General features: G+C 64.1%; 214 protein-coding genes, 3 tRNA genes, 1 other RNA gene, 3 pseudogenes and 1 riboswitch (1 of these 222 running past the window's edge). Of the genes and pseudogenes, 99 read left to right on the top strand and 122 right to left on the bottom strand.

Annotation, left to right across the window (positions count from 1 at the left end):
- Positions 1-12 precede the first annotated feature (12 nt).
- From AC56PL_RS06665 to AC56PL_RS06640, 6 genes are all read right to left on the bottom strand, one after another.
- Entirely contained in the window at positions 13-2,025 is a 2,013-nt protein-coding gene (locus AC56PL_RS06665) for a penicillin-binding transpeptidase domain-containing protein (protein WP_495516070.1), read from the bottom strand.
- Positions 2,026-2,111: 86 nt separating this feature from the next.
- The gene (gene ftsL / locus AC56PL_RS06660; RefSeq protein ID WP_497153300.1) at positions 2,112-2,957 is read right to left on the bottom strand and encodes a cell division protein FtsL; all 846 of its coding nucleotides are present in this window, start codon (positions 2,955-2,957) and stop codon (positions 2,112-2,114) included.
- A complete protein-coding gene (gene rsmH / locus AC56PL_RS06655) occupies positions 2,954-3,898 on the bottom strand; it encodes a 16S rRNA (cytosine(1402)-N(4))-methyltransferase RsmH (RefSeq protein WP_495516069.1) in 945 nt (314 codons plus the stop codon). Before rsmH ends, ftsL begins: the two co-directional genes overlap by 4 nt.
- A 238-nt stretch (positions 3,899-4,136) precedes the next feature.
- The gene (mraZ, locus tag AC56PL_RS06650; RefSeq protein ID WP_495516068.1) at positions 4,137-4,565 is read right to left on the bottom strand and encodes a division/cell wall cluster transcriptional repressor MraZ; all 429 of its coding nucleotides are present in this window, start codon (positions 4,563-4,565) and stop codon (positions 4,137-4,139) included.
- A 385-nt stretch (positions 4,566-4,950) separates the two neighbouring features.
- Positions 4,951-5,358, bottom strand: a complete 408-nt coding sequence (locus AC56PL_RS06645; protein ID WP_495515554.1) for an SCO2097 family morphological protein — start codon at positions 5,356-5,358, stop codon at positions 4,951-4,953.
- 174 nt (positions 5,359-5,532) lie between these two features.
- Positions 5,533-6,024 carry an SAV_6107 family HEPN domain-containing protein gene (locus AC56PL_RS06640; protein ID WP_495515553.1) on the bottom strand — a complete coding sequence of 164 codons (492 nt, stop codon included), beginning with the start codon at positions 6,022-6,024 and terminating at the stop codon, positions 5,533-5,535.
- 213 nt (positions 6,025-6,237) lie between these two features.
- Between AC56PL_RS06640 and AC56PL_RS06635 the strand changes: the two genes are divergently transcribed.
- Genes AC56PL_RS06635 through AC56PL_RS06620 form a run of 4 tightly spaced genes read left to right on the top strand, consistent with a single transcriptional unit; the run spans position 6,238 to position 10,095 of the window.
- Positions 6,238-6,816 carry a GNAT family N-acetyltransferase gene (locus AC56PL_RS06635; RefSeq protein ID WP_495515552.1) on the top strand — a complete coding sequence of 193 codons (579 nt, stop codon included), beginning with the start codon at positions 6,238-6,240 and terminating at the stop codon, positions 6,814-6,816.
- A 6-nt stretch (positions 6,817-6,822) separates the two neighbouring features.
- Positions 6,823-8,436, top strand: a complete 1,614-nt coding sequence (locus AC56PL_RS06630) for a phytoene desaturase family protein (protein WP_497153299.1) — start codon at positions 6,823-6,825, stop codon at positions 8,434-8,436.
- On the top strand, positions 8,427-9,257 hold the full coding sequence (locus AC56PL_RS06625; protein ID WP_497153298.1) for a carotenoid biosynthesis protein: 831 nt from the start codon (positions 8,427-8,429) through the stop codon (positions 9,255-9,257). Before AC56PL_RS06630 ends, AC56PL_RS06625 begins: the two co-directional genes overlap by 10 nt.
- Before the next feature lie 55 nt (positions 9,258-9,312).
- Entirely contained in the window at positions 9,313-10,095 is a 783-nt protein-coding gene (locus tag AC56PL_RS06620; protein WP_495515549.1) for an LppM family (lipo)protein, read from the top strand.
- 43 nt (positions 10,096-10,138) lie between these two features.
- Here AC56PL_RS06620 and AC56PL_RS06615 read toward each other — a convergent pair whose 3' ends face one another.
- Positions 10,139-11,062 carry a methylenetetrahydrofolate reductase gene (locus AC56PL_RS06615; protein WP_495516067.1) on the bottom strand — a complete coding sequence of 308 codons (924 nt, stop codon included), beginning with the start codon at positions 11,060-11,062 and terminating at the stop codon, positions 10,139-10,141.
- 48 nt (positions 11,063-11,110) lie between these two features.
- Here AC56PL_RS06615 and AC56PL_RS06610 point away from each other — a divergent pair, with 48 nt between their 5' ends.
- The 8 genes from AC56PL_RS06610 (at position 11,111) to AC56PL_RS06575 (ending at position 18,763) form a co-directional block, all read left to right on the top strand.
- On the top strand, positions 11,111-12,226 hold the full coding sequence (locus tag AC56PL_RS06610) for a polyprenyl synthetase family protein (protein ID WP_497153577.1): 1,116 nt from the start codon (positions 11,111-11,113) through the stop codon (positions 12,224-12,226).
- Complete coding sequence (crtI, locus tag AC56PL_RS06605) at positions 12,226-13,761, top strand: phytoene desaturase family protein (RefSeq protein ID WP_497153297.1); 1,536 nt, start codon at positions 12,226-12,228, stop codon at positions 13,759-13,761. The genes AC56PL_RS06610 and crtI overlap by 1 nt, the downstream gene beginning before the upstream one ends.
- Before the next feature lie 10 nt (positions 13,762-13,771).
- Positions 13,772-15,376 (top strand): alpha-(1->6)-mannopyranosyltransferase A, encoded by a 1,605-nt coding sequence (locus AC56PL_RS06600; RefSeq protein ID WP_497153296.1) that lies wholly within the window; start codon positions 13,772-13,774, stop codon positions 15,374-15,376.
- The gene (locus AC56PL_RS06595) at positions 15,373-16,263 is read left to right on the top strand and encodes a phytoene/squalene synthase family protein (protein WP_497153295.1); all 891 of its coding nucleotides are present in this window, start codon (positions 15,373-15,375) and stop codon (positions 16,261-16,263) included. The genes AC56PL_RS06600 and AC56PL_RS06595 overlap by 4 nt, the downstream gene beginning before the upstream one ends.
- Positions 16,264-16,427: 164 nt before the next feature.
- The gene (locus AC56PL_RS06590) at positions 16,428-16,904 is read left to right on the top strand and encodes a DinB family protein (RefSeq protein WP_497153294.1); all 477 of its coding nucleotides are present in this window, start codon (positions 16,428-16,430) and stop codon (positions 16,902-16,904) included.
- Between the two features lie 92 nt (positions 16,905-16,996).
- Positions 16,997-17,488 (top strand): GNAT family N-acetyltransferase, encoded by a 492-nt coding sequence (locus AC56PL_RS06585; protein WP_497153293.1) that lies wholly within the window; start codon positions 16,997-16,999, stop codon positions 17,486-17,488.
- A gap of 5 nt (positions 17,489-17,493) precedes the next feature.
- Complete coding sequence (locus AC56PL_RS06580) at positions 17,494-18,087, top strand: GNAT family N-acetyltransferase (RefSeq protein WP_495515543.1); 594 nt, start codon at positions 17,494-17,496, stop codon at positions 18,085-18,087.
- Between the two features lie 22 nt (positions 18,088-18,109).
- On the top strand, positions 18,110-18,763 hold the full coding sequence (locus AC56PL_RS06575) for a class I SAM-dependent DNA methyltransferase (protein ID WP_497153292.1): 654 nt from the start codon (positions 18,110-18,112) through the stop codon (positions 18,761-18,763).
- 125 nt (positions 18,764-18,888) lie between these two features.
- On the opposite strand, the gene AC56PL_RS06570 is transcribed toward AC56PL_RS06575, so the two are convergent.
- Entirely contained in the window at positions 18,889-19,254 is a 366-nt protein-coding gene (locus tag AC56PL_RS06570; protein WP_495515541.1) for an Rv2175c family DNA-binding protein, read from the bottom strand.
- A 161-nt stretch (positions 19,255-19,415) separates the two neighbouring features.
- Here AC56PL_RS06570 and pknB point away from each other — a divergent pair, with 161 nt between their 5' ends.
- Positions 19,416-21,641: a Stk1 family PASTA domain-containing Ser/Thr kinase gene (pknB, locus tag AC56PL_RS06565; RefSeq protein WP_497153291.1), complete on the top strand. Its 2,226-nt coding sequence runs from the start codon at positions 19,416-19,418 to the stop codon at positions 21,639-21,641.
- A gap of 102 nt (positions 21,642-21,743) precedes the next feature.
- Here pknB and AC56PL_RS06560 read toward each other — a convergent pair whose 3' ends face one another.
- The 12 genes from AC56PL_RS06560 to AC56PL_RS06505 form a co-directional block, all read right to left on the bottom strand.
- Positions 21,744-23,144 carry a class II 3-deoxy-7-phosphoheptulonate synthase gene (locus AC56PL_RS06560; protein WP_495515539.1) on the bottom strand — a complete coding sequence of 467 codons (1,401 nt, stop codon included), beginning with the start codon at positions 23,142-23,144 and terminating at the stop codon, positions 21,744-21,746.
- A 43-nt stretch (positions 23,145-23,187) separates the two neighbouring features.
- The gene (locus AC56PL_RS06555) at positions 23,188-23,682 is read right to left on the bottom strand and encodes a polyadenylate-specific 3'-exoribonuclease AS (protein WP_495515538.1); all 495 of its coding nucleotides are present in this window, start codon (positions 23,680-23,682) and stop codon (positions 23,188-23,190) included.
- Between the two features lie 8 nt (positions 23,683-23,690).
- Positions 23,691-24,398 carry a 1-acyl-sn-glycerol-3-phosphate acyltransferase gene (locus AC56PL_RS06550; RefSeq protein ID WP_495515537.1) on the bottom strand — a complete coding sequence of 236 codons (708 nt, stop codon included), beginning with the start codon at positions 24,396-24,398 and terminating at the stop codon, positions 23,691-23,693.
- Between the two features lie 163 nt (positions 24,399-24,561).
- Positions 24,562-25,581, bottom strand: a complete 1,020-nt coding sequence (locus tag AC56PL_RS06545) for an ROK family protein (RefSeq protein ID WP_495515536.1) — start codon at positions 25,579-25,581, stop codon at positions 24,562-24,564.
- Positions 25,578-26,018, bottom strand: coding sequence for a hypothetical protein (locus tag AC56PL_RS06540; RefSeq protein WP_497153290.1), 441 nt, complete (start codon positions 26,016-26,018; stop codon positions 25,578-25,580). Before AC56PL_RS06540 ends, AC56PL_RS06545 begins: the two co-directional genes overlap by 4 nt.
- 70 nt (positions 26,019-26,088) lie before the next feature.
- Positions 26,089-27,309, bottom strand: coding sequence for an ArsA family ATPase (locus AC56PL_RS06535; protein WP_497153576.1), 1,221 nt, complete (start codon positions 27,307-27,309; stop codon positions 26,089-26,091).
- 26 nt (positions 27,310-27,335) lie between these two features.
- Positions 27,336-27,773 (bottom strand): SRPBCC family protein, encoded by a 438-nt coding sequence (locus AC56PL_RS06530; protein WP_495515534.1) that lies wholly within the window; start codon positions 27,771-27,773, stop codon positions 27,336-27,338.
- On the bottom strand, positions 27,770-28,189 hold the full coding sequence (locus AC56PL_RS06525) for an SRPBCC family protein (protein ID WP_495515533.1): 420 nt from the start codon (positions 28,187-28,189) through the stop codon (positions 27,770-27,772). The genes AC56PL_RS06530 and AC56PL_RS06525 overlap by 4 nt, the downstream gene beginning before the upstream one ends.
- A gap of 76 nt (positions 28,190-28,265) precedes the next feature.
- The gene (locus AC56PL_RS06520; RefSeq protein WP_495515532.1) at positions 28,266-29,390 is read right to left on the bottom strand and encodes a glycosyltransferase; all 1,125 of its coding nucleotides are present in this window, start codon (positions 29,388-29,390) and stop codon (positions 28,266-28,268) included.
- 4 nt (positions 29,391-29,394) lie between these two features.
- Positions 29,395-30,798, bottom strand: a complete 1,404-nt coding sequence (locus AC56PL_RS06515; RefSeq protein WP_495515531.1) for a hypothetical protein — start codon at positions 30,796-30,798, stop codon at positions 29,395-29,397.
- Between the two features lie 8 nt (positions 30,799-30,806).
- Positions 30,807-31,823, bottom strand: coding sequence for an NlpC/P60 family protein (locus tag AC56PL_RS06510; RefSeq protein WP_495516064.1), 1,017 nt, complete (start codon positions 31,821-31,823; stop codon positions 30,807-30,809).
- 252 nt (positions 31,824-32,075) lie between these two features.
- On the bottom strand, positions 32,076-32,660 hold the full coding sequence (locus tag AC56PL_RS06505) for an NlpC/P60 family protein (protein ID WP_495515530.1): 585 nt from the start codon (positions 32,658-32,660) through the stop codon (positions 32,076-32,078).
- Between the two features lie 15 nt (positions 32,661-32,675).
- A riboswitch (cyclic di-AMP (ydaO/yuaA leader) is annotated at positions 32,676-32,859 on the bottom strand.
- Positions 32,860-33,458: 599 nt separating this feature from the next.
- Between AC56PL_RS06505 and AC56PL_RS06500 the strand changes: the two genes are divergently transcribed.
- The gene (locus AC56PL_RS06500; protein WP_497153575.1) at positions 33,459-35,210 is read left to right on the top strand and encodes a DEDD exonuclease domain-containing protein; all 1,752 of its coding nucleotides are present in this window, start codon (positions 33,459-33,461) and stop codon (positions 35,208-35,210) included.
- Positions 35,211-35,230: 20 nt separating this feature from the next.
- Complete coding sequence (locus AC56PL_RS06495) at positions 35,231-35,506, top strand: Lrp/AsnC ligand binding domain-containing protein (protein WP_495515529.1); 276 nt, start codon at positions 35,231-35,233, stop codon at positions 35,504-35,506.
- Positions 35,507-35,543: 37 nt separating this feature from the next.
- On the opposite strand, the gene trpD is transcribed toward AC56PL_RS06495, so the two are convergent.
- Together trpD and AC56PL_RS06485 are read right to left on the bottom strand one after the other, a co-directional pair.
- Positions 35,544-36,593, bottom strand: a complete 1,050-nt coding sequence (gene trpD, locus AC56PL_RS06490; protein WP_495515528.1) for an anthranilate phosphoribosyltransferase — start codon at positions 36,591-36,593, stop codon at positions 35,544-35,546.
- A gap of 134 nt (positions 36,594-36,727) precedes the next feature.
- The gene (locus AC56PL_RS06485) at positions 36,728-37,186 is read right to left on the bottom strand and encodes a hypothetical protein (RefSeq protein ID WP_497153289.1); all 459 of its coding nucleotides are present in this window, start codon (positions 37,184-37,186) and stop codon (positions 36,728-36,730) included.
- Positions 37,187-37,334: 148 nt separating this feature from the next.
- Here AC56PL_RS06485 and ctaE point away from each other — a divergent pair, with 148 nt between their 5' ends.
- The 4 genes from ctaE to qcrB are packed head-to-tail and all read left to right on the top strand — an operon-like array spanning position 37,335 to position 41,709.
- Positions 37,335-37,946, top strand: a complete 612-nt coding sequence (ctaE, locus tag AC56PL_RS06480) for an aa3-type cytochrome oxidase subunit III (RefSeq protein ID WP_495515526.1) — start codon at positions 37,335-37,337, stop codon at positions 37,944-37,946.
- A gap of 57 nt (positions 37,947-38,003) precedes the next feature.
- Positions 38,004-38,927, top strand: coding sequence for a cytochrome bc1 complex diheme cytochrome c subunit (gene qcrC, locus AC56PL_RS06475; RefSeq protein ID WP_495515525.1), 924 nt, complete (start codon positions 38,004-38,006; stop codon positions 38,925-38,927).
- Entirely contained in the window at positions 38,924-40,096 is a 1,173-nt protein-coding gene (gene qcrA / locus AC56PL_RS06470; protein ID WP_497153288.1) for a cytochrome bc1 complex Rieske iron-sulfur subunit, read from the top strand. Before qcrC ends, qcrA begins: the two co-directional genes overlap by 4 nt.
- Positions 40,093-41,709 (top strand): cytochrome bc1 complex cytochrome b subunit, encoded by a 1,617-nt coding sequence (gene qcrB, locus AC56PL_RS06465; protein WP_497153287.1) that lies wholly within the window; start codon positions 40,093-40,095, stop codon positions 41,707-41,709. The genes qcrA and qcrB overlap by 4 nt, the downstream gene beginning before the upstream one ends.
- 166 nt (positions 41,710-41,875) lie before the next feature.
- On the opposite strand, the gene AC56PL_RS06460 is transcribed toward qcrB, so the two are convergent.
- The 4 genes from AC56PL_RS06460 to ctaC are packed head-to-tail and all read right to left on the bottom strand — an operon-like array spanning position 41,876 to position 44,213.
- Positions 41,876-42,193 (bottom strand): antibiotic biosynthesis monooxygenase, encoded by a 318-nt coding sequence (locus AC56PL_RS06460; protein WP_495515522.1) that lies wholly within the window; start codon positions 42,191-42,193, stop codon positions 41,876-41,878.
- Positions 42,194-42,216: 23 nt separating this feature from the next.
- Complete coding sequence (locus AC56PL_RS06455; protein WP_497153286.1) at positions 42,217-42,810, bottom strand: GNAT family N-acetyltransferase; 594 nt, start codon at positions 42,808-42,810, stop codon at positions 42,217-42,219.
- Entirely contained in the window at positions 42,765-43,181 is a 417-nt protein-coding gene (locus tag AC56PL_RS06450; protein ID WP_495515520.1) for an aa3-type cytochrome oxidase subunit IV, read from the bottom strand. The genes AC56PL_RS06455 and AC56PL_RS06450 overlap by 46 nt, the downstream gene beginning before the upstream one ends.
- A gap of 18 nt (positions 43,182-43,199) precedes the next feature.
- Positions 43,200-44,213: an aa3-type cytochrome oxidase subunit II gene (gene ctaC, locus AC56PL_RS06445; protein ID WP_497153574.1), complete on the bottom strand. Its 1,014-nt coding sequence runs from the start codon at positions 44,211-44,213 to the stop codon at positions 43,200-43,202.
- A 296-nt stretch (positions 44,214-44,509) separates the two neighbouring features.
- Between ctaC and asnB the strand changes: the two genes are divergently transcribed.
- Positions 44,510-46,435, top strand: coding sequence for an asparagine synthase (glutamine-hydrolyzing) (gene asnB / locus AC56PL_RS06440; protein ID WP_495515518.1), 1,926 nt, complete (start codon positions 44,510-44,512; stop codon positions 46,433-46,435).
- 84 nt (positions 46,436-46,519) lie between these two features.
- Here asnB and AC56PL_RS06435 read toward each other — a convergent pair whose 3' ends face one another.
- The 3 genes from AC56PL_RS06435 to AC56PL_RS06425 form a co-directional block, all read right to left on the bottom strand.
- Positions 46,520-47,497, bottom strand: coding sequence for a PfkB family carbohydrate kinase (locus AC56PL_RS06435; protein WP_495515517.1), 978 nt, complete (start codon positions 47,495-47,497; stop codon positions 46,520-46,522).
- A gap of 164 nt (positions 47,498-47,661) precedes the next feature.
- On the bottom strand, positions 47,662-48,036 hold the full coding sequence (locus AC56PL_RS06430) for a HesB/IscA family protein (RefSeq protein ID WP_482142020.1): 375 nt from the start codon (positions 48,034-48,036) through the stop codon (positions 47,662-47,664).
- Positions 48,037-48,173: 137 nt separating this feature from the next.
- On the bottom strand, positions 48,174-49,229 hold the full coding sequence (locus tag AC56PL_RS06425; protein WP_497153285.1) for a glycerate kinase family protein: 1,056 nt from the start codon (positions 49,227-49,229) through the stop codon (positions 48,174-48,176).
- Between the two features lie 133 nt (positions 49,230-49,362).
- On the opposite strand from AC56PL_RS06425, the gene AC56PL_RS06420 reads away from it, so the two are divergent.
- The 3 genes from AC56PL_RS06420 to AC56PL_RS06410 are packed head-to-tail and all read left to right on the top strand — an operon-like array spanning position 49,363 to position 52,563.
- Positions 49,363-50,037, top strand: coding sequence for a DUF3043 domain-containing protein (locus AC56PL_RS06420; protein ID WP_495515515.1), 675 nt, complete (start codon positions 49,363-49,365; stop codon positions 50,035-50,037).
- A 6-nt stretch (positions 50,038-50,043) separates the two neighbouring features.
- On the top strand, positions 50,044-51,792 hold the full coding sequence (cobT, locus tag AC56PL_RS06415) for a nicotinate-nucleotide--dimethylbenzimidazole phosphoribosyltransferase (RefSeq protein ID WP_497153284.1): 1,749 nt from the start codon (positions 50,044-50,046) through the stop codon (positions 51,790-51,792).
- A 6-nt stretch (positions 51,793-51,798) separates the two neighbouring features.
- Positions 51,799-52,563 (top strand): adenosylcobinamide-GDP ribazoletransferase, encoded by a 765-nt coding sequence (locus AC56PL_RS06410; RefSeq protein ID WP_497153283.1) that lies wholly within the window; start codon positions 51,799-51,801, stop codon positions 52,561-52,563.
- 5 nt (positions 52,564-52,568) lie between these two features.
- Here the strand turns inward: AC56PL_RS06410 and AC56PL_RS06405 are convergent, their stop codons facing one another.
- Both AC56PL_RS06405 and gcvT read right to left on the bottom strand, forming a co-directional pair.
- Positions 52,569-53,669 (bottom strand): branched-chain amino acid aminotransferase, encoded by a 1,101-nt coding sequence (locus AC56PL_RS06405; RefSeq protein WP_495515512.1) that lies wholly within the window; start codon positions 53,667-53,669, stop codon positions 52,569-52,571.
- Between the two features lie 113 nt (positions 53,670-53,782).
- The gene (gcvT, locus tag AC56PL_RS06400; RefSeq protein WP_497153282.1) at positions 53,783-54,901 is read right to left on the bottom strand and encodes a glycine cleavage system aminomethyltransferase GcvT; all 1,119 of its coding nucleotides are present in this window, start codon (positions 54,899-54,901) and stop codon (positions 53,783-53,785) included.
- Between the two features lie 92 nt (positions 54,902-54,993).
- Here gcvT and AC56PL_RS06395 point away from each other — a divergent pair, with 92 nt between their 5' ends.
- The 6 genes from AC56PL_RS06395 to AC56PL_RS06370 all read left to right on the top strand — a co-directional run bounded on the left by AC56PL_RS06395 (position 54,994) and on the right by AC56PL_RS06370 (position 61,931).
- On the top strand, positions 54,994-56,508 hold the full coding sequence (locus AC56PL_RS06395; protein WP_497153281.1) for a leucyl aminopeptidase: 1,515 nt from the start codon (positions 54,994-54,996) through the stop codon (positions 56,506-56,508).
- A gap of 134 nt (positions 56,509-56,642) precedes the next feature.
- A complete protein-coding gene (sucB, locus tag AC56PL_RS06390) occupies positions 56,643-58,385 on the top strand; it encodes a 2-oxoglutarate dehydrogenase, E2 component, dihydrolipoamide succinyltransferase (protein WP_497153573.1) in 1,743 nt (580 codons plus the stop codon).
- A gap of 7 nt (positions 58,386-58,392) precedes the next feature.
- Positions 58,393-59,292 carry a TIGR01777 family oxidoreductase gene (locus AC56PL_RS06385; protein WP_497153280.1) on the top strand — a complete coding sequence of 300 codons (900 nt, stop codon included), beginning with the start codon at positions 58,393-58,395 and terminating at the stop codon, positions 59,290-59,292.
- Positions 59,292-60,041, top strand: a complete 750-nt coding sequence (gene lipB / locus AC56PL_RS06380) for a lipoyl(octanoyl) transferase LipB (protein ID WP_497153279.1) — start codon at positions 59,292-59,294, stop codon at positions 60,039-60,041. The genes AC56PL_RS06385 and lipB overlap by 1 nt, the downstream gene beginning before the upstream one ends.
- Positions 60,038-61,090, top strand: coding sequence for a lipoyl synthase (gene lipA / locus AC56PL_RS06375; protein ID WP_495515507.1), 1,053 nt, complete (start codon positions 60,038-60,040; stop codon positions 61,088-61,090). Before lipB ends, lipA begins: the two co-directional genes overlap by 4 nt.
- A 100-nt stretch (positions 61,091-61,190) precedes the next feature.
- Entirely contained in the window at positions 61,191-61,931 is a 741-nt protein-coding gene (locus AC56PL_RS06370; RefSeq protein WP_495515506.1) for a DUF4191 family protein, read from the top strand.
- A 69-nt stretch (positions 61,932-62,000) separates the two neighbouring features.
- Here the strand turns inward: AC56PL_RS06370 and AC56PL_RS06365 are convergent, their stop codons facing one another.
- Entirely contained in the window at positions 62,001-62,468 is a 468-nt protein-coding gene (locus tag AC56PL_RS06365; protein WP_495515505.1) for an RDD family protein, read from the bottom strand.
- A gap of 254 nt (positions 62,469-62,722) precedes the next feature.
- Here AC56PL_RS06365 and glnA point away from each other — a divergent pair, with 254 nt between their 5' ends.
- The gene (gene glnA / locus AC56PL_RS06360; RefSeq protein ID WP_495515504.1) at positions 62,723-64,156 is read left to right on the top strand and encodes a type I glutamate--ammonia ligase; all 1,434 of its coding nucleotides are present in this window, start codon (positions 62,723-62,725) and stop codon (positions 64,154-64,156) included.
- Between the two features lie 100 nt (positions 64,157-64,256).
- On the opposite strand, the gene AC56PL_RS06355 is transcribed toward glnA, so the two are convergent.
- On the bottom strand, positions 64,257-65,843 hold the full coding sequence (locus AC56PL_RS06355; RefSeq protein WP_495515503.1) for a Na+/H+ antiporter: 1,587 nt from the start codon (positions 65,841-65,843) through the stop codon (positions 64,257-64,259).
- 333 nt (positions 65,844-66,176) lie between these two features.
- Positions 66,177-66,554, bottom strand: a complete 378-nt coding sequence (locus AC56PL_RS06350; RefSeq protein WP_495515502.1) for a DUF4440 domain-containing protein — start codon at positions 66,552-66,554, stop codon at positions 66,177-66,179.
- A gap of 250 nt (positions 66,555-66,804) precedes the next feature.
- Here AC56PL_RS06350 and AC56PL_RS06345 point away from each other — a divergent pair, with 250 nt between their 5' ends.
- Positions 66,805-67,842, top strand: coding sequence for a zinc-binding dehydrogenase (locus AC56PL_RS06345; RefSeq protein WP_495515501.1), 1,038 nt, complete (start codon positions 66,805-66,807; stop codon positions 67,840-67,842).
- A gap of 67 nt (positions 67,843-67,909) precedes the next feature.
- Here AC56PL_RS06345 and AC56PL_RS06340 read toward each other — a convergent pair whose 3' ends face one another.
- Together AC56PL_RS06340 and AC56PL_RS06335 are read right to left on the bottom strand one after the other, a co-directional pair.
- Positions 67,910-69,145: a cytochrome P450 gene (locus tag AC56PL_RS06340; protein WP_495515500.1), complete on the bottom strand. Its 1,236-nt coding sequence runs from the start codon at positions 69,143-69,145 to the stop codon at positions 67,910-67,912.
- A gap of 18 nt (positions 69,146-69,163) precedes the next feature.
- Complete coding sequence (locus AC56PL_RS06335) at positions 69,164-70,231, bottom strand: NAD(P)H-dependent amine dehydrogenase family protein (protein ID WP_495515499.1); 1,068 nt, start codon at positions 70,229-70,231, stop codon at positions 69,164-69,166.
- A 153-nt stretch (positions 70,232-70,384) separates the two neighbouring features.
- Between AC56PL_RS06335 and AC56PL_RS06330 the strand changes: the two genes are divergently transcribed.
- The 4 genes from AC56PL_RS06330 (at position 70,385) to AC56PL_RS06315 (ending at position 74,913) form a co-directional block, all read left to right on the top strand.
- On the top strand, positions 70,385-71,686 hold the full coding sequence (locus tag AC56PL_RS06330; RefSeq protein ID WP_497153278.1) for an amidohydrolase family protein: 1,302 nt from the start codon (positions 70,385-70,387) through the stop codon (positions 71,684-71,686).
- A 63-nt stretch (positions 71,687-71,749) separates the two neighbouring features.
- Positions 71,750-73,252, top strand: coding sequence for a carboxyl transferase domain-containing protein (locus AC56PL_RS06325; protein WP_495515497.1), 1,503 nt, complete (start codon positions 71,750-71,752; stop codon positions 73,250-73,252).
- Positions 73,253-73,282: 30 nt separating this feature from the next.
- The gene (locus AC56PL_RS06320) at positions 73,283-74,299 is read left to right on the top strand and encodes a Rieske 2Fe-2S domain-containing protein (RefSeq protein ID WP_495515496.1); all 1,017 of its coding nucleotides are present in this window, start codon (positions 73,283-73,285) and stop codon (positions 74,297-74,299) included.
- Positions 74,296-74,913, top strand: coding sequence for an isochorismatase family protein (locus tag AC56PL_RS06315; protein ID WP_495515495.1), 618 nt, complete (start codon positions 74,296-74,298; stop codon positions 74,911-74,913). The genes AC56PL_RS06320 and AC56PL_RS06315 overlap by 4 nt, the downstream gene beginning before the upstream one ends.
- Before the next feature lie 50 nt (positions 74,914-74,963).
- On the opposite strand, the pseudogene AC56PL_RS06310 reads toward AC56PL_RS06315, so the two are convergent.
- From AC56PL_RS06310 to AC56PL_RS06295, 4 genes and pseudogenes are all read right to left on the bottom strand, one after another.
- Positions 74,964-76,411 (bottom strand): annotated as a pseudogene (locus AC56PL_RS06310) (coniferyl aldehyde dehydrogenase).
- 10 nt (positions 76,412-76,421) lie between these two features.
- Positions 76,422-77,231 (bottom strand): NAD(P)-dependent oxidoreductase, encoded by an 810-nt coding sequence (locus tag AC56PL_RS06305; protein WP_497153277.1) that lies wholly within the window; start codon positions 77,229-77,231, stop codon positions 76,422-76,424.
- Between the two features lie 40 nt (positions 77,232-77,271).
- Complete coding sequence (locus AC56PL_RS06300; RefSeq protein ID WP_495515492.1) at positions 77,272-78,120, bottom strand: mycofactocin-coupled SDR family oxidoreductase; 849 nt, start codon at positions 78,118-78,120, stop codon at positions 77,272-77,274.
- Positions 78,121-78,178: 58 nt separating this feature from the next.
- The gene (locus AC56PL_RS06295; protein ID WP_497153276.1) at positions 78,179-79,735 is read right to left on the bottom strand and encodes an aldehyde dehydrogenase family protein; all 1,557 of its coding nucleotides are present in this window, start codon (positions 79,733-79,735) and stop codon (positions 78,179-78,181) included.
- A gap of 138 nt (positions 79,736-79,873) precedes the next feature.
- Between AC56PL_RS06295 and AC56PL_RS06290 the strand changes: the two genes are divergently transcribed.
- Complete coding sequence (locus AC56PL_RS06290) at positions 79,874-81,094, top strand: CaiB/BaiF CoA transferase family protein (protein ID WP_497153275.1); 1,221 nt, start codon at positions 79,874-79,876, stop codon at positions 81,092-81,094.
- A 93-nt stretch (positions 81,095-81,187) separates the two neighbouring features.
- Here AC56PL_RS06290 and AC56PL_RS06285 read toward each other — a convergent pair whose 3' ends face one another.
- The 10 genes from AC56PL_RS06285 to AC56PL_RS06240 all read right to left on the bottom strand — a co-directional run bounded on the left by AC56PL_RS06285 (position 81,188) and on the right by AC56PL_RS06240 (position 94,366).
- Positions 81,188-82,447 carry an ABC transporter substrate-binding protein gene (locus AC56PL_RS06285; RefSeq protein ID WP_497153274.1) on the bottom strand — a complete coding sequence of 420 codons (1,260 nt, stop codon included), beginning with the start codon at positions 82,445-82,447 and terminating at the stop codon, positions 81,188-81,190.
- A 36-nt stretch (positions 82,448-82,483) separates the two neighbouring features.
- Positions 82,484-83,203: an ABC transporter ATP-binding protein gene (locus tag AC56PL_RS06280; protein WP_497153273.1), complete on the bottom strand. Its 720-nt coding sequence runs from the start codon at positions 83,201-83,203 to the stop codon at positions 82,484-82,486.
- Positions 83,200-85,941 (bottom strand): ABC transporter permease subunit, encoded by a 2,742-nt coding sequence (locus AC56PL_RS06275; protein ID WP_497153272.1) that lies wholly within the window; start codon positions 85,939-85,941, stop codon positions 83,200-83,202. Before AC56PL_RS06275 ends, AC56PL_RS06280 begins: the two co-directional genes overlap by 4 nt.
- Positions 85,942-86,168: 227 nt before the next feature.
- Positions 86,169-87,374, bottom strand: coding sequence for an amidohydrolase family protein (locus AC56PL_RS06270; RefSeq protein ID WP_495515486.1), 1,206 nt, complete (start codon positions 87,372-87,374; stop codon positions 86,169-86,171).
- Between the two features lie 54 nt (positions 87,375-87,428).
- The gene (locus tag AC56PL_RS06265) at positions 87,429-88,622 is read right to left on the bottom strand and encodes an acyl-CoA dehydrogenase family protein (RefSeq protein WP_495515485.1); all 1,194 of its coding nucleotides are present in this window, start codon (positions 88,620-88,622) and stop codon (positions 87,429-87,431) included.
- A 13-nt stretch (positions 88,623-88,635) separates the two neighbouring features.
- On the bottom strand, positions 88,636-89,733 hold the full coding sequence (locus AC56PL_RS06260; protein WP_495515484.1) for an acyl-CoA dehydrogenase family protein: 1,098 nt from the start codon (positions 89,731-89,733) through the stop codon (positions 88,636-88,638).
- Positions 89,734-89,735: 2 nt separating this feature from the next.
- Positions 89,736-90,596, bottom strand: a complete 861-nt coding sequence (locus tag AC56PL_RS06255; RefSeq protein ID WP_495515483.1) for an amidohydrolase family protein — start codon at positions 90,594-90,596, stop codon at positions 89,736-89,738.
- Positions 90,597-90,612: 16 nt separating this feature from the next.
- On the bottom strand, positions 90,613-92,253 hold the full coding sequence (locus tag AC56PL_RS06250; RefSeq protein ID WP_495515482.1) for an AMP-binding protein: 1,641 nt from the start codon (positions 92,251-92,253) through the stop codon (positions 90,613-90,615).
- On the bottom strand, positions 92,250-93,479 hold the full coding sequence (locus AC56PL_RS06245) for an amidohydrolase family protein (protein WP_495515481.1): 1,230 nt from the start codon (positions 93,477-93,479) through the stop codon (positions 92,250-92,252). The genes AC56PL_RS06250 and AC56PL_RS06245 overlap by 4 nt, the downstream gene beginning before the upstream one ends.
- Positions 93,480-93,550: 71 nt before the next feature.
- Entirely contained in the window at positions 93,551-94,366 is an 816-nt protein-coding gene (locus AC56PL_RS06240; RefSeq protein WP_497153271.1) for an enoyl-CoA hydratase, read from the bottom strand.
- A gap of 273 nt (positions 94,367-94,639) precedes the next feature.
- Here AC56PL_RS06240 and AC56PL_RS06235 point away from each other — a divergent pair, with 273 nt between their 5' ends.
- From AC56PL_RS06235 to AC56PL_RS06225, 3 genes are all read left to right on the top strand, one after another.
- A complete protein-coding gene (locus AC56PL_RS06235) occupies positions 94,640-95,404 on the top strand; it encodes a TetR/AcrR family transcriptional regulator (RefSeq protein ID WP_497153270.1) in 765 nt (254 codons plus the stop codon).
- A 96-nt stretch (positions 95,405-95,500) separates the two neighbouring features.
- Positions 95,501-96,850, top strand: a complete 1,350-nt coding sequence (locus AC56PL_RS06230; protein WP_497153269.1) for a flavin-containing monooxygenase — start codon at positions 95,501-95,503, stop codon at positions 96,848-96,850.
- Complete coding sequence (locus AC56PL_RS06225; protein WP_497153268.1) at positions 96,847-97,749, top strand: alpha/beta hydrolase; 903 nt, start codon at positions 96,847-96,849, stop codon at positions 97,747-97,749. The genes AC56PL_RS06230 and AC56PL_RS06225 overlap by 4 nt, the downstream gene beginning before the upstream one ends.
- Here AC56PL_RS06225 and AC56PL_RS06220 read toward each other — a convergent pair.
- Together AC56PL_RS06220 and AC56PL_RS06215 are read right to left on the bottom strand one after the other, a co-directional pair.
- Entirely contained in the window at positions 97,736-98,650 is a 915-nt protein-coding gene (locus AC56PL_RS06220) for an enoyl-CoA hydratase-related protein (protein WP_495515476.1), read from the bottom strand. The genes AC56PL_RS06225 and AC56PL_RS06220 overlap by 14 nt on opposite strands.
- Positions 98,651-98,697: 47 nt before the next feature.
- Entirely contained in the window at positions 98,698-99,378 is a 681-nt protein-coding gene (locus AC56PL_RS06215; protein WP_495515475.1) for a hotdog family protein, read from the bottom strand.
- 114 nt (positions 99,379-99,492) lie between these two features.
- On the opposite strand from AC56PL_RS06215, the gene AC56PL_RS06210 reads away from it, so the two are divergent.
- From AC56PL_RS06210 to AC56PL_RS06200, 3 genes and pseudogenes are all read left to right on the top strand, one after another.
- Positions 99,493-101,169, top strand: a complete 1,677-nt coding sequence (locus tag AC56PL_RS06210; RefSeq protein ID WP_497153267.1) for an acyl-CoA synthetase — start codon at positions 99,493-99,495, stop codon at positions 101,167-101,169.
- Between the two features lie 31 nt (positions 101,170-101,200).
- Positions 101,201-101,551 (top strand): annotated as a pseudogene (locus tag AC56PL_RS06205) (Zn-ribbon domain-containing OB-fold protein); the annotation flags it as partial.
- 111 nt (positions 101,552-101,662) lie between these two features.
- Positions 101,663-102,808, top strand: coding sequence for a thiolase family protein (locus AC56PL_RS06200; RefSeq protein ID WP_497153572.1), 1,146 nt, complete (start codon positions 101,663-101,665; stop codon positions 102,806-102,808).
- Positions 102,809-102,904: 96 nt separating this feature from the next.
- Here the strand turns inward: AC56PL_RS06200 and AC56PL_RS06195 are convergent, their stop codons facing one another.
- Positions 102,905-104,179: a cytochrome P450 gene (locus AC56PL_RS06195; protein ID WP_497153266.1), complete on the bottom strand. Its 1,275-nt coding sequence runs from the start codon at positions 104,177-104,179 to the stop codon at positions 102,905-102,907.
- A 72-nt stretch (positions 104,180-104,251) separates the two neighbouring features.
- Complete coding sequence (locus AC56PL_RS06190) at positions 104,252-105,040, bottom strand: SDR family oxidoreductase (protein ID WP_495515470.1); 789 nt, start codon at positions 105,038-105,040, stop codon at positions 104,252-104,254.
- Between the two features lie 181 nt (positions 105,041-105,221).
- On the opposite strand from AC56PL_RS06190, the gene AC56PL_RS06185 reads away from it, so the two are divergent.
- Both AC56PL_RS06185 and AC56PL_RS06180 read left to right on the top strand, forming a co-directional pair.
- Positions 105,222-106,454: a cytochrome P450 gene (locus tag AC56PL_RS06185; RefSeq protein ID WP_497153265.1), complete on the top strand. Its 1,233-nt coding sequence runs from the start codon at positions 105,222-105,224 to the stop codon at positions 106,452-106,454.
- On the top strand, positions 106,451-106,642 hold the full coding sequence (locus tag AC56PL_RS06180) for a ferredoxin (RefSeq protein WP_497153264.1): 192 nt from the start codon (positions 106,451-106,453) through the stop codon (positions 106,640-106,642). The genes AC56PL_RS06185 and AC56PL_RS06180 overlap by 4 nt, the downstream gene beginning before the upstream one ends.
- Before the next feature lie 29 nt (positions 106,643-106,671).
- Here the strand turns inward: AC56PL_RS06180 and AC56PL_RS06175 are convergent, their stop codons facing one another.
- The 4 genes from AC56PL_RS06175 to AC56PL_RS06160 are packed head-to-tail and all read right to left on the bottom strand — an operon-like array spanning position 106,672 to position 110,304.
- Positions 106,672-107,469, bottom strand: coding sequence for an SDR family NAD(P)-dependent oxidoreductase (locus tag AC56PL_RS06175; RefSeq protein WP_497153263.1), 798 nt, complete (start codon positions 107,467-107,469; stop codon positions 106,672-106,674).
- A gap of 28 nt (positions 107,470-107,497) precedes the next feature.
- Positions 107,498-108,268: an SDR family oxidoreductase gene (locus AC56PL_RS06170; protein ID WP_495515466.1), complete on the bottom strand. Its 771-nt coding sequence runs from the start codon at positions 108,266-108,268 to the stop codon at positions 107,498-107,500.
- A gap of 52 nt (positions 108,269-108,320) precedes the next feature.
- Entirely contained in the window at positions 108,321-109,082 is a 762-nt protein-coding gene (locus tag AC56PL_RS06165; RefSeq protein ID WP_495515465.1) for a crotonase/enoyl-CoA hydratase family protein, read from the bottom strand.
- Positions 109,083-109,128: 46 nt separating this feature from the next.
- Complete coding sequence (locus tag AC56PL_RS06160; protein WP_495515464.1) at positions 109,129-110,304, bottom strand: acetyl-CoA C-acyltransferase; 1,176 nt, start codon at positions 110,302-110,304, stop codon at positions 109,129-109,131.
- A gap of 171 nt (positions 110,305-110,475) precedes the next feature.
- On the opposite strand from AC56PL_RS06160, the gene AC56PL_RS06155 reads away from it, so the two are divergent.
- The 7 genes from AC56PL_RS06155 to AC56PL_RS06125 all read left to right on the top strand — a co-directional run bounded on the left by AC56PL_RS06155 (position 110,476) and on the right by AC56PL_RS06125 (position 118,030).
- Complete coding sequence (locus tag AC56PL_RS06155) at positions 110,476-111,294, top strand: enoyl-CoA hydratase/isomerase family protein (RefSeq protein WP_497153262.1); 819 nt, start codon at positions 110,476-110,478, stop codon at positions 111,292-111,294.
- 26 nt (positions 111,295-111,320) lie between these two features.
- Positions 111,321-112,124 carry an enoyl-CoA hydratase-related protein gene (locus tag AC56PL_RS06150; protein ID WP_495515462.1) on the top strand — a complete coding sequence of 268 codons (804 nt, stop codon included), beginning with the start codon at positions 111,321-111,323 and terminating at the stop codon, positions 112,122-112,124.
- Positions 112,115-112,906, top strand: coding sequence for an enoyl-CoA hydratase-related protein (locus AC56PL_RS06145; RefSeq protein ID WP_495515461.1), 792 nt, complete (start codon positions 112,115-112,117; stop codon positions 112,904-112,906). Before AC56PL_RS06150 ends, AC56PL_RS06145 begins: the two co-directional genes overlap by 10 nt.
- Positions 112,906-114,411: a class I adenylate-forming enzyme family protein gene (locus tag AC56PL_RS06140; protein ID WP_497153261.1), complete on the top strand. Its 1,506-nt coding sequence runs from the start codon at positions 112,906-112,908 to the stop codon at positions 114,409-114,411. Before AC56PL_RS06145 ends, AC56PL_RS06140 begins: the two co-directional genes overlap by 1 nt.
- Positions 114,404-115,984: a class I adenylate-forming enzyme family protein gene (locus tag AC56PL_RS06135; protein WP_497153260.1), complete on the top strand. Its 1,581-nt coding sequence runs from the start codon at positions 114,404-114,406 to the stop codon at positions 115,982-115,984. Before AC56PL_RS06140 ends, AC56PL_RS06135 begins: the two co-directional genes overlap by 8 nt.
- A 128-nt stretch (positions 115,985-116,112) precedes the next feature.
- Positions 116,113-116,544, top strand: a complete 432-nt coding sequence (locus tag AC56PL_RS06130) for a hotdog fold thioesterase (protein ID WP_495515458.1) — start codon at positions 116,113-116,115, stop codon at positions 116,542-116,544.
- A gap of 4 nt (positions 116,545-116,548) precedes the next feature.
- A complete protein-coding gene (locus AC56PL_RS06125; RefSeq protein WP_497153259.1) occupies positions 116,549-118,030 on the top strand; it encodes a class I adenylate-forming enzyme family protein in 1,482 nt (493 codons plus the stop codon).
- A 13-nt stretch (positions 118,031-118,043) separates the two neighbouring features.
- Here AC56PL_RS06125 and AC56PL_RS06120 read toward each other — a convergent pair whose 3' ends face one another.
- From AC56PL_RS06120 to AC56PL_RS06110, 3 genes are all read right to left on the bottom strand, one after another.
- Positions 118,044-119,126, bottom strand: a complete 1,083-nt coding sequence (locus tag AC56PL_RS06120; RefSeq protein WP_497153258.1) for a phosphotransferase family protein — start codon at positions 119,124-119,126, stop codon at positions 118,044-118,046.
- A 19-nt stretch (positions 119,127-119,145) separates the two neighbouring features.
- Positions 119,146-119,985, bottom strand: coding sequence for an SDR family NAD(P)-dependent oxidoreductase (locus AC56PL_RS06115; protein ID WP_497153257.1), 840 nt, complete (start codon positions 119,983-119,985; stop codon positions 119,146-119,148).
- Positions 119,986-120,087: 102 nt separating this feature from the next.
- Complete coding sequence (locus AC56PL_RS06110) at positions 120,088-121,305, bottom strand: amidohydrolase family protein (protein WP_497153256.1); 1,218 nt, start codon at positions 121,303-121,305, stop codon at positions 120,088-120,090.
- A gap of 137 nt (positions 121,306-121,442) precedes the next feature.
- On the opposite strand from AC56PL_RS06110, the gene AC56PL_RS06105 reads away from it, so the two are divergent.
- Positions 121,443-122,021 carry an FKBP-type peptidyl-prolyl cis-trans isomerase gene (locus AC56PL_RS06105; RefSeq protein WP_497153255.1) on the top strand — a complete coding sequence of 193 codons (579 nt, stop codon included), beginning with the start codon at positions 121,443-121,445 and terminating at the stop codon, positions 122,019-122,021.
- Positions 122,022-122,109: 88 nt separating this feature from the next.
- Here the strand turns inward: AC56PL_RS06105 and AC56PL_RS06100 are convergent, their stop codons facing one another.
- From AC56PL_RS06100 to AC56PL_RS06080, 5 genes are all read right to left on the bottom strand, one after another.
- Positions 122,110-123,177, bottom strand: a complete 1,068-nt coding sequence (locus AC56PL_RS06100) for a lipocalin-like domain-containing protein (RefSeq protein ID WP_497153254.1) — start codon at positions 123,175-123,177, stop codon at positions 122,110-122,112.
- Positions 123,178-123,231: 54 nt separating this feature from the next.
- Positions 123,232-124,707, bottom strand: coding sequence for an aldehyde dehydrogenase family protein (locus AC56PL_RS06095; protein WP_497153253.1), 1,476 nt, complete (start codon positions 124,705-124,707; stop codon positions 123,232-123,234).
- The gene (hmgA, locus tag AC56PL_RS06090; RefSeq protein WP_497153252.1) at positions 124,704-126,062 is read right to left on the bottom strand and encodes a homogentisate 1,2-dioxygenase; all 1,359 of its coding nucleotides are present in this window, start codon (positions 126,060-126,062) and stop codon (positions 124,704-124,706) included. The genes AC56PL_RS06095 and hmgA overlap by 4 nt, the downstream gene beginning before the upstream one ends.
- Positions 126,059-127,261 carry an oxygenase MpaB family protein gene (locus AC56PL_RS06085; RefSeq protein ID WP_497153571.1) on the bottom strand — a complete coding sequence of 401 codons (1,203 nt, stop codon included), beginning with the start codon at positions 127,259-127,261 and terminating at the stop codon, positions 126,059-126,061. Before AC56PL_RS06085 ends, hmgA begins: the two co-directional genes overlap by 4 nt.
- A gap of 83 nt (positions 127,262-127,344) precedes the next feature.
- Entirely contained in the window at positions 127,345-128,442 is a 1,098-nt protein-coding gene (locus tag AC56PL_RS06080; RefSeq protein WP_497153251.1) for an alpha/beta hydrolase, read from the bottom strand.
- A 235-nt stretch (positions 128,443-128,677) separates the two neighbouring features.
- Between AC56PL_RS06080 and AC56PL_RS06075 the strand changes: the two genes are divergently transcribed.
- Genes AC56PL_RS06075 through AC56PL_RS06065 form a run of 3 tightly spaced genes read left to right on the top strand, consistent with a single transcriptional unit; the run spans position 128,678 to position 131,897 of the window.
- A complete protein-coding gene (locus AC56PL_RS06075) occupies positions 128,678-129,688 on the top strand; it encodes a hypothetical protein (protein WP_497153250.1) in 1,011 nt (336 codons plus the stop codon).
- Between the two features lie 60 nt (positions 129,689-129,748).
- Positions 129,749-130,090, top strand: coding sequence for a hypothetical protein (locus tag AC56PL_RS06070; protein ID WP_497153249.1), 342 nt, complete (start codon positions 129,749-129,751; stop codon positions 130,088-130,090).
- Positions 130,091-130,130: 40 nt separating this feature from the next.
- Positions 130,131-131,897, top strand: coding sequence for an HNH endonuclease signature motif containing protein (locus AC56PL_RS06065; protein ID WP_497153248.1), 1,767 nt, complete (start codon positions 130,131-130,133; stop codon positions 131,895-131,897).
- Between the two features lie 19 nt (positions 131,898-131,916).
- Here the strand turns inward: AC56PL_RS06065 and AC56PL_RS06060 are convergent, their stop codons facing one another.
- Positions 131,917-133,788, bottom strand: a complete 1,872-nt coding sequence (locus AC56PL_RS06060) for a multicopper oxidase family protein (protein ID WP_497153570.1) — start codon at positions 133,786-133,788, stop codon at positions 131,917-131,919.
- Positions 133,789-133,986: 198 nt separating this feature from the next.
- Here AC56PL_RS06060 and AC56PL_RS06055 point away from each other — a divergent pair, with 198 nt between their 5' ends.
- Positions 133,987-134,511, top strand: a complete 525-nt coding sequence (locus AC56PL_RS06055) for a TetR/AcrR family transcriptional regulator (RefSeq protein ID WP_497153247.1) — start codon at positions 133,987-133,989, stop codon at positions 134,509-134,511.
- Positions 134,512-134,552: 41 nt separating this feature from the next.
- On the opposite strand, the gene AC56PL_RS06050 is transcribed toward AC56PL_RS06055, so the two are convergent.
- From AC56PL_RS06050 to AC56PL_RS06025, 6 genes are all read right to left on the bottom strand, one after another.
- Positions 134,553-135,116, bottom strand: a complete 564-nt coding sequence (locus AC56PL_RS06050) for a dihydrofolate reductase family protein (protein WP_497153246.1) — start codon at positions 135,114-135,116, stop codon at positions 134,553-134,555.
- A gap of 113 nt (positions 135,117-135,229) precedes the next feature.
- Positions 135,230-135,871: a biliverdin-producing heme oxygenase gene (locus AC56PL_RS06045; protein WP_497153245.1), complete on the bottom strand. Its 642-nt coding sequence runs from the start codon at positions 135,869-135,871 to the stop codon at positions 135,230-135,232.
- Between the two features lie 49 nt (positions 135,872-135,920).
- Positions 135,921-136,904, bottom strand: coding sequence for an endonuclease/exonuclease/phosphatase family protein (locus AC56PL_RS06040; RefSeq protein WP_497153244.1), 984 nt, complete (start codon positions 136,902-136,904; stop codon positions 135,921-135,923).
- Positions 136,901-139,930 carry a bifunctional [glutamine synthetase] adenylyltransferase/[glutamine synthetase]-adenylyl-L-tyrosine phosphorylase gene (locus tag AC56PL_RS06035; RefSeq protein WP_497153243.1) on the bottom strand — a complete coding sequence of 1,010 codons (3,030 nt, stop codon included), beginning with the start codon at positions 139,928-139,930 and terminating at the stop codon, positions 136,901-136,903. Before AC56PL_RS06035 ends, AC56PL_RS06040 begins: the two co-directional genes overlap by 4 nt.
- Before the next feature lie 66 nt (positions 139,931-139,996).
- Positions 139,997-141,340: a glutamine synthetase beta-grasp domain-containing protein gene (locus AC56PL_RS06030; RefSeq protein ID WP_495515441.1), complete on the bottom strand. Its 1,344-nt coding sequence runs from the start codon at positions 141,338-141,340 to the stop codon at positions 139,997-139,999.
- Positions 141,341-141,425: 85 nt separating this feature from the next.
- Positions 141,426-142,964: an alpha/beta hydrolase gene (locus AC56PL_RS06025; protein ID WP_497153242.1), complete on the bottom strand. Its 1,539-nt coding sequence runs from the start codon at positions 142,962-142,964 to the stop codon at positions 141,426-141,428.
- Between the two features lie 215 nt (positions 142,965-143,179).
- Here AC56PL_RS06025 and panB point away from each other — a divergent pair, with 215 nt between their 5' ends.
- The 3 genes from panB to AC56PL_RS06010 are packed head-to-tail and all read left to right on the top strand — an operon-like array spanning position 143,180 to position 146,560.
- Positions 143,180-144,031: a 3-methyl-2-oxobutanoate hydroxymethyltransferase gene (gene panB, locus AC56PL_RS06020; RefSeq protein WP_495515439.1), complete on the top strand. Its 852-nt coding sequence runs from the start codon at positions 143,180-143,182 to the stop codon at positions 144,029-144,031.
- Positions 144,032-144,053: 22 nt separating this feature from the next.
- Positions 144,054-145,043 (top strand): prolyl aminopeptidase, encoded by a 990-nt coding sequence (gene pip / locus AC56PL_RS06015; RefSeq protein ID WP_495515438.1) that lies wholly within the window; start codon positions 144,054-144,056, stop codon positions 145,041-145,043.
- Positions 145,040-146,560, top strand: a complete 1,521-nt coding sequence (locus AC56PL_RS06010) for a CHAD domain-containing protein (protein WP_495515437.1) — start codon at positions 145,040-145,042, stop codon at positions 146,558-146,560. The genes pip and AC56PL_RS06010 overlap by 4 nt, the downstream gene beginning before the upstream one ends.
- Positions 146,561-146,585: 25 nt before the next feature.
- Here AC56PL_RS06010 and AC56PL_RS06005 read toward each other — a convergent pair whose 3' ends face one another.
- On the bottom strand, positions 146,586-147,995 hold the full coding sequence (locus AC56PL_RS06005; protein ID WP_497153241.1) for an RNB domain-containing ribonuclease: 1,410 nt from the start codon (positions 147,993-147,995) through the stop codon (positions 146,586-146,588).
- 82 nt (positions 147,996-148,077) lie between these two features.
- An RNA gene (gene rnpB / locus AC56PL_RS06000) (RNase P RNA component class A) lies at positions 148,078-148,484 on the bottom strand.
- Between the two features lie 95 nt (positions 148,485-148,579).
- Between rnpB and AC56PL_RS05995 the strand changes: the two genes are divergently transcribed.
- Positions 148,580-149,830, top strand: coding sequence for an SLC13 family permease (locus AC56PL_RS05995; protein WP_497153240.1), 1,251 nt, complete (start codon positions 148,580-148,582; stop codon positions 149,828-149,830).
- A gap of 19 nt (positions 149,831-149,849) precedes the next feature.
- On the opposite strand, the gene AC56PL_RS05990 is transcribed toward AC56PL_RS05995, so the two are convergent.
- Positions 149,850-150,749: a LysR family transcriptional regulator gene (locus AC56PL_RS05990; RefSeq protein WP_497153239.1), complete on the bottom strand. Its 900-nt coding sequence runs from the start codon at positions 150,747-150,749 to the stop codon at positions 149,850-149,852.
- 151 nt (positions 150,750-150,900) lie between these two features.
- On the opposite strand from AC56PL_RS05990, the gene AC56PL_RS05985 reads away from it, so the two are divergent.
- Positions 150,901-152,208, top strand: coding sequence for an FAD-dependent oxidoreductase (locus AC56PL_RS05985; protein WP_495515433.1), 1,308 nt, complete (start codon positions 150,901-150,903; stop codon positions 152,206-152,208).
- Between the two features lie 39 nt (positions 152,209-152,247).
- Here AC56PL_RS05985 and AC56PL_RS05980 read toward each other — a convergent pair whose 3' ends face one another.
- The 4 genes from AC56PL_RS05980 to cobC form a co-directional block, all read right to left on the bottom strand.
- Positions 152,248-153,405, bottom strand: coding sequence for a bifunctional RNase H/acid phosphatase (locus AC56PL_RS05980; protein WP_497153238.1), 1,158 nt, complete (start codon positions 153,403-153,405; stop codon positions 152,248-152,250).
- Positions 153,402-154,148, bottom strand: a complete 747-nt coding sequence (locus AC56PL_RS05975; RefSeq protein WP_495515431.1) for a CT398-like coiled coil hairpin domain-containing protein — start codon at positions 154,146-154,148, stop codon at positions 153,402-153,404. The genes AC56PL_RS05980 and AC56PL_RS05975 overlap by 4 nt, the downstream gene beginning before the upstream one ends.
- A gap of 111 nt (positions 154,149-154,259) precedes the next feature.
- Positions 154,260-155,384, bottom strand: a complete 1,125-nt coding sequence (locus AC56PL_RS05970) for a Nif3-like dinuclear metal center hexameric protein (protein ID WP_497153237.1) — start codon at positions 155,382-155,384, stop codon at positions 154,260-154,262.
- A 20-nt stretch (positions 155,385-155,404) separates the two neighbouring features.
- Positions 155,405-156,433, bottom strand: coding sequence for an Rv2231c family histidinol phosphate aminotransferase CobC (cobC, locus tag AC56PL_RS05965; protein WP_497153236.1), 1,029 nt, complete (start codon positions 156,431-156,433; stop codon positions 155,405-155,407).
- Between the two features lie 30 nt (positions 156,434-156,463).
- Here cobC and AC56PL_RS05960 point away from each other — a divergent pair, with 30 nt between their 5' ends.
- Both AC56PL_RS05960 and AC56PL_RS05955 read left to right on the top strand, forming a co-directional pair.
- The gene (locus AC56PL_RS05960) at positions 156,464-157,150 is read left to right on the top strand and encodes an HAD-IA family hydrolase (RefSeq protein WP_497153235.1); all 687 of its coding nucleotides are present in this window, start codon (positions 156,464-156,466) and stop codon (positions 157,148-157,150) included.
- Positions 157,143-157,607, top strand: coding sequence for an arsenate reductase/protein-tyrosine-phosphatase family protein (locus tag AC56PL_RS05955; RefSeq protein WP_495515427.1), 465 nt, complete (start codon positions 157,143-157,145; stop codon positions 157,605-157,607). Before AC56PL_RS05960 ends, AC56PL_RS05955 begins: the two co-directional genes overlap by 8 nt.
- A 34-nt stretch (positions 157,608-157,641) precedes the next feature.
- Here AC56PL_RS05955 and AC56PL_RS05950 read toward each other — a convergent pair whose 3' ends face one another.
- The gene (locus AC56PL_RS05950) at positions 157,642-158,685 is read right to left on the bottom strand and encodes a putative zinc-binding metallopeptidase (RefSeq protein ID WP_495515426.1); all 1,044 of its coding nucleotides are present in this window, start codon (positions 158,683-158,685) and stop codon (positions 157,642-157,644) included.
- Between the two features lie 137 nt (positions 158,686-158,822).
- On the opposite strand from AC56PL_RS05950, the gene AC56PL_RS05945 reads away from it, so the two are divergent.
- Entirely contained in the window at positions 158,823-159,731 is a 909-nt protein-coding gene (locus AC56PL_RS05945; protein ID WP_497153234.1) for an SURF1 family cytochrome oxidase biogenesis protein, read from the top strand.
- Here AC56PL_RS05945 and AC56PL_RS05940 read toward each other — a convergent pair.
- The gene (locus AC56PL_RS05940; RefSeq protein WP_497153233.1) at positions 159,645-160,610 is read right to left on the bottom strand and encodes a cobalamin biosynthesis protein; all 966 of its coding nucleotides are present in this window, start codon (positions 160,608-160,610) and stop codon (positions 159,645-159,647) included. The two genes, AC56PL_RS05945 and AC56PL_RS05940, sit on opposite strands and share 87 nt — an antisense overlap.
- Positions 160,611-160,741: 131 nt before the next feature.
- On the opposite strand from AC56PL_RS05940, the gene AC56PL_RS05935 reads away from it, so the two are divergent.
- From AC56PL_RS05935 to AC56PL_RS05925, 3 genes are read left to right on the top strand one after another with little or no spacing between them, the layout of a single operon-like run.
- Positions 160,742-162,118: a sulfite reductase subunit alpha gene (locus AC56PL_RS05935; RefSeq protein ID WP_497153232.1), complete on the top strand. Its 1,377-nt coding sequence runs from the start codon at positions 160,742-160,744 to the stop codon at positions 162,116-162,118.
- A gap of 5 nt (positions 162,119-162,123) precedes the next feature.
- On the top strand, positions 162,124-163,011 hold the full coding sequence (locus AC56PL_RS05930) for a spermidine synthase (protein ID WP_497153231.1): 888 nt from the start codon (positions 162,124-162,126) through the stop codon (positions 163,009-163,011).
- A 47-nt stretch (positions 163,012-163,058) separates the two neighbouring features.
- Positions 163,059-164,069, top strand: coding sequence for an isopenicillin N synthase family dioxygenase (locus AC56PL_RS05925; protein ID WP_497153230.1), 1,011 nt, complete (start codon positions 163,059-163,061; stop codon positions 164,067-164,069).
- A 25-nt stretch (positions 164,070-164,094) separates the two neighbouring features.
- Here AC56PL_RS05925 and AC56PL_RS05920 read toward each other — a convergent pair whose 3' ends face one another.
- The gene (locus AC56PL_RS05920; protein ID WP_497153569.1) at positions 164,095-164,307 is read right to left on the bottom strand and encodes a DUF1330 domain-containing protein; all 213 of its coding nucleotides are present in this window, start codon (positions 164,305-164,307) and stop codon (positions 164,095-164,097) included.
- A 107-nt stretch (positions 164,308-164,414) separates the two neighbouring features.
- Between AC56PL_RS05920 and AC56PL_RS05915 the strand changes: the two are divergent.
- Both AC56PL_RS05915 and AC56PL_RS05910 read left to right on the top strand, forming a co-directional pair.
- Positions 164,415-164,690 (top strand): annotated as a pseudogene (locus tag AC56PL_RS05915) (isopenicillin N synthase family oxygenase); the annotation flags it as partial.
- Positions 164,691-164,815: 125 nt separating this feature from the next.
- Positions 164,816-165,832, top strand: a complete 1,017-nt coding sequence (locus AC56PL_RS05910) for an AraC family transcriptional regulator (RefSeq protein WP_497153229.1) — start codon at positions 164,816-164,818, stop codon at positions 165,830-165,832.
- Positions 165,833-165,890: 58 nt separating this feature from the next.
- Here AC56PL_RS05910 and AC56PL_RS05905 read toward each other — a convergent pair whose 3' ends face one another.
- The 3 genes from AC56PL_RS05905 to AC56PL_RS05895 all read right to left on the bottom strand — a co-directional run bounded on the left by AC56PL_RS05905 (position 165,891) and on the right by AC56PL_RS05895 (position 167,667).
- Positions 165,891-166,196: a YdhR family protein gene (locus tag AC56PL_RS05905; protein WP_495515418.1), complete on the bottom strand. Its 306-nt coding sequence runs from the start codon at positions 166,194-166,196 to the stop codon at positions 165,891-165,893.
- 2 nt (positions 166,197-166,198) lie between these two features.
- Complete coding sequence (locus tag AC56PL_RS05900) at positions 166,199-166,813, bottom strand: carboxymuconolactone decarboxylase family protein (protein WP_495515417.1); 615 nt, start codon at positions 166,811-166,813, stop codon at positions 166,199-166,201.
- 167 nt (positions 166,814-166,980) lie between these two features.
- Entirely contained in the window at positions 166,981-167,667 is a 687-nt protein-coding gene (locus tag AC56PL_RS05895; RefSeq protein ID WP_497153228.1) for a CPBP family intramembrane glutamic endopeptidase, read from the bottom strand.
- 141 nt (positions 167,668-167,808) lie between these two features.
- Here AC56PL_RS05895 and AC56PL_RS05890 point away from each other — a divergent pair, with 141 nt between their 5' ends.
- Entirely contained in the window at positions 167,809-168,261 is a 453-nt protein-coding gene (locus AC56PL_RS05890; protein WP_495515415.1) for a DUF4262 domain-containing protein, read from the top strand.
- A 46-nt stretch (positions 168,262-168,307) separates the two neighbouring features.
- A complete protein-coding gene (locus AC56PL_RS05885) occupies positions 168,308-169,558 on the top strand; it encodes a vWA domain-containing protein (protein WP_497153227.1) in 1,251 nt (416 codons plus the stop codon).
- An 80-nt stretch (positions 169,559-169,638) separates the two neighbouring features.
- Here AC56PL_RS05885 and AC56PL_RS05880 read toward each other — a convergent pair whose 3' ends face one another.
- Complete coding sequence (locus AC56PL_RS05880; RefSeq protein ID WP_495515413.1) at positions 169,639-170,406, bottom strand: ABC transporter permease; 768 nt, start codon at positions 170,404-170,406, stop codon at positions 169,639-169,641.
- Positions 170,407-170,431: 25 nt separating this feature from the next.
- The gene (locus AC56PL_RS05875; protein WP_497153226.1) at positions 170,432-171,424 is read right to left on the bottom strand and encodes an ABC transporter ATP-binding protein; all 993 of its coding nucleotides are present in this window, start codon (positions 171,422-171,424) and stop codon (positions 170,432-170,434) included.
- 94 nt (positions 171,425-171,518) lie between these two features.
- Between AC56PL_RS05875 and AC56PL_RS05870 the strand changes: the two genes are divergently transcribed.
- A complete protein-coding gene (locus tag AC56PL_RS05870) occupies positions 171,519-172,487 on the top strand; it encodes a helix-turn-helix transcriptional regulator (protein WP_497153225.1) in 969 nt (322 codons plus the stop codon).
- Here AC56PL_RS05870 and AC56PL_RS05865 read toward each other — a convergent pair.
- Positions 172,472-173,194 (bottom strand): ion channel, encoded by a 723-nt coding sequence (locus tag AC56PL_RS05865; protein WP_495516059.1) that lies wholly within the window; start codon positions 173,192-173,194, stop codon positions 172,472-172,474. The genes AC56PL_RS05870 and AC56PL_RS05865 overlap by 16 nt on opposite strands.
- 121 nt (positions 173,195-173,315) lie before the next feature.
- On the opposite strand from AC56PL_RS05865, the gene AC56PL_RS05860 reads away from it, so the two are divergent.
- From AC56PL_RS05860 to AC56PL_RS05845, 4 genes are read left to right on the top strand one after another with little or no spacing between them, the layout of a single operon-like run.
- Positions 173,316-173,774, top strand: a complete 459-nt coding sequence (locus AC56PL_RS05860) for an OsmC family protein (RefSeq protein ID WP_495515410.1) — start codon at positions 173,316-173,318, stop codon at positions 173,772-173,774.
- Between the two features lie 27 nt (positions 173,775-173,801).
- On the top strand, positions 173,802-174,011 hold the full coding sequence (locus AC56PL_RS05855) for a hypothetical protein (protein ID WP_495515409.1): 210 nt from the start codon (positions 173,802-173,804) through the stop codon (positions 174,009-174,011).
- 29 nt (positions 174,012-174,040) lie between these two features.
- Entirely contained in the window at positions 174,041-174,265 is a 225-nt protein-coding gene (locus AC56PL_RS05850; protein WP_497153568.1) for an NfeD C-terminal domain-containing protein, read from the top strand.
- A gap of 24 nt (positions 174,266-174,289) precedes the next feature.
- The gene (locus AC56PL_RS05845; protein ID WP_497153224.1) at positions 174,290-175,387 is read left to right on the top strand and encodes an SPFH domain-containing protein; all 1,098 of its coding nucleotides are present in this window, start codon (positions 174,290-174,292) and stop codon (positions 175,385-175,387) included.
- Between the two features lie 87 nt (positions 175,388-175,474).
- On the opposite strand, the gene AC56PL_RS05840 is transcribed toward AC56PL_RS05845, so the two are convergent.
- From AC56PL_RS05840 to AC56PL_RS05825, 4 genes are all read right to left on the bottom strand, one after another.
- Positions 175,475-175,546: transfer RNA gene (locus AC56PL_RS05840), tRNA-Val, on the bottom strand.
- A 96-nt stretch (positions 175,547-175,642) separates the two neighbouring features.
- On the bottom strand, positions 175,643-176,125 hold the full coding sequence (locus AC56PL_RS05835) for a redoxin domain-containing protein (RefSeq protein ID WP_495515407.1): 483 nt from the start codon (positions 176,123-176,125) through the stop codon (positions 175,643-175,645).
- Entirely contained in the window at positions 176,122-176,544 is a 423-nt protein-coding gene (locus tag AC56PL_RS05830) for a DUF3052 domain-containing protein (protein WP_482134955.1), read from the bottom strand. The genes AC56PL_RS05835 and AC56PL_RS05830 overlap by 4 nt, the downstream gene beginning before the upstream one ends.
- A 105-nt stretch (positions 176,545-176,649) precedes the next feature.
- Positions 176,650-177,168, bottom strand: a complete 519-nt coding sequence (locus AC56PL_RS05825; protein WP_497153223.1) for an Rv2240c family protein — start codon at positions 177,166-177,168, stop codon at positions 176,650-176,652.
- Between the two features lie 211 nt (positions 177,169-177,379).
- On the opposite strand from AC56PL_RS05825, the gene aceE reads away from it, so the two are divergent.
- The 6 genes from aceE to AC56PL_RS05795 all read left to right on the top strand — a co-directional run bounded on the left by aceE (position 177,380) and on the right by AC56PL_RS05795 (position 185,847).
- Positions 177,380-180,145 (top strand): pyruvate dehydrogenase (acetyl-transferring), homodimeric type, encoded by a 2,766-nt coding sequence (aceE, locus tag AC56PL_RS05820; protein ID WP_495515405.1) that lies wholly within the window; start codon positions 177,380-177,382, stop codon positions 180,143-180,145.
- Between the two features lie 106 nt (positions 180,146-180,251).
- Complete coding sequence (locus AC56PL_RS05815) at positions 180,252-181,550, top strand: helix-turn-helix domain-containing protein (protein WP_495515404.1); 1,299 nt, start codon at positions 180,252-180,254, stop codon at positions 181,548-181,550.
- Positions 181,551-181,713: 163 nt separating this feature from the next.
- Positions 181,714-182,622 carry an acyltransferase domain-containing protein gene (locus tag AC56PL_RS05810; RefSeq protein WP_495516057.1) on the top strand — a complete coding sequence of 303 codons (909 nt, stop codon included), beginning with the start codon at positions 181,714-181,716 and terminating at the stop codon, positions 182,620-182,622.
- A 135-nt stretch (positions 182,623-182,757) separates the two neighbouring features.
- A complete protein-coding gene (gene acpM, locus AC56PL_RS05805) occupies positions 182,758-183,069 on the top strand; it encodes a meromycolate extension acyl carrier protein AcpM (RefSeq protein WP_020105643.1) in 312 nt (103 codons plus the stop codon).
- Positions 183,070-183,075: 6 nt separating this feature from the next.
- Positions 183,076-184,341 (top strand): KasA/KasB family beta-ketoacyl-ACP synthase, encoded by a 1,266-nt coding sequence (locus AC56PL_RS05800; RefSeq protein ID WP_495515403.1) that lies wholly within the window; start codon positions 183,076-183,078, stop codon positions 184,339-184,341.
- Positions 184,342-184,395: 54 nt separating this feature from the next.
- On the top strand, positions 184,396-185,847 hold the full coding sequence (locus AC56PL_RS05795) for a carboxyl transferase domain-containing protein (protein ID WP_495515402.1): 1,452 nt from the start codon (positions 184,396-184,398) through the stop codon (positions 185,845-185,847).
- 88 nt (positions 185,848-185,935) lie between these two features.
- Here AC56PL_RS05795 and AC56PL_RS05790 read toward each other — a convergent pair whose 3' ends face one another.
- The 5 genes from AC56PL_RS05790 to AC56PL_RS05770 form a co-directional block, all read right to left on the bottom strand.
- Entirely contained in the window at positions 185,936-186,454 is a 519-nt protein-coding gene (locus AC56PL_RS05790; RefSeq protein ID WP_482143922.1) for a DUF3145 domain-containing protein, read from the bottom strand.
- A 140-nt stretch (positions 186,455-186,594) separates the two neighbouring features.
- Positions 186,595-187,401, bottom strand: coding sequence for a serine hydrolase domain-containing protein (locus AC56PL_RS05785; RefSeq protein ID WP_497153222.1), 807 nt, complete (start codon positions 187,399-187,401; stop codon positions 186,595-186,597).
- A gap of 138 nt (positions 187,402-187,539) precedes the next feature.
- A complete protein-coding gene (locus AC56PL_RS05780; RefSeq protein WP_495515400.1) occupies positions 187,540-188,676 on the bottom strand; it encodes an NDMA-dependent alcohol dehydrogenase in 1,137 nt (378 codons plus the stop codon).
- A gap of 159 nt (positions 188,677-188,835) precedes the next feature.
- Positions 188,836-190,437, bottom strand: a complete 1,602-nt coding sequence (gene fadD5, locus AC56PL_RS05775) for a fatty-acid--CoA ligase FadD5 (protein ID WP_497153221.1) — start codon at positions 190,435-190,437, stop codon at positions 188,836-188,838.
- A gap of 63 nt (positions 190,438-190,500) precedes the next feature.
- Complete coding sequence (locus AC56PL_RS05770; protein WP_495515398.1) at positions 190,501-191,316, bottom strand: enoyl-CoA hydratase-related protein; 816 nt, start codon at positions 191,314-191,316, stop codon at positions 190,501-190,503.
- A gap of 173 nt (positions 191,317-191,489) precedes the next feature.
- Between AC56PL_RS05770 and AC56PL_RS05765 the strand changes: the two genes are divergently transcribed.
- Positions 191,490-192,761, top strand: coding sequence for a TetR family transcriptional regulator (locus AC56PL_RS05765; RefSeq protein ID WP_495515397.1), 1,272 nt, complete (start codon positions 191,490-191,492; stop codon positions 192,759-192,761).
- A gap of 49 nt (positions 192,762-192,810) precedes the next feature.
- Here AC56PL_RS05765 and AC56PL_RS05760 read toward each other — a convergent pair whose 3' ends face one another.
- Positions 192,811-193,629 (bottom strand): hypothetical protein, encoded by an 819-nt coding sequence (locus tag AC56PL_RS05760; protein ID WP_497153220.1) that lies wholly within the window; start codon positions 193,627-193,629, stop codon positions 192,811-192,813.
- A 137-nt stretch (positions 193,630-193,766) separates the two neighbouring features.
- Here AC56PL_RS05760 and AC56PL_RS05755 point away from each other — a divergent pair, with 137 nt between their 5' ends.
- From AC56PL_RS05755 to AC56PL_RS05735, 5 genes are all read left to right on the top strand, one after another.
- Positions 193,767-194,906, top strand: coding sequence for an acyl-CoA dehydrogenase family protein (locus tag AC56PL_RS05755; protein WP_495515395.1), 1,140 nt, complete (start codon positions 193,767-193,769; stop codon positions 194,904-194,906).
- A gap of 33 nt (positions 194,907-194,939) precedes the next feature.
- Positions 194,940-195,662 carry a GntR family transcriptional regulator gene (locus tag AC56PL_RS05750; RefSeq protein ID WP_497153219.1) on the top strand — a complete coding sequence of 241 codons (723 nt, stop codon included), beginning with the start codon at positions 194,940-194,942 and terminating at the stop codon, positions 195,660-195,662.
- A 79-nt stretch (positions 195,663-195,741) separates the two neighbouring features.
- Positions 195,742-198,570 carry an AfsR/SARP family transcriptional regulator gene (locus AC56PL_RS05745; protein WP_497153218.1) on the top strand — a complete coding sequence of 943 codons (2,829 nt, stop codon included), beginning with the start codon at positions 195,742-195,744 and terminating at the stop codon, positions 198,568-198,570.
- Between the two features lie 252 nt (positions 198,571-198,822).
- Positions 198,823-199,152 carry an Lsr2 dimerization domain-containing protein gene (locus AC56PL_RS05740; RefSeq protein ID WP_495515392.1) on the top strand — a complete coding sequence of 110 codons (330 nt, stop codon included), beginning with the start codon at positions 198,823-198,825 and terminating at the stop codon, positions 199,150-199,152.
- A gap of 548 nt (positions 199,153-199,700) precedes the next feature.
- Positions 199,701-201,350, top strand: a complete 1,650-nt coding sequence (locus tag AC56PL_RS05735) for a DHA2 family efflux MFS transporter permease subunit (RefSeq protein WP_497153217.1) — start codon at positions 199,701-199,703, stop codon at positions 201,348-201,350.
- A 28-nt stretch (positions 201,351-201,378) separates the two neighbouring features.
- On the opposite strand, the gene AC56PL_RS05730 is transcribed toward AC56PL_RS05735, so the two are convergent.
- Positions 201,379-201,455 (bottom strand) — tRNA-Ile (locus AC56PL_RS05730).
- Between the two features lie 211 nt (positions 201,456-201,666).
- Positions 201,667-201,739: transfer RNA gene (locus AC56PL_RS05725), tRNA-Asn, on the bottom strand.
- A 188-nt stretch (positions 201,740-201,927) separates the two neighbouring features.
- Here AC56PL_RS05725 and AC56PL_RS05720 point away from each other — a divergent pair.
- A complete protein-coding gene (locus AC56PL_RS05720; protein ID WP_495515390.1) occupies positions 201,928-202,173 on the top strand; it encodes a hypothetical protein in 246 nt (81 codons plus the stop codon).
- 22 nt (positions 202,174-202,195) lie between these two features.
- Here AC56PL_RS05720 and dnaG read toward each other — a convergent pair whose 3' ends face one another.
- From dnaG to AC56PL_RS05695, 5 genes are all read right to left on the bottom strand, one after another.
- Positions 202,196-204,142: a DNA primase gene (gene dnaG, locus AC56PL_RS05715; protein WP_495515389.1), complete on the bottom strand. Its 1,947-nt coding sequence runs from the start codon at positions 204,140-204,142 to the stop codon at positions 202,196-202,198.
- 49 nt (positions 204,143-204,191) lie between these two features.
- Positions 204,192-205,490: a deoxyguanosinetriphosphate triphosphohydrolase gene (locus AC56PL_RS05710; protein WP_495516056.1), complete on the bottom strand. Its 1,299-nt coding sequence runs from the start codon at positions 205,488-205,490 to the stop codon at positions 204,192-204,194.
- Position 205,491: 1 nt separating this feature from the next.
- Positions 205,492-205,980, bottom strand: a complete 489-nt coding sequence (locus AC56PL_RS05705; protein WP_495515388.1) for a cold shock domain-containing protein — start codon at positions 205,978-205,980, stop codon at positions 205,492-205,494.
- 151 nt (positions 205,981-206,131) lie between these two features.
- Positions 206,132-206,632 carry a hypothetical protein gene (locus tag AC56PL_RS05700; RefSeq protein WP_495515387.1) on the bottom strand — a complete coding sequence of 167 codons (501 nt, stop codon included), beginning with the start codon at positions 206,630-206,632 and terminating at the stop codon, positions 206,132-206,134.
- Between the two features lie 67 nt (positions 206,633-206,699).
- Positions 206,700-208,088 carry a glycine--tRNA ligase gene (locus AC56PL_RS05695; RefSeq protein WP_495515386.1) on the bottom strand — a complete coding sequence of 463 codons (1,389 nt, stop codon included), beginning with the start codon at positions 208,086-208,088 and terminating at the stop codon, positions 206,700-206,702.
- Positions 208,089-208,206: 118 nt separating this feature from the next.
- Between AC56PL_RS05695 and AC56PL_RS05690 the strand changes: the two genes are divergently transcribed.
- Positions 208,207-208,584, top strand: coding sequence for a metalloregulator ArsR/SmtB family transcription factor (locus AC56PL_RS05690; RefSeq protein ID WP_495515385.1), 378 nt, complete (start codon positions 208,207-208,209; stop codon positions 208,582-208,584).
- Entirely contained in the window at positions 208,581-208,994 is a 414-nt protein-coding gene (locus AC56PL_RS05685; RefSeq protein WP_482134982.1) for a Fur family transcriptional regulator, read from the top strand. Before AC56PL_RS05690 ends, AC56PL_RS05685 begins: the two co-directional genes overlap by 4 nt.
- A gap of 25 nt (positions 208,995-209,019) precedes the next feature.
- On the opposite strand, the gene AC56PL_RS05680 is transcribed toward AC56PL_RS05685, so the two are convergent.
- The 13 genes from AC56PL_RS05680 to hrcA all read right to left on the bottom strand — a co-directional run bounded on the left by AC56PL_RS05680 (position 209,020) and on the right by hrcA (position 220,879).
- The gene (locus tag AC56PL_RS05680; RefSeq protein WP_495515384.1) at positions 209,020-209,424 is read right to left on the bottom strand and encodes a hypothetical protein; all 405 of its coding nucleotides are present in this window, start codon (positions 209,422-209,424) and stop codon (positions 209,020-209,022) included.
- Positions 209,417-210,238, bottom strand: coding sequence for an isoprenyl transferase (locus AC56PL_RS05675; RefSeq protein WP_497153216.1), 822 nt, complete (start codon positions 210,236-210,238; stop codon positions 209,417-209,419). The genes AC56PL_RS05680 and AC56PL_RS05675 overlap by 8 nt, the downstream gene beginning before the upstream one ends.
- Positions 210,201-211,028, bottom strand: coding sequence for a DNA repair protein RecO (gene recO, locus AC56PL_RS05670; protein WP_495515382.1), 828 nt, complete (start codon positions 211,026-211,028; stop codon positions 210,201-210,203). The genes AC56PL_RS05675 and recO overlap by 38 nt, the downstream gene beginning before the upstream one ends.
- Positions 211,029-211,091: 63 nt before the next feature.
- The gene (locus tag AC56PL_RS05665; RefSeq protein ID WP_497153215.1) at positions 211,092-212,468 is read right to left on the bottom strand and encodes a YhgE/Pip domain-containing protein; all 1,377 of its coding nucleotides are present in this window, start codon (positions 212,466-212,468) and stop codon (positions 211,092-211,094) included.
- Between the two features lie 53 nt (positions 212,469-212,521).
- Positions 212,522-213,442, bottom strand: a complete 921-nt coding sequence (gene era / locus AC56PL_RS05660; protein ID WP_495515380.1) for a GTPase Era — start codon at positions 213,440-213,442, stop codon at positions 212,522-212,524.
- The gene (locus AC56PL_RS05655; protein ID WP_495515379.1) at positions 213,439-213,813 is read right to left on the bottom strand and encodes a cytidine deaminase-like protein; all 375 of its coding nucleotides are present in this window, start codon (positions 213,811-213,813) and stop codon (positions 213,439-213,441) included. The genes era and AC56PL_RS05655 overlap by 4 nt, the downstream gene beginning before the upstream one ends.
- Positions 213,810-215,225: a hemolysin family protein gene (locus AC56PL_RS05650; RefSeq protein WP_497153214.1), complete on the bottom strand. Its 1,416-nt coding sequence runs from the start codon at positions 215,223-215,225 to the stop codon at positions 213,810-213,812. The genes AC56PL_RS05655 and AC56PL_RS05650 overlap by 4 nt, the downstream gene beginning before the upstream one ends.
- Before the next feature lie 6 nt (positions 215,226-215,231).
- Positions 215,232-215,783, bottom strand: coding sequence for an rRNA maturation RNase YbeY (gene ybeY / locus AC56PL_RS05645; protein ID WP_495515377.1), 552 nt, complete (start codon positions 215,781-215,783; stop codon positions 215,232-215,234).
- Between the two features lie 76 nt (positions 215,784-215,859).
- Positions 215,860-216,927: a PhoH family protein gene (locus tag AC56PL_RS05640; RefSeq protein WP_495515376.1), complete on the bottom strand. Its 1,068-nt coding sequence runs from the start codon at positions 216,925-216,927 to the stop codon at positions 215,860-215,862.
- A 122-nt stretch (positions 216,928-217,049) separates the two neighbouring features.
- Positions 217,050-217,826: an alpha/beta hydrolase family protein gene (locus AC56PL_RS05635; RefSeq protein WP_497153213.1), complete on the bottom strand. Its 777-nt coding sequence runs from the start codon at positions 217,824-217,826 to the stop codon at positions 217,050-217,052.
- On the bottom strand, positions 217,820-218,581 hold the full coding sequence (locus AC56PL_RS05630; protein ID WP_495515374.1) for a 16S rRNA (uracil(1498)-N(3))-methyltransferase: 762 nt from the start codon (positions 218,579-218,581) through the stop codon (positions 217,820-217,822). The genes AC56PL_RS05635 and AC56PL_RS05630 overlap by 7 nt, the downstream gene beginning before the upstream one ends.
- Before the next feature lie 10 nt (positions 218,582-218,591).
- Positions 218,592-219,749, bottom strand: a complete 1,158-nt coding sequence (gene dnaJ / locus AC56PL_RS05625) for a molecular chaperone DnaJ (protein ID WP_495515373.1) — start codon at positions 219,747-219,749, stop codon at positions 218,592-218,594.
- Between the two features lie 95 nt (positions 219,750-219,844).
- On the bottom strand, positions 219,845-220,879 hold the full coding sequence (gene hrcA, locus AC56PL_RS05620; RefSeq protein ID WP_495515372.1) for a heat-inducible transcriptional repressor HrcA: 1,035 nt from the start codon (positions 220,877-220,879) through the stop codon (positions 219,845-219,847).
- Between the two features lie 111 nt (positions 220,880-220,990).
- Here hrcA and AC56PL_RS05615 point away from each other — a divergent pair, with 111 nt between their 5' ends.
- A complete protein-coding gene (locus AC56PL_RS05615; RefSeq protein WP_495515371.1) occupies positions 220,991-221,425 on the top strand; it encodes a type II toxin-antitoxin system VapB family antitoxin in 435 nt (144 codons plus the stop codon).
- On the opposite strand, the gene hemW is transcribed toward AC56PL_RS05615, so the two are convergent.
- A complete protein-coding gene (gene hemW, locus AC56PL_RS05610; protein WP_497153212.1) occupies positions 221,337-222,509 on the bottom strand; it encodes a radical SAM family heme chaperone HemW in 1,173 nt (390 codons plus the stop codon). The two genes, AC56PL_RS05615 and hemW, sit on opposite strands and share 89 nt — an antisense overlap.
- Positions 222,510-222,580: 71 nt before the next feature.
- On the opposite strand from hemW, the gene AC56PL_RS05605 reads away from it, so the two are divergent.
- From AC56PL_RS05605 to AC56PL_RS05580, 6 genes are all read left to right on the top strand, one after another.
- Positions 222,581-223,234, top strand: coding sequence for a potassium channel family protein (locus tag AC56PL_RS05605; RefSeq protein WP_497153211.1), 654 nt, complete (start codon positions 222,581-222,583; stop codon positions 223,232-223,234).
- A 319-nt stretch (positions 223,235-223,553) separates the two neighbouring features.
- Complete coding sequence (locus tag AC56PL_RS05600) at positions 223,554-225,257, top strand: nitrite/sulfite reductase (protein WP_497153210.1); 1,704 nt, start codon at positions 223,554-223,556, stop codon at positions 225,255-225,257.
- The gene (locus tag AC56PL_RS05595) at positions 225,254-225,985 is read left to right on the top strand and encodes a phosphoadenylyl-sulfate reductase (protein WP_497153209.1); all 732 of its coding nucleotides are present in this window, start codon (positions 225,254-225,256) and stop codon (positions 225,983-225,985) included. Before AC56PL_RS05600 ends, AC56PL_RS05595 begins: the two co-directional genes overlap by 4 nt.
- On the top strand, positions 225,982-226,935 hold the full coding sequence (gene cysD / locus AC56PL_RS05590; RefSeq protein ID WP_497153208.1) for a sulfate adenylyltransferase subunit CysD: 954 nt from the start codon (positions 225,982-225,984) through the stop codon (positions 226,933-226,935). The genes AC56PL_RS05595 and cysD overlap by 4 nt, the downstream gene beginning before the upstream one ends.
- Entirely contained in the window at positions 226,935-228,230 is a 1,296-nt protein-coding gene (locus AC56PL_RS05585) for a GTP-binding protein (protein WP_495515365.1), read from the top strand. The genes cysD and AC56PL_RS05585 overlap by 1 nt, the downstream gene beginning before the upstream one ends.
- Complete coding sequence (locus AC56PL_RS05580; RefSeq protein ID WP_497153207.1) at positions 228,227-228,961, top strand: sirohydrochlorin chelatase; 735 nt, start codon at positions 228,227-228,229, stop codon at positions 228,959-228,961. The genes AC56PL_RS05585 and AC56PL_RS05580 overlap by 4 nt, the downstream gene beginning before the upstream one ends.
- Positions 228,962-229,085: 124 nt before the next feature.
- On the opposite strand, the gene AC56PL_RS05575 is transcribed toward AC56PL_RS05580, so the two are convergent.
- Together AC56PL_RS05575 and AC56PL_RS05570 are read right to left on the bottom strand one after the other, a co-directional pair.
- Complete coding sequence (locus AC56PL_RS05575) at positions 229,086-229,367, bottom strand: M23 family metallopeptidase (RefSeq protein WP_497153206.1); 282 nt, start codon at positions 229,365-229,367, stop codon at positions 229,086-229,088.
- Between the two features lie 69 nt (positions 229,368-229,436).
- Positions 229,437-230,042, bottom strand: coding sequence for a TetR/AcrR family transcriptional regulator (locus AC56PL_RS05570; RefSeq protein WP_497153205.1), 606 nt, complete (start codon positions 230,040-230,042; stop codon positions 229,437-229,439).
- 117 nt (positions 230,043-230,159) lie between these two features.
- On the opposite strand from AC56PL_RS05570, the gene AC56PL_RS05565 reads away from it, so the two are divergent.
- Positions 230,160-230,686, top strand: the 5' portion of a protein-coding gene (locus AC56PL_RS05565) for an alpha/beta fold hydrolase (protein ID WP_497153204.1). Its footprint extends 316 nt past the window's final position; 527 of the gene's 843 nt are visible here — the first part of the coding sequence; its start codon is at positions 230,160-230,162; its stop codon lies beyond the right edge, outside the window.

The following is a 230,686-nucleotide window of genomic DNA, read 5'->3' as shown; positions in this document are numbered from 1 at the left end:
ACCGCCGCGGGGTCACCCGGCTTGCAAGACCAGTGGAGGCGTCGGGCCCGATGACAGTGGTATCTGTTCACGCTGCAGCATCCAGGATGCGATGGTCTGGAACAGTGGCGCAGCGCTCTGTCCACCGGTGCCGTCACTGCTTCGTTTCGGGTTGTCCAGCATGATGCCGATCACGTATCGCGGGTTGTCAGCGGGCGCGATTCCGGCGAACGTGATGTTGTACGCCTCATTGGAATAGCAACCACACTTCGGATCCACCTGCTGCGCGGTGCCGGTCTTACCGCTGATCTGGTATCCGGGGACGTCTGCTTTCACACCGGTGCCGTTCTGCACACCCATCGGATCGCTCTGGACCACCGAACGGAACATGTCACGAACCGACTTGGCGGTCGCGGGGCTCACCACCCGAATCCCTGCCGGCGGCTCGGTGGCACCGGGCTGACCCTCACCGTTGATCGCCTTGATGATCCGCGGCGGGATCCGCACTCCGTCATTGGCAACCGCCTGGTACATGGCCGTCATCTGCAGCAGCGTCATCGTCAGGCCCTGGCCGATCGGAAGGTTGGCAAAGGTGCCACCCGACCACTGCGTGCGGGCCGGGACCACGCCGCCACTCTCGCCGGGCAGACCCACATCGGTGCTCTGGCCGAGGCCGAAACGCTTGAGCATGTCGGCAAATCGGTCCTCGCCCACCTTCTCGGCGAGCATCAGAGTTCCGACGTTGGAGGACTTACCGAAGATGCCCGTGGTCGTATACGGCGCAACGTCATGCGCCCAGGCATCTTTCACGGTGGCATCGGACATGGTGATCGTTCCCGGCACCTGGTGCACCTCGTCCGGCGTGGTGACACCGTATTCGATGGCGGCCGCAGCGGTGACGAGCTTGTTGACCGAACCGGGCTCGAACGGCGAGGTGACCGGGAGGTCACCGAGCTGCGCATCCCCCTGCTCGTCAAGGGGTTTGGCGGGATTGAACGTGCCGTCGTTGGCCATCGCCAACACTTCGCCGGTCTTGACATCCATGACCACGGCCGACGCGTTCACCGCGCCCGAGCGGTCCTTGGCCAGCTGCACCTGGTTCTGGACGTACCACTGGATGTCGGAGTCGATGGTCAGTTCCACGGTGGCACCGTTGACGGCCGGATGCAGGTTGCGAGGGCTGCCAGGGATGACAGCACCGTCGGAGCCACGGTCGTAGGTGCGCGACCCGTCAGCACCTGAAAGTACTGAATCCATCGAGGATTCCAGGCCGATCAATCCGTTTCCGTCGAAGTCGACGTCACCGACGATGTTCGCCGCCAACTCGCCACCGGGGTACAGCCGCACGTCCTGTCGCTCCGAACCGACCTCGGGGAACTCATCGATGATCTTGTTGGCCGACTCCGGACTGATCGCCCGCGCCAGGTACACGAAGGTCTCGTCGCTACGCAGCAGTTCACGAAGCGAGGACTCGTCGAACTCGTTGCCGAGCTCCTCTCGGATTCCGCGCGCGATCTCACCGATCCGGGTGTCGAGGTCCGGTAGCGACGGATTCTTCTGATGCGCCTCTTCGATCTCTTTGCGAACCTTGACCGGCTGGAAGGTCAGTGCGCGAGCGTCATCGGTGTAGGCGATGGCCTTGCCCTTGCGGTCCTCGATGGCACCACGTTTCGCGGGCAGCACCTCGGTCACCGCACGCTGGCTTGCCGCCTCGGCGGACAGTGACGGGCCGTCGACGACCTGCAACATCGTCATCTTCACCGTGACCACCAGGACCACGACCAGGATCAAAGCCGTTGCCACCCGGTGGCGCCGCAAGAATTGCCGACTGGCCTGGATCATGTCGTCGCTCCCGTGGTGCGAACCACCAGCCGGGAAATTGGTACGGCCGGCGGCCGTCCGGGGCGCGTTGTCGGGATGGTCGCTGTCGCGGTATCCGGCAGGCCCCGTTCCCTGGCGTCCCCGCGGACGCCGCGACGGGCCAACCCGCTCCCGGCCCACTGATCGCTGCCGGGTACGACGGTCGCCCGTACTCCTCGGCCGCATCATCGGCAGCACCGATCGTCAGCAGATCCCTTCGCCGTGAACACCATCGCAAATGAGACCTTCATGGTTGTCAATTCTCTGCTGCGCTAACCGACTTCGCCCGAATTTGCGCCCGGCGCGCCGCCATTGGTTGGAAGAACATTTGAGTATGCCGGCGCAGTCGGGGACTCGGCCGGGCTATTCACTGTCGGGGCCGTCGGGGCCGCCGGAGAGGTCGGGGCCGTCGGCAGAGGATTGGCGGCGTTGCCACCCGGGGTGACCGGGGTCCCCTGAATCGGAATCCCCTGAGCCCCTGGTGCTGTCGGATTGACAACCGGAGTTTCTGCCGGCTTGGGCGCGGCCGTTTTCCGACCGTTGTTCATCGACGGCGCTTTGTCACCTTCAGCGGGCTTGATCTCGCCGACAACGGTTTCACGCCCATCGGGACTGATGACCATCCGCGGCACATCGGTGGCCGGGATCATGCCCAATTCACCGGCCTTTTCGGACAATTCAGGCGCAGAGTCACCCGACTCGTACGCCTTCTTGAGGGCGTCCCGGCGGTCGGACAGCTGTTCGTTGTACGCACGTTCCACACCGAGTTGATACGAGTCCTGAGCCGACTTGGTCGAAAGCCACAGTGTCAGCGCCAATCCGGCCAACAGCATCCCGACAACGACTACGGCGAACGGGACGCGGCGCATCGCCTGGACCGGCGCACTTCGCATGCGGCCCCACATTGCCGGCTTCTCCACCGGCGCGGCGTGGCTCTCGGGACGCTGCCAGTGACGTGATGTCGACGAAACCGCCCCGGCACCAAGGCGTTTGCGACGACGCTCGAGCGCCTTCTCCGCCGCGGCCGAACGCTGCCGGTTCGCACCCGAGTGCCTGGCACGCTGTTCACCGGCATCGCGGCGCCGTGCAGAGGCGAGATTGTCGTCGGTTACCGTCACTTCTTCCCCCCCGCTATCCGTTCGATGACCCGCACCCGTACGGATGCGGACCTCGGGTTGCGCTCGATCTCTTCGTCCGAAGCCTGTTCCGCTCCCCTGGTCACCAGCACGAAATCCGGTGCGGTTCCAGGAAGATCGACAGGGAGTCCGGGTGGTGTCCTCGATTTGGTCCGCTCGACGAACTCGCGTTTGACGATCCGGTCCTCCAGCGATTGGTAAGACATGACCGCCAGGCGCCCACCGACCGCCAAAGCCGAAAGTGCTGCGGGTAGAGCAGCCTTCAACGAGGTCAGCTCCCCATTGACTTCGATCCGCAACGCCTGGAATGTGCGCTTGGCCGGATGACCACCGGTACGTCGGGTGGCTGCCGGAATGGTCCGATACAACAACTCCACCAGTCGGCCGCTGGTGGTGAAGGGTTCGATCTCCCGTTCACGCAGAACCGCGGAGGCAATCTTGCCCGCAAACCTCTCGTCACCGTATTCCGAAAGGACACGGGCCAATTCGCCGTGCCCGTAGGTGTTGAGGACATCGGCCGCGGTCAGTGGGTCGTCTGCATTCATCCGCATGTCCAGCGGAGAGTCAACCGCGTAGGCGAACCCGCGGTCGGGCTGATCGAGTTGCATCGACGAGACGCCGAGGTCGTAGAGTGCGGCGTCGATCTTCGTCACACCGGCCTGCTCCAAGGCCTCGTCCACCGCGTCATACCGCGTGTGGACAAAGGTGATCCGATCGCCGAAGGGCGAGAGTCGCTCGCGCGCGAGATTCAAAGCGTTGATGTCACGGTCGATCCCGATGATCGAAACGCCAGGGAATCTCTGGGCGATGAGTTCGGTATGGCCGCCTGCGCCGAGAGTGCCGTCGACATAGATCGCGTCGGTGCCGTCGGGATGTCGCCGCGTGATCGAAGGTGCGAGCAATTCGATCATCCGCTCGGCCATGACCGGGACGTGCCCGAAGGGGCCATCGGCGAGATCCACTGTGCTACCTCTCGTGCGGTCCGGGTGCGCCAATTGGCCGGCAGGTGTGTGGGTGGATCCTGGTCCCTGCCCGATCTCCGCACCTGGCGCTGGGGAAGTGCGTCAGGGGCGGGCTGTCGAACCTGGCGCTGGGGAAGTGCGTCAGGGTCGGATCGGGCAAAGGCCTCGATTCACCCACGTGGTCTTGTGGTCCTTGGCCTCAGGCCGTGTCCAGGACGTCGAAGCCCACGCTCGAGAAGTTCTCCTCGTGCTCATCCTGGTAATCGCGCCATGTCTGCGCGTCCCAGATCTCCAAGTGGCTCATGTTTCCGATGACCACACATTCTTTGGCCAGCCCGGCATAACGACGGTGATCCGGGGACAGTGTTATGCGTCCCTGTCCGTCTGGCCGCTGTTCATCGGTTCCCGAGCTCAGTTGACGCTGAAAAGCCCGGGCAGCAGGATCGTTCTTGGGCGAGCTCATCACTCGTTGAGCCAACTCATAGAAGTCATCCCGCATGTGCACTGCGAGGCTGCGGTCCTGACCTTTTGTGATCATCACCCCTCCTGCAAGTGCGTCTCGGAACTTTGCGGGCAGCGTGAGCCGCCCCTTGTCGTCCAACTTGGGTGTGTAAGTGCCGAAGAACATAGCGCTGGCCATGTGTCGTCACCTCCAACCCCAAGGTTGATGGAAAGATCCGGTTCTCTTCCACCAACGATCACCACTGTACCCCACAATCCACCACTTTCCACCCCATGCAGCCCAAAAATGGGCATTTCGCCGTCAACATTGCAGGTAGACGCCGCATCACCAGGTGGGGGACAAAACCTGATCCGGAGTGTCCCGGAACCTTTCGGACCAGATTTTGGAGTCCCAGGGGGCACTTCAGCCCCGTTTTGCCGGCAGAACCTCAGGCGTGGGAGAAAGTGGGGATTTGGGTGGAAAGTGGGGCGAGATGCCCTGAAAAACACAAAAAGGCCGTGCATCGCGATGCGATGCACGGCCTTTTACAATCAAACGCGCTTGGAGGCGTCTACTCCTGCTCGAAGCGGCGGTTGAACCGCTCTTCCATACGCTCGGAAAACTTTCGTCCTTGCCGCTGCTCGCGGCCCGACGAACCGCCGCGCGACGACGACCCCGAAGAACCTCCGGGAGTCGGTCCGCTACGAGATCCCCACAACGCCATCAGCCCGGCGCCGAACATCACCAAGAAGCCGATGAGGCTGACAATGGGGAATCCGCCGACCTGCACCTCGATGACAACTCCCCCGACAAGGAGAACAAGTCCGACGAGGAACAGCACGGCAGCTTGCAGTCGACGGCGCGCAGTGGAGCCGCGAAAGCGACGTGACCGTACGTTCGACGCAAACTTGGGGTCTTCGGCGTACAGAGCGTTTTCGATCTGTTCGAGCATGCGCTGCTCGTGCTCTGAGAGTGGCACCCGCCCCCTCCTTCAGCACATGGTTTCGGTAGAGCATCCAGAGGAGACAATTCCGGTTGCCCGGACCCACTGCGGTGGACCCACCTCCGATGATACGAGGTGTTGGAAGTTCGAACCACCATTCCCCGCCACAAGTTGGTCAATTTTGGTCCGTTAGCAGTAATTTCGTAGCCTTCAGGCCGCACCGGCAGGCATATTCGACGGTTTGCCCCGCTCGAGTCGCAGGATTTCCATCTCGACCACGTGCAAAAACTTGTCCACGTTCGGTCGTAACTCGGCGATCTGCTCGTCGGTCACCGACCGGATCCCGGCCTCCGTGTCGGCGCGCAGGCGAGAGAGCCCGGCGAAGTACGTTGCCCACTCGGAGAGCTCGGGCATCGCCTGCGGCAGTCGCGCCCACGCACTGCGCGACCCGCGTCGGCGCGTGGGGTGCTCGGCGACGGCCAGGACAGCGCCCGCCGCGCGCAACGCCGATTGGTACAGCGCGCTGAACGCCTCGGCGGAATCGGTGACGACATCCGATTCACGCAGACGCGACTCCGCTCGTTCCAACATCTCGCGGGAGGCGATGATCTGCGTTGGTTCGGGCAGTCGGGTGACCCGCGCGGTCGAAGCCGCTACGCCATTCCGGGAGACACGCGCAGGGGTTTGTGCCGTCGTCGCCATCTCGGTCCTCCTTCGCCGAACTGTCTGTGTCTATGCGGGGTCGGCCCGGTGGCCTACGCTTCCCTCGTCGGCCACCGAGCCGCTCCACGTCGTAAAGCGGGTAAACGATGCGGCTTGCGCCTTTGCGGAGGTTGAAGCCTCGAACACCCGTTCGACAGTTTCAATATACCTAACGACACCGACAACCCTCAAGCAAAAAAGGCGGAAACTTCTGTGCCCATCCGGATCGCCGACCTCTCGGCCCACGATGCACAGATCTGGCTGCCCGAGGCGTTGAGCGTGTACGTCACCGCTATGAACTACCCGCCGGGCACCGAAGTGCAACGGGCTCCCCTGTGGCACGACCACATCCGGCGCCCCGGATGGAAAGCTGTTGCCGCGATCGACTCACCTGGCCCGGCAACCGGACGGGAAACCCTGGTCGGGATCGCATATGGATACAGCGGCGCGCACGATCAATGGTGGAACCAGCAGGTGCGCAGCGGTCTGGTCCGCGCCGGGTGCAGCCGTGAGCGCGTCAGCGCCCTGACCGACAACTACTTCGAGCTGACCGAACTCCACGTGCATCCGTCCGCACAGGGCAGGCAGATCGGCGAACACTTGTTACAACGCCTGCTGGTCGATCGCTCCGAACCACAGGTGCTGCTCTCGACCCCCGAGGTAGACGAGGAGAACAACCGTGCCTGGCGCCTGTACCGCAGGCTGGGTTTTGCCGACGTGCTGCGCGGCTTCACCTTTGCCGGTGATCCCAGGCCGTTTGCTGTCCTCGGCCGCGCACTCCCATTGCGTTAGGACCACATGATCGACGTCAGGACCACAATCGACACCATCGTCATCGGGGCCGGACACAACGGCCTCGTGGCCGCCGCCTATCTGGCCGCCGCCGGTCAACAGGTCAAAGTGCTCGAACGCGACAGTGTCCCCGGCGGTGCCGTGTCCAGCGTCGAACGGTTCCCGGGCTATCGCGTCGACCGTGGGTCGTCGGCGCACCTGATGATCCGGCACACCCCGATCCTCGAAGAGCTCGCACTGGCCGATCACGGACTGCGATATATCGACTGCGACCCGTGGGCGTTCTGCCCGGCGACCGACGATGCTCCCCCGATCATCTTCCACCACGACCTCGAGAAGACGATCGCGTCGATCGAGGCGGCCTGCGGTCCCGCCGATGCGCACGCCTACCGTGGCTTCGTCGACGTCTGGGCGCGCCGGTCGGCGGCGATGATGTCGGCGTTCACCTCTTCCCCATCCCCGCTCGCTCTCGGCAAGGCGTTCTGGGGTCTGCCCGCGCGCATCCCCGGAAACGGCTCCGCCGCCGGGCTCGGTCTGTCGCAAGAGTTCCTGATGTCCGGTAATGCACTCTTGGACAACTGGTTCGAATCCGAACACCTCAAGGCGGCACTGGCCTGGTTCGGAGCGCAGTCCGGTCCGCCGATGAACGAACCCGGAACCGCACCCATGGTCGGCTTTGCCGCGGCGATGCACACCATTCCCCCAGGCCGGGCTGTCGGCGGCAGCGGCGCGCTCGCAGAAGCCCTCATCCGCAAACTTCACGCCGACGGCGGCGAACTCGAACTGTCGGCCGCCGTGACCGCCATCGAGAAGCAGGGCGACGGCTGGCGGGTCCGTACCGCCGATGGTGGCTCGCATCGGGCCCGATCGGTGGTCAGTGCCTGTCACATCCTCACCACCCTGGACCTGTTGCAGGCCGGTGGATTCGACCGCACGACCGCCGATCGGTGGCGCTCACAGATCCGGATCGGTGGCGGCATAGGCATGGCAGTCCGTCTCGGGGGCACCGCGCTGCCGCAGTATCCCGGACTACCCGCCGACACCTCGGTGCATGGCGGGCTGGGTCTGCTGGTGACCGATCGCGGACATCTGGCCCGTGCGTACGCCGATGCCACCGCCGGCGATCTGCCGCGGCGCCCGGCACTGATCGCGATGAGTTTCTCCGCGATCGATCCGACGCTGGCACCACCCGACCGGCATCAGACGAGTCTGTGGGCCCAATGGCATCCGTACAAGCTCTCCGGCGGGCGGAGCTGGGCTGATCTCGCTGCCACCGCCGGCCGGGAGATCATCAACGAGTTGGACCGCCATGCACCGGGTTTCGCCGACTCGATCGAGCACACTTACGTCCAGACGCCCGCCGACCTGGAATCCGAGCTCGGGATGACCGGCGGCAACATCATGCATGTGGAGATGTCGCTGGATCAGATGCTGTTGTGGCGCCCCCATCCCGAATTGGCCCGGCACCGGGTTCCCGGTGCCCCCGGCCTGGTGCTCGCCGGGGCCTCGACCCACCCGGGCGGTGGTGTCAGCGGTGCCAGCGGTCGGATCGCGGCGACCGCGATCTTGTCCGACCGGAGATCTCCGTTGGCCAAGATCACCCGCGGCCGATGGGGGTGAGGGCCGCGCCGGTGGTCCCCCGACGTCAGGTCTTGCTGTGGACCTCGGCGGTCATGCTGGCCGGATCGATCGCCGCGCAGATCGTCTACCCCCTGGTCGACGGGGTGGCGCGCGATCGGGCCACCGTGGTCGTGGTTGTCGCCGCGGCCGCCGCGATGCTCGCTCATGCCACGTTCCGGCTGGGGCCGTTGCGGGCAGTCGCGGTCTTCGCGGCGACGGCCGGCGTCGGATGGACCGCCGAAATCGTCGGCGTCGCCACCGGTTTTCCGTTCGGCGCCTACGCCTACGCCACCGACCGGATCGGGCCGTCCGTGGCCGAGGTCCCGGTGATCATCGGCTTGGCCTGGACCGCAGGCGGTTACAGCATCTGGTGGATCAGCTCGCTGGTCAGTCGCCGTCGTCCGATCCGGATCGCCGTGGCAACTGTCGGGATGGTCGGCTGGGATCTGTACCTCGACCCGCAAATGGTCAGTGCCGGATTGTGGACCTGGTCCACACAGGACGCCGGGCTCCCCGGCATCGATCAGATCCCGCTCACCAACTTCATCGGCTGGGCCGGTGTCGCGTGTGTCATGTTCGTCTTGCTCTCGCTCATCGACCCGAACCCGGTCACGGTGACACCTATGACGTTGGTCGCACCGGTGGGCTGGTTCACCTGGACCTGGCTCGGTTCGGCACTGGCGTTCCTGGTGTTCCTCGACGACCCCGCGCTTCCCGCCGCGGTTCCGTACGGGCTGATCGGGATGGGCATCCTGGGGGTGCCTGCGGCGTTGGCATTGTCTCGGGCATTGTCTCGCCGGCACCTTTCCGGCATCAACTGACACGATCAGCGCGGCCCTCCTCACGGACCGGCCCGGCTAATGGCACGATAGTTCCGTGCCTGAGATCATCCGACCCAACCGCCGTCGCGGTCCCCTTAGTGCGGTGTTGCTCGTGCTGGCCCTGCTCTTCGGCCCGGCACTTGCCGCCTGTTCTGACGAGCCCGCCCAATACGGCGATCGGTTGTGGGGCGCGATCGTGCTCGCCGAGAAGGACATCGGCCAGGAAAAGGGTCCGCAGATAACGGTGCCGCAATCACTCGAAGCGGTGGTGAGCGCCACCGAATTCAAGCGAGACGGACTGATCGGCACCCGGGCAACATTCACCGAGGCCACCCTCGGCCAGTTCGCCCAGCTCGGCGAACTCGTCGACGACGCCTACCCGGATGCCCCCGTGACCCTGGACCTCCAGGCGCAGCGCCGCGGTGAAGCGGTCACCTTCCGCGGTACGGCCGATCTGCAAGGGCTGACGCCCGAGCGCGACTACGTCGAGTTCTCGGTCCAGTTCGCCGGACCGATCAGTGCCACCAACGGCCAGCAGGATGGTGACGACGCCGTCTCCTGGAAGCCGGAGATCGGCAAGGCGACCCCGATGACCGCCGAGGCCCGCTACGACGAACCCGGGACCGCCGCATTCGCCGGTTGGACCGGTCTGATGGCCGGCATCGCGTTGGCCGTTGCCGTCGTGGTGGTGGCGCTCGCGTGGGTCAGCCGCGACCAATCGCCGCGGCCAGGTGCCCCGCACAAACGCCCCAAGGACGCCGCCCAACAACCCGTCGGAAGCTCGAACACCGGCGGTACGGGTCACAGCGGGACCGACCGCAGCGGTAACTCACGCTGATCGGTTGGCCATCACCGGTGAGTAGATGCCCTCTGACCGAGCCTCAGGCAGCGATCGAGTTCATCCCGAGGCGTTCGAGGACCTCACTGGTGGCCTTCGCGAAGTTCAGGCTGCAGAAGTGCAGACACGGCGCGCCCTCGTCGATCAGGCGCTGCGCCATCTCGGTGGCCAGATCGATACCCACTGCGCGAACCGATTCCCGATTCTCCTCGGGCCCGTCGCCTGCCGCCTCGGCCAGTCGCTTCTCGACCGCGGGCGGGAGCACCGAACCCGACAGTTCGACCATGCGGCGCACCGAGGCAAGCGAGGTGATCGGCATGATCCCCGGGATCAAGGGCTTGGCGCCCTGCTCCGGGTCGGCGGCGTTGACGCGGTCGCGCAGTCGCAGATAGTGATCGACGTCGAAGAACATCTGGGTGATCGAATACTGTGCTCCGGCACGCAGTTTCGACACCAGGTGCTTGGTGTCGTGATCGAGATCGGGTGCGCGGTGATGCCCTTCCGGGAACGAGGCCACCCCGATGTTGAAGTCGCCGAGATCCTGCAGTAGCCGGACGAGTTGTTCCGCGTACTCCAGCCCGTCGGGATGCTTGACCCATTCGCCCAGCGGGTCACCCGGCGGATCACCACGCAGGGCCAGGATGTTGGTGATGCCCTGGTCGGCGTAGCCGCCGGCCATCGCCCGAAGCTCGTCGATGCTGTGCCCCACCGCAGTCAGGTGCGCGACGGGGAGCAACGTGGTCTCGCGCGCGATCTCCCCGGTGATACGCAATGTCCGGTCACGGGTGGAGCCGCCGGCGCCGTAGGTCATCGAAACAAAGGCCGGGTTCATTCGCTCGAAAATCCGCACGGTTCGCCACAGGCGCGCCTCGGCCTGCTCGTCTCGGGGCGGCATGAACTCGACCGAGAACGGCACCGGACCCGAGTGGGGTTCGGTCAGCCGCTTCACGATCGATGATTGCGTCATCTGCGAACTCACCCGGCAAGTATAGAGGTGGCGACCGGGGACGACCGCCTGCCTGCCGCCGCCACATCCCACCGTAGTGTGGTTGACGTGGCAATCCAGTCTGTGACCGACGTTCCCGCCGCGACCACCGACCTCTTGCAGCGGGTTTTTGCAGACCGCGCATCCACGGCAGCCGACATCGGTCCGGGATTCTGCGATGCGGTGGACGCACTGTCTGCTTTTGTACTCCGCGGCGGCAAACGTGTCCGACCGACGTTCGCCTGGGCCGGTTACCTGGCCGCCGGGCCTGCCCGTACCGATCCCGACCGACTGTTGTCGGTCTGCGCCGCGCTGGAACTGATGCAGGCCTGCGCGCTGATCCACGACGACATCATCGATCGCTCCGACACGCGTCGGGGGTTCCCGACGATCCACCGCGAGTTCGAGGCCCGCCATCGCGAGGCCGGCTGGCGTGGCGATGCCGCCGACTACGGCGAAGGCGTTGCCATCCTCCTCGGAGATCTGGCCCTGGCCTGGGCCGATGACCTGATCGCCGAAGCCGGGTTCGATGCACAGATCCACCGGTCGGTGTCGGCGATTTGGCGGGGTATGCGCACCGAGGTCCTCGGCGGGCAGTTCCTCGACATCGCCACCGAGGCCTCCGGTGACGAAACGCCGGAGGCCGCCTATCGCGTCATGCGGTTCAAGACCGCCGCCTACACGGTCGAACGCCCACTGCATCTCGGCGCTGCCATCGGTGGCGCCGACCCCGGCCTGATCGAATCGTTGCGTTCATTCGGCACCGACATCGGTATCGCCTTCCAGCTTCGTGATGATCTACTCGGTGTGTTCGGCGATCCGTCGATCACCGGCAAGCCGGCAGGTGACGACATCATCGCCGGCAAGCGGACCGCACTGTTGTCGGCTGCCCTTGGCCATCTCGACGCCCACGACCCGGAGGCGGCAGGCGTACTGCGTGAGCGGGTCGGACGCGCACTCGACGCCGACGAACTGGCCCAGACACTGCAGATCATCACCGCGAGCGGTGCCGTCGCCGAGGTGGAACAGCAGATCGAGGATCTGGTGACCAGCGCGCTGACCACCTTGACCGCGAGCACCGCGACCGCCTCAGCCAAAGCCGACCTGATCGACCTGGCAACCGCCATGACCCGTCGCCAGTACTGATGGCGCGCACCACCTCAGGCAGGAGCGACCGGATCGTTGTTGTCGGCGCCGGGTTGTCGGGTCTGACCGCAGCCCTGTATCTGCGCGGCGCGGGCCGAGAGGTGACGGTGCTCGAGGCCGCCGATCTACCCGGCGGCCGGGTCGCAACCGAGACGATCGGTGCCAACCGATTCGACACCGGCGCAACAATTCTCACGATGCCCGAACTCGTCCATGCACCGCTGGCCGCGGTGGGTATCAATCGTGACGACGCGGCGCGGCGTCTGGATCTGATCGACGTCGACCCGACCTATCACATGCGATACGCCGACGGCACCGAACTTCAGATGCATCGCGACGTCGACAAACTGGCCGCAGCCATCGCCGAAACCTTCGGCGCCGCAGCGTCTCACGGCTACCGACGCCTCAACGACTGGCTGGCCCGACTGTACGACGCCGAGTTTGACAGCTTCATCGACCGCAACTTCGATTCGCCCGTCTCGATCGCCCGAGACCGGACAACCCGGACCGCCGCAGCACAATTGGTGCGCCTGGGCGCACTGGGCAACCTCTCGTCCACGGTGGGACGTTTCATCGAAGACGAACGACTGCTGCGCGCCTTCACCTTTCAGGCACTCTATGCCGGGGTACCGCCGGAGCGGGCCCGCGCGGTGTACGCAGTCATCGCACACATGGACATCAGCATGGGTGTCTACTATCCGCGCGGCGGCATGGGCCGGGTTGCACAGGAGATGGTCACCGCACTGATCGAGGCCGGTGGTCGCGTCGAATTCGGCGCCGCCGCCGAAGGTGTCGAGTGGGACGACAACCGGGTGAGCGCCATCACGGGCATCGACGGCCGCCGTTGGCCCTGCGACGCCGTCATCTTCACCACCGACACACCGGTCACCCGCGGACTACTCGGAGACAAGCCCCGTCGACGCCGCCGCAAGGTCGTCTACTCGCCGAGCGCAGTGGTCGCACACGGCGTGGTTCCCACTTCCGTCACGGCACAGTGGCCGGGTGGGCATCACACGCTGGACTTCGGCGCGGCGTGGTCGCAGACCTTCCGTGAACTGACCGCCCGCTCGGGCCGGGGCCGACTCATGAGTGACCCGTCGCTGCTCATCAACCGGCCCGCGATCTCCGACCCCGCCCACTCGATCACCGCAGCAGGCGAATCCGTGACGGTGCTCGCCCCCTGCCCCAATCTGGATTCTGCACCGCTGCCGTGGCGCGAACTGTCGAGGCCGTACGTGGACGAGGTGCTCGCCGTCCTCGAGTCGCGGGGCTACGACGGCATCCGGGAGAACTTCGAGGTCGTCAAGATTGACGATCCCGGCACATGGGCTGCCAAGGGGATGGCAGCGGGCACACCCTTCGCCGCAGCCCACACCACCGGGCAGACCGGACCACTGCGGACTCCCAACCTCGTCCGCGGAACCGACAACGTGGTGCTCGCAGGCAGCTCGACGGTGCCCGGCGTCGGCATCCCGCCGGTGTTGGTCTCGGGTCGACTGGCCGCAGCCCGAATCACCGGTGACTCGGGGCACTAGGATCATCGAGATGTCCGTACCCGCCACCACCCCTGCGCCGGTCACCGTCGCCGGTCGGTGGCGGCAAGGCTTCTCGGTTCGAGCGGTGCGCAAATTCTGTGCCACCGAGATCGGGCGCCACGTGGTGCTCGGATTCATCGGTTCGGTACTGGTCACCATCGGCAGTTTCGGTGTCGGTGACATCCCCCGCAACAACACCTCGCTGCAGAGCATGCACCTGTCGTGGATGTACTACGGCCACGGGAGAACCCTGAGCACCATCGCTTTTTGGCTCGGCGTTGCGTTGATGGTGATCGCGTGGGTGCGGATCGGACGCACGCTGCACGCCCAGAAGACCGGTAGCGCTCAGAAGAGTGGCGAGCAACCCGCATCGGCCATCGGCTGGGCGTCGGTGGCCTGGTCTGCTCCCCTGCTGATCGCGATACCGCTCTACAGTCGCGACGTCTACGCCTATCTCGCGCAGGGGGCACTGCTGCGCGATGGCTTCAATCCCTACTCCGACGGTCCCGCGGTCAATCCGGGGCCGCTGGTCGATTCGATGGCGCAGGTCTGGGCGACCACCACCGCGCCCTACGGCCCCGGCTTCATGACCGTTGCCCGCGCGGTGACGGAGGTGACCGGCGATAGTCCGGTTGCCGGAGTCCTGGTGATGCGTCTGGTCTTGCTGCCCGGCCTGCTGTTGACGCTGTGGGCACTGCCCAGGCTGGCCCGCCGTTTCGGCGCCAATCCGTCGATGGCCATCTGGATCGTGCTCCTCAATCCGATGGTCCTGATCCATCTGGTCGGCGGCCCGCACGTCGAACTGCTGATGATGGGTGTGCTGATTGCGGGCGTCACGCTGGTGGTCGAGGGCCGCCATGTCGCCGGGATGAGTGTGCTGGCGCTGGCCACCGCGATCAAGATCACAGCGGGTGTGGCGATTCCGTTTGTCCTGTGGATCTGGCTGGCACACATCCGCGCCGAGCGACCGGTGCGGGCGAGCGATGTGGTCCGGGTGCTGGCCTGGATCATCGGGCTCGGTGCGGTGATCTTCGGTGCCTTGACGCTGGTCGTCGGTCATGGATTCGGCTGGCTGCTCGGGTTGACCTGGGCTGACAAGATCATCAACTGGCTGACGATCCCCACCGCGGTGGCTCATCTGATCACCTTCGCCGCTTCACCTTTCACGGCGCTGCCGCTACTACCGGTGCTCGATGTGGTCCGCACTGTGGGATCGGTCATCATGGCGCTGACGCTGGTGGGTCTGTGGCTGTGGTTCCGCAGATCCGAGCGCGACGCGGTCAAGGGCATGGCGTGGGCGATGTTCGCCGTCCTGCTGCTCGAACCGTCCACGCTGCCCTGGTATTACACCTGGGCGCTGGTTCTGGCCGCGGCCTTCGCGATCGACAGGCGAGCCATCGTGGCGATCATCGTGTTCTCGGTGTTCCTGTTGCAGGTGTTCGGCCCCACCGACGAGATCTACATGTATGAACTCCCCGACGTCCTGCTGGCGCTCGTGTTGTCAGGATTGGCCGGGTGGTCTTTTGTCCGGGTCGATCCGCTTCGATTACGCCGATTGATCCGAGGGAAACCGGCACCGGTCCCCGCCACCGGTGCCACCGAAGACGTGTCATGACCGAAGATCTCGGCGCCGCGTACGAACACTGCCGACAGTTGGCCAAAGTTCACGGCCGCACGTATTACGCCGGTACCCAACTGCTTTCGAAAGACAAGCGCAACGGTGTGTACGCGCTGTACGGATTTGCACGGATGGTCGACGACATCGTCGACAACGACACGGGACCAGATCGTCTCACCCGCCTCGATGCGATCGAATCCGATCTTGCCTCGGCCCTTGCCGACCCGGCGTACCGGCCGGACCTACCGGAAGTGCTGGCAGTCGCCGATACCGCGACCACCTACTCGATCGACCACCACTACTTCGCGGCTTTCCTGCGCTCGATGCGAATGGACCTGCCCGAGAGCCCACTTCACGTCAGCCGATACCGGAGCATGGGGCAACTCCGGGACTACATGTACGGGTCGGCCGGTGTGATCGGCCTCGAGTTGCTCCCGATCCTGGGGACGGTTGGCCCGGTGTCGGAGGCGACCGAATCAGCTCGTTCGCTCGGAGACGCATTCCAGCTGACAAACTTCCTCCGCGATCTCGGCGAGGATCTCGACCGCAACCGGATCTATCTCCCCACCGACGAACTCGCTGCATTCGGCGTCGACGAGTCGATGCTGCGCCGGTGCCGTCGGACCGGACAGGTCCCACCCGAATTACGCCGGGCCCTGGCTCATCTGATCGCGGTGACCCGCGCCGAATACCACCTCGCCGAACCCGGCATAGATCACCTGACGCCGGCCAGCCGTCCCGGAATCCGCGCGGCGTTCACCATGTACCGGGCCATTCTCGACGAGGTCGAGGCAAGCGACTATCGCGTACTGACCCAAAGAGTCCGGGTTCCCCGGCGCAAACGACTGACCCACATCGCCGCAGCACTCACGCGTCGGCGCTGACGATCTCAGCCCAGATCGACCTCGGCGTCGGCCGCTCCCTTGATCCAGTCGTTGGCCTCGAAGATGGACGCTCCCGACCAGCGCTTCCGAGAATGGCCGGACCATGTCAGACCCGCCGGGCACAATGTCGTCCAACCCCATTTCGCGCACGGAGAGGAACTGAAGTGGCCACAGACACTCCGCCACCCCGCACCGGTTCATCCGAAAAGGAAGTGCTGGTGGGCTTTCTGGACTATCTGCGCGTGTCCGCGGCCTCGAAACTCCTCGGGGTTTCCGAGACGGCAGCCCGGGCACCGGCGGTGCCGAGCGGCACGAACCTGATCGGTCTTCTGCGTCACCTCACCTACGTCGAACGAGCGATCTTTCTCGAACTGAAGGTCACGAACTGGAAGTCCACGTTCACCGCAACAGATTCGGACACAGTCGATTCGATCATCGCGGCGTACCGCGACGCCACCGCGCAAGCCAACGCAGTCATCGCCACCTACACCGATCTTGCCCAACCCGCACCGATCGCCCCCGGTCGAAAATCGGCGCCCTCGATGCGTTGGGCGCTGACGCACATGATCGAGGAGACCGGACGCCACGCAGGTCACCTGGACATCATCCGCGAGCAGCTCGACGGCCAGACCGGGCGATAGATGGCTTCGCCCCAACCCTCGTAGGAGTACGAAATGCCAGAAGGTCGTCCTCGGTTGGACGTCCCACCGAGGCCTCGAGTGAAGGTTCGCGAATGAACGACATACTGAGGATCGAACCGGCAGACTTCGACGATCCGGTCTTACAGGAGTTCCTGCAGGCACATCTCGACGACATCGCCCCCACCGCACCCGACGAGAGTCAGCATGCTCTGTCGATCGCTGCCATGAAGACATCGCCGGGATTCAGGCTCTGGGTCGCATACATCGACGCCGAATTGGTCGGAACCGTTGGACTGGGCCCGGTTTCGGCCGGACATGAGGAGCTCAAGAGTATGCGGACCTCACCACACCGCCGCGGTTCCGGAGTCGGCAGGGCGCTCCTCGATCACGCGCTCGCCGACGCCACCGCCCGCGGAATCCACAGGCTCTCACTCGAAACCGGCAGTATGGACTTCTTCGCGCCGGCTCGGGCGCTCTACGTGCGAACAGGATTCAGCGAGTGCGGCTCGTTTGGGGCCTATCCAACCGACGACCCGAACAGCACCTTCATGACGATGACCCTCGACCGCAAGGAGGTGGAGTAACCCCCGTGCGCGGTGACGACGTGAATGCCGACGATTCCTGTTCGATCGTGACCGCACGGCTGGTTCTGCGTACATGGCAGCCCGCGCATCGCGGTCCGTTTGCCGAACTCCACGCCGACCCGACGGCAATGGCCGACCTCGGCGGCCCGATCGACCGGGCCGACAGCGATGAGAAGTTCGACCGGTACATCGACGCCCAGCGCCGGCACCACATCTCCCGGTGGGCCGTGGAAAGCTCAGACGGCCACCTGATCGGCTATTGCGGTGTGATGCCACGCATGGCGAGCGACCACCCACTGGGCCGACACTTCGAGGTGGGATGGAGATTCTTCACAGAATTATGGGGAAACGGCTACGCCACCGAAAGCGCCCGTGCAGCATTGCATCACGCACGTCGTGTGCGGGGGATCCGGGAAATCCTCACCTACACGGCACCCGACAACACCCGATCACAAGCGGTCATGGAACGCCTCGGACTGACAAGACAACCCCTCCGCGACTTCACGCACGAATACTCCGGCGAGTCATGGCACGGATTGGTCTGGTCGGTCCCATCCCACTGGACACCCGATGCGGATTCTCGATCGAGAACAACATGATGGTCCGTCAGGCAAAAATCCGATGACCGCAACAAAAACGAAGGTGAGCATGAAACCCGACGGCGACGTGACGTTGGCCAGTCATCAAGCAGCAGCGCAGTCCTGTGTGGACAACACGCCACCGCTCGGTGAGCATCTGACGGCGTATCTCGATCGGGTCGCCGATGAAGTGGGGTCCGGCGGGTTCGTATTGGAACTCGGCAGCGGCACCGGGTGGGCTGCGAAGTACCTCGAGAGCAAGTATCTGCGTGTGCGTCGCACCGACGCCGCACCGGCTTTCGTCGACATGATGCGTGCAGATGGTCACCACGCCGATGTCCTCGACATTCGCAGTGATGCATTCGGCGGCCCCTACGACGCAATCCTGGCCACCACCGCCTTGCTGCACCTGACCCGGGACGAGTTCGAGAACGTCCTGCGGCGAGCGCACTCCGCGATCGCACCCGACGGACTACTCGCGTTCACGATCAGGACGGGCAGCGGATCAGCCCGGAACACCGCAAAGCTCGGCTCACCCCGGCAATTCGCTGACTGGAGCCAATCCGAAATACACGACGTTCTGGCCCGAACAGGATGGACACCCGTACTGCTCGAGCACGTCGATCTCGACGAACCGTGGATTTTTGTCCTCGCCACCTCGTCCGCCGATGTCCACACCCGATGGATTCACCCGTGATACTCGGCCAAATGCCCATCGGCGGGCAACTCGACGCATTGCGCATCACACTCGCCCGCAACAGCACCCCGATGGAAGTGCTCAACGGGGCGCGAAACTCGCCCTAGACAGGCGCGGTACCTACGTCAGAAGGCTTCGGCCTGCGCGCGGCGGATCATCTCGCGAGCCGAGTGCCCGTGCAGTGCCTCTGCCGGCGTGATGCCAAGGTCTTCCTGGACGGTGAACATCCACCGCATGATCTCGTCGCGGCTGAAACCACCATCGAACAGGACTTCGATCAGTCCGGAGAGGTGTTTGACGATGTCGGAACCATCGAAGAACAACTCCGGGACCGCGACCTGTCCGTCGCGGCGAACCGCGAGCAGCTGATGCGCGGTGATCATGTTGAGGACTTTGCTGTTGGAAAAGCCCATTCGGGAGGAAACCTGAGAGACCGACAGGACGTCGACGTCAGCAGGAAGAGTGTCTGGAGAAAGCGGTACGGAACCCACGGTCAAGAGGGTACCGAGCGAGTGGTCAAACCGTCGAATCCCGGCCCGCGCTGCTCTGCTCGACCGCGCCGTGACCGATTCTCGATCCCACATCGCTAATGTGGACTCGGTTCGACATCTCCACCTGAATTTCCACCCCCATCACGAAAGGCTTCGACACGGTGAACGCTCCCTCCGACGTGCTTTTGGGTGCGCTCCTGGAGCGCAGATACCGCATCGATGCGCTCATCGCCCGCGGCGGCATGTCCAGCGTCTATCTCGGTATGGACCTGCGACTGGACCGGCCCGTTGCCGTCAAGGTGATGGACCCCCGCTTCTCGGCCGACCCCCAGTTCCTGGCCCGTCTCGAGTTCGAGGCCCGGTCGGTGGCCCGACTGAAGGATCCGGGCCTGGTTCCGGTGTACGACCAGGGCGCCGACGGTGACTACGCCTTTTTGGTGATGGAACTCGTGGAGGGTGGCACTCTCCGGGAACTGCTGCGTGAACGCGGGCCGATGCCGCCGCATGCCGTCAACGCGGTGACGGCACCGGTCCTGAGCGCTCTGGGCGTGGCCCACCGCGCCGGCCTCGTCCACCGCGACGTCAAGCCCGAGAATGTCCTGATCTCCGACGAGGGCGAAGTCAAGGTTGTCGATTTCGGACTGGTCCGGGCGATCGCCGCAGCGGGTATCACGTCCAACAGCGTCATCCTGGGCACCGCGGCCTACCTCTCCCCCGAACAGGTCGAGACGGCCTCTGCCGATGCCCGCTCCGATGTCTACTCGACCGGCATCCTCGTCTTCGAAATGCTCACCGGCAAAACGCCGTTCAGCGGCGATACCGCCCTGGGATTGGCGTACCAGCGACTCAACAACGACGTGCCGCCACCGAGTTCACTCATCGCAGGCGTCCCACCCGAGTTCGACGAGTTCGTGCTCACCGCGACGGCCCGCAACCCGCAGGACCGCTACCGCGACGGCTTTCACATGCGCGAGGTCCTCGATGAGATCGCCGCCGACCTGGAACTGCCGCCGTTCACCGTGCCCGCCCCCACCCGATCCGCCGAACGGGACACGATGGTCGCCTTCCGCGACCGGAAGATGACGCAGCCCGCCGATCCCGACAGGACCGACCCGATCCGGGCGGCGGCCCCGCCCGCACCCCCCACCGGCCGCAATCCCACCCGCGTCCAGACGTTGCCACCCGACACCCGAGCGCCCGCTCAGACCCCACCCGGCCAGCCACCGGCCGATCAGGGGCAACCGCCCGAGCACCATCCGACGTCGGCGGTGCTCGCTCCACATGCCGCCGACTACGCGGAACGTCGCCGCAAATCCCGCCGCACCACCCTGATCTGGATGTTGGTCGTCGTGCTGATCGCCGCACTACTCGGTGTTGGCGGTTGGTGGCTGGGTTCGGGCCGATTCGCCACGGTCCCGGATACGAACGGCATGGATCGTGTTGCCGCGACCGAGGCCATCGAGGACGCCGGGCTCGGCGTGGTGGACGACCCGACATTCCACAACGAGATCCCGGTCGACGAGGTGATGTCGGTCGAACCCGCCCCGGGCACCCGCGTCAGCCGATTTTCCGATGTGACACTTGCCTATTCGGTCGGTCAGCCGAAGGTTCCCGATGTCGGTTCCGGGACCTCGCTCCCCGAGGCCGAAGGGGTGCTGCGTGAACACACGCTGGTGCCCGAGGTGACCCGTCAGCAGTACAGCGCCACCGCTCCCAAAGGTTCGGTGGTGTCGCTGACCCCCAACTCGGGAACGACAGTCCCGGTGGGCAGTACCGTGCAGATCACGACAAGCCGTGGCCCCGAACCGGTTTCGGTCCCGGACGTATCCGGGCGGGATCAGGCCGAGGCCACCAAGCTCATCAAGGGCGCCAAACTCAAACCCGGTTCGGTGACCACCCGCTTCAGCCCGGACATCAACGGCGGCGACGTGATCGGCACCGAACCTGCGGCCGGAACGCTGGCAGAGCCCGGCAGCACGATCACGCTGGTGGTCTCGGACGCGATCACCGTGCCGGATGTGTCCGGCAAGACGCCCGCCGACGCCCGCCGGACCCTGCAAGATGCCGGCCTGATCGCCGAGGACGGCGGAACGTCCACCGATGGAAAAGCGAAGGCAGGCACCATCACAACGGCCAGCCCGGCATTCGGTGCGCGCGTGGATCCACGCAATCCGGTGGTGAAGATCTTCATCTCCGATGCGGTCTCGGTACCCGATGTCACCGGGGACACCGTCGGCACCGCCAAGAAGAAGCTCTCCGAGGCCGGACTCGACGTGAACAGTCGCGGTCTGACCGGCTCGAACATCTCGATTGTGGTCAGTCAGAGCCCAGGCGGCGGAAACCGGGTCAAGACGGGCTCCACCGTCGAGATCACATCGATACCCTGACCGACGTCGCTCTCGAACAGACCCGATCTGTACAGGCTCTCCACCTACGCATGTGTTGCCGGTGCGTGATCGGAGAACCTGTACGGCTGGGTCCGGAACGGATCAGCCTCGGAGCATCTCCGCGACCAGGAAGGCCAGTTCCAGCGACTGCTGGGTGTTCAGCCTTGGATCACAAGCGGTTTCGTAGCGTCCGGACAGATCCAGATCGGAGATGTCCTGGGCACCACCGAGGCATTCGGTGACATCTTCACCGGTCAGCTCGATGTGGATACCACCCGGGTGAGTGCCCAGCGCGTGGTGGACCTCGAAGAATCCCTGGACCTCATCGACGATGCGGTCGAAGTGACGGGTCTTGTATCCCGTGCTCGCCTCGTGGGTGTTGCCGTGCATCGGATCGCACTGCCAGATGACCTTGTGTCCGGTGGCCTCGACGGCGGCGACGATCGGCGGCAGCACCTCGCGCACCTTGGAGTTGCCCATCCGCGCGACCAGGGTCAGACGACCGGGCACGTTGTGCGGGTCGAGACGCTTGACGTATTCGACGGCCTGTTCCGGCGTGGTGCCCGGACCGATCTTCAGGCCGATCGGATTCGAGAGCAACTCGGCAAAGGCGATGTGTGCGCCGTCGAGCTGGCGGGTGCGCTCCCCGATCCAGAGGAAGTGTGCCGAGAGGTCGTAGAGCAGCTTGCCGCCCTCCGGATCCTCCGGATCGTCGGCAAGACGCAGCAGGGCGCGCTCGTAGTCGAGCACCAGCGCCTCATGTGAGGCGTAGATATTCGCCGACTCCAGATTCGAGTCGCGCACACCACAGGCATCCATGAACTTGAGGCCGCGGTCGATCTCCGAGGCGAGTGCCTCGTAGCGTGCACCGGCCGGTGAGGTGCGGACGAACTCCTGGTTCCAATCGTGCACCCGATGCAGGTCGGCATGACCGGCGCCGGACAGTGCCCGGACCAGGTTCATCGCGGCGCTGGCGTTGGCATACGCCCGAACGAGCCTGGAGGCATCGTGCTCTCGCACCGCCTCGTCGGGCAGGAACCCGTTGACCATGTCACCGCGGTACGACAAGAGACCCAGGGCATCGGTGTCGGACGAACGGGGTTTGGCGTACTGACCGGCGATCCGGGCGACCTTGACCACCGGCAGGCTGGCGCCGTAGGTCAGCACCACGGCCATCTGCAGCAACGTGCGGATGTTGCCCTTGATGTGCGGTTCGGTGTTGTCGGCGAACGTCTCGGCGCAGTCACCACCCTGCAACAGGAACGCGCGACCCAGCGCCACCTCGGCGAGCTGAGCCTTGAGCTCCTCGACCTCGTTCGGCAGGCAGATCGGGGGCACGCTCTCCAGGACGGTCCGCATGGCGCGGGCCTTGTCCTCGGGCCAGCTCGGCTGCTGCAACGCCGGCTTGCTGATCGCATCAGCAAAACGCTCAGCCAGGTCGCCGGGCAACGGCGGAAGCTCGGGAAGTTCATTCAACGGAACATCTACGGTCCAATTCACCACCCCAACAGCCTAATGCCCTCGGATCAGGAGGTGAACGGCGAGGTCACGCGCGCGGTGCACCCAGCGAGGCCTCGATGGCAAGCCACTTGTTGAGGTTGTGCCGCGCGTCCGCGAGCGCATCGTGCGCGTCCTTGGGTGCGGCGGGCAGTTCCGGCCTGCCGTTGAGTTCCCAGTGCTGCCGCAACTCGCGGGTATACCGCGGCATCTCCCGCGGCAACGCGGTCATCGGACCCCAGAGCTGACAGAGAACCACGTGGTCGTAGGCACCCACCCAGGCCCAGAGCTCGATCGTGCCGTCGCCCTCGTTCAGGAAGTCGAAGAGGTCACTGCGGATCCGCGAGCGTCCGCGCCAGGCCTTCGACGCCGGCGACGGCAGCTTGGGAAGCACATTCGCCCTGACCCACGGTCCGGCCTTGTCCGGGTTGAACTCGGTTGACACCGCATAGAATTCGCGGCCGTCCTCGGCCACCATGCCGATCGACACGAGGTCGATGGTGTGGCCGTCCTCGATGAATTCGCAGTCGTAGAAGTATCGCACCGCCGGACTCAGGCGGCCGGTGACGTGGAGGCGGGCGGCTCGGCAGGCTTGTCCTTGAGGGACGCGGCGTACACATCCACGTACTGCTGATCACCGAGTCGCATGAGTTCGTACATGATCTCGTCGGTGACGGCGCGCTCGATGAACCGGTTGCCCTCCATGCCCTCGTACCGACTGAAGTCGAGCGGCTTACCGATCTTCACGGTGATCCTCGCGGGACGCGGCATCGTGGTCCCGGGCGGATTCAAGTCGCTGGTACCGATCATCGCGACCGGGATCACCGGCACACCACACGCCATCGCGACCCGGGCCAGGCCCGTCTTGCCCTTGTAGAGACGACCGTCGGGCGAACGGGTGCCCTCCGGGTACATCGCCATCAGATCGCCGGCATCGAGCTTGCGTTTGGCCGCGGACAGGGCGCCCGACGCCGCGTCGGCCCCGGTGCGGTCGATCGGGATCTGGCTCGACGCGGTGAAGAACCAACGCTGGAAGGCACCCTTGGCGCCGGTTCCGGTGAAGTACTCACTCTTGGCCAGGAAGTACATCCGGCGCGGAACCATCAGCGGGAGGTAGAAGCTGTCGACGACGGCCAGATGATTGCTTGCCAGGATCGCCGGCCCTTTTGTTGGAATATTCTCCAGGCCTTCGACTTTCGGCCGTCCGATGACCCGGAGGAACGGTCCCATCAGGATGTATTTGAAGACCCAGTACCACATGTCTTCCCACTCTCTGACGAGCCACGAACTCCCCGCCGCTGTTTACCGAAAACCGAATACGACTGCAAACTTTACCCACTCGGCCGGGGCGCCGTCACCGCCCCGATGCGGGACGCGTCACGAGCCTGATGCGGGACGCGTCACGAGCCTGATGCGGGACGCGTCACGAGCCTGATGCGGGACGCGTCATGGCGGCCGTCTCGGTGCGCGCGACCTGGGCGGCACCGATCATCCCCGCGGCCTCTCCGAGCTGCGTGCCGCGGATCCGCGCCATGCGACGATGTCCGGCGCCGGTGAGCAACGCCGAATAGTGCTCGCGCGCCTCATCGAGATACAACCCGGCCGACGACCCCACCCCACCGGCGATCACCACCAGGTCTGGATCGAACACGTCGCAGACCATTGCCAGCCCCAACCCCAGCCAGCGCGCGAAATCGGCGAACGCCGCCAGCGCCAGCGCGTCCCCGTCGTGCGCGGCGGCAGCGATCCGGCGACCGGTCAGGGATCCGGGATCGTCCATGATCTCGCGGGCGAGCTGACTGTTCCAGTCACCACCATCGGCGATCATCTCCACGACGGTGTCCACCAGAGCCGTACCGCTGCAATATCTTTCCCAGCACCCGTATTTGCCACACGAGCACGGCCGACCGTCGGGCATCACACGCAGATGCCCCAGTTCGGGTGCCACCCCGAAGCTGCCCCGATAGATTTCTCCGTCGATCAGGAACGCTGCGCCGATGCCGGTACCGATCGTGACGACCACGGTGTTGCGGCCGCGGCCCGCACCGAAGTGATACTCGGCCACCGCGGCCGAGTTGGCATCGTGTTCGAGGAAGACCGGTAGCCCGACCCGCTTGCTCATGTCTTCGGCGACCCGCGCCTCGCGCCACGGCAGATGCGGCGAGAAACGAATGGTCTGTCGATCAGCGGTCAGGAAGCCCGCCACCGCCAACCCCACCGCGGTCACGCTCCACCGGCTCGTCAGCTCCGCCACGGCACGATCGAGTGCGGACTGAAGGGCGGCTTCGGTGCCCGGGGTCGGTGCACGGAACGTGTCGTGGACCCGTCCGAGTTCGTCGACAACCGCAGCCCTGATACTCGTGCCACCGATGTCGATCCCGATCGCCAATTCTCCACCGACGGCGCCACCGAGGCGGATCGGGCCGGACGCCCCCGCGCTCACCCGCCGCCCGTCGGCGGATCGTCCTGGGAACCTTGGGGGTCCGGGGAGTCGAAGTGCACGGCGATCGGCTCGTAGGGATGTTCGCGCCATCCACCTTCACCTGTCGATCCCGCGGTACCGGACCCGGGCGTCGAACCCATCACGTGTTCGAGTGCCTCTTGGATGGCCTCCAGGATCGCGATCAACTGACCGAGCATCTGCCAGATCAGCTCACCGGCCTCTTCGATGATGATCTCCAGCGTGGTTCGGATCTGAGCGGAGAAGTCGCTCGGCGCGCCCGCGGCGTCACCGCGCGCGCGGGGTCCGGACTCACCTCCGAGCAGGCCCGCCGCAAGGAGGTCCACCTTCTCGAGCAGGCCGACAAGCAGGTCCCGCCACGCGTCCGAGTCTCCCCCGGATCGAGATCCGTCTGGCGAGCCGTCGTGCTGTTGGTCCACTCGGCCCTTCTCTCGGTTGGAACTGACTCATCGGTCACGAAATTCTGCGGTGCCCGCCATTCTTACGTATCTAAGACTGACTCGGCCACAGATCAGGATCGGGCCGGAACCGCACGGTCATGAAGCCATCATCCCAATGCGCGTCCAGAACCACGCACCGGCGTAGCACCGAGGGCAAGCGGACCCGTTGACGGACGCCGCTGACGGTCACCATCAGGTCGTCACCGCTACGGCCCAACCGGAGCCCCGACGGGTCGGGCAGCGACTGCCGCCACCGCATCCGATACACCGAATCGACACCGCTGCCCGACTCCCGGGCCACGTCGGCGGCGCGCGGGCCGACCGGACTCATCGGCCGCGCCTCCAGTAGCGCCCCGAGCTCACGCATTCTGACGACCGAATCAATGGGTTCGGAAAGCCAAGGAAGGCAAATCAATTCGGCCTCGCCACCGATCTCCCGCAGCTGTTCGACGCAGGCGCTCTGATCGGCGGATTTACGGGCGAACCAGTCCGATGCCGATGTCGCGGTCGCACCTGTTTCCGGCATGAGACGGTTGACCAGCACAGAGGTCAACGGCAGACCCATCACCTGAAGCACGGCCTGGTACCGGCGGGCTGCCAGCACTCCGTGGTCGTCGGCCCCGACCACCAGATGGGCGCTGACACCCGACGAATCGAACAGCAGGTCATCGATGTCGGAACAATCGCGGATCAGGGCATCGAGTACCGCGACCACACGCGCGATCCGGGTGTTGTCGGTGGCGGCACCCAGCCGACGATGACGGGGCCAGAGTCGCTCGATGGTGTCAGACACCATTTGCGGGACGCGGAACAGTTCGAACGCGTCGGTCGCCCCGGATGTGTCCACGACCACGCGTGACCACTGGCCAGAGGCCGCCTCGTCGCGGATACGTCTCAACGCGAGAAGCGACTCCACCCCGGGCATCCCGAGGATCTCTTCGGGATCCAGGCCTGCCAGCACCGCTTCGGAACCGGGCACCGCGGTGCCGGTCAACGTCCCGGTGGCCAGCGCCTCCCTGATCTTGCCCCACGTTTCGGCCAGCATGGCAAGCGTGTCGAGTTCCAGGAGGTCGACCTGTTGCGAGGCCGGAACCGTTTGGCCCGGAACAGAAATCACCCCGAAGATCCCGGACATGACATGAAACCGGTCCAGTGACACGACCAATGTCTTACCGCGACGGTCCGATTCGGACCGACCACCGCCGGATCGCCGCGCACCTACCGCACCGGCGGCGGCGACCGTCGACGTTCCGGTACCACCTGGTCCCAGGACGAGGTGGATGGGCGCTAGATCGATCAGTCTTCGACCCTTTTCTTGAGTTCCTTGAGTGCTGCGTCGGTGATGGCTTTCTCGGCGCGACGTTTGAGTGCCCCGATCATCGGGATCGCGAGATCCACCGTCAACTCGTAGGTCACCTTGGTCGAGCCGGGCGCCTGCTGCACAAGCGAATACCGTCCGTGCTGGGCGGTCTGGAGTTCGCTGGTGATCAAATCCCAAGTGACCGAATACCCGTCGACGGACCAGACGTAGCTCAGCTCGTACCTGTCCTTGAGGACACCGGCGTCGAGGACGAACCGCACGTGCTCGGCGCGGCCGTCGGCACCGGACTTCACGACCTCGACCTCACGGGCCGCCGACACCCATTGCGGGTACTTCTCGAAGTCGGCGATCACCGCCATGATGTTCTCGGCGTCCGCGTTGATCACGATCGACTGTTCTGTGCGATCGGTCATCTACCCGCCTTCCTCACTGTCGGAGCCGCCGCCGGACCCCCGACATGACGCTCCCGCTCGAGCCGGTCCTTGACCTCAAAGGCCATCGCCCGCCCGGCAACCCGTCGCCGGTGATTGAGCTCGGCCACCGCGTCCATGCGGGCCCGCGGCTGCGCGGGAAGCTCACCAGCCGGTTCGGCATGCAGAAAGTAGTGCATCACAAAGCCATCGAGCACCGGCTCGAGCCAGAGCTCGCTGGTACCGGCAAATGAGCCGGCCACGGACCAGCGCACGCCCTGCTCCGCCCGATCCTCGACAACGGTCAATCGCAGGTCGGGCCACCAGCGACGCCAGTTTTCGCGGTCGGCAATCACCGCTGTTGCTGTCTCGGGTGGCGCCGCGATGAATGTCTGATCGGCAACCTGGATGCTGGTCACCGCAATAGCTTCACATATCGGCTTGCAGACCCGACCACAAACCCTGCCTTGACCCCGCAGCGCCGCCCTTGTGCGGTCACAGCAGATGCCCCAGACGGCTTGCCATGTGCTCCCATCGCCAGCGGGAACACACCCACTCGCGCCCGGCACGACCCATTGCTTCGCGCAGCTCCGGGTTGCCGAGAACAGTTGTCAGGGCCTCGGCGACCTGCGGCACCGACCGTCCGTCCACCACCAGCCCGGTCTCGCCCTCGCGGACGGTCTCGGGTGCTCCGCCCGAGTCGCCTGCGATCACCGGCACCCCGGTCGCCGACGCCTCGAGATAGACGATGCCGAGACCTTCGACGTCCAATCCACGACCACGCGTGCGGGCAGGCATCGCAAAAACATCCGCGATGTTGTGGTAGCTCGCCAACTCGTCCGCCGCGACCGAGCCGGTGAACAGGACGTGGTCGGCCATACCTGTCTCGGCCGCCAGCTCGCGCAGTCGTTTCGCATCGGGCCCGCCGCCGACGATCACCAGGGTGGCCCCCTCGATCGCTTCACGGACCTGCGGCAGTGCCCGAATCAGCACGTCCTGCCCCTTACGCGGGACGAGCCGCGACAGACACAGGATGGTCGGCGCGTCGCCCAATCCGAGTCGGTCCCTAAATGCCTGGCGCGCAACCGGGTCCGGCGCGAACCGATCGACATCGACACCGGGCGGCAGATGTTCCAGCGCAGCCTGGGGGCCGAATGCGGAGGCGAAGCGGGCCCGCGTGTACTTGCTCACGTAGGTGATCACGTCGGTGTTGCGACCGATCATGCCGAGTGTCTGGCGGGCGATTGGCAGCATCGACCAGCCCACCTCATGACCGTGGGTACTGGCGATCACCCGATTGGCCCCGGCCCGGCGAACCGCACCGGCCAGCGTCGCCAGTGGCGCTGCCGCACCGAACCACACGGTGTCCACCTGGTGCGCGCGAACCAACTCGGCGGCCCGATGGGCCACCACAGGGGTCGGCAACATCAACGTGGTCGGATGTCGGACCACCTCATAGGGCTGTTCGGCATCGAAGCGGATATGACTGTCCCCACGCCACCGAGGCGCGTAGACGACGATGTCGCCGGCCGGAAGCCGATCGACCAGATTCTGCAGGTACGACTGGATACCCCCTTGCCGGGGTGGAAAGTCGTTGGTGACCAACAGGGTCCGGTGCATCAGCTCACCGTATCTGCGCGGTGAGCCAATCGCGCCATTGCCGCACCAGTTCTTCGCGCGAGATCCTGAGCACCACTGCCGACGCGGTGTCCTGGGCCGCAACCACCAGCGTGGGGTCGACCGGCTGGTCGGCACCGGCCAAGGCGACGTAAAAGTTCCGCAGCTTGTCTTCGCCGAACGTCTCGGCGATGAAGGCGGCGACCGACCAGGCCGATTGGTACGACACCGACGCATCGGGATTGCTCGGCGAGAAATCGGCGTCGCTCGGCAGATCGTCCGGTGGCCCCGAGCTCGCGATCTCCGCGGCCAAGGCCGGGGCCGCCTGCGACAGGTCCGAGTAGGTCCCGCTGCGGCCGACATACTCCGCGACGCCCTCGGTGACCCAGACCGCGGCGCTGCCCGCGGTGGCGGTGCGCGCCGCCACGTGGAACACCTCGTGACGCAAGACCACGCCCAGGTCGGCGGAATCGAGTTGCGCTGCTTGCGGAGTGAACACCACGCGCTGGCCGATGGCGGTCGGCGCGGCCCCGTCCGGTCGGTCGATCCCGGAGAAGACCGTGACCGCGGCAGCGGCGTCGGCATCGCCGGCAGCTGCCCCGGTCAGCGAACGGAACTCGTCGTCGGTCGCCGCGGCGACCACCCCGACACTCTGCGGCCACTTCGTGCCCCAGAACCGGCTCACCGCAGTGACCGCGGCCGGAAGCTGTCGCGCAATCTCTTCGGCGAATGAGCGGTCGCCGCCGTTGGTGAGCACCAGCGACTCACCTGGATCGGTTGCGACTTCCTGGGAACCGGGATCCGGGAACTGCCACACCTGACCGGGCGCTTGGGGCTCGCCGAACAGTGGTGCGGCTTCGGCAACAATTCGCCAGCCGTCGGGATACTGGGCCATCACCATCGGGATGTCGACCACAACGGCCTTCGCGTCGATCCCCGCGTACGCATATCGCAGCTGGACCGGTGCCACCCAGGAATCGACACTACCGGCGGCGTCGAGCGTGTCCTGGATCTGCGCCGGCACCATCCGTTCGAAGTCGCGACGCTCGGCCAGCCGGTACTCGAAGGTCGTCAACGGCAGATCGCCGACACCGGCAGCACTGAGCTCGGTCTGGGTGCGCAGGGCGAGGTCGGCGGACGGGTCGAGTTGCGCCAGCGCCGCGGCCGGCTCGGCATCACGCAATGCATCGGTATAGGCCTGCAGGGTCAGTGTGACCCCGAGCGTCCGCGCCTGCTCGTACGGATTCGCCGGGCGCGCAGCGGGCGCGGCGGGCTCTGATACCGAATCCTGGGACCCGTCACGGGAAATGACGGTGGCCGCGACCGACACCACGGCGACGAGCACCACAGCAACGACCACCCAGATGATCCGGCGGGTCCGTGAAGCGAGGGCAGCGAGCCGCTTGCGCACCGCGATGGTCAGTACCGACGGGCAGAGTTGAACGGGCCGCCCTTGTCGACCGGGACAACCGCCACGGGCACACCGAAGGTGGACGCGTGGATCACATACCCGTTGCCGACGTACATACCCACGTGGGTTGCGTCGGGGTAGTAGATGATCAGGTCGCCTGGCCGCATGTCGTCGCGGGAGACCTCGGTTCCGCCTGCCAGTTGGGCCTGGCTCGACCGCGGCAACGTCTTACCGGCCTGCTTGTATGCCCAGACCATCAGTCCGGAGCAGTCGAACTGGTCGGGGCCGGTGGCGCCCCAGACGTACGGATCACCGATCCGGGTCATCGCCGCACGAACCGCGACCACCTCAGGAGCGGTGCCCGCGGGCAGCAGCTTCGGGTCGAAGTCGACGTTGGCACCGGCGAGTTCGGCGAGTTGCTTGCCGGTGAGTGCCTGGTACATCGCCCGGATCTCGGTCGCCTTGAAGACCCGCTCACTCTGCTGGGCCTGCAGGTCGGCACTGGTCTTCTCTGCGGTGGCGACAGCGGCTTCGGCCTTGAGCTTGGCATCAGCCGCGGCCTTCTCCGCCTTCTCCGCCTTGGACTTGGTGGTCGTGAACTTCTTGACGTCCTCGACGGTCTGGCGCGAGATCATCTCCAGGCCGGCCATCTGATCGAGTAGTGACTGCGGCGAATCACTGACCAACACTGCATAGAGGCGGTTGACCCGTGCGCCCTTGTAACTGGCGGTGACGAGCGCATCGACCGCGCCCTGCAAATCTTCGGCCTGCTTGTCGAGTTCCGCGAGCGTGGCCACGGCCGCTTCCGTGTCCTTGGTCGCGGTCGCAACGGCTTCGCGCTGCTTACCCAGTTCGATGGTGGCCGTATGGATCGCCTCGGTGGCCTGCTCGGCTTCACGCCCAAGCTTGGTGTAGTCGGCGAGCATCACGTCCGGGCTCTGCGGAGCGGGCTCGGCACTTGCCTGCGCACCAGCGCCCAGCGTGACCGCCAGCGCCACGACCACACCGGCAACGGCAGTCCGCATCACGGCGGCATATCCCTCACGCACCACGACTTTGACAACTCCTCGTTAACCGACGTTCACAACTCTGGTCGACGACGGTCACCCGCCGACCAATCCCCTTGCACTGCAATTGACCAACCCGGCCAGGCTACACAGCGCGCATGGGCCGGCGATGTGAATCGCCAGACCCCACTGCCGCACAGGTGGCCGGATGCCGTCGGGCGGGACCGCAAGGATGCGGACCCGCCCAATGGCTTGTTCAGTTCTTGTTGCTCAGTAGCGGCGGATGTCCACGATCGACATGCCGTCCAGAGCCATACGTGCGACGGGCACACCCTCGGTGGAAGAGTGCACAACTTCACCGCCACCGACGTAGATGCCGGCGTGGCCGCCACCGTTGTAGATCACGACGTCGCCGGGCAGGGCGTTCGCAGCGCTGACGCTGGTGCCTCCGCCGAGCTGGCCGTAGCTGTCACGAGGAATGGTCTGACCGGCCTGCTGATGCGACCAGTAGACGAGACCCGAGCAATCGAAAGCACTGGGGCCGGCTGCACCGTAGACGTACGGCGAACCGATCTTGCTGACTGCGGCGTCCGCAGCGACCTGACCGGCAGCCTTGACGGGTGCGGGTGCAGCGGCGACGCCGGGGAAGAGGTTCTCCGGCTTCAGCTCATTCGGAATCATTTCCGGGGTCACACCCGGGATGTCGAAAGTTCCGACACCGGGAACTGTCACCGGTGCGGCAAAGGCAGGCGCTGCGGCGATACCCAGGGTGCCGAGTGTGATCGAACCGGCAATGAGTGCACCGCGGGCACTCTTGGCACCACGGCTTTCTTTGTTCAAACGATGTTTCGCCACGAAGCGAGATCTCCTTGTTTCTTCCCTATCCGCTGACCGAGTTAGCTGTCGGATTCGGGCCGGAAGATGGCCCTACCCGGTGAACCCGCAAAGTCGTTGAGACCTCAGGGTTCGATGGGATTCACCCCGGATGCGGATTTGTGGTCTGCACCAGATGGTTCCCCGGTTCACCGTGTTGGTGATTAAGCGGCGACCTCACGATTCGCTCCGGTTGGAGTGAACGCTTTCGTAAGGTCTCAGAAAGGTTACGAAACCGTGGCGGCGAATGTCCACCGGAAGGACGACAGAGGCCCTCCGGCGTGTCGTGTTACACAGCCCACAACTGGGGCTGATTCTGCCCCAAAAAGTGGCCCCTACCTGCGGCGGGACCTACGCGATGATCGTGAGTGTCAGACTTCTCGAGCATGCCCGCGGCGCGGAACATCGCCACCGCGTCCTCGAGGCGGGCCTCGTGATCAATAACGAATTCATCACAGCGAACTTCCGCATCCTCGCTGCTCCGGACCCCTACGGGTCCCATGAAAACCGTCATCATGCAGCCGTCACACTCAACTGGACGACCCGGGCAGGTGCTGCATTCGATGAGCAATGTGATCTCCGTCTCATTGGGCCTCTCATCTCGATCTCAGGGGCCCTCGGGGTTTACCCGGAGGCGAGATGAGCCGGCTTTTGTTACATCGATCGCGACGCTAGCGGCACCGTCCGACAAGACATCTCGGATCTTGTACCCCGGCCCCGGCGGCCGGAAACATCGCCGCGTTGTCAGAGGCTCGAACTAGTGTTCGCGATGTGAGTGTTGTGATTGGTGTTGATGAGGCCGTTGGGGCTCAGATGTCGTTCGATGACCCGACTCTGGCGCATCCGGACGATCTACCTCTGCGGGAGACGACATTTGTGGTGGTCGACCTCGAGACCACCGGCGGCAGTCCCACCGACGATCGCATCACCGAGATCGGTGCGGTGAAGATCCGCGGCGGCGAGATACTCGGCGATTTTGCGACGCTCGTCGATCCCCAGCGCGGCATACCCCCGCACATCGTCCGGTTGACCGGGATCACCGAAGCGATGGTCTACCGGGCACCCACCATCGATCAGGTGCTGCCGGCATTCCTGGAGTTCGCGCAGGATTCGGTGATCGTGGCGCACAACGCACGATTCGACGTCGGCTTCCTTCGCGCCGCCGCCGCCGACCTCGGTCATCCGTGGAACTTCCACCGGGTGCTGTGCACCGTGAAGCTCGCCCGACGGGTGTTGACCCGCGACGAGGCGCCCACGGTGAAACTCTCCGCCCTCGCCGCATTGTTCGCCGTACAGACCCGCCCCACCCACCGGGCACTCGACGACGCCCGCGCCACCGTGGAGGTACTGCACCGCCTGTTCGAGCGGGTGGGCAACCAGGGCGTCCATACATATAGAGAACTGCGCGACTATCTCCCCGGGATCTCGGCAGCCACCCGCAGTAAGAGAGTCCTGTCCGATCACCTACCGGCCGAGCCCGGTGTCTATCTTTTCCGCGGCCCGTCGGACGAAGTCCTGTATATCGGTACCGCGGTCGATCTGCGGCGGCGCGTGCGCAGCTACTTCACCGGCTCGGAGACCCGCACCCGCATCCGGGAGATGGTAGATCTGGCCACCCGCGTCGACCATGTGCAATGTGCGCACCGCATCGAGGCCGGGGTCCGGGAACTGCGCCTGCTCGGCGCCCATGCCCCGCCATACAACCGCCGGTCCAAGTTCCCGCACCGTGGTTGGTGGCTCTGCCTCACCGACGAGGCGTTCCCGCGACTGAAGGTGAGCCGCACACCCACCCCGGTGGCCCTGGGTCCGGTCCGATCACGCACCGTCGCCTACGACATCGCCGATCTCGTCTCCGAGCTCTGCGAACTGCGCACCTGCCGCACTCCGCTGCGCGCGGGCGGGCTGCATCAGTGTGAGGTCGGGCCCGACGGCCGGCGGATCGTCGGCGGCTGCCATGGCGCGACCGCCGAATCGGTGGATGCCGACTCCTACGGCGTGCGGGCACACGCGGTGGCCGATCTGTTCTCCGGGCGCAGCGATGCGCCTGTCCTGGCCGCACTGGATCGCCTGACCACCTTGTCCGAGGCAGAACTGTTCGAGAACGCCGCCCGCCTGCGCGATCGCCTCGATCAACTCATCGCCCATCTCGAACGCTGCCAGCGCCTCGCCGCATTGGCCAGGATCTCCGAACTCGTCGCCGCCGCACCCGACGGACGCGGCGGATGGGACCTTGCCGTCATCCGTCATGGACGCCTGGCCAGCGCCGGGGTCGCGGTCCGCGGGGTGCCCCCGATGCCGGTGGTCGAGTTGCTCGCCGCCTCGGCCGAGACGGTGATCCCCACAACCGGACCACTCTGCGGCGCCGCACCGGAGGAAGCCGCCCTCGTCTTCCGGTGGCTCACCAGCCCAAGCGTTCGAATCGTTTGCGCCACAAGCGGATTCAGCCTACCCCGACACGGCGCCGGACGGTGGGCACAGTGGCGCGAACTCGTCGGTTCGGCACATCGCACCATCGACATCGATCAGAGTTGATCCGGCACTAGTCTGAATCCATGATTACCGCGATCGTCCTGATTCAGACCGATGTCCACCAAATCCCCGAAACCGCACAGGCGGTCGCCGACATCCCCGGCGTCACCGAGGTCTACTCGTGCGCAGGGGACGTCGATCTGATCGCAAAAGTCCGCGTCCGCGACCACGAGAAGATCGCCGACGTGGTCACCGAATCCATCAGCAGGCTCCCCGGGGTCAAACACACCGCAACCCACATCGCGTTCAAGAGCTATTCGAGCGCCGACGTCGACGCGGGCTTCTCCATCGGCGAGTGATCCGGCCATCAGCACGTGATCTGCGCCGACGAGTGGGTCAGGCGTTACTGACGCGGACCCACTCGGCCAGCAGTGCTGCGGCAGCGCCCGAATCGATTGCTGCCGCAGCCACGGCCATGTGCTGACCCAACTGCTCGTGCAAATCGACGTCCGGTTGCGGACGGTACGCGGTCAGTGCGCCGGCAGCGTTGAGCAGCACCGCATCCCGGACGGGCCCCGTCCGGCCGGCGAAGACCTCCCGCGCGACCGTCGCGTTGTGCTCGGCGTCCCCACCCTGCAGCGCCGACAGTTCGACCCGGGCCAACCCGAGCGTCGTCGGGTCCACCGTCTGTTTGCGCACCGAACCGCCGAATGCCTGCCACACCGTTGAGGTCGACGTCGTTGTGAACTCGTCGAGACCGTCGTCGCCGCGGACCACGAGTACCGAGTCGCCACGCTCCATGAAGGTTTGTGCCAGCACCGGCGCCAGATCGACGAAGGCGCAACCGACCAGCCCGCTCGTCGGACGTGCCGGATTGGTCAGCGGGCCCAGCACATTGAAGACCGTGGGAATGCCGATCTCCTTGCGCGGTGCGGCGGCGAAACGCAACGCCGGATGGAAGACCGGGGCAAAACAGAATCCGATACCGGCTTCGGCAACACACCGACTGACGCCGTCGGCCGTCAGCGCAATGTTCACACCCAGCGCCTCCAGCACATCGGCGCCACCACTCTTCGAGGTCGCGGCCCGGTTGCCGTGCTTGACCACCGGCACACCGGCAGCTGCGACGACAACAGACGTCATCGTCGAGATGTTCACAGTATTCGAGCGATCACCACCGGTGCCGACGATGTCGACACAGGCAACGGACGTCGGGACCACCGTCGAGTGACTGAGCATGGCATCGGCGAGACCCCGCAATTCGGCGGCGACCGGCCCCTTGATCTTCAGGGCCACACCAAATGCGGCAATCTGCGCCGGCGTCGCGTTGTCCGACATGATCTCGTTCATCGCCCACTCGGCGCCGTCAGTGGTCAGGTCCCGGCCATCGGCCAGGACTCCAAGTACCTGCGGCCAGCTGCGGGCCTGCGCATCGGAGTGGGTCACGCGAAAAGAGTATCCACTGCCCAACCGGGACGACCACCTAGGCTTCCGCCACTGCAACAACCAACCCCTAACGCGGCAGCACCTGCTGGGACAAAACCGGCAGGCTGCTTCCGCCACTGCAACAACACCAACCCTCAACGCGGCTGCAGCACCTGCCAGGCAATGACCCTGCCACCGTGACGCTGCGCGAGCCCGACCATGCGCGAGCGCTCCTGGGAGACATGGAGTGCATCGATCAATTGCACCCGCGCCAACGCCACGATGATCTGTCCGGCACCAAGCTCAACCGAGTGCGGAACGTCGACCGATACCTGTCGATAGTGGTCCTGCGCGGCCAGCCCGATGACCGCTTCGACCGAATCTTCGGACACCACCAAGAGGTGCCGCAAGACAGACTGTTCGTCGGCCCGCCACTGCGAGTCGGACAAGGTCTTCGAGGCCGCCTCCGCGTCATCGAAACTCTCGGCGGTGATCGTCAACGAAGATTCGTCGACCGACAACTCCCCGTTGGTATTTCGCCGGCCCCCGAGACGACTTCTCAGTCGCCGCCAGCGGGGGACCTCGATCGGATTGCCGTTCACATCACGTGCCACCCCACCAGCCTCTCAGGTGGCCCTGAACAACATCGCGGACACGCCGCGTCGAACCGTTTCAGCCCCACTACCAGCGTCGCCGCATCGGGGTTGAAAAAAATCCGGACCCGAGTAGTCAGGGCTTACTACGAACCGTCATACTTCTCTGGTGACTAGCGCTGCAGCACCCACAGGATCAGCTATCACCCAGCGCGTGCACTCGCTGAACCGACCGAACATGGTCAGCGTTGGCACCATTGTGTGGCTTTCGAGCGAGCTGATGTTCTTTGCCGGATTGTTCGCGATGTATTTCGTGGCAAGGGCCGGAAACTACGGCAATTGGCCGATGGAGCCCACCGAGCTCAATCTGACACTGGCGATCCCCGTGACCGCCGTGCTGATTCTCTCCTCGGTGACATGTCAGCTCGGCGTCTTTGCCGCCGAGCGGGGCGACGTCTTCGGTCTCCGACGGTGGTACACCATCACCCTGTTCATGGGCGCGTTCTTCGTCGCCGGACAGGGCTACGAGTACTACCACATGGTCCACGAGGGCACCACGCTCTCGTCGAGTGCCTACGGTTCGGTCTTCTACATCACGACGGGCTTCCACGGCCTGCACGTGATCGGCGGCCTCGTTGCCTTCGTGATCTTGTTGCTCCGTACGCGGCTCAGCAAGTTCACCCCGGCACAGGCCACCGCCGCCATCGTCGTCTCGTACTACTGGCACTTCGTCGATATCGTCTGGATCGCGCTCTTCGCGACCATCTACTTCATTCGGTAACGGCCGAAACAGTCTTTTGGCACAGGCAAAGTCAGTCCGCTAAGCAGAGAGATACAGATGAGTTCATCTCCCCCACCCACCTCACCCGGGGATTCGGAAACGGGTGCCCTGAGCGAGGGCACCGGCCGCACAGACGCCAAGAAATCCAAGTCGCGCCGCAAATTGCGTCGTCGCGCCTCCGGAGCTCTTCTTCTGTTGGCAGGTCTGGTTGTCGCCGGCGGACTGGCCGCAGCCATCACGCCTGAAGCCCAGGTCGCCAAAGCGGACAGTGATTCCACTGCCGCGCTGGTCCAAGACGGCAAGAAGCTGTACGAGACCTCTTGCATCACCTGCCACGGCGCGAACCTCGAAGGTGTCGCCGAGCGCGGTCCATCACTGGTGGGCGTCGGCGACGCGGCGGTCTACTTCCAGGTGTCGTCCGGCCGTATGCCGGCGGTCCGAGGCGAAGCCCAGATCGTCCGTAAGCCGAGCAAGTTCACCCAGGCCCAGATCGACCAGCTCGGTGCCTACATCCAGTCCATCGGTGGTGGCCCGCAGGTGGTCTACGCCAAGGACGCGGACGGCAACGTCATCTTCGAAGACGGCTACCCGGTCATCGAGCAGGGTGCTCTCCGAGGCGACAACATCGGACGCGGCAGTGAGCTGTTCCGTCTGAACTGCGCCTCGTGCCACAACTTCACCGGCCGTGGCGGTGCGCTGTCGTCGGGCAAGTTCGCGCCCGCCCTCGACGCGCCGAACGAGCAGCAAATCTATACCGCCATGCTCACCGGACCTCAGAACATGCCCAAGTTCTCTGACCGGCAGCTGACCGACACCGAAAAGCGCGACATCATCGGCTACGTCAAGTACGCCACCACGGCGAAAGACCCAGGCGGCTACGGACTCGGCGGCTTCGGCCCGGTGTCCGAAGGCATGTTCATGTGGTTTGTCGGCGCGGTCGCAGTTGTCGCCGGCACGATGTGGATTGGATCACGTAGATGACCGACCAGCAGAAACCAGATCCGACCCCGGATGAGCTGGATGCAATGAACAAGGACGAGTTGGTCAAACTCGGCACCAATCTCGACGGCGTTGAGATCATCCATCGCCGGGAACGTTTCCCGGTGCCGGGTACCAAGGCGGAGAAGCGCGCAGAGCGCACCGTCGCATTCTGGTTCGCACTCGCCGGGGTTTCGGCCCTCGCATGCTTGATCATCTTCCTGTTCAACCATTGGGAATTTGTTATGCCCGATGGTGACAACTACTGGGCGTACATCCTCAACACCCCGCTCATCGGTTTCACCTTCGGTCTGTCGATCCTCTCTCTCGGTATCGGCGCCGTGCAGTTCACCAAGCGCTTCATCCCCGAAGAGATCTCGGTCCAGGATCGCCATGACGGCGGTTCGTCCGAGGTCGACAAGCGGACCATCGCCGCAGAGTTCGCCGATTCGCTGAACACCTCCACGCTCCCCCGCCGCAAGGCCATCAAGCGTGCCGGGCTGTTCGGTCTGGGCGCCTTCGCCCTCACCGGTGTCGTGGCGATGCTCGGCGGCTTCATCAAGAACCCGTGGGCGCTCGGCAAGAAGGCGCCGCTGTGGAACACCGGATGGTCGCCGATCTACAACTCGCCGGAGGATCCCAACGAGACGGTCTTCTTGCGACGCGACAACGGCAACCCGATGTCTGTGGTGCTGGTTCGTCCCGAGGATCTCGACGCCGGCGGCATGGAGACCGTGTTCCCGTGGCGAGTGTCCGACGGAACCGGCGAGACCGAGGAGTCACGTCACAAGCTCATCGAGAGTCTTCGTGGCGTCAGCAACCCGGTCATGTTGATCCGTCTGCGTCCCAACGACGCAGCCAAGGCGATCAAGCGTCAGGGCCAGGAGAGCTTCAACTACGGCGACTACTACGCCTACACGAAGGTCTGCTCGCATCTCGGCTGCCCGACCTCACTGTTCGAGCAGCAAACAAACCGTATTTTGTGCCCGTGCCACCAGTCACAGTTCAACGCTCTCGAATACGCGAAACCGATCTTCGGTCCTGCCGCCCGTGCTCTCGCGCAGTTGCCGATCTCGGTCAACGAGCAGGGCTTCATGGTGGCTGCCGGTGACTTCATCGAGCCCGTAGGCCCGGCGTTCTGGGAACGCGGCCAGGGGAAGGACAAGCCATGAGCAAGATCGGACAGCAGGCCCAGGAAGTAGATTCCCGGTATCACATGGCGGCCGGCATTCGCCGCCAGATCAACAAGGTTTTCCCCACCCACTGGTCATTTCTGCTCGGTGAGATCGCGCTGTACAGCTTCATCATCCTGCTGATCTCGGGCGTCTACCTGACGTTCTTCTTTGATCCGTCGATGTCCGAGGTCATCTACAACGGATCCTACGAACCGCTCAACGGCGTCATGATGACCCAGGCGTACGCCACCACACTCGACATCTCGTTCGAGGTCCGTGGCGGACTCTTCGTCCGGCAGATCCACCACTGGGCAGCGCTGCTCTTCGCGGCGTCGATCATCATCCACATGGCTCGCATCTTCTTCACCGGCGCTTTCCGGCGTCCGCGTGAGGCGAACTGGGTGATCGGTTGCTTCCTGCTGGTGCTGGCGATGTTCGAAGGCTTCTTCGGATACTCGCTCCCCGACGACCTGCTCTCGGGCACCGGTGTTCGCGCCGCGATGTCGGGCATCGTCCTGGGTATTCCGGTTGTCGGAACGTGGATCCACTGGGCACTGTTCGGTGGACAGTTCCCCGGCGACATCATCATCCCGCGCCTGTACGTCCTGCACATCCTGTTGTTCCCGGGAATCATCCTGGCCCTCATCGGTGCTCACCTCGCACTCGTCTGGTACCAGAAGCACACCCAGTTCCCCGGCCCCGGCCGCACCGAGACCAATGTTGTCGGTGTCCGGATTCTGCCGGTGTTCGCAGTCAAGTCGGGTGCTTTCTTTGCCGTCACGTTCGGCATCCTGGCGATCATCGCGGGTCTGTTCCAGATCAACCCCGTGTGGGCGATCGGGCCTTACAACCCGGCGCACGTCTCGGCAGGCTCTCAGCCCGACATCTACATGATGTGGACCGACGGTCTGGCCCGACTGATGCCTGCATGGGAGATCTACTTCGGTAACGCGTACACGATCCCGGCCATCTTCTGGGTCGTTGTGGTGCTGACGATCGTGTTCGGGCTCATGTTCACGTACCCGTTCATCGAGAAGCGGCTGACGGGCGACACCGCCCACCACAACCTGCTGCAACGGCCGCGTGACGTGCCGGTGCGGACCGCGGTCGGCGCGATGGCGCTCTCGTTCTACATCATCCTCACGGTCTCTTGTATGAACGACATCATCGCCTACAAGTTCGACATCTCGCTCAACGCGACGACGTGGATGGGCCGTATCGGGCTGATCATCGTCCCGCCGCTGGCGTACTACATCGCCTACCGCTGGGCTCTGGCTCTGCAGCGCAGCGACCGCGATGTGCTCGAGCACGGCATCGAAACGGGCATCATCATGCGCCTGCCACACGGGGAGTTCATCGAGCTGCACCAGCCGCTCGGACCTGTCGACGCCCACGGACATCCGATTCCGTTGCCGTACGAGGGTGCCGCGCTCCCGAAGCGGATGAACAAGCTCGGCTCCGCCGGCGAACCGGGTACCGGTTCACTGCTGGTCGCCGACCCCGCCGAAGAGCAGGTTCGCAACGTCGAGCTTGAAAAGAAGGCACATCACGACGAGAAGGACGCCCTGCGCGCGCTGCAAGAGCGTGGCGGAGATCCCTTCCTCGACTGACTCAGCCAATAGACAAGAGCCGGACCGCATCTGCGGTCCGGCTCTTGTTGTATGTGAGGTCTTCGAACCAGCCGCTCCCCTACCCCACCGTTGTCTCGTCTCACACCGTTGTCGCCGCGAACGTCCCGGCAAGCTGCATCGCGAGGGATTGGTTCGTCGGACACCATTACGACGGTGAAGCACGCGACTGCGCAGCGTCCAGCTGTGAGTAGTGCTGAACGATGGGAAAAGGTTCGTAGAAGTGATGCAGCAGGTCTCGCCACTGCTGGTAAGCCGGCGACCCGCGGAAGCCCTCGGTGTGATGCTCCACCGACTCCCATTGCACGAGCAGAAGGTAGCGATCCGGATCTTCGACGCACTGCGACAGCGTCAGACCACCGAATCCGGGCATCCCGGCAATGATGTTCCTCGCGTCAGCGAAAGCGGTACGGAAGTCCCCGCTCATACCCGGGCGCACCTGTAGGACCGCATGTTCGGTGATCATCGAACCGATGATGCCTCAGTCGGTCACCAGAGTTCGCCGCCGCGCCAATCGCAGGTCAGTTCGCCCGACATCGGGGCTGATCGTCCGTAGACATGGACGCTGTCTTCTGGCGTCTTGATCAACCCGTCCGGGGTCATCGCCGACAGCCGGCCGGTCCATGGAATCCAGCCGTGTGCGCGGTAGAGGCGCAGACCGGCGTCACTGGCTCCCAGGACACCGAAGTCGTAGGCGCCGTCGATCACGCCCTCTACGGCGCTCATCAAGCGGTCACCGAGGCCCTGGCGCTGTCGGTCCGGATCGGTGGCCACCGCCTCGACGTAGCCCACGCGGTATGCGCGGCCGTCATGGGCGATCGACCGGGCAACCACCGCGGCGTGGCCGATCACCAGTTCACCGTCAGTGATCATCGCGTGGACTCCCCCGAGTGCGTGATCGAAGTCGGAGTCGGTGAAGTCACCGTCGAACGCCCGGTCGAGGAGCGCTCGGATCGCCGTACGACAGAAAGCACTCAGCTCCCAGGTGTGCCGCAGTTGAACCTGCGGACCTGGGAGCTGAGTGTTGATTATTGTTGTCAGTGCTTTTCGGGTCCGACGTGGTACTCGAGCACCAGACCGCACACCGCACCGATGATGCAGACCGCGGCAAACGCAACGAGCCAGAACTGCCCGAACGCGAGTGCGACGGCGAAGAGTGCAGCACCGCCGGCGATCATGATCGGCCACCAGCTGCCGGCGCTGAAGAAGCCCAGCTCGCCCGCACCGTCAGACACCTCTGCGTCTTCGTAGTCCTCGGGGCGGATGTCCACCCGTCGAGCGACAAAGCGGAAGTAGGTGCCGACCAGCATGGACAGACCACCGGTCATCACCAGTCCGGTGACGCCAACCCATTCGACGTTCTTACTGGTCAAGCCCGTGGCCAACCCGTACGCCACGGCCACTGCGAAAAAGAATCCGGTGAGGATCTCGAAGATCCGCGCTTCAATATGCATCTCGTAGCTTCTCCGTGACTAGTTCGGCGCGGTCTGCGTGCCGCGCTTGGTGTCGAAGGGCTTGGTGGTGATCGCCATCGGATCCTCACCAATCGCCTCGAGCGCCTCTGCATTGGTCGCGTTGGGGTTGGATTCGCGGAACTTGATGTACTCGTCGAACTTCGCCGGGCTGACCGCACGAACCTCGAAGTTCATCATCGAGTGGTAAGTGCCGCACATTTCCGCGCAACGTCCCACAAACGCACCCTCGCGGTCGATCTCGCTGACCTGGAAGCGGTTGTCCGAGTGGTTCTCTTCAGGGAACGGCATGACGTCCCGCTTGAAGAGGAACTCCGGAACCCAGAACGAGTGCACGACGTCGGTTGCCGCGATCTCGAACTCGATACGACGATCAGTCGGGAGCACCAGGACCGGAATCTCGTCCGAGGTACCCAGAGTCTCGATCTTGTCGAACTTCAGGTACGAACGAACGTCGTTCTCGAGGGCCTGGAACGGCTCATCGTGCTCGTCGCCCGACTCTTCCGGGTGCTCGCCCTCCGGGACCTGACGGTCGTACGGATTCCCCTCGGTTTCGGCACCGTCGTAGATCTGACCGTCCTCGAAACGAACGGTTCGGTAACCGAACTTCCAGTTCCACTGGAATGCGGTCACGTCGACCACCACTGCAGGATCGGGCTGCTTCGCCTCGACCTTGTTCTGCACGATGATCGTGAAGTAAAAGAGGACCGCGATGATCACAAAAGGAATCGCGGTATATGTCAGTTCCAACGGGACGTTATATGCCGTCTGACGCGGGAACTCGTCTTGTCCTGCCTTACGGCGATGGAACGTAATGGTCCAAAATGTCAGACCCCACACCAGAACACCCATGATGAGGGCCGAAATCACCGACCACGTCCACAGATGCCGCATGTCTTCTGCCTCAGGCGTAATGCCCTTTGGCCAACCGAATCGCAACGCTTCTTCAGCGCTGCAGCTCGACAGCATCAGTGCGCCAACGCCTAGGAACAAGGCTGCGCTTATCTGCTTGATTCGACGTCCGCGGTGCTGACGCTTGGTCGATGCCGGAGGTCGCCCACCGTGTGCCAATTTCACGCCTTCCTACCCTGCCCTGACTGGAAACAGTCACAACGCTCTCCACGATTGGTAGCTCGTGTACTACGCAGCGTAGACCAAGCCCGGCTTACATTCGTATCGGGGTTTGGGTTCGTGTCACGCCGTGCCGTCGGCAGGCCATCCAACCCGGGCCGCGCACGCGGCCGCACTCCCGATTGCGGCATACTCGGGCGTGTTCTGTACGCCGTCCCTGGACGAATTGAGGCAATTTCGTGTGTGGTCTGTTAGGTCTGCTGTCTAGCGACGCATCGGCCGCCGAGTCAGCTGATCTGGTCGCATCTGCGTTGCACTGCATGCGACATCGAGGACCTGACGAACCGGGCACCTGGCACGATTCCGACCTGGTACTCGGCTTCAACCGGCTCTCGATCATCGACATCGAGCACTCGCATCAACCGCTGCGTTGGGGTCCGCCGGAGAATCCCGATCGATACGCACTCGTCTTCAACGGCGAGATCTACAACTACCTCGAGATCCGCGCCCAGCTGGCCAAGGACGAGGGTGTCGAGTTCCGTACCGAGGGCGACAGCGAGGCGATTGTCGCGGCCTTCCATCACTGGGGCCCCGATTCGGTTTCCCGATTGCGCGGAATGTTCGCGTTTGCCATCTGGGACACAGAGAATCAGTCACTGTTCCTGGCTCGGGATCCGTTCGGCATCAAGCCGCTGTTCATCGCGACGGGTTCGGGCGGCACCATCTTCGGCAGCGAGAAGAAGAGCCTGCTCGAGTTGATCGACCGCATCGGCGTCTCCGATTCCCTCGACAGCCGCGCGATCCAGCACTACACCGTGCTGCAGTACGTCCCAGAGCCCGAGACACTGCATGCCGGCATCCGTCGACTCGAGTCCGGCAGCTACGCAACCCTGCGGCCCGGTCAGATGCCGAAGGTCTACCGGTACTTCACTCCGCAGTTCGCCGTGCGCCCGTTCACCAAGGGCAGCGAGCAGGCCCGCTACGACGAGATCGCCGAGGTGCTCTCCGATTCGGTCGCCAAGCACATGCGCGCCGATGTCACCGTCGGCTCGTTCTTGTCCGGAGGTATCGACTCGACGGCGATCGCGGCACTCGCCATCCGGCACAACCCCGATCTGATCACCTTCACCACCGGTTTCGAGCGGGAAGGCTATTCGGAGGTCGACGTGGCCGCGGAATCTGCCGCAGCCATCGGTGCCAAGCACGTCGTGAAGGTCGTCGGGCCTGCCGAGTTCGTCGCCGCGATTCCCGAAATCGTCTGGTACCTCGACGATCCGGTGGCCGACCCGTCACTGATCCCGCTGTACTTCGTGGCCAAGGAAGCGCGCAAACACGTCAAGGTCGTGTTGTCCGGCGAGGGTGCCGACGAGCTGTTCGGTGGGTACACCATCTACAAAGAGCCGTTGTCGCTCAAGCCTTTCGAACGTCTGCCCCGCGGCCTGCGGGCCGCAGCCGGCCGCTTGTCGGATCGGATCCCGGAAGGTAAACGGGGGAAGAGCCTGCTACATCGCGGATCCATGACCCTGGAGGAGCGCTACTACGGCAACGCCCGGAGCTTCGACGACGCCCGACTTCGGGCCGTGCTCAAGGATTTCCGTCCCGAGTGGACCCACACCGACGTGACCGCCCCGATCTACGCGACCTCACGTGGCTGGGATCCCGTGGCCCGGATGCAGCACCTGGATCTGTTCACGTGGCTGCGTGGCGACATCCTCGTCAAGGCCGACAAGGTGACGATGGCGAACTCGCTCGAGCTGCGGGTGCCGTTCCTCGACTCCGAGGTACTCCGAGTGGCCGAAGGCCTGCCGTACGAGGAGAAGATCTCCCACGGCACAACCAAGTACGCCCTTCGCAAAGCGCTGGAACAGATCGTCCCGGCGCACGTCCTGCATCGCAAGAAGCTGGGCTTCCCTGTACCCGTGCGGCATTGGCTGCGCGGCACGGAACTGTACGACTGGGCGCATGAGACGATCGAGAACTCACAGACCGACCACATCCTGAACAAGGACGCGATCCGCGCCATGCTCAACGAGCACCGCACCGGCGCGGTCGACAACAGCCGCCGGCTGTGGACCGTTCTCATCTTCATGGTGTGGCACGGGATCTTCGTCGAAGGCAGCATCGTGCCGCAGATCGAGGATCACCACTACCCGGTCCGGCTCTAGCTACAGCCAAACGCTCCGCTTATACGAAGACGCTCCACATATATGTGGAGCGTCTTCGTATAGGCGGAGCGTTTGGTGGGGCGGTCAGGCGGGAAGGATCGCGCCGATCTCGGCAGCAGCCTCGGCGCCATAGGCACCGGACAGACGCTCGAGCGCGCTCTTGCGGTCCCACACCCATTCCTGGGTGCCCACGGTCTCGAGGACCAACACGGCGACCATCGAGCCCAGCTGTGCGCTGCGCTCGTGGCTCAGGCCGGCTGCGTTGCCGACCAGGAATCCGGCGCGGAACGCGTCACCGACGCCGGTCGGGTCAACCTTGGCGGTCTCCGGGACAACCGGAACGTGCACGCGCGAGCCGTCGGCGTCGACGATCTCCGCTCCCCCACCACCAAGTGTGGTGACGCGGACTCCGACCATTCCGGCGACCTGGGCCTCACTCAGCCCCGATTTCTGCCGGAGCAGGCCCCACTCGTATTCATTGGTGAACAGGTATGTGGCGCCTTCGATCAGATCCCGCACCTGCTCGCCGTCCAGACGGGCGAGCTGCTGCGAGGGATCGGCGGCGAACGGGATGCCGAGTTCGCGGCATTGCCGACTGTGGACGATCATGCCCTCGGGATCGTCGGCACCGATCAAGACCAGCTCCGGTGTACCGAAATCGGATGCCAGTGCGGTCAGCGAGATCTCGCGCGACTCACTCATCGCGCCGGCGTAAAAGCTTGCCAGCTGCGCCATCTCGTCGTCGGTGGTGCACATGAAGCGAGCAGTGTGCGCGGTCTTCGACACCCGGACTCCACGCGTGTCGACTCCGTTGTCCTCCAGCCACTTCCGATAGTCGTCGAAGTCACTGCCGACCGACCCGACCAACAGCGGCGAGCCACCGAGGACGCCCATCGCGTAGGCGATGTTGCCGGCAACACCACCCCGCCGGATCACCAACTCCTCCACGAGGAAACTCAACGAGATATGACTGAGGTGTTCTGCCAGGAGCTGTTCGGAGAACTTGCCCTGAAAGCGCATCAGATGGTCGGTAGCGATCGATCCACAAATGGCAATGGCCACGAAGGAATGCCTTTCTTCCTGAGCGAATAATGGCCTAACGCTACCTGCTCGTCAGGTGAACACAGGCAGGACCCGGAGACAGCAAAAGAGCCGCACCCGAGCTGAGCTCGGATGCGGCCCGATTGTTGATGTGCGGGTCGAGCAGCCTGGTGAGAGGTCAGGCGTCAGTTGAACGAATCGCCACAGGCACAGCTGCCCGTTGCATTCGGGTTGTCGATGGTGAAGCCCTGCTTCTCGATCGTGTCGACGAAGTCGATGCTGGCACCCATCACGTACGGGGCACTCATGCGGTCGACGGCCAGGCCGACACCGTCGAACTCGACAACGAGGTCGCCGTCGAGGTTGCGGTCGTCGAAGTACAGCTGGTAGCGCAGGCCCGCGCAGCCACCGGGCTGAACCGCGATGCGCAGCATCAGCTCTTCGCGGCCTTCCTGCTCACGCAAAGCCTTCGCCTTGGACGACGCGGCTTCGGTCATAATCACACCGTGCGCGGGTGCCTCGGTCTCGGTCTGCACAGCAGTCTCGTTCGATGCGGTCATGAAATCTCCTCAGTGTGCGGGGCGTCGGCCTGCGAACCCACAGTGGTCCGGGTTTCGGATGCGAACTTCCGTCGGCTACAACCGTACTCCTGCCCGGTCTATTCCTGCGTATCACACCAGGTGCGCTGCAGCGCTGCTCACCACGAGTCGGCGACTCTACGCGCGAGTTCGGTCAGCTGATTCTGGGCGTCGTCCATCGCCCGCTGCACCGAGCCGGCGACCTCGACGATGGCATGACCTCGCGCGATACCGGCCTCGGCGATCTGCGCGGGGGTCAGTGCCAGTTGTCCGGCCAGCACGATCGTCGGGATGCCATGCTCGCGGGCGGCACCCGTCAGCGCCGCGACGACCTTGCCTTTGAGCGTCTGTTCATCGCATTTGCCCTCACCGGTGATGACCAGGTCGACCGTGGTGATCAGGTCGGCCTGTCCGGTCGCGTCGGCGATCACCGTCGCCCCCGAGATCCGGGTTCCGCCGAGTGCGAGCAGTGCGGCCCCCAATCCCCCGGCGGCGCCGGCACCGGCCAACGGGCTGATGTCGCGACCGGCGAGTTCACTGAGCCTGCTCGCCCATTCGGTCATGCGCGCCTCGAGCGCTGCGACGGTGTCCGGGTCAGCGCCCTTCTGCGGGCCGAATATCGCGGCCGCACCGTCCGGACCGAGCAACGGATTCTCCACGTCGGAGGCCGCCACCAGCGTGATCGGCCGCAGCAGTCGCGACGCCTCTTCCAGCCCACCGAGCGCATCGATCAGGCCCTTGCCGCCGTCGGTGCTGCCGCTACCACCGAGCCCGACCACGATCGTGTCGGCGCCGGACGCGACCGCGGCCGACACGAGTTGGCCCACTCCATATGTATCTGCGGCGACCGCGGTGCGCGGCGACGGCCTGCCACCGAGCTGATGCAGACCGCAGGCCTGTGCGCATTCGATATACGCGGTGACGGGCCCGCCGTCACGATGCAGCAGCCACTGGGCCGACACGAGTGCACCCAGGGGTCCGGCGACCGTTTCTTCCCGGATCTCACCGAACCGGCTGGCCAGCACCGACACGAACCCGGGCCCACCATCGGACTGTGGCGCAAGGATCAACTCGTCGTCCGGCCGGGACAGAGCCCATCCCGCGGCGATCGTCTCCGCGGCGGCAACAGCGGTCAGGGTGTCACCAAACGAATCCGGGGCGATCAGAGCTTTCATGGACGAAGTATAGGAAGGCGACTGCCGCGCGGCAGTGCGCAGAAACACACCGGCAGAGCACTGAGGTCGGCCCCATCGGTGCAGTGGCCAGACCCGGCAGCCACTGCACGCGCCGTCGGGATAATCTGGAGAGGTGAAATTGCCCTGGAAAAAAGACGACGACGCCGAGGTCGCGGCCAATACGACGTCGACCGTCGAGCAGACGGCAGAAGAAGCTGCGGCCGATCGCAGATACACAGAGGGCAAGGGGCGCCCCACCCCCAAGCGCCGCGACGCCGAGGGCAAGCGACGTGGTCCGGTTGCCCCGGCCCCGACGACCCGCGCCGAGGCCCGGGCCCGCAAGAAGGAACTCAAGGGTTCGACGGTCAGTCTGACCAAAGAAGAGAAGCGTTCGCAGTCCGATGCGCGCCGTAAGGCCCGCACCGATCAGCGCGAGAAGATGATGGACGGCGACGAGCGTTACCTGATGCCCCGCGACAAGGGTGAGGTCCGCCGGTACGCCCGCAACATCGTCGATTCACGGCGCAACTTCGCCGGGCTGTTCATGCCGTTCGCGATCCTGCTGATCCTCGTGATGTTCATCCCGTCCCTCGCGGTCTACGCCACATTGTTCATGCTCGTCTTCGTCATCTTCCTGGTGATCGACGGCGTGATGCTCGGACGGATCATCAACAACCGCGTGCGCGAACGCTTCCCGAACACCACCGACGGCGGTTTCAAACTCGCCTGGTACGGATTCAGCCGCGCGATGCAGATGCGGTTCATGCGCGCACCGCGGCCCGTGGTCAAGCCGGGCGACGCGGTCTGATCGGTGATGCGAACCCTGGTTCTTGGTGGAATACGCTCGGGTAAATCAGCTTTCGGTGAGAGCCTGCTGCCCCGCGACGGTGTCAGGTACCTGGCCACGGCCGCGGATCCGGCAACCGGCGACCCGCAGTGGGAGAGCCGGATCGGAGCCCACCGCACCCGCCGTCCCAGTGGATGGACGACGGTCGAATCCGGCGACGTGGCGGGCGAATTGCGCCGCGATGCCCACACACCGACCCTCGTCGACGATCTCGGTGGCTGGCTGAGCCGGTACATCGACTCGGTCGGCGGCTGGGACGACGAGACCTTCGACATGTCGGCCATGGTGATCGAATTGTCCACGGCAGTAGCCGAATACACCGGCGACCTGGTGATCATCAGCCCCGAGGTCGGCCTGTCGCTGGTGGCACCGGTGCCGGCCGGTCGACTCTTCCAGGATCAGTTGGGCATCATCAACGCGGCTGTGGCCGCGGTCTGCGACCGGGTCGTGCTGGTTGTCGCCGGCCAGACGCTCGAATTGCGCGGTGGCGCGGTCGCCGATGTCGCTGCCCCGGAGTCGGTTTCATCCCCACTTGCCGCATCGGTCCTGGCGCCGCTCCCCTCACCCGATTCGGTACCGGCCCCGACCACGGTCGAAGACCCGGTCACGGTGGACGAACCGACCGCAGTTGCGGATCCGGTACCGCTGACCGAGTTCGAGAAACCGGAACAGTTCGACTTCGTCGCAGCGCCCGACCGCGATGCCGCGATCGCCGCGCGCGAACGCCAAGGCGAACTGACGAAGCCGGCCGGATCGCTCGGACGTCTCGAGGAAGTCGGCATCTGGGTGGCATCGTGCCAGGGCCTGTGCCCGCCTCGTCCGATCACCCAACCCACCGTGGTGGTCTTTGCTGGCGACCACGGCGTCGCCAAGAGCGGTGTCTCGGCGTATCCGCCTGAGGTCACCGCGCAAATGGTCGCGAACATCAGTGCCGGTGGAGCCGCGATCAACGTGCTGGCACGGCAGAACGGTGCACGGGTCCGAGTCGAGGATCTCGCCGTGGATGCGCAGACACCGGAGGAGATAAGCCGCTTCAAGGTCCGCCGTAGCAGCGGCGATCTGACGCGTGAAGATGCGCTGACCACCGAACAGACCCGCGCCGCGCTCGCGGCGGGCCGCGCCATCGCCGATCAAGAGATCGATTCCGGCGCAGACCTTCTCATCGCCGGAGAGATGGGCATCGGGAACACCACGCCTGCCACCGTGCTGGTCGGCCTGCTCACTGATACCGAACCGGTCGTGGTTGTCGGGCGCGGCACCGGCATCGACGACAACGGCTGGATCCGCAAGACCGCGGCCGTGCGGGACGGCATGCGACGAGGTCGGCCACACGCGCGGATCCCACTCGAGCTCCTGCGTACCGTCTCCGGTGCGGAGATCGCTGCGATGGCCGGATTCCTCGCGCAGGCCGCATTGCGCAAGACGCCGGTCATCCTCGACGGCCTGGTGGTCACCGCGGCCGCACTGGTCGCCAACGATCTGGCGCCCGGCGCCCGGGAATGGTGGGTGGCCGGACATCGGTCGGCCGAGCCTGCTCACCAGATCGCGTTGCGGCACCTCGATCTCGAACCGCTCCTCGATCTGTCGATGCGTCTCGGTGAAGGCAGTGGCGCCCTCACCGCGCTCCCCCTGGTGCAGGCGGGCGTCAACACGCTCGCGTCGATGGCCACGTTCGCCGAGGCCCAGGTCAGTGGTGCGCCCGACACGGCGTCCTGACCACCGATGAACCTACGAGCCGCATTTCGGGGTCCGCAGACCGCGCTGTCGTGGTTGACGATCCTGCCGGTCCCCACCCCCAAGGGTCCTTTCGACCGCGCACTGGGTGGTGCAGTCATCGGTTCGACACCGCTCGTGGGCGCCGTCCTCGGAGTGGTCACCGCGGCAATAGCTCTCGGCCTCGGCGAGACGGAGCTGCCATCGTTGCTCGCGGGCTTGCTCGTCGTCGGTGCGATCGCAATCCTCACCCGTGGCATGCATCTCGACGGATTGTCGGACACCGCAGACGGATTGGGATGCTTCGGCTCGCCCGAACGGGTGCACAAGGTGATGCACAGTGGCAGTGCCGGGCCCTTCGGCGCGGCCACACTGGTTGTCGTGCTGGGCGCGCAGGCGGCAGGTTATGGCGCCCTGATTCAGCAGAATGATTGGGCTGCAATCGTTTTTGTGCTTTTTGTCAGCCGGGTGGCACCGGTCATCGGCTGCCGGGTGAGTCTGTCCGCCACCGACGAATCCAAGTTCGGAGCGCTGACCGCCGGAACGCAACGGCTGACCATCGTCTTCTGGGCGCTCGGAGCAATCGCCGCCGGCTATGCCGTCGACACCGAGCTGCCGCTTCCGGGTGTGTTCACCGCGATGGTGGTTGTCGTATTCGCCTGGTGGTTCAGCTTCCACTGTGCCCGCCGATTCGCCGGCATCAACGGCGATGTCCTCGGTGCACTCATTGAATTGAGTGCGCTGATCGCCATCTGCGGGCTGCTGGTCGTCTGAGACCCTCAGCCGTGGAGTTTGGCCATCCATCCATGGATGTCGGCGAAGGTGCCGCGCTGGATGCCGGTGAGCGTGTCGCGCAACGCCATGGTGACCTCGCCGGGCTGGCCGTCGCCGATGGTGTAGTCGTCGACGTCGCCCTTCACGTGACCCACCGGCGTGATGACGGCGGCGGTACCGCAGGCGAAGACCTCGGTGATCTCGCCCGAGGCAACACCCTTGCGCAGTTCTTCGACGCTGATCTTGCGTTCGACGACGTCGAAGCCGGCGTCTGCGGCCAGCTGCAACAGTGATTCACGGGTGATACCCGGCAGCAGCGACCCGGACAGCTCAGGGGTGACGAGTTTGGCGTCGGCGCCGGAGCCGAAGACGAAGAACAGGTTCATGCCGCCCATCTCTTCGACGAACCGGCGTTCGATCGCGTCGAGCCAGACCACCTGATCACAGCCCTGTTCGGCGGCCTGGGCCTGGGCGAGTAGCGAGGCGGCGTAGTTGCCACCGAACTTGGCCGCACCGGTACCGCCGGGCGAAGCGCGCACGAATTCGGTCGAAAGCCAGACACTCACCGGATGCACACCGCGCGTGAAGTATGCACCGGCGGGCGAGGCGATGAGCAGGTAGCGGTACTCGTTCGCCGGCCGCACACCGAGGCCCGCCTCGGTGGCAATCATGAAGGGACGCAGGTAGAGCGCCGCTTCTCCACCGGCATCCGGGACCCAGAGGTTGTCGACGTCCACGAGCGCACGCAGCGAGTCCATGAAGTCCTCGACCGGCAGTTCGGGCATCGCCAGGCGCCGCGCCGAACGCTGCATGCGCAGGGCGTTGGCGTCGGGACGGAACGACGAGATGCTGCCGTCGGCCTGGCGGTAGGCCTTGAGTCCTTCGAAGATCTCCTGCGCGTAATGCAGGACCATCGACGACGGATCGAGCTGGATCGGTCCGTACGGAACCACCTTGGCATCGTGCCAGCCCTGCTCGGCGCTGTGGTCGATGGTCACCATGTGATCGGTGAAGTACTTGCCGAATCCCGGTGCAGCCAGGATTTCCGCGCGGCGCTGCGCCGACGTCGGCTGCGGGTGTTCGGTCCGGGCGAACTCCAAAGTCATGCGGCAATCGTATCGCCTGACCTCACGCGGATTTTCCCCGGTGGGACTCCGATCGCCTCGGCGTTGCCCGGTCTCGTCGGACCGGACAATTCCGGCCAACGGCGACCCCGAAGCTAGCTTGTGCCTGCCGAGACGAACGGCGGCAGGACGACCTCGCATTCCAGAGCCCTGCCGCGGACGTCGATCACCACGGTGTCACCTTTGGAGACCCCCGCGGACGAATCGATGAGTGCCAACGCGATTCCCACCTTGAGGGTCGGCGAGAAGGTCCCGGATGTGGTGGTACCGATCTGCGTTCCACCGGGCCGGTCGAGGACCGCGAGGTCCGCCCGCGGCACCCCACGTCCGGTCGCCCGCAGGCCCCAGAGGCGACGGACCGGACCGGCTTCTTTCTCGGCCAGCAGGGCATCACGACCGAAGAACTCGGGCTTCTTCCAGCCGACGGCCCAACCGCACCGGGCCTGGACCGGACTGATGTCGACGGACAGTTCGTGTCCGTGCAGCGGATAGCCCATCTCGGTGCGCAACGTGTCGCGCGCACCGAGTCCGGCAGGCGCTCCCCCGGCGCCGATGACCGCGGCCGACAACGCAGTGAAGACCGGTTCGCTGTCGTCCCACGCAGGCAGCAACTCGAAGCCGATCTCGCCGGTGTAGCCGGTCCGGCAGACGCGAACCGGGTAACGTTGCTGTCCCACAACCATTTCGGTGTCGACAAAGGACATGTACTCCATGTCCGTCGGCAGTCCCAGCTCCGCCAGCACCGCAGGCGACTGCGGCCCCTGGACCGCGAACACACCGAATTCGCGATGCCGGTCCACCACCTCGACACCTTCGGGGGCCACGGCCTGAAGGGCCGCCACCACGGCGCCCGTGTTGGCGGCATTGGGGACGAGGAACACGTCTTCGTCAGAGACCCAGTAGACGATGAGGTCATCGATCACGCCACCGGAGTCGTTGGCGCACAACGTGTATTGCGCCTTGCCCGGCCTGATCTTCTTCAGGTCGTTCGTCAGGCAACGGTTGACGAACTCGGCCGCACCCGGACCGGTGACCGAGGCCTTGCCCAGATGACTCACATCGAAGATGCCCACTGTCTCGCGGACCGCGGTGTGTTCGGCAACGGTGCCCGCATAGGACACCGGCATGTTCCAGCCACCGAACTCGGCAAAACTCGCGCCGAGCCCGCGATGCAGTTTCTCGATGGGGCCTGCCAGCAATTCACCTTCACTCATGGGCGCAACGCTATCGCGCCGCGAGAGCAAGCAGGCTGCGACCACTAAGCTTGGTCCAGAGCACAAGGTACGGCTACGAGTGGGAGTGAAGTGTGAGCAAGTCAAGCGCAAAACGTCAGCTGGGTCCGCAACTGTCACTGGCCACCGGGATCAGCAAAGACGACGACGTCCTGGTCATCGGACTGACCACCGCCGATGAAGACGGTGGCGCACCGAGTCTTGTCATCGGTGAAGGACTCCTCGACGACGCCACCGCCTCTACGATCGACGATGCGCTCGCCGCGCTCGGCGCAAAGGGTTCGGCAGGCGAGTTGACCAAGCTCCCCGCACCGGCAGGCCTGGGAGTGACATCGGTGCTGGCAATCGGACTCGGCGCGCCCGACAAGCTTGATGATGCCGAACACATTCGCCGACAGGCCGGTGTGGCCGCGCGCAGCCTGCAGGGCGTGGCCACCGCAGTGACCAGCCTTCCGGCCGCCGACCTCGCGGCCACCGCGGAAGGTTTCTACCTCGGCGCCTACCGGTTCGACGAGTTCCGCTCGACACCGCCCGAGAAGGCGCCACTGTCAGCGGTCCGTCTGCTGGTGCCTGCCATCGAAAAGAGCACCGAGACCGAATTGGATCGCGCTGCGGCCATCGCCCGCGCCGTTGCCATCGCGCGCGATTTCGTGAACACACCGCCGAGCCATCTGTTCCCCGAGGAGTTCGCCGACCGCGCCAAGGCCCTCGGTTCGGCTGCCGGACTCAAGGTCGAGATCCTCGACGAGTCCGCCCTGGACAAGGCCGGGTACGGCGGCATCATCGGTGTCGGCAAGGGCAGCTCACGTCCGCCGCGCCTGGTCCGGCTGAGCCACAGCGCAGGCAAGAAGGCCAAGACAGTGGCCCTCGTCGGCAAGGGCATCACCTTCGACACCGGCGGCATCTCGATCAAGCCGGCCGCGGGCATGGAGAACATGACCTCCGACATGGGTGGCGCCGCCGCCGTGATCGCCACCGTGATCCTGGCTGCCGAACTCAATGTCGGGGTCAACGTCATCGCCACGGTTCCGATGGCCGAGAACATGCCCTCGAGCACCGCTCAGCGTCCCGGTGACGTCCTGACCCAGTACGGCGGCAAGACCGTCGAGGTCATCAACACCGACGCCGAGGGTCGGTTGATCCTGGCCGACGCCATCGTGCGCGCCTGCGAGGACGAGCCCGACTACCTGATCGACACCGCAACCCTGACCGGCGCCCAGATGGTCGCCCTTGGCACCCGTACCCCGGGAGTTATGGGCACCGATGAGTTCCGCGACCGTGTGGCATCCATCTCACAGGCCGAGGGCGAATCGGGTTGGCCGATGCCATTTCCGGAAGAGCTGCGCCCGGATCTCGATTCACGCGTCGCCGATCTGGCCAACGTGACCAACCACCGCTGGGGCGGAATGCTCTCGGCGGGTATCTATCTGCGCGAGTTCGTGGCCAAGGATGTGCAGTGGGTGCACATCGATATCGCCGGTCCGGCTTTCAACACCGGCGGCCCGTGGGGCTACACCGGTAAGGGCGGAACCGGGGTACCAGTGCGGACCATCTTCGCCGTACTGGAGGACATCGCTGCCGAGGGATGAGGCAAAAGGTAGGGTTTAGAACGGCGGTTCGCCTCATCCGGCGGATCACCACCTCCATGCCTGCCACCAACACTGGTGGTAAGGCCCAGACCGTAGACCGCACACCGGTTCTCGAAATCAAGGAGTCGACAACGATGGCCTTCTCCGTCCAAATGCCAGCCCTGGGTGAAAGCGTCACCGAAGGCACCGTCACCAGGTGGCTCAAGCAGGAGGGTGACACGGTCGAGGCCGACGAACCGTTGCTGGAGGTGTCGACCGACAAGGTCGACACCGAGATCCCCGCACCGACGTCCGGCGTCCTGATCAAGATCGTCGCGCAAGAAGACGACGTCGTCGAGGTCGGTGGCGAACTCGCCCAGATCGGCGACGCCGGCGAGTCCGCCGGTGACAGCACTCCTGCGCAGGAATCCACACCGGAGCCAGAAGCCGAGCCAGAACCCGAGCCCGAACCCGAACCCGAAGCGTCGGCAACCCCGGCCGCATCGGCACCGGCAGCCGGATCCGCCGAAGGTACCGACATCACGATGCCCGAACTGGGCGAGTCCGTGACCGAGGGCACCGTCACCCGTTGGCTCAAGGAGGTCGGAGACTCTGTCGCGGCCGACGAGCCACTGCTCGAGGTCTCCACCGACAAGGTCGACACCGAGATCCCGTCGCCCGTCGCAGGCACACTGCTCGAGATCATCGCCTCCGAGGACGACGTCGTCGAGGTCGGCGGCCGTCTGGCCGTGGTCGGTTCTGCCGAGTCGAAGCCGACCGTGGCACCGTCCGAACCCGAGCCGGAGCCGGAGCCCGAGGCCGCACCGGAGCCGAAGGAAGAGCCCAAGCCGGAGCCGAAGGCACAGGCAAAGCCCGAGCCGGTCGCAGAAAAGAAGCCCGAGCCGAAGGAAGAGCCCAAGCCGGCAGCAGCCGAGCAGGAGTCGACTCCGTACGTGACCCCGCTCGTCCGCAAGCTCGCGGCCGAGAACAACGTCGACCTGAGCGCCATCAAGGGCACCGGCGTCGGTGGCCGCATCCGCAAGCAGGACGTGTTGGCCGCCGCTGAGGCCGCCAAGGCACCGGCTGCACCCGCCACCCCGGAACCCGCTGCAGCACAGGCGAAGTCGGCACCGCAAAAGTCGGCACCGGCCACACCGAGCCCGGAGTTGGCCAAGCTGGTCGGCACCACGCAGAAGATCAACCGGATCCGTCAGATCACCGCCAAGAAGACCCGCGAATCCCTGCAGGAGAGCGCACAGCTCACCCAGGTCTTCGAGGTCGACATGACGAAGATCGCCACGCTGCGTGCTGCTGCCAAGGCGGGCTTCAAGGCCAGCGAAGGTGTCAACCTGACCTACCTGCCATTCATCGCCAAGGCAGTGGTCGAGGCGCTCAAGGCGCATCCGAACGTCAACGCCTCGATCAACGAAGAGGCCAAGGAGATCACGTACTACTCCAAGGTCCACCTCGGCATCGCGGTCGACACCGAGCAGGGTCTGCTCTCCCCCGTCATCCACAACGCCGACGATCTGTCGATCGCCGGTCTGGCGCGGGCCATCGCAGATATCGCGGCGCGGGCCCGGAGCAACAACCTCAAGCTCGACGATCTGACCGGTGGCACCTTCACCATCACCAACATCGGTAGCCAGGGTGCGCTCTTCGACACCCCGATCCTGGTTCCGCCGCAGGCGGCCATGCTCGGTACCGGTGCCATCGTCAAGCGCCCGGTGGTCATGACCGGTGCAGACGGTTCGGAATCGATCGCGGTGCGGTCGATGTCGTTCCTGCCGCTCACCTACGATCACCGCCTCATCGACGGCGCCGACGCAGGCCGCTTCCTGAGCACCGTGAAGCATCGTCTCGAAGAGGCTGCGTTCGAGGCGGATCTGGGACTGTAGGAAGTCCATGCGGATCGCCATAGCGGGATCTTCTGGCCTGATCGGCTCGGCCCTGGTGGACAGTCTCACCGGGGCCGGCCATCAGGTCGTCCGCCTGGTTCGCCGTCCCACCACTGCCCCGGATCAAATCCATTGGGAGCCTGATTCGTTCGGCATCGATCCAGCCTCGTTGGCGGGCGTCGACGCGGTGGTGAACCTCTGCGGGCGCGGTATCGCCGAGCACCGATGGTCCGGACACGTCAAGCAGCAGCTCCGGGACAGCCGGATCATCCCGACACAGGTGCTCGCCGAAGCAGTCCGGATTGCCGGTGTACCCGTTTTCGTGAGTTCCAGCGCAACCGGTTACTACGGTGACACCGGTCCGCGGGCGGTCACCGAGGACGATCCGGCCGGTACCGGGTTCCTGGCGGAGCTGACCACCGACTGGGAAGCCGCGGCTATCCTCGCGCAGTCGTCCGGATCGCCGACCAGGGTGGCACTGATCCGCACTGCGCCGGTGATGTCTCCGTCCGGCGGCATGCTCGGCAAACTGCGACGGTTGTTCGGGTTCGGACTCGGCGGCCGGTTGGGCAACGGTGAGCAGTACCTGCCGTGGATCAGCCTCGTCGACGCCGTGCGGGTACTGGAGTTCGTATTGACCCGGCCGATAGCCGGTCCGGTCAACATGTGCGGCCCCCTGTCGGTCACCAATGCCGAGTTCACCAAGGCGTTGGGACGAGCGATGCGACGACCCACACCGTTCGCGGTACCGGCGTTCGCGTTGTCGAAAACTGCAGGTGAGATGGCCGAGGAAATGTTGTTGCATGGTCAGAACGTTGTACCGAAGGTGCTGACCGAACACGGCTTCGAATACCACCATCCCACCATCGATTCCGCGCTTGCGTACGCGGTCGGCAAGGGCGCCTGATGCCCAGCGCTCGTCTATCCGCGGCACCTCTCGAGGTCCGCTGGCTGGGGCGGGTCGACTACCAGGAAACCTTCGACCTGCAACATCGGCTCGCGAATGAACGGGCCGACGGTGTCCTCGACCACGACGTCCTGCTGCTGCTCGAACATCCGTCGGTCTACACCGCGGGCAGGCGTACCGAGGATGCCGACCGTCCCACCGATGGCTCTCCGGTGATCGACGTCGACCGCGGCGGGAAGATCACCTGGCACGGACCCGGTCAACTGGTCGCCTACCCGATTGTCGCCTTGGCCAGTCCGGTCGACGTCGTCGATTACGTCCGGCGGCTGGAAGAAGCGATGATCCATGTCTGCCAGATCTTGGGCCTGCCGACATTTCGGGTCGACGGTCGCTCTGGTGTCTGGGCCGTCGACGATCCCGGTCACCACGGCGACGTCTCTCGCCCCGATCGCAAGATCGGCGCAATCGGCATCCGGGTGGCACGGGCGGTGGCATTGCACGGCATCGCCGTGAACTGCGACCCCGACCTGCGCGCTTTCGGCTCGATCATCCCCTGCGGTATCCCTGACGCCGGAGCCGGTTCACTCACCGACGAACTCGGTCGCACGATCACGGTGGACGAGGTTCGTCCCCTGCTCGCCGCGGCCATTGCCGACGCCCTCGACGGGACGTTGCCGGTCAGCTCACACAATGCATCAACCAGCGTCACCGAGCGTGACAATCGAACCCACGTAGGATCTCTCCAGTGACTGTTTCGCACGACAAACCAGCCAAATCGAGCGCTTCGGCATCAGTTGGCCCGAACGGACGCAAACTTCTGCGCCTCGAGGCCCGCAACTCCGAGACACCGATCGAGCGCAAGCCGTCGTGGATCAAGACCCGCGCGACGATGGGCCCCGAGTTCACCGAACTCAAGGCCCTGGTGAAGAGCGAGGGCCTGCACACGGTCTGCGAAGAGGCCGGTTGCCCCAACATCTACGAATGCTGGGAAGACCGCGAGGCCACCTTCCTGATCGGTGGCGAGCAGTGCACCCGCCGCTGCGACTTCTGCCAGATCGACACCGGCAAGCCCGACGACCTCGACCGCGACGAACCGCGACGGGTCGCCGAGAGTGTCGCCACCATGGGTCTGCGCTACTCGACCGTGACCGGTGTGGCGCGCGACGACCTCCCCGACGGCGGCGCCTGGCTCTACGCCGAAACGGTGCGGTACATCAAGCAACTCAACCCGACCACGGGTGTCGAGCTGCTCATCCCCGACTTCAACGCCGATCCCGACCAGCTGGCCGAGGTTTTCGCATCCCGCCCAGAAGTGTTGGCGCACAACGTCGAAACCGTTCCGCGGATCTTCAAGCGGATCCGTCCGGCGTTCCGGTACCAGCGCAGCCTCGACGTCATCACCGCCGCCCGCGATGCCGGCCTGGTGACCAAGTCGAACCTGATCCTCGGGATGGGCGAAACCCCCGAAGAGGTCACCGAGGCGATGGTCGACCTGCACGAGGCCGGTTGCGACATCCTCACCATCACCCAGTACCTGCGCCCCTCGCCGCGGCACCATCCGGTGGACCGGTGGGTCAAGCCCGAGGAGTTCGTCGAGCATTCGAAGTTCGCCGAGGACCTCGGCTACGCCGGTGTCATGGCCGGACCGCTGGTTCGCTCGTCGTACCGGGCAGGCCGCTTGTATGCGCAGGCGATGAAGCATCACGGACGGGAACTTCCCGAGGCGATGTCACATCTGACCGACGGTGGAAGTGCCAGCCAGGAAGCCTCTTCGTTGATGGCCCGCCTCGCCCGCTGAGGCCTGATCGACGCCGTCGACCGTCCAGATTTCCGGATCATCGGATTGCGGGGGTACCGGGTTTACCGGATGCCGACCGCGGGCCAGTATCCTGATGGGCATGGCGAAGGCAACAAAGGCGACAAAAGAAGCAAAGGCGGCCGCTAAGGCTGCCCGTAGGGAAGCGTCGCGAGCTCGCCGCAAACAACTGTGGCAGGCGTTCCAGATGCAGCGCAAAGAAGACAAGCTGCTGTTGCCACTGATGATCGGCGCCATCGTCGGCGCGACGGTGATCGCAGTTCTCGTCGGAATTTTCGTCGGTGGCCTGATCTTCGTCCTCCCGATGGGCATCCTGCTCGGTGTGCTGCTCGCGTTCATCATCTTCGGACGCCGGGTCCAGAAGACGGTCTTCCGCAAGGCGGACGGTCAGGCCGGTGCCGCGGCCTGGGCACTGGACAACATGCGTGGCCAGTGGCGGGTCAAGCAGGCCGTCACCGGTACCGCTCACCTCGACGCGATCCATCGCGTGATCGGCAAGCCCGGTGTGATCCTGGTCGCCGAAGGGGCGCCGAGTCGCACCAAACCGCTGCTGGCCCAGGAGAAGAAGCGGGTCGCCCGCATCGTCGGCGACACCCCGATCTACGACATCACCGTCGGCAACGAAGACGGTCAGGTACCGCTCAAGAACCTTGAAAAGCACCTGAACAAGCTTCCGAAGAACATCGACAAGAAGCGTATCGATGCGCTGGAGTCACGGCTTGCCGCGCTCGGCGGCAAACAGCCCGGCCCGGGCATGCCCAAGGGGCCGATGCCCGCAGGCGCCAAGATGCGCAGCATTCAGCGCACCGCACGCCGCCGCTGATCGGTCTCCACGCCGTAACCAAAAAACCACCCGTCTTCCGCGGGTGGTTTTTTGTTGGTGATGAACTGCTCACCGAGTGCGGATCAACGCTGTACCCGTCGCCCGGTCGTGCATGCCGCGGCCGTCGTGGTCGTTGATCAGCGGCGGGACCAGGAAAACGATCAGGATCTGCCGGACGAATGCCCGAACGAAGCCCACGCGCCCGCCCCCGTCGACGCGCGCGACCCGCATGCCGGTGAGGAATTGTCCAGGGGTGAACCCGAACGCCGTCACCGAACCGACGCCGACCACAAACCAGACGAGCAACACCACGTTGGACAGGATCGGCGACTGCAGGTCACGGACGAAGATCAACGTCACGCCACCGGACATCAGCCAGTCGGCCAACAACCCGAGGCAGCGATGCCACGAGGAGGCCAGCGAGTTCGGACCGGACTCGGCCAAACCGAGCTTTTCGCCGCGGTAGGCGCCTACTTCGACATTGTCTCCGAGTGCTGCCTGCGGGCCAGAAAGCCACGATCCGGTAATACGTCCCATGGCCACAATCATAGATGTGCTGGGAGAACAGTCTCACCAAGCAATATGCGGCCCATCTCACACTCGGATTCGTGCTGGAGAGGCGCGCGTAACACGGGCGAAACACCGAAGTATCTGGCTAGCAACCTGACGTCAATACGGTCAGCGTTGATGATCCGCCGCTCTACAGTGGACAGGGACAATCGCCAGCCCTTGCAACATCCATGAATATGGTGCTGGCAGCAATTGGGCACGAGTGAAGGAGTCACCCGCAGGTGTACAACACAAAAGAAGAACTGCTCGAGGGAATCAAGGCTGAAGGTGTCGAATACGTCGACATCCGCTTCTGCGATCTCCCCGGAACGATGCAGCATTTCTCGATCCCGGCAACAGCCTTCGACGAGAGCGTCTTCGAGGACGGCCTGGCATTCGACGGTTCGTCGGTTCGCGGCTTCCAGTCGATCGACGAGTCGGACATGATGTTGCTGCCCGACCCCACCACCGCACGCATCGATCCTTTCCGCAAGGCAAAGACGATGAATGTGACGTTCTTCGTGCACGATCCGTTCACCCGTGAGTCCTACAGCCGCGATCCGCGAAACGTCGCCCGCAAGGCGCAGGATTACCTACTCAGCACCGGTATCGCTGATACCTGCTACTTCGGCGCCGAGGCCGAGTTCTACATCTTCGACTCGGTCTCGTTCAGCTCTGAGATCAACGGCACCCACTACAACGTGGAATCGGAGTCGGGTTGGTGGAACGCCGGTTCGCAGCAGAACCCGGACGGCTCCCCGAACCTCGGCTACAAGGTTCGCCAAAAAGGCGGCTACTTCCCTGTCGCACCGTACGACCACTACGTCGACCTGCGTGATGAGATCTCGACCAACCTGACCAACGCCGGTTTCATCCTCGAGCGTGGGCACCATGAGGTCGGCACCGGCGGCCAGACCGAAATCAACTACAAGTTCGACACACTGCTGAAGGCCGCTGACGATGTTCAGCTGTTCAAGTACATCGTGAAGAACACCGCATGGAAGAACGGCAAGACCGTCACCTTCATGCCGAAGCCCCTGTTCGGCGACAACGGTTCGGGCATGCACGCCCACCAGTCGCTGTGGAAAGACGGCAAGCCGCTCTTCCACGATGAGGCCGGCTACGCGGGACTTTCCGACATGGCCCGCCACTACATCGGCGGCATCCTGCACCACGCTCCGTCTCTGCTGGCGTTCACCAACCCCACAGTGAACTCTTACAAGCGTCTGGTCCCGGGCTACGAGGCCCCGATCAACCTGGTCTACAGCCAGCGCAACCGCAGCGCTTGTGTGCGAATCCCGATCACGGGCAACAACCCGAAGGCCAAGCGCCTCGAGTTCCGTTGCCCCGACAGCTCGGGCAACCCGTACCTCGCGTTCGCCGCCATGATGATGGCCGGCCTCGACGGCATCAAGAACAAGATCGAGCCGCACGAGCCCGTCGACAAGGATCTCTACGAGCTCCCGCCGGAGGAGGCCAAGGGCATCCCGCAGGCCCCGACCTCACTCGGCGCAGTCATCAATCGTCTCGAAGAGGATCACGATTACCTCACCGAAGGTGGCGTGTTCACCGAGGACCTCATCGAGACCTGGATCAGCTTCAAGCGCGAACAAGAAATCGAGCCGGTGCAGATCCGTCCGCACCCGTACGAGTTCGAGCTCTACTACGACGTGTGATCTTCTGATCGTCTGATCTGACAAACCCGGCCCGGTTTTCCGCAGCAATGCGGATCGCCGGGCCGGGTTTGTCTGTCAGATCAATACACGGACCGGCGGACTACTCCAGGATCTCTGGTTGGGTGAGCCGTAGCACCTCCCGATCGAGCCGAGCCTGAATCGTCAGGAGCGTGGTGCCACTGATCTCACCGCGATCGCGAAGCGCAATCGCCACCTCCCGCATCCGGCCGAGTATCGCCAGACGCAATTGCACGTCCTCATCGCTGCGCTTGAGAAGTTCCTGTTCCTCGGCGCGATCGGGATCCGCATCGAGCACGGCCAGATGTTCGCGGTAATCCTCCAAGACTTTCGACCGCACCGGTTCGCTGACACCGAGGTCGTCCGCAAACTTCTCCACGACGCCAACAGCCTCCTGCGCCATCACACGTTGCGCAGCTGCGAATTCCTCCTCACCCGAATGGTCGACAGGTAGATCTGCCCACCGCAGCACCACGGGAAGCATCAGACCCTGCACGACCAGACTGAGCAGCACCACGCCGGCCGCTACGAAGATGATCTGATCCCGACCCGAAAACGCCTCCCCACTGGTGAACGTGACAGGGACCGAGAGAGCGACCGCGAGGGACACCGCGCCACGAAAACCGGCGACCGTGCTGACAACACGCGCACGATGTGGCATCCGCCGACCGCGCTGTTCCGGACGACGATCGACGAGGCGGATCACGTACACCGCTCCCATCTGGAACAGGAACCGGATGATCAGCAGCGATGCCCATGCCACGAACGTCAGAAGGATCAGCGGCCCGATCTGAGAGGTTTCCACCGCCCGGGCGGCCGATTGCGCTTCGATCCCGATAAGTGCGAACAGTGCGCCATTGAGTACGAACGTCGACAGGGACCAGAATCCGAACGTCTGCTGTCGAGACAACGGGGTGCTCACCCACGGGCCGGACTGGGTGATGAAGAGGCCGGCCACCACCACGGCCACGACACCCGAGGCATCCACCAATTCCGCCAACATGAAGGCGAGGAAGGGAATCACCAGCAACGTCGTGTTGATGACGAGCGGCTCGTCCAGTTGCCGCAACAGCAGAGTCCCCAGCCACGCGATGGCGAGACCCAGAACGCCGCCACCGCCGTAGGCAACGACAACCAGCCAACTGATCGACCAGCCCGTGTACGCGGTGTCACCGATCGCCACCCCGACTGCGATCGTGTACATCACCAGTGCCGTGCCGTCATTGATCAAGCTCTCGGCGCGCAGCAATGTCATGTTCCGATGCGGCAGCGACCGTGCCATTGACCCAACTGCGGTCGCGTCTGTCGGCGCAAGGGCGGCACCCAAGATCAGTGCGGCCCCAAAGGACATTCCCAGTGCCGTCCCGAGACCGGCAACCCCGAACGCGGTCGCGACCACCAGCAGCGTGCTCAGCAACAGGATGCCCCGCAGATCTCTGCGAATCTCACGCAACGACGTGGTCAGACTCTCCCAGAACAGCAAGGCGGGCAAGAACAGAACCAGTACCGCCTCGGAAGGCAGGTGGATTTCGCGTACCTGCGGGACGAAACCCGCCAAGACTCCCAAGACAAGCAGGGCCAACGGGACCGGAATACGCAGACGCGGAGCGATTGCCGCACCGACAACCAGGAGTGCCCCGATCAAGACGATCGTCTCGAGCGATTCCATCTGAGCACCCACTTTCAATTCACCGTCGCCGATGTTGCCGGTCTCCCCTCCCGCGGTTGACGACGGTCAGTCTTGGTCCGATGCTGTGCGCCGCGGTCAAGGTCGATCTGGCGCCAGTCAACCCGATCGCAGCCCGGCGCGGCAGGGACTGTGATTACCGGTATCGGGTTGATTCCTGACCTGGCCGTGGACCTCGCGCCGTCCATGGCGCTCACTACCACCGAGCACAGATGGTGACCTCACGCGCCGACAACACCTGTGGAAACCAAAATGCTTGTAGCACTTGAACTTCGAGCTGTGGTGGCGTCCATGGACGGCAGAGCCCACCAGCAGTCAGAATGTACTGGCGACAGCCTTGACGGCGATCCACCTGTTCTGCCGCCGCTCGTATGAGATCACCATCTGCAGGTTCCAGGTGCCCCGGCTTCCCCAGATTCTGGCGTCGACGACATTCTTACCAACGAGTTCCGCACGGTCACCGGCCAGTTCGACCGAAATGCCGCGCTCCTGCGCCGAGAAGTACCGCATTTCGCCCGAATCGATCTGCTCCAGCCATTCCTTTTTCGATTGCACAACCCCGGTCATGTGAGTGAGGGTGTACTCCTCACCCAACAACTCCCCGAGCAGGTCGGTGTCCTGCTCGACCATTCCGCGGTACATGGATCGGTACGCGGCGACTACCTCGATCTCGCTGTCGCGGCTCGGACTCACCGCACAAGTCTATCGCCGCCATCCCGTGGCACATCCGAACCGCCGGCCCCGGCCGACTTCCACTCGGAGAGTGAGTCTGCGCACAGGGCGGTCACATATCTGCACCGTGGAGAGGGGTACCGGCAGTACCTGCATCGGCGGGCTCTCCCAGATGCCCGACGATGCGACAACTCTGGTCATTGTCGGCGATGTTCATCCACGTCGCCCCGACCGACCCGTAGACGGACCCAACGAACAGTGGAGATCATCGATGCGAGCAACATTCATGTACGGCGCCGGCGACGTGCGTGTGGAACACGTACCCGACCCGACGATTCAGCTGCCGAGCGACGCGATCGTCCGAGTTGTCCGTGCCTGCGTCTGTGGATCCGATCTGCACCCCTACAACAGCATGGCGGGTTCGCAGGCGCCGACCCCGATGGGACACGAGTTCCTCGGCGTCGTCGAAGACATCGGCGCGGATGTGACCACTGTGAAGAAGGGCGACTTCGTCATCGGCACCTTCGCGTTCCAGGACAACACCTGTGTCTTCTGCCAGGAAGGTTTTCAGACTTCCTGCGTCAACGGTGGTTGGTATGGGCAACCGGGTATCGGTGGCGCGCAGGCTGAAGCAGTCCGCGTGCAACAGGCCAACGGCAGCCTGCTGGCGGTTCCCGTGGACGAGACCTCCGAGTTGCTGCCTTCTCTGCTGACCTTGTCGGACGTTTACCTCACCGGCTATCACGCCGCCCACATGGGCAACGTCACCCCCGGCAAAATCGTCACCGTCATCGGCGATGGCGCAGTGGGACTTTCGGCAGTGCTCGCGGCCAAACAACTGGGTGCCGAACAGATCATCCTGATGGGCCGCCACACCGCTCGCACCGATCTGGGTCGAGAGTTCGGCGCCACCGATGTGGTCGCCGAGCGTGGTGAAGAAGGAATCGCGAAGGTGATGGACCTGACCGGCGGACTCGGCTCGCACGTGGTCCTCGAAGCCGTCGGTCACATGCCCGCCTACGAACAGTCCTACGGAATCGTACGACCCGGCGGCGCCATCTCTCGTGTCGGTGTGCCCCAATACGAGGCCGCCCCTGTGGGTTTCGGGTCATTGTTCGGTAAGAACGTCACCCTCAACGGTGGACCGGCACCCGTGCGTGCGTATATCGAACACGCCATCCCGCAGGTACTCGACGGCCGCATCAACCCCGGGAAGGTATTCGACCTCACCGTCGGACTGGACAACACGGCCGACGGCTACCGGGCGATGAACGCCCGCGAATCCCTCAAGACACTCGTGCAACCGTAGCCACCTGTTCGGCGCCGCGTCGGCGTGGGGCGGCAGCGGGGTTGCTCAGCAGCTTGATCCTGCCGCTTCACACCACCGATGCTCTGATCGGCAGATGTTTGAGTCCACCGACGAAGGTGGTGGCGATGAGTTCGGGTTCGCCGGTCAGCTCAACCGACCGCAAACGTGGCAGCAGTTCGGAATAGAAGCTGCTGACCTCCATCCGGGCCAGCGCGGCACCGAGACAGAAATGCACGCCGTAGCCGAAGGCGACGTGGTTGTTGGGGCTGCGCCCGACGTCGAACCGGAACGGGTCGTCGAAGACGTCTTCGTCCCGGTTGCCCGACACGTAGGACAACAGCAGCGACTCCCCCTGCGCGATCGGCACTCCGCGCACCTCGGTGTCCTGCGCTGCGGTTCGCATGAACGCCTTGACCGGCGTGGTCCACCGGATCATCTCTTCGGCCGCCGACGCCATCAAACCCGGATCGGCGACCAAACGTGCTCGCTCATCCGGGTTTTCGATCAGCGCCTGCATTCCACCGGCGATGGTTGCGCTGGTGGTGTCGTGGCCTGCGGTGGCGATGATGAGGTAGTAGGACACCGTCTCGATGTCGGACAGGGGTGCACCGTCGATGGTCGCGTTCGCAATCGTCGACGCCAGATCATCGGTGGGATGTTCGCGCCGAGCAGCGGTCACGGCGTTGAAGTACTCGAACATCTCCAGCAGTGCCATGGTGCGATCTTCCTGGGTGTCACCGCGGTGATACTCCGGTTCGTCACCACCGAGCAGCTCCTGCGTGAGCTTGAGCATCAGCGGGAAGTCGGCCTCGGGTACGCCGAGCAGCGACATGATCACGTACAGCGGATAATTCACCGCGATCTCTTGGACGAAGTCACAGTCGCCGTCCATTGCACGCATCTTGTCGACATAGATCGTGGCCAGTTCGGCGACCCGGGCTTTCATCGCCCGCATCGCCTTGGGACGGAACCAGTCGCCCGCGATCGCCCGCACCACCTTGTGTTCGGGATCGTCCATGTGGATCAGCGTCTTCACCTGGCTCGCGATGTCCATCTCCTCCTGCACGGATTTGATCAGAACCGGACGCGGGAAGTTGGTGAAGAGGGCGTTGTTGCGCGAGATCGCCATGATGTCTTCATGTTTGGTGATCGCCCAGAAGGGGCGGTAGTTCGGCTCCTCCACCAGCGAGACCGGCGCCGTGGCCCGCAGGTGCGTCAGCGCGTCGTGCAGGCGGGCGTCGTCGGTGTATGCCGATGGATCAGCGAGCACCCGCGCTGCATCATCGGTACTCGGAACTGTCATACGAAATCCCCTTACAGATCACTTCTTTGAGCTGGACAATACGTACCGCCCGACGATCATGGGCAGATCCAGGAATGTGCGAATACCCGGTGCCGCCGCACAGAGGGGTTCGATCGCGTGCACGGCATGCATCGCGGTGCCCAGGCAGGCCGCATCGTTCTCGTCCTCACCGGCGGTGGCGATCTGCGCTTCGAGAACCAGAGAGGGCGTGCCCGCCACGGTGACCTTCCAGCCTCGTCCGGTGGGCCAGTCCGGGACCTGATCGTCACGTAACCGCGTGATGTGTTCGACGGTCAACGCCGGCCTGCCATCGATGATGGCGGTACAACTGAAACGCTGGGCAGAGACGGTTCCGGTCGCAACCGGGCCTGCCTTCACCTCGAACGGCTCGTCGGTGACCGCCACCTGCCGGTCGAAGGTGAAGTCGTCGATGGTGGCGCCGAGTCCGTCGGCGAGCAACATCAGTGGAGCTCGGAATGACGATCCGGCGAGCACCGGGTCGGCCATCGGCACCTGTTCTTCTGGCAGCTTTCCAAAACCCATGATGTCGAACAGCATCGAAGGGCTGTCGTACTCGCCGTAATCGAGTAGTTCCTGGACGAGGATCGAGTCCACCTGCCTACACAGCCCGGACATGGTCAACGGCAACACTTCTGCCGCCCAGCCCGGCTCGATACCGGTGGCGTGTATCGATGTTCCGCCCTGTGCGCACGCCGCCTCCAACCGGTCCACCACATCCGCACCGAGACTCCGGGGATAGATCAGGGCCGTCACCGCGGTCGAGACGACGTTCTTGCCGGAGGCGAGCAGACGGCAGATGTTGTCGACGGCGCCCATCGGATCCATCTCCCCCTGCGCCATATAGAGAACACAGTCGGCGTCGAGCGCGAGAATGTCTTCGCCGCTGCTGGTGGCGAGCACACCGGTCTCGGCGATCCCGCAGATCTCACCGATGTCGCGGCCGGCCTTGCTGTCGCTGTATACATATGCCCCGACCAGCTCCAGGTCGGGATGTCCCACCACTGCGGCAGCGGCATGCCTGCCGACAGAACCCGTGGCCCACTGAACGATTCGAAGTCTGGCCATACACGTACATGCTCCTCACCGGGTCCGGGCTGCACCATGTAACTGTAAGTCGTACAGTATCCCATTTTCGCGGGCCTGCGGAGACTTCCCAAGCACCTCGATGCACGCTAAATTGAAAGCCATACTGTATGGCCCTCGAAACGGAGAACAGTCGTGGACAAAAATGACATGATCCTGATCAGCGTCGATGATCACATCATCGAGCCGCCCGATATGTTCAGAAATCACCTGCCGAAGAAGTACCTCGACGAGGCGCCCCAGTTGGTACACCAGGACAGCGGCGCCGACGTGTGGAAGTTCCGCGACATCGTCATCCCGAACGTTGCACTCAACGCCGTGGCCGGGCGCCCCAAAGAGGAGTACGGCCTCGAACCCGACGGCCTCGACGAGATCCGCCCCGGCTGCTTCAACGTCGACGAGCGCGTCAAGGACATGAACGCCGGTGGTGTGCTGGCCCAGATGAACTTCCCCTCGTTCCCGGGATTTGCCGCCCGCCTGTTCGCCACCGACGACCCGGACTTCTCACTCGCGCTCGTGCAGGCCTACAACGACTGGCACATCGACGAATGGTGCGGAGCGCACCCCGGTCGATTCATCCCGATGGCATTGCCGGTCATCTGGGACGCCGAGCAATGCGCCAAGGAGGTCCGCAGAGTCTCCGAAAAAGGCGTCCACTCACTGACATTCAGCGAAAATCCGGCAGCGCTGGGCTATCCGAGCTTCCATGACCCGTACTGGGAACCGCTCTGGAAGGCCCTGGTCGACACCGAAACAGTGCTGTCGGTCCACATCGGTTCCTCGGGCCGGCTCTCGATCCCGGCCGTCGATTCACCCCCCGATGTGATGATCACCTTGCAGCCGATGAACATCGTGCAGGCCGCGGCCGACCTGTTGTGGTCCAAGCCGATCAAGGACTACCCCGCTCTGAAAGTTGCGCTCTCCGAGGGCGGAACCGGCTGGATCCCCTACTTTCTCGAACGGGTCGATCGCACCTTCGAAATGCACTCGACGTGGACCTTGCAGGACTTCGGGGGCAAACTCCCGAGCGAGGTCTTCCGCGAGCATTTCCTCACCTGTTTCATAAGCGACCCACTCGGGGTGAAACTCCGTCACGAGATCGGCATCGACAACATCAGCTGGGAGATGGACTACCCCCACAGTGATTCGGTGTGGCCCAATGCACCCGAGGAGCTGTCCGAGGTGTTCGACGCCGAAAACGTCCCCGACGACGAGATCGACAAGATCACCCATCTCAACGCCATGCGCTGGTATTCGTTCGACCCGTTCGGACATGTACCTCGCGAGAAAGCGACCGTGGGCGCACTGCGCGCGGCGGCGTCCGGTCACGACATCAGCATTCAGGCCCGTAGCCACCACACCATCGACGCAGCCCAGAAGCTCGCGAACTTCCAGACCCAGATCAAGGCGGCCACCAGGCACTCCGCCACCAAGTAGGCGCCCCACCCGCCGCCACCACTTTCGACCCGCCACCAGCACTTTCGAAGAGGAACGAGGCACATGACAAACGCACAGGGCTGGAAGGAAACGCTTGAGGATCTAGAGCGCCGCCGTCAGCACGCGCACGCGATGGGCGGACCGGACAAGGTTGCCAAGCATCACGCGAAGGGCAAACTCGATGCCCGGCAACGGATTGCACGATTCCTCGATCCGGGCAGCTTCCAAGAGTTCGGCACTCTCGTCGGTGGCGAGATCGCCTCCGACGGCATCGTTGTCGGCTCGGGCCTGGTCAATGGAAACCCGGTGATGATCGGTGCCGAAGACTTCACCACCATGGCGGGCACCATAGCTCCGGGCAGCAACTCCAAGCGATACCGCATCGCCGAACTTGCTGTGCGCAACAAGATCCCACTGGTCATGATGCTCGAAGGAGCCGGATTCCGCGCCACCGCCCACGCGTACGGGCGCACGCCCACCGACCTGCTGGCGCAGGCACAGTGTTCTGGCCAGGTCCCGCTGGTGACCGCGGTACTCGGTTCGTCGGCCGGGCACGGCGCCCTTGTCGCCCCCATCTCCGATTTCACCATCATGTCCGAGCAGGGCGCGATCTTCACCGCCGGACCTCCCGTGGTCAAAGAGTCGACCGGAGAAACCATCTCGAAGGAAGACCTCGGCGGACCTGCGACCGCGATTGCCAGTGGTGTCATCCACAACCTCGCAGACGACGATGAAGCCGCCCTCGACGACCTACGGCGGTATCTGAGCTACTTCCCGTCGAGCGCCTGGTCATATCCGCCGTCGCTGTCGGCAGGCGACGACGATGACAACGAACAACGCCCCACCGCAGAGCTTCTCGACATCATCGCTCGTGACAGTCGCCGCGTCTACGACATGCACGACGTCCTCGATGTCGTCTTCGACCGTCCCGACTACTTCGAGGTTCAGCCCACGTTCGGTCCGGCGATCATCTGTGCGCTCGCGCATCTGGGCGGTCATCCGGTTGCGGTCGTGGCCAACCAGCCGCAGGCGATGGCCGGTTCCATCAACTCCGCTGCCGCCGACAAGGCCGCCCATTTCATCAACGTGGCCGATTCGTTCCATCTCCCGCTGATCTTCCTTGCCGACAACCCCGGGATGCTCCCCGGCAGCGAGTCCGAGCGGAGCGGTGTCCTTCGAAGTGGTGCGCGGATGTTCGCGGCTCAAACCGGTGCCGGCACCATCAAGTTGCATGTCACCCTTCGTAAAGCCTACGGATTCGGCTCGATGGTCATGTCCCTGATCGGGTTCGACAGCCAGGCAGCCACTTTCGCATTCCCCGGGGCAACCATGGGCGCGATGAGCGCTGCCGCGTTGAGCCGGGCGTCCAACGCGAAGGAGGACATGAGCACGGTGCTTCGTGAAATGGAGCTCGAGGCGTCCTACCGATCGGCCGGACACCTGGGTTTCGACGAGCTCATCGATCCCACCGAGACGCGCAACGCACTGCTCACCTCATTAGAACGTGCACTGCGCGGCCGACAAGCATCCGCCCAGCCCGTCACCCGTACAACTATCACGCCCTGACCGCCGAACAGATCGCACGAGAGGTCCCCTATGAAGGTTCCGTTCACCTGGAAGGTCACCGGCTGGTTCGTGATCGGTTGGTCGCAGGAGTATCCGGTCGGACAGACCAGGCCGCTGAAGTACTTCGGCGAAGACCTCGTGGCCTATCGGGGCGAGTCCGGCGACATGCACGTGAGTTCGGCGCGGTGTCGGCATCTCGGTGCGCACCTCGGGCACGGCGGAAAGGTGGTGGGCGACTGCGTTGAATGCCCGTTCCACGGCTGGCAGTGGGGCCCGGACGGTGTCAACAAGTTCCGGCCCGACGAGCCCGATCGGCCCAACAAGATGTTGACACTGCGCACCTTCCCGGTTCAGGAGCAGTACGGCCTGGTCTTCGTGTGGCATCACCCCCTCGGTGAGCCACCGAGGTGGGAGCTGCCGGATCTGTTCGGGAAGTTTCCGCAGTTCCCCACTGATCGCGACGCGTACTACCGCCCGTATCCGGAATTTTCCCGCAAGTCCGAGCACGAACCGGTCCACCCGCAGATCGTTGCCGAAAACGGCCCTGACAGCGCCCACTTCAGGTACGTCCACAATGCCACCGTCACCCCGGTCGGATTGAACTGGGAAGTGGTCGACAACGAATGGAGATTTCTCACCGGCTGGCCCGATGCGCGCAGCGGCGACCCGGACAAGATGGCGCTGTTCATCCACAGTCATTTCTCCGGATTGGGCTTTGCCATCAGCGCTTTCGAGGGCGCCACCAACTATCGTCTGATCTTCGCCTGCACACCGGTCGAGGACGGCTACTCCGACCTGTTCTATTCGATCTGGTGGCCGCGCAACCCCGGCGATGAATCCGATATCCCACCCGATGACGTCCGGGAAAAGGTCGAAAAACAGTTCCTCGTCACGGTATTCGAGGACCTGAGCATCTGGCGCCACCAGGAGTATGTCGAACATCCACCGCTGTCCCGGGTTGATGCCCCGCCGTTCCGGGCGATGCGGAAGTGGGCAACACAGTTCTACGACGTCCCACCCTCCGAAGCAGTCGGTACCTCGTCGTGAAGGTCGATCTCGCCGAGCTGATCGCGCCCGGCCGCACCGCGGTCATCACCCAGGAATTGCAGGGAGCTGTGGTCGGGCCCGACGCAGGCCTGCGGCTGCTTGCCGATGAGGCCCGTCGGGTGGCACTTCCCAACATCGTCCGGCTCCTGCCTGCAGCGCGTTCGGCAGGTGTTCAGGTGGTGCACGCCCTGGTGCAGCGACGCCCGGATGGATTGGGCTCCAACCACAATGCCAAGCTGTTCGCCCTCGGACGCACCGAGGTCGGTATCACCCCGGGAACGCCGGGTGCCGAATTGCTCCCCGAGTTCGGACCGGACCAGTCAGACCTCGTCTTGCGCCGGTGGCACGGACTCGGGCCGATGGGCGGCACCGATCTGGACCCCATCCTGCGCAACCTCGGCGTGAGCACCATCGTGGCAGTGGGGGTCTCGCTGAATGTGGCGATCCCGAACCTGGTGATGGACGCGGTCAACGCCGGCTACCGCGTCGTCGTTCCGAGGGATGCGGTGGCCGGTATCCCCACCGAGTACGGCAACGCCGTCATCGACAACACCCTGTCACTGCTGTCGACCATCACTACCACCGACAAACTGATCGAGGCATGGAAGCAATAGCCCGGCCCCGCCTCACGGTCTGCGTCCCCGCCTCGACACCGCGTGGTCGGTCAGGACTTCAGCCTGCGGCGGGTCCGCCACCGAACCATGGCGATGGCGAGGTCGCCGCCCCTGCGCATCGGACCGCTGAAAGGCGGTGTCGCGATCCCGGTAGTCACCGAGAAGCGCAGATCGGTCCCGACAACCGTGCGGTGGTGACTCAGCGCGTCGAAGCCTGCTTTGCCGTGATATGCGCCCATACCGCTGTTGCCCACACCACCGAAGGGCGCAGCCGATGGCATCATGTGGATGGCGAAGTCGTTGCGGGCAACTCCCCCACTGCGCGTATGCCGCACGAACGTCCGAAAGTTGTTGTCGTCGGGGCCGAACCAGTAGGCCACCAGCGGTGACGGTCGCCGATTGACCTGGTCGATGGCGTCCGGCAGACCCCGATAGGTCCGGACAACCAACACCGGGCCGAAGATCTCGTCGTGCGCGATCCGCATGTCCTCGGTGACGTTGCGGACGATCGTCGGGGCGATCTTGCGGGTCTCCTTGTCCGGCAGAACCTCTCCGGCCGGCGCAACAGATTCCACCTGAGCACCCCGCGATCGCGCATCAGCGAGCAGACCGAGTACCCGCTCGAAGTTCGCCTGGTTCACCGACGATGAATAGTCGTCGTTGTCGATGATCGTCGGAAACATCGCCGAGAACGATGCCCGGACCGCGTCGACAAACGCCACGGCAGACTCTTCGGGTACCAGCACATAGTCCGGGCAGACACAGACCTGACCGCCATTGACCATGCGGCCCTTGGCGATCCGCTGCGCCGACCGCACGATGTCGGCATCCGGAGCGACCACCACCGGGTTCTTTCCACCGAGCTCCAGGGTCACCGGGACCAGGTTCTCGGCGGCGGTGCGCGCAACGAGTTTGCCGACCGCCGGTGAACCGGTGAAGAGAGATGGTCAAAAGGCAGGGAGACGAATTCGGCGGCAATGTCGGATCCACCGGTGACGACCACCAACTCCGTGTCGTCGAAGTGGCGCGACGCCAGCTGTGCCGTCAGCTCCGCGGTGTGTGAGGTGATCTCGGACATCTTGATCATCACCCGGTTGCCGGCGGCGAACGCGGTTGCCGCGGGGAGTATCACCAGATTCAGCGGAAAGTTCCACGGTCCGACGATGCCGACCACGCCCAGCGGCGTCGGCTGCACCTGCGCGGTGATCCCGGCCAACCGACCCGCGCGCATCACCGGGGTGGTCCGCATCCACCGTGGGATGTGGGACCGCGTGTGTTCGATGACGGAGATCATCCCGAAGATCTCCGTCATCAGTGTTGCGGTTCTCGACCGGGTACCGAAATCACGAACCATGGCCTCGACGAACTCGTCGGAGTGCTCGAGGACCATTGCCATCAGACGATCAATGCGGTTGCGCCGCAGCGCGGCATCCGGTGGACCATCCTGCAGGAACGATGCTCGTTGCTTGTCCAGAGCCTCCGCGATCTCGGTGCTCATTGCTGAGCCATCACGTGATGTTCATCGGACCGGTCTCGACCACCGACCGCAGCAAGCCGAGATCAACGCTCGATTCCTCGGCCGAGGCGATGCAGGCCGCCACGTCTTTGGCGATGTATGGACCGGCCAGGTCCGTGAAGCCCTGGAGTCCACCGATGAGCTGTAGCGACTGCGCTGCCTTGCTTGCACCGCTACACACAGCCAAGGCCTCGAGCAATTGCGTTTCCTCGACGCCCAGCTTCTCTCCGAGTTGGATCGCCGAGGCGACCAGTTGAGCGTTGGCAGCGAACAGCACATTGTTGATCAGCTTGAGCGCCAACGCACTTCCGACGTCACCGGTGTCGATGATCGGGTCGGCGTATGCAACCAGGACCGGCCGAACCCGTTCACGCACCGACTCCGGGCCTGCCAACAAGACGGTCAGCCTGCCGGCGTGGATGTCGTCGGCAGATCCGCTCACCGGTGCGTCGATCAGCTCCGGGCCGTCGGGGTACTCGGTCTTCAGTGTGGTCAGGGTGCTCAGGAGTCCGGTGGTGTGGGAGACCACAACGGAGCCCGATCTGGCGTTGGCCATGTACCCGCCCTCTCCCCTGCCGAGTTCCAGAAGCTGAGGGTCAGAGAAGACGCACAGGATCAGGATGTCGCTACCGGCGGCGACCTCGGCGACCGAATCCGCAAGCCGTGCGCCCTGATCCGCCAGTCGGGTCCGCACCTCCTCCTTGCGCGCGTAGAGCAACACATCGTGGCCTGCGGCGAGCAGACGGGTGACCATGGGCTCACCCATCTGCCCCGCCCCGATGAATCCGATCACTTCTGGCATTGCCTCATCCCTCCTCATCCCTACTCGTCACCCTTGCCCGTCACCCTTTCCAGGGCTTGGCTTTGATGTAACCGCCTGCATCGATCCGCAACTGCGTGCCGGTGATGTACTTCGACGCGTCGCTGGCGAGGAAGACCACCGCGTCCGAGACGTCCTGCGGTTCGATATACGGCACCGGCATCGCCTGCATCGCAGGGAAGCCCAGCTCCGCGTCTTCGCGGGTCGGGGCCGTCAGGTCGGGGCGGAACACCTTGTACATGCCCTCGTTGTGCAGCATGTCGGTGTTGACGTTGGTGGGGTGGACCGCATTGACGCGAATCATTCTGTTGGCCAGCTGAATCGACAGGTCGTTGACGTACCGGGCCACGATCTGCTTGGCCAGGCTGTACGCCGAACCACCCGGCCCCTGATTGGTCGCACTTCCGAGCTGCGCGGCCAGCGAACCGGTTGCGATGATGGAGGACCCGTCGGCAATATGCGGCAGGCTGGCCTGAATCACATTGAAAACACCCGACAGATCCGTATCGATCGTGTCTGACCACGACTGCATGGTCTGCCCGTCACCCATCGCGCAGATGCCGGCATTCGCGACCACGATGTCGAGCCGTCCCAGTTCTTCGACACCATCGGCCACCGCCTTCCACACCGCGGCACGTTCACGGACATCGACCACCGCGGTGACCACCCGGACGTTCTCCTTCTCGATCAGCCGAGCCGTCTCCTCCAGGTCTTCGGGTCGGGCAAGCGGATAGGTGTTGCCCTCGAGGTCGGCGCAGATGTCCAGTGCGATGATGCTGGCACCCTCGGCCGCCAGATTCACCGCGTGCGAACGCCCTTGGCCACGTGCGGCACCCGACACCACCGCCACCTTGTTGTCCAGTTTTCCCATGTGCTGATCCCTTTGCTCGTGGTGGATTCGGTCTGTGCGTCGCCGAACGCAATACGCCTCAGCGCGCTTTCGGTGCCCGGTGCGCGACGGTCTTCGTCTCGAGATACTGCGCAAACCCTTCGATGCCGCATTGCCGTCCGACACCGCTGTTCTTGAATCCACCGAACGGAGCGTCGGCGCCGTAGAACATCCCGCCGTTGACACCGATCGATCCGGTCCGGATGCGGCGGGCGACCTTCAACCCGCGCTCGGTCGAACCCGACATGACCGCACCGGCGAGCCCGAAGGCGCTGTCGTTGGCAATCCGGACCGCATCGTTGTCGTCGTCGAACGGGATCAGCACGGCCACCGGACCGAAGATCTCGTCCCGGGCGATGGCAGCGGAGTTATCCACTCCGACAACCACGGTCGGCTGCACGAAGTTGCCGCCTGCCAGGTGCTCGGGCAGGTTGTCCGGAGTTCCACCACCCGTCACGAACTCGGCGCCGTCGGCGTGCGCCCGGTCCAGGTGCGCAAGGATTCTCGACTTCTGCGCGTCGCTGATCACCGGACCGACAAAGGTGTCCGCACGGGCCGGATCACCAACGGGGAGCATGTTGAAACCCTCGGCCACGCCGGCCACGGCCTCATCGAACAGCGACCGGTGAATGAGTATCCGCGATGTTGCCGCACAGGCCTGACCCGCGTGAGCGGTGGAAGCCAATGCGCCGTAGATGATCCGGCTCGGGTCGGCATCATCGAGCACGATCAGCGCCGACTTGCCACCGAGTTCGAGGAACGTGCGTTTCATGGTGTTCGCACCCTGGCGCATGAGCAGCTTGCCCACGTCGGTCGACCCGGTGAACGAGACCATGTCGACACGCGGATCGGTCGCCAGCAGCTCCGCGACCTCGTTGAAGGGCGTGGTCACGACGTTCACCACGCCCGCCGGGATGTCGGTGCGTTCGGCGATCAGGCGGCCCAGCCGCGTGGCATTCCAGGGGGTGTTCGGATCCGGTTTGAGGACAACGGTATTGCCGGCCGCCAGTGCCGGACCCAGCTTGTTGAGGATCACTTCGATCGGGTAGTTCGACGGACAGATCGCCGCCACCACACCCACCGCTTCTTTCACCACGGTGCGTACATTGCGCTCGCCGAACAGTCCCCCGCCGTCCAGGACACGTTCCCACTCGAACCCCTCGATCAGGTCTGCCGGATAACGCAGTGACTGCGCCAGCGGCCAATCCAGTTGCGCATCTTGTGTTGTCGCCGCCGGACAGCCGACCTCGGCGATCAATTCCTCACGCAGGTCCTCCTGCTCGGCCTCGATGGCCGCCTGCAGTTGCTCCATGCAGTGTCGCCGCATCGCGCGATCGGTCGACCAGTCCGTCTCGTCGAATGCCCGCCGGGCGGCGCCGATGGCCCGCACCATATCCGCCGTACCCGCGGCGGCGGCCACTCCGAGTACCCGTCCCGTCGCCGGGCTCAGATTGTCGTATTCGGCGCCATCGGCCGCACTGACCAACGCGCCGTCGATGAGCATCCGCGTCTCTGCTCGGCGACCGACGCGTTGCCCGAGTTCCACACTGGTTTCGGCACCTTCGATACCAGGCCCTTCGATGCTGACGTTGCTCAAGTCGTCTCCTGGTCATCGAGAACTGCAGTGGTACCGACGCGGACCCGCGTGAGCCCAAACGCTGACGGGCTGACTAACTGTAGTTCTTACAGTAGGCTCGAACATTATGTGCGTCAAACAGTTGGAAAGGGAGTGCGGATGTCCTCATTGCTGAGCGGTGTCACCGTGGTCGAGCTGGCTTCATGGACATACGTTCCGAGCGCGGGCGTCATCCTGCGCGACTGGGGCGCCGATGTGATCAAGATCGAGGACACCCGCGGCGGCGACCCCTGTCGACAGCTCACCGTCGGCGGACTGCAGCCGCAGGACTCGCGGGTGAAGGTCAACTTCATGATGGAGATCGGCAATCGCGGCAAACGCAGCATCGGCATGGACATCAAAACCCCCGATGGCAAAGCAATCTTCGCGAAACTGATCGCCGGTGCCGATGTCTTCCTGACCAACTGGCTACCCGGACCACTCGGACGAGCCGGCCTCACCGTCGAGCTGCTTCGCGAACTCAATCCACGGCTGATCATCGCCCGAGGCAGTGGGCAGGGATCACTGGGCCCCGACCGCGACAAAGGCGGATTCGATGCCTCCGGCTACACGGCCAGGGCCGGGGTGGCCTACGCACTGACACCGGACGGCAGCGAATTCCCGTTCGCCCAGGGCCCGGCATTCGGTGACCTGCAGGGCGGTAGCACGCTGGCCGGCGGTATCGCCGCCGCACTGTTCCATCGCGAGCGCACCGGCGAACCCGATATCGTCGACGGTTCCCTACTGGCACAGGGCATGTGGGCCGTCGCACCGGATATCATCGCCGCCGACCACTACGGGATCGATCGCATCCCCGCGTACCCACCGGGCGAAGCCCCCAACCCGGTGGTCAATCGCTACAAGACCCGCGACGACCGGTGGCTGCAGCTGGTGTTCCTACAGGCCGACCGCTACTGGGCCGGTTTCTGCGAGCGGATCGGACGTCCGGAACTGGCGACCGACGAACGGTTCACACCGATCGCCAACCTCGTCGCCAACAAAGACGTCGCCACCGCCGAGCTGCGAAAGATCTTCGCCGACCGCGACCTGGCGGAATGGAGCAAGATCCTGGCCGACGAGCCCGGGGTCTGGGCCAGTCTCGCCACACCGCGCGAAGTTCTCGACGACCCCCAGGTGGCCGCCAACGGCTATCTCCTGACGGCAACCGATGACGACGGCGTCGCCTTCCAGACCGTCAGTGCACCAATTCAATTCAACAACACCGCTCCCGATGGTGCCCGCGCCCCCGAATACGGTGAACACACCGAGACCATACTGCTCGAACTCGGCATGGACTGGGACCAGATCATCGCCGCAAAAGAGTCCGGCGCGATCATCTGACCGCCCACTCACCCGATAGGACCGAAAAGAACTCTGGTGCCGAGGATTTCCCCCGGCGCCAGAGTCCTTTCTTCTTCAGGTCGATCTGACTGTTCAGGTGGCCTTGCGCGTGAAGAGGGCAGAGACATCGATGGGCTTGATGTCGACAACCGTGCCGTCTTCCTCCGCCATGCCGATGAGTCCGTCCTTCGTGCAGACGTTCGGTGTCACCGGAATCGGCTTGGTACCGCACTGGAACATGAGCCCGGCCGCCATCGGCACCAATTGCGGCTCCGGCATCGCCGCAAGTCTGGCTGCGATCGTCTCCCGGTTGATCTCACCTTCCATGCCGTTCAATGCTCGCTGCAACGACACCAGGCCAACCCAGGGCGACCCTGCGGTTTCCGCGCCTTGACCGTTGTACTTGGCCAGGGTTGCCGCGAAGATCTGATAGTCCTTCTGCGTCGGCGACAGGTCCCTCGACACCCCGACCGGCATGTCCGCGTAGCCGCCGGGGATCTGGGAAGCAACATCTTCGCCGCCGATGCACTGCGTGATCAGCATCGTCTCCTGATCGGTGTTCAGTGTTCGCATCGCCTTGAGCACCGCCGTACAGAACGGGACGTCACCGAGAATGTGGAACATGTCCGGATCATTCGACAACGCCGCCTGTACCTGCGGGGTCGCGTCAGCGGTTCCCGGCGGGATCGTCACCAGATCCATTTCTACGCCGGCGTTCCCGAAGGCCATCGGGCCGAGGAACTGGATCGGCTGCACCGCGTTCGGCGCGTCGATCGCAAGGATTGCGACCTTCTTGTACCCCTTCTCCTTGGCATATGCCGCCGGGGTTCCGAGAATCGGCGCGAGCGGATTGCCGAGGACAAAGGTGTTCGGGAGCGACAACACCTGTTGTCCACCACCGGACACCGACAGATAGGGCATCCCTGACGGAGAGGTGATGCTCGCGACGGTGTCGGCATTCGCGAACTCACCGGTCACGGTGATGACCGCATCCGATTGGACGAACTTGTTGGCGCATTCACGGGCGGCGGCGACCTGGATCTGATCTTCACACACCTCCGTGAGCTCGATCGGCCTGCCGTTGATGCCTCCGAGGTACTCGTTGATGTAGCCGACGGCCGCGTTGGCCGCCTTCAACTCCTCGACGTGGGTCGCCGCACCGGCCCCGGTCCATGCAAACGCGATCGGAATCGGTGCACCCGTGGCCTGATTGACCTCGCCAAGAACGGACTGGTCGACGGTCGTCGAATCCGATGAGCTGCTGTCGTCGCTCGAACACCCGGTGGCGACAAGCGCCACGACAGCCACGGCGCAGGGCACAGCGGCCCACCGCTTTCTCGACAAACTGAACATGTACTGATCTCCTGACGTTTGAAAAACTTGGTGGGGCTAGGTGTTCGGCGTTATGGCAATGCCACCTCCCAGGTACGCGGCTTCGAGTCGTTGCGGCGCGCTGCGAAGTTCTGCCGCGCTACCGCGGAGTGTGACGTTGCCGTGCACCATCACGATCGCGTGATCGGCAACCTCGAGGGCCAGGCGTACATGCTGTTCCACGAGGACAACGCAGGCACCGGTGGTTTCGGCGATCTGACGGACAACCGGAAGCAGACCCTCTACGACCACGGGGGCCAGGCCCATGCTCATCTCGTCGATGAGCAATACCTTCGGTGCCTGCACCAGTGCCCGGGCGATGGCGAGCATCTGCTGTTCGCCACCTGACAGTGAACCCGCCGCCACCTTCCACCGGGGCTGCAGGGCCGGGAACAAATCCACGATCTCCGAGATCTCGGCGCCGCCACGACGGTGTGCGATCGACAGATGTTCTTCGACGGTCAGGGAGCTGAACAACGCCCGATTGTCCGGTACCAGAACCAGACCCGCACGATTCGCCGCCACCGGCCGGCCACCGGCGAGCTCATGACCGTCCACACTCGTCGTGCCGCGCAGCGGTGGAAGCAGCCCTGCCATCGTCCGCAAGAGTGTTGATTTCCCGGCGCCGTTGGGACCGAGGATCGCGAGCACCGACCCGCCGGGAACCTCCAGGTCGAGACGGTCGACCACCTTGACCTTACCGTGGCCCGCCTCCAAACCGATTACCTGCAAGCTCATTTCACGGCCTCTCCGGCAAAGGTGCTTCCGAGGTAGGCCTCGGTGACGGCGCGATCGACACGAATCTGCGCGGGCGTGCCGGAGGCAAGTGTGTGACCGAAGTTCAACACCTCGATGCGGTCACACACGCGCAGCACCAGACTCATGTCGTGCTCGACCAGGACAATGGTCACCCCGCTGGCCCGGATGGCCATCAACCGCTCACCGAGCCAGCGACTTTCGGTCGTATCGAGGCCGGCTGCCGGCTCGTCGACGAGGAGCACTTTCGGCCTGCCCGCCAGCGCCCTGGCGATCGACACGAGTTGGCGCTGGCCCTGCGAGAGTTCACCGGCACGCACGTCACCGACCTCGGTCAGTCCCAGTAGTTCGAACACCGCGGTGACGTCCTCGTCGCCTCCGGGTCCATGGTCGGTGCCGCGGGCCGAGAGGCCGACCAGTACGTTCTCCCGGACGCTGAGATCCTCGTACAGGTCGATCGCCTGGAATGTGCGGGCCAATCCGGCCCGGATCCGTTGGTGGGTGCGTTTTCCCGCGAGGTCCTCGCCATCGAGTGTGATGGTGCCGGTCGAACGCGCCAGCCCACTGATCGCATCGATCAACGTCGACTTGCCCGCACCGTTCGGTCCGATCAGGCCGACGATCGCGCCTTGCGGCACGTCGAACCCCACGTTGTCGATCGCCACCACTCCGCCGTACCGAACGGTGACCTCACGAAGACTCAGAATCGGTTCACCGAGCTCCACCGGGCTGTGGTCGGCGGCCGGGACATCGACCGCCACAACAGATCCGACGCGGCCAGTGCCGGCCGATCGGCCCATCCGCGCGATGGCCCGGTGCGCGGGTCCGGTCAGACCTTCGGGGTTGAGCAGGACGATCAGCACCAGCCCGATGCCGACGGCAACCTGATACCAGTCCCCGGTGCTGTCCCCGATCATCTGGTCTGCGGCATAGAAGACCAGACCACCGGCTCCCAGGATGCCGCTGAGGATGCCACCGGAGATCGAGGTCACCCCCGCGAGATAGACGGTGGCAAAGAGGGTCAGACCGGCGATGGCCATGAACGGCTGATACGAGATGTTCGTCTGCTGGTATGCGTACAGGCAGCCACCGATTCCGGCGATGAATGCACCGATTGCGAACGCGAGCAACTTGGTTCGGGTCACATCGACGCCGGAGGCCGCGGCAGACCGTTCGTTGGCTCTGACGGCCAGCATCCGCGTGCCGAGCCGGCTCCGTCGCAGCAACGCGATCCCGACGGCCACCGCCACCAATACCACCAGGCACAGCAGACCGAACCCGATCCGCGGATAGTCGTTGCCGATTCCGATCCCGAGATCGATTCCGAACAGCTTCGGCGCCGGGACCTCGATACCGCTTGAGCCGACGATGTCGGTGTTACGGAACCACAATGCCTCGATTGCGTAGGCCAGCGCGAGGGTGACCACCGCCAGCGTCAACCCGCGGACGCGCAACGCCGGGAGCCCGATCAGGACCCCCAGGACCGTGGCCGCCGCTGCCGCCAGCAGCGGCGCGATCGGAAATGGGACGCCCCAGTTCTCGGTGATCGGGCCGACCAGGAACGCTGCGGTGCCGGCCAGTGCGAGCTGCGCCAGCGACACCTGCCCCGCGTAGCCGGTGACGACAACCTGCGAGAGTCCGATGACCGCGAGTATCAGGCTGGTGATCAACGCCGACCGCACGTCACCGCCGAGTGCGATCACACCGACCGCAGCGACCGCCGTCGCCACGATCGTCGTCGACCACAATCGCCTGGGGTATGGCGCACTGCCCAATTCGGCAACGATCACGCCGCCACGGGAAGGTAGAGGCCTGGCCCAGGCGACCAGAACGATGAGGATCAGGATCAGCGGGACCAATTCGACCAGACCGGTCGACGGGAGCCATTCGTAGACCCGCGGCAGGTACGTCGCCTCGGACTGCAACATCCCGATCGCAAAACCGGCAGCGGTGGCCGCGAGCACCGACGTGAAGCGGCCCATGATCGCCGCGGCCAGCGCCGGAACGATGAAGAGCGTGTACGCCGTCGGGGTGAGCGGAACGATCGGCGAGATCAGGATGCCGCCGAGGCCCGCCACACCCGAACCGATCATCCAGTTGTACGCAGCGGTCCGATCGGGTGAGACCCCGCTGACAAAAGCTCCCTCTTCACTCTCCGCGCTCGCGCGGGTGAACAAGCCGAAGCGGGTGAACCGATAGGCCGCGGCCAGGGCGACCGCGATGGCGATGATCGTGAGCGCGAAGTAGATCCGGTCCTGCGGGATCCGAACATCGCCCACCGTCCAGATGTCGACGGGGAAGATCGCATCGACTCCCACGGGGAGCGTTCCGACCTGTTTGGCCGCCACCGCGACCATGACAAGCATCAAGGCGATGGACGCCACCGCCCGCGCGATCGGTGGTGCCTTGCGCAGCGGCCGGAAGACCACGACGTACATGACCAATCCCAGCAGCGCGCAGAAGGTCACCGAAATGACCGTGGAAATCAAGAATCCCGGATCACCGCCGATATCCACGGATTTCGGCGCCCCCGGGACCAGCAGCACGAACTCCCCTTCGCGCAGGAAGGCGTACACGTACGCGCCGTACAGCGACATCGCACCGGTGGCAAAGTTGACAACCCCCGAGCTCCGATAGATGAGCACCAGAGCCACTGCGAGAGCTGCGAATACACCACCACTACTGATACCTAGGACGAGGAACTGAAGATGCTCGGTCATGGGCGGCTTTCTTGAGATCGAAGGCACCGACACCCGGCCCCGTGATCGGCGCCGACAACGTCGGGCATGCCCCTACGGTAAATGAAACGGTAGGAACAATAGTTGAATTGGGATTACTGGGACATCCGAGCCGAAAGACATATCGTCCGATCACGGGACACAAGAAAGGCGCCGACCTGCACGTGGGCAGATCGGCGCCATCGGCTCCGGTGTCGAGCGGCTCTGCGTCAGCCCACCTGAACCTTCGCCTCGATACCGAGCAGCCTGGACATGTTGCCACCCATGATCTTTCGGATGTCCTCTTCGGACATGCCGGCAAGTTTGCTGTCGATCAGACTCAACGGGTCCTGCAGTCCTTCCGGATGCGGCCAGTCCGAGCCGAAGAGAACGTGATCGGCCCCGAGGAGCGCGACCACCTCGGCGTAGCTGTCCTCCCAGAACGGGTTGACGTACACGCAACGCTTGAATGCCTCAATGGGGTTCTCCAGGAACAACTGTGGCAGCTTCTTGTACGTGTTCTCGAGGTTGCGGAACAACGTCGGCAGCCAGTCCGCCCCGTTCTCGATCAGCAGGAGCTTGAGATCCGGTACCCGCGACAGGGTCCCGTGACAGGTCAACGCGGTCATCGCATCCTCGATGGCACGACTGCCCATCGCGGCCGTCCGAAAGCCCGTGGTCGGGGCGAACGGCTTGAATTCCGACGCCGGCTCCCAGATGTTGAGCACTTCGGAATAGCCACTGTCCGAGGCATGCATCGACACCGGGATGCCGGCATCGACGCAGGCCTGCCAGAACGGGTCGAACTCCTCGAAACCGAAAGACCGCGACCCCTTGAACCCGGGAACCGGTGCCGGACGCACCAGCACCGTGCGGGCTCCCCGCTCGAGGGCCCAGTGCAACTCCTCGATGGCGCGGTCCACGATCGGGAGCGTGATGACCGGCGTCGCAAAGATCCTGTCCTCGTAGTTGAACGACCACTGCTCGAACATCCACTCGTTGAGCGCGTGGATCACATCGTGTGTCAATTCCGGATCGTCCTTCAGACGTTCCTCGACAAGGGACGCCAGCGTCGGGAACATCAACGCGTAATCGACACCCAGTTCATCCATCTTCTCCAGCCGGGCCGCCGGTTCCCGAAACGCCGGAATCGATTTCATCGCCTTGCCCATGATCTCCCTGGCACTCTTGCCTTCCGGGTTTCCGTTGCGGAAGTAGTCTTCCTGCGCCCCCGGTGCGGCGACGACGGAGAAGGTCGGATTCGGGATGAACTCGCTGATCGTGTCGCGGACGACGATCTTGGTGCGCCCATCGATGTCGACGTAGCGGATCGTGCCCTTGGCGTGGTCCGGGAGGAACTTGGTCAGGGCCTCCTGTGTCTCGTACATGTGGCTGTCGGAATCGAACACCGGAAAGTTGACTTTGCGCGACGGCATGGTTGCACGCTCCTTGTTGTCAAAATTGTTGTGCACAGGGCTGATCGGCTGTTCCTAACCCGCTTTGGTCTTCGCCGGCGAATAGTCGGGGCGTCCCAGCCCGAGAGCGTGCTGGGCGATCATGTTGCGGAACACCTCCAATGTGCCGCCGTAGATGCCACACAGCGGCGCCCAGCGATACAGGTACTCCGACGCACCGTCATCGGCGGCGCCGTCTGTCTCGATCGGCAAGGTCGACGCGGTACCGAGGATGTCCATCAGATCCGGTGCGGTCTCACGCATTGCCTGGGCGATGGCCACTCGGCCGAACATCCCCGGCGCCGACAGCGACGCCTCCATCCGGGCGGCACTGCGACCGAGCCGATACGCGACCGACGAATCATCGAGAGCCCTCTTGCCAGAGGGTGTCTCACGCGATACCGCGGCCGCGACCTTGTCGACGGTTGTCGCCATGTACAAGCCCTGATGCATCATGATCGCGATGTCGTCCAGACCGTCGGGCTTGCGCTCGGTCACGCCGTGCTCGACGCTGAGCGGCCCCATCAGCACCGCCCAGCCGCCGTTCACCTCACCGAGCCGGTAACGGTCATCGACCTCGACGTCGCTGTAATAGACGATGTTCGTCCGATCCCCGTCGACGGTACGAATGCCCTGGATCTCGACGCCTGGTGAATCCAGCGGCACCAGGAACATCGTCAGGCTCTTGTGTTTCTTCGCATCCGGGTCCGTGTTGGTGATCAGGAAGACGTACTTGCAGTTGTGGGCGCCAGTGGTGAACATCTTGGACCCGTTGATGATCCAGCGCTCACCATCGCGCACGGCTCGGGTCTTGGATGTTGCGATATCCGAACCCCCCTCGGGCTCGGTGTATCCCAGGCACATCCGGATGTGACCGCTGAAGACACCCGGGAGCACCTCGTCCTGCAGTTCTTGCGAACCGAACGACAACACCGACCGCGCCACGATCGACGTTGTCCCCCACGTCACCCACGGGGCGTGCGCCCGCCGCTTCTCCAGTTGCCAGATGCGTCGTTGGATCCGAGTGAAGCCACCCTCGGACTCCGTGTGGAACTCGGCCGAGAGATAGCCTGCCGCACCCATTGCCACATGCACTGCCTCGTCGAAGTTGTCGCCGGTTTCGCGATCTCGGCGGATCACCTCGTCGGTGACATGTGTGCCGAGAAATGCACGCGCCTCATCGAGAAACGCCTGATCGTCTGCTGCCAGTTCAACCTTTGAGAAATCCATGTCCGCTCCCCTCCTAGACCGTGACCGGCGTCGACGAATGCGCCCCAAGCGCGTCCTGCGCGCTTTCGCGAGCCCCGATGATCTCGGCAACCCGCCGCGCACTGACCGCTGGATCTCCGCCCGCCAGCGGCCACCCCCTGGCGCGGACGAGGTACGCGGTGGCCGCCGCCTCGGTGGTCACACCCAACCCACCCTGGATGTGGACGGCACCAGCCGCCGAGCGCGTGGCTTCCTCTGACATGTAGACAAAGGCCGCGCAGCCGAGCTCACGCCGCTCGTCCGGCTCGTTGTCGAGGAACCAGGCCGCCCGCCGTGACAGATTCCGACCCGACTCCACCACGATCGCCATGTTGGCCAGCGGATGCGAAATACCCTGCAGTGTCGAGATCGGAACGCCCATCGTGTACCGGCTCTTGGCGAACTCGGCAGCGATCTGCATCGTCTTCTCGACCAGACCGGCCAGCGCCGCGGCGGTCAGCACCCGCCATTCATCGCACGCCAGTTCATATTCGGCGATCGCATCCGGTCCACTGGCCACCACGGTGCGATGGCCGCCCCCGGCGGGATCCACCCAAGCCATCGGGAGGTACCCGATGTTGTTCACCCGGGTCGGCCGGGTGTCGGCGGTCAACCTGACGATGTCGTCGCCGTCTCGCAGAATGATGTGATCGGCCGCCGACGCCGCGGCCACCAGCCGGGTTCCGTCCACCTCGTCGCCGTGCGGGTCCAGCGCAACCAACTGCCGACCCGCTACAACATCGAGGACGAACGGCGAATCATCGTTCAGCGCACCGATTCTGGCCAGCAATCGCGCCGCGCACACGTGATCGATCCAGGGCACCGGTGCGATCGACCTGCCGATCTCCTCGGCCACCAGCGTGAGATCGACCAGAGTGGCACCGTCACCGCCGACCGACTCGGGCACCGCCATCGACGTGGCACCGGTGGCACACAGCCGTTCCCAGAGGTTTTTGTCGATGCCCTCGGGTTCGGCGGCACGAACCACCTCGATCCCCGAATGGGTGCTGAAGAACTTCGAGTAGGCCGCCTGTAGGTCGAGCTGGTCGGGCGACAGGGTGTAATCCAACCTGCGCAATTCGTAGCGGTCCATGATCATCGCTCCATATCCGGGGTCACTGCTCCTGGTTTCGGGCCGGGGAAGAAGAAGTCCTGAGCGTTGTTGTAGAGGTAGTTCTCGAGCACCTCGGAAGGAAGATCGAGTGCTGCCGCTTCCGGCAATACCCGCCGCATCGGCAGTACCGGCCAGTCCGAACCGAAGATGATCTTGTCCCGGCCGCGGGTCCGCATGTAATGCAAGAGGCTCTCCGGCAGGCGTTTCGGCGACCAGGCCGATGTCATCAGCCGCAGATTGCTGTACTTGACGAGAAGCCGGATCGCCACATCCCACCAGGGATCGGCCCCGTGGATCATGCACAACCGAAGCTCGGGGAAACGCACACAGACCCGATCGAGGTGGATCGGATGTTGCACCTCACCGGGTATCGGCGGGCCGGGTATCCCGGTGTTGACACAGAGCGGCAGGTCCAGGTCCACGCACTTCGTGTAGAGCGGGTAGTACACCGCGTCACTGGCCGGATACATTCCGTCGCCCCAAAAGCTCGGTCCCACCACCGCATACGTCACCGGCAGGTCCCGCACAACCGCGGTCAGCTCCCGGAGGGACGGCATCGGCTTGAGCAGGTTGATGCCGCCCATCGCGAGGGTGAACCGATCGGGCTCCGCCTCGACGAACTTGCGGGCGGTGGTCGACGGCGTGGCGAGGTTGTCCATCAGGATCGCCTTGCGCACACCCTGCTCATCCATCTCGTCGAGTAGTTCGGCCATATCCACCGGCCCGAACATCGACTTGGGACCCTTGAAGTAGTCGTCACGCACCTTCAGCATCCAGCCCGGTTGCCGTGCGGTCTCGCCGAAGTGGACGTTGACCAGGCAGTCAATTGCTTGTGTTGGCATGTGAACGAATCCGTTTCTACAGTGCTGAGGTCACGGGACTGGCTGTGTCACAGGCAGATTCCAGCTCTGCCTGCGCCCACCGGTAATCGGGCTTACCGTTACCGAGCCGTTTGACCTGTTCGACGAAGATCACCTCTTTGGGCACCTTGAACCCGGCCAACTCCAACTTGCACAACGCCCGCAAGCTCTCCGCGGTCTGCCTCGAACCGGGATCGAGCGCCACCAGCGCCACCACCTCCTGGCCCCAGCGATCACTTGCCCGACCGAGCACCAGAGCATCGGTGATACCAGGCTGCCTCCGCAGTACGGCTTCGACCTCTTCGACAAAGACCTTCTCACCGCCGGTGTTGACCACGAGCGAGTCACGACCGAGAAGTCGCACCGTGCCATCGGCGTCAAGGGTCGCCCGGTCGCCGGGGATCGACATCCGCACCCCGCCGAGTACGGGAAACGTGCTCTCGGTGGCGGCACGATCCTGGAAGTATCCAAGAGGAACGCGGCCCGCGCGGGCAGTCCAGCCGATCTCGTCGTCCCCGGGTTCGAGGATCCGGGTGCGATCGGCCGAGACAACCGTGCCGCCGGGCCGGAGTCCGAAAGTCTCTCCCAGCGCGCCCTTCTGGCTCGTGTAGAAGCCAAGACCACCGGTCTCCGACGATCCGTATCCGTCGATGACCAGCACATGCGGCAGCGCTTCCAGCAGCGCGGTCTTGTGGATCGGGTTGGTTGCCGCACCGCCGGAGGCAATGGCGTACATCGATGAGAGGTCGTATTTCTTCCGCCCCAACTCCGCGGCGATCGGCGCCGCATAGGCGTCCCCGACCATCGTCATGAGCGAGACCTTCTCCCGCTCAGCCGTTTCCAGGACCGACCCGGGATCGAAGTGGTCGCGATCGTCGAACAGCACCACGGTCTGCCCGGTCAGCAACCCCGAGAACGCCGTCCAGATACCGGCCGCATGCACCAGCGGCGACACCGCAAACCAGACCTGACCGCCGGTCAGCGCGATGTTGTGGAGGTCGGTGGCGGACTCGTAATCGTTGCCGGCCAATGACGACACATAGAGATCACTCTGCCGCCACATCACCCCCTTGGGTCGTCCGGTTGTGCCGCCGGTGCACTGCATGACGATGTCGTCGGGTGATGAGGGCAGCAGTCGGTTCGGATCCCCCTGTGCCACAGCGTCATCAAAGGTGACCGCGCCCTCGAGGTGCGGCGCATCGCTGCCATCGCCGACCTCGATCAGGTGCTCGACCCCCTCTCCGGCCAACGCCGCGGCGAACTCGGGGCCGAATGAGCGGTGGTAGATGACCGCCTTCGGGCGAACATAGGCGAGGAGTTCGGCGATCTCCCGCGCGGTGTAGTTGTAGTTGATATTGACCGGGACCACGCGAGCCTTCAGGCAGGCGATCATCGCATCCGGGTACAGGTCGTTACGCATGATCAGCGCAACCCGGTCTTGTCCACATTCCCAGCGTTCGTGCTCGGATTGTGGGGTGTGAACGCCGAGGCCTTGATCGACGAGGTAATTGGCCAGCCGGCGGGTCCGCACGGCCGACTCGGCGAATGTGCTTCTCCGGGAGCCACAGACCGTCATCACCCGATCCGGTATGGCCGACGCCACCTCGTCGAGCACATCGCCGATCGACCACTCCCTCATCGGCCCACCTTCGACTCGGGGCCGGCGCCTGCTGCAACGGATGAACGACCCAGCAGCTCCAACGCGTTGTCGCGCATGATCTTCCGGACATCCGTCTCGTTGAAATCAGCCAGATCATCGACAAACGACACCGGCGTCTCCAGTCCTTCACCGTGTGGCCAGTCCGAGCCGAACAGGATGCGCTCGACGCCGATGAGCTCCGCGAGTGCCGGCATGTCCTCTTCGTAATACGGGGCCGCCCACACGTGATTGCGCAGCGTCTCGACCGGATCATCGGGGAATGACCGCGGGAACTGATTGGCAAGCTTGGCCAGACGCTTGGCCAACCGGTGCATCCAGTCCGTCCCGTTCTCGATGCTCGCCACGCGCAGCGTGGGATGACGGTCGAACACCCCGTGAACGATCAGCGAGGCGATGGTGTCGTGTATGGCGCGGTCATCGACCACGATCTTGTCGAACGGGTCGGTGGTACCGAAGCCTTCGAAGTTCGATTTGCCGCCCCACATCGCAGCGATGTTGAGATATCCACTGTCGCTGAGGTGGAAGGCCACCGGTACCCCGGCTTCGGCCAGGCGCGCCCAGACCGGATCATGCAGGCGGTCGCCCAACGACCGCGGCTTCGGGATCCCTGGAACCGGCGCAGGCCGGACGCAGACCAGCTGCGCACCCTTGGCGACGACGGAATCGACCTCTGCGGCAGCTGCTTCCGGATCCGCGAAGGAGATGATCGGTGCCGTGATGATCCGGTCGTCAGGCCGCGCGAAGCCCCAATCCTCGTCCAGCCACAGGTTGAACGCGTGCAGAGACGCCATCGTCGCGGGTATGTCGTGCTTGAGCGCTTCTTCGACACCACACCCGAAGGTCGGGAACATCAGGATCGTCTCGATGTTCTGCTCATCCAGGATCGCAACCCGGGCACCGCGCTCGCGATACTCGGGGCGCATCTCGATGCTCTCGACCTGCATCAGGGAGGCCGGGTCGACACCGTCGGGGATCTGACCCCGGAACATCAGGTCGAGACAGCCCGGCACGATGATCGGGTCGAACGACGGATTGGGGATGAATCGGTTCACCCGGTCACCGATGATCGCCATCGTGTGCCGCCCGTTGTCGGCGAACTGCACACCCCGGCGGCGGAACTTCTTGTCCAGGTGGCGCGTGAAGGCGTCGAGCGGCTCGTAATAGTGATTGTCGACATCAATCGCCTGGTACGGAAGCTTCGGCATTGAGTGTCCTTTCGATCCGGCGAGCGGTGAATTGTGTTGTTGGAGCACCCGTTGCCGCGCAATGGAGCTGTTCACTGCAGCGGCGGGAAGTTCGGCTTTCGTTTCTCGAAGAAGGCCAAGATGCCTTCGGTGAAGTCCGGCCGGGTCAGAGACTGACCCATCAATACCCCGGCGCGGGAACCGGCTTCGCCCATATCACCGGTCGAATCCCGATACGCCTGTTCTTTGATGTGCGCCAACGAACTCGGAGCACACTGCAGGGCAATACCTTCGGCGTATTCGAGCACCCGCTCCATGAGCACCTCGGTGGCGACAACCTCTTTGATCAAGTGGAGATCCGCGGCCTCGTCGGCGTAAAAGGTGCGGCCACTGAGCAGCAGGTCCATGGCCACACCCCATCCGACCAGACGCGGGAGTATCCAGGAGATGCCGTTTTCGGCGACCAGGCCCCGCTTGGCGAAGGGTGCCGCGAACTTCGCACCCGTGGTGGCAAACCGGACATCGCACATCAGGGCCAGCACCAGACCGATGCCGACGCAGGGACCATCGATGGCCGCGACAACGGGTTTGCGCAAGCCGGTCAGAAACGACACCGGCCGATCTCCGATGATCTTGCTGATGTCGATGTCACCCGTGCGCGCCAGCGAGTCACCGATGGTCTCCGACGATCCGAGGTGTGCGCCTGCACAGAACGCACCACCACTGCCCGCGACGACCAGCACGCGAATATGCGGAGCCGCCTCGGCGCGATCGACGCACGCGTAGAAGGCATTTGCCATGTCGATGCCCCAGGCGTTCATCCGATCCGGACGGTTCAGCGTGAGAACCGCAACCCCGGTTTCGGTCTCGGAATACAGCACGGGGTGATCGACATCCGCCTCGGACACGGCGGCACCTCCTGAATTGGGTAAACAGCCCCGAGGACTCTCTGGCACCACTACTGTATACCTATCGGTAGTGCATTCCACAAGGGTTTGCACAGGCCACGGGGGCCACCCTCACGTCGGCCGAGCCCGCTGCCGCATCAACAAACGGAGACCCAGCTCACAGGACTGGCAGCGGTCGATACTGCACGGTCTTCGGTAACGTTTACGGGGACGATCAAGCACGACGGCGGACGCGCTCGTCGGCAGACGAGTGTTGACGGAAGTGGTGTGGAAATGGCAAAGCAAAGCGCTCCAGTGAAGCGGCAGAGGCGAGAGCGTGGATCCATCGATCCCAACGACATCATCGAGGGTGCCTTCGAACTCGCCGAAGAGGTCTCGATCGACAACCTCAGCATGCCGTTGCTCGGCAAACACCTCGGCGTCGGAGTCACCAGCATCTACTGGTACTTCCGCAAGAAGGACGACCTTCTCAACGCGATGACCGACCGGGCGCTGGGTCAGTTCGCCCGCCAAACCCCGTTCCCGCAGAACCGGCCGTGGCGCGAAACGCTCAGCGAACATGCTTACGGGATGCGTGAGACATTCACCGCCAACCCGATCCTGTGCGACCTGATCCTGATCCGGGGGTCGATGAGCCCACGGGCCGGACAACCCGCTGCGCAACTGATCGAGCTGGCCGTCGCCAACCTGGTCAAGGCCGGACTGTCGCTGGACGACGCATTCGACACGTACTCGGCAGTCCAGCTCCATGTGCGTGGTTCTGTTGTCCTGGCGCGACTGCACCAGAAGCAGAAGGCAGCCGACCCCGAGGCCCGTGCGTACTACGAGCACCTGATCATCACCCCGGAGACGACGCCGCTGCTCTCCGAAGGCGTCGGACGCGGGCACAGCATCGGTGCGCCGGACGACAAGAACTTCGCCTTCGGTCTCGAATGCATCCTCGATCATGCGAGCCGGCTGATCGAGGCCACTTCGGCAGGGGCGACAAAGTCATCGTCATCGCCACGCCGCAACGGAAAGACACCTGAAGCGAGTTAGCCAAACCGCCTGCGAACACGGCGAATACAAACCAGACTCATCGAAGTGGCCTCATGGACAAGGCATACGACAACATTTCGGCTGAGATGAGATCGAATGGGCATCGCTACGGGGTCCGGATCCGCTGGTTCACGCTCCACCGGCATCATCGGCGCCGGTATCGCCGGCCTGACAACCGGCAAGATGCTCGGCGACTACGGAGTGCCGTACACCTGCTTCGAGTCCTCGGACCGGATCGGCGGCAACTGGGCCTTCCAGAATCCGAACGGTGTCTCCAGCGCCTATCGTTCGCTGCACATCGACACCTCGAAGCATCAGTTGTCGTTCCGGGACTTCCCGATGCCCGACGAGTTCCCCGACTTTCCGCACCATTCGCAGATCAAGTCCTATCTCGACGACTATGCCGAAGCCTTCGATCTCTTCGAGCGCATCGAATTCAACCGTGCGGTCCTGCGAGCCGAGCACCACAGCGGCGGCGGCTGGACCTTGCACACCCGCGACGGCGAGACCCATGACTTCGAGTTCCTCGTTGTTGCCAACGGCCACCATTGGGATCCCCGCCACCCCGAATTCCCCGGCGAGTTCAGCGGCGAGACGATCCACTCCCATCAGTACATCGATCCATCCGAACCCCTCGATCTGCGCGACAAGAGCATCCTCGTGGTCGGCATCGGCAACAGCGCCGCGGACATCACCGTCGAGGTCTCCTCGCGAACGCTGAACAACACCGTTTATCTGTCAACCCGCTCGGGGTCCTGGATCGTCCCCAAGTACGTCGCCGGGCGACCGGTGGACAAGTACGGACGTGCACTGCCGTACATCCCGAAACGATTGCAGCGCAGGATGATCAATGGCTTCGCCGAGTTCATCTCGGGCGATCCGGCGCAGTGGGGTCTACCGAGGCCGACGCACCGCTTCCTCGATGCACACGGCACACAGTCGATCGAACTGCCCCTGCGGCTCGGCTCCGGTGACGTGACCCCCAAACCCAATGTCCGGCAACTCGACGACCGGACCGTGCACTTCGACGACGGCACCAGCGCCAAGGTCGACGTCATCATCTATGCCACCGGCTACAACATCACCTTTCCGTTCTTCGATCCTGATTTCATCAGCGCTCCGGACAATCGCATCGCGCTATACAAGCGCATCCTCAAACCGGGTTTCGACGATCTGGCCTTTGCCGGCTTCGCACAGTCGGTTCCAACTCTTTTTCCGTTCGTCGAATGCCAGTCCCGATTGATCGCCGCCTACGCCGCGGGGGCGTACCGGCCACCGGACGTCGACGAGATGCAGCGGATCATCAAGGCCGACGAAGACATGTATCTGCACAATGTGCTCGACCGTCCCCGACATACGCAGCAGGTCAACTTCTTCGACTACGAACGTCAGATGAGGCTGCAGGAACTCCCGCAGGGGCGGCGCCGAGCAGGAGCACAGCGGTGAGGAGTCGACTCGTGTTCTCCTCCGGCGGTGTCGACATCGATGCCTGGCACTTTCCCGCCACCGACAACCGACTTGCCGGTGGCACCGGCAGACCCGTGGTGGTCATGGCGCACGGTTTCGCCGGTACCAAGGACTGCGGACTCGAACCCTTCGGCCGGAGCCTGGCCGCCGCCGGGCTGGACGTCATCGCGTTCGATTACCGGGGTTTCGGTGCCAGTGCGGGGCAGCCACGCCAGGTCATCTCACTACCAGGGCAGGTGCAGGACTACCGCGCCGCGCTCCGGCAGGCCGCGCTACTCCCCGAAGTCGATCCGCAGCGGATGGTGCTCTGGGGTGTCTCGATGGCAGGCGGCACGATCCTTGAGGTTGCGGCCGGTCGCAGCGACATCGTCGCGCTGATCTCGCTCACCCCATTGGTGGCCAGCCGCCCGGATCATCGGGCGCCTCGGGTGGCAAAGCTTCTTGCTCAAGGACTTCGAGACAAGGCCGCAGCAGCACTGGGCCGACCTCGGATCATGGTGCCCGCGGTCGGACGGCCGGGTTCGCGCGCACTGCTGGATGTGTCCGGCACGTTCGACGCCTATACGTCCATTGCCGGACCCACCTGGCGCAACGAGGTGAACGCCTCGATAGCGGTCGAGGCCATTCGGCACCGGCCCGACCGCTTCGCCGCGCAGGTGCGTTGCCACGCCCTGTTCCAGATCGCGGATTTCGACCGCTGCGTCGCGGTTGATGCCGCGATCAAGACCGCGGTGCGGGCCCGCGCGCAGATCCGGCACTATCCCTGCGATCACTTCGACGTGTATCCGGGTAAACCTTGGCACGAAACGGTTGTCGCCCATCAGGTGAAGTTCCTGACCCGCGCGTTGACCACCGGTGCAGGTCTCAGAGGTTCTTGATGTCCTCACGTTCGACGTGAAAGTGCTCGTCGCGCAATCGAAATGCTTCCCTGGTCCCGTGCTCGGCTCGCGTCTTGACAAAGTTGAACTCCCCCGGCGCGAACTGCAGGTTCGTCCCGAAGGCGTGGAAGAGGTAGCTCGCCACTTCCTCTCCCTGATACGCCTGATTCTGCTCCACCATCCGAAACGCCTCTTTGGCGATCACCACGCCATCGGCTGGCATCTTTGCCGCCTTGCGCGCCCAGTAGCGCGCAGAAGCGGTCAGGGATTGCGGGTCACAGGTCTCAGTGAAGACGCCCAGATGCTCCACCTCTCCGGCACCGATGATGTCGCCCGTCAACAACATTCGTCTGGCCAGCACCGGTCCGAGGCGATGGAAGAACATGTGCAGGCTGCCCAGAGCCGGGCCCAGGAACCGGGTCGCGGGCATCCCGATCTTGGTGTCCCTGGCGATGACCGAGATATCGCACATGAGCGCCATCTCGAATCCGCCGCCCAGCGCATACCCGCCGATCTCGCCGACGGTGACCTTCGGGAACCCCAGGAACTCGTGGTAGAAGCCAAATGACTTGCGGTCCACATTGAGTCGTCGACGCTGACTGGGCCTGCGATTCTTCGCGGTGCCCGCAGCGTTCCCGTCGGCGCCGTTCTCCTCGCCGTACCAGCCGTATGCGTTGTTCATGTCGGCACCCGTGCTGAACACACCCTCCGCGCCGCGCAACAGCGCGACCGTCACGTCGTCGTCATCGGCGACCACATCGAGGCACCGGGCCAGATCATCGCGCATGACCGCGTCGTAGGAGTTGCGGCGTTGCGGATTGTTCAGCGTGATCGTGGCGATCCGGTTGTCGCGGTCCACCTCGAACAGGACCCGGTCACTTCCAACAGTCGACGATGTCATCTGCCACACTCCTTATCGATTCGCACGGGGATGTGCGGTGGTACGCATCAGTTCGAAATCCTGCGTTTGCCGTGGCGCGAGCCCGCCAGTTGATCGGGAGGTAAGGCCACCGCGGTGACCTGCGCGCCGCACAACACCTCGTCGCCGAGCAGCAGGCGCGCCGTCGAGATGAGCTCGCGGCCCTGCGGCGACCGGTCGATCTCGAACCGCAACGGGGTGAGCACCGGCGTCGGCCGTCGGTAGGTGATGTTGAGCGAACGGGTTTTGCCCGATAGTCGTACCGCACAATTCTGGTGCTGTACAACACAATCGAAGAACACACCCAAGAACCCGCCGTGGACCAATCCCGGTGGACCTTCGTAGGACAACCCGAACTCCACCCGTCCCGATGCGCTACGGGGGTCGAGGTGGTCGAATTCGTACTCGGGGAAGCACGGATTGAATGCACCGACGTCAAAGGCGTGGTCGAGGTAGATCCGCCGATCCGCACCTTGCTCATCTCCGAATCGCGGCGCCGGATTCGGTGGCGCTGCCACGGCGAGTTCGCGCTCCCACTGCTCACACTGGGCGGCAATGGCATTCATCGTCGGGTGCTCATGTTCGAGTGAGAGTGCCACGTCTATCAGCCGGCGGATGGCCGCTGCGGCGGCGACCGTCTGGCCCAGCGGCGCTTCACCATAGCTCGGTCTGACGCTCTCGGCCGAGGTCACCCGTTCATCCGGCGCCATGGTCCCACTCCTTCAAAAGCTTGTCGCAAAAGACTGTCGCAGGCATTCCCGTATACCTTACAGTAGTGGGCATCGGGCCACCTGTGGCCGCGAAGCCGCCATCGAGGAGGAATTGTGTCCAACACGGAGACCGGGGCCGAACCGACAACTACCGAGTTCACCGTTGGAGCGGCTGCCGACGTCGTCGCCGCCGCGATCGGCGACCGCGTTTTCATCTCCCAGGGCGACGCTCACTACACCCACGCCCAGGTCGCGGACCGCTCCAAACGCCTTGCCTCCTACCTCCATTCGTGTGGACTGGGTGTGCACAGCGAACGCGATGGACTCGCCGGCCACGAAACCGGTCAGGATCTGCTCGGCATCTACGCCTACAACGGCAACGAATACATCGAGGCGCTGCTCGGTGCCTTCCGGGCCCGCGTCGCCCCGTTCAATGTGAACTACCGGTACGTCAGCGACGAGCTTCGGTACCTGCTCGCGGACGCAGGCGCCAGTGCGCTGGTCTATCACTCCGTGTTTGCCCCACAGCTCGCCGCGGTGCTGCCCGACCTCCCGCACCTGCGAGTGCTCATCCAGATCGCCGACAACTCGGGAAACGATTTGTTGCCCGGCGCCGTGGACTACGAAACCGTCATCGCCGAGAGCTCCCCGGAATCACCGCCCGTCGAACCTTCGCCGGACGACCTGTACGTCCTCTACACCGGCGGAACCACGGGTATGCCCAAGGGTGTGCTGTGGCGTCAGCACGACATTTTCGTCGCCGCCTTCGGTGGCCGGAATCTCGCCACCGGTGAGCTCGCACGGTCGTACGAGGACATCGCCATCCGCGTGGTCGACAACCCCGGCATCAAGATCGTGGTGTTGCCGCCGCTGATGCACGGAGCCGCCCAGTGGGCCGCCATGCAAGCGCTGAGCACAGGCCAATCCCTGGTGTTCCCCACCGTCGTCGACCATCTCGATCCCCAGGACATCGTCGCCGCGATCGAACGAGAAAAGGCCGGGGTGGTGATGCTCGTCGGTGACGCCGTTGCACGGCCGCTGCTCACCGCGCTGGAAGACACCTCGGCCGACCTGACGTCCCTGTTCGCCGTGGCCAACGGTGGGGCGATCCTGACGCCGACCATCAAGGCACGACTGATCGACGCACTCCCCAAAGCCATCGTGATCGACGGTGTCGGGTCGTCCGAGACCGGCGCGCAGATGACCCACTTGTCCACTGCGGACGCGGTTTCCACCGGTACGTTCAATCCCGGACCGGACACCTTCGTCCTTTCGGAGGACCTCCAGGCGGTCCTCGAACCCGGACACGACGGCATCGGATGGCTGGCTCAGCGCGGACACGTACCGCTGGGCTACAAGGGTGACGAAGCGAAGTCCGCGAAATCGTTTCCCACCGTTGCAGGCATCCGCTACTCATTACCCGGTGACCGCGCACGACTGCTCGAGAACGGCACCGTTGCACTGCTCGGCCGGGATTCGGTGACCATCAACTCCGGCGGTGAGAAAGTCTTCGTCGAGGAGGTCGAGATGGCCATCGCCTCGCACCCGGCGGTGAGCGATGTCGTGGTGGCCGGACGTCCCAGTGATCGCTGGGGTGAGGAAGTCGTTGCGGTGGTGTCGCTGATCGATGGCGCAACAGCAAGTTCCGAAGACCTCGTGGATCACGCGGCCAAATCACTCGCCCGATACAAACTGCCCAAGGCCGTTCTGTTCCGGACTGCGATCCAGAGAAGTCCCGTGGGCAAAGCCGACTATCGCTGGGCGCGAAAGGAAGCGGCCACCGGCCACTGATCGGCGTTCCACCCCATCTGCAGAACCACGAATGGAGTGCTTGATGCAAAAAGCCTTGGCGCCGGAGATCTCGACCTGGCCGAACGAGGATCCCCAGCTGATCGGAAGTCGTTGTGGCGACTGTGAGGCCACGGTGTTTCCCGAACACAAACTTTGCCCGCGATGCAGCAGCGATCAGGTGTCGGCGGCGCTGCTGCCACGCCACGGAACCCTGGTCGCGTGGACCACCCAGGGGTTTCTCCCGGGAGCTCCGTACGCCGGGCGCGAGACCATGAAGACCTTCACGCCGTTTGCGGTCGGTCTGGTCCAGCTCGGCGATGTGGTCCGGGTGGAGGGTCGATTGACCGAAAGTGACACCGCCAAACTGCAATTCGGGATGGACGTCGAGCTGACGATGATCCCGTTCACGGCCGACGACGACGGCAACGAGATCGTGACGTTCGCCTTCCAGCCATCTGACACCGCGCCCACCGACCACCAGAAAGGTTTGAAGATGACAGAGGTCGCGATCATCGGAGTCGGACTGCACCCGTTCGGCCGGTTCGAAGGCAAGTCCGCCATGGAGATGGGCGTCGACGCCGTCCGCTATGCACTCAAAGACGCCGGCCTGGAATGGAAAGACATCCAGTTCGGTGTCGGCGGCAGCTGGACGGTCGCCAATCCGGACAACATCGTCGGAATGTTGGGGCTCACCGGGATTCCGTTCACCAATGTGTTCAATGCCTGCGCCACCGGCGCCAGCGCAACTCAGGTGTGCGCCGACACGATCCGCGTCGGCCGCTATGACATCGGGATCGCGATCGGCCTGGACAAGCATCCGCGCGGTGCGTTCACCGAAGACCCGACCCTGGTGGGGATGCCGAAGTGGTATGCCGAGAACGGTCAATACCTGACCACGCAGTTCTTCGGCATGAAGGCCAATCGCTACCTCCACGACCACAACATCTCACCGCAGACCCTGGCAAAGGTGGCCGCCAAGAACTACCGGAACGGCGCCCTCAACCCGAATGCGTTCCGCCGCAAGCCGATCTCCGAAGAAGACATCCTGGCCTCGCCGATGCTCAACCATCCGTTGACGCACTACATGTTCTGCGCACCCGACGAAGGTGCCGCCGCGGTGATCATGTGCAACGCCGACATCGCCCACCGCTTCAAGACCAAGCCGGTCTTCGTGAAGGCCGTTGAGCTGCGGACGCGCAGTTACGGTGCCTACGAGGTCAACACCACCTACGGCCCCGTCGACGAGGATGTGGCGCCCACCGTCTACGCGTCCCGCGCTGCCTTCGAAGTCGCCGGGGTATCACCGGAAGACGTCGACGTGATCCAGCTCCAGGACACCGATGCCGGAGCCGAGGTCATCCACATGGCCGAAGCGGGCTTCTGCGCCCACGGCGACCAGGAGAAGTTGCTCGCCGAGGGTCTCACCGAGATCAGCGGTCCGATGCCGGTCAACACCGATGGTGGCCTCATCGCCAATGGTGAGCCGATCGGGGCCTCCGGCATCCGGCAGATCCACGAGCTGGTGCGCCAACTCCGCGGTGAGGCCGGCGACCGTCAGGTCGGCGGCAACCCGAAGGTCGGGTTCGCCCAGCTCTACGGCGCCCCCGGCACCGCAGGCGCCACAGTCCTGACCACCTGACCGCACCCCCGCACCACCAAACGCTCCGCTTATGCGAAGACGCTCCGCATATTTGCGGAGCGTCTTCGTACAAGCGGAGCGTTTGCGCGGGGCGGCTCAGGCGAGGCTGACCGACATCCGTTTGACCCCATGGACGAACGTGCTCTGGAGGTATTCGGGTTCACCGAGGGTGACGTCGGGAACCCGGGTCAGCAGTTCGTAGAAGAGATGGCGCAGTTCCATTTTCGCGAGTTGCGCTCCCAGGCAGTAGTGCGCTCCCCCGCCGCCGAAACCGACGTGGGGGTTGGGGTCGCGCGTGATGTCGAACTCGTGGGGACGATCGAAGACTTCCTCGTCGCGGTTACCCGAGCAGTAGAACAGACCGAGCTTTTCACCAGCCGCGATCTTTGTGCCGCCGAGTTCGGTGTCGACCAGTGCATGCCGGGCAAACGAGACCACCGGCGTCGACCACCGGACGAACTCATCGACGGCGGTGTTGATCCTCCCGTCGAAATCCTCCAGTAGCCAGGCCTTTTGGTCGGGATTCTCGACCAGCGCCTTGAACACGTGGGTCGTTGTCTGCTTGGTGGTGTCGTTGCCTGCCGAACCGAGTAGCACCATGAACGAGCCGATATCCGTGTCGGACACCTTGTGCCCATCGACCTCCGCGTTGATGATGTTGGTCATCAGGTCCTCGCGCGGGTCTTCGCGTCGACGGGCAGCGAGTTCGATCCCGGCATTCTGGAGGATCCCGAGCTGACCCATGACGTGCATCGCCCGCTCCTCCAGGGACGCGTACTCGTCATCGCTTCCGCCCATGAGACTTTCGGCAGCGTAGGCGACGGCCTCCTGATTCTCCGGCTCGATGCCGATCATGTCGGAGATGGTCTTCATCGGCAGCTTCGTCGACAGGGACGACACGAGGTCGAACTCTTCACCGGTGCGCAGCCGCGTCAGGAAATCGTCCACCACCACACGCGCATTCGTCCGGATCTGATCCTCGATCCGCTTGACCTGCCGCGGCGTGAAAGCCGAACTGATCAGCTTGCGGTGCCGGGTGTGATCTGGCGGATCCATCGCCAGGAAATAGGTTGTCATACGCTGGATCTCGGCAGGCATCGGATCGAGCGACACCCCCAGACTGGATCCGAAAACGGCGTTGTTCTGGCTGACCTCACGGATGTCCGCGTGCCGGGTCAACGCCCAGTACCCGGTCTCCTCGTGTGGAAAGACCGCGGACACCGGAGCATGCCAACTCAGACCCTTCTCACCGCGCAACTGGGCGAATGTCTCATCACGCGTACGGAAATCACCGGCCTTCCAGAAGTCCTCGGCCGAAATGTCGAGCCGGTGATACGGATGCGGTGAAACCGGCGCACTGTCGATGGTCATCGATACCCCTGGATCTTGTTGTTTGGCTGAAACTCTGGAGAGTCACCCCGCAGGACTTCGCGACGGTCGCCGCTACAGCGCGATCGGTGGCCCGGCCATCATCGACGAGACAAAGCCACCGTCGACGTGAATGTCTTGTCCCACGATCCAGCCGGCTCCGGGTGAACCGACAAAGTCGATGACCGGAACGATGTCTTCGACGCCTGCATGCCTGCCCACGGTGGCCTTCACCGAATCGAGTACGTCCTTGCCCATCGATGCCTCGAAATCGGTGAGGATCGGGGTCTCGGTGGGCCCCGGACTGACGATATTGACCCGTACACCGTATTTCGACAGTGCCGGGCCCGCAATCCGTTTCGCGAACAGGATCGCCGCCTGTTTCGACGTGCTGTAGACGGGGTAGTTCGGATCCTGCGTCGCCTGCCATGCCACCACCGCAGCCGGTTCGGTCGCATCGAGCAGTCCGGCGAGATCTGCGGCCCGCTGCTCCCAGCCCAGCGCCGCCACCGAGGCGACCACCACGACTGCGCCGCCGGTGTTCAGCAGCGGCAGCATTCCGGCGGTCATCAAACGCATGCCCAGGTAGTTGACCAGCAACACGTCATCGGCAGGCGCCGTCCCCGGGACGCCGGCCACATGGGCCAGCAGGTCCCAGCCGGAGCCGATGTCATCGAGGAGCGCCGTGATCGCCGCCGGATCACGCAGATCAACCTGGCGATGCTCCGACGCCGGTGTCGCATTCGGCTTGACATCAACTGCGAGAACGTAATCCCCCCGCGAATGGAAGTGGGCAGCGGTCGCCGCACCGATCCCCGACCCGGCTCCCACAACCACCACTCTGCGCTGCTGTGCACTGCTCATGTTGCCACAACCCCGTCGTCGTACGATTGACTGTAAGTCCAACAGTAAACGGTTTGGTCGCGCCAGGGCAATAAATCCACGACTTCTTGGCTTGCACGCGAAACAGATATAGTATGGCTTACGGTATCAGGCAACAGTGGGCGCTGCCCCGGCAGTCGTGCGGCACAGCGGTGGAGGAAGTATGACCAAGTTCGAATCTGGGCGAACCACGTTCGAGGCCAAACTCGTATTCGATCCGTTCTCGCAAGAGTTCTTCGACGGTGCATACGACACCTACCGGCGAATGCGTGAAGAAGCCCCGGTCTACTACAGCGAAGAATATGACTTCTACGCACTGAGCAGGCATGCCGATGTGGCACACGGCCTCACCGACTTTGCCACCTACTCGTCCGCGCGCGGTGTGGACCTCGCACAGGTCCGCGTCGGCGGCGCCGAGAAGTTCAAATCCATCATCGTGATGGATCCTCCCGACCACCGTCATATGCGCGGACTGCTCAGCAAGGTGTTCACTCCGCGGGCCATCAACGCACTGCGGCCGATGGTCACCGAACAGGTTGATCGCTTTCTCGGCGAGGTCGATCCGGACGAGTTCGACCTCGTCCAAGACTTCTCGGTGTATTTCCCCGTGGAGGTCATCACGCGGATGCTCGGAGTGCCTGCCGATCGCAGGCAGCAGATTCGGTTGTGGGTCGACGAGATGCTGCATCGCAATCCCGGCCAGGTCGAGATGTCGGAGGCCGGGTTGCAGTGCGCCATCGACACGGCGATGCTCTACTACGGGCTCGCCCAGGAGCGCCGCGCAGATCCACAAGACGACATGCTCACCAAGCTGGTCAACGCCGAGATCGAACGCGAAGACGGCAGCACAACCGGCCTCGACAACATCGAAATCGCCAGTTTCACAACGTTATTGGGTGGAGCAGGCGCCGAGACCGTCGCCAAGCTCATCGGCAACGTGGGCGTACTCTTCGCCAAGCACCCCGATCAATGGGAGATGCTGCGAGAAGATCGCAGTAAGATCCCGGCGGCGATCGAAGAACTACTTCGCTATGAGGCCCCGGCACAATACAACGTGCGGTATTCACTCAAAGAGGTGGAACTGCACGGCGTCACCATTCCGGCGGGCAAGCCGGTGTTCCTACTCGGTGGCTCGGCCAACCGCGATCCCGAGGCCTTCACCGACCCCGACACGTTCAACATCGACCGCGATCGTAGCGAGGCACAGAACCTCGCCTTCGGGTACGGGATCCACAGCTGCCTCGGTGCCGCACTCGCGCGCATGGAGAGCGCCATCGCCATCGATCGGTTGCTCGACTTCATGCCGAAGTTCACCGTCGACGCGGACCGCTGCAAACGGGTGACCATGCAGAATGTGGCCGGATGGAGCAACGTACCCGTCCGGGTGATCCGATGAGAGTTCAGGTCGACTTCGGACTGTGCGAAAGTAATGGCTTCTGCATGGCCGTGATCCCGGAGGTCTTCGAGCTCGGCGACGACGACATGCTCACCGTCCTGCACCCCGAGGTCACACCCGAAAACCTGGACCTGATCAAAGAAGCGGTGCGCCAATGCCCCCGTCAGGCCATCACGATCGCTGAATGATCACCGCCGGCCTGATGGTCGAGTGCAGATCAGGTGAAGTCGGTGCCACCGTCGACGTTCACATTCGCCCCGGTCATGTACGAATTGGCACGTGAGGCCAAAAATGTCGCCACGCGTGCTATTTCGTCGGGTAATCCGGCCCGCGGCAGGTGCGCGGGATGCCCGAAGTGTTTGTCGATCGCTGCCATCAGTTGATAGGGATCGTCACTGTCGATGCCAACCGATGTGGCCCATGCGATCAATGAATCCGACGCCACGCTGCCCGGCGAGATCACGTTGACCATGATCTCGTCCGGCGCCAGGTACAGCGACAGATTCTTGGAGATACTGGTGACCATCGCCTTTGCCGCCGTATAGGCCGGTAACCGAACACTCTGTCGCTGTGTGGAACCGGCCGAGAAGTTCACCACCCGCGCCCATTCAGCCTGCCGCAGAAGCGGTAGTGCCGCCCGGACGGTGTGGACCATTCCCATCACACCGTCATCGAATCCGGCTTGCCACTGCTCATCGGTGAGGGTCTCGAAGTCGCCCTGTACGTTCGGGCCTGCAGCGTTGATCAGCACATTGAGGCGGCCATCCCACCGCTGCCCCAGCTCGTCGAAGACCTCGATCACCCGTGCCTGATCTCGGATATCCGCGACCAGGCCGACCGCATCCGGGCTACCGGACGTGGTGAGTTCGGCGACGGCGCGCTCGAGGTCGGAAGGTGTCCGGGCCAGGACGGCAACGCGCGCACCCTCTTCGGCAAGGCAGCGGGCGGTGGCCAGGCCCATTCCCCGGCCACCGCCCGCCACCACTGCAGTGGCACCGCGAAATCCTAGATCCATGATTCTCGATCCCTGCGCTGCGGCGTGTCTACTTCGGCTGAAAGCGCTGGGCCCCGTCGATCCGGACAACCTCACCGTTGATGTAGGTGTTCTCCAGGAGGTAGTGCGCCAGTCCCGCGAACTCGTCCGGTTGGCCGAGCCGCTTCGGGAAGGGCACCGACGCAGCGAACTTCGCCAGTCCTTCTTCGCCGAGCAATTCCATCAGCGGGGTCCGCATGGTGCCCGGAGCGATGCTGTTCACCCGGATGCCCACCGCACTGAGGTCACGGGCGGCGGTCAGCGTCAGCGAGATCACTCCACCTTTTGCTGCGGCATAGGCGGATTGGCCGATCTGTCCCTCATATCCCGCGATGGAGCTGGTCATCACGATCGCGCCGCGAGCACCGTCGGCCTTGGGCTCGCGGGTGGCGATGTTCGCCGCCGCCAGCCGCAGCACGTTGTAGGTGCCGGTCAGATACAGCGCGATCGTATCGGTGAAACCCTTCTTGGTGTGCGGGGTGCCGTCGCGGTTGACCACTTTTTCCAGGACCCCGAAGCCGCCGTGCGCGATCACCACGGATCGGAAGTCCCCCAGCTCTTCGGCTTTGGCGATGGCGGCGAATACCGAGTCGTCGTCGAGCACATCGGTGCGGACGTAGGCGACCTTGTTGCCCAGTTCCTCTGCCAACGCCAGCGCCTTGTCATCGGCCAGATCGGCGATGACAACGGCGGCACCCTCGCTGTGGAGTTTGCGGACGGTTGCCGCGCCGAGGCCTCCCGCGCCTCCGGTGACAAGTACTGACTGACCTTCAAATGACACGGAAGTCTCCTAGAAGTGAAGTGTTACAAAGTGTTTGCGGAACGGGTGAGGACTATTCGCCCGACCAATTGGGCTTGCGCTTCTCCGCGAAGGCCACAGCACCTTCCTGGGCATCCTTGGAACCGAAGATCGGGATGATCAGCTCCATCTGCTTTTCCCACATCTCCTGTTCGCTCCAACCACGAGATTTCACGATGATCTCTTTGGTGGTCGCGACCGCGAGCGGGCCGTTCGCGGTGATCTTCTCGGCGAGTTCCAGTGCCTTGTCCAGTGCCTCACCGGGTTCGGCGACAACGTTCACGAATCCGAATCCGGCGGCTTCCTCGGCGGTGAAGCTGTCGCCGGTCAGTGCCAGTTCCAGGGCCTTCTGATACGGGATGCGATCAGGCAACCGCAGCAATCCGCCGCCCGCGGCCACCAGCCCCCGCTTGACCTCTGGGATACCGAACTTCGCTGTCTTCGATGCCACCACCAGGTCTGTGGCCAACACGAGTTCGGTTCCACCGGCCAGTGCGTAGCCCTCCACGGCCGCGATGATCGGCTTGACCGGCGGCTTCTCGGTGAAGCCCATCCCCTTGCCTTTGATGTGCACCATCTCCCCGGCAGCGAAAGCCTTCAAATCCATACCGGCGCAGAAGTTGCCACCCGCCCCGGTCAGCACCGCAACCGACAGCTCCGGACTGCTGTCGAGTTCGTCGACAGCATCGGCCAGCCCCTGACTGACCGCCAGGTTCACCGCGTTTCGCGCCTCCGGACGGTTGATGGTGATGACCAATGTGCGCCCGCGACGCTCGACAATGACCTCGTCTGACATGCCTTACCCCTCGTTGGATGATGTTGTTTCGGACCTCGAAGAAAACTCAGACCTCGACGACAACGGCGCCACCCTGGCCGCCGCCTGCGCACATGGCCGCGACTCCGATGCCGCCGCCCCGTCGCTTCAGCTCATACAAAAGCGTGGTGACCATCCGCGCGCCGGACGCGGCGATGGGATGTCCCAGGCTGGCGCCACTTCCGGAGAAGTTGACCCGCTCTTCGTCGAGCCCGTACTCGCGCACGGCTGCGATCGGCACCGAGCAGAACGCCTCGTTGATCTCCCACAGGTCGACGTCCCCGGCCGCAAGGCCCGCGCGATCGAGGACCTTCCCGATCACCGCGACCGCACCGAGCCCGGTGTCGCGTGGCGCGAGCGCCGAAGCAGCCCATGCCTTTACGGTGCCCAGGACCTCCAGGCGCTCGGCCAGCGCGTAATCCTCGTCCACCACAACCACGGCCGCTGCGGCGTCATTGATCCCACTGCTGTTACCCGCGGTGATCGAGAAGCCGTCGATCTCGGGATGCAGGACCGGCAGCGCCGCCAACCGTTCCAAACTGCTGTTGCGCCGGGGATGTTCGTCGACGCTGAAGTCGACAACCGTGCCATCGGGCAGTTCGATCTTCAGTGGGAAGATCTCGTCGGTGAACTTTCCGGCGTCGATCGCGGCGATCGCACGCTGATGCGAACGCAGCGCCCAGGCGTCCATCTCGGCGCGGCTGATGCCGACCGCCTTCGCCGTGTTCCACCCCACGGTGATCGACATGTCGAGGGTCGGTGCGTCCGGCGTCTCCGGATGGCTCGGCGGCATCCAGCCCTCTTTGAACTCCAGCTCCGGGCCCGGGATCCGCCACTTCATCGCCGGCCCCGTCGACAGTGATTGCACACCGCCGGCCACCACAACGCGCTCCATTCCGTATCCGACCTGTGCCGCCGCGTTGCCGATGGCGGTGAGACTGCCTGCGCAGTGGCGGTTCACCGCCTGTCCGGGCACGGTTTCCATCCCCGCGGCGACCGCGGCGTAGCGCGCCAGGTCACCACCGCCGTAATGCGACTCGGCAAGAATCACGTCGTCGACTGTTGCGGGATCGACGCCCGCGCGGCGTACGACCTCGGGGAGGACGGCGGTCGCGAGTGTCTCGGCAGGTGTGTTGACGAGCGCACCTTTGAACGATCGGCCTATCGCCGTCCGTGCTGCACCAACGATGACGGGTGTGGGCATTTTTCCAACCTCGGGCTCTCGGGCCGCGTCCCCGCGAACGGGCGCAGCGTGATGATCACAAGCGGCGAATCCAAATCGTAGCATCTACCGTAGGTCTAACAGTATGCTTATTTGGAACCTGATCGACGCCTTCGGTTCACCGCGGCACAGCAGAGAGGTGTGGACTACATCATGGGCGACTTGAACCCGCCGGATCCGGCCGATGGAGAACTCACCGTCTCTGCCGACGGCGGAGTACTGCGCATCGTGATCGATCGCCCATCCCGGCGAAATGCCATGACCCACGCGATGATCGACGCTTTCGTCAAGGCTTTGACCGACGCCGCGACCGATGACTCCCTGCGGGTGGTCCATATCCGCGGCAGTGGCGACGACTTCTGTGCCGGTTCGGATTGGGTGGCAACGAACAGGACCGATCAGCGACCCCGGGCAGGCAATCTGATCCGCCGTATCCCCCATACCGTGCACCGGGTGATCGAATTGGTCACGACCATTCACCTCCCCGTGGTCTGCAGCGTGCGAGGTTGGGCGACCGGACTGGGCTGCAGTCTGGCACTGGCTGCCGACTTCACGGTGGCCGACGAGCGCGCCGTCTTCTGGGAACCGTTCATGGCGAGAGGCTTCACGCCCGACTCCGGTGCCACCTGGCTGCTGCCGAGACTCATCGGCATCGCCCGGGCGAAGGAGATGCTCCTGCTCGGCGAAAAGGTGACCGCAGCCCAGGCGCAGGAGTGGGGCATGATCCACCGGGCCGTCGCCGCCACCGAGGTCGACAAGATCTCCACCGACTTGGTCGACCGCCTCGCAGGCGGGCCCACCGTCGCGATCGGTCTGGCCAAGGCATCGATCAATTTCGGTCAGGGCGCATCTCTCACCGACACGATGAACCACGAACTCACGGCCCTGGAACTGGCTTGCAGAACAAGCGATTTCAAAGAAGGGCTGTCCGCGTTCAAAGAACGCCGGACACCAGACTTCGATGGTCGATGACCATCTCCCGACCCCGAGGAGCACCCATGTCGTTCGACTGCATCAAGTATGAGGTCGACGGCCACACGGCCACCATCACCCTGAACCGTCCGGAAGCACTCAACGCACTCAGCCCTCACATGATCACCGAGTTGCGCAGCGCCTACGACGAGGCCGAGAACGACGAGGCCGTCTGGCTCATCATCGTCACGGCTACCGGGCGGGCATTCTGCACCGGGGCCGACGTGAAGGAGATCCCCGGAGACGGCAAGGTCATCAACGAGCGTCCGTATCTGTCGACCTACGATCAGTGGGAAGCACCGCAGGAGGGCACCCCGCCGTTTCGCACCATGGCCAAACCGATTGTGGTCGCGGTCAACGGGTTGTGCTGCGGCGCCGGGCTCGATTGGGTCACCACCGGCGACATCGTGATCGCCTCCGACAAGGCGACCTTCTTCGATCCCCACGTCAGCATCGGCCTGGTCGCCGGCCGTGAGACGGTCCGACTGGCCCGGGTCCTGCCCAGATCGGTTGCCCTGCGGATGGCTTTGATGGGCAAACACGAACGGATGAGCGCGCAACGGGCCTACGAACTCGGGATGGTCAGTGAGGTTGTCGAACACGACCGGCTCCTCGAACGTGCGCACGAGATCGCCGCGGTGGTGAATTCGAATGCGCCCCTGGCGGTCCGGGGTACCCGGCTGGCGATCATCAAGGGTCTTGACCTCCCGCTCCACGAAGCCGAGATGCTGGCCGAATCATTCCGCGAGCGTGTCACCCGCACCGAGGATGCACTCGAAGGTCCCCTGGCCTTCACCGAGAAGCGCGCACCCCATTGGCAGTGCCGATGAGCAGGTCATTCGACACCCTTCTACTCGAGGTCGATCCGACCGACCGAGTTGCCACCATCACCCTGAACCGGCCCGACCAGCTCAACACGTTCAATCGGACGATGTGTCACGAGATGGCCGAGATCTGGCAGACGGTCAAAGATGACAACCGGGTCAACGCGGTGGTCTTGAGGGCAGCCGGAACCCGCGCGTTCAGTGCCGGACTCGACATGAAATCGGCCTACGGCCAACCGAACATCGTCTGGAATCACGAGGATCCCGGCGAATTGCTGAGCCCGAAGTGGCAAAAGGTGTGGAAGCCGGTGGTCTGCGCGGTGCAGGGCATGTGCACCGCAGGTGCGTTCTACTTCGTGAACGAGGCCGACGTGGTCATCTGCTCATCCGACGCGACGTTCTTCGACTCACATGTCTCTGCCGGTCTGGTATCGGCTCTCGAACCCATCGGGTTGATGCGGCGGGTCGGCCTGGGCGACACCTTGCGGATGGCACTGATGGGCAACGACGAGCGGGTCAGCGCGCAGACCGCCCTTGACATCCGATTGGTCACCGAAGTGGTTCCGGCCGAACAACTCTGGCCGCGGGCCCACACCATCGCCGCAGCCATCGCGGCCAAACCACCCACCGCCACCCAAGGCACCGTGAAGGCGATCTGGGAATCGCTCGACAAACCGTATCGGGCTGCCATGGACCAGGGCCTGATCTACACCCGGCTCGGCAATCCGATCGGCAAAGACGAACTCGCCGCCGCACCACTGGTCAAGCAGACGCCGAGGATCCGCTGATGACCGACCCCACCGACGTCTCCATCCGGCATCCATTGGGCAGGCGCATCGCCGATGTCCTGGCCCTGCAACCGGATACGCGCGCGATCGAACACGAGGGCACCTGGTCCACATGGGGTGACCTCGCCAGACTCGCCGACCGGGTCAGCGACCTGGTCCATCGCTCCGGCGTCGACCGACGCGTCGGCATCCTGCTTCGCAATCAACCGGCACACGTGGCCACCCTCCTTGGCGTGTTGATGGCGGGCGGCAGCGTGGTGGTCATCAACCCGTCACGCGGAGACGATCGCACGCGAGCCGACATCACCGCCTTGAACCTGCCGCTGATCATCGGAACCGCCGATGACATCACCACACTGGTTGCAACGTCACCTGATTCGACCGTTGCGTCCATCTCCGACCTGACTTGCCCGCCGGTGTTGCAGGAAGCCGGCCGGGTGAGCGTGGACCGCGAGCACGTGGACGCCGACGTTGCCGTACACATGCTGACCAGCGGCACCACCGGTCCACCGAAGCGGGTGGACATCACCTACAACATGTTGGCGCGCAGCGTGATGGGTCACGACCGGACCTGGCCGACGTCACCCACTGAGTTGCGCAACGGAGTGGCGATCGTCAATGCGCCACTGGTGCACATCGGCGGGATCTACCGGGTACTGCAATGTGTCAGTGAGGGCCGATCCTTTGTCCTGTTGCCGCGCTTTGATCTCGACCGGTGGGCCGATGCCGTTCGCGCCCACCGGCCCCGGGCGGTCTCCCTGGTCCCCACCGCGTTGCGGATGGTCTTGCACTCGGACCTGACCCGCGATGATCTGCGCAGCATCAAGGCGGTGACCTCGGGTACCGCGCCACTGTCGGTCGAGGACGCCGAGGCGTTCACCGAGAAGTTCGGGATTCCAGTCCTGACATCTTATGCGGCAACAGAATTCGGTGGCGGTGTGGCCGGCTGGACCTTGCCTGACCATCAGCAGTACTGGGAGAGCAAGCGAGGCAGTGTGGGTCGGGCATCCGGCGGCGCACAGTTACGTGTGGTCGATGTTGACGGCATACCGCTGGACCCCGACGAATCCGGGGTGCTCGAGGTCAAACCGGGTCAGATGGGTGCCTCGGCACCCTGGCTTCGGACCACTGACCTCGGTCGCATCGACCCCGACGGTTTCGTGTGGATCCTCGGGCGAGCCGATCAGGCGATCATCCGCGGTGGATTCAAGGTGATGCCCGACGATGTGAGGCTGGCACTCGAACGTCATCCCGCCGTCGCCGGGGCCGCCGTGGTCGGCCGCGAAGACCCGCGACTGGGCCAGACCCCGGTGGCCATGGTCGAACTACGTACGAACGGATCGGTCGATGCCGACGCATTGTGCGACTACCTGCGGAAAAATCTGGCGCGCTACGAGATTCCCACAGCGATCGCCATCGTCGACGAGATACCCAGGACCCCCTCCGGCAAAGCCGATCTCGGTGCTGTCCGCCGCCACTTCGACGTTGGCGGTTCACATGCCTGATCCCCAGGCCACAGCACTCACCGTCGACCGAGTGGTGAAATCCGTTGCCGCACAGTACCCGGACAAACCGGCCGTCATCGATCCCGACCACCGGATCACCTACGGCGACCTCGATGCCTCAACCCGGGAGGTGGCAGCAGGTTTCATCGAGGCCGGGGTCGGGAAGGGTTCCCGGGTCGGGTTGATCATGCCCAACAGTGCCCGCTGGGTACAGATTGTTGTCTCGCTCACCCGGATCGGGGCCGTGCTGGTCCCACTGAGCACGCTGCTATCGCCGCGAGAACTGGTGGCACAGTGCGAGGTTGCCTCGATCGAGTACCTGGTGAGCGTTCGTGAGTTCCGTGGGCACCGATATCTCGACGATCTGCAGGCGGCGCTGGATACCGGCGATCTCACCGACCAAATTCTCTACCACCCCGCATTGCCCTCGCTGCGGCGGGTCTGGACCGACGACGGCCTGCCTCGGGCGGCCGAGCCGTCGACGATGGCACAACTCGTCGACGCGCTGGCCGAAACCGTACATCCCGACGATCCGCTGGTCATCACCTTCACCTCCGGCAGCAGCGGCATCCCCAAGGGTGTTCTCCACTCGCACGCAGGCGCGCTCGGTGCGGTGGTGTCCGGACTCGCCGACCGATGCATCACCGCCGATACCCGCCTCTACGTTCCGATGCCGTTCTTCTGGGTCGGAGGTTTCGGGAGCGGTGTTCTCTCGACACTGCTCGCAGGCGCAACGCTCGTGACCGAGCAGATCCCCCGGCCAGAAACCACGCTGCGCCTGCTCGAACGTGAACGGGTCACCCTGTTTCGCGGTTGGCCCGATCAGGCCGAGGCACTCGCCCGGCACCAGCAGATTGTCGGGGCAGACCTGTCCTCGCTCGTCGCCGGCAGTCTGGATGCCCTGCTGCCCGCCGGCCAACGAGCCGCACCGGGTGCCCGGGCCCGCCTGTTCGGCATGACAGAGACCTTCGGTCCCTACTGCGGATATCCGGCGGATACCGATATGCCCCGGTCCGCCTGGGGTAGCTGCGGAAAGCCGTTCGCAGGCATGGAGGTTCGGATCATGTCCGAGCAAGGCCCGGTACCCACCGGATCACCCGGAGAAATCCAGGTCCGCGGCCCGCATATCCTGCGCGGGATCTGCCGGCGAGGACGCGACGACACCTTCACGCGCGATGGCTTCTACCCCACCGGCGACCTCGGCCACCTCGACGACAACGGATTCTTGTTCTACCACGGTCGATCCGACGACATGTTCAAGGTCAGCGGCGCCTCGGTGTACCCGAGCGAGGTGGAGAAGGTGCTGCGCGGGATCGCCGGCATCCAGGCGGCGTATGTCACCGATGTGCCGGTCGGCGGCGCACAGCAAGTCGGCGCAGCGATCGTCTGCGACACCTCCACCACCTCGGTCGAAGAATTGCGAGCCGCGGCGGCCGCCGCGCTGAGTTCGTTCAAGGTGCCCACCGTGTGGCTCCTTGTCGATTCGGACGACGACATCCCGCGTGGCGGCACCGGCAAGGTCCCGGCGCCACAACTCCGTGAACTGCTGTGCACCACCGCCGGTGGTAACTGAATGCACAGTCGAACAAATGAAGGGTCTGACATGTTGGCAAAGGGCGCTCCGCTCCGGGATCTCTACCAGCCCTGGGCAATTGAGGACCTCGCCGTCGGTGACCACCTGCCCTCACCGAAAGGAACTCCATGAGCTATACCAACACCATTGGCGAGTTGTTCGATGAGATCGGATTTCGGCAGGCCTCCGTCGACGGCGCCGCCATGGCGTGGGAACTGCCGGTGGCACCGCACGTCGTCAACCTCTCGGGTGGAATCCAGGGCGGACTGTTGGCAACGCTGGTCGACATCGTGGCCGGCCGGCTTGCCCTCGACGCCTGCGACGGCAATGTGGTCACCTCCGACCTGCACCTGCGTTATCTACGGCCGGTGACCGCCGGAGTTGCGCAAGCCACGGCACGCATTGTGCACGCAGGCAAACGCAACGTCATCATCGATGTCGAGATCACCTCCAGGCCTTCCGACGAACTCGCCGCCATCGCAACCATCAGTTTCGCGCGGGTACGAGGGCAGTCGCCGTTGGTTTCGACAGTCGACCACGCCGCTCCAGAGCTCGGATGAATCGATGACCATCGACGCCGGTACCCGATTTGCCACCGAGCTGGATGACCGGCTGGCCGGATACGGCGATGCCCCGTTCATCGAGTTCGGCCGGCAGTGGTACTCCGGCAACGACATAGCGCGGTATCGCGAGTTGATCGACAACGCACTCGTCGAAGCGGGAGTGCAGGCTCACGAATCCGTCGGCATCGTGGTCCGCAACCGGGTGCCGCATGCCGCAGCGCTCTTCGATTTCATCGTGGCACGACGTCCGATGGCGATGATCTATTCCTACCAATCCGAGAACTCCATCGCCCGGGACATCGAGGCGCTGCGCCCGGCGGCAGTCATCACCGATCGCCAGGACTGGACCGCACCTGTTGCCGCGGCCTGCCGCACGATCGGGGCCTGCGCAATTGTGTTGTCTCCGACCGAACCCACGGTCGAACTGGCGGCGATGCGCGACCGCAAGACCGGAAACACCGGCGGAACCTTCGACCTGCCCGGACTCCACATCCTGACCAGCGGGACCACCGGTCCACCCAAGCGTCTCCCGCTGCCGACCAAGGCACTCCAGCACACCGTGCTCAGCATGACCATCGGCCAGAACGCGACACCCGATGATCCACCGGAACTGGTGTATTGGCCGTTCGGGAGCATCGGGATCTGCCAATTGCTGGCCGCTCCGTTTCTCCAAAAGCGCATGGTGCTGCTCGAAAAGTTCACCGTCGATGAATGGGTGCGAGCGATCCGCACCTATCGCATCGCCCGGACCGGGGTGCAACCGGCGATCCTGCGTATGGTGCTCGAGGCCGGTGTTCCGTCAGAAGATCTCGCGTCCTTGCAGTACCTGCCGGGCGGATCCGGCCCGCTCGATCCAGAGCTGCGCAAGCGATTCGAGGAGAAGTACGACGTAACCCTGTTGTGGGGCTACGGCGCAACCGAATTCGCGGGTTCGGTCTGTGCGTGGACACCGGACCTACATCGTGAATTCGGCGCGTCCAGGCCCGGCAGTGTCGGCAGGCCGTTGCCGGGTATCGAGGTCCGGATCATCGACCTCGGCACCGGGGCGCAGGCACCGACCGGAATGCAAGGTCGACTCGAAGCCCGATCAGAAGTACTCGGAAACGGTTGGGTGGCAACCACCGACATCGCATCGGTCGACTCCGACGGATTCGTGACGATTCACGGACGTGGCGATGGCGCGATCAACCGTGGTGGATTCAAGATCCTTCCCGAAACCGTCCGCAGCGTGCTTCTCGGACATCCGTCAGTGCTGGACGCGGCGGTGGTGGGTGTCGAAGATCAGCTGCTCGGTCACGTGCCTTTTGCCGCCGTCGAGGTCCGCGCCGGACTTCCGGTACCCACCGAAGAAACGCTGAAAGACCTGGTCCGCGAGTCACTGCCAAGCCACCACGTCCCGGTGGCGATCACGATCGTCGATGAGTTGCCCCGCAACGCAGCACTGAAGGTGCAGGTGAACGAAGTCGCCGCGCTCTACCTGTGAATCGCCCCGCGTTTCAGGCAGTTCCTGCGACCAGGTCCAGGCTGCCCAGATCACGGATCGCCTGACACCCGCGTTGCAACATCACCTCGAACAGCCGCTCCCCGCGGTCCGTGCCGGTTGCGAACGCGCAACCCAGCGAGGTGATCAGCAGGGTCTGCAGCATGCCGAACCGGTAGTCGCGCCAACATGTTTCGAGTGAGTAGTCAGCAATTCCATAGCCGGTGAGCGCTTGGTGATAGGCGTCGACCACACCCTCTTCGATGGCGGCGCGCAACTCCGACTCGACGCTGGTTCCGACGAAGTACGCCAGATCGCGGGCCGGTAGTCCCACACCCAGCGTCTGCCAGTCGACCACCGTCAGCTTTCCGTCGGCGCCGAACAGCATGTTGTCCAGCCGGAAGTCGCCGTGCAACAGCGCAAAACGTTCCGGAGAATCGCTCAGCCACGGTTTGACCATGCCCATTGCGTCGGTCAGGGTCACGCGGTCCGCGGCTGACAATCGGTCGCCGAGTTTGTCGATGGTCATGCCTGCGCTCATCTGCGCCACATCACTCAACCCTGACATGGCGGTGACATCCTTCATCGCGAAGGCCAGGCCGGAAAAATCGTGCCAGGCGGGATCGCACCAGGTCGGTCCATGAAGTCCGGCCAGCGCCCGCGCCACCGCCAGGGCCTGTTCCTGCCCGCAACCACGGATCTGATCGCCTTGCACCGCACCGACCTCATCACCGAGCAAAAGCGCGAAGTTCTTTCCGCCATCGGCGATCTCGTTGTGATAGCACCGCGGGATCGGAACCTGCACCAGGTCGGCAACCGAGTCATAGAACGCACATTCGCTGACGTACCCCAACACCAGACCGTCGCGCACGCTGTCGTCCTGGGCCGGGAGTTTCAGCACAAAACTATCGGGCAGGTCTGCGCGGCCTGCGGTGTACGTGGCATTGATCCGGTAGGTAGCGGCGGTCTGTCCGGTGCCGATCGGGCTGACCGCCACCTCGGCCACCGTCACCGGTGCGCGTCCGACACTCAGCACCCCTGACAGCCAGGTGTTGGTGACGTCGGAGGGATATCGCGGGATCGACAGCGTCGCACTCATGGGCGTGTTCCTTTGGTGGTCACTTCTGCAGGCTGTTACCGCTGTGTGCGGAGCGGGACTGCGCCACAAAACGAATGGACATCTTCTGCATCAGGCCCGGTGCGAGCCGTGCAAATATCCAGGCCATCCGCGAGCGGGCCGGTGTCACCAGCAAAGCGCGATTTCGTTCGATGGCCCGCAACGTGTCCCGGGCCAGTCGATCCGGATCGTGAAAGTGCTTGGTTCCCTGGCCTTGCCGGAAGAAGTCGCGGCCATCGAAGTCGCCGACAGCGCCCTTCTCGATGATCGGTGTCTCCACGGCACCGGGGCAGATCGCCAGGACACCGACGCCGTGTGCGGCAGCCTCGGTACGCAGAGCGAGCGACAGTCCCACGACCGCATGCTTGGTCATCACGTAGCTGGTGATCTGGCCGGTCGCGGCCAGCCCCGCCATCGACGACGTATTGATGATGTGACCGGCCCCCTGCCGGATCATCACCGGGTATGCCGCCGAAACACCGTGCACCACACCGCGGATGTTGATATCGATGATGGCGTTCCACTGGTCCAGAGTCAGCAGTTCGGTGTCGCCGCCGAAGAGTATCCCGGCATTGTTGAACATCAGATCGAGGCGACCGCAGCGCTCGACCACACCGTCGACAACGGCCTGGACAGCGACTGCGTCCGTGACGTCGAGTCGCTCGGCGCGGGCCGTTCCGTCACCCACTGCCGCCTCCGCGACGGTGCGGGCCGCATCAGGATCGATGTCGGTGCAGGTGACGTCGGCGCCGGCTGCCACCAGAGCGCGGGTCAGTGCCGCACCGATTCCGGAGCCACCGCCGGTGACAATCGCGACTTTGCCTGCAAACGTTCCACTCATGCGCGCAACCATACGGTAAGCCCAACGGCAATACGTGCGCTTTCGCCCGTCGAGTGGGCCCAAATTGCCATGACGTCAGGATGTTTCAGCCCTGCCGAACCGTCAGTAGTCGATGCCCATCAGTTCCAACACGTTGGTCCGCATGATCTGATCGACTTCGGCCTCTCCGAAGCCCTCGAGTTCGTGGATGAAATCGAGCGGGGTCTCCAACCCCTCGCCGTGCGGCCAATCCGACCCGAACATGACCCGGTCAGATCCCATGACCTCAACAAGTTTCGGGACGTCATCCTCGTAGTACGGCGAGACCCACAGGTGCCTGCGCAAGGTGTCCCCGGGATCTTCGACGAACAACCACGGCGCCTGGTTGGCGAGTTTGCGTAACCGCTTGAGCAGCAAATGCACCCAGTCCGAACCGTTTTCGATGCTCGCCACCCGGAGTCTCGGATGGCGCGTGAACACGCCACCGATGACGAGGCTGGCAATCGTGTCGTGGATGGCTCGATCCGATACGACCAGCGATGCCAGCGGGTCGTTGTATCGAAACGGTGCGAACTTCGGTGGCCCGCCCCAGGCCGCACCCAGGAACTCTGTGTAGCCGCTGTCGCTCAGGTGGAACGCAACCGGGATGTCCGCTTCGGCGAGCTTGGCCCACACCTTGTCGTATCGCGGATCTCCGAACGCCTTGGACGTTCCGTGGCCGGCCGGTATCGGCGCCGGACGCACCGAGACGATGCGCACATCACGCTCGATCAGACGATCGATTTCTTCCAGAGCCTGGTCGGGGTCGGCGAACGACAGCATCGGAGTCGCAAAGATCCGGCCCTGATACGCGTAGCCCCAGTCTTCGTCGAGCCATCGATTGAAGGCGGTGATGCTCGCCATCGTCGCCGGTATGTCATGTTTGAGGGCTTCTTCGACACCGCAAGCCAGCGTCGGCAGCAAGATCACACCCGACATCTGCTGCTTCTCGATCATCTCCAGCCGCAGGTCGCGATCCTGGTAGGCAGGGTTGAGCGGCTCGACCTTCGACAGACTCCGAGGGTCCACACCCTCCGGGATCTCGCCGCGGAACAAAGCGTCGAGGCAGCCCGGAACGATCACCGGGTCAAACGTGGGATTGGGCACGAACTCGAACAACTGGCCACCGGCGAGCAGTTCGGTGTGGGTGCCCTTGGTGATGATCTCGACCCCGCGCCTTTTGAACTTCGGGTCGAGATGGCGGGTGAAGGCGTCGATCTTCTCGTAGTAGTGGTTGTCGCAGTCAACCGGGCGATCGTAAGAAACCTTGCTGCGTTGCCGACCCTCTGAAACCGTCGTCACCGTGCACCTCCCCTGAAGGTTCGTTTCACAAAGCGATACTGTCAGCCTTGCGGTTGCACTCACAGTAGCCGCGTTCGCGTCGGGTTGTCCACCGCCGCCGATCGGGGCCCCGAGTAGGGACTGTTAGGTTTCCTTTCATGATCTCCAAGCGCCTCTCCATGGCCCTCGTGGCTTCGTCCTCACTGCTACTGCTCGCCGCCTGCGGCTCCGACGACAACTCGTCGAGCGATTCCACAGCCGCCGCATCTTCGGTGGCGTCGTGCCCCACGGCGGAACCGGCAGGCGACGTCGCACCGGAATGGACACTGGACGGCGCTACCGGCGCGGTGGAAGTCACCGGTTCGACCGATGCGGCGGCTCCCAAAATCACTGTCACAGAGCCGTTTTCGGTGGACGCGACCGCAGTTCAGACGCTGACCGAGGGCAATGGTGACATCGTCGCTGAGACCGCAGAGGTCTCCGTCTGCTACATGGGCGTCAACGGCCGCGACGGCACCGTGTTCGACAGTGCCTACCAGCGCGGTGCACCCTCCGAATTCCCGCTGACGCGCGTCGTCACGGGATTCCAGAAGGCCATCGCCGGGCAAAAAGTCGGCTCCACCGTTGCCGTCGCGATGACCTCCTCCGACGGCTACGCATCGGGACAGCCGGCGGCCGGCATCGAAGCCGGTGACACCCTGGTGTTCGCGATCAAGATCCTCGACGCGACGAACTGACCACCAACCCCCAAACGCTCCACCTATACGAAGACGCTCCACATATTTGTGGAGCGTCTTCGTATAGGTGGAGCATCTGCGGGTGCGGTCAGCGCAGCGCGACCAGTTCGTGGAGGGTCGTCCCGGTGCGATGGTGGGTTTGCTCCCCGTCGATGATCTTGAGGTCGAACGTCGACTGGAACCGGAAATACCCGGGATGCCCGATCAGTCGGTACGCGAGCGGGCGCAGTAGCTTGCTGCCGATCACCGGAATATCGTCGAGGAAGTCGTGCGCATGGAGAACGCGCTGGACATCCAGCCGCAGCTCCAGACTTCCCTGCACCTCCAGCGAGATCCAGGTGGGATAACTACGATTCGCCACCTCGTCGAACGCTGTCGGCCCGGTGGTGAACTCGACCTCTCCTGTGCTCAGGACGATGGAATCGTTGTGTGCGAGCATCAGTGGCTGGATCGCGTGCGATCCGAACTTCTCCTGCGTTTTCACCGATGCGTACAGCAGTGTGTAGTCATCCACATAGAGTCGGCCCCAGTGCCAGCAGTCGATGACACGCTTCATGTCGCCGACGCCCCAATTGTGGTCGGCATAGCCGCGGCCGTTCGTATCAAGGGTCTCGTCACCCAGCTTCACGGTTCCGGTGACGCGTGCGCGGGGTGCACCGACGATCCAGCCGAAGGAATGCTTTGCGCCGAAGTGTGTTTCACCACGCCCCGGCATCCAGGGCGGCAATTCGGCCGTGAACGTGAGGTCGAACGTCACGTCTTCTTCGGCGATGAAAACGTGGTAGCTCGGCAGCCCGCCATCCTCCGGAAAGCTCACGCGTGCAGTGTTTTTGCCGATCCGCACGTCACACTTCTCTTCGGAGAAGTACGACTCCCCGCGCGGGTATTTTTTGGCGATCTCCCGGCGGGTTCCATCCGGGGCGTAGATGATGATCTCGACCCAGGGTCTGCACTTGGGAGGATCTTCAGGCCGCCGTTTGTTCAGGAACGCGACCACGGTGTGGCCGTCCTCGAGCTGGGCATCGAAATACCAGTGCTCGAATGCCGCGCCACCTGAACTGAGGTGTACCGCATTGTTTTTCGGTGTTGCATCGGTGATCACCCCGTCCTTGCGGCCGGGGCCGTTCCATGCTTCGACGATGTCCACGGTTGTCATGATCTCACTCCGTTGTTGATTTTGATCGCGGTCTGACTGTTCGGTCGACCGGGATCAGAAGGCCAGGTGGACGGTCTTTTCCTCGGTATGGGCGAGCAGACCCGCTTGACCGAGTTCGCGGCCGTACCCGCTGGCCTCACGACCACCCCACGGGAGCTGCGGCTCGGGCACACCCCAGCCATTGACCCACACCATGCCCACCCGAAGCCGGGGAATCACCGAATGTGCCGTTGACAGGCTCGATGTGTAGATCATCGCGTTGAGCCCGTACTTCGTCGCATTGGCAAGTCGCACAGCCTCATCGGTGTCGCGGAAGGTGATGACGGTGGCCACCGGGCCGAAGATCTCCTCGCGAGCGATGGTCATGTCGTTGGTCCCGCGGAAGACGGTTGGTTCGACAAAGAAGCCCGGGCCGGCGATCCGGTTGCCGCCGGTGATCAGCTCGGCCTCCCGTTTGCCCTTCTCGATGTAGCCCATCACCCGGTCGAGCTGCTTTTCGTTCACGATCGTTCCCATCGTGCTCGACGGGTCCATCGGATCACCGATGACCGCAGCGCGCGCAGCCGCGGTCAAGCCCTCGACGACCTCGTCGACAATCGACTCGTGGACCAGGACTCGGGTACCGGCCGCGCACACCTGTCCCTGGTGGTAGAAGTTGCCCATCGCGATCCAGAACATCGCCGCGTCCAGATCTGCGTCCGGAAAGATCAGTTGCGGCGACTTCCCGCCGAGCTCCAAAGTCATCTTGCGGAACTTGTCGCCGGCCAACGGCTGAATCTGCTTGCCGACCCGCGCCGATCCGGTGAACGAGATCTTGTCGATACCAGCATGTCCGGCGAGCGCGGCGCCTGCTTCGTCGCCGAGTCCGGTCACAATGTTGAGCGCACCGTCGGGAAGTCCCGCCTCTCTGAACAATTCGGCCAGACGGATGGTCGACAACGACGCGTCCTCAGCGGGTTTGACGACCGCGGTGCATCCGGCAGCAAGAGCCGGCGCGAGTTTCCACGCGGCGATGACGAGCGGGTTGTTCCACGGGGTGATCGCACCGACCACACCCACCGGTTGCCGCAGCGTGAATCCGAAGCGGTGCTGCCCGGCGATGTCCGGCAGCTGAGCGGTCGATCCCTGGATTTTGTCGGCCCATCCCGCGAAATGCCGGAACACGGCGGCTGCCGCCGGGACATCACCGTTCACGGTGTCCACATACAGCTTGCCCATCTCAACCGATTCCAGTGCAGAGATGTTCTCTGCATCGGCCTCGATCAGGTCTGCCACCCGGGACAGCACCCGGCCCCGCTCATGCGCGGGCATGGTTGCCCACTGCCCCTCTTCGAACTCTGCGCGAGCGACGCTGACTGCCTCGTCGACGTCGGCGGCATTGCCCGCCGGGAGTTCGACAACCAACGATTCGTCGGCCGGATTGATGGACTGGTAGGTCTGCCCACCGGCCGATGGACGTACCCGTCCACCGATCCGCAAACCCGCTTCGGGGACCACAGGTGATTTCGGCCGGACTGCTGCAGCTGTCATGAGGACTCCCTTGTCGATGGTTGAAAGTTGCGGTGCAGACCGGACCAGACACCGTCGTAGTCGTTCTGCCGATGCACGGCTGCCATGGCGAAGTCGGTGACCACCAGCGGCCACCTCGTCTCGAACATGAAAGCCAATGAGTTGTCGAACTTTTGAGGTGTGAGATCGGCGTTGCTACCGGCCTCGAAGGTCTGTAGATCCGGGCCGTGCGCAGCGAACATGTTGTGCAGGCTCGATCCACCGGGCACAAAGCCTTCGGCCTTCGAGTCGTGGACGCCGTAGATCAGACCCATGAACTCGGCCATCACGTTGCGATGAAAGTGCGGCGGCCGGAAGGTGTGCTCCCCCACCACCCAACGCGGCGGGAATGCCACGAAGTCGACATTGGCCTGCCCCGGTCGCTCTGACACCGACGTCAGCACCGTGAAGATCGACGGGTCGGGATGGTCCCAGCCGAGCGTCCCCATCACATTGAACTGTGCCAGGTCATATTTGTAGACGCTGTGGCTCCCATGCCACGCCACCACATCCAGCGGAGAATGATCCAGATCCGTGGCCCAGAGGTGGCCACCGAACTTGTTGACCCACTGCACATTGCGCGCCACGTCCTCGTACGCCGCCACGGGATGATGGAAATGACGTGCGTGTGCCAGACCGTTCGCTCCGATCGGGCCGAGCTCCGGCAGCTCGAAGTAGGCCCCGTAGTTTTCGCAGATATACCCCGATACCAGGTCATCGGCGATGTCGACGGAGAACTTGATGCCACGCCCGATAACGGCGATCTCGCCCGGACCGACACCCAGCACCCCGAGTTCGGTTCGGATCGTCAGCTCACCGGATTGCGGCACGATGAGGAGTTCACCGTCGGCGTTCGAGAAGTAGCGGTCGGTCATCGAGGTTGTCGCGGAGTACAGGTGAACCGCGATTCCACTGCGCGTACGCACATCCCCGTTGGCGGCGATCGTGTAGATGCCATCGAGGAAGTCGACGGGTCCGGTCGGCGCGGGCAACGGATCCCAGCGCAATCGGTTCGGGTCGGCAGTTGCGCTGATGGGAGCACTGCGCAACCTGCCGTCGTCGATCCGGGTGAACGGGCGGTGCGCGGCGGTCGGCATGATCCGGTACATCCAGGTGCGCCGGTTGATGGTTCGGGGTTCGGTGAACGCGGTGCCCGAGATCTGTTCGGCGTACAGACCCATCGGCGCGTGTTGCGGTGAGTTCTGGCCGGTCACCAATGCGCCCGGGATCGCCTCGGACCAGTGCTCGTTGCCGAATCCGGACAGGTACTGCAGTTCTGCCTTGCTGTTCGACGCTGCTTTGCTGTTCGACGCTGCTTTGCTGTTCGACACAGTCATCGCCGCAATGCCCCCGAGGCGTCGAACTCTGACTCCCGGCCATCCATCTGTGCGCGGTACCAGTTCTCGCGGTGGCGGCGCATGAGCGTCTCGTGGCGAGCAGCCAACGGCGGAATCAGTCGTCGCAGGATTTCGTACACCGTCACCGCGGGTAGTCGTGCGATCAACCACAGTAATCCCGGGACAGCGCTTGGCATGTCGTACTTCTTTCGGGTCCAGGGCATCATGAATACCGCCGAATACGCCGCATAGATCATGCCGTTGTACTTTTCCCTGAACTTCTTGAGCCCGGTGTGCCCATACCGCGGCGCAAACGCTCTCGGGAACGACTCGATGAGTTCGGCACCGTGATCACCTGCATCGTGGCTGCGGGACACCGCGACCAGCAGAAGGAGCCGTAGCGAGTCGGCAATGGTCTCCGGATGCCACCGGGTCCGCACTCCGAGGACGTGACCCATGTACTTCTGGAAGTGGATCAGCTCGCGGATTTCGCTTGCAGGCGTCTGTATTCCGACCAGTCGCAGAGCGAGCGCAGGCGCCACACTACCGCCGAGCAACGTCAGCAGCATGTAGGTCTGACTGATCGGGATGCCCCACTTCTCGGTATCCCATTCGGGGTGGTCGGCCACTCGCCTGCGCACCGACACATGCATCACGCGCACCAGCATCGCGGTCTCCCGGCCTTTGCTGCCACGGGTCAGCAGCGCATCCGGTTCCGACACGTCGATCCAGAACCTCGCTGTCTCGAGGAATCTGCGTAATGCGTTGTCACCGGCGTATCCGCCTGCCAGCGACAGTGGGGTCGCGACCGACGATTCGGTGTACATCTCGAGGGTGATCCCGCCGGCAACACTGAACAACATTGTGCCCCAACGCCGCCAGATCGCCGCACCCCGTTCGACCATCTCCGAATCCACCCAGTCCGGCACATGCTCGAACTCGTCGAACAGGGCCACCATCGACTCCGGTGGATCGGTGAGCGACGAAATGCCCTCGGCCAAGGCCTGTTGCAGCATCGCACGCCCACGGGTGGGCCCGATTTCGCCGTAGAAGACCTCGTCGACAAACCGTTCCGCAACGGGATCCGCCGTGAACATGTCGGCACAGATGTCGTCGATCTGCTGCTGCGTCGGGAACATCTCGGTACCGAAGATCCGGCGCACCAACGTCTGCGCCCACTGGACACCCGGGGAGTTCATCCCCTCCTCGTAGCAGAAAGCAGTCGGATGGCTTGCGGTTGCCGGGCCGGATTCGACTGTCGGCACCGCGGTTTCGTCGATGGTCACGATTCGAATCCCTCTGCAAGTTCGCGTTTGATGAGCCAGGACTTCAAGTCTTCGACGATCATCGGTAGGCCACCGGGCTGATCGACGAGGTAGTGGTTGAGGTTGTCGAGTTCGGTCAGCGACGCCTGCGGATCCGCCGATGCCTCGTACATATCGCGCGAGTCACTGACAAATGCGGCCTGATCGGCGCGCAGACAGACCACCGTTGTCGGTGTTGTGATCGCCTTCAGGTTGCGCAGCGCATCGGCGTTGGTGCGATCGAAACTCCAGGTGCTCAACCACGATCGGACCGTGCTGAACCGGGCGAGGCCACCGGCCGCCATGTTCGCCGCGGCCGGGTCGCCGTACATACTCCCGATCGCGCGGTCGCTGAGATCGACTGCGAGGTCGACAAACCGCGGGTCGGCCACGGTGCGATGGACAACAAATGCGCGATCAGCCGCGCCATGTCGATCGAGTACCTGCAGCTGGTCGAGAGCCCATCCGTCGATGCGGCGAATGCGACGAAGCTGCGCGTCGCGGTATTCCTCCACCCAGGCCGGATCCAGCGGAACTGTTCGTCGGGGATTGTAGAGATTCAGATGTTCTTCGGTTTCAAAGGGATTCGATTCATCGACCACAGAGCCATCGACCCAATGCCGCAACACCCTTGCGCGACCGGGATGGGCACCGATGAGCGCAAGCCCGTCGGCCGGCACCAGTCCGGACATGTCAACCGGATCTCCCGCGGGCGTTTGCGTGACATCGTTGTTCAACGCCTGGGCCTGGTAGAACGCGGCCAACGACCCTCCCCCGCTGAAACCGAGAATGACGACCTTCTCGAATCCCAGCACTTCGCGCATCCACCGCACACCACAACCGAGATCGAGCGCGGCCCGCTCCATGATCAACGCCGGCTCATTGGTGCTGTATCGCGTGTTGATACCCATGATCGGAACGCCCGCTTCAGCGAATCCGCGGAGCAGGAAGTGGGTCAGGAAGTTGGACGCGGGATGAGCCATGATCAGGCCAACGCGTTTCGAATGTGCCTCTGGCGCCACAAAATTGGCGGGCAATGTCGGATAGTGACGAGTCAGACCCGAATGGCTCTCCACCCGCCCATCCGTGGCGGGTTCAAACGGGATTCGCTGGAAACTGTCACCAATCGTCAAACCTGGCTCACTTCCTGTTTCGGCGCTGCGCACGACTTCACGTGATCAAGACATGGCGGACAGTGCGATCCAGATCACATTTCGAGACCGTACCATACCGAAGGGTATGTTCCAGCGAAACCGAGGAGCGGCCCCGAGCACAAAGATGCCCGCGTCGATGTCTGGCACGCTGTAGGCCATGACCACATGGATCGAGGTCCTCAAGAAGCTGGTCGACGGCCCAGATATGCCGATTCAGGGTGTCATCTCCCGCTCCGGCCCCATCGATACCGGGAGCCTGCTCATGGCTGGAAACGAAGTAATACCGCTGTACGTAGCGGGAGTCGACGACCTTCAGGTCTGGCGCGACGAGCCAAAGATCCGCGTCGAATCGATAGATGGCCGGCCGCTGGTGATCTTCAACGGTGAAACCGTGTGGCGTTTCGCGCACCACGAGCAACTACCGATTCAAGCCGATGCCAGAAACATGTCCTACCTCGGTCCCGGTCGTGAACTCTTGGCGACCCAGCCTGCATCACGGTGGGTCGGCAACGACTTCACCACACCTGCCGGACCGATCGAAGACATCGAATACCTCGGAAGGTCTTGCTGGGCTGTTGAACTCGCTCCGCCCAAACATAAACCCCATGCCATGCAATTGGTCGTCGACAAGCGAACCGGGGCAATACTGCAGCAGCGCAACGACGGCTTCGGCATCGCCGTCCAATTCATAGAATTCACCGCCGGAATCCCGATCGACCGCGCATTATTCACATGGCCTGGACCGACAAAGGAACCCAACCATTCGATTGCACCCGACGATTTCCGATCGTCGTACATCCCGAGTCAGGGCAACCAGAAGGACGATCATCAGGCCTGGTTCGCTCGGCACGTCACGGACCGCCCATTGCGCATCCCCATCACCGCCGACCTCGGCATCAGCCACCTGAGCCACCACGATGACGACGGCGGCTTTGACGCTCGCATCGGTCACGGGGCCATCACCGGCCGCCTGGCCCGCCGACCACGATCGACACGACCATGGGACCTCCTTTGGAATGCACCAACCGTCCAGGCGTGGCGCACAGAAGACCACGATTGGGCGATCGCCATGTACACCGGCGAACTCGACCCCGCTGCTCTGACCGCTCTCCAAGAGCTACTCCACCCCGGCAAACAGATCATCGGCCGTCCCGACATCGCAAGTTGACGAAGAGATCACCGAGCCTTTTGGTTCCCAGTTCTCTACGCGACCGGAATACTGACCGGAATGACGAACAACCCCGAGTGGCGCGTCGCCGATATCGAGACCAACATGTCGGCGGGCGAATGGATTCGAGATGCAATCCCCCGGTTCGGTCACCGCGTTGATTCGCTCGTGCCACCGACATTCGATGCATACTGCCGTGTCCTACACCCGCCAGGAGATGCTGACAACAGCTGGACCAGCTGGTCGGCCGTCGCCGATCACACGCGCGCAACCATCCACCCCACCGTCGAATGGGGCTCCCTGAATACGCATGGACTCGAGGTCGTGGCGACGGTCGCCGACAACCAAATCACCTGGGACAGCGACACTGTCAACTCTCGACCACCCCATCCCCGGAGATGATCTCCATCGTTTGTCAGACCTCTCATCTAGACTCAAATGTATGTTCGAGGGGGAGATCGAAGATGCAGGTGGGGACGATGAAATCGGCCCTGTCGAGTCGCTGGGTGTCAACGAATTGTTGCGTAACACCGAACTCGCGATGGCCCAGCAGTCGCGGATGGAGTGGGAGCGGTATGCCGCTGCAGCGATGCTGCATCGACATCTCGTCGAGCCGACCGCCGGGTCCGAGGCGGAGATGCGCGCGCTTGATCCGTTCGCGCAGTGTGCGGCGAGATTGTCTGCGGCACAGGGATTGACGCAGCGGACCGCGGAGCTCCAGATCAATCGCGGGGTGGCGTTGCGCGATCGCCTGCCTGCGGTCAATGCGATGTTGAAAGCCGGCCGCATCGCCGCGCACCACATTCCCGACATCATCGCCCGCACCGAACTGATCGAGGGTTCAGCCCACATGGCCGAGATCGATCGCGCGATCGCCGAAGCACTGCGTCGGCGGGGTTCGTGGTCCAAGGGCCGGATGCGAGACATGGTCGATGCCATCATCTTCCGCCGAGACCCGGACCTGGTGCGTAAGAACCGTGAGGACGCGAAAAGCAACCGTGGGGTGTGGGCCAACAACACCGACCACGGCATGGCCGTGCTGGATGCCCATTCCACGGCCGAGGAATTGACGTTGATCATGGCGCGGCTCGAAAAGCTGGCGATGGCCACGTGTAAGGCTGATCCGCGGAAGAAGTCTGATCGGATGGCCGATGCGTTGTTTGCCACGGTGATGGGCCGCGAATTCCGTTGTGAATGTCCGAACGACCCAAAACATCCTTGTACCGCCGAGATCGACGCTGTTCCTGCGGGTCAAGTGGTCTCGGGTGTGGATGTGAAGATCGTGCTGCATGTGATCACTGATCAGGCCACCCTCGACGGTCGAGCCGAGAATCCGGGGTTCATGGACGGGCACGGTGTGATCTCCGGTGATCATGTTCGTGACATCGCTGCCCGCCCGGAAACTGTGCAGCGGCCGATGGGCAACAAACCTGCACCCGCTCCGCCGGAGCCGGCACAGCCTCAGTCTGAGGCCGACTCGACACCCGAGCAGCTCGAACCTGTGCAGCCTGAACCCGAGCGGCCCGAACAAAAGACGCCGAAGCCGAAGCGGCCGAAGATATACATGCGCGGACCGCAGAACCCACCAGCCACGGATGCCCCCAACGACAGCGCCATCGTCGTAGCGCCGTTCCCACAGGTGATTCCGCTCCCGGCCACCCAACCCGGCGACCAGTACCGGCCGTCAGTGGTCCTGGACACCTATCTCCGGATCCGGGATGTCTACTGCATGTGGCCCGGCTGTGAGCACAAGGCCTGGGGAGCCGACCTGGACCACACCTGCGAGTACAACCACAACGATCCCGATGCCGGTGGCTGCACCCATCCGTCAGAGATGAAGACACTGTGCCGTTTTCACCACCTGCTCAAGACATACTCCGACTGGCTTGATGATCAGTACCCCGACCCCAAGACCGGGCGGACCCGGCTGATCTTCACCACACCCGAACGCCGCAACTACCACGGCCCGGGATGGACCGGCGACGACCTGTTCCCGACGTTGAGGTTGATCGTCTTCGACAACCAACGCGGCACACGCAGCCGACCACCACCGGCAGCATCGCAAAGAACCCAGCCACGTACCGTTGCCAAACACGCACGCCGCCAACAAGAACGACTGGCCAATCGCCGACAACGAGGAATGCGGGAGCAACTCGCTCACGAACTCCGAGAAGAACAGGAAAGGAACACTCCCCCGGCACCGTTTTGACGCCATGCCGTTGTAACGACTACTCGACGGTCCGGAACTTCAGCATCATGTCGTGATCTTCGTGATCGAGGAGGTGACAATGCCAGACATAGCCCTGCAGCATCGCCGGGGTGTCACCGTGCGCATCGGAATGCTGATGATGTGTAGGCGCCTCGGGGGCAACCGGATCCACGATCGCGGGCTCAGTTGGTGCCGCGACCGGGAGGTTCACCGGCAACGCGGTCGGGTCGGACGAGAACATCGCATCGGGATCGAATTGCAGTTCTTCCGCGGTCGGGAAACGGACAACGATCCTGGTCACGGTTCCCGGATCGACGCGCACGGTGTCTTTCCAGCCAGCCTCCCATCGCGCAGGCACCACCATCGGGCCTGCGAGGAAGTTCGTCGGATCGGGTGTCCACTTCACGCCGATGGCCGGTTGCGGATGTGCCGCCTGGTATTCGACGGTCCGCAGCGGGGTACGACCGAGAATCCGGAAGGTCACCAGGTGGATGTGAATTGGATGGGGGTCATCGGTGATGTTGACGATGTTCCAGATCTCGGTGGTCCCCTGCTTCGGCTTCTCGATCTGCGGATCGGAGAATCGAAGGTTGTTCAGCGACATGATTGCCGGCGGATTTCGGAGCGCGTAGGGCTGGCTGAGCGTGACCGTGCGCTGCGACGTCGGCTTTGCCAACGGCGGCAACACTTCTGGCAGGCCTCGGCCACCCCGCAACTCGGTGGGTACCGGCCCGGTGAAGCCCTTCTGCCCGGTGGATCTGAAACGACAAAAGACCGGCAGCGCCACAGCACCCAAGATACGGGCCTGGAACGGAGGCTCCTCGTCGTTGCACAACTCCACCGATTCACCCGCAGCCAGACCGGAGAAGTCCACCAACAGGTCGTAACGCTCAGCCGGTGAGACCTGCAGCGAGCGAACTGGTTCAGGCGCACCCAGCAATCCGTGTTCGTTGCCGATGACCCAGAACTGCATCCGATTGGAGAAGAACAGATTCCACACACTGAAAGATGCGGCGTTGATGAGTCGGAAACGGTAGAGCCCACGGTCGACGTCCAGGTTGGGCCAGGCCTTACCGTTGACCATGCCGACGTCGCCGACCGCGCCACCTTCCCAACCCCCCTCCGGCACAAACAGAGTCGAGCGAAGGCTCTGGAACCCGTCCGCGCCGAACAGCTTCTCCTGCAGAATCAGTGGCATCTCGTAGTCATCGGCAGGCAGATTCAGCGCATTGTCCCTGCGACCGGTGTCGTAGCCGTCGCGCAAAAAGTACATACCGGCCAGTCCCGCAGCCACGTTGGCACGCGTGATCCCCATCGCGTGGTCGTGATACCAGAGGTGGCCGGCTTCCTGTCGATGCGGGAAGAAGTGAGTTGCCGTCCCACCACCCGGCAGCAGGACTCGCTGCGGATGTCCATCGCTGTCGGGTGCGCTGACGCCTCCGTGGAGATGAAGGTTCGTCGGCGGATGCGTTCGCCATGACTCCGAGACCCCGTGAATCGATGTGTCCAGATCGACCCCAAAGGGATGTCCGTCAATGGCATTCGCGAGTGTGACGACACCCGGTTGATCAACATGCGCTTCGATCGTCGGCCCCAGATACGGCATGTCGTTGAACCCGAAAGCCGGCGAGGCGGGCAGATCGGCGTGGAACTTCGCGCGCGTGGTCCTGGCCGTCAGATGCAATTCGCTGCCACTGATCACCGGAGGTCGAGGCATCTCATCGACAAACTTGCGCATCGGCGGCGAATGAAAGAGAAGCGGGCTGTCGAATGGAGGATCCGGCAGCGGCGGCGCCGCACCGGCAACACCTGTGCGGGTCGCAACGAAGCCTGCTGCGGCCGCGACTGCCGCACCTCGTAGTGCGGTACGGCGATCGATCTGCTTGCCCAAATTCACCCGACCTCCGATCCGCCTCGATTGAGGCGGCCGTCACACTACCCTACTGCAGGGTATGGGCGAAGTTGCACGCCGATCGTTCGACGTATGATCGAATTCATGCGCCCGAATCGAGACATCTCTGCTGGATGCGATTGGGTGGCGCGGTAATTGGCCACTCGATCAAAGCGGGACACGAGCTCACGGTTGTCGATGCAGGACTGGCTGGATGCTGCGCTCGACCTCCTCATCCGTGAGGGTGTGGGTGAGGTCAAGATCAGCCGCCTGTGCCAAGAACTCCGCGTGACGAAGGGCAGTTTCTACTGGCACTTCGAGGACATCAACGCGCTGATGAACGCGCTCGCCGACCACTGGAAGACAACCCAGGTCGAGGCCTTGCGAGGCCTGGCCGACATCGAGAACATCCCTGCCGATCAGCGACTCGAGCAGATGGCAGGGATGCTGGTCGAACGCAACTGGTCGGTAGAGGCTGCGATCAGGGAATGGGCGCTGCGAAACGAAGAGGTTGCCAAGTCGGTCCGTGAACTCGATCGACGGATTTTCGACCTCGTCCGCGAAGCACTCATCGAGCTCGACCTCAGCGAACAAGACGCCCGGCTTCGCGCCGGACTCCTCGTCTACGCAGGCATCGGGTTCATCCACGGCCACGCCAGCCTGCCGACACCGACCAGCGACGACATCCGCGCGTTGTTCGCGATACTGGTCGGCGATCGCTGATCGGATCCGCTCCGCGTCGGATTCGCCCAGTGCCTGCTCATTCAGCGGAGGACGTCGAAGACCTGCTTGGTGATGCCGTTGCCGTACGCCTCGTACTCGGTGAGCTTCAGCTTGGTGGCGTCCTTGTCGGCTTCGCTGAACAAGCGTTTGCCGCCGCCGAGCAGCAGAGGGAACACCAGCAGGTGATAGCGGTCAACCAGTCCGGCGTCGGCCAGGCTGCGACCGAGAGTCGCGCTGCCGTGCACGGCGATCGGGCCGCCCTCGGTCTCTTTGAGCGCGGCCACGTCATCAACCGACCGCAGGATCGTTGCCGGCCAGCGAGCATCGTCCGATTCCAGAGTTGTCGACACCACATACCGGGGCATCGCGTTGTATTCGGCGAACTCGTCCATCGTCGGCCACACCGGGGCAAACGCCTCGTACGAGGTCCGGCCCAGCAGCAGTGCGGTGGTCTCCTGCTGCTCACGTCCCTTGATCTCGTAGGCGGCCGGATCGAACTCGACGTCTTTGAAGGTCCAGCCGGAGTTGCGGTACCCGGGCTCGCCGCCCGGGGCCTCCATGACCCCGTCGAGCGAGACAAAAGCAGTGACGATCAGGGTTCGCATGATGTTTCTCCTTGTTGAGTGGTTCCTACACTCACGGTTGAGTGGTTCTTACACTCACGTCGATTGAACTTCCCTCATATCGACAACCACGCGCAGGAAAAATCATCGGCGCTCTAGCCGGTGTGCACGCCCAGTTCGGCAAACAGGGCCTCGTTGAACCCGAAGGCCCGCACTGCCTCGTCCAGAAGGCGCGTAACGGCCGACTCATCGAGTACCAATCCGTCGATCGACTCGGCGTAGGCGTCCTTGAATCGCTTCAGCTTGTCGATGTCGAAGTTGTAGAAACTCAAGACCTCATCGGTCAGGCCGTAATGCAGCTTCAGTCGGCTCCGAACGATCTGGCCGCCCGAGAGGTCACCGAGGTACCGCGTGTAATGGTGTGCCACAAAGGCAACCGGATCAGCGGCGCTGTCCCGGATGCACGCTGCATACTGGACGGTCGACGGCAACAGTTCGACCTCGGACAGCGAGACTCCCAGCGCGTCGAGGTCGGCGGCGAGCCGCGGCAGACGCCGCAGACGTTCGTCCATCACCACACCGGCGATCGGATCGTCGACGAGCTGATCACACACCGACTCCAAAGCCTCATAGATGAAGTACTGCTGCGCCGCCATCGCCCGGTAGGCGTCGGCGGTGAGCTCACCCTCCATGAGGCTTCCGATGAACGCAGCGCCCTCTGCCCGAGTGTGCGCACTGGCTGTTGCCGCGCGCAACCGATCCATTGTCGTACCCGATGCAACAGGTGTTTCCGTCATCGCGTCCCTCTCCGAGCCAACGGTCGAACATCACCGGGTTAGGTCAACCTCAGTTAGGTATAAGTGATACCACCAGGGCGCGATGATCGGCATCCTCGATCCCAAAACTGTCCAGTTCCACCGCGGTGAATCCGCGTGAGATGACGTGGTCGATCCCGATCGCAGGCGGATAGCTGCGGCCGGCCGGATAGGTCATCTTCCAGCCGGCCCCGGACTGATCGGTGGCATCGGCGAATCCGTCGGTCAACAACTCTCGGAACTGCTTGTGGTCCCAGGTCGCATTGAAGTCGCCGCTGACGATCACCCGATCGGTGGCCGTCGAGTGGACGATCCCGCGTAGACGTTTCATCTCCTCGACCCAGCGCCACGGATCGTACGGGTAAGGCGGAATCGGATGCACGGCGAAAACCGTGGTGTTCGCAGCACCGGGCAGGTCGACTTCGACCCGGAGATTGTTGAGCCCGAAGTCGTTGAGCTCCGCAGTGTTTCGCAGTGGATAGCGGCTGAAGATCCCAGTTCCCACGCCACCTTCGCCCGGTACGACGAACTCGTAGGGCAACAGGCTCCGCACATCGGTCTTCTCGATCCGTTCCAGCGCTTGCGGAGTCAGTTCCTCGACCGTGAGCAGATGCGCCTTGCTGGCCCGAACCTGCGCCACCAGTTCCTCGACGTTTGCCTCACCGAGCGTGATGTTGGACTGCACCACCACGATTCGCTCACCGGACGGTGCATCCGAGGCGATGAACAATGGCGCCTGCGTCCAGATGCCGACGCCGAGCAGGGTCACCGTCAGAGCCGTGGTGAGCCAGCGCTGTGTCGCGGCCAGGATGATGGTCGCCGGAATGCCTGCGAGCAGAAGCCACGGCACGGCACTGGCGAACGCGGTGGAGACCCGCCCCTTGCCCGGATAGAAGTGCAGCCAGATCGCCGCGACAACGGCGCCGAGTAGCGCCCAGCCGAGAAGCACGGCAACCAGATACAGAACCTTGAATACCGGACCACGCCCGGCGAGGCGTTCGGAAGTCCGCCTCACCCGCCGAATACCTTCAGCACCACGGCCTTGGCCCGGCGCGTGACCCGCAAGTAGTTGTCCAAGAACACCCCCGAGTCGTCGTCATGCCAGCCGGCGGCAAAGGCGACCGCGCGCAATGCTTTTCCTGGTCCGGGGAGTTGATCGATGGCCTTTCCGCGCACCAGCACCAATGCGTTGCGGGCTTTTGTCGCGGTCAGCCAGGCCTCTTTCAGGAGTGCCACATCTTCTTCGGCGAGCAGTTCGGCCGCGCCGATCGCATCGAGACATTCCAGGGTCGACGTGTTGTGCAGCGCCGGGATCCGATGGGCGTGCCGCAACTGCAACAGCTGCACCGTCCACTCCACGTCCGCCAGACCACCGCGCCCCAGCTTCGTGTGGGTCGCGGGATCGGCACCTCGCGGCAACCGCTCGGCGTCGACACGGGCCTTGATCCGGCGGATCTCACGAACCGCGTCGGACGAGACGCCGCCGGACGGATAACGGATCTTGTCGGCCATGTGCAGGAAGGCGATGCCGACCTCGTCGTCACCGGCCACCTGATGAGCCCGCAACAGCGCCTGGACCTCCCAGGCCTGCGCCCACTGCTCGTAGTAGGCCGCATAGGCCGCAAGCGTGCGGACCACCGGACCGTTGCGGCCCTCCGGACGCAAACCGGTGTCGACCTCGAGGGGCGGATCGGCGCTGGGTGTCCCGAGCTGCGATCGCACCTTGTCCGCGATGCTGTTGGCCCAGCGCACCGCTTCGGCGTCATCGACGCCTTCTTCCGGTTCACAGACGAAGAGCACATCGGCATCGGATCCGTAGCCGAGTTCGCCGCCGCCAAGCCGGCCCATGCCGATCACTGCGATGCGCGCCGGTGCGGGTGTACCACGTTCGGCGACAGAGGCATTCACCACGACCTGCAAAGCCGCATTGAGCACCCCGGCCCACACGAGCGACAGCGCCCGGCAGACCTCGGGGACGTCGTACATGCCGAGGAGATCCGCCGAGGCGATCCGGGCGAGCTCTCCACGGCGATGGGAACGGGCCACCGAGATCGCCATCTTGACGTCGCGGTGCCGCAGGGCCGAGGCGACCATGCCTGCCACCACGTCCTCCGAGTCGACCTCGGTCAGCTTGGGGCCGCTGGCCCCGTCGGCGTACAGACGGATCACGTCGGGCGTCCGCATCAGCAACTCTGCGGCGTACACCGAGGTACCGAGCACGGTCATCAGACGCTCGGCGACGACACCTTCGTCCCGGAGCAACCGCAGGAACCAGTCCCGGTCCGCGGCTGCGTCACACAACCGCCGGTAGTTCAACAGACCGGCATCGGGATCCGGTGTGCGGCTGAGCCATTCGAGCAATGTCGGGAGCAGCAGTTCCTGGATCTGCCCCTTACGGCCAGCCGTGGAGACCAAGGCTTTGAGATGCCCGAGGGCGTTTTCCGGTTTGGTGTAGCCAAGGGCGGCAAGCCGCCGGACCGCCGAACTGGTCGACAGGCGCAACTCATCCTTTTCGAAACGGGTGACCGCTTCGAGCAACGGGCGATAGAAGAGCTTTTCGTGCAACTTGCGCACCCGATAGGACTGTCGACGAACTTCCTCGCGCAGCGTGCCACCGGCATCGAGGTCGCCCTCCGGCCGGATGTGGGCGGCGCGGGCCAGCCAGCGCACCGCCTCATAGTCGTCGAACTCCGGCAGGGTGTGGGTTCGCTTGAGACGCTGCAACTGCAGGCAGTGTTCCAGCAATCGCAAGAACTCGTAGGACGCAATGAGATTCGCGCCGTCATCGCGTCCGACATAACCACCGTCGCGCAAGACGGTCAACGCCTCGACGGTGCTCTTGACCCGGAGCGACTCGTCCACGCGCCCGTGCACCATCTGCAACAGCTGGACGGCGAACTCCACGTCACGCAGCCCGCCCCGACCGAGCTTGATCTCACGCACCCGCAGATCTTCGGGTAGCTGCGCCTCCACCCGTCGGCGCATCGCCTGCACGTCGACAACGAAGTCTTCGCGTTCTGAGGCCTCCCAGACCATCGGACTGACGGCGTCGACATATGCACGCCCGAGCTCCATGTCCCCGGTCATCGGGCGAGCCTTGAGTAGGGCCTGGAACTCCCAGGTCTTCGCCCAGCGCCGGTAGTAGGTCAGGTGCGATTCGAGGGTCCGGGTCAGCGCACCGGCCTTGCCTTCGGGACGTAGCGCGGCATCGACCTCGAAGAAGGCCAGAGAGCCGACCCGCATCATCTCCCCTGCGATCCGGCTCGTCTCCGCGTCAGCGGGTTCGCTGACGAAGATGACGTCGACATCGCTGACGTAATTCAGCTCACGCGCACCACATTTGCCCATCGCGACAACCGCGAGCCTGGACTTCAGCGGTTTGTCACCGCAGACTTCTGCGACGCCCACCGCGAGCGCTGCGGTCAGCGCCGCGTCGGCGAGGTCGGCAAGGTAGGCGCCGACTTCACTGAACCGCATGACCGGTTCATCCTCCACTGTCGGCGCCAGGTCTCGGGCAGCCAACTGCAGCAACAGATTGCGGTAGGCCAACCGGAGCGCGGGAACTGCCTTGGGACCGGTGAGCTGCGCACGGAAGACCAGGTTGCCGTCATCGACGCCGGTTTCGCGACCGTTGTATGCCGGCTCCGGCTGCGCGCCCACCGAATCGAGCATCGATTGCCTGACCTCGTCGAGACCGGGCAGCTCCGGGCGGGTCAGCAGTCGCCAGGTCTCCGGCTCTGCGACGAGGTGATCACCGAGCGCGGTGGACGATCCGAGGACCGCGAACAGCCGGCCACGAAAACTCCGGTCCGTACGCAGGAGGCGATCGATCTGCGCCCAGTCCCCTTCGACAGCACTACGCAGGCGCACCAGAGCACGCAGTGCGATATCGGCGCTGGGTGCGCGCGACAACGCCCACAGCAGGTCGATGCTTGCTTCATCACCCCAGCCGAGTTCGGCCAGGTCCGCGGCGGCCGTCGGTTCGAGTAGACCGAGTCGGCCGACGCTGGGAACGCGGGATCGGGACGCAGGTGGTGTCACAGAGGTAAACCGTACTGGGCTAGGCCCCGGTCACACCATGAGCCCACCCGGAGCCCGCGAGGATCTCTAGAGCGCCAAATAGTTCTGCAGCTCAAAAGGTGTCACCTGACTGCGGTAGTTGGTCCACTCCGCCCACTTGTTGCGCAAGAAGTATTCGAAGACGTGCTCTCCGAGGGCCTCTGCGACCAGTTCGGACTTCTCCATCTTCGTCAGTGCTTCGGCCAACGACCCCGGCAACTCCTTGTAGCCCATGGCCCGACGCTCGGCGGGAGTCAGCGAGAACACGTCGTCCTCGGCGTGATCGGGAAGCTCGTAGCCTTCCTTGATGCCCTTGAGCCCCGCGGCCAGCAGGACCGCAAATGTCAGGTACGGGTTGCAGGCCGAGTCGGGGCTGCGGACCTCGATACGCCGCGACGACGCCTTGTTCGGCGTGTAGAGCGGCAAGCGGATGAGGGCGGAACGGTTTGCCGCACCCCAGCTCGCGGCGGTCGGGGCCTCACCACCGTGGATGAGTCGCTTGTAGCTGTTGACCCACTGGTTGGTGATCGCGCTGATCTCATCGGCGTGATGCAGGATGCCGGCGATGAACTGCTTGCCGGTTGTCGACAGCTGCATCGGATCGTCGGGGTTGTGGAAGGCGTTCGTGTCGCCCTCGAACAAGCTCATGTGGGTGTGCATCGCCGAACCGGCGTGCTGACTGAACGGCTTCGGCATGAACGTGGCCCAGACGTTTTCCGAGATCGCGACCTCTTTGACGACGTAACGGAACGTCATCACGTTGTCGGCCATCGAGAGCGCGTCGGCGTACCGAAGGTCGATCTCCTGCTGGCCCGGCGCCGCCTCATGGTGCGAGAACTCGACCGAGATACCCATCGACTCGAGTGCGTCGATGGCGTGCCTGCGGAAGTTGGGTGCCGAATCGTGCACGGCCTGATCGAAGTAGCCACCGCCGTCGGCGGGGATCGGCACCGAGCCGTCGAGCAACGGCGGGTTCTTCAACAGGAAGAACTCGATCTCGGGGTGGACGTAGCAACTGAAACCCTGATCGGCTGCCTTGTTGAGCTGGCGACGCAACACATGCCGCGAATCGGCCCACGACGGTTCGCCGTCGGGCATCACGATGTCGCAGAACATGCGGGCGGAGTGCGGCCTGCCGGCGCTGGTGGTCCACGGCAGGACCTGGAACGTGGAGGGATCAGGCTTGGCGATGGTGTCTGCTTCCGACACCCGCGAGAAGCCCTCGATCGCTGATCCGTCGAAGCCGATCCCCTCGGCAAAAGCACCTTCTAGCTCGGCAGGCGCAATGGCAACCGACTTCAGGTAACCCAGTACGTCGGTGAACCAGAGGCGGACAAAGCGAATGTCGCGCTCTTCGAGGGTTCGGAGCACGAATTCTTTTTGGCGATCCATGACAAACGAGCCTAGGAGTGCCCTGTTAAATGCATGTTACAGACGCGCATCATCCAGAATATCCTGGGGATTTCAGCCAAGATTCTCAACATATGAGGCCTTCATCCGGCAATGTGAGATCAACGAAGTACGCGGTGACCGCATCGTCGACGCAGTCCTTGCCCTCGAGCGACGCGGTGTGCTGGTCACCCTCGAACGTGATGAGCCTGGCACCAAGCGCTTTCGCAAGTGCAACACCGGCCTGATAGGGGGTCGCCGGATCGTTGGTCGTGGAGATGACAACGGTCGTCGGCAGGCCCTCCACGTTCAGCTCATGCGGCGTGCTGGTGGGTGGGACCGGCCAGAACGCACAGGCATCTCGGGCACCGACCCCGGTCCCCCTGCCGTCATCGGCGAACGGTGCCGCCCGGCGCGCCTCGGTGTCGAGTCGATCGATGGTCGCCTGGTCGGTGATCGGCGGGTCGTCGATGCACCTGATCGCCGTGAAGGCATCCGCATTGTTGTTGTAGTGACCCTGCTCGTTTCGCCCCTCGTAGAGGTCGGCAAGTCGAAGCAGGGTGTCACCGTTGCCCCGCGTCAGCTGCTCCAAACCCTCACGCAGCGGATCCCACAGCGCATCGCTGTACAGCGCCTGGATCACCCCGGTCATCGCGTCACCGTAGGTCAGGGTCCGGCCAAGACCCGTCGTCGCCGGCTGGTCGATCAACGGTCGGGTGAGCTCCTGGAAACGGATGGTTGCCTGCGCCGGGTCATCGCCAAGCGGACACCCACCGCGCTCGATGCAATCGGCGGCGAAGGCCTCGAACGCGGACTGGAAACCAGCCATCTGTTTGATGGTGTCCTCCACCGGATCTGCTGCCGGATCGACCGCACCGTCGTTGACCATCGCCCGCACCTCGGATGGGAACTGTTCGGCATAGGTCGCCCCGATCCGGGTGCCGTAGGAATAGCCGAGATAGTTGAGCTTGTCGTCACCGAGCGCCGCGCGCAGCACATCGAGATCCTTGACCACGTCCGCTGTCCCGATGTGTGAGAGGTACTCGACACCCATCCGCTGCTCGCACTTCTCGGCGTTCTTTCTCGCTTCCTGTTCCTGCTTCGCGATACCGGCCGGGGTCATGTCGGCCAGTGTCAGCGCCCGTTGCTCGTCCCGTTCGGTATCTGTGAGGCAACGGATTTCCGGTGTCGACTTACCGACGCCCCGCGGATCGAATCCGATCAGATCGAATCGCTCGGCGAGGTCCCGATCGGCGAAGTCCGAGGCCTGCCCCGCCAGGAAATCCACACCGGAGCCGCCCGGCCCGCCGGGATTCATCACCAGCGAGCCGATCTTGTCGCCGCCTGCACGCACCCGCAGGATCGCGATCTCGGCGGTACCTCCGGCGGGGTCGTCGTAGTCGACGGGGACCGTGACGGTGGTGCAATCGGTCCGGTCCTCGGGATATCCGAACGACTCCTGATCGGCGTAGTCGTCGCACGATTCCCAGTGGAGTCGCTGTCCGTAGAAGGGGTCCAGCGACGGCGTCGGGGCCACACCCGAACTGAACGTCGCGGGCTCGGCGGAACCATCGAGATCGGTACTGCAACCGCCGACCACCAGTGCTGCCGCCGCAACGACGGTCATCCCGCACAGGATTCCCCGTCTACCCCGTGCTCGTATCCTCACCGGTTACATCGTGCCACGCCGGCAACCGTGCACCGGCGGCCTGAGCAGCGCAGTTGTGACAAATTGCACACCAGCAGGCGTTTCCCTGCCCGAGCCGTGGTGCCACACTGGTGGGGTCATCCACCAACCCGGGTACCTGCGGATGCAGGACTCGAGGCACGAAAGAGACAATGATGTCCGACACTTCGGTATATGGCGCTGCGCCCTCAGCAGACACTTCTTCTCCCCGCCGCCGCGCAACGCGCGTGCACCATCTGGCCCAGATGAAATCTGAGGGCGACAAATGGTCGATGCTCACCGCATACGACTACTCCAGTGCGCGCATCTTCGATGACGCACAGATCCCGGTCTTGCTGGTCGGCGACTCGGCAGCGAACGTGGTGTACGGATACGACACCACCATCCCGGTCACCATCGACGAACTGCTTCCGCTGGTCCGCGGTGTCGTGAAGGGTGCCCCGCACGCACTGATCGTCGCCGATCTGCCGTTCGGTAGCTATGAGGCCGGCTCGCAGCAGGCCCTCGAATCATCGATCCGTTTCTTCAAAGAAGGCGGAGCGCATGCGGTCAAGCTCGAAGGCGGTGAACGTGTCGCCGATCAGATCGCGACGCTGACCGCAGCGGGTATCCCGGTCATGGCGCACATCGGCTTCACCCCACAGAGCGTCAACGGACTCGGCGGCTTCCGGGTCCAGGGGCGTGGTGACGGGGCCGACCAGCTCATCGCCGACGCGATCGCCGTCCAGGAGGCCGGCGCGTTCGCCGTCGTGATGGAGATGGTGCCCGCAGACCTCGCCGGGCAGATCACCCGCAAGCTCACCATCCCGACCGTGGGTATCGGTGCTGGCAACGAGACCGACGCCCAGGTCCTCGTCTGGCAGGACATGGCCGGGTTCACACACGGCAAGACCGCCAAGTTCGTCAAGCGTTACGCCGACGTCGGCGGCGAATTGCGCCGGGCGGCAGAGCAGTACGCCGACGAGGTTCGTCGCGGCCAGTTCCCCGGCCCCGAGCACGCGTACTGACCTCACCCGGCATAGTGGGGGGATGCGCGACTTCTACCCCCCGATCGAGCCCTACGCCACCGGACATCTCGATGTCGGTGACGGACAACGGATCTACTGGGAACAAAGCGGTAACCCCACGGGCAAACCGGCTATCTTTGTGCACGGTGGGCCCGGTGGCGGCACCAGTGGTTTGCAACGGCAGTTCTTCAATCCGGACGCGTACCGCATCATCCTGTTCGACCAGCGCGGCTGTGGCCGGTCGACTCCGCACATAGCGGACGGCGGCGACCTGTCGGTGAACACCACCGATCACCTGATCGCCGATATGGAGATGCTCCGCGAAGAGTTCGGGATCGAGCAGTGGCAGGTGTTCGGCGGCTCGTGGGGTTCGACGCTCGGTCTGGCCTACGCCCAACGCCACCCCGATCGGGTGACCGAATTGGTGCTGCGTGGCATCTTCCTGCTTCGTCGCAGCGAGATCGACTGGTACTACAACGGCGGTGCGGCGAACATCTTCCCTGATCGCTGGGAGGGGTACCTCGAGCCGATCCCGGCCGACGAGCGTGACGGTGATCTGGTTGCTGTCTATCACCGACTGTTGACCGGCGATGACCGTGAGAAGGCGACCCAGGCCGCCCTTGCGTGGACCACCTGGGAACAGACGACAAGCCATCTACTCCCCCAATCCGATGACGACAAGGACAGCGATCCGGCCCGGTATGCCCTCGCGTTCGCCGGCATCGAAAACCACTACTTCGTCAACGGCGGTTTCCTCGAAGACGGTCAGCTACTGGCCAACGCCCATCTGATCGCCGACATCCCCGGCGTCATCGTGCAGGGCCGCTACGACGTGGTGTGCCCGGCCCGAAGCGCGTGGGACCTGCACCGCGCCTGGCCGACCGCGCAACTGCACATCGTCGCCGATGCCGGACACGCATCGTTCGAACCCGGAATCCGGCATCATCTGATCGAGGCAACGGATCGTTTTGCCGGAGTCGGCAACCAGAGCAGCGGGAAGGACGCACGGTGAGCGCCCAGGAGACAACAGAAGTCGAACTCAAATACGACCTCGACACCAACGCGTCTGTCCCCGACCTGACGGTATTGCCTGCGGTGCAGTCGATATCGGGACCTGTGATCGAACATCTCGACGCGACCTATTACGACACCGACGCTCTCGATCTCGCGGGCAACAAGATCACCCTCCGACGGCGAGAAGGTGGTCACGACGAAGGCTGGCACCTCAAGCGGCCCGGCATCGGCACTCCCCTTGGCCGACGCGAGATGCACGTCCCACTGCAGACCGCGGCCGATCCGTTCGCCGAGGTCGTGGTGCCGTCGGAGCTCACCGACCCCGTCCAGGTCCACCTCCGCGGGCGGCACCTGGCACCCATCGCGACCATTTCGACGATTCGCCGCATCACCGAACTCCACGACCCGCAGGGTGCAGTACTCGCGGTGTTGTGCGAGGACTCGGTCGCCGCACAGTCGCTGCTACCCGGCGGAATCGCCCAGAGCTGGCGCGAATGGGAACTCGAATTGGTCTCCGGTGACACCGAACTCTTGTATGCCGCCGACGAGGTACTGCGCGCCAATGGTGCTCGCACCGCCTCGAGCGCGTCGAAGCTCGCGCGTGCCATCGGCACCACCCCGACCACCGCTGACAGTTCGGACGGTGGCCGGCGCGCGAAGAAAGCCAGACTCGGCAAGAAGTCGACGGCGCTGGAGCTGGTGGTCGCCGAGCTCGCCGAGCATCGCGACCACCTCATCGCCCATGATCCGCAGGTTCGGTGCAATGCGCCCGACTCCGTCCACCAGATGCGGGTCGCGACCCGGCGAGCACGCAGCGTTCTGCGATCGTTCCCGGACGTCTTGCGGGGCACCGGTCTCGAACAGCTCGAAGGTGAATTGAAGTATCTGGCAAGCATTTTGGGCGATGCCCGGGATGCGGAAGTGCAGCTGGAACGAAATCGTCACCTACTCAAAGGCGAAGCCGCATCGGCGCATGTCACGCACGCGCTGATCGACGGTCAACTCGAAACACAGCGCGTCGCGATGGCGACCACCATCGACTTCCTGCATTCCAAGCGATATTTCGATCTACTGGACGAGCTCGACCGGACCATCGCGGAACCGCAACCAGGTGGGGACGCCGACGAAAAGGCCCGCGTCATCTTCGACAAGGCCGTCGCGCACAGCGCCAAACGTGTTCGCAAGGCACAGAAGAGACTCACCGCCATGACCGAAGGTTCGGCAGAGTGGGTCGAACAGCTGCACACCGTGCGCAAACGCGCGAAACAGTTGCGGTACACCATCGATTCCGGGATCCGGCTGAACACCGACAAGTACCGGAAGCTCGGCAAGAAAGCCAAACGGGCCCAGAGCGCTCTCGGGGATTTCCACGACGCCGTCATCAGCCGCAGCCATATTGCGCTTCTGGCAACGGGATCAGATGTCAACGTGGCTGATGCATATGTGTACGGGCGTCTCGACGCCCGCGAAGAAGCCGCCGCGGCGCGCGACCTCGCGACGTACCGGCCCGTGTAGCCACACCGCCGCCCGCACCGGCCGCCTAGACCGGCATGAACGTCACATTCGGGGTGCGCGGGTCGGCGTCCATCAGCTTCACCTGCACGTGCCGGCCCTCGGCCGGATCGCCACCGCACGTGGCGAACACGGCCGGATCTGCAATGAAGATCTGTGCGGGACGCTTGCCGCGAGCGGCGTGCAACACGGTGGCGGTGAACGTCTCACCGACTCGGTCGGCCAACAGGATGGCTTCGGCCATGTCCAGGCTCGACCGGTCCGCTCGGCCCGCGACCGAACTCGAACTCCTCATCACCTCGGGCAGTGTCGGCAAAGCGCTGCACACCCAGTCCGGCACCGGTTCTGCCGCCGCCAGTGCCAAGCAGGTCTCGGTGGCAAAGCGGTCGGCCAACCGGCGCAGCGGCGCGGTCACGTGGGCATAGACCCCGGCGATTCCGCCGTGCGTCGTCACCGCGTCGTCCGGGATCACGCCCAACATCGGCAGGTAGTCACTGCCGCGTAGCAACGTGGTGGCATCCGACATCACAGCCAGGGTGAGCGGGGACTGCGGATCCAGACCGGCGAGGAACGCACCCGGTGAAACATCCTCCGGCCAAGGCACATCCAACGCCACCGCGGAGGCCCGGAACATCTTCACCGCGTCGTCGGTGGCCGACGGCAACGTGCGCAACAGCCCGACTTTGTTGTCCAACATCATCTGTCCGGCGCACATACCCGTCAGCAATGAAACCTGCGAGTTCCACATGTCGGCCCGGGTCCGTGGTTGCACCACCAACTGCCACCCGCCGTCACCGTCCCTCAACACATCCTGCTCGGGCAGACCCAACTCGACCGCGCCCCGCTCGATCGCCAAACGCTGCCGAAGCTCACCGAAGTCCGGGAGCGCCTCGATGGACGGATGTAAACGCCCGGCGTCGGCGTCGGCCTGCACGGTCTCGTAGTCCAGCCGGGCCACCGACCGCACCAACGCCCGCTGGACGTCAACCGAGGTCGGATGTCCGTCCCCGTCGACGGCGATGCGCCACAGCACCGCCGGACGGACCTGATCGGGAAGCAGCGATCCGCGATCCTCCGACAACGCCCGCGGATGCAGCGGCACGTTGCCGTCCGGGAAGTAGATCGTCTGCCCACGCCTGCGGGTTTCGAGGTCGAGTGGGCCGGCGGGGCGAACCAGCGCCGCGACATCGGCGATCGCGTACTGCACCACAAACCCGGCGCCGTCACGGGCGATGTGGACGGCCTGGTCGAGATCCACCGATCCGGGCGGATCGATGGTCACCAGCGGCAGGTCGGTCCGATCGACACGACGGGCGGCGTAACCATCCGACGCCGTCTGGGCTTCGGCTTGGGCGGCGGCTCCGAACTCCTCGGACAGACCGAGGTCGGTGCGGATGGCACCAAAATCTATGTCGGCGGCGCGAAGTATCCGTTGCACCGCACCAACACTAGCGGGCAGTGACCTCCACACCGGGCCAATCGGGGCACCGGAGTGGTTGGTGCGAGTCCATGTTGCGGGGCGAACGAGCCGGCCTGTAAGCCGGATCCTGTACCGACCACAAGGGTCGGCAGCGGCCATCCATCTGGGCACACCGTCACCGGGTACCTCAAGCGGTCCACCCGCAGGCTCGGGCGAGCAGCCCTCGAACACCTGCGCAGCCACACCAGTTACCTGGTGCAACCTTCGACCTTGCTCCGGGTGGGGTTTACCGAGCCATCACGGTCACCCGTGATGCTGGTGCGCTCTTACCGCACCTTTTCACCCTCACCGGCTTGCGCCGGCGGTCTGTTTTCTGTGGCACTGTCCCGCGAGTCACCTCGGGTTGCTGTTGGCAACCACCCTGCTCTGTGGAGTCCGGACTTTCCTCGATCACGGGCTCGCCGCCGATGCGACTGTCCCCGCGACCGCAGCCGCCCAGCCGGCTCGTTCGCACCATCACTGTACGTTCTCCGGCCCCGGATCCACGCATCCTTCGCCTGCCGGATTGGTGCCCGGTCCGGGTATCGGGGGAACATTGCGCCGTGGATGTTGTCGCGGTGGTCCTGATGGTGGCTGCACTGGGATTGGCCGTGTGGCGTCCGCGTGGCCTGTCCGAGGCGGCGGTTGCGGTCCCGGCCGCAGTGCTGGCCATTGTCGTGGGCGTCGTTGAACCCGACCGCGCCTGGGACGAGCTGCGGGAGTTGTCGTCCACCGTGCTGTTCCTGGCGGCGTTGTTGGTGATCTCCTACGCCTGTTCGGTACTGGGCGTTTTCGAATGGGTGGCCCGGGTGATCGCACACCGCGCATCTCCGCAGGGCGGCGCCGGTCACCGATCCGGGCGCCGGCTCTTCGGACTGGTGTTCGCCGCCGCCGCGATCACCACCGCCGCGCTCAGTCTCGATGCCACCGTGTTGCTGTTGACACCCGTGCTGCTGTCGATGACATCGGCGCTCCGGGTACCGGCCCGTCCACACAGTTACGCCACCGTCACACTTGCCAATTCGGCCTCGACGCTGATGCCGGTCTCGAATCTGACCAACCTGCTCGCCTTCGCCGCCACCGGTCTGGGCTTTGTCGAGTTCACCCTCTTGATGGCTCTGCCGTGGCTGGTCACCCTTGCAGTCGAATTCGCGTTGTTCTGCTGGTACTTTCGCGACGACCTCGAGGTCGCGCCCGGCCCCGACGTACTCGACCCACCCGGCCCGGCGCCGCGCGCCCCGCTGATCGTTCTTGCCGCGACCCTGACCGCATTCGGTGTCAGTTCACTGGTCGGTATCGAGCCGGTGTGGTGCGCGGTCGCAGGTGCCGCGGCGATGGCCTACCTGGCGCTACGCGGACGCGCCTGCGGGGTCGGAGCATTGGCCAAATCGGCACAACCCGGATTCCTGCTGTTCGTCTGCGCACTCGGGGTGTTGGTGGCCGGGATCTCCGACGGACGGATCGGGAGTTGGGTCGCGGACCTGTTGCCCGACGGAACCGGGCTACTCGACCTGCTCATCGTCGCCGTGGTCGCAGCCATCGCGTCGAACGTGATCAACAACATCCCGGCCACCCTGCTGATGCTCGCGGCACTGGGCAGCGGCGCACCGGCGGCACTGGTCCTGGCAATGCTGCTCGGCGTCAACATCGGCCCCAGCCTGACCTATCTGGGGTCGCTGGCAAATCTGCTGTGGCGCAACCTGGTCAACTCCGGCGGCCACCGCGTCAAGGTCGCCGAGTTCACCAAGGTGGGCCTGGTGACCGTGCCGTTGACCCTGGTGTCGTCGGTGTTCGCGCTCTGGCTGGTCACCTAGCCCCGGGGCGAACCGCCGGTCAGCTCGCCGGCGGATCCTCTCCCCCGGCCAGATCCGCGCGTACCGATCGCAGTGCGGCGATCAGGTCGTTGACGATCTCGGATTGTCCGGTTGGCGCGCGCACCACCGCCGACACCGGAACCCGCAGTGCACGTTCGCTGTCCCGCGTGAAGGCGATACCCGCGAGCGGCGTGCGCTCGTAGAGCACGGTCCACTCCTCGGGGTGGTTGAGCAGCTCCATGGTCGCGGTGTGGTCGACCGGCAGCGGCGGTGCCTGGCGGGGGCGGTCGAGCCCGTGACGGTCAAATGCCTCGCGAATCACGTTGTGCAACAACACTTGATCGCGCGCCGACGGCAACAGCAGCGGATACTTTCCGAGTTCCGCCAGCCCGACCTCGGCCGACCCCGCCAGTGGATGCCGCTGCGACATCGCAACCACCAGGTCGTCGACCCACAGGTGTTCGATGGCGAGCCCTGGTCGCTCGAGGCCCCCACGGATCAGGGCCAGGTCGACGTCGCCTCCCAGGACCGCATCGATCCGCTGATCGAAGCTCTTGATGATGAATTCGATCTCGACGTCGAGGTGTTCGGTGCGCAGCTTGGCGATCGCGGCCAGTGACTGCTGTGCGAACGACATGTTGGCCGCCATCCGCACCCGCCCACCCGGCGTACGTGCTGTCGCGGTGATCATCGATTCCAGCCGGATCATCTGCTGAGCCAGCGGCAGCACCTGGGCCCCGAGGTCCGTCAGGCGCACCGTGCGCGTCGATCGGGCGATCAATTTGGAGCCCAGCTCGTGCTCGAGCCGGGCGACCTGGTGGCTGATCGCCGATTGCGAAATGAAGCAGCGGGCCGCGGCCCGGCTGAAACTCAGCTCCTCGGCCACGGCCACGAAGTACGTCAACTGGCGAAGTTCCATGCCACCAGCTTATATGAGTGATCCAGATAAGTTCTATCTTCAGAACAGGTTGAAAAATGGCCAAAAATGGCCTGATTAGGGATTTTCACCCCAGTTAATTGCGCTATACATGGAAGTAGTTGTCATCAAGAGATAAAAGGATCACTAACTCATGCCCACACCGCACAGCGTTCCCACCCACCTCGAGGCCGACGTGGCCATCGTGGGTTCGGGATTCGGTGGACTGACAGCTGCACAGCGGCTGGCCAAAACCGGACTGCGCGTCGTGTTGATTTCCAGCACCCCCGAACACCTCTTCCAGCCACTGCTCTATCAGGTCGCCACCGGCGTGCTCTCCAGCGAAGAGATCGCTCCCGACATCGCCGGCATCCTGCGCAAGCACCGCAACATCGAGGTCCGCCTGGGCACGGTGACCGATGTCGACCCCGACGCCGGCGTACTGCACTTCCGGCATGACGGCCCGACGGAGACGGTTCGATTCCGCTACCTGATCGCGGCCACCGGCGCGACCCAGTCGTACTTCGGACGCAACGAGTTCGCGCAGTACTCCTACGCACTCAAGACGATCGAAGATGCGACCAAACTGCGGACACAGATCCGCCAGAACTTCGAAAGGGCCGCGCAGACCACCGACGACGATCTGCGCCGCCGACTGCTGAGTTTCGTGATCGTGGGCGCCGGCCCGACCGGTGTCGAGGTCGCCGGGCAGATCCGTGAACTCGCGTCCCGCTACTACAAGCGTGACGACGTGTCCGTCTACCTCGTCGAGGGCGCAGGCGATGCACTTCCCGTCTACGGTGGTTCGCTCTCGGCCTACGCCAAGAAGGCGCTCGAGGCGGCAGGTGTGGAACTCCTGCTCAATTCGCTTGTCACAGACATGGATTCCGAGGGCGTCACCGTCAAGATCGGATCCGGTGCGGCGACCCGCAAGATCGCGGCCGACACCATCATCTGGTCGGCAGGCGTACAGGCCAGCGCGTTCACCGCAGTCCTGGCTGAGGCAACCGGAGCGCAGACCGACCGCGCCGGGCGGATCCTGATCAACCAGGACCTGACCGTGGGTGGCTACGCCAACGTCTACGCGATCGGTGACATGACCTCACTGAACGGCTACCCGGGACAGAGCCCCGTGGCCATGCAGGAGGCCCGTCACGCCGCCGACGTCATCAGCCGGAAGAAGCTGCCGGGCACACCGTTCAAGTACCGCGACAAGGGCAGCATGTCCGTGATCAGCCGGTTCAGCGCGGTGGTCGCCATCAACGAGAAGATCCGCTTCCGCGGCATGTTCGCCTGGATCACCTGGCTCGCGGTGCACCTGTTCTACCTGATCGGCTTCCGTAACCGCTTTGCCGCCATCGCATCGTGGCTCTACGCGTTCATCGGCAGCAAGCGGCCAGGATTCGAGCAGGTCGACCGGCGCGGCGCGGCCGTCCCGCAGGCGCAATCCCGCGCGAGCTGATCGCATACCTCACGGTCAACCCGAACCACCTGGGAGAGATCAGATCTCACCCAGGTGGTTCGTGTCGTTGACCAGCCGGACCGACGCACCACCGTCGGGATAGAACTCGGCGATGCTCAGTGATGCCAGATCGAGGTGCATCCGGTAGAGGAGCGACGATCCGACACCGAGCGCTTCCCGCAGGAGCACCTTGATAGGTGTCACATGGGACACCACCAGCACCTCGCCCGGGCCGTACTGATCGACGATCTCCGCCTGCGCCTTCAGGATTCGCACGGTGGCGGTGTCGAAGCTCTCGCCTCCCGGAGGCGCGATGCTCGTATCGCCGATCCACGCCTTGTGGAGGTCGGGATCCTGACTCGCGGCTTCGGCGAAGGTCAGCCCTTCCCAGTCACCGAAGTCGGTTTCGATCAGACCGTCGTGGACGGTGACCGGCAAACCCAGTGCGTGCGCGGCAGCCTCGGCGGTATCGCGGGCCCGCCCCAGCGGGGAACAGATCACGGCCGAGATACCGTCCGGTTCGGCGGCGGTCTGCGCACGGGCCGACAGTCGCTTGGCCGCCCGCGCCGCCTGATCACGGCCCAGTTCGGTCAGTTGCGGGTTGCCGCGCCCCGAGTAACGCCGCTCCACCGACAACGGAGTTTGTCCGTGTCGTAGCAACAACATTCGCGTCGGCGCACCCATCGCACCGTTCCAACCCGGCGCCCTTGGTGCCGGCTTCAATGACTTCTCAACCGGCTTCTCAACCGGCTTCTCGATCGGCTTCTCGGTCACCACGGCCACCTGCTCGCCCGCGGCCGCAGCGTCCATGGCCTCGTTGGCCAGGCGGTCGGCGTGTGAGTTCTGGTTCCGTGGGATCCAGGTGTAGTCGACGCGCGAGAATCCCGACGCCAGCGCCTTCGCCTGCGCGGCCAGCGGAATCATGTCCGGATGCTTGATCTTCCAACGACCGGACATCTGCTCGACCACCAGCTTCGAGTCCATCCGGACCGAGACCTCGTCGGCGCCCACGTCCTCGGCGGCAGCCAGACCGGCGATCAGCCCGCGGTACTCGGCGACGTTGTTGGTCGCGATACCAAGGGCCTCCTTACGTTCGGCCAGGACCGAGGCCCGGTCGGCGTCGAACACCACCGCGCCGTAGCCCGCCGGACCCGGGTTGCCCCGCGAACCGCCGTCGGCCTCGACAACAACTTTCACGAAGAAGCCAATCCCGACTCGTGGGTGCGCACCAGGATGGCGCCGCACTCGTCGCAGCGGACGACCTCGTCGGTCGGGGTTGCGTTGATCCGGCTGAGTAGTCCGCGGTCGAGTTCCATCCGGCACGCGCCACAGCGGGCGGACCGGAGCAGTCCGGCACCGATCCGTCCCTGTGAGACCTGCTTGGTATAGACGGCCATCAGATCCGGATTCACGTTGGCGGTCAGCGCGGCCCGCTTCTCCTGCACGGCGGCGATGTCCTCATCGATCTTCGCCAGCGCTGCATCACGGCGGGCGGTGGCCTCTTCGATCTGCCGCTCGGTGTGGTTGGTCATGGCTGAGGCCCGCTGCTCGTCCGCACCGACGGCTTCCTGCTGTTCCATCACCTCGAGCAACTCGTCTTCGAGCAATGCGCGACGACGGATCAGCCCGGTGACCTCATGCGAGAGTTCACTGAGTTGCTTGGCGGGCAAGGTACCCGCGGCCAACTGCTGGTTGTCCTTCTCTTCACGCATCGACATCGACATGATCTCGTTGTCGAGCCGCCGGGACTCACGGTGCAGGTCCTCTGCAGCGATCTGAGCCCGCACGGCCTCGTCGCGCTGGGTATTCAGCTGCTGCCCGAGCTGATCCAGCTCGGCGATCTCGGGCAACGTGGACCGCCGGTGTTCGATTCGATGCAATTCCGCATCGACATCGGCGATGTCCAACATCAATCGTTGGTCGGCCGGATCTGCTTTCACCAGTGTTCCTTCATTCCTCTACTGTCCGGTCCCACGGGCCGGATCAACAAGTCGTTCGGCGCCGTCAAGCGCCGGTGATGACATTTTTGCAACCGTACGCGGTACCGCGCCTCAGTGGCCGCTCCGATGAATTGTCCATGGATCTGTCGGAGTGGCGAACACGCCGGTGGCCAATCCGGGGACGGCGTCGGCGAGCAGACCGGCGACCTGTTCACACCAGGGGAACTCTGTACTCCAATGACCGGCATCGATCAGAGCCGGACCACCACCGCGCAGGTGTTCGTCGACCGGGTGATGCCTCAGGTCGCCGGTGACGTAGACGTCCGCGCCCACCGCGCGGGCCGTGGCCAGCATCGAATCACCAGCACCTCCGCAGACCGCCACCGTTGTGATCGTCATCTCCGGGTCACCGGCGGCGCGGATTCCCACAGGCGTGGACGGCAAGGCCTCGGCAACGTGCGCAGTGAACGCAGCCAGACTCATCGGTTCGCCGAGCTCGCCCACCCGTCCCAACCCTTCGCCACCGCGAGCGGGTGCCAACTCGATGAGGTCGAAGGCCGGTTCTTCATAGGGGTGTGCGCTGCGCAGCGCGGTCAGGACACGCGAGCGCACCCGGCAGCTCGCCACCATCTCGACGCGGTCCTCGGCCACCTGCGTCACCTCGCCGCGTGCCCCGACCGCCGGATCGGCAGCCGCGCCCGGCAGGAATTGGCCGGTTCCGGAGGTGCTCCAGCAGCAATGGCTGTATTCACCGATCTCACCGGCCCCGGCGGCGAACATCGCCTCGCGGACCGCCACCACGTCATCGACCGGAACGAACACCGACCACTTGTCCATCGCTTCTGCGGGTTTGGGGTCCAGCGGTCGCATGTTGATGAGCCCGAGCAGCGCACCCAGGGCGTCGGAGACACCCGGGTTTGCCGAGTCTGCGTTGGTGTGCGCGGTGTAAAGCGCGCATCCGCCCTTGATCAGGCGGTGCACAAGCCTGCCCTTGGGTGTGTGGGTACCGACGGTGTCGACGCCGCGCAGGAGCAGTGGGTGGTGTGCCACAACAAGATCCACACCGGACTCCAAGGCCGCCTCGATCACCGCATCGGTGACATCGACACAACACAGCACCGAGGTGACGGCATCATCCGGGTCGCCGCAGACCAGGCCCACCGAATCCCAGCTCTCCGCCAACCGGACCGGGTACGCGCGTTCGAGAATTCCGATCACGTCGGCCAATGTCGTCATACCCGTCATCCCTGTAGCCGTCACCCGAGTACCTTCCTGATCGTGTCGACCAATCCGTCGACGGTCGTGCGGTCCCGGACCGCGAGCCGCAGATGGTTCGCGTCCATCCCGACGAAGTTGGCGCAGCTGCGGACCGCATAACCATGATCCCGCAGAGCCGCTTTGAGCGCGCTACCGTCTGCGACCGAGATGGTCACAAAGGATGCCGACGGCTCCCCGACCACCTCGATTCCCGCCGCAGTCAACGCGATGATCATCCAATCGCGTTGATCAACAACCGAAACCGCTTCGGCGTTGGCGTAACCGGTCGCAACGTCACCGGCGCAGAGCTCGAGCGCCGCGAGTTGCAGGGTGCCCAGCGGCCAATGCGGCCGTCGTCGCCCCAACCGCTCGAGGAGATCGGGCGATCCGAGGAAGTACCCGGCCCGCAGACCGGCCAGGGCAAACGTCTTGGTGATGCTGCGCAAGACCAGGATGTCGTCGCCGCGGTAGCCGGCCAGGCTCTGCGGCTCGCCCGGCACCACGTCGGCAAACGCCTCGTCGACAACGATGACGCGGCCAGGGCGACGCAGCTCCTCGATGGTTTGCCGGGGATGCAGCACCGACGTCGGATTCGTGGGGTTGCCCAGGACCACGAGGTCCGCGTCCTCGGGTACCAGCGCCGGGTCCAGCGTCCAGGGCGACGGCAACACCACCTGGTCGATGGCGACTCCGGCGCTGCGCAGCGCCCGCTCGGGTTCGGTGAACGACGGCTGGATCAGCGCCGCGCGGCGCGGTGCCAACTCCGGCAGCAGCGCAAAGCCCTCGGCGGCACCGGCGAGCAACAGCACCTCGGACGGATCGCGGTGGTGCCGCTCGGCGATCGCCGTGACGGCCCGCTGCTGATCGTCGGTGCTGGGATAGCCGGCCAGGTCACCGAGTCGTCGCGCCAGGGCGTCGAGAACGAACCGTGGGGTGTCGCCGCGGACGTTGACCGCGAAGTCGATCAGGCCTGGTTGGGCATCTGCGTCGCCATGGCGACCCAGGTCGGTCAGCTCGTCCGATTTCACAGTTGTCGAGCCTACGGGCAGGATGGAGTGGTGAGTTTGAGCAACAGGCCTGACCTTCCGGACCCGGCCGATCCTGCGACCATTCTGCTGTTCGACCTCGATGGCACGATCACCGATTCGTTCGACGGCATCGAGAAGAGTTTCCGGCATGCGCTCGCCGCGGTCGGAGCACCCGAGCCCGATCCGGCGCTGGTCGCCGGACTGGCCGGACCACCCATGATCGACAGCCTGCGGGACATGGATCTCGATGCCGCCGATGTCGAGACCGCGATGACCGCCTATCGGGAGCGTTACGTCGAGACCGGCTGGCTGGAGAACTCGGTCTTCGACGGCATGGCCGATCTGCTGGCCGATCTCGCACAGTCCGGTCGCCGGATGGCCGTGGCGACCTCCAAGAACCAGGACACCGCCCGGGCGATCCTCGAGCATTTCGGCCTCGCCTCGTATTTCGAGTACATCGCCGGGGCATCGAACGACGGCAGTCGGCGGAGCAAATCCGACGTGATCGCCCACGCCCTGAGCTCGCTCGGGATCACCGACGTCGCCACCCACCCGGTGGTCATGATCGGCGACCGGTCCCACGACGTCCACGGCTCGGCACAGTTCGGGATCCCGGCGATCTTCGTGGACTGGGGTTACTCCGTTGGCGATGAGGGGGCCGACGCCGCCTGGACGGTGGACTCGGTGGCCCAACTGAGAAAGCTGATCCATGGCTGAACCACTGCACGTCACCTTTGTCTGCACCGGCAACATCTGCCGTTCACCGATGGCGCAGAACATCTTTCGGCGAGCACTCGAAGACGCAGGTCTGGACGACAAGGTACGCGTGACCAGTGCGGGCACCGGCGGCTGGCACGTCGGCGAGCCGGCCGATGCCCGCGCTCGCACCGAACTCACGTCGGCAGGCTACGACGACGAACACACCGCAGCAAAGGTGGGCCCCGAACACCTCGGCGCCGACCTGCTGATCGCGCTGGACACCAGCCACGCCGAAGCCCTGCGCAAGCTGGGGGCCGGCGACCGGACCCGGTTGCTGCGCAGCTTCGATCCCGACGCCGATGACGTCGACGTCGCTGATCCGTACTACGGCAGCGACGACGACTTCCGGGTGGTGCGGACCCAGATCGAGGCCGCGATGCCCGGACTCCTCGATTGGGTACGCAGCCGCGTCTAGAGATCAGGCCGATCCGGATCAGACGCTTTCGAGATCAGAGAGCGGCAGGCGCGATCAGTCCGTGGATGAACCGCATCTTCTCGAGCACCTTCGCGGGCAGCACGAACGGATACAGATCATGGTGACCCATCGACCGGTTGATCTGATTCAGCGCCCAGGTCAGCGGTAGCCACAGATCGATGATCTGGTCGAATCCCACATCCCCCACCAGCACGCTGTCGAGTGTCGCTCCCGCAGGTGCCATCGCAAACGCGGCCGCGGTGTCGAGGGTGTCGCGGATGTGGAGATAGTGCGCAAAGGTCTCGGCCCAGTCCTCGGCCGGATGCATCGTCGCGTAGGACGAGACGTAATCCTGCTTCCAGTCGTCGGGCGGGCCCTGGCTGTAGTGCCGATCGAGCGCTGCCTGGTAGTCGTCGTCGGGGTTGCCGAAGAGCTCCTCGAACCGCGGTCGGTGCTCACCGGTCCCGACCAGCACCATTTGGTAGTAGTGCCCGATCTCGTGGCGGAAGTGCCCGATCAGGGTCCGGTAGGGCTCGTCCATCGACACCCGCAACTGTTCGCGGTGTACGTCGTCACCCTCGGCGAGATCCAGGGTGATCACCCCGTCGGCATGACCGGTGATCACCGGCGTCTTGGCGCTCGAGAGCAGTTCGAAGGCCAGCCCGGTCTGCGGATCGACATCGCGGCCTTCGATCGGCAAGCCCAGCTCACTGAGCTCGAGGATCACGCGTCGTTTGTCGGTCTCGGCGATGCCGAAGGCCGTGATCGCGTCGCTGTCCTCATCCGCCGGACGGGTCCGCGTCAGGCGGCACGATTCGCACAGCGTCGACGGATTCGGCTCTCCGTCAGGTGTGCTCGCACCCGGCTCCACCGGGGGTACCAACCAGTTGCACGAGATCAGCTTGAAGTTGGCACACCGGACGAGGGCCTCGCCATCGGTCTCGGTGGTGGCGTCCTCGTCGAGTGTGTACATGGTGCGCGACGGCAGATGAAACCCCAGCGGGCTATTGCAGCTCAAGCACAACGTGTTCTCGAAGGACAACTTCTGTCCACATTTACGACAGACCAGATCGCGCATTTGAGCCTCCCCAAGACGTGACGGACCGTCCGCACGCCAACCTCGCCAAGAGTAGCCAGGCCGAGGTCGGTCGGCAGGGTTCGAAGCCGGGTATGGGGAGTCGGGGGCCACATCGAGCAGCTCGGTACCGTATAGGGGTGCGCATCCTCCGTAGTTTCCTTCGGCCCGGCTGGCTTCTGCTCGCTGTAGTTGTGGTCGCTTTTGCGGTGGCGTGCTTCTGGCTTCTCGCGCCCTGGCAGTTGGGCAAGAACTCCAACACCGAACATCAGAACGACCTGCTCCGCAAAGCCGAGACCACGGACCCCGTGCCGATCGCCGATCTGTACAACGATGGGCAGCCGGTCAAGGATTCGGAGTGGCGCAAGGTAGCGGTGACCGGCACCTACCTACCGGAGCAGCAGGCCGTCGTCCGGTTGCGCCACATCGACGGGTCCCCCGCCTACGAGGTGCTCACACCGCTACGGAGCACCGACGGTGCCACCTACCTCGTCAATCGTGGATATGTGACGCCCGTGCAGGGCACGGCCCTGCCGCCGATCACGGCGCCACCCACCGATGAGGTCACGGTGGAGGCCCGGATCCGTTCCGCCGAGGGCACCAGTCCCGGCCGCGAGCCACGCGTCGAAGCCGGTGCCCTGCAGGTGTATTCCATCGATCCGACGGTCCTGAGCACCGTCGTCGATCTCCCGCTGACAAACGGATACCTCCAACTCGACGAGGGGCAACCCGGCGGCCTCGGGGCCATGGGACTACCCCAACTCGATTCGGGCCCCTACCTGTCGTACGGCTTGCAGTGGATCGCGTTCGGTGTGATGGCCCCACTGGGGTTGGGCTACTTCGCCTGGTCGGAGTACAAGCAACGCCGCGCCGCAAAAGAAGGAACGATCCCGAAGAAGCCCCGCGAACGCGGACGGCAGACCCGCGATGCGCTGGCCGCGTCATCGACCGGTGGCGCCGGTTCAGAGGTTCGCGGTGGGGTGGTCGGTTCGGGTCCGACGGCCGACCAGGACGGCAGCGACAAGCTGTCCGATCGCTACGGTCGCTAACGCTCCCACCTGTACGCGCCGCGACAGCTGCGCTGTCCGACGGACGTCCATCGCGGCGGGCGCCGGGCCCCGGCCGAGTACGGGCCGGTCCTCGATCCGATGGCGATAGACGGTCCGCCCACCGATCGACACACCGAGCGCCCCGGCGAACGAGGCCTCGACCACCCCCGCATTCGGGCTGGGATGAGCTCGGGCATCACGCCGGACCGCAGCCACCGCACGTCGCCGATTCGGTCCGATGGCAAACACCAGCGCAGCGGTCACACGCGCAGGCAGATAGTTCGCAACGTCGTCGAGTCGGGCGCTGGCCCACCCGAAGTACTCGTACCGCTCGTTGCGGTACCCGACCATCGCGTCGAGGGTGTTGATCATCCGGTAGGCCAGCAGTCCGGGAACGCCCGCCACGGCGCCCCACAGCAGTGGCGCGACCGCAGCATCAGATGTGTTCTCTGCCACTGATTCCACGGCCGCGCGTGCCATCCCGGATTCGTCGAGGCTGTTCGGATCGCGGCCGCACAGGCTCGGGATGAGCCCACGGGCAGTGTCGATGTGACCGGCTTCCAGCTCATCGGCCAACCGGTCGCCGACGGCCGCCAACGACGATCCGCCCAGCGCAACCCACGTGGCCAAGGCAACTCCGACCACACCGCAGCGTTGTCCGACGATTCCGGCACCCAGCGCAGTACCCACACAGACCGCGGTGAAGGCCGCTCCGGCCGACCGTGAATCGCGATACAGGAGTTGTTCGAGCTTGCCCGCCGATATCCCCATCCCGGCCACCGGATGCAATCGCCGCGGATCACCGAACCTACGATCGAGTAGATAGCCGATCGCCAACCCCGTGCTCCGGTGCACTCCTGATGACTTCACCGGCCACATCCTAGATCCACGCGATCGGCCGCCAACACCAGCTGAGGGTACCCTTAGCCAGTCTGGTGCCGCTTCAACGGAGCAGCGGTGCCCGACGCAGTGAACACGTACGCGCAGACTTCGGAGAGCACAGCCAGGCCATGAAAACTTCCAACCTGCCCGATGACGCCGAGTTCACCGGAGACGAGCGGCTGTGGTTGTCCGGCTTCCTTGCCGGCTACGACACCGGATCGACGTCCGGCACCACCGTCGCGACCCGCGAGGATGTACTCGCCCGCGCTCTGATCGCGCTACGTGAACTCGATACGACAACTGATGCACCGGAGATTTTGCACGCTGTGACCGCCACCACCGAAACCCCCGCTCTACCAAGGGCGGACAAACCGAAACGCTCCCCCTGGACCCGTAAGAACCCGTACGGCGCGACGCTTGTCGCGAACCGTCCCCTGCGCGGATCCGACTCTCGCAAAGATGTCCGTCACGTGGTCTTCGATCTCGGTGACAGCGACATCGACTACGAAGCCGGCGACGGCCTCGGCATCAAGCCGGTCAACGATCCGGCGTTGGTGGCCGCGCTGATCGAGCGCATCGGCGCCGATCCCGACGAGATGATCACCACCCGAGCCGGTGAGTCGAGACTCATCGACCTGCTCTCCCACGAGTACGAGATCTCGCTACCGACGCGCGAGCTGATCAACCACATGGCTGATCACTCCGGCGACGCCGAACTCGTCCACATTCTGTCGACGGAAGACCGCGAATCGCTCGAGGGCTGGCTGTGGGGCAAGGACGTCCTCGATCTCCTCGACCTCGAACCGACACTGCAGATCTCCGCCACCGAACTCATCGAACTGTTGCGCCCGCTCGCCCACCGCGTGTACTCGATCTCGTCGAGTCCACTGACCCATCGCGGCATGGTCCATCTGACCGTTGCGGCGGTGCGACACCGCAGCGCCGAACGCGATCGACGCGGACAGTGCTCGACGTACCTGGCCGACCGGATCAGCGCAGGCGGAACCGCGGGCGTCTTCCTCTCGAAGAACAAGTCGTTCCGTTTGCCGACCGATGACTCGGTACCGGTGATCATGATCGGACCCGGCACCGGCGTGGCGCCGTTCCGGTCGTTCCTCTACGAGCGCAAGGCCCGCGGCGCGCGCGGCCGCAACTGGTTGTTCTTCGGTGACCATCATCGCGCCACCGATTTCATGTACGAGGACGAAATCGTCCAGTTCCAACGCGACGGCATCCTCACGCGCCTCGACCTCGCGTTCTCCCGCGACCAGGAACACAAGATCTACGTCCAGGACCGGATGCGCGAGAACGGCGATGAATTGTTCCGTTGGCTCTCGGAGGGTGCGTACCTCTACGTCTGCGGCGACGCTTCGCAGATGGCCAAGGACGTCGACGCCGCGCTGCACGATGTGGTCGCTGAGCACGGTGGCCTCGACACCGACGCCGCCGAGGACTTCGTGAACACCCTCAAACGCGAAAAGCGTTATCTACGTGACGTGTACTGACGTCGATGGCCAAATCGCGCAAGGGTGCCCAGGCCGGCAAGACCGGGTCCCGCAAGTCCGTCCCGGCCCGCGAGAGCGAGGGGCCGCAGCCGGGCATCTACCCCATCGACACGGGCACCTGTGAACTCGTCCGCGATCACTTGACCGACGGCTGGATGATCACCGTCAACGGTGCGCAGAGCTCCCATATCAACCTGGCCGATCCGACGATGCTCGACTTCGAGTACATGCAGTGGATGGCCGAACTGATCGGTGATCATTGGCCCACCACCGAGCGGTTGCGTGCGCTGCACCTGGGTGCCGGTGCGTGTTCGATGGCCCGCTACCTGGCCGCCACCTACCCCGAAGCCCGGCAGGTCGCCGTCGACATCGACAAGCGGCTCACCGAACTGGTCCGCGAGTGGTTCAACCTGCCGCGCGCACCACTTCTGCGACTACGAGCGGGTGACGCGCGCGAGGTCACCGAGTCTCTCACCGACACGACCCGCGATCTGATCATCCGGGACGTGTTCTCCGGAGTGGTGACGCCGACCGCGCTGACCACCCTGGAATTCGTGACGCAGGTGCGACGGGTGTTGGCTCCCGGCGGTATCTACGTCGTGAACTGCGGAGACACCCGCGACCTGACTCTGGCGAGGGCCGAGGCCGCGACCATGGGCACCGTCTTCGAGCACATGGTGATCATCGCCGATCCCGCCATGCTCAAGGGGCGGCGCTACGGCAACATCGTGATCGCAGGCAGCGACACCGAGATCGGCCGGTCCCCCGCGCTGACCCGCGCACTCCTCGGCGGCGGTGTGCCTGCGCAGGTCTGGGACAACGCCCGGGTCCGTGAGTTCGCCGCCGCAGGCAAGGTGCTGCGCGACCCGGTGCCGGGTGACCTCTCGATCTAGTACGTCGGCGGTGGGCGAGAATTGCGCGACGGACTACCGTTGTCGATGTGCTTCCCGTGATCGATCTGGCCGAACTCGACACCCCCGAAGGCCGGCAACAACTTCGTTCCGTCACCCACGAGGTCGGTTTCTTCTACCTCGTCGGCCACGGGGTCGACCCGCAGCTCATCAGTCGAGTCCAGACCGCCGCCCACGCCTTCTTCGCCCTCCCCGACGAGGACAAACTGTCGATCGCCATGATCAACAGTCGCCACTTCCGCGGCTACAACCGCCTCGGTGGCGAGTTCACCAATGGCGAAGTCGACTGGCGTGAGCAGATCGACATCGGCCCCGACCGGGACCCGCTTGATCACGCAATGGGCTACATGCGTCTACAGGGGCCCAATCAGTGGCCCGCAGCATTGCCCGAATTACGTTCGGCGATCACCGATTACGACGCCGCCATGTCACGGGTGTCGCTCCGGCTGCTGCGCAATTGGGCCGCCGGACTCTCCGCCGACCCGCACCTGTTCGACGACACGTTTGCGCACGCCCCGGCCACTCTGATCAAACTGGTGCGCTATCCGGCCCGGCCTGCTGCGGCGGTGACCGGTGACCAAGGTGTTGGGGCACACAAGGATTCGGGAGTGCTGACCTTACTCCTGCTCGAACAGGGTTCCTCGGGGTTGCAGGTCGAGACCTCTGACGGGAGCTGGATCGACGCACCACCCCTGCCCGGCGCATTTGTCGTCAACATCGGCGAGATGCTGGAAGTGGCCACCCACGGCTACCTGCGGGCGACCAGACATCGGGTCCTGACACCACCCGGTGCGGGCGAGCGCCTATCGATTCCGTACTTTTTCAGCCCCGCCCTCGACGCGGTGATACCCACGGTCGACCTGCCTGACGAACTCGCAGCCAATGCCCGCGGCGTCGAACAGGATCCGGCGAATCCGCTCTATTCGACATACGGCGCGAACACCTGGAAAAGCCGAACCCGAGCCCATCCGGACGTATATGCACGCTGGTATCCGGACGAGGCCCGGATCGCCGGGGGACGAGACCGCCTCGGGCACTGACCCCCGGCGTCACCGATCCCCCGGCTCAGTTCTCGAGAATGTCGGTTGCCCGGTGGTCCGGATCGACACCTTCGAAAGTCGCGACGGTCCCGCGGGAATTGTTCACGCGCAGCGGGGCAATGGCCTGATAGGCATCCGAGTCGTACCAGCGCGCAGCGCCATCCGACGTCGGGAACCGGACCATGATGAGGTCCCCTGGCCATGTTCCTTCGACGACGTTCGGCTTGCTGCCGTGGATGGCAGGTAGTCACGTCGATTACCTCTCGGGTAATTCTCCGACTGCAATGGCGCCGATCCAGCTCCCGGAAAGACCCGGACACACCCGTGACGATGACGGCCCCTGCCAAATATCGCGTTCTGCCCCCGCCTGGCGCCGCCGAGCGACTGTCGATCCCCTACTTCTTCAGCCCCGCACTCGACGCGGTGATACCCACCATCGACCTACCGGCCGAGCCCGCCGCCAAGGCCCGCGGCGTCGAACAGGATCCGGCAAATCCGTTGTACCCGACCTACGGCGAGAACACCTGGAAGAGCCGTACGCGCGCCCTTCCGGACGTGTTCGCACGGCGGTATCCCGATGAGGCCCGGATCGTCAGCGGACCGGGCAGCGTCGCGCACTGACCCACAGCCACCCGCATTCCACGAACCAAGTGCGGGTTCAAATCTGGTCGATCTCAACTCTCGACCGTTGACGCAGGGCTCAGTAGATTTCGCATGGATCGTCGTTCTACGTCTGAAGGTGAGGCATGACCGCTGTACTCGGCTTCTCGCAGGCTCACGCAGATCCCGTTCATGCACATACGTCGTCGCGGACTTTCGAATCCTGTGACCCGGACAAAGTTCACCAGCACCTGACCGAGTCGTTGGGACCTCACCGGATGGAACTCCCCGATGGAGTGGTCGACTTCCTCGCCAAAGCGCAAGCAACCTCAATGCCCGGCGTCCAGGTGCACAGGATGACCTACGGCGGGGCAGCCGTTGATCTACGTCCCGAGCCGAACGACAACCACATCGTGGTCATCCATCCGCTCGCCGGCCGAATCGGTGTGAGTGCCGATTCAGTTGGTGTTGTCTCCAACCCCCTCCTGCCGGTTGTACTCGACGCGGGTAAGCGTTACCGGACGCACTGGAGCAAGAACAGCGTTGTGTACAAGGTCGTGATACACCGAGATCTGGCTCGCGACGTGGCCGCCGAGTCCTGTGGGCTCTCGGCCGAAAAGGTCTGTCTCGACTTCTCATTGCAACTGCAACCGTCCGGACCGGCAATCGAGACGTGGGGTCGCATGGTTGCAGTGATGGCTGCGCAGACCGGAGTCTTCGTGGACAGCAGGCTGCCCACGCTCACCGAGTTTCACCTTGCGCGGGCCACAGCATCGGCATTGCTCGACGCCTTTCCAGCCGCGATTCGAGTTTTGGGCGATGAACGCGTGCCGTTCATCTCGTGCCCACCGGTCGACCGCGCCGTCTCGTACATCGAGGAGCATGCCGGAGATCCACTCACGCTGCGAGACATCGCACTGTCGGTCGGCTTGAGTTCACGAGCGCTACAGGTGGCGTTCAGACGTCACCGGGATATGACGCCGATGGAATATGTGCGGAAGATCCGACTCCAGCGCGCGTACGACGAGCTGGCGGCGGCCGACCTCGAGAGCACCACAGTGGCCACCGTCGCGACACGGTGGGGTCACCACAATCCCGGACGCTTTGCGTCCGAGTTCCGCAGCGCCTTTGGGAGATACCCGAAAGAGGTTCTGGCGCAGTAACAAACACCGGAACTGCCGACGACGGTGTCTCGCCGCCGGCAGCTCGGATGTTACAGGGTCAGAGCTTCGGCAATCCATTCGTGCGGTTGCTGAGTTTTTCGTCAATACCGAACCGCTGAACATTGAAGTCCGAGAACTTCGGATGAGCCCGGAGCTGAGCCACCAGAGGGCCGGTCAAATAGGCGTCCACTGCGGCGTCATCCCGGAAGATGTAGAAACCTCCACTGCCGCCCTCGATTTCGAGCCATGTCTTACTCAGCAGTCCATCGACGCCGCCAAGGGCCCCGGCAAAGTCATCGGCGATGGCGCCGAGTTCTTCTGGTTCGGCGACGCTGGAGAAGGTCACCAGAATTGCGATGGCCATGGTCACCAGATCTCTACGTCAAGTGCCGAGAAGAACTTCGACAGCGCGGACATGTGGGCGGCAAGCTCGGTCAGCTCGGCGATCTCTGGATCGGAGTACCAGCGACGCAGGTTGTCGACTTCCTCATCGGTCACTTTGAACGCATGCAGAGCAATCTTGCGCGAGTAGTCGAAGACCGCAAGGACGCGCTCCTCGAATGCATCCCGATTCTCGTCGTAAGTGTGAATCTTGGCGACCAAGCTCTCTTCGGCGCCTTCGAACCGTGACGCCGCTGAATGCCATGCGATGCAGTACGGGCACTCCAAGGCAAACGCGACGACGAGGCCGACCAACTCGGCCAGTTGCGGGTCCTTCTTCGAGACCAGGCTCTCGCGAACGATGTACCAGTCCTTGTCGAGCCATGCCTTCAGCAGGCCGGGGCTCAGCCCGAGGACGCGGATGAACTGACTCACCCACTCGTGATGCGCATCGCTTCCCTTCTCTCGAAAGGGGTGATCGACTGTCTGCGCGATCTGGAAATACTCGCCGCCTGTCTTCTTGGCGTAGTCGTCCAGGACCTGCTTGGCCTCAGGAGACAGGCTGTCAAGATCGGGGACGAGTTTAACGCGGGGCGCCATGGTTTCTCCTTCAATTCTCGAATGTTCCACCTACAAGTCAACCGCCCGAACGACTTTGCCAACAGCCACGAAACGCACAGCGCTGTACAGATTGCGCACCCGCGGGCAGTCCGGCCCCTAATTGAGCACACTGTTGGTTCCGGCTTTCGTCGTTATCGGTGAGAGCTTCACCCCGCCAGATGCCACGCCAACGCCGCACCGAGTGCACCGGTGCCGTTGACCGCCCAGTGAAAAGCGATCGGCGCCAACAGGCTGTCGCTTCGTCGTCGCAGCCAGATGAAGATCAACCCGGACACACCCGTGACGATGACCGCTCCCACCACTCCGGCGATCTGCGCCATCACCCCCGATCCGAGCAGGTCGGTCAGACCTCCGTTGCCTTCGGTCAAACCGAGGGACGACGAGACGTGCCAGAGGCCGAACAACCCTGCACCGGCCAGATAGACGACCCGCACCGACGCGACCCGCACCAGGGTCGCGTTGAGCACACCCCGGAAGAGAAGTTCTTCGGGGATCACCGTCTGCAGCGGAATGATCACAAACGCACCCCACAGCGCCACCGACACGGTGTCGTAGTGATCTGACAAGTACAGGGACCGGGTCCACGGCAGCAGCGCGCCACCGATCGCGATGACCGCAACGGGGATCAGGATCGCCGCAGCCCATGTCAGTCCCTTGCGGTGTTGACTGCGGGCCAGTCCCAACTCATTCCAGCCATATCCCCGCCACCGGGCGTAGATGAGCAAGCCGAGTGCTCCGAGTGGGACAAACAAAGTAATCGCATGGTCGAACGTGAAATGGGCTAGCACGTTGATCAGCGCGAGGACACCGACCACCACCGCCACATCACGCATCCGCCGAACTCTATCGGTCGGTGGCGTAGCGGGCCGACTGCTTTGTCGATTCGATTGTCGGAGCCGGGTATTAGGGTGCTCCGCATACGCGATCGGCTTTCGAAGATCGCCGCCACACACCCACCGAAACAGGAGGCCACGATGCACGTGCAGTCCGATCCCGTCGACTTTGCCCATCGCGCCATCGCCAAGCGGTATTGGACCGTCACCGCGGTCCGCGCCAACCCCGGGGCAGGCTTTCCGTCGCACGCGTACACCACAGGACTGACCTCGCTCGGTCATCCCGAGTTGATCGTGTACGGACTCGAGCCGGGTATCGCCGGGTCGATCCTCAACACCGTCGGCCATCGGATCGCGCTGGCGGGGGGCAAACTCACTGCGGGTGAACGCCTCTCCGGATTCATCGCGGACGATCTCGACCTGATGGTGATCGAAGCACTCACCACGAGCGACCTCAGAGTCGCGCACGCGGTGTACGGCGAGGTGTCGGCGTGGCAGTTGGTGTGGCCTGACGCCACCGGCGAATACCCCTGGAGCACTCAGTACGGCATGGCCCGCACGGCGCAGCCGCTCGCAGGCCTACCCGCCGCCTGAAGTCTGCGTCCCGCGCGGACCTATCGGGGCTGTAGATAATGGGCCGATGGTTTCCCTGACGCGTGGCGCCAATACTCCCATCGATACCGGTCCTTTGACGGTTGAGGTCTCTGGAGCCCAACCCGGCATGGTCGATGTGATGGCCTTCCAATTGGCAGGCAATCACAAGACGCGCACCGACAACGACTTCATCTTCTTCAACCAGCCGACTTCCCCGGAAGGCGCTGTTGTCCTGTCCGGGACCGCCACACTCTCGATCGACCTCTCGCGAATCCCCACCGACATCGACACCATCGCCATTGCGGTCGCCTGCGATGAGGGTTTCACCGCGGGCCTGGCCTCGCTGCCCGGCCTCGCCGTCGCCGTCAGTGGCTCCGACGTCACGGTGGAACTGCCGGCCAGCGGACTCACGACCGAGCGTGCGGCCGTACTCGGCGAGGTCTACCGGCGCAGCGGTCAATGGAAGATCCGGAACGTCAGCGCCGGATGGGACCGCGGATTCGCCGACCTCGTCCGCGAGCACGGGGTGAGTGTCGACGACGCCCCGGCCACACCCCCACCGACCGAACCAGAAGTGAGAAATATTGCGGGAGAGGAGAAACTCTCTCTCGAAAAGCGTCAGCGCCTCGATATGCGAAAGCGTGAAGTCCACAAGGTTCTGCTCTCCAAGAACGCCACCGGTGTGCGCGCTCGGGTCGTCATCGTCATCGACAAGACCGGGAGCATGGCCAAGCAGTACTCCAAAAAAGTGATTCACCGCGTTGTCGAGCGAATGTTGGCCGTGGCCACCCAGATCGACGACGACGGACAGCTCGAGCCGTACATGTACGCCAAGTCCTTCGTCCGGGTGCCGGACATCAGCGTCGGCAACATCGAAGCCTGGACCGGCGAGTACCTCCACATCTACGGCAAGCACGGCGGGTTCGACTACGACGAGATCGGTGCCACCAACGACGAGCTGCCGATCATGAACGAAATCCTCGGTTCGGTGACTCCGGGGTATCCGGTGCTGGTCCTGTTCTTCACCGACGGCGGATTCCGTAAGAAAGGCCCGATCACCGATTTGATGCGGGCGGCGTCCAACGTCCCCGTCTTCTGGCAGTTCGTCGGCATCGGCAAGGCGAACTACGGCGTACTCGAACAGCTCGATGAGATGGACGGCCGTGTGGTCGACAACGCCGGCTTCTTCGCCCTCGACGACATCGACAAGGTCTCCGACGACGAGCTCTACCAGCGGCTGCTCTCCGAGTTCCCCGACTGGCTCCGCGCCGCCAAGGCCGCAAACATCCTCACCTGACCCACCCCGAAAGTGTGCCCTTTGGCCTACCCCACCTGGGGTTTTTGTTCGCCAAAAGGGCACAGTTTCGGAGGGCGGGGTCAGGCTCGGGAGGCCGCGCCCATCGCCCGAATGCCCACGGCCAGACCGCCGCACGCCATCAAGATCGCGGCCAGTGCACCGGCACCGATCACCGAGAAATCGAAGTCGCCGACAAAGAGCGCCCGTTCGGCTTCGACGACGTAGTGCAACGGATTGATGTTGACCAGAAACCGCATCCATCCGGGTGCGTCGTCGAGCGGCAGCATCGTTCCCGACAGGATCAGCAGCGGGAACATCAGGGTCTGCTGCACGGTCCAGAACACCCAATCCTGGTCGCGGACAGCCAGCGCCAAGCTGTACGACAACGACCCCAGTCCGACACCGAAGACGGCCAGGATTCCGATCCCGATCACCGCTCCCCCGATGTTGATGTCGAAGCCCAGCGGCAATCCGATCAAGAGGATGACCACTGCCTGCGCCGCCAGCGGGACCATCTCTTTGAGAGCGCGGCCGAGCAGCAGCGAACTGCGGCTCAGTGGGGTCACCAGCATCCGTTCATGACTACCGCTGTGCATCTCATCGAGCAGGTTGGCGCCGGTCATCGAGGTTCCGAAGATCGCGATCATCGCAAGTACACCCGGGATGAACCAATTCCAGACGTTGCCCGAATCTGCCGCGCCCGGAACACCTTTGAGAAGCGGGCCGAACAGTGCCAGCAGAATCAACGGTTGCACCAGGCTGAAGATTACCGTGAACGGGTCACGGATGGTGGGACGTAGCTCGCGAACCAGGACGATCGAACTGTCTCGGACGATGTTTGTTGTCATCTGAATTCTCCTTGGATGCAGTGGATCAGGCGGCTGCGGATTCGCGCAGGCTGCGCCCGGTGAGTGAGAGGAAGACGTCGTCGAGGGTCGGACGGGTCGCCTGTGCCGTTCGAATGGTGATCGCCCGCTCGGTGGCCGCGGCGATCAACTTCGGCAGCATCACATCGGCGCCCTCCACCTGCAGTCCCACGGTCAGTGCGTCAACTGTGGCGCCCCGGGTCTGGTCAAAACTTGTTGCCAGGCGGGCCAATTCGTCGGCGTCGGCGGTCGAGTCCACGGTGAACTCGATGCGGTCGCCGGACAGTTTGTCTTTCAGCGCAGCCGCGGAGTCGTCGGCGATCACGGTGCCCTTGTCGATGACGACCACCCGTTCGGCCATCGTGTCGGCTTCTTCGAGGTAGTGCGTGGTCAGCACAATGGTGGCTCCGGTCTCGGCGCGCAGTCGTTGGATGTGTGTCCACAGGTTGGCTCGGCTCTGCGGATCCATCCCGGTGGTCGGTTCGTCGAGGAAGATCACCGGCGGCCGATGAACTATCCCGAGGGCGATGTCGAGGCGGCGACGTTGCCCACCCGATAGAGTGCTGACTTTCCTGTTCTCCATGCCGCTCAGATCGAGCGCGCCGATCAGTTCATTTGCACGGGCAGCACTTTCGGACTTCTTCATGCCGTAGCACAGCCCCTGGGTCACGAGTTCTTCACGGACGCGCTGGTTGTTGCCACCGCCGTTTCCCTGGCCGACGTAACCGATCTGGCGCCGGACGGCGTCCGGGTCGTCGGCGATGTTGTGGCCGGCAAGCCAGGCCGAACCCGAGGTCGGCCGCAGCAGCGTGGTGATCATGCGTAGGGTCGTAGATTTTCCCGCCCCGTTCGGACCGAGCAGGGCCAGCAGCTCCCCTTCGGCCACGGTCAGGTCGATTCCCTTGACCGCCTCAACAGTGTTCTTCCCCTGTTTGAATGTCTTGGTCAGTGCCGCGACCTCGATCGCCGGCGCCGTCTTACCGGTGCTGATTGTCATCATGTCCCTCCAGAAGGTTGCCCGTGAACTGCGTTGACATGAAGTTACGACGCAATGAGGACAGAATCAGTCCGCAATATCTGGCATGGTGAAAAGCATGTTGGACACGTCAGCGCGACTGCTCCGCCTACTGAGCCTGTTGCAGACCCGCAAAGAATGGTCGGGTGCAGATCTGGCCGAACGCCTGAACATCACCACCCGTACGGTCCGTCGGGACATCGACCGACTCCGCGAACTCGGCTATCCGGTGGACGGCACGGTGGGTGTCGGCGGCGGCTACCAACTCGGCGCCGGCGCCGAGATGCCTCCGCTGCTCCTCGACGACCAAGAGGTCCTGGCGGTGGCGCTCGGGCTCGGAGCCGGTGCCACGGCGTCGGTCACCGGGCTCGACGAAGCCGGAGCGCGGGCGATGTCGAAGTTGCGGCAGGTGATGCCATCTCGGCTTCGTCACCGGCTCGATTCCCTCCAGATCGATGCCACCCCGATGCGGGCGTACGTGTCCCAGGTCGAGGCGACCGTCCTGTCCGACGTTGCGGCGGTCTGCCATCGTCACGAACGCCTGCGTTTCGACTACCGCGCCCGCGACGGTGCCGAGACCCGGCGCGAGGTGGAACCATATCGGTTGGTGCGCAGCGGATTACGCTGGTATCTACTGGCCTGGGACCTCGGACGCGACGACTGGCGCTCATTCCGCGTCGATCGCCTCACCCCGAAGATCCCGACCGGCCCCCGCTTCACCCCACGCGAACTCCCCGAAGGTGGTGCTGCGGCGTTCATCGCCGCCAGCATCGGGTCGGTGTACCGCCAGTCCACTGCCCGGGTGCGAATCCACAGTCCACTCGAACAGGTTGCGGAGATGGTCGATTCCGCCTGGGGCGAAGTCGAGTCAGGTGATGTCAACAGCTGCGAGGTATCGCTCTTCGGTAAATCCCTGACGTCGATTGCCCGCTGGCTGTACGCATTCGACGCCGACTTCACCATCATCTCCCCCGCCGAATTGCGCACCGAATGCCGCATCGTTGCAGACTTCCACCTCAAGACCGCCGAGCGTTATCGCAACGCCTGATCAGCGTTCTGACCGGCTGCCGCGCCGCTACCCGGCAACGGCACAGGAATCGCTGCCGCCAGCATCACCTTGAGCTCTGCGACTTCACTCCGGAGCAGATCGATATGCGCAGCGGTTGCCGCCTGGTTGGCCGTGTCCTCCTCTGCAACCCGCTGCACGATCCAGGATGCCAACGTAGCGGTGACCACACCGATCAGGCTGATCCCTCCGATCATCAAGAGTCCCGCGATGACTCGGCCCGTTGCCGAAACCGGCGCATAGTCCCCATATCCGACTGTCGTCACAGTGGTGATCGACCACCACAGCGCCTCGCCGAATGACCGAATTCCTGCTTCGGCATGAGGTCGCTCGGCTTCCAGAATCGCCAGCGAAGCAACATAGATGAGCAGGATCGCACTGGCCACCGTGTAAATGATCACCCGTCCTCGGATGACACCGCCCACCACCTTCTGGAACACACCGATCAAGATGACCAGGCGCAGGAGTCGCAGCGGCCGCAGGATGGGCAATGCGACGATCGCGAGGTCGATGAGGTGCCGGCAGAACCATCGAAACCGCTGCGTGGCCAACAGCAGTCGGCAAACATAGTCCACGGCGAATGCCAGCCACGTCACCGCGACCACCGCCGACAGCGCGCGTTCGGCAATCCCTTCCGGGCGGGCCAGTACCTGCATCGAATAGGCGACAAGGAAAATCACCGCAACCATTGCCAAAGGCCACTCTGTGCGCTTCTCCCAGAGCCCGAGCTTGTCGACCTGGCCTCCCACAATGTTCTCCACGACCACAACACAACCACCTTCGTTGGGCGGTCAGAAGTTACGGTGCCTTATGGCGACTCACACGTATTCATCGCATCTCGTCTGGCAAGGTTCGACCGGCAGCGGGTATCGCACATATTCGCGGGATCACCGGGGCGTGACGCCGCCGGCGCTCGACGAGATCGGGCTGAGCGCCGACCCGCATTTCCGGGGCAGCGAGCAGTTGATGAACCCCGAACAACTTGTTGTGCTGGCAGCGAGTTCATGTCAGTTGCTGTCGTTCCTTGCCGTTGCCGCTCGCGCCGGAATCGACGTTCTCGGCTACGAGGACGATGCGTCCGCGGCAATGGACGATGCCGACACACCGATCCGCATCAGCACGATTGATCTCTCTCCCACCATCCGGGTGGCGCCTGGCACGGACCCCGATCACGTTCTGGCCCTTGTCGAGCAGGCCCATCACGAGTGCTATATCGCCAATTCGCTAAATACCGACGTCACGGTCACCGCGACAATTCACATCGAATGACGTGACCACCCCGGCTATATTCGACCCGTGCCCACCACTGATTCGGCGAAGAGCGCCTCGCTCACCAAAAACCTCCTTGTGATCGTCTTGATCGTCTCGATTCTCTTGACCGCCCTGGCGATCTACGACATCGTCAACGACGACCACAGCCTCAGCGTGTGGGTGGCCATCATCTGCTGGCCCGTCGTCGCGATTGCCAACGGCATCAAGCTCTTCAAATTGCGCAAGAACCGCTGAGCCCCAAAGGCCCGACGCCCGTGGAACCGATGGTCGGCAAGCTCGGCACCGTGCACCTCTCCATCGAGGCCGGTGGATATGGTGAGGTCGTCCTCAACGTGAGTGGCGCAAGCCAACTATTTGTCGCGACGTCGTCGGTCGACATCGCTCGCGGCGACAGCATCTTGGTGATCGACAGGACCGACGACGGGAGCCTGATCGTCGAAAAATGGTTCCCGACACCGAATGCCGCTGCACGCCAAGACAACTGGTGAATACAACTGAAAGCAGGATGACAGATGCTCGGTTATCACGTGCCCGATCCCGACGAGGCGATGATCATCTCCGGAAAGAAGTCGCACGACGAGAACGCGCCGTTCCTGGTGATCATCGGTCATGGCAAATGGGTGATGCCGTTCTTCCGCCGCGTCAGTTACCTGTCGCTGGCGATGCATGAGGCCGCCATCGAAGAGACCTGCGTGACCACACAGGGCATCCAGCTCAAGGTCCGCGCGGTCATCGCGCACAAGGTCGGCTCGGACACGGAATCGATTGTCAACGCCGGACAGCGATTCATCTCCGAACAGTCCAACGAGATGAATCAGTTGACCGGACAGATCTTTTCGGGGCACCTGCGCTCCATCGTCGGTTCGATGACCGTCGAGCAGATCATTCGTGAACGCGACACTCTGGCCCGGCAGGTCCTCGATGCGTCGAAGCGCGAGTTGACCCTGATCGGATTGAAGGTCGACTCGTTCCAGATCCAGTCGATCGACGACCTCGGTTCGGGTTACATCAAGTCGCTCGCCGCCCCTGAGGTCGCGCGGGTGCAACGCGATGCCGCTGTCGCCCAGGCAGCTGCCGAGCAGCAAGCTGTGGAAGCCCAGCAGAAATCTGCACGGGCACAGGCGGACTACGAGCGCGAGACCGCCCTCAAGCGGGCCGAGATCAAATCCCAGACCGACAAGGCCAACGCCGAAGCTGCGCAGGCCGGTCCACTCGCCCAGGCCCGCGTGACCCAGGAGATCACCACGGAACAGACCAAGTTGGCACAAACCACGGCGGAGCTGCGCGAGCGCCAACTCCTGTCCGAGGTGATCAAACCTGCCGAGGCCGAGGCACAGCGCACGCGCATCCTGGCCGAGGCCGAGGCCGACGCCATCAGGATCCAGGCTGCTGCCGCGGCCGAGAACGACCGCATCTCCCTCGATCAGCTACTGATCGAGCAGCTGCCCGAACTCGTCGAAGCGGTGTCCAAGGGCTTGGCAGGCGCCAACCTCACCGTGTTCAACGGCGCCCAAGGCGTCAACGAACTCGCGACGAACGTCGTCGCACAGGGGATCTCGATCCTCGATACGGTGCAGGGCCGATTCGGTCAGAAAACAGAAGAAGGCTGACGCCGCTCGCGTTTCTCACATTCGCTCGCGCTACAGAGCGAGCGAGTGTGAGAACTGTGAGCAAGCTTGCCCGTTGTTCGATGTCGGTGCGCGCAGAGGGATTTGAACCCCCGACCGCTGGTGTGTAAGACCAGAGCTCTACCGCTGAGCTATACGCGCATGGCGGCTGAACGAAGGCGAGTTCGCCAGCCGCGACGGCGAGAGAAAACATTCGGACTCGCCGCCCATCCGATCACCCGAAGGTGCCGGACACACTCAAGAATTTAGCGTGGCCAGAGCTTTCTCCCAAAGCGACTGGTCACGGACCTGACCGGGATCCATCATTTCCGAAAAAGTGATGATTCCGTTCTTGTCGATGACGAATGTTCCACGATTGGGGTAGCCCTTGTCGTTGTTCAGGACGCCATAAGCCTGGGACACCTCGCCGTGCGGCCAGAAGTCGGCCAGGATCGGGAACAGGTATCCCTGAGCCGACGACCACACCTTGTGCGTGGGCGAACTGCCTACCGACACCGCGACGAACTCGGAATTTTCGTTCGAGAACAACGGCAACCGATCCCGGACCATGCTCAGTTCGCCTTCGCAGGTCCCGGTGAACGCCAGTGGAAAAAACACCAGCAGAACGTTCTTCTCACCGCGGTAGTCGGAGAGACTGACCATCTGGTTGTTTTGATCACGCAGGCTGAAGTCGGGAGCCTCGGTTCCCACCTTGAGCTCCCGACCGAGAGAGGAAGTCATGCTCTCTTGCCGACCCGCGTCTTCGGTTGGACCAAACGTGATCCCAGCCATTCACCGAAACTGACGGCACTGGTCTGGGTGAGCCCTGCGGTAGGAGCCGCCTCTGCGACCTCTGTGGGGTCGACGTAACCGTCAGCCCCGGTCTTCGGTGACAACACCCAAACGAAACCGTCGTCGGCGAGTGGCGTGATGGCATCCATCAACGCATCGACCAGATCGCCGTCACCGTCGCGCCACCACAGCACAACCATGTCGATGACCTCGTCGGAATCCTCGTCGACCATCTCAGCGTCGATGGTGTCTTCGATGAGGCCGCGCAAGTCGTCGTCGGTGTCCTCATCCCACCCCAGTTCTTGCACAATCATGCCCGCTGTCACTCCCAGCTTCTGGGCACGATCACCATCTGAAGCGGCAACCAACGCGACGACCTCCTGTCAAAAAAATGGGTGAACACGGTCCGTGCCCACTTTGATCACTCAAGCGAACAGGGTAAACCCCCAAGTTGCAAGCCGAATGCCGCTTTTTCAACTGGAGAGTTGCCCGCAAGCGTCCACCGCCGCGTTCCGAGACTCGATCCACCGAGCCGCCGGATCGTTGAGTCCGGACTGATTTTGGCCCTCGATGGCGCGCACCAACTCCTGATTTCTGACGAAGAATGCGCGTACGAGCCGGCCCACCGAAGGCTCTACGTCAGGCACCAATTTGGCGTTGATCGCCTGCTCACCGGCTTTGAGCTGATCGATGGCCACTTGTGCGGCACCACCGACTGCCGAATAGGACTGCACTTCATTGAGTTTGGTCACGAAGTCGTTGTAGCTGCTGAGCATCGTCACCACGGTGGTAGTGAACTGCGAACACAATTCCAGCGTGAGATTTTTGGCGGCTTGCGCGCGTCGCGACGATTCGGCGGCCTGCGACTGCACCGCGGCCGCCGACTGCTCACTCCGATACGCGAACACCTGGCCACCATCGACGGAACTTGAGCCGTCAATCGTGGTCGCGCATCCGGAAACGCCCAGCCCGATTACCGCAACGACGGCCACACCCCAAACCTTCACAGTCCAGATACTGCACGACGAGCGCGCAAACCGGCGACGAAACGCCCGTGGGTAGGGTTACTTTGCCGCACACCGATGCCAACGCTCATCACTTGCGGCACGATTGAGACAACGCCGAACCACACCCCGGTTCCGGCGGGTCGATCCCGTTACGGCAGCTACCGCTGCCGAGTGACTCGAGGAGAAAGAGCACGCAGTGACTGACAGCACTCACGCACCAAAGAACCAGGCCCGAGTACGGGTCATCCGGGAAGGTGTTGCGTCGTACCTCCCCGACATCGACCCGAGTGAGACAGACGAATGGCTCGATTCATTCGACGGACTCCTCGAACATGCAGGCCCCGGCCGGGCCCGATACCTCCTGCTGCGTCTACTCGAACGAGCCGGTGACAAACGGGTGTCGATCCCGTCCCTGACGTCCACCGACTACGTCAACACGATCCCGACCGAAAACGAGCCCTGGTTCCCGGGCGACGAAGAGGTCGAGCGTCGGTTCCGCTCATTCATCCGTTGGAACGCCGCCGTCATGGTGCACCGCGCTCAGCGTCCCGGCGTCGGGGTCGGTGGCCACATCTCCACCTACGCGTCGTCCGCCGCGCTCTATGAGGTCGGCTTCAACCACTTCTTCCGCGGCCAGGACCACGCAGGCGGCGGCGACCAGATCTTCATCCAGGGCCATGCCTCCCCCGGCATCTACGCCCGTGCCTTCCTCGAGGGTCGCATCAACGAATCCCGCATGGACGGATTCCGCCAGGAGCACTCCCACGCCGGCGGCGGCCTGCCGTCGTACCCGCATCCGCGGTTGATGCCCGACTTCTGGCAATTCCCAACGGTTTCCATGGGCCTGGGTCCGATGAACGCGATCTATCAGGCGCGCTTCAACCACTACCTGAACGATCGCGGTATCAAGAACACCGAGGATCAGCACGTCTGGGCATTCCTCGGCGACGGCGAGATGGACGAGCCCGAGTCGCGTGGCCTGGCGCACGTCGCCGCCACCGAAGGTCTCGACAACCTGACCTTCGTGGTCAACTGCAACCTGCAGCGTCTCGACGGCCCGGTGCGTGGCAACGGCAAGATCATCCAGGAACTCGAGTCGTTCTTCCGCGGCGCCGGCTGGAACGTCATCAAGGTGATCTGGGGCCGCGAGTGGGACTCGCTCCTGCACAAGGACCGCGACGGTGCGCTGGTGAATCTGATGAACAGCACCCCCGACGGCGACTACCAGACCTACAAGGCCAACGACGGCGCGTTCGTCCGCGAGCACTTCTTCGGTCGCGATCCGCGCACCAAGGAACTGGTCAAAGACCTCAGCGACGCCGAGATCTGGGGCCTCAAGCGCGGTGGTCACGACTACCGCAAGGTGCACGCGGCGTACGCATCGGCGATGGCCCACAAGGGCCAGCCGACGGTGATCCTGGCCCACACCATCAAGGGCTACACACTCGGCAAGCACTTCGAGGGCCGCAACGCCACGCACCAGATGAAGAAGCTGACCCTCGACGATCTCAAGGACTTCCGGGACAGCACCCGCATCCCGATCAGCGATGCCGAGCTCGAAAAAGATCCGTACCTGCCGCCGTACTACCACCCCGGGGCCGACTCACCGGAGATCGAGTACATGCTCGATCGCCGTAAGCAACTGGGCGGGTTCCTGCCTGCGCGGCGCACCAAGAGCAAGGTGCTCAAGCCCGACACCAGCGGTGCCATCAAGCTCGCGAGCAAGGGTTCGGGCAAGCAGCAGGTCGCCACGACGATGGCCATCGTGCGCATCTTCAAGGAACTGATGCGCGACAAGGAGATCGGCAAGCGCCTGGTGCCGATCATCCCGGACGAGGCCCGCACGTTCGGTATGGACTCCTGGTTCCCGACGCTCAAGATCTACAACCGCAACGGCCAGCTGTACACCTCGGTCGACGCCGAACTGATGCTCGCCTACAAGGAGAGCCCGCAGGGCCAGATCCTGCACGAGGGCATCAACGAAGCCGGATCCACGGCGTCGTTCACCGCGGTCGGCACCTCGTATGCCACCCACGATGAGCCGATGATCCCGCTGTACATCTTCTATTCGATGTTCGGGTTCCAGCGCACGGGCGACGGCTTGTGGGCCGCGGCCGACCAGATGGCCCGCGGGTTCGTGCTCGGCGCCACCGCCGGCCGGACCACCCTGACCGGTGAGGGTCTGCAGCACGCCGATGGTCATTCACTCGTGCTGGCCTCGACCAACCCGGCGGCAGTGGCCTATGACCCCGCGTTCGGTTACGAGCTGGCACACATCATCTCCGACGGTCTGCGGCGGATGTACGGCGAAGATCCCGAGAACATCTTCTACTACATCACCATCTACAACGAGCCGATCACACAGCCCGCACAGCCCGAAAACCTTGATATCGCAGGCGTTCTCAAGGGCATCTACCAGTTCGCCGATGCTCCCGAGGGCAAGCAGTACCCGGCCAACATCCTGGTCTCCGGTGTCGCAATGCCGAGCGCACTCAAGGCACAGCAGCTCTTGGCCGATGACTGGAATGTCGGCGCGAGCATCTACTCGGTGACGTCCTGGGGCGAGCTCGCCCGTGACGGGGTCGAGTACGAGAAGGCAGCGTTGCGTGAACCGGCAGGCAGCCATCCGCAGCCCTACCTGACGGAGGTCCTTGCCGATGCCTCCGGACCGTTCGTTGCGGCGACCGACTACATGAGGGGTGTCCCCGAGCTGATCCGCGCCTGGGTCCCGGGCACCTATCTCACCCTGGGCACCGACGGTTTCGGATTCTCCGACACCCGACCGGCCGCACGCCGCTACTTCAACGTCGATGGTGAATCCATCGCGGTCGGTGTCCTCTCGGCACTCGCCCGCGAGGGTCACATCGACATCAAGGTTGCCGCCGAGGCCGCCGAGAAGTATCAGATCGAAGATGTACTGGCTGCCCCGAAGCAGACCAGCGATCCCGGTCCCGGCGCCTGATCTTTCGTTTCCATCCGACCGCCCATCCGTTGACCAACGGGTGGGCGGTCGGCTGTTGCGGTCGACATGTCCCCAATCGGACCCGGGACTGACATAGATTGAAGCCATGACTGAGTCCCGTACGGGTGATCAGCCCGTAGGCGATCTCTTCGGCCCGCGTGGCGCCCACGTCCCGGCACCTGCGAATGTTCACGATGCCCTGCCGGACACCCTGCTCCGCCGCGTGAAGCAGTACAGCGGACGGCTGGCCACCGAGGCCGTCCATTCGATGCAAGACCAGTTGCCCTATTTCGAGGATCTCGAAGCGGGTCAGCGGGCCAGCGTCCAACTCGTGGTCCAGACCGCGGTCGTGAACTTTGTCGAATGGCTTCAAGATCCCGAGGGCAACGTCAAGTTCACGGTGCAGGCCTTCCAGGTGGTACCCCAGGACCTCGCCCGCCGGATCAGCCTGCTGCAGACCGTCGAGATGGTCCGGGTCGCGATGGAATTCTTCGAGAAGTGGCTGCCACTCCTGGCCCGCAACGACGCCCAGCTCCGCGCCCTGACAGAAGCCGTTCTGCGCTACGGCCGCGAGATCGGGTTCGCCGCCGCCTCGATCTATGCATCGGCCGCAGAATCCCGCGGCGCCTGGGACTCACGACTCGAAGCGCTCGTCGTCGACGCCGTGGTCCGCGGCGACACCGGCCCCACCCTGCTGTCCCGTGCCGCCGCACTCAACTGGGACACCGAGGCCACCGCCACCGTCGTAGTGGGCATGCCGCCACCCGAGCGCAACGTCTCGGTTCCCCTCGCCGTTCACAACACCGCACGTCAGCACGACCGCGCAGCGCTGTCGGTGGTCCAGGGCAGTCTCCTCGTCGCGATCGTCAGCGGTCCGGTGACGATTGGCGACCCGTTCATCACCGACCTGCTGATCCTCTTTGCCGACGGGCCTGTGGTCATCGGACCCACCAGGCCCAACCTGGGTGCCGCGCACGCCAGCGCCATCGACGCCCTGGCCGGCATCGAGGCGGTCGCCGGCTGGCCCAGTGCACCCCGTCCGGTCCACTCCCTCGAGCTCCTGCCCGAACGCGCATTGCTCGGCGACCAGGCCGCCATGACCACACTGAGTGATTCGCTGGTCAAGCCGCTCGCCAAAAGCGGCGACACCCTGACTTCCACTCTTGATGCCTACCTGGACTCCGGAGGGTCCGTCGAGTCGTGTGCGCGCCAACTCTTCGTCCATCCGAATACTGTGCGATATCGACTAAAGAGAATTTCGGACATTACTGGTCGCGATCCAATGAACCCCCGTGATGCTTATGTACTGAGGGTGGCAACAACCGTTGGCAGATTGGCACGGGTTAGACACGACATGCGCACAATTTTCCCTACAGTCACACCTGTCACAGGCTCCAGCGAGTAAAAGCTACGGTTGTGCATCAATTCACAACGGTGTAACGGATGTCGGTGAGGTGACGATGCAGGCACGCTGTTGTGCAATTTTGTAGGGATCCCACAAAGGGGTCGCCCAAGGTTCATTGCGTACAGCACCTTCACCGAGGGCGAATAGGGTGTTCTCTGATCAGGTGCTCACCTTGCTTGCGCCCGGACAGGGCTCTCAGACCGTCGGAATGCTCACGCCATGGCTTGAGCTGCCCGGCGCACGCGACCAGGTCGCGACCTGGTCGAAGCTGACAGGGCTCGAGATCGAACGCCTTGGGACCACCGCGACGGCGGACGAGATCACCGACACCGCGGTCACCCAGCCTCTGGTGGTCGTGTCGGCACTGCTCGCCTATGACGAGATCGACAAGCGTTTCCCGTTGCCCTCGGACACCCTGATCGCGGGCCATTCCGTCGGAGAATTGGCCGCCGCCGCGATCGCCGGCGTCCTGACCGCCGACGAGGCCGTGTCTCTGGCCGCCATCCGTGGCGCCGAGATGGCCAAGGCCTGCGCTCTCGAGCCCACCACCATGGCCGCCGTGCTCGGTGGCGACGAAGCCACCGTGCTGGCCCGCCTCGAAGAACTCGATCTGGTTCCGGCCAACCGGAATGCGGCCGGGCAGATCGTGGCAGCCGGTGCGATCGCCGCTATCGATGAACTGATCGCCAACCCGCCGGAGAAGGCACGTGTCCGCAAGCTCGCCGTCGCCGGTGCGTTCCACACGCGATACATGGCCCCGGCCCAGGACGCAGTTGCCCGTGCGGCAGCCGATATCAACCCATCACAACCGGCGCGGCCGCTGCTGTCCAACTCCGACGGTGCACCGGTCACCTCCGGTCGCGACGCACTCGATAAACTCGTCGCACAGGTCACTCGGCCCGTGCGGTGGGATCTTTGCTCGCAGACGATGCGCGAGCTCTCCACCACCGGACTGATCGAGCTGCCCCCCGCCGGCACTCTCGCCGGAATCGCAAAGCGCGAGCTGAAGGGAACACCGACCCTCGCGCTCAAGACCCCCGACGACCTCGCGGGCATCACCGAACTTGGATAGCGACGACGGCACGCCTGTGCCGTCGTCCCCGGGAGATGCAGGAGAGCACAGTTGCTCGCCACATCCGTCCATTGCAGCGCGCACGCGCGCTGTCCTCCGGAACATCGGAAACACGAATATGAAGGGAGCCACCCAGTGGCCGCCGCCCAGGAAGAAATCATTGCCGGACTCGCTGAGATCATCGAGGAGGTCACCGGCATTGAACCCTCTGAGGTGACTGTAGAGAAGTCGTTCGTCGACGACCTCGACATCGATTCGCTGTCGATGGTCGAAATCGCAGTGCAGACCGAAGACAAGTACGGCGTCAAGATCCCCGATGAGGATCTGGCCGGACTGCGCACCGTTGGTGACGCCGTGAACTACATCCAGAAGCTCGAAGCCGAGAACGCCGATGCCGCCGACGCCATCCGCGCAAAGCTCGACGCCGACAAGAACACCGGTGAGTGACAGACCGTGACTAACTCTCTTCGCGATTACTCCACCCTCGGCGGGAATTTCCCGAACGTGGTGGTGACCTCCATGGTTGCGACCACATCCATCGGCGAAGACCTCGATTCGACGTGGAAGGGTCTTCTCGCCGGAGAGAGTGGCATCAAGACTCTCACCGATGACTGGGTCGAGGAGTTCGATCTCCCGGTCCGGTTCGGTGGGCGTCTGGTGAAGGATCCCTCGACGGAGGTCTCTCGGGTTCAGGCTCGACGCATGGCCTACACCGAGCGGATCGCCTATGTCATGGGCAAGCGTCTGTGGGCGCAGGCAGGCGAGCCGGATATCGAGAAAGAGCGCCTCGGCGTTGTCATCGGTACCGGTCAGGGTGGCGGTGACGCACTCATCGAGGCCTACAACGCGATGCACAACACCGGCAACTACCGCAAGGTCTCCCCGCTCGCCGTACCGATGGCCATGCCCAATGGGCCGGCCGCGGTGGTCGGACTCGAGATCGGCGCCAAGGCCGGTGTGATCACCCCGGTCTCGGCCTGCTCCTCGGGTTCTGAAGCGATCGCGCACGCCTGGCGTCAGATCGTCATGGGTGACGCCGACATGGTCGTCACCGGTGGCGTGGAGGGTCATATCGACTCGGTCCCCATCGCCAGCTTCGCGATGATGCGTGCGATGAGCACCCGTAACGAAGACCCTGCCGCCGCTTCTCGTCCGTTCGACAAAGACCGTGACGGCTTCGTCTTCGGCGAGGCCGCTGCACTGATGGTCATCGAACGCGAAGACCACGCCATCGCCCGTGGCGCGCACATCCATGCGCGTCTACTCGGTGGCGGCATCACTTCCGATGGGTACCACCTGGTCGCTCCTGACCCGGAGGGCACCGGCGCAGCACGCGCGATGTCACGAGCTCTGCAGACCGCTGGTCTGGGGAAATCCGACATCACGCATGTCAACGCACACGCCACATCCACCTCGGTCGGCGACACCGCCGAGGCCCTGGCGATCAACATCGCGGTGGGTAACCACGCAGCGGTGTATGCACCGAAGTCTGCCCTGGGGCATTCCATCGGCGCTGTGGGTGCGCTGGAGTCGATCCTGACCATCAAGGCCATCGAAGAGGGCGTCATTCCCCCGACGCTGAATCTCGACAATCAGGATCCGGAGTGCGATCTCGACGTCGTTCACGGAGAGCCGCGTTACGGACAGATCGACTACGCCATCAACAACTCGTTCGGATTCGGTGGGCACAACGTTGCGCTCGCCTTTGGGCGCTACTGAACCCCGCCGCCCCTGAGCCAGTTCTCACCGGGCGCTGAAGATCTAAGGAGATTCATGACCACCATGGCCCCGATCACACAGCAAGAGGAATCCATCGATCCTCGGGATCCATTGCTGCGGTTGACCAATTTCTTCGACGAAGCATCCATGTCGTTGCTGCACCCCCGCGACAAGTCGGGTGTGCAGGCTGCCGTCGGACGGGTGAACGGTGTCCGCACCGTCGCCTACTGCACCGACGGCACCGTGATGGGCGGGGCCATGGGGGTGGTGGGCTGCAAGCACATCGTCAACTCCATCGATACCGCCATCGCCGAGCAGGCCCCGGTTGTCGGGATCTGGCATTCCGGCGGCGCCCGACTGGCTGAGGGCGTCGAAGCCCTTCACGCAGTCGGCCAGGTGTTCGAGGCGATGGTCCGGGCGTCCGGGTACATCCCTCAGATCTCGATCGTCGTCGGCTTCGCCGCCGGCGGCGCGGCATACGGACCGGCCCTGACCGATGTGGTCATCATGGCGCCTGCCGGCCGCGTGTTCGTCACCGGACCGGACGTCGTCAAGAGCGTCACCGGCGAGGTCGTCGACATGGAGTCGCTCGGTGGGCCACTGACCCACGGCAAGAAGTCGGGTGTCTCGCACATCACCGCCGACTCCGAGCCCGACGCCTACTGGCGTGCCCGTCGCCTGATCGGAACCTTCGGTCAGCAGGGACATTTCAGTCGGCAGAAGGCCGAGGCCGGCGATACCGACCTGCGGGCCCTGATGCCCGAGTCCAACCGTCGCGCATACGACGTCCATCCCATCGTGCGGGCACTGCTCGACACCGATGTGGCTGCAGACGGCGAAACCGAGATCTCCAGTTTCGAAGAGCTGCAGGCAAAGTGGGCACCGAACATCACGATCGGTTTCGGCAGGCTCTCCGGACGCAGCGTTGGCGTCATCGCCAACAACCCGCTGCGGATGGGTGGTTGCCTCAACTCCGAGAGCGCTGAGAAGGCAGCTCGGTTCGTCCGTCTCTGCGACGCGTTCGGCGTCCCACTGATCGTCATGACCGACGTTCCGGGTTACCTGCCCGGTGTCGGCCAGGAATGGGACGGCGTCGTGCGTCGCGGCGCAAAGCTGCTGCACGCGTTTGCCGAATGCTCGGTCCCCCGCGTCACGCTGGTGACCCGCAAGATCTATGGTGGTGCCTACATCGCGATGAACTCGCGGGCACTGGGCGCCACGGCGGTCTTCGCGTGGCCCGGTTCCGAGGTCGCCGTGATGGGCGCCAAGGCCGCGGTCGGCATCCTGCACAAGAAGGCGCTGGCTGCCGCACCCGATGACGAGCGCGAAGCACTGCACGACCGTCTGGCCGTCGAGCACGAAGCCATCGCCGGTGGCGTGGGCCGCGCCCAGTCCATCGGTGTGGTCGACGAGATCATCGACCCGGCCAAGACCCGCAGCATCATCGCCGAGGCACTCGCTTCGGCACCGGCTCGCCGCGGACGTCACAAGAACATCCCCTTGTGATCTGACGCGGTGATCTGACAAGCCACAAAAGCGGGCCCGGACTTTTCAGTCCGGGCCCGCTTTTGTGGCTGTGTTGCGTGGTGCGCGGTCAGCCCACGCGCTGATGCAGCCAGGTGACCTCGGCGCCGGCGCCGCCCATGCGGAACGACTCCAATGCCTCGTCCCAGGCCGTGCCGAGTGCGGCATCGAGTGCGCCGGCGAGTTCCATCCCGTCGGCGTGCGATTCCATGAGCGATCGCAGTTGCATCTCACCGACGATGACGTCGCCGTTGGCGCTCATCGACCCACGCCACAGACCGAGTCCGGGCACAAAGCAGAAGCGTTCGCCGTCCACGCCGTCACTGGCGTTCTCGGTGACCTCGAACCGCAGGGCCGACCATTCGCGCAGAGCATTGGCAATGCGCGCTCCCGTTCCGACCGGTCCAACCCAATCGACGGTGGCGCGCTGCAGGCCGGGACTCGCCTCCTGTGCAGACCACTTCAGATTCGCGCGGGCATCAAGAGTCGACGAAAGAGCCCACTCGACGTGCGGGCACAACGCGACCGGTGCGGAATGTACAAAAACCACACCTGCCGTTACGTCCGCAAACTGATTAAGGTTGCGCACTTTCCACCTCCGGTTTCGACGAGGAACGTCTTCCCCAACGCCTGGCGAAACCACAGTGGATACCACACACTTGTTATTTATTGTGCCTCAAGTGACCCGTGTTGCGCTAGTGTCGCATGCGTATTGAGTGAAAATAGTTTTCAATCCGAAAGAGCTGACACCAGCGAATCGTTGAAGTCGCTCCACAGCGGCTTCGCCCAGGCACCGAAGGCCCGATCGGTGAGAACCACGCAGGCCGCGGACAACGCCGGGTCCACCCACAGGAACGTTCCCGCCTGACCGAAGTGACCAAAGGTCTCCGGACTGTTCCGGCTCCCCGTCCAGTGCGGACTCTTGTGGGACCGAATCTCGTACCCCAGGCCCCAGTCACAGGGCCGGTGTTTGCCATAGCCCGGTACGAAGCCGTCCAGCCCCGGGAACTGCACCGATGTCGCCTCGCGCAACAAGCCCGCGGAGACCAACTTCGGCGCGAGTAACTCCGCGGCGAACGCGGCCAGATCCGAGACCGTCGAATCCGCCCCGTGGCCTGCCGAACCGCGCAGCGTGGTCGACGTCATTCCGAGTGGTTCACAGACGGCCTGCGCGAGGTACTCGTCGAAGGCGATGTCGGCCTCGGTTTCGATCAACTCGGCCAGCACCTCGAACCCGGCGCTCGAATAGATGCGCTGCTCCCCCACGCCGGCCACCGCCTCGCGGCTGCCGAAGTCGAGGCCCGAGGCATGCGCCAGCAGGTGTCGCACGGTGGACCCGGGCGGACCGGCGGGCTGGTCGAGTTCGATCGCCCCCTCCTCGACCGCCACCAGCGCCGCGTGCGCGGCAAGCAATTTGGTCACCGACGCGAGCGCGAACACGTGCTCGGTGTCACCGTGTTGTTCGATCACCTGTCCACCGGACATCACCGCCGCCGAGACCAGATCCACCGGCCAGCTGTCGAGTTGCTTGAGCATGTGCCCATGCCATCACGCCCGGTGCGTGCGCGGCAAACGCCCCGGCTCGGACACCAAGAAAGCGCACATGACAACGGCCGCGGGCCGGTGAGTGCCTGGCACTCACCGGCCCGCGGCCGTTTGGACAAAATCCAGCGATCAGACGGTGCGGTCCTCGTCGGTGAAACGAATCACGCCGCGAATGTTCTTGCCGTCCAGCATGTCCTGGTACCCCTCGTTGATCTGGTCGAGGCGGTACTGGCGCGTGACCATGTCATCGAGATTGAGCTTGCCCATCTTGTACATCGAGAGCAGTTGCGGGATATCGATCTTGGGGCTGGCGCCACCGAAGATCGTGCCCTGCAGATTTTTCTGGAGCAGGGTCAGCATCGCCAGGTTGAGCGTGACCTCGTTCTCCATCATGTTGCCCATACCGGTCAGGACGCAGGTGCCGGCTTTTGCGGTGATACCCATCCACAGGTCGACATCCTTACCGTGCACCTCACCGACCGTGACGATGACCTTCTTGGCCATACCACCGGCGGTCACCTCGGCAATGGTCATCGCGGCCTCTTCCACGCTGGCGAATGCGTGTGTGGCACCGAACTTCAGGGCCTGCTCACGCTTCCACTCCACCGGGTCGATGGCGAAGACGTTGCGGGCCCCCGAGATCACGGCGCCCTGGAGCGCAGCGATACCCACACCTCCACAGCCGACGATCGCTACGTCTTCTCCCGGCTTCACATTGGCGCTGTGGGTCGCCGATCCGTACCCGGTCGGCACACCACAACCCACGAGGCAGGCGACCTCGAACGGGATCGACGGGTCGATCTTCACGACGGACGTCTCGTGCACCACCATGTACGGCGAGAAGGTGCCGAGCAGGGTCATCGGGTAGACGTTCTCCCCTGCGGCGGTCTGGATTCGGAACGTATGATCCGACACCGCTTCACCCTGCAGGAGCATGGCACCGAAGTCACACAGGTTGCTCAGGCCCGAGCGGCACGACGGACACTTGCCACACGACGGGATGAACGAGAGCACCACATGGTCGCCGACCTCGAAATCGGTGACACCCTCACCGACCTGCTCGATCACGCCGGCACCCTCGTGCCCACCGAGCACGGGGAACCCACCCATCGGGATCCCTCCGGTCACCAGATGGTGGTCGGAGTGGCACATACCCGCGGCTTCCATCCGGATCTTGACCTCGCTGCGCCGCGGGTCACCGATTTCGATCTCCTCGATCGCCCACTTCTCGTTGAAGTTCCTGAGCAATGCGCCTTTTGTCTTCATCGAACCCTCTCCATCGCGGCACACATCGGTGCCTACAAACAGCCGCGCTCCGGCCATGACCGCAGAGCGACTTCCAACCGAACAGTGACCGTAATCACGGTCTTCAGCAAAAGTGTAACGTGTTTCAGTTTTGCCGCCAGTAGCACTTTGGATTGGGTGTCAGTGCAGCCCAGCATCCTTGCCGCCGTACTCCTTACGTAGCGACGGCTTGATGACCTTGCCGGACGCGTTGCGCGGCAACTCATCGACGATGATCATTTCCTTCGGCTGCTTGAACCGCGCAAGGTGTTCGTTCAGGAACTCGATGAGTTCGTCGAACTCGAGCGTCTGCTCCGGCTTCACGACGACGATCGCCACCGGTACCTCGCCCCAACGATCATCGGCCCGGCCGACCACCGCGGCCTCGAGGATCTTCGGATGGGCGAACAGCGCGTTCTCGACCTCGGCGCAGTAGATGTTCTCGCCGCCGGAGATGATCATGTCTTTCTTGCGGTCGACGACGTAGACGAACCCCTCTTCGTCCATTCGCACCAGATCTCCGGAATGGAACCAGCCACCGGCAAACGCATCCGCCGTCCCCTGCGGGTTCTGCCAGTAGCCTTCCATCATTGTCGGTCCGCGGTAGACGATCTCGCCGACGTCGCCCACCGGGACGTCATTCATCTCCGCATCGACCACGCGCGCCTGCACGGCCGGGATTACCTGACCGACCGAGCCGAGTTTGCGCAACGCGTCCTTGCCTTCAAGCACACAGGTGATCGGCGACATCTCGGTCTGCCCGAACACCGCAACGTTCACCGCGTCCGGGAAGGTGTCGGACATCGCGCGCAGCACGGTATCCGAGGCCGGCGCCGCGCCCCACGAGATGACCCGGAGTTTGAGGTTGCGCGGCTTGGCCTGCTGGACCGCACACACGACCTGCCACTGTGCAGGCACCAGGAAGATCGAGGTGATCCGTTCCGCCTCGAGCACATCGAGCAACGCCTCAGGATCAAATGCACCAAGCGGGTGGATCACCGTGGGCACGCCCATGTAGAACAGCGGTGCCATCGCACCCATCGCCGCGATGTGGAACATCGGCGCGACACACGAGCCGATGTCGTCGGTTCGAATCTGCAGTGCGGTGATACAGGTGACCGCCTGTGCCTGCATGTTCGAATGAGAAAGCATGGCGCCCTTGGGTTTACCGGTGGTTCCCGAGGTGTACATGATCATCGCGGTGGAGTTTTCCGGCACATCGATCGCCGGCAGGTCCGACGAATCCTTGGCGACGAGGGTGTCGAAGTCGAGTGCGTTTTCCACATCGGAGGGTCCGACGACGATCAGGTTCTCCACACCGGGCGTGCTCGCCCGGACCGCATTCGCCAGCGGAGCGAGCAGCGACTCGGTGACGATCACGGTGGCACCCGAATCGGCGATCAGGAAGCCGATCTCGGGCGGTGTCATCCGGATGTTGACCGGCACCGCGATCGCACCGATCAGGTTGGCGCCGAAGATCACCTCGACGTATTCGCTGCGGTTGAGCATCAGCACCAGCACCCGATCGCCGAAGCGAACCCCACGGCGGTACAGCGCTGCGGCGAATGCGGTGGACCGATCGTCCAGTTGCTTCCACGAAGTGTCGTGCCCGCCGAAACGCAAGGCGACCGCGTCGGGCTTCATCTCTGCATGGCGACGGACGTGGGTGTTCCAGTTGTTGCGCCGAGACCGGAACGGTTCGGAGACGAGGTGATCAGAATGGGGCAATGTGGTGCTCGTCATTTTCCGCTTCCTTTTTATGTGACCATTCGCCGAAATCGAGCTCCGACGATGATGATTCGATTGCTACTGAGATGCCGCTGTCGGTTTTGCTTTCTTGCCACGTGCGAATGCGGTGATGAGAGCCGCGAACTCGGGTGATTGCAACAGCTCGGTCTGGCCTTCGGTCTCCAACCGCAAAGCCAGATCGAAGCCGGTCATCGTCTGGGCGTCGATGGCCTTCTTGGTCAGGGCCAGTGCCCGAGGTGACGCCGCGAGTAGCTTGTCGACCACTTGATCGACCTTCGCCGACAACGCTTCTGACGGCACGACCGCGGTCACCAGTCCGTCGGCGAACGCCTGCGTCGCCGGTAGGCGGTCACCGAGCAGCGCCAGTTCATTGGCGCGGACACGACCGACGGCCGCAGCGACTGTCGCCGTCGCGGCCCCGTCGGGCATCAGACCGATGTTGACAAAAGCGAGTAGGAAGTACGCCGCCTCGGAGGCATAGATGAGGTCCGAGGCAAAGGCGATCGAGGCGCCGATGCCAACTGCCGCCCCATCGACCACCGCGACGACCGGAACCTGCAGCCCCCGGATCGCCCGGACGACATCGGAACCGGCATTGATGGTCCGCTCGGCACGCAGGCGCGCTTCGTCCTCGGACGTCGGCGGTGGCGCCGTGGCCATTTCGATGAGGTCCGCGCCGGTGCAGAAGTCCTGACCCGGAGCCCCGATGACCACGACCCGGACAGCGGGGTCGACTGCCCACTTCCCGAGCACCTCGATCAACGCCGTGTTTGCCGCCGAGTCGATGGAGTTCTTCCGGGTGGGCCGGTTGATCAGGACGCGCGCGACACCCCGATCGTCGACAGATGTAATCAGGCCTTTGTCCCCTGGCATGCTCGTCACCCTAAGCTCAAATACTCACAATTGCGATGTAGATCACGTGAATCCACATTAACTTGTCAGATCCCCGCGGGACGCGTCAAGTGTTTGCGAGCGCTTGTCCTCGCTGGTCGGCGGGACCGCCCCCTATGGTGCGGATGATCGGTACGTCCCGCTAACATGGATAAATGGCTTCCGCCAACGGACGCGTCAACGACGCCCCCACACCCGCTGCCGTCGTACCGAAAACTCGGCAACGACCGAAGGACCGCCGCGAACAGATAATTCGTGTGGCTGCCGAGTCCTTCAGTGAACAGGGTTATTTCGCCACCGGCGTCGATCAGATCGCCGGGCAGGTGGGCATCAGCGGCCCGGCTCTGTACCGGCACTTCCCCAACAAGTACGCACTCTTCTCCGAGACGGTCCGAATGCTCGGCTCCGACCTGGAACGCGCCATCGCACAGGTGCCGGTCCTGCCCGGTGACCCTGAACGCGAGTTGCATCTGCTCGTCACCGAGCTCACCCGGACCACGATCGAGAACCGGTCGCGCGGCGCCCTCTACCGATGGGAGGCGCGATACCTGAATCCAGACGATCGCAGGTACCTCGGCGAGTTGGTGGGCCGGATGCACGCCCGCTTCGCCGCGCTTCTGGACCAGATACACCCGGATCTGTCGACCGGGGGAACACCGCAGCCGGGTCGCCTCGGCACCGATGCGCAATACCTCAGCGGCGCGATGCTCAGCGTCATCGGATCGATCACCACACACCGGGCCTCGTTACCCCGCAAGCGGATCGAGGCCGTGATCCTCGACGCCGCAATGAACGTGGCACGGACCGATCTACCGCCGAACGATCCGACACCATCGACCGCACGACCGTCCGCATCGGTGGGCCTTCCGATGGCATCGAAACGCGAGGCACTACTGACCGAGGCAATCCGGCTGATGAGCGCACGCGGATTCCACGACGTGACGATGGAAGAGATCGGCGCCGCGGTCGGCATGAACCAGTCGGGCGTGTACCGCCACTTCGACACCAAGGTCGCCATGCTGTCGACCGCGTTTTCGCGGGCCAGCGAACGCATCACTGCGGGGATCAGCGACGCCCTCGCCGAGTCGGCGACGCCGGACGAAGCAGTCGACAAACTCGTCTACAAGTACGTCGACCTCTCGTTTGCCAACAGCGACCTGCTGAACCTGTATCTGTCGGAGATCGGTAGCGTGCCGGAGCCGCAACGGGTCGAACTACGTGATCAACAACGCCGCAACGTCGAGGAGTGGGCACAGCTGGTCGGTCAGGTTCGCCCCGGATTGAACCCGGTCGAGGCCCGATACCTGGTGCATGCCGCCTTCAACACCGTTCTCGACCTCGGAAACTGGGTGCGCCACGATCCCCGTCCGGCCACCAAGCGCCGCATCGAGGCCGTGATGACCACCATCCTGCGCCCGAGCACCTGACCACCCCCGCCCACGATCGTCCCCAGCTGGACGAACTCGGTGATCTCGGTCAGACGACCGCGAAGTCCGAGAGCAGCCATTTCCCGTCCACCCGCTCGAGTGTCACCTTGACCATCGACTCGTACCGGATCCCCTCGGGCAGTTGGGCATCTGTTTGTGGCGACTTGACCGTCTGATCCATCGCCACCAACACCACCGCGGTGGTCGGTGAAATAGATTGCAGCGCAGCGTCCTTGACCTTCGCCGACGCAACCGCCTGCGCACTGGCACTGCCTTCACGGGCCTGCCGCGAACCCTCGATGAAGTCCTTGGCGAACGCCGGCGTCGAAATGTCGGTGATCCGGGAATCGAGTTCGGCGAAGTTCGCGGAGTCGTAGGTCAGCAGATCTACCGCATATCGACCCGCAACCTCGACCGCATCGAGTCGGAGTGCGCTGAGCTGATCATCGCCGGACGCCCGGTTGTCGGCCTCGCGGTAGAGGTAGGCCAGCACCCCGGTAGCCACCAGCGCCGCGACCAACAGAACCGAGAGCACCGGAACCAACCAGCCGACGCCTCGCCGAACCGGCGCCTCGCCGCCGGATTCATCCGACGTCGCCCCGGCGCCACCTCGGCGGTTGGAGCGCCGCTGCTCGCGGGCCGCTTCCTTTGCCCGCTTGGTTTCAGCGGCCGCACGCAGCTTGTCGCGGTTCCGGCGATTCGCCTCGAGGAACTCGGCGGAATCGAAAGGCGACGGATCCGACCGGACCTCGGAATCGGTACCGGTCGCCGCGATCTCGGTTTCAGCCGGCTCGGTCGTCGCGGGTTCAGGTACCACCGGCGCGTCGCCGGGTTCCCCGGTTCGATCAACCTTCGCTTTCGGACTCATGCCGCCAATGTAAGCCCTCCAGAGACCTGCACCACACCACCTCCCGATCGCCAGCTCCCCCATCTGCAGATATTCCATCACATATATGTGATGTGTTACGTTCAGCCCGAGCCGAACCCCTAGCCAGGAGCATCGCCATGACCACTTTCACGTCCGAACAGACCGACTTCGCCAAGTCGGTCGCAGACTTCTGCGCCCGCGAGGCGGGCACCCGCGAACAACGCGACGCACTCACCGCAGGCGGCACAGAGCTGCACTCGGTGGAGCTCTACAAGAAGATGGCCGACCTCGGATGGGCCGGAATCCTGGTGCCCGAGGAGTACGGCGGCGCCGGCGCCGGAAACATGGAGATGTGCATCCTTCTCGAAGAGGCGATGCGAGGTAACGCCCCGATCGGTGGCATCGGCCCGACCCTGATCACGGCCGCGGCCTACCAGAAGTTCGCAAGCGAGCAGATGAAGAAAGAGGTTCTCGCCGATGTTGTTGCGGGCGAGTCACTCTCGATCTCGATGTCCGAGCCGGAGGCGGGTTCCGACGTCGCCGCCATCACCTGCCGGGCCGAGAAGGTGGACGGCGGCTGGGTCATCAACGGCCAGAAGACCTGGTGCTCCAACGCGCACTTCGCCAAGAGCATCCTGCTCATCGCCCGCACGGATCGCACCGGCAAGAAGCACGAGGGCCTGACCCAGTTCCACATTCCTGCGGGTACCGAAGGTCTCGAGATCAGCGGGATCGACACACTCGGGGGCCGCGAGGTCAACGACCTCTATTTCACCAACGTGCGTGTGCCGGACAGCGCGGTGGTCGGTGAGGTCGGCAACGGCTGGAACCAGCTCATGAGCGGGCTCAACACCGAGCGCCTCATCCTGGCCGCCATGCAACTCGGCGTCGCCGAACGCGCGTTCACCAATACCCTCGAGTTCGTCAGCGAGCGCAAGCAATTCGGCCGTCCGGTGGGTACCTTCCAGGCACTGCGGCACCGCCTGGCCGACCATGCCACCGAGATCGAATGCACCAAGCTGCTGGTCTATAGCGTCGCCGCACAGTCCGACGCGGACCCGAAGAAGATGTTGCCGCGCGAAGCGTCGATGGCCAAGCTCAAGGCCACCGAGGTCTCCAAGGCGATGACCATCGACGGCATGCAGATGATGGGTGGATACGGCTACGCAACCGAGTTCGATGCAGAGCGTCTGATGCGGGGTGCGATCATTTCCACTGTGTATGGCGGAACCAACGAGATCCAGCGCGACATCATCGGCAAGACCTACGGTCTGTGATCTGCCAAGACCTACGGGCGGTAATTTGCACTGATGACCACATCGCGAGCGGCCGCATCCCGAAACTCGCTGCGCCGGCGACCTCAACTCTCCGAGGAGGTCGCCGGCCATCTTCGCCATCTCATCATGACCGGCGCCATTCGCCCGGGTGAGTTCATCCGGATGGACGAAACCGCCGTCGACCTGCAGGTCAGTGTGACTCCGGTACGCGAGGCGCTACTCACCCTGCGTGGTGAGGGAATGGTCAACCTGGCGCCGCATCGCGGATATGTGGTCGCCGACCTGACCCGACAGGATGTCGAGGACATCTTCTGGCTGCAGGGTGTTCTGGCCGTCGAGCTCGCGGTCCGGATCGCGAAAACGGTGACACCGGCCCAACTCGACGAACTCACCGAACTCAACGACGAACTCAGGATCGCCGTCGAGTCCGGACGGCCCGCCGACGTCACCGCTGCCGAGTTCGAGTTCCATCGCGTCCACAACCGCATCGCCGACGGCGGCAAACTGGCCTGGTTCCTGCTCAACGCCACCCGCTACACACCCCATGAGCACTATGCCAATGACCCACAGTGGGGCGCGGTTGCCTGCGAGAGCCACACCAAACTCATCGACGCCTACCGCGGCGGCGATCGCGACGAGGTGATCGCGCAGACCCGACGCCAGTTCACCGATGGCGCCGAGCGTCTGACCCGTCATCTGGATTCCATCGGCCTGTGGGCAGAAGATCCCGACGCCGACGCGACAACAAAGCGCTGAGGAACCCGAACACATATCGCCCACGTATGGATCGACCAACCGATCTGACGCGATGGTCGCTGTTCTCTATTCTCATGGCATGCCAGACATATCGGTGCGAGTACTCGGCGCGCTCACCGTCATCCGGGACGGCGAACCGGTTGCACTCGGCGGACCTCTCCCCCGCGCTCTGCTCGCGCGACTGGTGATGGCCCGCGGCCAGATGGTTCCCGATGCCGGGTTGATCGACGACCTCTGGCGCGACAATCCCCCGCGCTCTGCTCAACTGACCCTCCAGGGCTATGTGGCATCGCTCCGCAAAGCGCTCGAACCCGAGCGTGGTCGATCGGCACCGGCGATTCTCGTCCGACGCGGCACCGGATATGCAATGGCCATCGATCCCCAACAGGTCGATGCAGGCAGATTCGAGACCCTGGCAAAGGAAGGTCGCGATCAGCTGGCGGCGGGAAGCGCCGACGCAGCGCGGCACACGCTGGCCGAAGCACTCGAATTATGGTGGGGCCCAGCTTATGCCGATGCAGCCAACTGGGAGTTCGCCGCCATCGAGTCCGCCCGCCTCGAACGTCTTCGCGACGACGCCCTCGAAGATCACCTCGCGGCCCGGTCCGATTGCGGCGAATACGCCGCGGTCACCGCGGGGCTCGAAGCCATCGTCGCAGCCGACCCGCTTCGGGAACGCGCATGGGAACTGTTGGCGCTGGCGCAGTACCGTGCCGGCAACCAGGGTGATGCGCTCGCATCGCTGCGAACGGCTCGCGAACGAATTGCCGACGAACTCGGCACCGATCCGCGCCAGAGCCTGCTCGATCTCCAGAGTGCGATCCTGAACCAGGACGCGATCCTGATGTCGGGGCAACCCGATCTCCGGGCGATACCGGAATCGGGGCCGACCGCGAATCCTGAACGACCCACCGGGAACATACCGCTGGCCCTGTCCTCACTGGTCGGACGTGTCGAACAGATCAAGGACGTCGCCGACCTCGTCGCCGAACACCGTCTGGTCACCCTCGTCGGCCCCGGCGGGATGGGCAAGACCCGGGCCGCCCTCGAGGTGGCGCGAGAACGCAAAGACATCGACGGCCCCTGGTTGGCCGAACTCGCAGGCGCACAGAATGCCGCCGCGGTACTCGACACCGTCGTCTCGGCACTCGGACTGACACTCAACGGCGGGATCCCGGTGCTGACGTCGCTGTTGCACGACCGCGATTTCCTTCTCGTACTGGACAATTGCGAACACCTGCTCGACGAGGTCGCGGCACTGACGACCGCGATCCTGCGCACGTGCCCCCGGGTCCGGATACTCGCCACGAGTCGTGAGGCACTGGGTGTTGCCGGCGAATCGACCTTCGAGATGCCTCCGCTCGCGGACTCGGCCGAACTCTTCCTCGAACGGGCCGGGTCCGCCGCGGCCGACGCCACGCCGGAGGACATCGAAACACTCTGCGCCGCACTTGATCACATGCCACTGGCGATCGAGCTCGCCGCCGGCCAATCCGCGACACTGTCGGTCCGGCAGATCATCGACATGCTCGACGACCGATTCGAATTCCTCCGCGGTGGTCCCCGGACCAACAAACGGCATGCCACGATGCAGGCCGCCATCGACGGCTCCTACCAGTCGTTGACCGTGAGCGAACGAGCGTTGTTCTGCGATCTCGCGGTCTTCACAGGCGGCTTCGACCTCGATGCCGCAAAGCAGGTCACCGGGCACCGCGGGCTTCTCGCCGACCTGACCGCCTTGGTCAACAAATCGATGCTCAAGGTCATGGGCGGTGATCCTCGCCGCTACCTGATGCTCGAAACACTCCGCAGCTACGCGCAGGTGCAACAGGATCCGGAACGGGCCGCATATCTGCGTCAGGCCCATATCGACTGGGTCGTCGCCCTTGCCACCGACGCCTATCTGGGTCTTCGCGGCCCACGCTGCCTGCAGTGGACCCGCAGTCTCGACGCCGAGATGACCAATGTGCGGGCCGCGCTCGACTGCGTCGACCCGCGTTCACAGACGTATCTCGAGATCGTCGGCAATGTCTATTGGTTCTGGTACCGGCGGGGATTCGCCGACGAGGGCATGCGCATGCTCGCACCCGCCGTAGACGCCCCCAGAAGTGTTCCCGTCGCCACCCGGGCACGGGCGATCGCAGGCCGCGCGATCATGTGTTATCTCGGCGCCGACCTCCCGGCCCTTTTTGCCGCATTGACGTGCCTCGCGGAGGTCTGTGCCGAATTCGATATCCGGTCCGCCGACAGGGTCGAACAAGTCGCCCGCGGGGACGCCACGGTGACACTGGCCTTCTTCGAAGCCGGATCCGGCGTGGTCGACGCCGCCCGGATACACGCAGGCGAGGCACTGGAAATCGGCCGAAGGTACAACTCGCCATGGACTGTCGGCGAGGCCTTGATGTCCCTGGGCACCGCCGACTTCCGCGCAGGCAAGCACCGGTCGGCGAGTGAATACCTGGACGCAGCCGTCGCGACCGCACGCGACTGCGGTTACGACTGGCTCGGCGCTTCCGCGCTCTGGATACATGCCAAAAGTGATATTGCCCAAGAGAAGTGGGATGGGCCCGCCGAACGCAAGCTGGCCCAGATGGTCGGATACTGCGAACGTGCCTACGACCTCACCTCATGGATGGTCGCTCTTTTCACATTGGCATATGCCCTTTTCCGGCGCGGGCGCCATGACATTGCGAGTCAACTCATCGGGGTTGTCGACAACATGACCGAACTCACCGGCTATTCCCCGGAAAAGATGGATGTCGTCGAGCTCGCTTCTTTTGGGTCGACCATGCGATCGGAGATAGACCCGGAGGTCTTCACCCGCGAATCATCAACCGGCCGCACAATGACCCGCGACGAGATCCGCGGTCTGGTTCAAGAATGGGCCGGATCAACAGAGATCTCTTGATCTGATTTCCATCCGATTCCCCCACACAATTCGGACAAGTCGGCATCGATCTGCCCACCGCTCGGAGATGTCGGATCCACGATCAGCACGCTGTGTGCCGGCGTTGCACGCCATCAGATCTGCGTGTGGACTTCTCGAACCGCCAACTATCGCGATCTTTTGCCTTCTTCTCAGGTCCAGTTGTTATGATTGACCTCCATCAGCCTCGAATTCGTGTTCGTCGGTCGCAAAAAATGAGTGGAGAGTCCAGAAGTGGCTAAGAAGCAAGTAGTGGAGTTCATCGACGACCTCGACGGAAAGGTTCTCGAAGAATTCGAGACCGTGCGATGGGGACTCGATGGCAAACAATATGAGTTCGATACTTCCCCGAAGCACGCAGAAACATTCCGCCGGGTACTCGCCAAGTACCTGAGCGCATCGCGGCGCATCAACACCTCCCGCCAGGGCGGACGGGCAGCGGAGAAGGTCGAAAAGGCACCCACACAAGCGATTCGGGAGTGGGCCAAAGAAGAGGGCTACGAGATCAGTGACCGGGGCCGAATCCCGGGCGCGATCATCGAAGCCTACGACGAAGTGCACTAGAGCACGCCGGATCCGAGCCCGCCTTTCGTACAAATAGGGCACGGACCATCCGCGCAGCAAGCCAGATCACGTCTGCCCCGACCCGCCCAGGGTTGGGGCAGACGCATTTGTCAGACCAATTCCCCGCACCGGCGATCTACAGTCCTGACGAGCGCCTCATCGGCCAGGTCACGGCGGGCATCCCCTATTGCGCAGGTCACACTTCTCGATTTCCGGCGCATTCCTCTCGCTGAAGACACACGAATCCACGGGGGGTTTCGACCACACCCGAAAACCCATCCGAGATGCCTACCGTACCCCACTGCAGCACAACACAACTCAATACCTGTCGACAATGTCGTCGCGACATTCTTTGGGACGCAATAACTTAACGACCATCATCGTTGCGTCCGCTCCAATTTCGCCCACAAGCACTCCACCTATTCACGAACACTCCACCGCGACGCGCGGTAAGTGGAGCAGATCGGTCCCGGTGGAGCATTTGCTGTACCGGGGCCACCACACCGGCATATGGTGAATTCACCAATCCACCCTCTCGGGAGTGTGACATGGACAAACCGAATAAACAGACCGCGCCGGAGCCCGAGAATACAGTGGCCGGGCACAGGTGGGCCGCCTTGATAGTTCTGGTCGGCGGCCTGGCGATGATCGTCATCGACGGAACCATCGTGGGTGTGGCGCTCCCGGTTCTGGTGGATGATCTGAAGTTGAACTTCGACGACGCCCAATGGGTCAACAGTCTCTACTCGGTGATCTTCGCCGCACTGCTGCTGACCGCAGGTCGCCTTGGCGACAGATTGGGTCGCCGCCGTCTGTACGTCGTCGGGATCGCGATCTTCGTGATCGGCAGCCTGCTGGCCTCGACAGCAGACAGTGCGACGAGCTTGATCACGGCCAGAGCTGTGCAGGGTGTGGGTGGCGCATGCGTCTTGCCCGCCACGTTGTCCACGATGAACTCCATCTTCCGCGGCAAAGACAGAGCGGTCGCCTTCGGTGTATGGGGTGCCGTCATCGCAGGTGTTGCCGCAATCGGGCCACTGCTCGGAGGCTGGATCACCACGGACTTCACCTGGCCGTGGATCTTCATCATCAACGTTCCGATCGGCATCGTCCTACTGATCGCGACGTACCTGGTGGTTCCCGAAACCCGTGCCGGTGTCATCGAACCAGGACTGGACGTACTGGGACTACTACTGAGTGCCTTGGGTTTCGGCGCACTGATCTTCGCCCTCATCGAAGGTGGCACGCTGGGCTGGTGGACCCAGAAAGCAGATCTGCATCTGTTCGGGCTGACCTGGTCGACTGACGCACCACTGTCCGTGGTGCCGACCATCGGCGCGATCGGGATCGTCTTGCTGATCGCATTCGTGGTGTGGGAGGGACATCGCGGGCGGGTTCATCGGTCCGCGATCCTGGACTTGAACCTCTTTCGCACATCTACATTCAGCTGGGGCAACGTAACGGCCATGACGGTTGCGATCGCCGAGTTCGGGCTGCTGTTCGTGATGCCCCTTTATCTCGTCAACGCGCTGGGTCTGAGCACGATGGGGGCCGGTTTCGTACTCGCGGCCATGGCCGGCGGCGCATTCATATCCGGCTCGCTCGCAAGGCATCTCACCGCACTCACCGGTGCTCCCGGGACGGTGATCCTGGGATTGCTACTGGAAGTCGTCGGAGTGATAGTCGTCGCGGTCTTCGTCACTTCGACCGTTGCACCGTGGCTTCTGGCCTTACTCCTGGTGATTTATGGAACCGGACTCGGACTCGCTTCCGCGCAACTCACCGGAATCACCTTGGCTGACATACCTCCGCAGGAATCCGGGCAAGGTTCAGCAACGCAGAGCACCGTCCGGCAGTTGGGTTCGGCAATCGGGACCGCCGTGGTCGGTGCGGTGTTGGCTTTCGGGTTGTCGAGAAACCTGCCGGGCACACTCGAATCGGGCGGAGTGCCGCCGCCGGAAGCAACTCGGCTCTCCGACTCGACCCGGGAATCCGCGGGCAGTGCCATCGGAGTCCTGCGAGAACAGGGCAGCCAAGGGCAATTGGGCCAGGCGGAGCCGGACGTGGTGCGTTTGTTGTCCGACGGATTTGCCGAGGCAACGCGCTACTCGCTCTACGTGTCCGCGGCCTTCCTGGTGGTGGGTCTGCTCGGGGCGCTGCGGGTCAGGGCGAGTGCCAGAAAAATCGCGTCGCGCTAAGCCGAACGGGTGTCCGATCGCGAGACCATGGTGGGGCGGGCGGGGCTCGAACCCGCGACCTATGGATTATGAGTCCACGGCTCTAACCAACTGAGCTACCGCCCCAAGTACGGCGAAATCGTCGCCGCAAACCTCGCTGATGCTACCGAGTGAGCGCCTCCTTCGCGCAACCGCCCCTCGGCGCGGCGCGTTGTCCATTTGCGATGCCTTGACCGGCAAGGACTGACTCTTAGGATTTACCAGGGGTAAGAGGTGGGCAAACGAGTAACGGCACCTCCCGAAGATCCGGAAAGTGCCGTTACGCTGGTACTTCTTGCTCCCCCAACTGGACTTGAACCAGTAACCCTTCGATTAACAGTCGAATGCTCTGCCAATTGAGCTATGGGGGAATATCTTGGCCCTGGGGCCGAAAAAGACTTTAGCGCATAGGGGTGGTCGCATGCCAAATCGTGCTGGTGACGAGCGGTTCCGCGGCCAGATTCCCCCACTCCGCACTCGATCAGGCAGGATGGGGAGCACCCCTGCGGACGCACCCAAGTCGTCCGCGGAGCACTGCACCACGGAGGTCTGAGGACTTATGGTTCGATTTCTCGCTGCACTCGGCGTCGGCTACGTCCTGGGGGCCAAGGCCGGCCGAAAGCGCTACGAGCAGATCAACCGCGCGTACCGCTCCATCGCCGAGTCCCCGGCCACCAAGAAGGCTGTGGACGTCGGCAGGCAGAAACTCTCCGAGAAGATCAGCACACAGCCGAAGCTGACGGAATTGCGGACCATCGATGAAGAGACGACCGTGCTCGGTCCGGATGAATACCGGAACAACTGAGCACGACGAACACCCGACCGAACTAGGCCGTGTTCTCGTCCGGTCCCACGGCCAGCTCCAGCAGACTCCGTCGATAGGCCTCCAAGGCCACCAGATCGCCGAATAGAGCGTTGTAGGCGTCCGGGTCGTCCCCGGGTGACATCCGGCGCAGTTTCGACTTCAGATCGGCGATCTGAGAGCCCACCCAGACTTCCTGGAGTCTGGCGAGCACGCTGCCGATGTACTTCGGGATCATGTTCTCCGACACCAGCATCGACTCGACCGCAAGTTCTGTGACCAACGACTCCAGAACCGCGCCGTCCATCGACTGACCGATCGTCTCGACCCACTGCGCTCCCCCATGGGATGCGCTGGTGCCCCCGGCAGCCTCGATCGCCGCCCGGATCAGCTGGTAGGCGGGCTCGGTGAAGCACTCCGGCGGCAACGAGTCGAACACCGTCCCGGCGATGGCCGGATACTGCAGCGCCGATTTGAGGGCCTCGCGCTGGGCCCACAACTTCGGATCGGACGGCCGTGGCCGCACCACGCCCGGGTTCTTCGAGTCGATATCCGGTTCGGGCACCGCGGGAGTCGTCGCCTGGACCCGGCGATCCCTCGACTTCGAGGTGTCGGGGGCACCCGAGCGTGCGGCTTTCGCCTGCTTGACGGCTTCCTCGCGAACCCGCTGCAACACCTGGGGGACTTCTTCCCAGCCCACCCATCCCGCCAACTGACGGGCGTACTCGCCCCGTAGCGCCACATCACGAATGCGGGCTACAACCGGAACTGCGTCGCGCAGCGCATGCACGCGGCCCTCCGCGGTGTCCAGATCATGGTTGCCAAGCAGTGCCTTGACCGCGAACTCGAACATCGGGATACGACGGGCGATCAGATCCCGGACAGCGGCATCACCATGGATCTGCCGCAGCTCACACGGATCCATGCCGTCCGGTGCCACCGCCACGAAGGTCTGTCCGGCGATACTCTGTTCGCCCTCAAAAGCCTTGAGTGCCGCAGCTTTTCCGGCGTCGTCGCCGTCGAATGTGTAGATCACCTCGCCGCGGAAGTAGCTGTCGTCCATCATCAGCCGCCGCAGCAACGCCAGATGGTCTTCACCGAAGGCAGTTCCACACGACGCGATCGCGGTGGTCACACCGGCCAGGTGCATGGCCATGACGTCGGTGTATCCCTCGACCACCACCGCCTGATGCCCCTTGGCGATGTGCTTTTTGGCGTGGTCGAGGCCGAACAGCACCTGAGACTTCTTGTACAGCATCGTCTCTGGCGTGTTCATGTATTTGCCCATGTTGTCGTCGTCGAACAACTTGCGGGCACCGAAACCGATGATGTCGCCGCCGAGGTTCTTGATCGGCCACAACAGGCGACGATGGAACCTGTCGATCGGACCGCGCTGACCCTGCTTCGACAATCCGGCGGCCTCGAGTTCGGCGAACTCGAACCCCTGCGACATCAGGGTCTTGGTCATCGTGTCCCAGCCGGCCGGTGCATAACCACAGCCGAACTGCAGCGCGACCACACCGTCGAAGGAGCGTTCGGTGAGATATTCGCGAGCCTTCTGGGCCTCCGGCGACTTCAGCTGCTCCGCATAGAACTTCTGGGCCGCCGCGTTGGCTGCCACCAATCGAGCGCGGGTACCGCGGTCACGCACGACACTGGTGCCGCCACCCTCGTAGCTGATCTGATAGCCGATCCGATCGGCCAGCTGCTCGACGGCTTCGACGAAGCTGACGTGTTCGACCTTCTGAAGGAACGAATAGACGTCGCCGCCTTCACCACAGCCGAAGCAGTGGAAGTGTCCATGGTTGGGACGCACATGGAACGACGGCGACTTCTCGTCGTGGAAGGGACAGAGCCCCTTCAATGAGTCGGCGCCCGCCTTGCGAAGCGCGACGTAGTCGCCGACGATCTCCTCGATGTGCGTGCTTTCACGGATTGCCGTGATGTCACGATCGGGAATTCGGCCTGCCACGCAGATCAGTCTAGGCGGAACTCCTTGTGGGTCCGCCCGCCCCCGACGTTTAGCCCAGGTGAGCCGATGCGCCCATGTTCTGACGATCCATCCGCTCGAGGCGTCCTTCGGTCATCGAGGCGATCTGGTCGACCACGACCCGCACCCGAGCGGCATCGTCAGTCGCCGAATTCCAGGCCGGTACCAGCAACGGATCCAGACCACCGGGCGCGGCGTGCAGGAGCCAGTTGGCCACCCGGTGGATGCGGTCACGCTGACGGGCCTGATGAGACCGGTGCCGCGGATCGGAGAAGATGAACCGCAGCGCCAGCGTCTTGAGCATCGCGACCTCGGCGGCGACGATCGGCGGGACGACGAGGTCGGCCTGATAGCGACAGACCGCACGCTCGGACGCCTCTCGGCGAGTGGTGGTGATGGCCGCCGACGCGAACCGTCCCACGAGCTCACTGGTCAGACGTTTGAGCGCCACCAACCGCACCATGGTGCCGTCGTAGGCGCCGACATCTTGCACGATGTCCATCGCCCACAGCCGCGCCGCGGCCTCGATCAGGACGTTTTCTTCCAGGTCCGGGAATTCCTTGAGACCCACCGCGGCCAGATCGCGCTGCTCGGTTCGGTCACCGAGGCTGCGCAGATCGATACGACCGGCCATCACACCGTCTTCGACGTCGTGGACGGAGTACGCAACATCGTCGGACCAGTCCATCACCTGACACTCGAGCGACTGCCGGGTATCGGTACGACCGTTCCGGATCCACGCCAGCGCGGCGGCATCGTCCTCATACGCCCCGAACTTGCCGCCTGGCTTCTTGCGGGTCCACGGATATTTCAACGTGGCATCGAGCGACGCCCGCGTCAGGTTCAGCCCGACGCTACGGCCCTGCGAATCAAGGAGTTTCGGTTCGAGCCTGGTCAGGATGCGCAGGTTCTGCGCATTGCCCTCGAAGCCGCCGTACGCACTGGCGACCTCATCCAGCGCCCGTTCACCGTTGTGCCCGTAGGGCGGATGCCCGATGTCGTGCGCCAGTCCGGCCAGCTCGACCAGATCGGGATCGCAGCCGATACCGATGGCGATGCCCCGCCCGATCTGACCCACTTCCAATGAATGGGTCAGTCGGGTACGCGGGGTATCGCCTTCGTGTGGACCCACGACCTGGGTCTTGTCGGCCAACCGGCGCAGTGCCGCACAGTGCAGTACGCGAGCGCGGTCACGGGCGAACGCACTGCGATAGTCATTGCGGGTGCCGGTCAGCCCAGCAACCTTCACGCCCTCCGGAATCGGCCGCTCTACGTCGGATTCGTCGTAGTCGGCGCGGAGAACCGGGGGCGGTGTTGTGTCCGCCGACAAGTCAGTCAAGCACCCAGCCGCGAGCGATCGCGAAATCGGTGACACGCTGCCGGATCGCCAGGATCTGGGTCGCGGTCAAGGTGCCGGAGGCATCGAGCAGCAGCTCGGTGATCTCCTCCGAGAAGGCACCCGAATCGAGCGTTGCGGAATCACTGCTGCGCGACGGCCGACGACGATCGTCACGACCGGCGTCACGACCGGCGCCACGGCTGTCCTCATGGCGACGTTCCGGACGTGCCCGCTCTTCACGACGCGGACGCTCAGGTGCGGCACCGGCAGGCGCCGCTCCGGTCACCACAAGATTGACCGCCTTGGATCCACGGTCGGTCTCTTCGATGTCGAACTCGACCTCAGCGCCCGGTTTGAGGGAACTCTCGTCGATGTCGATGTCGTTGATATGCAGGAAGACATCCGAGCCGCCGGCATCAGGCGCCAAGAATCCGAAGCCCTTGTTGGCGTCGAAATGAACGATTTTTCCACTCACAGACACGATTTACCCACTCTCTCGCCGCGTATACCGACCTCACCCCATGTGTGGCCGAACGGCTTGCCCAACCTTGAGTATCTCAGATACCTGCCGGTTCATACACTCAACCGACCGCTGGGCCTGCCGAATCGACTGCGAAAGTGGCGCGCGTGGACTAGCGGTGGTCTTTCTTGGCCTGACGTCGCTTACCCGCAGCCTTCGACGAGGCCTCGTACTTCTTGCGGCCGGGCGATTTGCGGGTCGCATCAACACGGTCTTTGCCCGCGGAGATGACCTTGCCTTTGCCCTCGGCCGAACCGCTGAACGACGTGCCGTCGCCCTTGGCCTGACCCAGACGAAGGTCCTTGAGGTCGGCAGCGCTCTTCTTGGCGATCACCCCGAGCTGACGACTGACCCGCGACAATGCGGCCTCGAACACCTCGGCTCGGGCCGCATTGTCGGCGTTGGCGGGACGCGCGACGCCCCGGCCACCCTTCTTGGTGACCTTGGCGGCGCCCGCCTGCCGATAGTTCTTCACGTGCTTGTTCCGCGCCCGCCGCGTTCTCATGTGCAGGTCGATCAGAGCGTCCTCATCGAGATCCGCGAGTTTCTTCCGTTTGGTCTTCCGGACCAGACGGTATTCCTCATCGGACAATGACCTGTGGATCTTCTTCATCAGACGCTCCGACCTTTGCGTTTCAGGCTCGTTGCCGTTCGGCGATCATAAGCAGCCGAAGCCGGTCTCAGCAGCCGATCAGCCGGACTGCCAGGTAGTCGACGACCTTGTCCAGGGCGATGCGTTCCTGCGTCATGGTGTCGCGCTCACGCACGGTGACCGCCTGATCGTCGAGTGTGTCGAAGTCGACCGTGACGCAGAACGGCGTACCGATCTCGTCCTGACGGCGGTAACGCTTGCCGATGCCCTGGGCGTCGTCGAACTCGACGTTCCAGTTCTGACGGAGCTCGGCGGCCAGTGCCTTCGCCTTTGGCGAGAGCTGCTCGTTACGTGAGAGCGGGAGCACCGCGACCTTGACCGGCGCGAGCCGACGGTCGATCTTCAGTACCGTTCGAGTGTCGGTGCCGCCCTTGGCATTCGGCACCTGCTCTTCGGTGTAGGCATCACACAGGAACGCCATCAGCGAACGCGTCAGCCCGGCGGCCGGCTCGATCACGTACGGCGTGTAGCGCTCGCCGGTGGCCTGATCGAAGAACGACAGATCCTCGCCGGAGTGCTTGATGTGGGTGCTGAGGTCGAAGTCGGTGCGGTTGGCGATGCCCTCGAGCTCGCCCCACTCACCACCGGCAAAACCGAATCGGTATTCGACGTCGACGGTGCCCTTGGAGTAGTGCGAGAGCTTTTCCTTGGGGTGGTCGAACAGACGCAGGTTCTCCGGATCGATACCCAGATCGGTGTACCACTTGAGCCGGTGATCGATCCAGTACTGATGCCACTGTTCGTCCTCGCCCGGCTTGACGAAGAACTCCATCTCCATCTGCTCGAACTCACGCGTGCGGAAGATGAAGTTGCCGGGTGTGATCTCGTTGCGGAAGCTCTTGCCGATCTGGCCGATGCCGAACGGCGGCTTCTTGCGCGAGGTCGTCATCACGTTCTTGAAGTTGATGAAGATGCCCTGAGCGGTCTCGGGACGCAGGTAGTGCAGCCCGGCCTCGTCATCGACAGGTCCGAGGTACGTCTTCATCAAACCGGAGAATGCGCGGGGTTCGGTCCACGCACCGGGCTGACCGGTCTCCGGATCGTTGATGTCCGCCAGGCCGTTGGGCGGCAGATGTCCGTGCTTGTTCTCGTACGCCTCGATCAGGTGATCGGCGCGGTAGCGCTTGTGCGTGTGCAGCGACTCGACCAGCGGATCGCTGAACGTCTCGACGTGTCCGGACGCTTCCCACACCTTGCGCGGGAGGATCACCGACGAATCGAGCCCGACGACGTCGTCGCGGGAGGTGACCATGTTGCGCCACCACTGCTTCTTGATGTTGTCCTTGAGTTCAACACCCAGGGGCCCGTAGTCCCACGCCGATTTGGTGCCGCCGTAGATCTCTCCACACGGATACACCAACCCCCGGCGTTTACAGAGGTTGACTACGGTTTCCACGAGATTGGTTTTGCCTGCCACGGATCACAGCCTATCGGGCGGCGCGGGGCACCTGACGCGCGGCGGGCGCCCGCCCCATCGGGCGGACGAACCCGCGTCAGGATGTGCTTGTTTGACATGGCCGCTCACGCATATGAAAATGGTTTCCAACAGCCGCTCGATCCCCCCGCCGCAACGGAAGTGCCCTGTGACAAGTCAGCACGCAACCCCGGCTCCCACCGCCGTCGACAAGAAGGCGCTGGACGCTGCCGGAGAACTATTGCGGGCACTGTCCGCCCCGGTCCGGATCGCCATCGTGCTGCAACTACTCGGCGGTGGCCGGTGCGTCCACGAATTGGTCGGAACACTGGCGGTACCCCAACCACTGATCAGCCAGCATCTGCGAGTGCTCAAATCGGCAGGTGTGGTGCACGGTGAACGCTCTGGGCGCGAGGTCGTCTACTCCCTGGTCGACGACCATCTTGCACACATCGTCACCGATGCCATCGCACACGCGACCGAGGAGAGCGATTCATGAGTTCGGGTACCGAACAGCGACCGGTCACCGGTGTCCGCTCCACCCGACAGCGCAGCGCGATTGCCGAACTCCTCTCCGGCAGCGAAGAGTTCCGCTCGGCTCAGTATCTGCATGACCAACTCAAGGCAGCCGGCCAGTCGATCGGGCTCACCACGGTCTACCGGAACCTGCAGGCGCTGGCCGACGCCGGCCAGGTCGACGTCCTACGTACCGACAACGGCGAATCGGTCTATCGGTTCTGCTCGTCCGCGCATCATCACCATCACCTCGTCTGCCGCGAATGTGGCAGCACGGTCGAGATCCAGGCCGACAGCGTGGAGCAGTGGGCCACCGACGTCGCCGCGCAACACGGCTTCACCGACATCAGCCACACCGTCGAGATCTTCGGTCGCTGCCAATCCTGCTCGTGAATTCGGCCCGCTCGACGGTGACGGGTCAGCCGCGGATGGTGACGCCGACGTCCGCGCCGGTTCCGAGCACCATCAGCAGCATGGTTCGCAACGCGTCGTCGTTCAATGTTCCGGCCGGAAACGTGTAGTGCAGCAGCACATCTGCGGTCACCTCGTGGACCGCAAGTTTGACGGTGCCGAAGTTGGAGGCACCGGAGGCGGCTTCCACGTCGGTGCGCAACTGTTCGGTGACCGGTAGATCCCACGCCAGCACCTGCGTCAGCGACAGCACATCGAGCCCCGGCGCCAGCGCGAGCGCCCTCATCGAGACGACCGTCCCCTGGTGGTAGACGGTCAGCGAGTCGTCCTCGCCGCGTTGCACCGACATCTCCGGGGCCAACAGCCGTGCGGTCCGTTCGATGAGGCCGGCCTCCCCGGTGTCCTCAGGCACCGGTGGACCCCGGAACCCCGCCGAAACGCCGGTCTCGGCTCGCGTACTCCACGCAGGCGTCCCAGAGGTCGCGGCGGTCGAAGTCGGGAAAGAGCTTGTGCTGGTACACCATTTCGGCGTAGGCCGATTGCCAGAGCAGAAAGTTGGAGATCCGCTGTTCTCCCGACGGACGCAGGAACAGGTCCACATCGGGCATGTCCGGCTCGTCGAGATACTTGGCGAAGGACGCTTCGGTGATGCGTTCGGGGTCGAGTGTCCCGGCGGCGGCACGACGAGCGATCTCTTTGGCCGCGTCCGCGATCTCGGCCCGGCCACCGTAGTTGACGCACATCGTCAACGTCATGACGGTGTTGTCCTTGGTCAGCTCCTCGGCGACCTCCAGTTCGCGGATGACGCTGCGCCACAACCGTGGTCGACGACCGGCCCACCGGACCCGCACACCCATCTCGTTCATCTCGTCGCGACGACGACGGATGACATCGCGGTTGAAGCCCATCAGGAACTTCACCTCGTCCGGGCTGCGACTCCAGTTCTCGGTGGAGAACGCATACGCCGACAGCCAGCCGACACCCATCTCGATGCAGCCGCAGACGGTGTCCATCAAGACGGCCTCGCCGCGCTTGTGACCTTCGGTGCGGGGCAGGCCCCGATCTGTGGCCCACCGCCCGTTGCCGTCCATCACCAGAGCAACATGCTTGGGTACGAACTGCGCTGGAATCGCCGGCGGGCGGGCTCCGGACGGATGCGGATCCGGTGGCCGAACCTCTTTTGCCGGTTCAGCCTGCTGTGCTGTGTTGCGCCGTCGCGCGATCACTTGTGTCCTTCCTGCCGGTATCGGCATTCGCACCGGCGGCCGCCAGACCGCGATGAGGGGCCTCGCGCTCGATCAGCGGCAACGTGCGTAGCTGTCGTTCCAGATGCCACTGCAGGTGCGCCGCGGTCAATCCACTGGCCTGCCGCCGAGCAGAGTCGGTCACCTCGGTGGTGTGTTCCCATTGGCCACGGTAGAGCGCGTCCATCAGATCGAGGACGCCGGGTGAGGGCGTCGCAGACCCGGCCGGACGACAGTGCACACACACCGAACCACCGGCGGCGACGTGAAAAGCACGGTGTGGTCCGGCGTCTCCGCAGCGAGCGCAATGTTCCAGCGCCGGCATCCATCCCGCGAAATCCATGGCCCGCAGCAAGAACGCATCCAGTACGAATTCCTTGGGACGCTCCCCTGCCGCGATCGCCCGGAGTGCACCCACCGTCAGTCGTTGCAGGCGGTCGGCCGGGGCCCGCTCTTCACCGGCGAGCCGTTCAGCGGTTTCGAGGACGGCGCAGGCCGTTGTGTAGCGACCGTAATCGGAGACGATGGCCGAGGCGAAGGTATCGAGGCTGTAGACCTGGGTGATGATGTCGAGGTTGCGGCCCGGGTGCAGCAGCAGATCGACATGCGCAAACGGTTCGAGCCGGGCACCGAACTTCGACCGGGTGCGCCGTACCCCTTTGGCAACCGCACGGACCAACCCGTGTTCCTTGGTCAGCAACGTGATGATTCGGTCGGCCTCCCCCAGCTTGTGCTGGCGGAGGACAACGGCCTCATCGCGATACAACCTCACCAGATCAGTCTTCCACTCCCCACCGACCAACCGCACCGCGACATGCCTGCCCCGGATTTCTGATCACACTGCTTCGTGGACTCCCGGGTGATCGACCGGCTCAGGTGGTCGACGGATCAGGCCCTTGCGGTCGTACAGGATGCAGGCGATCGGCCCGATGATCAGTCCGACCACGGTGAAGATCACGAACATCACAACGGCGTCGAACAGGCCGGCGTCGACATTCGCATCGAAGTACAGGATGGAACGCAAACCCATGAACGCCTGGTGCAACGGTTCGACCACGGCCAACCCGCGGACGAACCCTGGCACCGCCTCCAACGGCACCGTGCCACCTGAAGAAGGTATGCCGAGGATGACGAAGTAGACCAGATTGATGATCAGGCCGGCGTTACCGAAAATCGCCAGGATCGCATTGGCGACGACACCGATGCCGGTGATCACCAGAACCCCGAACATCCACAGCGCCATCTTGTTGGGTGTGTACATACCCACCCACTCACAGATCAGCACGTAAAACCCCGAAACGATGATCGCGACGAGGAACATCGCCCACCATTTGATCACCATCGTCCCCAGCCGCGAGGACGGTAAGCGTTCGCGCAATCGGTAGATCGGACCAATCTCGAGCGGCGCGAACCCGAGTCTGCCGTCGACGATGGCGGAGACGATCATCGTTCCGGTGAATCCGGCCAGGATCAGCAGCAACCCGAGGTAGAAAGCAGTCAGACCTCTGCCTGCGGAGTCCGGAAGCGGGTTCGCCTCCGAGGCCTTGATGTCGATCGGTTTGCTGATGGCGGTCAGGCTGGCGCCGGTGACCTTGACGCCTGCCGCATCGGTCTGTTCGACGAGTGCAGCCGTCAACCTCTCGCCGAACTGGGTGTTCACCTGCTCCATCGCCTGATTGAAGAACAACGTGGCGATCTGCACGGTGAACGCACCCGCTCCCGGGTTCGTCAGCACCTCGATCACGGGCTGCGGGACCTCGGTGTCGCCGATCGCCGAACCGAGAAACGCAAAGCTGGCCGAACTGAAGTCGGCAGGGACGACTATCGCTCCATACGCCTGTGCATTGTCGAGCCGATCAAGCGCGGTCTGCCGGTCGACGACCTGTAGATCGAACTTGCCCGGATACTGCTCGTCGACACCGGCCTTGAGGCCGTCGATCAGCTCTTTGCCCAGATATTGCATCTCATCGGTGGTGCCGGGTTGCAAGGCCCCGGTGTCGGCGTCGACCACCACGATCGGAAAGTCGTCGAGATACTTTTCCGGATTGACCACCGGCGCCATGTACATGAACCCGAGCAGGCCCATCACCAGCACCACAACAGCTACCGGAAAGGTCCACAGCTTCCACGACCGCAACTCCGCCGCAAGGCTGGGTTCGAGCGACCCTGGCGGACGTTCGTGTTTGCCTTCCGGCTGTCCGGGTTCTGTCATACCGCCAATTCAACCCCGCCGGCACCGAGTCGTGGCCGCGAATCGCCGACCGGTCAGAAGCCGAGGCGCCCCATTTGTTTGGGATCCCGCTGCCAGTCCTTCGCGATCTTCACGTGGAGATCGAGGTAGACCTTGGCGCCGAGCATCTTTTCGATCTGCTTTCGGGCCACTGTGCCGACCTCCTTGAGGCGGGCACCCTGTTTCCCGATGATGATGCCTTTTTGGCTGCTCCGCTCGACGTACAGGATGGCGTGCACGTCGACCATCGGGATCTGATCGTCGCGGCGTTCGCGTTCGACGATCTCCTCGATCACCACGGCCAGCGAGTGCGGCAATTCGTCGTGAACGCCTTCGAGCGCCGCCTCCCTGATGAATTCGGCCATCAGCACGGTCTCGGGTTCGTCGGTGAGTTCACCGTCCGGATAGAACGCCGGACCGGGCTCCATCAGCCCACGCAGGACATCGATGAGTACGTCGAGTTGTTTGCCCTTGGTGGCGGAGACAGGAATGATCTCGCTGTCGGGTCCGAGGAGCTCCGACAATGCCATCAGCTGCTGCGCAACGCGTTCGGGCTTGACCTTGTCGATCTTGGTGACCAGACCGACCACGGGTGTCTTGGGTGCCATCTCCCGCAGTTGCTCCGCGATCCACCGGTCGCCGGGCCCGATCTTCTCGTCGGCCGGGACGCAGAAACCGATCGCGTCGACTTCGGAGTAGGTGTCGCGCACCAGATCGTTCAAACGCTTGCCGAGCAGTGTCCGCGGCCGGTGCAGGCCAGGGGTGTCCACCAGGATCAGTTGTGCGTCATCACGATTGACGATGCCGCGGATGGTGTGGCGGGTGGTCTGCGGACGACTGGAGGTGATTGCGATCTTCTCGCCGACCAGAGCATTCGTCAACGTCGACTTGCCGGTGTTGGGTCGGCCGACAAAACACACGAAACCGGAACGGAAATCTTCGGACTGAGCTGTCATCGTTGATCCAATCGACGCGGGTTCCCGCCTCCTGCGTCCGCGACGATCGCGTACGCCGACGAGCTCACCTCAGTCAGCGCCGCCAGTCCGGGGTCCGTGTCTGCACGACCCCCGGTAGTCGCGGGACCACCGACAAGCAGCCCCGCTTCGAGTCCTTCTGCACCGCTGGCGAGCGCCATCGCGATGGCCACCTGGAGCGCCGAGAGTTGTAGTGCGGCAAGTTCAACCGGTCCGGCCGCATAGGTTCGTCCGTCGGAGTCGCGGACTGCGGCCCCGGAGGTCGCACCGACCCGGGCCATCGCACCGCGGGCCAGGATCAGCAGCTTGTTGTCTTCGGCATCGAGTTCGGATTCGACCGGTTCAGTCGTCATGAGGCCTCCTCGTGCCGATCGGCACGGTCTGCGGTGTCCGGCGAGTTGTCGGCCTGCTCGACCTGGTTCATGTCGGACTCGTCAGAATCCGGTGCGCTGTCCCGCTTCTTCTTGCGCTTCTTCTTTTTTTCGAGTTCTTTTTCGGGGATCTTGTGGACCACCACGGACACGATGCGAACGCGCCCCTGCCGGTTGGGTCCGCCTTCGGCGACAAGCCGCAGGCCATGCAATTCGACCGTCGCACCGGGCAGCGGCACCCGGCCGAGCACGAGCCCGAACAGACCACCGACGGTTTCGACGTCGTCCTCGTCGATCTCGACATCGAGTAGCTCCGCGAGGTCCTGGACCGGCAGTCGCGACGACACCCGGTAACCGCCGGACCCGTCGTCGAGCGGCTCGATGGGCGGCACCTCATCGCTGTCGTATTCGTCGTTGATCTCACCGACGATCTCTTCGAGCACATCCTCGATGGTCAGCAGACCGGCGACGCCGCCGTATTCATCGACCAGCACCGCCATGTGGTTGTGGCTGCGCTGCATGTCGGCGAGGACCTTGTCGAGTGGCTTGGAATCGGGGATGAACTCCGGCGGACGCATCAACTCCCGCACCTCGACAGCAGACGGCTGCGCAGGCGGAAGCAGGCGCTGAACAAGGTCTTTGAGGTATACGACACCGAGTACGTCGTCCGGGCTCTCACCGATCACCGGTAGGCGGGAGTGACCCGAGCGCACGGCCAGCGAGATCGCCTGCGCAGCAGATTTGGTGGATTCGATCCACACCATCTCACCGCGCGGGACCATCACCTCACGAGCGCTGGTGTCGCCGAGGTCGAAAACCGACTGGATCATCTTGCGTTCCCCGGCCGCGACCACACCGGTGAGTTCGGCCATGTCGACGACCTCACGCAATTCGACCTCGGTCGCGAACGGGCCGTTGCGGAAACCCTTGCCTGGCGTGATGGCGTTACCGAGCGTGATGAGAAGTCTGGTCAGCGGGGTCAGGAGCACGCCGATGGCCTGCAACACTGCCGCCGAGTTCACCGCGATCGAATAGGCATGCTGCGCACCGAGGGTCCGCGGCCCGACACCGATCACGACGTAATTGATCACCGCCATGCCCGCAACGGCGACCACGACACCCCAGGCGGTTCCCAGCTTGTCCATCGCGTAGACGGCCGCGGCCACCGTGGCCGCGGTCTCGGCCGTGATACGCAGCAGCACGGTCAGTGCGACGTACTTCGGTCGAGCGGACAGCACATCGCGCAACCGTCGGGCGCCGGGGCGGCCGTCCTTGACCAGGTCGTCCACCCGCGCTGGGGAGACCGTCATCAGAGCATTGTCGACGGCGGCAAAAAGGCCGCCTATGGGTACCAGCGCCACCGCAGCAAGCAGCGGCAACAAGTCAGAAAGCACCGGTGATCAGCTCTCCCCAGCCGGTTTGTCTTCTCCGAACCCGATGTTGTTCAACAGCTTTGCGTCACGCTCGGCAACACGGGCGGCGCGCGCACGAGACCGGCGGTCGTCGTACCACTCTTCGATGATCTGACCCTGGAGTCCGAACATCAACTTCTCTTCCTCGGGCTCGGCATGATCGAAACCGAGGAGATGCAGCACGCCGTGCACGGTCAGCACCGACAATTCATGATCGGTGGAGTGCCGCGCGGTGGCGGCCTGCTCGGCCGCGAACTCCGGGCAGAGCACGATGTCGCCGAGCATCGACGGACCGGGTCCGGCCGTATCGGGCCGTCCACCTGGACTGAGTTCGTCCATCGGAAAACTCATCACGTCGGTGGGTCCGGGCAGATCCATCCACCGCATGTGCAGTTCTGCCATCGTTTCGTTGTCCACCAATACCATCGACAGCTCCGCTGCCGGATGCACGTCCATGCGGCCGAGTGCGAAGGTCGCAACGTCGATCAGCATCTCCTCCGGCACCTCGATACCGGACTCGTTGGCCACCTCGATACTCATGCCCGCCTCCTGGCGTCGCCGGGGGCACTCAGGCGCCGTCTCCTCGCGTTAACTGACAAACTCAAAGCCGGGATCCTCATCGGTGTCGCCCATTTCCGGCACGGCGCTGGGCGCGGTTTCCGTGCAACTCGTTGGCGGCCTCGGCGCGCCCGTACGCGTCGACGATGTCGGACACCAGGCGGTGCCGGACCACATCGGCACTGGTCATGTGCGAGAAGTGGATGTCCTCGATGCCTTCGAGGATGCGGGCGGCCGCACGCAGTCCGCTCTCGGATCCACCGGACGGGAGGTCGACCTGCGTACCGTCGCCGGTCACCACGATCTTGGACCCGAACCCGAGGCGGGTCAGGAACATCTTCATCTGCTCGGCCGTGGTGTTCTGGGCCTCGTCGAGAATGATGAAGGCGTCGTTCAGGGTGCGGCCACGCATGTATGCCAGCGGCGCGACCTCGATGACACCGGCTTCCATCAGCTTGGGGATGGCCTCCGGGTCCATCATGTCGTGCAACGCATCATGCAGCGGACGCAGGTACGGGTCGATCTTCTCGTGCAACGTGCCGGGCAAGAACCCCAGCCGCTCGCCTGCCTCGACCGCCGGACGGGTCAGGATGATGCGGCTGACCTCTTTGTTCTGCAACGACTGCACGGCCTTGGCCATCGCGAGGTAGGTCTTGCCGGTACCGGCAGGCCCCATCCCGAACACGATCGTGTTCTTGTCGATGGCGTCGACATAGTGCTTCTGGTTGAGCGTTTTCGGGCGGATCGTCTTGCCCCGGCGGGAGATGATGTCCAGGCTCAGGACCTCGGCGGGCGATTGTCCGGAACCGTCGGTCAGCATGCGCACGCTGTGCCGGACCAGGTCAGGGTTCAACTGGGTGCCGCGGCGGACCACCGACACCAATTCCGAAAGGACCCGCTCGGCGAGTGCGATGTCGGCAGGCACCCCGGTCAGTGTGACGGTGTTGCCGCGCACATGGATGTCTGCGGCGAGATGCGTTTCGAGTTCTTTGAGATTCTGGTCCCCGGCACCGAGCAGTCCGAAGATGACATCGGGCGACACTTCGATTGTCGAGATCACCGCGCCAGGCGCCTTGCTTCCGGCCGCGCCGCTTCGCGCCCGGGTCGCGCTGTTGTCATCACTCACGAAAAGTATTTCTCCTGCTCTGCCAGATTTGTCGGTGCTTTGATTCTACGTCCATCAAACGCCGCGATTCACATCAATATTTCGCGCCCTGTCAAGACCCTCGTCTCGCGTTGTCAAGGCCCTCATATCCCGAGAACCCGGACCGTTTCTCGATGCCCCCGGCTCCGCGGATCGACGAACACGTCGTGCCCCTCACCTGCGACCTCGATCAGCTCGGCCGACTGACCGGCCGCACCCGCGCGACGCACGTAGTCGCGACTGACCTCGATCGGGACCGCGGTGTCCTCGGTTCCGTGGATCGCCACCACGTGTGCCGGGAAAACCGGCTGGTCCACCGGGGAGGCATCGGCGTACCGAGCCGGAAACTCCGTGATCGAGCCGCCCAACAAGGCCCGCAGGGACGGGCGGGACGTGCGTTCCCGAGCCTGTAGGTCCAGGGGCGCGGCCTGGGCGATGACGGTGGAGATGGCCGACTTCTTGGTCCGGGCCCCGAGTCGCGCGGCCGCCCAGACGGCCAGTTGACCGCCCGCCGAGTGTCCGATCACGCTGACCTTCGACCAGTCGATCTTGCTCAGGATCTCCTCGGGCAGCGCGTAACGGACCGGTGCATCGAGTGCGGAGATCGCGGCGATCACGTCGTTGCCCGTGCGTGGCCAGCCGCCACCGTCTTCGCCGACGCGGCGGTACTCGATGTTCCAGACCACGGCACCGCGTACGGCCAGATCACGCGCGACTGCGGTCTCGATGGTGAGCGCGAACTCGGTGCTCCAGAATCCGCCGTGGATGAGCACGATCACCGGCACCGGACCAGCCACTGGAACCTGCGGTAGGTAGACATGACCGAACTGCGAATTACGTTCCCCGTAGGCAACTTTCACCCGTTTGACGGTGTTCACCACCGGGGACGTACCTCCCACCGCGGCGTGAGCGCGCCGATTGCACCGAGTGCCACCGCGGCCGCACTCGACGTGCGCAACACCTCCGGGCCGAGCATCACCGCGGTCGCGCCGACGGCCGTCAGGTCATCGATCTCGGAATCATCAAGTCCACCTTCGGGACCCACCACGAGCATGATCTCGGGAACATCGAGCGCCAGTGAACGCAGGCTGGTGGTCGCCGATTCATGGAGTACCGCAACCACTCCCCCGCGCACGACCACGTCCGATGCCATCGATCGCACGTCACTGGTCCGGGCCAGCGGGGCGATGTGCGGAATGTGGGCCCGGCGACTCTGCTTGGCGGCGGCAATCGCCGCCGACCGCCACTTGGCCACACCCTTGTCGGCCTTCGGCCCAACCCATTTGGCGACGCAACGGGCACTCTGCCAGGGCACGATCTCGTCGGCGCCCGCCTCGGTGGCGAGGTCGACGGCGAGCTCGGACCGTTCGGATTTGGGCAGCGCCTGCACCACCGTCACCCGGGGTACGGGTGACGGGGTGGTGACGGATTCCAGGACCCGGGCGTGCAGCGCCGACTTGCTCTCGGTGGCGATCACCTCGCACAGCCCGGTTCTCCCGGCGCCGTCGCCGAGGATGATCCGTTCGCCGACAACAACTCTGGTGACGGTGACGGCATGCCGTCCTTCGTCTCCGTCGAGCCGGACGTCGTTGCCGGCGTCCGGCACATGGTCGACCCAGAACAGCGGTGGGCTCATCGCTGCGGTGTCAGCGCCCGGCGAATGCGTTGCGCAGGCGCGAGAACAGGCCACCGGTGTTGGACGACTCGCTGTTCACCAGCTCGATCTGATCATTCTCCGAGAGCGTGCGGTATTCCTTGAGTTTCGCGGTCTGCTGCGCGTCGAGGCGTGTGGGTACCACGACATCGAGATGCACGTGGAGTGTGCCGCGCACGCCGGTGTGCAGATGGGGCATGCCCTGTCCGCGAACCTTCGCGACCTGGCCGGGCTGCGTGCCCGGTTCGATGGTCACCTTGGTGGATCCACCCAGGACCGTGTCGATGTCCAGTTCGCCGCCAAGTGCCGCGTCGACCATCGGCACCCGCACGGTGCAGTGCAGGTCGTCGCCGTCGCGGACGAACACGCTGTGCGGTACTTCGACAACCTCGACGTACAGGTCACCGGCAGGTCCGCCACCCGGTCCGACCTCACCCTGGCCCACCAGGCGCACACGCATCCCGTCGCCGACACCGGCCGGGATCTTGACCGTCAGCTTGCGCCGGGCCCGGACACGTCCGTCGCCGCCGCACTTGTGGCAGGGGTCGGGAATGGTCTCACCGGCACCGTTGCAGGTGGGGCATGGTCGCGACGTCATGACCTGGCCGAGGAACGAGCGCTGGACCGACTGGATCTCACCGGCACCCTGACAGGTCGCACAGGTGACCGGCTTGCTGTCGCCGTTGGTACCCGATCCGGTACACACGTCACACAGCACGGCCGTGTCGACGTTGACCTCTTTGCTGACCCCGGCCGCACACTCGTCGAGGTCCAGCTTCATCCGCAGCAACGCATCCGACCCGGCCTGCACTCGTCCACGTGGCCCACGCCCGGAACCGCCGCCGGCGTTGCCGAAGAACGCCTCGAACACGTCGCCGAGGCCACCGCTGAAGCCACCGTTGCCGAAACCGCCGTAGCCACCGGCACCGGCCGATGCCAGCGGGTCACCACCGGCGTCGACGATGCGGCGCTTCTCCGGATCCGTCAGCACCTCGTAGGCGGCCGAAATATCCTGGAATCGGGCTTGGGCGGACTCGTCGGGATTGACGTCGGGGTGCAGCTCGCGTGCCAATTTGCGGTACGCGCGCTTGATCTCCTGATCAGTGGCGCCCCGTTCGACGCCCAGAATCCCGTAGTAATCACGTGCCACGGCGATGCGTTATCCGTTCTCTCTTCAGTTCCGGAAGTTCACCCAACCGGTGTCCGGAATATCTCTGTTTATTGGTCAATGTGCTTCGTTGCACGTCATCGGTCGGCGAGAACCTCACCGACATATCTGGCAACGGCCGCGACCGAGGCAATTGTTCCCGGGTAGTCCATCCGAGTCGGGCCCAGGACCCCGAGCCCACCGAACACTGTTCCCGAGGCACCGTACCCGGTCGAAACCACTGCCGTACCCCTCAGGTTCTCCTCGCGGGTCTCCTCACCGATCTGAACCGTCACGGTTCCGGTGTTCTGGGTGGCGGCCAGCAGTTTGAGGACCACCACCTGCTCCTCCAGTGCCTCGAGCACCGAACCCATCGCGCCTGCCATCGGCGCGAAGTCCGCGGCGGCACGGGCGAGGTTCGATGTGCCACCGAGCACCAATCGGTCGGCGGACCGTTCCACCAGGGTCTCGACCAGCACCGTGGCCACCCGGATGAACGGCTGACGGAGATCTTCGGGCGCCTGGTTGGCCAGTTCGGCCACTGCATGCGAGGCGACATCGAGTCGCTGTCCGTTCAGGGCCGCCGAGAACATGTCCCGCAGCTGGGCGATGTCGCGGTCACCCAGGTCATCACCGAGATCGACGATGCGCTGTTCCACCCGTCCGGTGTCGGTGATCACCACCAGCAACAGCCGGGACGGTGTCAGCGAGACCACTTCGAGATGGCGTACCGCCGACGACGAGAGCACCGGATACTGGATCACCGCCACCTGGCGGGTCAGCTGCGCCAACAATTGCACCGAACGCCGCAGCACGTCATCGAGATCGACGCCGGAATCGAGGAAGCTCAGGATCGCGCGGCGCTCGATCTTCGAGATCGGCTTGACCTCGCTGATCCGGTCGACGAACAACCGGTAGCCCTTGTCGGTTGGCACTCGCCCCGAACTCGTGTGCGGCTGCGTGATGTAACCCTCGGCCTCGAGAACCGCCATGTCGTTCCGGACTGTGGCACTCGACACACCGAGATGGTGACGATCGACCAATGCCTTGGACCCGATCGGCTCCTGCGTGGCGACGTAGTCGGTCACGATCGCGCGCAGAACCTCGAAACGACGGTCGTCAGTGCTCGACACGAGCGGTCACCTCCAGCCCTCACGTTGGCGATTGCGTGCTCCACGAGGGACGTATTCGCCCTCACGGCATTTGACCAGTCTACGGCGAGCAATACCGGTTACGGTGAACCGGTGATTTTCAAGGGCGTCCGCGACGGCAAACCGTATCCGGATCATCAGCTGTCGATCCGCGATTGGGCCAAGATCCCACCGCGGCAGCTCCGGCTCGACCAACTGACCACCGTCACCACCGTGCTCGCCCTGGACAAGCTGTTGTCCGAGGATTCGACCTTCTACGGCGACCTGTTCGCCCACGCCGTGCAGTGGCACGGCGAGATCTACCTCGAGGACGGACTGCACCGGGCCGTGCGGTCAGCGCTCCGGAACCGGAACGTCATCCACGCCCGGCTTCTCGACCTCGACCATCTCTCCGCCGCCTCGGCCAATCCGGAGAACATCGACAGCACGAATGATCTACCTACCCCGCCAACAGGTTTCGGACGACGCCGTCCGCCAGTAGCCGACCACGGTTGGTCAGAACCAGGTCATCGCCGACCAACTCGGTGAGTCCGTCGCTGATCGTCTGACGAGCCCGCGACTGCTCATCGGCGTCCAGTTCTGTCCACGGCAGGCCACTCGATCGCCGAACGGTCAGCATCACCGTCTCCGTGTGCTGATCGGTGGCGGTCAGTTCCTCACTGCCTGCCACCGGTAGGTCGCCGGCGGCCACCGCGGCCGCGTACCTGGCCGGATGCTTGTGATTCCACCAGCGGACCCCGGCCACGTGCGAATGCGCACCGGGCCCGGCACCCCACCAGTCCGCGCTGTCCCAATAACCGAGATTGTGACGACACTCGGCGCCCGCCACATCGGGTCGGGCCCAGTTCGACACCTCGTACCAGCGCATCCCCGCCGCGGTGAGCCGGGCGTCGATCATCTCGTACCGACTGGCCAGCACATCGTCGTCGGGAGCAGGCAGATCGCCCCGCCGAATCCGCCGGGCCAATGCCGTCCCGTCTTCGACGATGAGCGCATAGGCCGAGACGTGATCGACCCCTGCCTCCAGGACTGCGTCCAGCGACAACGCCAGATCCTCATCCCGCTCCCCCGGCGTCCCGTAGATCAGGTCGAGATTGACGTGCTCGATCCCGGCCGCACGCGCTTCCCGCGCAGCGGTCACCGCCCGGCCGGGGGTGTGGGTGCGATCGAGGACCGCGAGCACATGGCTTGCCGCAGATTGCATTCCGAGTGACACCCGATTGAATCCGGCCGCCGCGATGCCGGCGAAGAACTCCGGTGATGTCGACTCGGGGTTGGACTCGGTGGTGATCTCGGCGCCCTCGGCGATGTCGAAGTACTTCCGCACCGACGTCAAGACCTGTCCGAGTCCCTGCGCACCGAGGAGCGACGGAGTGCCGCCGCCGACAAATATCGTCGAGACCGGTCGCACTGGAGTCAGCTGCCGGGCGGCCATCTCCAGCTCTCCGTCGAGCGCGGTCATCCACTGGTCCGGCGACGAGGCGCTGCCCAGTTCGCCGGGGGTGTAGGTGTTGAAGTCGCAGTACCCACAGCGCGTGGCACAGAATGGCACGTGGATGTAGAGCCCCAGCGGTGTGGCACTGCTGGACTGCGGAATCAGAAAGTTTTCCATCGTAAACCGATCATCCCAGGCACGCTGGTCACAACAAACTCAGGACGACTTCACGCGACAGGGGTCATGTCATGCCAACCACAGACGAGTCGGACACAGGCGGGTCGGCCACGCCTGGGGTGGACGCATGTAAGGGTGGCGAGCACGAGGCCACCAAACCCGAATGGCCGAAGACCCTGCTCGCCTGGGCGCTGGTGCGGTCGGTGATCACGGTCGTGGCCTACCTCGTCGCCTACTTCGCGTTTCCCTGGGACCGGTTCGACGGTTGGACGGCTGTGGCGATCGTGATCGCCTTCCTGGTCATCGCGACGGTCACCGCGGTCTGGCAGGTCGGCCTGATACTGCGATCGCCCTACCCGGTGGTTCATGCGATCGAAGCCCTGGCGATAATCGTGCCGATCTACCTGCTGGCCTTCGCGCTCGGGTACTTCATGATGTCGGTCAACAATCCGGACCAGTTCAACGAAGAACTGTCCCGGATGAGTTCGCTCTACTTCACCCTCTCGGTCTTCGCGACCGTGGGGTTCGGTGACATCACCGCCGCTGTCGATGCCTCCCGCGCCGTGGTCAGCGTCCAGATGGTGCTCAACCTCATCGTCATCGGGGTGGGGATCAAGGTGATCCTGGCGGCGGTGAAATGGAGCCGCGATATGCGCAGCGGAAATCTGCCTCCTCGGAATGACTCCTCTGCACAGGTTGTTGTCTCTGATTTGAAGGCGAAATAATCCAACCGGCCGACTTCCACTCAGGATGAGTCGAAGTAAGCCCAAGTAGACGCATCGAGGGGGCCCGTGGCACTATGGGCGACGTGACTTCTCAAGGGGTGTGGCTCGCAATGCGACGGCACATTGATCTCAAGCGCGCATGCAGCGCGCTGTGTCGCATGTAACCAGCACGTCCGCTTCGCGTCCCGCAGCCCGGGATCGCACCGGGTTCTCATACGTGCACTCACGGCCTCCCCCTCACTTCATTTCGCAGGATCATTCGGGTGCCATCGGCACATGCCCAGCGCTGCTCTGGATGGATCCGTCAGACAGGAGCATCATGACGTCGACGACCGACGCCCCCGGAAAGCCGCCGCAGCGCCGCGCGCGTCCCACCAAACGCCGGGCAGAAGGTCAGTGGGCGCTCGGCTACCGCGAACCGCAGAACCCCAACGAGCAGGTCAAGAAAGACGACAACCCGCTCAACGTTCGGGCCCGGATCGAGAACATCTACTCCAAGCAGGGCTTCGACTCCATCGACAAGCAGGATCTGCGCGGCCGGATGCGCTGGTGGGGGCTCTACACCCAGCGCGCCGAGGGCTACGACGGCACCTGGACCGGTGACGACAACATCGACATCCTCGAAGCCAAGCACTTCATGCTTCGGGTGCGGTGCGACGGCGGTGCGCTGACCACCGAGCAGCTGCGCACCGTCGGTCAATTGTCCACCGAGTTCGGCCGCGACACCGCCGATCTCTCCGACCGCGAGAACGTCCAGTACCACTGGATCGACATCCGCAACGTCCCGGAGATCTTCAGCCGCCTCGAAGCCGTCGGACTCAAGACCACCGAAGCCTGCGGCGACTGCCCCCGCATCATCCTGGGATCCCCGCTCGCCGGTGAGGCGCTCGATGAGGTCCTCGACCCCACTCCCGCGATCGACGAAATCGTCCGCCGCTACATCGGTGATCCGAAATACTCGAACCTGCCCCGCAAGTTCAAGACCGCGATCTCCGGCCTGCAGGACGTCGCCCACGAGATCAACGACGTCGCGTTCATCGGCGTCAACCATCCCGAGCACGGCCCCGGACTCGACCTCTGGGTCGGCGGCGGCCTCTCGACCAACCCGATGCTCGCGCAGCGGGTCGGTGCCTGGATCCCGCTCGACGAGGTCCCCGATGTCTGGGAAGCCGTCGTCTCCGTCTTCCGCGACTACGGCTACCGCCGGCTGCGCACCAAGGCCCGCCTGAAGTTCCTGATCAAGGACTGGGGCATCGAGAAGTTCCGTCAGGTCCTCGAAGACGAGTACCTGGGCCGCAAGCTGATCGACGGACCGGCCCCCACACCGCTGACCGCCCCGCGCGATCACATCGGCGTGCAGCGGCTCAAGAACGGCCTGAACTCGGTTGGCTTCGCCGCCATCGCAGGCCGCGTCTCCGGTACCAAGCTGACCGCCGTGGCCGATGCCGCCGAGCGGGCCGGATCCGATCGCATCCGGTTCACGCCGTACCAGAAGCTCGTCGTCCTCGACGTCCCGGACGACAAGGTCGAGCAGCTCATCGCAGAGGTCTCGCAGCACGGTCTCGAGGCCCGCCCGTCACCGTGGCGTCGCAACCTGATGGCCTGCTCGGGCATCGAGTTCTGCAAGCTCTCGTTCACCGAGACCCGCAAGCGTTCGCAGATCTTGGTTCCCGAACTCGAAGAGCGCCTGGCCGATATCAACGATCAGCTCGACGTGCCGATCACGGTCAACATCAACGGCTGCCCCAACTCCTGCGCCCGTGCCCAGATCGCCGACATCGGCTTCAAGGGGATGCTCGTCGAAGACGACGCAGGCAATACGGTCGAGGGTTTCCAGGTCCACCTCGGTGGCAGCCTCGGGCAGGATTCCGCATTCGGCCGAAAGCTGCGCCAGCACAAGGTGCTCTCGACCGATATCGGTGACTACATGGAGCGGGTTGTCCGCAATTTCGTCAAGGAACGCAATGAAGGGGAACGCTTCGCCCAGTGGGCGATTCGCGCCGATGAGGAGGATTTGCGATGAGTACCGCAGTTCGCAATGAAGCGGAATTGCGTGAGCTGGCACAGGCCGGCGCCGCGCAGTTGGGACCGGACGCGTCCGCGCAGGATCTGTTCCGGTGGACCGCAGACACATTCGGCAGCGACTTCCTGGTCGCCTCGAACATGCAGGACGCGGTCCTGATCGATGTCGCCACGAATGCGATCAGTTCCGAACAACTCGGTGGCGACAAGCTCAAGGTGCTCTTCCTCGACACCGGTTACCACTTCGCCGAGACCATCGGTACCCGCGACGCGGTCGAGCAGGTCTATGGCGTCGAGATCGTCAACGCCAAAGCCGAGCAGAGCGTGGCCGAGCAGGATGCGACTATCGGTGTAAACCTGTTCGCCTCCAACCCCGGTGAATGCTGCCGACTACGCAAGGTCGTGCCCCTGAAGCGCGAACTGTCGGGTTACCGGGCCTGGGTCAGCGGAATCCGCCGGGTCGAATCCCCCACCCGGGCCGATGCCCCACTGATCTCGTTCGACGACGCCTTCGGTCTGGTGAAGATCAATCCGCTCGCCGCCTGGACCGACGAGCAGTTCCAGGACTACATCGACGCCAACGGCGTACTCGTCAATCCCCTTGTCGACGAGGGCTATCCATCCATCGGATGCGCGCCCTGCACCAGCAAGCCGATTGCCGGTGCCGATCCACGAAGCGGCCGCTGGGCCGGTCTGGCCAAAACAGAATGCGGGTTGCACGCCTCATGACCATCGAACAGAGCACCAACGCCCTCCCGGGCGACTCCCTGCCCGTCGAAACCGCCGACGAGTTCACAACTCTCGACGCCCTCGAGTCCGAGGCGATCCACATCTTCCGTGAGGTCGCCGGAGAGTTCGAGCGTCCGGTGATCCTCTTCTCCGGAGGCAAGGATTCCACGGTCCTGTTGCACGTTGCGCTGAAGGCTTTCTGGCCTGCGCCGCTGCCGTTCTCGCTGCTGCACGTCGACACCGGGCACAACCTGCCCGAGGTCTTGGCGTTCCGCGACGACGTGGTGGCCCGCCACAACCTGCGTCTGCACGTCGCAAAGGTCGAGGACTACCTCGCCGACGGTCGGCTCACCGAGCGGCCCGACGGAATCCGCAACCCGCTGCAGACCGTGCCGCTGCTCGACGGCATCACCGAGAACCGTTTCGACGCGGTCTTCGGTGGCGCCCGCCGCGACGAGGAGCGCTCTCGCGCCAAGGAGCGGATCTTCTCGCTCCGCAACGCATTCGGCCAGTGGGACCCGAAGCGTCAGCGCCCCGAGTTGTGGAACCTCTACAACGGCAAGCACGCACCGGGTGAGCACGTCCGGGTGTTCCCGCTGTCCAACTGGACCGAACTCGACGTCTGGCGGTACATCGCCCGCGAGCAGGTACTCCTCCCGTCGATCTACTACGCCCATCAGCGTGAGGTCTATTCACGCGACGGTATGTGGATGACCCCGGGCGTCTGGGGCGGTCCGGCCGAAGGCGAAGAGCTGCAGACCCTTTCGGTTCGTTACCGGACCGTGGGCGATGGCTCCACCACCGGCGCGGTTCTGTCCGACGCCACCGACAACGAAGCCGTGCTGGCCGAGGTCGCCGCTTCCCGACTCACCGAACGCGGTGCCACCCGCGGCGACGACCGAGTGTCCGAAGCCGCCATGGAAGACCGCAAACGAGAAGGCTACTTCTGATGAATCACGCTACTGATCTGCTCCGACTGGCCACAGCCGGCAGCGTCGACGACGGTAAGTCCACCCTGGTTGGCCGGTTGCTCTATGACACCAAATCGGTTCTGGCCGACCAGATCGACGCCGTCACCCGGGCGTCGGTGGACCGCGGTCTCGACCAGCCCGACCTGTCACTGCTGGTCGACGGTCTGCGCGCCGAGCGCGAGCAGGGCATCACCATCGATGTCGCCTACCGCTACTTCGCCACCCCGACACGGTCGTTTGTTCTGGCCGACACCCCCGGGCACGTCCAGTACACCCGCAACACCGTCTCCGGCGCCTCCACCGCCGGACTGGTGATCCTGCTCGTCGATGCCCGCAAGGGTGTCATCTCGCAGACCCGTCGCCACGCCGCGGTGATGGCACTGCTCGGTGTGCCCCGATTGGTGTTGGCCGTCAACAAGATCGATCTCGTCGACGACCCCGAAAAAGTCTTCAACGAGATCCGCACCGAATTCACCGATATGACAACGTCGCTCGGCTGGAGCGCCGAACGCGTCGTGTCCATCCCGGTGTCCGCGCTGCACGGTGACAACGTGGCCATCCGGTCCGACAAGACGCCGTACTACAACGGCCCCACGCTGATCGAGCACCTGGAATCGGTACCTGCCAGCGAGGATCGCAAGCCGGTCGGATTCCGGTTCCCGGTCCAGTACGTGATCCGGCCGCGCACAGCGGAATACCCGGACTACCGCGGCTACGCCGGTCAGGTCGCCGCCGGTCGCGTGACCGTCGGTGACGAGGTGGTGATCCTGCCGTCCGGCACCCGCACCACGGTCGAACGAATCGACACGGCAGACGGTTCGCTCGAATCGGCACACACCGGCCGCAGCATCACCCTCATCCTCGCCGAGGACGTCGATGTATCCCGCGGCGATGTCATCGCCGCCGTTGCCGATGCGCCCGAACCGATCTCACAGTTCAGCGCAACGGTTTGCTGGCTGGGCGACAAACCGTTGCGTCCCGGCGCCCGCCTCCTGCTGAAGCACGGGGCTCGCACCACCCAGGCCATCGTCGGCGGACTCGAAGTGCTCTTCGACGAGCAGGAACTGGTCTTGCGTGAGTCACCGGATTCGCTGGAGCTGAACCAGATCGGTCGCATCTCGGTACAGACCGCACAGCCGGTCAGCGCCGACGACTACAACACCAACCGCGAGACCGGCAGCTTCCTGCTGATCGATCCGCAGGGTGGCAACACTCTCGGCGCCGGCCTGGTGGGTGACGCCCTGTCGGCGTTGCACCTGAAAGAACTTGTGTGACAACACTGGTTCTTGCTGCCCACGGTAGCCGCGATCCTCGGTTCGCGGCCACTGTGGAGCGGATCACCGCGGCCGTCCGCGCACGCCTGCGCAACGTGGATGTCCGGCTGGCCTACCTCGACCTGAACACCCCCACGGTGTCGCAGGTGCTGGCCGGCTGTCGCGGCGAGGTCTTGCTGGCACCGCTGCTGCTGTCGGAGGCATTCCACAGCAAGATCGACCTGCCCGCGCTGGTTGATCAGGCCTGCGCCGCCGACCCGACTCTGACGGTCCGCCAGTTGCCGACTCTGGGCGCTGACCCCCGGATCATCACCGCGTTGACGGAGCGACTTGATCAGGTCGGTCTGCGACCCACCGACGGTGTCCTGATGACCGCAGTGGGATCCAGCGACACCGCGGCCGACGACGCCGTCCGGCGCCGGGCCAGCGAGCTGGCACTCGAAATCGGTACTCCGATGGTGCAGGTCGTGTTCGCCACCCGCTTGGGCGAGGACAACTGCAACCTGCGCACAGCCATCGCCCGACTGCGGGGCGAGGGTGCCCGTCGCATCGTCGTCAGCCCATATTTCCTGTCGGCAGGGTTGCTGACCGAACGGTTCGACAATGCCGTCGACAACCTGGCCCCCGGCGCCCACATCGCCGGACCACTCGGAGCGCACCCGGCCCTCATCGACGTCGTCTGCGACCGCTACCGCGCCGCACTCCCCACCACTCTCCGCGTCCCGGCCTGACACCGCACCCCACCCCACCCCGCCCCTCCCGCAAACGCTCCACCTATACGAAGACGCTCCACATATTTGTGGAGCGCCTTCGTATAGGTGGAGCGCCTTCGCGTTCGGCGTCCGTGTAGGCCGGTCAGACGTCCACGACCTCCGACTCGTCCGGCACGAACAACCCGGTACCTGGCCGCCGAAATGCCATCGGCAGACCGTTGGTCGTCGACCACTCCAGCGAATCGGTGACCTGGAGGTGGATGCGGGGTTGGGTGCTGTTCCCGGAGTTACCGCATTCGCCGATGTGATCGCCGGCCGCGACCATGTCCCCCACCCTCACTGCAATCGACCCGCGTCGCAGATGTGCCAGCAAGACATACGGACCACCGGCACCCAGATCGAGCACCACCGGATCCGACGCCATCCCTATTGTCTAATCGCAAACGCTCCACCTTTCCAACGATGCTCCACATATTTGTGGAGCATCCTTGGATTAGTGGAGCGTTTGGGCGTCAGATGACACGGGCAAGAGCGCGATCCCGTCGTACGTCCCAGCCAGGGCTCGGCCGGCGGCGAGCAACGGCGCCCTGCTGCGGAGGGTTCGTGCCATCACGAACGCACCCTCGAGCGAGCAGATGATCGCGGTGACGACCTCTTCGGCGAGATCTTCGTCCAGCCCACGGCCCTGAAAGTACATGCGCCCGAGCGTGATCCAATCTCCGAAGACCGAGGCCGCAGCCATCCGCAGTGATTCGTTGGCGTTGGCGACCTCTCCGGCGACGGTCGACACCGGGCACATATTCGCGTACCCGGTCAGTTCCATGTCGTCGGCGGCCTGGGTGAATGCCGCCCTGATCCCGGCGCCCAAATCCGATTGGTCGGCCATCACCATGGGTATGACCGCAGCGTAGGCGACCCCGGCATTGATCAGCGCTTCCCTCGCGATCTGCGCCTTGCCCTCTGGGAAGTGATGGTAGATCGATCCGATCGGAGCACCCGACGCCGCCACGATCTGCTTCATGCTCAGCGCCGCGTACCCGTGGACGCGCATGAGTTCGATCGCCGCCGTCAAGATCGACTCGCGAGTACCCCTTGCCATCTGAACCTCCTTGGTCCCATACTAGAACAGTCGCTCTAGTCTGCGGGCAGCAGACGGCAAACCTCGCGCACGCAGCTTGCGGATAGCCGTCTAGAACGAACGCTCTAGGAGATTCTGATGGAGAACGTCGAACTGACCGCCGGCACCATCGAATACCGGGAGACCGGCGATCCACACGGGTCGCCGGTGGTGTTCATCCACGGCCTGCTCATGAACGACCACCAGTGGGACCTGGTATTACCACTGTTACCCAACACATTTCGATATCTACTGCCCGTTCTGCCGCTGGGCGGCCATCGCATTCCGATGAACCCCGAGGCAGATCTCAAGATGCACGGGATGGTCGCCATCCTGTCCGACTTCCTGTCCGCGCTCGATCTCCAAGACGCGACGGTGGTGGTCAGCGACTGGGGCGGACCACTGTTCTTACCCGAACTGCAGACCGGACAACGGGTGAGCCGTCTGGTGATCTGCCCCGCCGAAGCATTCGACAACTTCCCTCCCGGATTCCCGGGAAAGATGGCCGTCCTCGCGGCTTCGGTACCGGGAGGAATCAAGTTCGCGCTTCTTCAGTTCCGCAGCCGAATACTCCGCCGAACCCCGATGGTGCTGGGACTGATGGCCAAGAAGCCGATCCCCGACGA

This window comes from Williamsia sp. Y721 (assembly GCF_059683565.1).
The sequence above is the reverse complement of the archived record's forward strand: the minus strand, read 5'-3'. Positions and strand labels throughout refer to the sequence as shown.

What these genes read in the sequence shown, in the direction of transcription:
- AC56PL_RS06520 (WP_495515532.1), bottom strand. Translation starts at nt 29,390, where the DNA reads ATGCACCGGACCCTGTTGGTCACCAACGACTTTCCACCCCGGCAAGGG.
- AC56PL_RS05935 (WP_497153232.1), top strand. Translation starts at nt 160,742, where the DNA reads ATGAAAACTTCCAACCTGCCCGATGACGCCGAGTTCACCGGAGACGAG.
- mraZ (WP_495516068.1), bottom strand. Translation starts at nt 4,565, where the DNA reads ATGTTCTTCGGCACTTACACACCCAAGTTGGACGACAAGGGGCGGCTC.
- AC56PL_RS05745 (WP_497153218.1), top strand. Translation starts at nt 195,742, where the DNA reads ATGCCAGACATATCGGTGCGAGTACTCGGCGCGCTCACCGTCATCCGG.
- AC56PL_RS05755 (WP_495515395.1), top strand. Translation starts at nt 193,767, where the DNA reads ATGACCACTTTCACGTCCGAACAGACCGACTTCGCCAAGTCGGTCGCA.
- panB (WP_495515439.1), top strand. Translation starts at nt 143,180, where the DNA reads ATGTCCGACACTTCGGTATATGGCGCTGCGCCCTCAGCAGACACTTCT.
- AC56PL_RS06530 (WP_495515534.1), bottom strand. Translation starts at nt 27,773, where the DNA reads ATGACCGATCGCACAGAACAGTCGATCGTGATCAACGCGGACGCCGAG.
- AC56PL_RS06405 (WP_495515512.1), bottom strand. Translation starts at nt 53,669, where the DNA reads ATGACTTTGGAGTTCGCCCGGACCGAACACCCGCAGCCGACGTCGGCG.
- AC56PL_RS06385 (WP_497153280.1), top strand. Translation starts at nt 58,393, where the DNA reads ATGCGGATCGCCATAGCGGGATCTTCTGGCCTGATCGGCTCGGCCCTG.
- AC56PL_RS06615 (WP_495516067.1), bottom strand. Translation starts at nt 11,062, where the DNA reads ATGACGCAATCATCGATCGTGAAGCGGCTGACCGAACCCCACTCGGGT.
- AC56PL_RS06255 (WP_495515483.1), bottom strand. Translation starts at nt 90,596, where the DNA reads ATGCCAACACAAGCAATTGACTGCCTGGTCAACGTCCACTTCGGCGAG.
- AC56PL_RS05900 (WP_495515417.1), bottom strand. Translation starts at nt 166,813, where the DNA reads ATGGCGCCCCGCGTTAAACTCGTCCCCGATCTTGACAGCCTGTCTCCT.
- AC56PL_RS06495 (WP_495515529.1), top strand. Translation starts at nt 35,231, where the DNA reads ATGATTACCGCGATCGTCCTGATTCAGACCGATGTCCACCAAATCCCC.
- qcrB (WP_497153287.1), top strand. Translation starts at nt 40,093, where the DNA reads ATGAGCAAGATCGGACAGCAGGCCCAGGAAGTAGATTCCCGGTATCAC.
- AC56PL_RS06450 (WP_495515520.1), bottom strand. Translation starts at nt 43,181, where the DNA reads ATGCATATTGAAGCGCGGATCTTCGAGATCCTCACCGGATTCTTTTTC.
- AC56PL_RS06105 (WP_497153255.1), top strand. Translation starts at nt 121,443, where the DNA reads ATGATCTCCAAGCGCCTCTCCATGGCCCTCGTGGCTTCGTCCTCACTG.
- AC56PL_RS06260 (WP_495515484.1), bottom strand. Translation starts at nt 89,733, where the DNA reads ATGGACCGCTACGAATTGCGCAGGTTGGATTACACCCTGTCGCCCGAC.
- AC56PL_RS06600 (WP_497153296.1), top strand. Translation starts at nt 13,772, where the DNA reads ATGTCCGTACCCGCCACCACCCCTGCGCCGGTCACCGTCGCCGGTCGG.
- AC56PL_RS06135 (WP_497153260.1), top strand. Translation starts at nt 114,404, where the DNA reads ATGCCTGATCCCCAGGCCACAGCACTCACCGTCGACCGAGTGGTGAAA.
- AC56PL_RS06250 (WP_495515482.1), bottom strand. Translation starts at nt 92,253, where the DNA reads ATGAGGGAGTGGTCGATCGGCGATGTGCTCGACGAGGTGGCGTCGGCC.
- AC56PL_RS05850 (WP_497153568.1), top strand. Translation starts at nt 174,041, where the DNA reads ATGGTCGGCAAGCTCGGCACCGTGCACCTCTCCATCGAGGCCGGTGGA.
- AC56PL_RS06180 (WP_497153264.1), top strand. Translation starts at nt 106,451, where the DNA reads ATGAGAGTTCAGGTCGACTTCGGACTGTGCGAAAGTAATGGCTTCTGC.
- AC56PL_RS05665 (WP_497153215.1), bottom strand. Translation starts at nt 212,468, where the DNA reads ATGACAGAACCCGGACAGCCGGAAGGCAAACACGAACGTCCGCCAGGG.
- AC56PL_RS06160 (WP_495515464.1), bottom strand. Translation starts at nt 110,304, where the DNA reads ATGCCCACACCCGTCATCGTTGGTGCAGCACGGACGGCGATAGGCCGA.
- AC56PL_RS06300 (WP_495515492.1), bottom strand. Translation starts at nt 78,120, where the DNA reads ATGGGAAAACTGGACAACAAGGTGGCGGTGGTGTCGGGTGCCGCACGT.
- AC56PL_RS06345 (WP_495515501.1), top strand. Translation starts at nt 66,805, where the DNA reads ATGCGAGCAACATTCATGTACGGCGCCGGCGACGTGCGTGTGGAACAC.
- pip (WP_495515438.1), top strand. Translation starts at nt 144,054, where the DNA reads ATGCGCGACTTCTACCCCCCGATCGAGCCCTACGCCACCGGACATCTC.
- AC56PL_RS06320 (WP_495515496.1), top strand. Translation starts at nt 73,283, where the DNA reads ATGAAGGTTCCGTTCACCTGGAAGGTCACCGGCTGGTTCGTGATCGGT.
- AC56PL_RS06185 (WP_497153265.1), top strand. Translation starts at nt 105,222, where the DNA reads ATGACCAAGTTCGAATCTGGGCGAACCACGTTCGAGGCCAAACTCGTA.
- AC56PL_RS06305 (WP_497153277.1), bottom strand. Translation starts at nt 77,231, where the DNA reads ATGCCAGAAGTGATCGGATTCATCGGGGCGGGGCAGATGGGTGAGCCC.
- AC56PL_RS05815 (WP_495515404.1), top strand. Translation starts at nt 180,252, where the DNA reads ATGACTGAGTCCCGTACGGGTGATCAGCCCGTAGGCGATCTCTTCGGC.
- crtI (WP_497153297.1), top strand. Translation starts at nt 12,226, where the DNA reads ATGGCGCGCACCACCTCAGGCAGGAGCGACCGGATCGTTGTTGTCGGC.
- AC56PL_RS06275 (WP_497153272.1), bottom strand. Translation starts at nt 85,941, where the DNA reads ATGACCGAGCATCTTCAGTTCCTCGTCCTAGGTATCAGTAGTGGTGGT.
- AC56PL_RS06575 (WP_497153292.1), top strand. Translation starts at nt 18,110, where the DNA reads ATGACCGCAACAAAAACGAAGGTGAGCATGAAACCCGACGGCGACGTG.
- AC56PL_RS05880 (WP_495515413.1), bottom strand. Translation starts at nt 170,406, where the DNA reads ATGACAACAAACATCGTCCGAGACAGTTCGATCGTCCTGGTTCGCGAG.
- AC56PL_RS06630 (WP_497153299.1), top strand. Translation starts at nt 6,823, where the DNA reads ATGATCGACGTCAGGACCACAATCGACACCATCGTCATCGGGGCCGGA.
- AC56PL_RS05895 (WP_497153228.1), bottom strand. Translation starts at nt 167,667, where the DNA reads ATGCGTGATGTGGCGGTGGTGGTCGGTGTCCTCGCGCTGATCAACGTG.
- AC56PL_RS05910 (WP_497153229.1), top strand. Translation starts at nt 164,816, where the DNA reads ATGACCGCTGTACTCGGCTTCTCGCAGGCTCACGCAGATCCCGTTCAT.
- AC56PL_RS05990 (WP_497153239.1), bottom strand. Translation starts at nt 150,749, where the DNA reads ATGGAACTTCGCCAGTTGACGTACTTCGTGGCCGTGGCCGAGGAGCTG.
- AC56PL_RS06085 (WP_497153571.1), bottom strand. Translation starts at nt 127,261, where the DNA reads ATGAACTCCCCGGGTGTCCAGTGGGCGCAGACGTTGGTGCGCCGGATC.
- AC56PL_RS05845 (WP_497153224.1), top strand. Translation starts at nt 174,290, where the DNA reads ATGCTCGGTTATCACGTGCCCGATCCCGACGAGGCGATGATCATCTCC.
- AC56PL_RS06355 (WP_495515503.1), bottom strand. Translation starts at nt 65,843, where the DNA reads ATGGAATCGCTCGAGACGATCGTCTTGATCGGGGCACTCCTGGTTGTC.
- AC56PL_RS06285 (WP_497153274.1), bottom strand. Translation starts at nt 82,447, where the DNA reads ATGTTCAGTTTGTCGAGAAAGCGGTGGGCCGCTGTGCCCTGCGCCGTG.
- AC56PL_RS06025 (WP_497153242.1), bottom strand. Translation starts at nt 142,964, where the DNA reads ATGACCGTCGTTGCGGCGGCAGCACTGGTGGTCGGCGGTTGCAGTACC.
- AC56PL_RS06340 (WP_495515500.1), bottom strand. Translation starts at nt 69,145, where the DNA reads ATGACAGTTCCGAGTACCGATGATGCAGCGCGGGTGCTCGCTGATCCA.
- ybeY (WP_495515377.1), bottom strand. Translation starts at nt 215,783, where the DNA reads ATGAGTATCGAGGTGGCCAACGAGTCCGGTATCGAGGTGCCGGAGGAG.
- AC56PL_RS05750 (WP_497153219.1), top strand. Translation starts at nt 194,940, where the DNA reads ATGACCACATCGCGAGCGGCCGCATCCCGAAACTCGCTGCGCCGGCGA.
- AC56PL_RS06280 (WP_497153273.1), bottom strand. Translation starts at nt 83,203, where the DNA reads ATGAGCTTGCAGGTAATCGGTTTGGAGGCGGGCCACGGTAAGGTCAAG.
- AC56PL_RS05970 (WP_497153237.1), bottom strand. Translation starts at nt 155,384, where the DNA reads ATGACGACATTGGCCGACGTGATCGGAATTCTCGAACGCGCGTACCCG.
- AC56PL_RS05985 (WP_495515433.1), top strand. Translation starts at nt 150,901, where the DNA reads ATGCCCACACCGCACAGCGTTCCCACCCACCTCGAGGCCGACGTGGCC.
- AC56PL_RS06030 (WP_495515441.1), bottom strand. Translation starts at nt 141,340, where the DNA reads ATGGATCGCCAAAAAGAATTCGTGCTCCGAACCCTCGAAGAGCGCGAC.
- AC56PL_RS06270 (WP_495515486.1), bottom strand. Translation starts at nt 87,374, where the DNA reads ATGCCGTCGCGCAAAGTCAACTTTCCGGTGTTCGATTCCGACAGCCAC.
- AC56PL_RS05760 (WP_497153220.1), bottom strand. Translation starts at nt 193,629, where the DNA reads ATGAGTCCGAAAGCGAAGGTTGATCGAACCGGGGAACCCGGCGACGCG.
- AC56PL_RS06195 (WP_497153266.1), bottom strand. Translation starts at nt 104,179, where the DNA reads ATGACCATCGACAGTGCGCCGGTTTCACCGCATCCGTATCACCGGCTC.
- AC56PL_RS05905 (WP_495515418.1), bottom strand. Translation starts at nt 166,196, where the DNA reads ATGGCCATCGCAATTCTGGTGACCTTCTCCAGCGTCGCCGAACCAGAA.
- hmgA (WP_497153252.1), bottom strand. Translation starts at nt 126,062, where the DNA reads ATGACTGTGTCGAACAGCAAAGCAGCGTCGAACAGCAAAGCAGCGTCG.
- AC56PL_RS06430 (WP_482142020.1), bottom strand. Translation starts at nt 48,036, where the DNA reads ATGACCGCATCGAACGAGACTGCTGTGCAGACCGAGACCGAGGCACCC.
- AC56PL_RS06640 (WP_495515553.1), bottom strand. Translation starts at nt 6,024, where the DNA reads ATGGCGACGACGGCACAAACCCCTGCGCGTGTCTCCCGGAATGGCGTA.
- AC56PL_RS05735 (WP_497153217.1), top strand. Translation starts at nt 199,701, where the DNA reads ATGGACAAACCGAATAAACAGACCGCGCCGGAGCCCGAGAATACAGTG.
- AC56PL_RS06235 (WP_497153270.1), top strand. Translation starts at nt 94,640, where the DNA reads ATGGCAAAGCAAAGCGCTCCAGTGAAGCGGCAGAGGCGAGAGCGTGGA.
- AC56PL_RS05570 (WP_497153205.1), bottom strand. Translation starts at nt 230,042, where the DNA reads ATGGCAAGGGGTACTCGCGAGTCGATCTTGACGGCGGCGATCGAACTC.
- AC56PL_RS06140 (WP_497153261.1), top strand. Translation starts at nt 112,906, where the DNA reads ATGACCGACCCCACCGACGTCTCCATCCGGCATCCATTGGGCAGGCGC.
- AC56PL_RS05930 (WP_497153231.1), top strand. Translation starts at nt 162,124, where the DNA reads ATGGCCAAATCGCGCAAGGGTGCCCAGGCCGGCAAGACCGGGTCCCGC.
- cysD (WP_497153208.1), top strand. Translation starts at nt 225,982, where the DNA reads ATGACCATCGAACAGAGCACCAACGCCCTCCCGGGCGACTCCCTGCCC.
- AC56PL_RS06055 (WP_497153247.1), top strand. Translation starts at nt 133,987, where the DNA reads ATGCAGGACTGGCTGGATGCTGCGCTCGACCTCCTCATCCGTGAGGGT.
- AC56PL_RS06265 (WP_495515485.1), bottom strand. Translation starts at nt 88,622, where the DNA reads ATGGATTTCTCAAAGGTTGAACTGGCAGCAGACGATCAGGCGTTTCTC.
- qcrA (WP_497153288.1), top strand. Translation starts at nt 38,924, where the DNA reads ATGACCGACCAGCAGAAACCAGATCCGACCCCGGATGAGCTGGATGCA.
- AC56PL_RS05720 (WP_495515390.1), top strand. Translation starts at nt 201,928, where the DNA reads ATGGTTCGATTTCTCGCTGCACTCGGCGTCGGCTACGTCCTGGGGGCC.
- qcrC (WP_495515525.1), top strand. Translation starts at nt 38,004, where the DNA reads ATGAGTTCATCTCCCCCACCCACCTCACCCGGGGATTCGGAAACGGGT.
- AC56PL_RS05765 (WP_495515397.1), top strand. Translation starts at nt 191,490, where the DNA reads ATGGCTTCCGCCAACGGACGCGTCAACGACGCCCCCACACCCGCTGCC.
- era (WP_495515380.1), bottom strand. Translation starts at nt 213,442, where the DNA reads ATGACAGCTCAGTCCGAAGATTTCCGTTCCGGTTTCGTGTGTTTTGTC.
- sucB (WP_497153573.1), top strand. Translation starts at nt 56,643, where the DNA reads ATGGCCTTCTCCGTCCAAATGCCAGCCCTGGGTGAAAGCGTCACCGAA.
- AC56PL_RS06410 (WP_497153283.1), top strand. Translation starts at nt 51,799, where the DNA reads ATGAACCTACGAGCCGCATTTCGGGGTCCGCAGACCGCGCTGTCGTGG.
- AC56PL_RS06175 (WP_497153263.1), bottom strand. Translation starts at nt 107,469, where the DNA reads ATGGATCTAGGATTTCGCGGTGCCACTGCAGTGGTGGCGGGCGGTGGC.
- AC56PL_RS06150 (WP_495515462.1), top strand. Translation starts at nt 111,321, where the DNA reads ATGTCGTTCGACTGCATCAAGTATGAGGTCGACGGCCACACGGCCACC.
- AC56PL_RS06190 (WP_495515470.1), bottom strand. Translation starts at nt 105,040, where the DNA reads ATGAGCAGTGCACAGCAGCGCAGAGTGGTGGTTGTGGGAGCCGGGTCG.
- AC56PL_RS06245 (WP_495515481.1), bottom strand. Translation starts at nt 93,479, where the DNA reads ATGCCGAAGCTTCCGTACCAGGCGATTGATGTCGACAATCACTATTAC.
- AC56PL_RS05780 (WP_495515400.1), bottom strand. Translation starts at nt 188,676, where the DNA reads ATGAAGACAAAAGGCGCATTGCTCAGGAACTTCAACGAGAAGTGGGCG.
- AC56PL_RS05940 (WP_497153233.1), bottom strand. Translation starts at nt 160,610, where the DNA reads ATGTGGCCGGTGAAGTCATCAGGAGTGCACCGGAGCACGGGGTTGGCG.
- AC56PL_RS05950 (WP_495515426.1), bottom strand. Translation starts at nt 158,685, where the DNA reads ATGCGCGATCTGGTCTGTCGTAAATGTGGACAGAAGTTGTCCTTCGAG.
- AC56PL_RS06665 (WP_495516070.1), bottom strand. Translation starts at nt 2,025, where the DNA reads ATGCGGCCGAGGAGTACGGGCGACCGTCGTACCCGGCAGCGATCAGTG.
- AC56PL_RS06625 (WP_497153298.1), top strand. Translation starts at nt 8,427, where the DNA reads ATGGGGGTGAGGGCCGCGCCGGTGGTCCCCCGACGTCAGGTCTTGCTG.
- AC56PL_RS05655 (WP_495515379.1), bottom strand. Translation starts at nt 213,813, where the DNA reads ATGACGACTGAACCGGTCGAATCCGAACTCGATGCCGAAGACAACAAG.
- AC56PL_RS05795 (WP_495515402.1), top strand. Translation starts at nt 184,396, where the DNA reads ATGACCACCATGGCCCCGATCACACAGCAAGAGGAATCCATCGATCCT.
- AC56PL_RS05890 (WP_495515415.1), top strand. Translation starts at nt 167,809, where the DNA reads ATGCACGTGCAGTCCGATCCCGTCGACTTTGCCCATCGCGCCATCGCC.
- AC56PL_RS05785 (WP_497153222.1), bottom strand. Translation starts at nt 187,401, where the DNA reads ATGCTCAAGCAACTCGACAGCTGGCCGGTGGATCTGGTCTCGGCGGCG.
- AC56PL_RS06115 (WP_497153257.1), bottom strand. Translation starts at nt 119,985, where the DNA reads ATGAGTGGAACGTTTGCAGGCAAAGTCGCGATTGTCACCGGCGGTGGC.
- AC56PL_RS06550 (WP_495515537.1), bottom strand. Translation starts at nt 24,398, where the DNA reads ATGTGGTACTGGGTCTTCAAATACATCCTGATGGGACCGTTCCTCCGG.
- AC56PL_RS05585 (WP_495515365.1), top strand. Translation starts at nt 226,935, where the DNA reads ATGAATCACGCTACTGATCTGCTCCGACTGGCCACAGCCGGCAGCGTC.
- AC56PL_RS05875 (WP_497153226.1), bottom strand. Translation starts at nt 171,424, where the DNA reads ATGATGACAATCAGCACCGGTAAGACGGCGCCGGCGATCGAGGTCGCG.
- AC56PL_RS05860 (WP_495515410.1), top strand. Translation starts at nt 173,316, where the DNA reads ATGGCGACTCACACGTATTCATCGCATCTCGTCTGGCAAGGTTCGACC.
- AC56PL_RS06065 (WP_497153248.1), top strand. Translation starts at nt 130,131, where the DNA reads ATGTTCGAGGGGGAGATCGAAGATGCAGGTGGGGACGATGAAATCGGC.
- AC56PL_RS05835 (WP_495515407.1), bottom strand. Translation starts at nt 176,125, where the DNA reads ATGACTTCCTCTCTCGGTCGGGAGCTCAAGGTGGGAACCGAGGCTCCC.
- AC56PL_RS06220 (WP_495515476.1), bottom strand. Translation starts at nt 98,650, where the DNA reads ATGACATCGTCGACTGTTGGAAGTGACCGGGTCCTGTTCGAGGTGGAC.
- AC56PL_RS05770 (WP_495515398.1), bottom strand. Translation starts at nt 191,316, where the DNA reads ATGCCAGGGGACAAAGGCCTGATTACATCTGTCGACGATCGGGGTGTC.
- AC56PL_RS06325 (WP_495515497.1), top strand. Translation starts at nt 71,750, where the DNA reads ATGACAAACGCACAGGGCTGGAAGGAAACGCTTGAGGATCTAGAGCGC.
- AC56PL_RS06165 (WP_495515465.1), bottom strand. Translation starts at nt 109,082, where the DNA reads ATGTCAGACGAGGTCATTGTCGAGCGTCGCGGGCGCACATTGGTCATC.
- AC56PL_RS06125 (WP_497153259.1), top strand. Translation starts at nt 116,549, where the DNA reads ATGACCATCGACGCCGGTACCCGATTTGCCACCGAGCTGGATGACCGG.
- gcvT (WP_497153282.1), bottom strand. Translation starts at nt 54,901, where the DNA reads ATGAGTGAAGGTGAATTGCTGGCAGGCCCCATCGAGAAACTGCATCGC.
- AC56PL_RS06050 (WP_497153246.1), bottom strand. Translation starts at nt 135,116, where the DNA reads ATGCGAACCCTGATCGTCACTGCTTTTGTCTCGCTCGACGGGGTCATG.
- AC56PL_RS06155 (WP_497153262.1), top strand. Translation starts at nt 110,476, where the DNA reads ATGGGCGACTTGAACCCGCCGGATCCGGCCGATGGAGAACTCACCGTC.
- rsmH (WP_495516069.1), bottom strand. Translation starts at nt 3,898, where the DNA reads ATGGCCGAGCGGATGATCGAATTGCTCGCACCTTCGATCACGCGGCGA.
- AC56PL_RS06230 (WP_497153269.1), top strand. Translation starts at nt 95,501, where the DNA reads ATGGGCATCGCTACGGGGTCCGGATCCGCTGGTTCACGCTCCACCGGC.
- AC56PL_RS06460 (WP_495515522.1), bottom strand. Translation starts at nt 42,193, where the DNA reads ATGATCACCGAACATGCGGTCCTACAGGTGCGCCCGGGTATGAGCGGG.
- AC56PL_RS06100 (WP_497153254.1), bottom strand. Translation starts at nt 123,177, where the DNA reads ATGACAACCGTGGACATCGTCGAAGCATGGAACGGCCCCGGCCGCAAG.
- AC56PL_RS06200 (WP_497153572.1), top strand. Translation starts at nt 101,663, where the DNA reads ATGACAGAGGTCGCGATCATCGGAGTCGGACTGCACCCGTTCGGCCGG.
- AC56PL_RS06595 (WP_497153295.1), top strand. Translation starts at nt 15,373, where the DNA reads ATGACCGAAGATCTCGGCGCCGCGTACGAACACTGCCGACAGTTGGCC.
- AC56PL_RS05700 (WP_495515387.1), bottom strand. Translation starts at nt 206,632, where the DNA reads ATGAAGAAGATCCACAGGTCATTGTCCGATGAGGAATACCGTCTGGTC.
- AC56PL_RS05885 (WP_497153227.1), top strand. Translation starts at nt 168,308, where the DNA reads ATGGTTTCCCTGACGCGTGGCGCCAATACTCCCATCGATACCGGTCCT.
- AC56PL_RS05690 (WP_495515385.1), top strand. Translation starts at nt 208,207, where the DNA reads ATGGTTTCCAACAGCCGCTCGATCCCCCCGCCGCAACGGAAGTGCCCT.
- AC56PL_RS06370 (WP_495515506.1), top strand. Translation starts at nt 61,191, where the DNA reads ATGGCGAAGGCAACAAAGGCGACAAAAGAAGCAAAGGCGGCCGCTAAG.
- AC56PL_RS05865 (WP_495516059.1), bottom strand. Translation starts at nt 173,194, where the DNA reads ATGGTTGCGGTGATTTTCCTTGTCGCCTATTCGATGCAGGTACTGGCC.
- AC56PL_RS05630 (WP_495515374.1), bottom strand. Translation starts at nt 218,581, where the DNA reads ATGAGCCCACCGCTGTTCTGGGTCGACCATGTGCCGGACGCCGGCAAC.
- AC56PL_RS06215 (WP_495515475.1), bottom strand. Translation starts at nt 99,378, where the DNA reads ATGGCGCCGGATGAACGGGTGACCTCGGCCGAGAGCGTCAGACCGAGC.
- AC56PL_RS06075 (WP_497153250.1), top strand. Translation starts at nt 128,678, where the DNA reads ATGACCACATGGATCGAGGTCCTCAAGAAGCTGGTCGACGGCCCAGAT.
- AC56PL_RS05595 (WP_497153209.1), top strand. Translation starts at nt 225,254, where the DNA reads ATGAGTACCGCAGTTCGCAATGAAGCGGAATTGCGTGAGCTGGCACAG.
- AC56PL_RS05575 (WP_497153206.1), bottom strand. Translation starts at nt 229,367, where the DNA reads ATGGCGTCGGATCCGGTGGTGCTCGATCTGGGTGCCGGTGGTCCGTAT.
- AC56PL_RS06045 (WP_497153245.1), bottom strand. Translation starts at nt 135,871, where the DNA reads ATGACGGAAACACCTGTTGCATCGGGTACGACAATGGATCGGTTGCGC.
- AC56PL_RS05685 (WP_482134982.1), top strand. Translation starts at nt 208,581, where the DNA reads ATGAGTTCGGGTACCGAACAGCGACCGGTCACCGGTGTCCGCTCCACC.
- AC56PL_RS06290 (WP_497153275.1), top strand. Translation starts at nt 79,874, where the DNA reads ATGTCCTCATTGCTGAGCGGTGTCACCGTGGTCGAGCTGGCTTCATGG.
- AC56PL_RS06510 (WP_495516064.1), bottom strand. Translation starts at nt 31,823, where the DNA reads ATGCGGACTGCCGTTGCCGGTGTGGTCGTGGCGCTGGCGGTCACGCTG.
- hemW (WP_497153212.1), bottom strand. Translation starts at nt 222,509, where the DNA reads ATGGAAAACTTTCTGATTCCGCAGTCCAGCAGTGCCACACCGCTGGGG.
- AC56PL_RS06130 (WP_495515458.1), top strand. Translation starts at nt 116,113, where the DNA reads ATGAGCTATACCAACACCATTGGCGAGTTGTTCGATGAGATCGGATTT.
- fadD5 (WP_497153221.1), bottom strand. Translation starts at nt 190,437, where the DNA reads ATGACGAGCACCACATTGCCCCATTCTGATCACCTCGTCTCCGAACCG.
- AC56PL_RS05605 (WP_497153211.1), top strand. Translation starts at nt 222,581, where the DNA reads ATGCCAACCACAGACGAGTCGGACACAGGCGGGTCGGCCACGCCTGGG.
- AC56PL_RS06425 (WP_497153285.1), bottom strand. Translation starts at nt 49,229, where the DNA reads ATGAAAGCTCTGATCGCCCCGGATTCGTTTGGTGACACCCTGACCGCT.
- lipB (WP_497153279.1), top strand. Translation starts at nt 59,292, where the DNA reads ATGCCCAGCGCTCGTCTATCCGCGGCACCTCTCGAGGTCCGCTGGCTG.
- AC56PL_RS06335 (WP_495515499.1), bottom strand. Translation starts at nt 70,231, where the DNA reads ATGGCCAGACTTCGAATCGTTCAGTGGGCCACGGGTTCTGTCGGCAGG.
- AC56PL_RS06365 (WP_495515505.1), bottom strand. Translation starts at nt 62,468, where the DNA reads ATGGGACGTATTACCGGATCGTGGCTTTCTGGCCCGCAGGCAGCACTC.
- AC56PL_RS06120 (WP_497153258.1), bottom strand. Translation starts at nt 119,126, where the DNA reads ATGAGTGCGACGCTGTCGATCCCGCGATATCCCTCCGACGTCACCAAC.
- cobT (WP_497153284.1), top strand. Translation starts at nt 50,044, where the DNA reads ATGCGAACCCTGGTTCTTGGTGGAATACGCTCGGGTAAATCAGCTTTC.
- AC56PL_RS05600 (WP_497153210.1), top strand. Translation starts at nt 223,554, where the DNA reads ATGACGTCGACGACCGACGCCCCCGGAAAGCCGCCGCAGCGCCGCGCG.
- AC56PL_RS05955 (WP_495515427.1), top strand. Translation starts at nt 157,143, where the DNA reads ATGGCTGAACCACTGCACGTCACCTTTGTCTGCACCGGCAACATCTGC.
- AC56PL_RS06070 (WP_497153249.1), top strand. Translation starts at nt 129,749, where the DNA reads ATGACGAACAACCCCGAGTGGCGCGTCGCCGATATCGAGACCAACATG.
- AC56PL_RS06095 (WP_497153253.1), bottom strand. Translation starts at nt 124,707, where the DNA reads ATGACAGCTGCAGCAGTCCGGCCGAAATCACCTGTGGTCCCCGAAGCG.
- AC56PL_RS06585 (WP_497153293.1), top strand. Translation starts at nt 16,997, where the DNA reads ATGAACGACATACTGAGGATCGAACCGGCAGACTTCGACGATCCGGTC.
- AC56PL_RS05870 (WP_497153225.1), top strand. Translation starts at nt 171,519, where the DNA reads ATGTTGGACACGTCAGCGCGACTGCTCCGCCTACTGAGCCTGTTGCAG.